The sequence below is a fragment of the Nocardioides sp. P86 genome, from assembly GCF_023712465.1.
Classification (GTDB): Bacteria; Actinomycetota; Actinomycetes; order Propionibacteriales; family Nocardioidaceae; genus Nocardioides; species Nocardioides kribbensis.
Map to the genome: position 1 here is coordinate 1425748 of NZ_JAMAYE010000001.1, position 162479 is coordinate 1588226.

General features: G+C 74.3%; 149 protein-coding genes, 1 tRNA gene, 1 riboswitch and 1 other annotated feature. Of the genes, 58 read left to right on the top strand and 92 right to left on the bottom strand.

Features of this window, described 5'->3' with window-relative positions:
• Window positions 1–49 precede the first annotated feature (49 nt).
• Window positions 50–301, bottom strand: coding sequence for a glutaredoxin family protein (locus tag M3673_RS06750; RefSeq protein ID WP_251532645.1), 252 nt, complete (start codon window positions 299–301; stop codon window positions 50–52).
• Window positions 298–1965, bottom strand: a complete 1668-nt coding sequence (locus tag M3673_RS06755; protein ID WP_251532646.1) for a class I adenylate-forming enzyme family protein — start codon at window positions 1963–1965, stop codon at window positions 298–300. The genes M3673_RS06750 and M3673_RS06755 overlap by 4 nt, the downstream gene beginning before the upstream one ends.
• A gap of 63 nt (window positions 1966–2028) precedes the next feature.
• On the opposite strand from M3673_RS06755, the gene M3673_RS06760 reads away from it, so the two are divergent.
• The 3 genes from M3673_RS06760 (at window position 2029) to M3673_RS06770 (ending at window position 5280) form a co-directional block, all read left to right on the top strand.
• Entirely contained in the window at window positions 2029–2913 is an 885-nt protein-coding gene (locus M3673_RS06760; protein WP_200919146.1) for an HAD family phosphatase, read from the top strand.
• Between the two features lie 161 nt (window positions 2914–3074).
• Complete coding sequence (locus tag M3673_RS06765) at window positions 3075–3851, top strand: sigma-70 family RNA polymerase sigma factor (protein WP_251532647.1); 777 nt, start codon at window positions 3075–3077, stop codon at window positions 3849–3851.
• A gap of 205 nt (window positions 3852–4056) precedes the next feature.
• Complete coding sequence (locus tag M3673_RS06770; protein ID WP_251532648.1) at window positions 4057–5280, top strand: DUF5667 domain-containing protein; 1224 nt, start codon at window positions 4057–4059, stop codon at window positions 5278–5280.
• A gap of 49 nt (window positions 5281–5329) precedes the next feature.
• On the opposite strand, the gene M3673_RS06775 is transcribed toward M3673_RS06770, so the two are convergent.
• The 5 genes from M3673_RS06775 to M3673_RS06795 form a co-directional block, all read right to left on the bottom strand.
• Window positions 5330–6571: a lysophospholipid acyltransferase family protein gene (locus M3673_RS06775; RefSeq protein WP_251532649.1), complete on the bottom strand. Its 1242-nt coding sequence runs from the start codon at window positions 6569–6571 to the stop codon at window positions 5330–5332.
• Window positions 6564–7625, bottom strand: a complete 1062-nt coding sequence (locus M3673_RS06780) for an NAD-dependent epimerase/dehydratase family protein (RefSeq protein WP_228942705.1) — start codon at window positions 7623–7625, stop codon at window positions 6564–6566. Before M3673_RS06780 ends, M3673_RS06775 begins: the two co-directional genes overlap by 8 nt.
• A 24-nt stretch (window positions 7626–7649) precedes the next feature.
• Window positions 7650–7751: a 30S ribosomal protein bS22 gene (locus M3673_RS06785; protein WP_008356322.1), complete on the bottom strand. Its 102-nt coding sequence runs from the start codon at window positions 7749–7751 to the stop codon at window positions 7650–7652.
• 122 nt (window positions 7752–7873) lie between these two features.
• On the bottom strand, window positions 7874–8080 hold the full coding sequence (locus M3673_RS06790) for a helix-turn-helix domain-containing protein (RefSeq protein WP_251532650.1): 207 nt from the start codon (window positions 8078–8080) through the stop codon (window positions 7874–7876).
• A 185-nt stretch (window positions 8081–8265) separates the two neighbouring features.
• Window positions 8266–9453 carry an acetoin utilization protein AcuC gene (locus M3673_RS06795; RefSeq protein ID WP_056864858.1) on the bottom strand — a complete coding sequence of 396 codons (1188 nt, stop codon included), beginning with the start codon at window positions 9451–9453 and terminating at the stop codon, window positions 8266–8268.
• Window positions 9454–9637: 184 nt separating this feature from the next.
• Between M3673_RS06795 and trpS the strand changes: the two genes are divergently transcribed.
• On the top strand, window positions 9638–10654 hold the full coding sequence (gene trpS / locus M3673_RS06800) for a tryptophan--tRNA ligase (RefSeq protein WP_251532651.1): 1017 nt from the start codon (window positions 9638–9640) through the stop codon (window positions 10652–10654).
• A 28-nt stretch (window positions 10655–10682) separates the two neighbouring features.
• On the opposite strand, the gene M3673_RS06805 is transcribed toward trpS, so the two are convergent.
• From M3673_RS06805 to M3673_RS06835, 7 genes are all read right to left on the bottom strand, one after another.
• Window positions 10683–11600 (bottom strand): haloalkane dehalogenase, encoded by a 918-nt coding sequence (locus M3673_RS06805; protein ID WP_193661952.1) that lies wholly within the window; start codon window positions 11598–11600, stop codon window positions 10683–10685.
• A gap of 11 nt (window positions 11601–11611) precedes the next feature.
• A complete protein-coding gene (locus tag M3673_RS06810; RefSeq protein ID WP_251532652.1) occupies window positions 11612–12325 on the bottom strand; it encodes a hypothetical protein in 714 nt (237 codons plus the stop codon).
• A gap of 51 nt (window positions 12326–12376) precedes the next feature.
• On the bottom strand, window positions 12377–12934 hold the full coding sequence (locus tag M3673_RS06815; RefSeq protein WP_251532653.1) for a hypothetical protein: 558 nt from the start codon (window positions 12932–12934) through the stop codon (window positions 12377–12379).
• Between the two features lie 52 nt (window positions 12935–12986).
• A complete protein-coding gene (gene proC / locus M3673_RS06820; protein WP_193661949.1) occupies window positions 12987–13808 on the bottom strand; it encodes a pyrroline-5-carboxylate reductase in 822 nt (273 codons plus the stop codon).
• A gap of 20 nt (window positions 13809–13828) precedes the next feature.
• Window positions 13829–14773 carry a proline dehydrogenase family protein gene (locus M3673_RS06825; protein WP_056905457.1) on the bottom strand — a complete coding sequence of 315 codons (945 nt, stop codon included), beginning with the start codon at window positions 14771–14773 and terminating at the stop codon, window positions 13829–13831.
• 87 nt (window positions 14774–14860) lie between these two features.
• Window positions 14861–15673: a sugar phosphate isomerase/epimerase gene (locus M3673_RS06830; protein WP_251532654.1), complete on the bottom strand. Its 813-nt coding sequence runs from the start codon at window positions 15671–15673 to the stop codon at window positions 14861–14863.
• A 4-nt stretch (window positions 15674–15677) separates the two neighbouring features.
• Entirely contained in the window at window positions 15678–16613 is a 936-nt protein-coding gene (locus M3673_RS06835; RefSeq protein WP_193661947.1) for a Ppx/GppA phosphatase family protein, read from the bottom strand.
• 31 nt (window positions 16614–16644) lie between these two features.
• Here M3673_RS06835 and M3673_RS06840 point away from each other — a divergent pair, with 31 nt between their 5' ends.
• The 3 genes from M3673_RS06840 to M3673_RS06850 all read left to right on the top strand — a co-directional run bounded on the left by M3673_RS06840 (window position 16645) and on the right by M3673_RS06850 (window position 18920).
• Window positions 16645–17427, top strand: coding sequence for a hypothetical protein (locus M3673_RS06840; RefSeq protein ID WP_251532655.1), 783 nt, complete (start codon window positions 16645–16647; stop codon window positions 17425–17427).
• A gap of 133 nt (window positions 17428–17560) precedes the next feature.
• Complete coding sequence (locus M3673_RS06845; protein ID WP_193661946.1) at window positions 17561–18199, top strand: VOC family protein; 639 nt, start codon at window positions 17561–17563, stop codon at window positions 18197–18199.
• Between the two features lie 19 nt (window positions 18200–18218).
• Window positions 18219–18920: a class I SAM-dependent methyltransferase gene (locus tag M3673_RS06850; RefSeq protein WP_193661945.1), complete on the top strand. Its 702-nt coding sequence runs from the start codon at window positions 18219–18221 to the stop codon at window positions 18918–18920.
• Between the two features lie 9 nt (window positions 18921–18929).
• Here M3673_RS06850 and M3673_RS06855 read toward each other — a convergent pair whose 3' ends face one another.
• Window positions 18930–19910 (bottom strand): LacI family DNA-binding transcriptional regulator, encoded by a 981-nt coding sequence (locus M3673_RS06855; RefSeq protein WP_228942702.1) that lies wholly within the window; start codon window positions 19908–19910, stop codon window positions 18930–18932.
• A gap of 271 nt (window positions 19911–20181) precedes the next feature.
• On the opposite strand from M3673_RS06855, the gene radA reads away from it, so the two are divergent.
• Window positions 20182–21609 (top strand): DNA repair protein RadA, encoded by a 1428-nt coding sequence (gene radA, locus M3673_RS06860; protein WP_056864868.1) that lies wholly within the window; start codon window positions 20182–20184, stop codon window positions 21607–21609.
• A gap of 136 nt (window positions 21610–21745) precedes the next feature.
• Complete coding sequence (gene disA / locus M3673_RS06865; protein WP_200919148.1) at window positions 21746–22828, top strand: DNA integrity scanning diadenylate cyclase DisA; 1083 nt, start codon at window positions 21746–21748, stop codon at window positions 22826–22828.
• Here disA and M3673_RS06870 read toward each other — a convergent pair.
• Window positions 22819–23595 (bottom strand): DUF3558 domain-containing protein, encoded by a 777-nt coding sequence (locus M3673_RS06870; RefSeq protein WP_251532656.1) that lies wholly within the window; start codon window positions 23593–23595, stop codon window positions 22819–22821. The two genes, disA and M3673_RS06870, sit on opposite strands and share 10 nt — an antisense overlap.
• Window positions 23596–23675: 80 nt before the next feature.
• Between M3673_RS06870 and M3673_RS06875 the strand changes: the two genes are divergently transcribed.
• A complete protein-coding gene (locus M3673_RS06875) occupies window positions 23676–24542 on the top strand; it encodes an A/G-specific adenine glycosylase (protein WP_251532657.1) in 867 nt (288 codons plus the stop codon).
• 121 nt (window positions 24543–24663) lie between these two features.
• Here M3673_RS06875 and M3673_RS06880 read toward each other — a convergent pair whose 3' ends face one another.
• From M3673_RS06880 to M3673_RS06925, 10 genes are all read right to left on the bottom strand, one after another.
• Window positions 24664–27252 carry an ATP-dependent Clp protease ATP-binding subunit gene (locus M3673_RS06880; protein ID WP_056864871.1) on the bottom strand — a complete coding sequence of 863 codons (2589 nt, stop codon included), beginning with the start codon at window positions 27250–27252 and terminating at the stop codon, window positions 24664–24666.
• A 205-nt stretch (window positions 27253–27457) separates the two neighbouring features.
• The gene (locus M3673_RS06885; RefSeq protein ID WP_193661942.1) at window positions 27458–27814 is read right to left on the bottom strand and encodes an Lsr2 family protein; all 357 of its coding nucleotides are present in this window, start codon (window positions 27812–27814) and stop codon (window positions 27458–27460) included.
• Window positions 27815–28011: 197 nt separating this feature from the next.
• Complete coding sequence (locus M3673_RS06890; protein ID WP_251532658.1) at window positions 28012–28821, bottom strand: type III pantothenate kinase; 810 nt, start codon at window positions 28819–28821, stop codon at window positions 28012–28014.
• Window positions 28822–28824: 3 nt separating this feature from the next.
• On the bottom strand, window positions 28825–29775 hold the full coding sequence (nadC, locus tag M3673_RS06895) for a carboxylating nicotinate-nucleotide diphosphorylase (protein ID WP_251532659.1): 951 nt from the start codon (window positions 29773–29775) through the stop codon (window positions 28825–28827).
• Window positions 29772–31571 (bottom strand): L-aspartate oxidase, encoded by a 1800-nt coding sequence (locus tag M3673_RS06900; protein ID WP_251532660.1) that lies wholly within the window; start codon window positions 31569–31571, stop codon window positions 29772–29774. Before M3673_RS06900 ends, nadC begins: the two co-directional genes overlap by 4 nt.
• Before the next feature lie 9 nt (window positions 31572–31580).
• Entirely contained in the window at window positions 31581–32000 is a 420-nt protein-coding gene (panD, locus tag M3673_RS06905; RefSeq protein WP_056864874.1) for an aspartate 1-decarboxylase, read from the bottom strand.
• Window positions 32000–33016, bottom strand: coding sequence for a pantoate--beta-alanine ligase (gene panC, locus M3673_RS06910; protein WP_251532661.1), 1017 nt, complete (start codon window positions 33014–33016; stop codon window positions 32000–32002). The genes panD and panC overlap by 1 nt, the downstream gene beginning before the upstream one ends.
• On the bottom strand, window positions 33013–34032 hold the full coding sequence (locus M3673_RS06915) for a Rossmann-like and DUF2520 domain-containing protein (protein WP_251532662.1): 1020 nt from the start codon (window positions 34030–34032) through the stop codon (window positions 33013–33015). The genes panC and M3673_RS06915 overlap by 4 nt, the downstream gene beginning before the upstream one ends.
• Before the next feature lie 190 nt (window positions 34033–34222).
• Window positions 34223–35137, bottom strand: coding sequence for a hypothetical protein (locus M3673_RS06920; protein ID WP_056905291.1), 915 nt, complete (start codon window positions 35135–35137; stop codon window positions 34223–34225).
• A 10-nt stretch (window positions 35138–35147) separates the two neighbouring features.
• Window positions 35148–36302: a sulfotransferase family protein gene (locus M3673_RS06925; RefSeq protein ID WP_251532663.1), complete on the bottom strand. Its 1155-nt coding sequence runs from the start codon at window positions 36300–36302 to the stop codon at window positions 35148–35150.
• Between the two features lie 118 nt (window positions 36303–36420).
• On the opposite strand from M3673_RS06925, the gene M3673_RS06930 reads away from it, so the two are divergent.
• Window positions 36421–37545, top strand: a complete 1125-nt coding sequence (locus tag M3673_RS06930; protein ID WP_251532664.1) for a glycosyltransferase — start codon at window positions 36421–36423, stop codon at window positions 37543–37545.
• A 283-nt stretch (window positions 37546–37828) separates the two neighbouring features.
• On the opposite strand, the gene M3673_RS06935 is transcribed toward M3673_RS06930, so the two are convergent.
• The 3 genes from M3673_RS06935 to M3673_RS06945 all read right to left on the bottom strand — a co-directional run bounded on the left by M3673_RS06935 (window position 37829) and on the right by M3673_RS06945 (window position 40404).
• Window positions 37829–38809, bottom strand: coding sequence for an ABC transporter substrate-binding protein (locus M3673_RS06935; RefSeq protein WP_056864879.1), 981 nt, complete (start codon window positions 38807–38809; stop codon window positions 37829–37831).
• A gap of 84 nt (window positions 38810–38893) precedes the next feature.
• Window positions 38894–39682 (bottom strand): ABC transporter permease, encoded by a 789-nt coding sequence (locus M3673_RS06940; protein WP_251532665.1) that lies wholly within the window; start codon window positions 39680–39682, stop codon window positions 38894–38896.
• A complete protein-coding gene (locus M3673_RS06945) occupies window positions 39679–40404 on the bottom strand; it encodes an ABC transporter permease (protein WP_251532666.1) in 726 nt (241 codons plus the stop codon). Before M3673_RS06945 ends, M3673_RS06940 begins: the two co-directional genes overlap by 4 nt.
• A 3-nt stretch (window positions 40405–40407) precedes the next feature.
• Here M3673_RS06945 and M3673_RS06950 point away from each other — a divergent pair, with 3 nt between their 5' ends.
• Window positions 40408–41400, top strand: a complete 993-nt coding sequence (locus M3673_RS06950; RefSeq protein WP_200919156.1) for an ABC transporter ATP-binding protein — start codon at window positions 40408–40410, stop codon at window positions 41398–41400.
• A gap of 49 nt (window positions 41401–41449) precedes the next feature.
• Here M3673_RS06950 and M3673_RS19595 read toward each other — a convergent pair whose 3' ends face one another.
• The 13 genes from M3673_RS19595 to dacB form a co-directional block, all read right to left on the bottom strand.
• Entirely contained in the window at window positions 41450–42559 is a 1110-nt protein-coding gene (locus M3673_RS19595) for a GNAT family N-acetyltransferase (RefSeq protein WP_251532667.1), read from the bottom strand.
• A gap of 100 nt (window positions 42560–42659) precedes the next feature.
• Window positions 42660–43391, bottom strand: coding sequence for a hypothetical protein (locus M3673_RS06960; RefSeq protein WP_251532668.1), 732 nt, complete (start codon window positions 43389–43391; stop codon window positions 42660–42662).
• 10 nt (window positions 43392–43401) lie between these two features.
• Window positions 43402–43929 carry a DUF3180 domain-containing protein gene (locus M3673_RS06965; RefSeq protein ID WP_251532669.1) on the bottom strand — a complete coding sequence of 176 codons (528 nt, stop codon included), beginning with the start codon at window positions 43927–43929 and terminating at the stop codon, window positions 43402–43404.
• Between the two features lie 3 nt (window positions 43930–43932).
• Window positions 43933–44502 carry a 2-amino-4-hydroxy-6-hydroxymethyldihydropteridine diphosphokinase gene (folK, locus tag M3673_RS06970; RefSeq protein ID WP_193661933.1) on the bottom strand — a complete coding sequence of 190 codons (570 nt, stop codon included), beginning with the start codon at window positions 44500–44502 and terminating at the stop codon, window positions 43933–43935.
• Window positions 44499–44882, bottom strand: a complete 384-nt coding sequence (folB, locus tag M3673_RS06975) for a dihydroneopterin aldolase (RefSeq protein ID WP_251532670.1) — start codon at window positions 44880–44882, stop codon at window positions 44499–44501. The genes folK and folB overlap by 4 nt, the downstream gene beginning before the upstream one ends.
• On the bottom strand, window positions 44879–45712 hold the full coding sequence (gene folP / locus M3673_RS06980) for a dihydropteroate synthase (protein WP_251532795.1): 834 nt from the start codon (window positions 45710–45712) through the stop codon (window positions 44879–44881). The genes folB and folP overlap by 4 nt, the downstream gene beginning before the upstream one ends.
• Window positions 45713–45836: 124 nt before the next feature.
• The gene (gene folE, locus M3673_RS06985; protein WP_374108182.1) at window positions 45837–46451 is read right to left on the bottom strand and encodes a GTP cyclohydrolase I FolE; all 615 of its coding nucleotides are present in this window, start codon (window positions 46449–46451) and stop codon (window positions 45837–45839) included.
• Between the two features lie 4 nt (window positions 46452–46455).
• Complete coding sequence (gene ftsH, locus M3673_RS06990; RefSeq protein ID WP_193661932.1) at window positions 46456–48540, bottom strand: ATP-dependent zinc metalloprotease FtsH; 2085 nt, start codon at window positions 48538–48540, stop codon at window positions 46456–46458.
• 148 nt (window positions 48541–48688) lie between these two features.
• Window positions 48689–49240, bottom strand: a complete 552-nt coding sequence (hpt, locus tag M3673_RS06995; RefSeq protein WP_056864886.1) for a hypoxanthine phosphoribosyltransferase — start codon at window positions 49238–49240, stop codon at window positions 48689–48691.
• 43 nt (window positions 49241–49283) lie between these two features.
• Window positions 49284–49994, bottom strand: coding sequence for an Ig-like domain-containing protein (locus M3673_RS07000; RefSeq protein WP_251532671.1), 711 nt, complete (start codon window positions 49992–49994; stop codon window positions 49284–49286).
• Window positions 49995–50199: 205 nt separating this feature from the next.
• Window positions 50200–51186, bottom strand: coding sequence for a tRNA lysidine(34) synthetase TilS (gene tilS, locus M3673_RS07005; RefSeq protein WP_251532672.1), 987 nt, complete (start codon window positions 51184–51186; stop codon window positions 50200–50202).
• A 20-nt stretch (window positions 51187–51206) separates the two neighbouring features.
• Window positions 51207–52262 (bottom strand): zinc-dependent metalloprotease, encoded by a 1056-nt coding sequence (locus tag M3673_RS07010; protein ID WP_251532673.1) that lies wholly within the window; start codon window positions 52260–52262, stop codon window positions 51207–51209.
• A gap of 40 nt (window positions 52263–52302) precedes the next feature.
• Window positions 52303–53739 carry a D-alanyl-D-alanine carboxypeptidase/D-alanyl-D-alanine-endopeptidase gene (gene dacB / locus M3673_RS07015; RefSeq protein WP_251532674.1) on the bottom strand — a complete coding sequence of 479 codons (1437 nt, stop codon included), beginning with the start codon at window positions 53737–53739 and terminating at the stop codon, window positions 52303–52305.
• A 212-nt stretch (window positions 53740–53951) separates the two neighbouring features.
• Here dacB and M3673_RS07020 point away from each other — a divergent pair, with 212 nt between their 5' ends.
• A complete protein-coding gene (locus tag M3673_RS07020) occupies window positions 53952–54440 on the top strand; it encodes an inorganic diphosphatase (protein WP_193662119.1) in 489 nt (162 codons plus the stop codon).
• A gap of 54 nt (window positions 54441–54494) precedes the next feature.
• Here M3673_RS07020 and M3673_RS07025 read toward each other — a convergent pair whose 3' ends face one another.
• From M3673_RS07025 to M3673_RS07050, 6 genes are all read right to left on the bottom strand, one after another.
• Window positions 54495–55265, bottom strand: coding sequence for a class I SAM-dependent methyltransferase (locus tag M3673_RS07025; protein WP_251532675.1), 771 nt, complete (start codon window positions 55263–55265; stop codon window positions 54495–54497).
• Complete coding sequence (locus tag M3673_RS07030) at window positions 55265–57373, bottom strand: acyl-CoA dehydrogenase (protein ID WP_308196109.1); 2109 nt, start codon at window positions 57371–57373, stop codon at window positions 55265–55267. The genes M3673_RS07025 and M3673_RS07030 overlap by 1 nt, the downstream gene beginning before the upstream one ends.
• 106 nt (window positions 57374–57479) lie before the next feature.
• Window positions 57480–58526: a phosphatase PAP2 family protein gene (locus M3673_RS07035; RefSeq protein WP_193661925.1), complete on the bottom strand. Its 1047-nt coding sequence runs from the start codon at window positions 58524–58526 to the stop codon at window positions 57480–57482.
• A gap of 23 nt (window positions 58527–58549) precedes the next feature.
• Window positions 58550–59611, bottom strand: coding sequence for an ABC transporter ATP-binding protein (locus M3673_RS07040; protein WP_251532676.1), 1062 nt, complete (start codon window positions 59609–59611; stop codon window positions 58550–58552).
• Window positions 59612–59684: 73 nt separating this feature from the next.
• Entirely contained in the window at window positions 59685–61319 is a 1635-nt protein-coding gene (locus tag M3673_RS07045; RefSeq protein ID WP_251532677.1) for an iron ABC transporter permease, read from the bottom strand.
• Window positions 61316–62434: a thiamine ABC transporter substrate binding subunit gene (locus tag M3673_RS07050; RefSeq protein ID WP_251532678.1), complete on the bottom strand. Its 1119-nt coding sequence runs from the start codon at window positions 62432–62434 to the stop codon at window positions 61316–61318. Before M3673_RS07050 ends, M3673_RS07045 begins: the two co-directional genes overlap by 4 nt.
• A riboswitch (TPP riboswitch) is annotated at window positions 62424–62554 on the bottom strand. (Overlaps the previous gene by 11 nt.)
• Window positions 62555–62680: 126 nt before the next feature.
• On the opposite strand from M3673_RS07050, the gene M3673_RS07055 reads away from it, so the two are divergent.
• The 3 genes from M3673_RS07055 (at window position 62681) to M3673_RS07065 (ending at window position 65684) form a co-directional block, all read left to right on the top strand.
• Window positions 62681–63601, top strand: a complete 921-nt coding sequence (locus M3673_RS07055; protein WP_251532679.1) for an alpha/beta hydrolase — start codon at window positions 62681–62683, stop codon at window positions 63599–63601.
• Between the two features lie 56 nt (window positions 63602–63657).
• Entirely contained in the window at window positions 63658–64146 is a 489-nt protein-coding gene (locus tag M3673_RS07060; RefSeq protein ID WP_251532680.1) for a GNAT family N-acetyltransferase, read from the top strand.
• 134 nt (window positions 64147–64280) lie between these two features.
• Complete coding sequence (locus tag M3673_RS07065) at window positions 64281–65684, top strand: M1 family metallopeptidase (RefSeq protein WP_251532681.1); 1404 nt, start codon at window positions 64281–64283, stop codon at window positions 65682–65684.
• Here the strand turns inward: M3673_RS07065 and M3673_RS07070 are convergent.
• The 5 genes from M3673_RS07070 to M3673_RS07090 form a co-directional block, all read right to left on the bottom strand.
• The gene (locus tag M3673_RS07070; protein ID WP_251532682.1) at window positions 65678–66346 is read right to left on the bottom strand and encodes a TetR family transcriptional regulator C-terminal domain-containing protein; all 669 of its coding nucleotides are present in this window, start codon (window positions 66344–66346) and stop codon (window positions 65678–65680) included. The two genes, M3673_RS07065 and M3673_RS07070, sit on opposite strands and share 7 nt — an antisense overlap.
• 527 nt (window positions 66347–66873) lie before the next feature.
• On the bottom strand, window positions 66874–67911 hold the full coding sequence (locus tag M3673_RS07075; protein ID WP_251532683.1) for a sucrase ferredoxin: 1038 nt from the start codon (window positions 67909–67911) through the stop codon (window positions 66874–66876).
• Between the two features lie 286 nt (window positions 67912–68197).
• A complete protein-coding gene (hutI, locus tag M3673_RS07080) occupies window positions 68198–69352 on the bottom strand; it encodes an imidazolonepropionase (protein WP_374108189.1) in 1155 nt (384 codons plus the stop codon).
• Between the two features lie 125 nt (window positions 69353–69477).
• Window positions 69478–70923 (bottom strand): formimidoylglutamate deiminase, encoded by a 1446-nt coding sequence (locus M3673_RS07085; RefSeq protein WP_251532684.1) that lies wholly within the window; start codon window positions 70921–70923, stop codon window positions 69478–69480.
• Window positions 70920–72215: an allantoate amidohydrolase gene (locus tag M3673_RS07090; RefSeq protein WP_308196110.1), complete on the bottom strand. Its 1296-nt coding sequence runs from the start codon at window positions 72213–72215 to the stop codon at window positions 70920–70922. Before M3673_RS07090 ends, M3673_RS07085 begins: the two co-directional genes overlap by 4 nt.
• A gap of 10 nt (window positions 72216–72225) precedes the next feature.
• Here M3673_RS07090 and M3673_RS07095 point away from each other — a divergent pair, with 10 nt between their 5' ends.
• The 6 genes from M3673_RS07095 (at window position 72226) to M3673_RS07120 (ending at window position 76848) form a co-directional block, all read left to right on the top strand.
• Window positions 72226–72906 (top strand): nitroreductase family protein, encoded by a 681-nt coding sequence (locus M3673_RS07095; RefSeq protein WP_251532685.1) that lies wholly within the window; start codon window positions 72226–72228, stop codon window positions 72904–72906.
• A gap of 126 nt (window positions 72907–73032) precedes the next feature.
• Window positions 73033–73602: a DUF1992 domain-containing protein gene (locus M3673_RS07100; RefSeq protein ID WP_251532686.1), complete on the top strand. Its 570-nt coding sequence runs from the start codon at window positions 73033–73035 to the stop codon at window positions 73600–73602.
• Between the two features lie 148 nt (window positions 73603–73750).
• Window positions 73751–74845 carry a CoA ester lyase gene (locus tag M3673_RS07105; RefSeq protein ID WP_251532687.1) on the top strand — a complete coding sequence of 365 codons (1095 nt, stop codon included), beginning with the start codon at window positions 73751–73753 and terminating at the stop codon, window positions 74843–74845.
• Window position 74846: 1 nt separating this feature from the next.
• Window positions 74847–75737, top strand: coding sequence for a CoA ester lyase (locus M3673_RS07110; RefSeq protein WP_251532688.1), 891 nt, complete (start codon window positions 74847–74849; stop codon window positions 75735–75737).
• 36 nt (window positions 75738–75773) lie between these two features.
• Window positions 75774–76589, top strand: coding sequence for a GNAT family N-acetyltransferase (locus M3673_RS07115; protein ID WP_193661912.1), 816 nt, complete (start codon window positions 75774–75776; stop codon window positions 76587–76589).
• A 115-nt stretch (window positions 76590–76704) separates the two neighbouring features.
• The gene (locus tag M3673_RS07120; protein WP_251532689.1) at window positions 76705–76848 is read left to right on the top strand and encodes a hypothetical protein; all 144 of its coding nucleotides are present in this window, start codon (window positions 76705–76707) and stop codon (window positions 76846–76848) included.
• Window positions 76849–76947: 99 nt separating this feature from the next.
• Here M3673_RS07120 and M3673_RS07125 read toward each other — a convergent pair whose 3' ends face one another.
• Genes M3673_RS07125 through M3673_RS07135 form a run of 3 tightly spaced genes read right to left on the bottom strand, consistent with a single transcriptional unit; the run spans window position 76948 to window position 78590 of the window.
• Window positions 76948–77793: a patatin-like phospholipase family protein gene (locus M3673_RS07125; RefSeq protein ID WP_251532690.1), complete on the bottom strand. Its 846-nt coding sequence runs from the start codon at window positions 77791–77793 to the stop codon at window positions 76948–76950.
• Between the two features lie 56 nt (window positions 77794–77849).
• Entirely contained in the window at window positions 77850–78284 is a 435-nt protein-coding gene (locus M3673_RS07130; RefSeq protein WP_251532691.1) for an MmcQ/YjbR family DNA-binding protein, read from the bottom strand.
• Window positions 78285–78287: 3 nt separating this feature from the next.
• Window positions 78288–78590: a peptide methionine sulfoxide reductase gene (locus M3673_RS07135; RefSeq protein ID WP_251532692.1), complete on the bottom strand. Its 303-nt coding sequence runs from the start codon at window positions 78588–78590 to the stop codon at window positions 78288–78290.
• 91 nt (window positions 78591–78681) lie between these two features.
• Here M3673_RS07135 and dtd point away from each other — a divergent pair, with 91 nt between their 5' ends.
• The 3 genes from dtd to M3673_RS07150 all read left to right on the top strand — a co-directional run bounded on the left by dtd (window position 78682) and on the right by M3673_RS07150 (window position 82833).
• Window positions 78682–79137 (top strand): D-aminoacyl-tRNA deacylase, encoded by a 456-nt coding sequence (gene dtd, locus M3673_RS07140; protein WP_251532693.1) that lies wholly within the window; start codon window positions 78682–78684, stop codon window positions 79135–79137.
• 1135 nt (window positions 79138–80272) lie between these two features.
• Complete coding sequence (locus tag M3673_RS07145; protein ID WP_251532694.1) at window positions 80273–81793, top strand: hypothetical protein; 1521 nt, start codon at window positions 80273–80275, stop codon at window positions 81791–81793.
• Complete coding sequence (locus M3673_RS07150) at window positions 81790–82833, top strand: phosphatase PAP2 family protein (protein WP_251532695.1); 1044 nt, start codon at window positions 81790–81792, stop codon at window positions 82831–82833. The genes M3673_RS07145 and M3673_RS07150 overlap by 4 nt, the downstream gene beginning before the upstream one ends.
• On the opposite strand, the gene hutU is transcribed toward M3673_RS07150, so the two are convergent.
• Window positions 82799–84532 (bottom strand): urocanate hydratase, encoded by a 1734-nt coding sequence (gene hutU, locus M3673_RS07155; RefSeq protein WP_251532696.1) that lies wholly within the window; start codon window positions 84530–84532, stop codon window positions 82799–82801. The two genes, M3673_RS07150 and hutU, sit on opposite strands and share 35 nt — an antisense overlap.
• A complete protein-coding gene (gene hutH / locus M3673_RS07160; protein ID WP_251532697.1) occupies window positions 84529–86154 on the bottom strand; it encodes a histidine ammonia-lyase in 1626 nt (541 codons plus the stop codon). Before hutH ends, hutU begins: the two co-directional genes overlap by 4 nt.
• A gap of 373 nt (window positions 86155–86527) precedes the next feature.
• Between hutH and M3673_RS07165 the strand changes: the two genes are divergently transcribed.
• The 5 genes from M3673_RS07165 (at window position 86528) to M3673_RS07185 (ending at window position 94880) form a co-directional block, all read left to right on the top strand.
• Window positions 86528–87835, top strand: a complete 1308-nt coding sequence (locus M3673_RS07165) for a choice-of-anchor P family protein (protein ID WP_251532698.1) — start codon at window positions 86528–86530, stop codon at window positions 87833–87835.
• Window positions 87836–88032: 197 nt separating this feature from the next.
• A complete protein-coding gene (locus tag M3673_RS07170; protein WP_251532699.1) occupies window positions 88033–89241 on the top strand; it encodes an MFS transporter in 1209 nt (402 codons plus the stop codon).
• A gap of 101 nt (window positions 89242–89342) precedes the next feature.
• The gene (locus M3673_RS07175; protein WP_251532700.1) at window positions 89343–89954 is read left to right on the top strand and encodes a hypothetical protein; all 612 of its coding nucleotides are present in this window, start codon (window positions 89343–89345) and stop codon (window positions 89952–89954) included.
• A gap of 61 nt (window positions 89955–90015) precedes the next feature.
• Window positions 90016–90834, top strand: a complete 819-nt coding sequence (locus M3673_RS07180) for an IclR family transcriptional regulator (protein WP_251532701.1) — start codon at window positions 90016–90018, stop codon at window positions 90832–90834.
• A gap of 245 nt (window positions 90835–91079) precedes the next feature.
• Entirely contained in the window at window positions 91080–94880 is a 3801-nt protein-coding gene (locus M3673_RS07185; RefSeq protein ID WP_251532702.1) for a (Fe-S)-binding protein, read from the top strand.
• A gap of 1122 nt (window positions 94881–96002) precedes the next feature.
• Here M3673_RS07185 and M3673_RS07190 read toward each other — a convergent pair.
• On the bottom strand, window positions 96003–96242 hold the full coding sequence (locus M3673_RS07190; protein WP_056864913.1) for a hypothetical protein: 240 nt from the start codon (window positions 96240–96242) through the stop codon (window positions 96003–96005).
• A 23-nt stretch (window positions 96243–96265) separates the two neighbouring features.
• Window positions 96266–97987, bottom strand: coding sequence for a sodium:solute symporter family protein (locus M3673_RS07195; RefSeq protein ID WP_251532800.1), 1722 nt, complete (start codon window positions 97985–97987; stop codon window positions 96266–96268).
• A 187-nt stretch (window positions 97988–98174) separates the two neighbouring features.
• On the opposite strand from M3673_RS07195, the gene M3673_RS07200 reads away from it, so the two are divergent.
• The 3 genes from M3673_RS07200 to M3673_RS07210 all read left to right on the top strand — a co-directional run bounded on the left by M3673_RS07200 (window position 98175) and on the right by M3673_RS07210 (window position 100297).
• Window positions 98175–98738 (top strand): pilus assembly protein HicB, encoded by a 564-nt coding sequence (locus tag M3673_RS07200; protein WP_251532703.1) that lies wholly within the window; start codon window positions 98175–98177, stop codon window positions 98736–98738.
• 308 nt (window positions 98739–99046) lie between these two features.
• Entirely contained in the window at window positions 99047–99889 is an 843-nt protein-coding gene (locus M3673_RS07205; RefSeq protein WP_251532704.1) for a DUF4097 family beta strand repeat-containing protein, read from the top strand.
• 255 nt (window positions 99890–100144) lie between these two features.
• On the top strand, window positions 100145–100297 hold the full coding sequence (locus M3673_RS07210) for a hypothetical protein (protein ID WP_193661896.1): 153 nt from the start codon (window positions 100145–100147) through the stop codon (window positions 100295–100297).
• Window positions 100298–100401: 104 nt separating this feature from the next.
• Here the strand turns inward: M3673_RS07210 and M3673_RS07215 are convergent, their stop codons facing one another.
• Window positions 100402–101412: a siderophore-interacting protein gene (locus tag M3673_RS07215; RefSeq protein ID WP_251532705.1), complete on the bottom strand. Its 1011-nt coding sequence runs from the start codon at window positions 101410–101412 to the stop codon at window positions 100402–100404.
• A 117-nt stretch (window positions 101413–101529) separates the two neighbouring features.
• A complete protein-coding gene (gene dcd / locus M3673_RS07220) occupies window positions 101530–102105 on the bottom strand; it encodes a dCTP deaminase (protein WP_056864915.1) in 576 nt (191 codons plus the stop codon).
• Between the two features lie 75 nt (window positions 102106–102180).
• Between dcd and M3673_RS07225 the strand changes: the two genes are divergently transcribed.
• The 6 genes from M3673_RS07225 to M3673_RS07250 all read left to right on the top strand — a co-directional run bounded on the left by M3673_RS07225 (window position 102181) and on the right by M3673_RS07250 (window position 106589).
• A complete protein-coding gene (locus tag M3673_RS07225; protein WP_251532706.1) occupies window positions 102181–102981 on the top strand; it encodes an SGNH/GDSL hydrolase family protein in 801 nt (266 codons plus the stop codon).
• Window positions 102982–103026: 45 nt separating this feature from the next.
• Window positions 103027–103102 (top strand) — tRNA-Gly (locus M3673_RS07230).
• Between the two features lie 424 nt (window positions 103103–103526).
• The gene (locus M3673_RS07235; protein ID WP_156697942.1) at window positions 103527–103757 is read left to right on the top strand and encodes a hypothetical protein; all 231 of its coding nucleotides are present in this window, start codon (window positions 103527–103529) and stop codon (window positions 103755–103757) included.
• A gap of 183 nt (window positions 103758–103940) precedes the next feature.
• Window positions 103941–104480 carry a DUF5994 family protein gene (locus tag M3673_RS07240; protein WP_251532707.1) on the top strand — a complete coding sequence of 180 codons (540 nt, stop codon included), beginning with the start codon at window positions 103941–103943 and terminating at the stop codon, window positions 104478–104480.
• A gap of 68 nt (window positions 104481–104548) precedes the next feature.
• Entirely contained in the window at window positions 104549–105181 is a 633-nt protein-coding gene (locus M3673_RS07245) for a DUF2461 domain-containing protein (RefSeq protein ID WP_251532708.1), read from the top strand.
• Window positions 105182–105389: 208 nt separating this feature from the next.
• The gene (locus M3673_RS07250) at window positions 105390–106589 is read left to right on the top strand and encodes a hypothetical protein (protein ID WP_251532709.1); all 1200 of its coding nucleotides are present in this window, start codon (window positions 105390–105392) and stop codon (window positions 106587–106589) included.
• 53 nt (window positions 106590–106642) lie between these two features.
• On the opposite strand, the gene M3673_RS07255 is transcribed toward M3673_RS07250, so the two are convergent.
• Together M3673_RS07255 and M3673_RS07260 are read right to left on the bottom strand one after the other, a co-directional pair.
• Complete coding sequence (locus M3673_RS07255) at window positions 106643–107101, bottom strand: Rrf2 family transcriptional regulator (RefSeq protein WP_056864920.1); 459 nt, start codon at window positions 107099–107101, stop codon at window positions 106643–106645.
• A gap of 91 nt (window positions 107102–107192) precedes the next feature.
• Entirely contained in the window at window positions 107193–108104 is a 912-nt protein-coding gene (locus M3673_RS07260) for a sulfite exporter TauE/SafE family protein (RefSeq protein WP_251532710.1), read from the bottom strand.
• Between the two features lie 321 nt (window positions 108105–108425).
• Between M3673_RS07260 and M3673_RS07265 the strand changes: the two genes are divergently transcribed.
• The 7 genes from M3673_RS07265 (at window position 108426) to mnhG (ending at window position 117019) form a co-directional block, all read left to right on the top strand.
• Entirely contained in the window at window positions 108426–110300 is a 1875-nt protein-coding gene (locus M3673_RS07265; protein WP_193661889.1) for an acyl-CoA dehydrogenase, read from the top strand.
• 196 nt (window positions 110301–110496) lie between these two features.
• On the top strand, window positions 110497–113463 hold the full coding sequence (locus M3673_RS07270) for a Na+/H+ antiporter subunit A (RefSeq protein WP_251532711.1): 2967 nt from the start codon (window positions 110497–110499) through the stop codon (window positions 113461–113463).
• Window positions 113463–113900 carry a Na(+)/H(+) antiporter subunit C gene (locus M3673_RS07275; protein WP_056905258.1) on the top strand — a complete coding sequence of 146 codons (438 nt, stop codon included), beginning with the start codon at window positions 113463–113465 and terminating at the stop codon, window positions 113898–113900. Before M3673_RS07270 ends, M3673_RS07275 begins: the two co-directional genes overlap by 1 nt.
• Window positions 113897–115615: a Na+/H+ antiporter subunit D gene (locus M3673_RS07280; RefSeq protein WP_193661887.1), complete on the top strand. Its 1719-nt coding sequence runs from the start codon at window positions 113897–113899 to the stop codon at window positions 115613–115615. Before M3673_RS07275 ends, M3673_RS07280 begins: the two co-directional genes overlap by 4 nt.
• Window positions 115612–116292, top strand: a complete 681-nt coding sequence (locus M3673_RS07285; RefSeq protein WP_251532712.1) for a Na+/H+ antiporter subunit E — start codon at window positions 115612–115614, stop codon at window positions 116290–116292. Before M3673_RS07280 ends, M3673_RS07285 begins: the two co-directional genes overlap by 4 nt.
• Entirely contained in the window at window positions 116289–116600 is a 312-nt protein-coding gene (locus M3673_RS07290) for a monovalent cation/H+ antiporter complex subunit F (RefSeq protein ID WP_228941562.1), read from the top strand. Before M3673_RS07285 ends, M3673_RS07290 begins: the two co-directional genes overlap by 4 nt.
• Window positions 116597–117019 carry a monovalent cation/H(+) antiporter subunit G gene (gene mnhG / locus M3673_RS07295; RefSeq protein ID WP_251532713.1) on the top strand — a complete coding sequence of 141 codons (423 nt, stop codon included), beginning with the start codon at window positions 116597–116599 and terminating at the stop codon, window positions 117017–117019. Before M3673_RS07290 ends, mnhG begins: the two co-directional genes overlap by 4 nt.
• 137 nt (window positions 117020–117156) lie before the next feature.
• Here mnhG and M3673_RS07300 read toward each other — a convergent pair whose 3' ends face one another.
• On the bottom strand, window positions 117157–118065 hold the full coding sequence (locus M3673_RS07300; protein ID WP_251532714.1) for a LysR family transcriptional regulator ArgP: 909 nt from the start codon (window positions 118063–118065) through the stop codon (window positions 117157–117159).
• 73 nt (window positions 118066–118138) lie between these two features.
• On the opposite strand from M3673_RS07300, the gene M3673_RS07305 reads away from it, so the two are divergent.
• On the top strand, window positions 118139–118738 hold the full coding sequence (locus M3673_RS07305; protein WP_374108190.1) for a LysE/ArgO family amino acid transporter: 600 nt from the start codon (window positions 118139–118141) through the stop codon (window positions 118736–118738).
• Window positions 118739–118768: 30 nt separating this feature from the next.
• On the opposite strand, the gene M3673_RS07310 is transcribed toward M3673_RS07305, so the two are convergent.
• The 5 genes from M3673_RS07310 to M3673_RS07330 all read right to left on the bottom strand — a co-directional run bounded on the left by M3673_RS07310 (window position 118769) and on the right by M3673_RS07330 (window position 124713).
• Window positions 118769–119617 carry a cupin domain-containing protein gene (locus M3673_RS07310; RefSeq protein ID WP_251532715.1) on the bottom strand — a complete coding sequence of 283 codons (849 nt, stop codon included), beginning with the start codon at window positions 119615–119617 and terminating at the stop codon, window positions 118769–118771.
• Window positions 119614–120978, bottom strand: a complete 1365-nt coding sequence (locus M3673_RS07315) for a GNAT family N-acetyltransferase (RefSeq protein ID WP_251532716.1) — start codon at window positions 120976–120978, stop codon at window positions 119614–119616. The genes M3673_RS07310 and M3673_RS07315 overlap by 4 nt, the downstream gene beginning before the upstream one ends.
• Before the next feature lie 386 nt (window positions 120979–121364).
• A complete protein-coding gene (locus tag M3673_RS07320) occupies window positions 121365–122252 on the bottom strand; it encodes an MOSC N-terminal beta barrel domain-containing protein (protein WP_251532717.1) in 888 nt (295 codons plus the stop codon).
• Between the two features lie 95 nt (window positions 122253–122347).
• A complete protein-coding gene (locus tag M3673_RS07325; protein ID WP_251532718.1) occupies window positions 122348–122938 on the bottom strand; it encodes a GNAT family N-acetyltransferase in 591 nt (196 codons plus the stop codon).
• The gene (locus tag M3673_RS07330; RefSeq protein ID WP_251532719.1) at window positions 122935–124713 is read right to left on the bottom strand and encodes a thioredoxin-like domain-containing protein; all 1779 of its coding nucleotides are present in this window, start codon (window positions 124711–124713) and stop codon (window positions 122935–122937) included. The genes M3673_RS07325 and M3673_RS07330 overlap by 4 nt, the downstream gene beginning before the upstream one ends.
• Window positions 124714–124870: 157 nt before the next feature.
• Here M3673_RS07330 and M3673_RS07335 point away from each other — a divergent pair, with 157 nt between their 5' ends.
• From M3673_RS07335 to M3673_RS07345, 3 genes are all read left to right on the top strand, one after another.
• Window positions 124871–126655 carry a GAF domain-containing SpoIIE family protein phosphatase gene (locus tag M3673_RS07335; RefSeq protein ID WP_251532720.1) on the top strand — a complete coding sequence of 595 codons (1785 nt, stop codon included), beginning with the start codon at window positions 124871–124873 and terminating at the stop codon, window positions 126653–126655.
• Between the two features lie 41 nt (window positions 126656–126696).
• The gene (locus tag M3673_RS07340) at window positions 126697–127536 is read left to right on the top strand and encodes a maleylpyruvate isomerase family mycothiol-dependent enzyme (protein ID WP_251532721.1); all 840 of its coding nucleotides are present in this window, start codon (window positions 126697–126699) and stop codon (window positions 127534–127536) included.
• A 289-nt stretch (window positions 127537–127825) separates the two neighbouring features.
• Window positions 127826–128761, top strand: coding sequence for an oxidoreductase (locus M3673_RS07345; RefSeq protein ID WP_251532722.1), 936 nt, complete (start codon window positions 127826–127828; stop codon window positions 128759–128761).
• Window positions 128762–128808: 47 nt separating this feature from the next.
• On the opposite strand, the gene M3673_RS07350 is transcribed toward M3673_RS07345, so the two are convergent.
• Window positions 128809–130650, bottom strand: a complete 1842-nt coding sequence (locus M3673_RS07350; RefSeq protein ID WP_251532723.1) for a hypothetical protein — start codon at window positions 130648–130650, stop codon at window positions 128809–128811.
• Window positions 130651–130688: 38 nt separating this feature from the next.
• Between M3673_RS07350 and M3673_RS07355 the strand changes: the two genes are divergently transcribed.
• Together M3673_RS07355 and pgm are read left to right on the top strand one after the other, a co-directional pair.
• Window positions 130689–130853 carry a hypothetical protein gene (locus M3673_RS07355; protein ID WP_251532724.1) on the top strand — a complete coding sequence of 55 codons (165 nt, stop codon included), beginning with the start codon at window positions 130689–130691 and terminating at the stop codon, window positions 130851–130853.
• Between the two features lie 76 nt (window positions 130854–130929).
• Window positions 130930–132573: a phosphoglucomutase (alpha-D-glucose-1,6-bisphosphate-dependent) gene (pgm, locus tag M3673_RS07360; protein ID WP_251532725.1), complete on the top strand. Its 1644-nt coding sequence runs from the start codon at window positions 130930–130932 to the stop codon at window positions 132571–132573.
• 137 nt (window positions 132574–132710) lie between these two features.
• On the opposite strand, the gene M3673_RS07365 is transcribed toward pgm, so the two are convergent.
• From M3673_RS07365 to M3673_RS07400, 8 genes are all read right to left on the bottom strand, one after another.
• Window positions 132711–134069: an FAD-binding protein gene (locus M3673_RS07365; RefSeq protein WP_251532726.1), complete on the bottom strand. Its 1359-nt coding sequence runs from the start codon at window positions 134067–134069 to the stop codon at window positions 132711–132713.
• A complete protein-coding gene (locus M3673_RS07370) occupies window positions 134066–134833 on the bottom strand; it encodes a hypothetical protein (RefSeq protein WP_251532727.1) in 768 nt (255 codons plus the stop codon). Before M3673_RS07370 ends, M3673_RS07365 begins: the two co-directional genes overlap by 4 nt.
• The gene (locus M3673_RS07375) at window positions 134833–135225 is read right to left on the bottom strand and encodes a muconolactone Delta-isomerase family protein (protein ID WP_251532728.1); all 393 of its coding nucleotides are present in this window, start codon (window positions 135223–135225) and stop codon (window positions 134833–134835) included. The genes M3673_RS07370 and M3673_RS07375 overlap by 1 nt, the downstream gene beginning before the upstream one ends.
• A 63-nt stretch (window positions 135226–135288) precedes the next feature.
• A complete protein-coding gene (locus tag M3673_RS07380; RefSeq protein ID WP_251532729.1) occupies window positions 135289–136059 on the bottom strand; it encodes an ABC transporter ATP-binding protein in 771 nt (256 codons plus the stop codon).
• On the bottom strand, window positions 136056–136775 hold the full coding sequence (locus M3673_RS07385) for an ABC transporter ATP-binding protein (protein ID WP_082503315.1): 720 nt from the start codon (window positions 136773–136775) through the stop codon (window positions 136056–136058). Before M3673_RS07385 ends, M3673_RS07380 begins: the two co-directional genes overlap by 4 nt.
• Window positions 136772–137854 carry a branched-chain amino acid ABC transporter permease gene (locus tag M3673_RS07390; RefSeq protein ID WP_056864939.1) on the bottom strand — a complete coding sequence of 361 codons (1083 nt, stop codon included), beginning with the start codon at window positions 137852–137854 and terminating at the stop codon, window positions 136772–136774. The genes M3673_RS07385 and M3673_RS07390 overlap by 4 nt, the downstream gene beginning before the upstream one ends.
• Window positions 137851–138870, bottom strand: a complete 1020-nt coding sequence (locus M3673_RS07395; RefSeq protein WP_251532730.1) for a branched-chain amino acid ABC transporter permease — start codon at window positions 138868–138870, stop codon at window positions 137851–137853. Before M3673_RS07395 ends, M3673_RS07390 begins: the two co-directional genes overlap by 4 nt.
• Window positions 138871–138905: 35 nt before the next feature.
• Window positions 138906–140126: an ABC transporter substrate-binding protein gene (locus M3673_RS07400; RefSeq protein ID WP_228941543.1), complete on the bottom strand. Its 1221-nt coding sequence runs from the start codon at window positions 140124–140126 to the stop codon at window positions 138906–138908.
• A gap of 232 nt (window positions 140127–140358) precedes the next feature.
• Here M3673_RS07400 and M3673_RS19600 point away from each other — a divergent pair, with 232 nt between their 5' ends.
• From M3673_RS19600 to M3673_RS07415, 3 genes are all read left to right on the top strand, one after another.
• The gene (locus M3673_RS19600) at window positions 140359–141147 is read left to right on the top strand and encodes an IclR family transcriptional regulator (protein ID WP_056864942.1); all 789 of its coding nucleotides are present in this window, start codon (window positions 140359–140361) and stop codon (window positions 141145–141147) included.
• Between the two features lie 8 nt (window positions 141148–141155).
• Window positions 141156–142166: an aldolase/citrate lyase family protein gene (locus M3673_RS07410; RefSeq protein ID WP_251532731.1), complete on the top strand. Its 1011-nt coding sequence runs from the start codon at window positions 141156–141158 to the stop codon at window positions 142164–142166.
• A 98-nt stretch (window positions 142167–142264) separates the two neighbouring features.
• A protein-coding gene (locus tag M3673_RS07415) for an IS3 family transposase (protein ID WP_251532732.1) occupies window positions 142265–143544 on the top strand; the annotation gives its coding sequence in 2 pieces (ribosomal slippage) (window positions 142265–142538 and window positions 142538–143544; 1281 coding nt in all).
• Window positions 142534–142668: a sequence feature (AL1L pseudoknot), on the top strand. Its footprint overlaps the gene before it by 135 nt.
• Window positions 143545–144150: 606 nt before the next feature.
• On the opposite strand, the gene M3673_RS07420 is transcribed toward M3673_RS07415, so the two are convergent.
• From M3673_RS07420 to M3673_RS07445, 6 genes are all read right to left on the bottom strand, one after another.
• On the bottom strand, window positions 144151–145413 hold the full coding sequence (locus M3673_RS07420) for a hypothetical protein (RefSeq protein ID WP_251532733.1): 1263 nt from the start codon (window positions 145411–145413) through the stop codon (window positions 144151–144153).
• 100 nt (window positions 145414–145513) lie between these two features.
• Window positions 145514–146116 (bottom strand): hypothetical protein, encoded by a 603-nt coding sequence (locus M3673_RS07425; RefSeq protein ID WP_251532734.1) that lies wholly within the window; start codon window positions 146114–146116, stop codon window positions 145514–145516.
• Between the two features lie 505 nt (window positions 146117–146621).
• On the bottom strand, window positions 146622–147551 hold the full coding sequence (locus M3673_RS07430) for a HEPN domain-containing protein (protein WP_251532735.1): 930 nt from the start codon (window positions 147549–147551) through the stop codon (window positions 146622–146624).
• Between the two features lie 119 nt (window positions 147552–147670).
• Window positions 147671–148891 (bottom strand): DUF262 domain-containing protein, encoded by a 1221-nt coding sequence (locus M3673_RS07435; protein ID WP_251532736.1) that lies wholly within the window; start codon window positions 148889–148891, stop codon window positions 147671–147673.
• Between the two features lie 384 nt (window positions 148892–149275).
• On the bottom strand, window positions 149276–149917 hold the full coding sequence (locus M3673_RS07440; protein ID WP_251532737.1) for a DUF998 domain-containing protein: 642 nt from the start codon (window positions 149915–149917) through the stop codon (window positions 149276–149278).
• 58 nt (window positions 149918–149975) lie between these two features.
• Entirely contained in the window at window positions 149976–150356 is a 381-nt protein-coding gene (locus M3673_RS07445) for a dihydrofolate reductase family protein (RefSeq protein WP_251532738.1), read from the bottom strand.
• 105 nt (window positions 150357–150461) lie between these two features.
• Here M3673_RS07445 and M3673_RS07450 point away from each other — a divergent pair, with 105 nt between their 5' ends.
• Entirely contained in the window at window positions 150462–150800 is a 339-nt protein-coding gene (locus tag M3673_RS07450) for a hypothetical protein (protein ID WP_251532739.1), read from the top strand.
• A 236-nt stretch (window positions 150801–151036) separates the two neighbouring features.
• Here M3673_RS07450 and M3673_RS07455 read toward each other — a convergent pair whose 3' ends face one another.
• The 4 genes from M3673_RS07455 to M3673_RS07470 are packed head-to-tail and all read right to left on the bottom strand — an operon-like array spanning window position 151037 to window position 156070.
• Window positions 151037–152506, bottom strand: a complete 1470-nt coding sequence (locus tag M3673_RS07455) for a dihydroorotase family protein (RefSeq protein ID WP_251532740.1) — start codon at window positions 152504–152506, stop codon at window positions 151037–151039.
• Window positions 152507–152517: 11 nt separating this feature from the next.
• On the bottom strand, window positions 152518–153957 hold the full coding sequence (locus M3673_RS07460) for an MmgE/PrpD family protein (protein WP_251532741.1): 1440 nt from the start codon (window positions 153955–153957) through the stop codon (window positions 152518–152520).
• Window positions 153954–154904, bottom strand: a complete 951-nt coding sequence (locus M3673_RS07465) for a cyclase family protein (protein ID WP_251532742.1) — start codon at window positions 154902–154904, stop codon at window positions 153954–153956. The genes M3673_RS07460 and M3673_RS07465 overlap by 4 nt, the downstream gene beginning before the upstream one ends.
• Window positions 154901–156070 carry a CaiB/BaiF CoA-transferase family protein gene (locus M3673_RS07470; protein ID WP_251532801.1) on the bottom strand — a complete coding sequence of 390 codons (1170 nt, stop codon included), beginning with the start codon at window positions 156068–156070 and terminating at the stop codon, window positions 154901–154903. Before M3673_RS07470 ends, M3673_RS07465 begins: the two co-directional genes overlap by 4 nt.
• A gap of 241 nt (window positions 156071–156311) precedes the next feature.
• Between M3673_RS07470 and M3673_RS07475 the strand changes: the two genes are divergently transcribed.
• Entirely contained in the window at window positions 156312–157844 is a 1533-nt protein-coding gene (locus tag M3673_RS07475) for an MmgE/PrpD family protein (protein ID WP_251532743.1), read from the top strand.
• A 99-nt stretch (window positions 157845–157943) separates the two neighbouring features.
• On the opposite strand, the gene M3673_RS07480 is transcribed toward M3673_RS07475, so the two are convergent.
• The 3 genes from M3673_RS07480 to M3673_RS07490 form a co-directional block, all read right to left on the bottom strand.
• The gene (locus M3673_RS07480; RefSeq protein ID WP_251532744.1) at window positions 157944–158288 is read right to left on the bottom strand and encodes a hypothetical protein; all 345 of its coding nucleotides are present in this window, start codon (window positions 158286–158288) and stop codon (window positions 157944–157946) included.
• A 203-nt stretch (window positions 158289–158491) separates the two neighbouring features.
• Complete coding sequence (locus M3673_RS07485; protein WP_193661855.1) at window positions 158492–159733, bottom strand: acyl-CoA desaturase; 1242 nt, start codon at window positions 159731–159733, stop codon at window positions 158492–158494.
• Between the two features lie 75 nt (window positions 159734–159808).
• On the bottom strand, window positions 159809–161014 hold the full coding sequence (locus tag M3673_RS07490) for a ferredoxin reductase (RefSeq protein ID WP_251532745.1): 1206 nt from the start codon (window positions 161012–161014) through the stop codon (window positions 159809–159811).
• Window positions 161015–161150: 136 nt separating this feature from the next.
• Between M3673_RS07490 and M3673_RS07495 the strand changes: the two genes are divergently transcribed.
• Window positions 161151–162332 (top strand): CdaR family transcriptional regulator, encoded by a 1182-nt coding sequence (locus tag M3673_RS07495; RefSeq protein WP_251532746.1) that lies wholly within the window; start codon window positions 161151–161153, stop codon window positions 162330–162332.
• The last annotated feature ends 147 nt before the right edge of the window (window positions 162333–162479 follow it).

The window sequence follows — 162479 nt, forward strand, 5'->3', positions numbered from 1 at the left end:
CCACGCGCACGGGGTCGGTCCTGGGCGGTCCCCGGCGGCCCCGGGCGGGTCAGCCCCGGGTGAGCGCGGCCCGCAGCCGGGTCGGGTCGACGCGCCAGAAGTCGTGGCGCCGACCGTCGACCGTCGTGACCGGCACCTCGTCGCCGTACGCCTCGACGAGGGCGGGGTCGTCGTCGATCCACACCTCCTCGAACTGCTCGCCGAGCTCGGCGCACACCTGCGCCACGACCTCGCGCGCCTGCTCGCACAGGTGGCAGCCCGGCCGCGAGTAGATCCGCACCCGCGGCGCCGCAGGGCTCACGGGGCCGACCCCTCGGCCCGGCGGCGCTCGGCGGCGCGCAGCACGCCCTTCTGCACCTTGCCGGTCACCGTCAGCGGGAGCGCGTCGACGACCTCGATGCGGGTCGGGCGCTTGAAGCGGGCCAGGCGCAGGTCGCAGCGGAAGCGGATCGCGGCCACGACCTCCTCGGGCACCTGCCCGGGCGCGCGCACGTAGGCGACGACCGTCTCGCCCGTGGCGGGGTCGGGGCTGGCCACGACGGCCGCCTCCCGCACGCCGACGACCTCGCGCACGACGTCCTCGACCTCGGCGGGGTAGACGTTGAAGCCCGACACGATGACGACCTCCTTGACCCGGTCGACGAGGAAGAGGTCGCCGCTCGCGTCGAGGAAGCCGACGTCGCCCGTGGCCCACCAGCCCTCGGCGTCGGGCCCGTCGCTGCCGTCGGGCCAGTAGCCGCTGAAGAGGTTGGCGCCGCGCAGGTGGATCTCGCCGGGGTCCTCGCCCTCCGGCGTGCCACCGGCCTCGTCGACCAGGCGCAGCTCGATGCCGGGCAGGGCGGCGCCGACCGAGCCGGCCTGGAGGCGCCGGCTGCACAGCGTGCTGGTGACGATCGGCGCGGCCTCGGTCAGCCCGTAGCCCTGGTGCACGACCACCCGGGTGCGGCCGAACACCTCCTCCACCAGCTCCGGCGCGAGGGGGGCCGCCCCGGAGAGCAGGAGGCGGACGGGTCCGAGCCGCTCCTCGAGGTGCTCGTCGTGGCGCCAGGCCGCGAAGACCGGCGGCGCCACGGGCACGACGCTGCACGCCTGGTCCTCGATCAGGTCGAGCGCGTCGAGCGGATCGAAGCGGTCGACCAGCACCAGCTTGGCGCGGTGGCGCAGCACCCCGCCGAGCACGGCGTTGAGGCCGTAGACGTGGAAGAGCGGGAGGGCGCCGAGCACGACGTCGTCGCCGTGGATCATCGGCGGGTCCACCGCCGCGACCTGCTCGAGGTTGGCCCGCAGGGCGCGGTGGCTGAGCATCGCGGCGCGCGGGCGGCCGGAGGTGCCGCTGGTGTAGAGCAGCACGGCGAGGGCCTCGGGGTCGCGCAGGGGTGGGTGGGGCCTCGAGGGCGCGGAGGCCCGCAGGTGGTCGTAGGACCGCTCGCCCGGTCGCAGCGTGGCTCCCACGACGACCACCCGCGGGCGACGGGCCCGCGCCAGCACCTCGGGGGGCACGGGCGGCGAGGTGTCGCCGGTGGGGTCGGCGGAGTCGGCGGGGTCCTGCACGTCGAGCAGCGCGGTCAGCCGGGCCACGGCCTCGCGGACCCGGGTGACCGAGCCGGCGTCGGCGAGCACCATGCGCGAGCCGCTGTCGGCGAGCGTGCGCACCAGCTCGTCGCGACTGCCCCGGGGGTTCACGGGCACGACCACGGCCTGCACCCGCAGGGCCGCGAGGTAGGCGACCACGAACTCGATGCGGTTGCCGAGGGCCAGCATGATCCGGTGCCCGGCCACGACACCGGCGGCCCCGAGGCCGGTGGCGACGCGCCCGACCTCGTCGTCGAGCTCGGCCCAGGTGACGCCGCGGGCCTCCGGGCCCTCGGCCTCGACGACGGCCAGCTTGTCGGGGCTGCGGCTGGCGGCCAGGCCGAGCAGGCCGCTGAGACCCGCCTCGGAGGCGGCGTCGGACGGCGTCGGCATGCGGGCGATCTTCCCACACGGCGCAGGGTGGGAGACCGACGCCACATCTCCTAGTCTGGTCTCGTGACACCCCCGGCCGAGCGGCGCACGCTCCCCAACCTGCAGCAGCGCTCGACGCTGGCCGGCGAGGCAGCGGCCGCGGCCGCCGAGGTCGAGACCGCCCTGCACATGCCGGCCGACCCGCTGCGTGCGGCCTTCTTCGACGTCGACAACACCGTGATGCAGGGCGCGAGCATCTTCCACCTGGCCCGCGGGCTGCACCGGCGCAAGTTCTTCACCACCCGCGAGATCGTCGGGGCCGCCTGGAAGCAGGCCTACTTCCGGGTGGTGGGCGTGGAGGACCCCGACCACGTCGCCGAGGCCCGCAACTCCGCGCTCGGCTTCATCGCCGGTCACACCGTGACCGAGCTGGAGGAGCTCAGCGAGGAGATCTTCGACGAGGCCATGGCCCACCGCATCTGGCCCGGCACCCGGGCCCTCGCACAGCTCCACCTCGACCAGGGGCAGCGGGTCTGGCTGGTCACGGCCGCACCGGTCGAGATCGCCCGCATCATCGCGCGACGGCTCGGGCTGACCGGCGCGATGGGCACGGTGGCCGAGACCGAGGACGGCGTCTACACCGGCCGCCTGGTGGGCGACATGCTGCACGGCCCGGCCAAGGCCGAGGCGGTGCGCGCCCTCGCGACCCGGGAGGGCCTCGACCTCTCCCTGTGCTCGGCCTACTCCGACTCCTTCAACGACCTGCCGATGCTCTCGATGGTCGGCGACGCCTGCGCCATCAACCCCGACTCCCGGCTGGCCCACCACGCCCGCGAGCAGGGCTGGCGCGTCCGCGACTACCGCACCGGGCGCAAGGCCGCCCGCGCCGGGCTGCTCGTCGGTGCCGCCGCCGGGGCCGTCAGCGGCACCGTCGCCGCCGGCGTCGCGGTGCGCGGCCGCCGCGGCTGACCCCCCGGAGTCGTCGGCGCCGCTTGCCGGCGTCGACACCGCCCGACCCGGAGATGTAACTCCGTGTCACATTTCATTTGCCCGATTCCATTCCCACCGGCTCCGCGGCGTCCTACCATCGAGTGGCTCTGTGGGGGAGCACGTGGGGAGGACGCAGCGACATGCCGTGGGACGCCGATGACGTCGCGCGCGGGCTCGACGCCCTGCGCGTCGCGGTCGCGACTCTGCTGGCCCCCGCCCCCCTCCTGGCCCCCGACGGCCCCGCCTGGTCCGCCCTACGCACCGAGTCGGCCGGCGCCGACGACCGTCACGGGGTCCCCGGCTCCGGGGGACCCGGAGGCTTCGGCGACGGCGACCTGGCCACCTCGTCGGAGGAGTCGGAGGCCGACCGCACGCGCCTCATCGCGCTGGTCGAGCTGGCCCGCGGCGGCGACAGCGAGGCCTTCGGCCTGCTCTACGACCACTACCACGTCGCGGTCTACCGCTTCCTCTACTACCGCACCCGGTCCTCCTCGCTGGCCGAGGACCTCACCTCCGAGACCTTCTTCCGGGCGCTGCGGAGCATGCAGAACTTCCGCTGGCAGGGCAAGGACTTCGGCGCCTGGCTGATGACCATCGCGCGCAACCTGGCCACCGACCACTTCAAGGCCGGTCGCACCCGCCTCGAGCTGACCACCGAGGACATGGGTCAGCACGACGACGCGACCGAGAGTCCGGAGGCCACCGTGCTCGCGGGCCTGACCAACGAGATGCTGGTGAGCGCGCTCGGCGAGCTCCCCGACGAGCAGCGCGACTGCCTGGTGATGCGCTTCCTGCAGGGGATGAGCATCGCCGAGACCGCAGCCGTGCTCGGCCGCAGCGACGGCGCGATCAAGCAGCTCCAGCTGCGCGGCGTGCGCAACCTGGCCAAGCTGATGCCCGAGGGGATCCGCGACTGATGACTGCCTCCGCCGCCTCCCTCCCCCGCTTCGGCGCCGCGCCTGCCCGAGTGCCTGCACCCTGCTGCGATCCCGTGGCAACCGCCTCCTCACGGGGCGTAACCTTCGCGCCCGGCGCGTCGTTCTCCCTGGTGTCGGCCCACCGCGCGTCCGGCGCCCCGACCCATCAGCCGAGCCCCTCGGCGACGACGACAGGACAGCAGGGATGAGCACCGGTCACCGCGACGCCTTCCGCCCGGCACGACGCCGCGCGGAGGAGTTCGCCCGTCTCGTCGAGGACGCCTCGACCGGCCGGGCCGACGCGGCGCGCCACGCCGAGCTGCTCGCCCTCGTCGAGGCCCTGCGCGCCGAGCCCGCCCCCGAGCCGCGGCCCGACTTCGTGCTCGACCTGCGCGAGCGGCTGATGACCGCGGCGGCCTCGGAGCTGGTCGCCACGCGCACGTCCCCCGCGGTCGTCGACCGCCTCACCGTCGCTCCCCGCCACGGTCGCCGCGAGCGGCGCCTCGCCGCCGCCATCGGTGGTCTCGCGGTCGTCGGCGCCACCTCCACGATGGCCGTGGCCGCCCAGAGCGCGCTGCCCGGTGACGTGCTCTACCCGCTCAAGCGCGCGATCGAGAACGCCCACACTGGCGTCAGCGTCGGCGACGACGACAAGGGCGCGACGCTCCTGGCCAACGCGTCGGGCCGTCTGGCCGAGGTCGACCAGCTGAGCCGCTCCGGCGAGGTCGAGGACGCCGCGGTGATCACCCGCACCCTCGACGACTTCGCGGTCCAGGCCGCCGAGGCCGGCGACCTGCTCCTCGGCGACTACGCCGCGACCGGTCGGGAGGGCTCGATCACCGAGCTCAAGGACTTCACCGCGACCAGCCTGGCCGACCTCGACGCCCTCTCGGGCCTGCTGCCCGAGGAGACCCGGGGCTCCCTCGTGCGCGCCGGCGACGTGCTCGCCACCATCGACGCGCAGGTCGACCAGCTGTGCCCGACCTGCGCCGGCGCGGGGATCACCCGGATCCCGTCGTGGCTGCTGCAGGCCGTCGGCCGGCTCAGCGACGACGTGCTCACCGCCGGCACCGGCCCGCGCGCCGACTCCGAGACCACCCGTCCTCGCCAGCGCCAGCAGCCGCTGGGTCCCGGCAGTGTCACGGTGCCGCCGCAGGGCGGCCAGACCAGCCCCACCGACGTGCTCCCCAGCCCCTCCCCCGTGGACGGTGGCGGCGGCGACGACGGCTCCCCCTCGACCGGCGGCGGCAAGGACCCCCTGACCGACCTCCTCGACGGCGACGAGCCCGTCTCGGGTCCCGGCGGTGGTGACGACGTGGGCGAGGACCTCGGCGAGGTCGTCGACGACCTCGAGGACACCGTCGGCGGCGTCGTCGGTGGCGTGGGGGGCGTCGTCGGCGGTCTGACCGACCCGCTCACCGGCGGCTGATCGACCGCGACGACCACCCGGGCCCGCCCGTGCCGGACGGCGACGAGGATCAGCGGAAGACGGACTCGCGCTCCATCAGCAGCGTGTAGAGCGTCTGCTGGATGGTCTCGCGCACCTGGTCGGTGACGTCGAAGACGAGCATGGGGTCGTCGGCGGCACCGGCGTCGAACTCGTCGGTGCGGATCGGCTCGCCGAACTCCAGCAGCCACTTCGAGGGCAGCGGCACGAGGCCGAGCGGCCCGAGCAGCGGGAAGAGCGGCGTGATGGGGAGGTACGGCACGCCCAGCAGGCGGGCCAGCGACGGGATGTTGCCGATCAGGGGGTAGATCTCCTCGGCGCCGACCACCGACAGCGGCACGATCGGCACGCCGGTGCGCAGGGCGGCCGAGACGAACCCGCCGCGGCCGAAGCGCTGCAGCTTGTAACGCTGGGAGTAGGGCTTGCCGATCCCCTTGAACCCCTCGGGCCAGACCCCGACCAGCTCGCCGCCGCGCAGCATCCGCTCGGCGTCCTCGGAGCAGGCCAGGGTGGCGCCGCTCTTGCGGGCCAGGGAGCTGACCACGGGCATCCGGAAGACCAGGTCGGCGCCGAGCGGGCGCAGGAAGCGCCCGGCCCGGTCGTGGATCGACACCATCGTCATCAGCCCGTCGATCGGCAGCGTGCCCGAGTGGTTGGAGACCACCAGGGCACCGCCCTCGGCCGGGATGTTCTCGATGCCGCGCACCTCGATGCGGAACCACTTCTCGGCGATCGGGCGCAGGGCCGCCATGAAGAAGCGCTGCGTGACCTCCTGGTCGAAGCCGTACTCGTCGACGGCGTAGTCGCCGGTGACGCGACGGCGCAGGAAGGCCAGGAAGTGGGCCAGCTGCGCCTCCCACTGCTCGCCGAACAGCTCGCGGCTGGCGTGCTGGAAGGCCGCGAGCAGGTCCGCGGCCGGGATGCCGGCGTGGGGGTGCCGCTCGCGCGCGGTCACCGCGGGCCGCGGCGACTCCCCCTCAGGCAGGGTCGCGGCGGGGGTCTCCGTGCCGGACGGCTCGACGAGGGACTCGGCGTCGGGCTCGGCGGCCGGCTGCACGACGGGCTCGGTGGCGGGGTCCGCGGCGCCGGGGGCCTCGTCCACCGGCCCGGTCGCCGCGTCGGCGCGGCGGGCGGCGTCGGCCTTGCGTCGCACCGGACGCGGCTCGCCGCCGGCTCCGCCGGCGAGACCGCGGGCGGCCGACGACGGCGCCGTGCCCGTGCCTCGTCCGGGCCGTCCGCGCGTGCCGATGGGGATGATCTCGGCGTCACCCACGGTCGCTCCCGAGGGCCGGCACGGCGCGGGGGCCGACCGGGTCGGGGTCGGGCACGGGGAAGACCCGGCCGAGCCCGGCGAGCACGCGCTCGCTGCGCCGGGGGCCGCTGGGCATGAGGGCGGCGAAGTCGGCGAAGGCCTCCGCGGTGCTGAACTCGGGGGTGAAGCCGAGGCCCTCGCGCATGCGCGTGGTGTCGACGCCGCGGCCGTAGGTCAGCATGCCGAGCAGCTCGGGCGAGAGGTCGGCGATCCCGGTCGAGCGCAGCGTCGAGGAGAGCCGCCCCAGGGCCAGGCCGGGCAGCGGCACGGTGGGGCGCTGGAGGCGGCGCACGGCCTGGGAGAGCATGAGGATGCCGTCGCCGGCGACGTTGTAGGTGCCGGCGACGTCCTCGGTCACGGCGTGGCTGAGCGCGGAGAACAGGTCGCGCTCGTGCAGGAACTGCAGCCGGGCGTCGTAGCCGAGCACGGTGGGCACGACGGGGCTGCGGAAGTAGGACGTCATCGGGCTCGAGACGTGGGGACCGATCACGTTGGCGCAGCGCAGCATCGTGACGCCCACGTCGGGCCGGCGCCGCGCGAAGCCGCGGACGTAGCCCTCGATCTCGGCGACGTCCTTGGCGTAGCCCGCGCGGGCGGGACGCCGGGGCTCCATGTCCTCGGTGAACATCGCCGGGTCACGGTTGCTGGCGCCGTAGACCGTCGTCGTCGACTTCACGACGAGGCGGCTCACGCTCTCGGCGCGCTGGCACGCCGCGAGGAGCTGCATCGTCCCGATGACGTTGAGCTCCTTCATCGAGTTCCTGCCCCCGGCGCCGCTGGGGGTGGAGATGACGCTCATGTGGACGACGGTGTCGACGTCCTCCTTGGCGATCACCTTGGCGATCACCGGGTTGCGGATGTCGGCCCGCACGAACGACACGTCACCGAAGTCGCCCCGGGGCGGGGTGACGTCGACGCCGATGACACGGCTGACGGTCGGGTCGAGGGCCAGCGTGCGCGCGAAGCGGCGACCGAGGTCTCGGGAGACCCCGGTCACGAGCACGACGCGGCTCACGACACCTCGACCGACCGGCCGGTCTTACTTGCCGAGCTTGCGACGCTGGACGCGCGTCTTCTTGAGCAGCTTGCGGTGCTTCTTCTTGGCCATGCGCTTGCGCCGCTTCTTGATGACAGAACCCACGGGTGAACCTTTCGAGACTGGTAGGCCCTGCGTGTCGACGCAGGGCCCGGTCAGCCTATCCGCCCGGGGGTGAGCCGCAGAATCAGGGTCGCCCGAGCAGACCGTCCCCGCCGGCAGGGCCGTCAGCCGGCGTCGTAGAAGCTGCGCCGGATGTACTCGTTGGCGTCCTCCTCACGAACGCGGAAGGAACGACCCACGCGCGCCGCGGCGAGGTCGCCGTTGTGCACCAGGCGGTAGACCGTCATCTTCGAGACGCGCATCATGGCCGCCACCTCGGCGACGGTCAGGAAATTGGCGTCGGAGATGTCTCCGGGCGTGTTGGCAATCATCGAGCACCGACTTTCTGTTGCGGCACGCCACCAGCTTCCCCGCCAGTGCTCCCACGGCCACGTAGCCGTGAGAATAGAGCCAGAAGTGACTCGTGGGGAAGAGGAGACGCGAGTTGGACTGATCGGCTCGGCGTGTCGGCTTGCACGGGCCGGATCGGACCGTCCCGGAAGGGGCGGTGGTCCAGTCAGGGCATCGGGTCGAGACCGTGCAGCGGGAAGACCGCCATCCGGGTCTGGTGCACCGCGCGGTCGAGCCAGGTGTCGGGGTCGTAGCCGTCGGCCCAGTCGCGGTACGCCGGGTCCTGCCCGTCGGTCATCCGCAGCGGCGCGTTGACGCCCAGGGTGTGCTCGACGTGCTCGCGCCAGCCGCCGGGCGTGGCCGAGAGCGCGTCGAGCGGGCGACCGCCCACCACCGCGAGCAGGTGGGTCCAGGCCCGCGGCACGACCTGCACCAGCTCGTAGCCCCCGCCGCCCAGCGCCACCCAGCGTCCCTGCGACACCTCGTGGGCGAGGTCGTGCAGGGCGAGGTAGGCGGCGCGCTGGCCGTCGACGGAGAGCATCAGGTGCGCCAGCGGGTCGTCGGCGTGGGAGTCGCAGCCCTGCTGGGTGACGAGCACCTGCGGGGCGAACTCGCGCAGCAGCGGGGGCACGACGGCGTGGAAGGCGCGCAGCCAGCCGGCGTCGCCGGTGCCCGGGGGCAGCGCGACGTTGACCGCGGAGCCCTCCGCCCCCTCGCCGCCGGTGTCGGTGGCGAAGCCCGTGCCGGGGAAGAGCAGCTGCCCGGTCTCGTGCAGCGACACGGTGAGCACCCGGGGGTCGTCCCAGAAGGCGCGCTCGACGCCGTCGCCGTGGTGCACGTCGAGGTCGACGTAGGCCACCCGCTCCACGCCCTGGTCGAGCAGCCAGCGGATGCCGACGGCGACGTCGTTGTAGATGCAGAAGCCGCTGGCCCGGTCGCGCATCGCGTGGTGCAGGCCGCCGGAGATGTTCGCGGAGTGCAGCGAGTCGCCCGACCAGACCTGGCGGAAGGCCTCGACGCTGGCGCCGACCACGTGGGCGGAGGCCTCGTGCATGCCGCGGAAGACGGGGTCGTCCTCGGTGCCGAGCCCGAAGTCGGGCTCCGCGCGCCCCGAGCTGCCGGCGCGCACCACGGCCTCGATGAAGGCGGGGTCGTGCACCGTGACCAGACGCTCCTCGTCGGCCATGGGGGCCGGCACCATGCGCAGCCCGCCCTCGCCGACGACACCGAGCTCCTCGGCCAGCCGCATGGTCAGGTCGACCCGCAGCGGCGACATGGGGTGGCCGGGGCCGAAGTCATAGGCCGTCAGGCTGGGGTCGAAGACGACCGTGGAAGGTCCGGGGCAGACGGGCACGCCCTCGACGCTACCCCGGTGTAACCTGCGCTCGTGCTCACGACGTCCCCGTCCACCTGGTGGCCCGCCTGACCGGCGGCCCACCGACCAGCACGCACCACCACACCACGGCCGCCCTCGGGCGGCCGTTCGTGCACCATCGCACCGGCACTCCTCGTCCGAGGGCTCTCACCAGGAGACCCCCATGACGACGCCCCCCGTCGGCACGAACGCCGACACCACCGCCGACACCGGCACGACCCGCCGACTGTCCCTGCTCAAGCCGACCGGCCGCCTGACGCTGGGCAACCTTCTCGGCGCACTGCGGCCGATGGTGGCCGGCCAACGCGACGCCCAGTGCTTCTACGGCGTCGCCGACCTGCACGCCCTGACCGTCGAGCACGAGCCGGACCGGCTGCGCGCACTGACCCGCGAGCTGGCCACGACACTGCTCGCCGTGGGTCTCGAGGAGGCGACGCTCTTCGTGCAGAGCCGGGTGCCGGCCCACGCGCAGCTGGCCTACCTCCTGGAGTCCACCGCCCACGTGGGCGAGCTCGACCGGATGATCCAGTTCAAGGAGAAGCAGCGCGCCGGAGGCGCGGGCGGCAGCCGCGTCTCGCTCTACACCTATCCCGCCCTCATGGCCGCCGACATCCTGCTCTACCGCCCCGACGAGGTCCCGGTGGGCGACGACCAGCGTCAGCACGTCGAGTTGACCCGCGACCTCGCCCTGCGCTTCAACCGGACCTACGGCGAGGTCTTCACCGTGCCCAGGATCGTGACGCCGCCAACCGGTGCCCGGGTCATGGACCTGGCCGACCCGCGCACCAAGATGGGCAAGTCGGCCGCCTCGGCGGCCGGGGTCGTCGCATTGCTCGACCCGCCCGACGTGGTGCGCCGCACGATCGCTCGGGCCGTCACCGACAGCGACACCGGGCCCGACGCCGTGCGCGCCGACCGCGAGACCAAACCCGGCGTGACGAACCTCCTCGAGGTGCTGGTGGCGTGCGGTGGCTCGACCGAGGGCCTCACCACCTACGGCGCCCTCAAGCGCGCCGTGACCGACGCCGTCGTCGCGGCGCTGGAGCCGGTGCAACGCCGCTACGCCGAGCTGACCGCCGACCCCGGCCACGTCGAGGCTGTCCTCGCGGACGGGGCGGCTCGGTGCCGTGAGGTCACCGAGCCCGTGCTGGCCCGGGCCGAGGCCGCCATGGGCCTGTGAGCGGTGGTGGTGTCACCGGGCCCGCGGCTCAGAGGTCGAGCACGGTGGCGACGGCCGCGGCCAGCGCCGGGCCGTCGTCCTCCTGCAGGAAGTGGCCCGCGCCCGTGACCACCGGGTGCTCCAGGCCGGCCGCTCCCGGCACCGCGCGGCGCAGCACCGGAGCCATTGCCCCGGTGATCGGGTCGAGGTCGCTGAAGGCGGTGAGGAACGGCCGCTCCCAGCGGGCCAGCCGCTCCCAGGCCGCACGGTTGGCCGCGGTCGCGGGGTCGTCGGGCCGGGTCGGCACCAGCAGGGGCATGGCGCGGGGCCCGGCCTTGAAGGCCTCGTCGGGAAAGGGGGCGTCGTAGGCCTCGCGTGCGCCGGGGCGCAAGGGGCGGGCGCAGCCGGAGGCGACCAGGCGGCCGACGTCGAGCACCTCGGCGCGCTCGACCGCGCGACGGAAGTCCCACCACACCTCGGGCATGTCGCGGTCGCCCGTGGGCAGCCCGGTGTTGGCGGCGACCACGGCGGCGAAGCGCTCGGGGTGCTCGGCGACCAGCCGCAGCCCGATCAGGCCGCCCCAGTCCTGACCCACGAGCACCACGTCGTGCAGGTCGAGCACGTCGACGACCAGCTCGCGCACCCACTCGACGTGACGGGCGTAGGAGTGGTCGGCCACGCGCACGGGCTTGTCGGAGCGACCGAAGCCCACCAGGTCGGGCACGACGCAGCGCACGCCGCGGGCGACGAGGTCGGCGACCACGTCGCGGTAGAGGAACGACCACGTCGGCTCGCCGTGCAGCAGCAGGGCGACCGGCGCCTCCACCGAGCGCGGGCCGAGGTCGACGTAGGCCATCCGCAGGGCGGCCTCGGGCGGGTCGTCGGGGTCGCTGACCTCGGCGTAGGAGGCGGGCCAGTCCTCCTCGAGCGCGGCGAAGCGGTCCTCGGGCGTGCGCAGCACCTTCACGGCCCGCTCCCCTACTTCTTCTGCCGCCGGCTGCCGGCGTGCCAGTCCTCCTGGCCGCCCACGTCACCCGGCTCGACGCCGAAGGAGCGCAGCTGCGGCTTCTCGCGCAGGCTGCGCTTGAGCTCGGCGAAGCCCGGGAAGCGGGCCAGGCCGACCACGTGGTCCCACAGCTCGCCGGCCTCCTCCTCGCTCGGCATCCGGCTGATCACCGGGCCGAAGAAGGCGGCGCCCTCGGGCGGTGCGACGTGGAGGATCGGGGTGCCGACGTCCTTGCCGGTGAGGGCGAGGGCCTCGTCGGTCTCGGCCTGGAGCTGGGCGTCGCGGTCGGTGTCGTCGAGGTGCGCGGCCAGCCCGGCGGGCAGACCCGCCTCCTCGAGGGCGGCGACCACGAGGCCGTCGAGGTCGGTCGGGTCGTAGGCGTCGGGCGCGACGTCGAAGACGCGGGTCGACAGCGCGGGGTAGAGCCGGGCCACCGCGTCGGGCCCGTGGTCGTCGCGCGCCTGCGCGCACAGCCGCAGCATGCGCAGGCCGGCGGTGTGGCCGGCCTCGTACTCCGGCGGGAAGTGGGCGTCGTAGTCGACGTGGGCGTTGAGCAGCCGCAGCGAGATGAAGCGCCACTCCACGTCGTAGTCGCGCTGCGACTGCACGAGCCGCACCCAGCGGCTGGTCATCCACGCGAAGGGGCACACCGGGTCGAACCAGAACCGCACGTCGGGATCGCTCATGGCCCCAGCCTGCCAGGGCGCGCCACGGGCGGGGTCGCGACGCCGCGCTGCTCAGCGGCGGGCGTCGCGCTCGGCCAGGGCGGCCAGCGTGAGCAGCTGCTTGCGCATCATCACCAGGTCGCCCCAGGCCAGGGCGGCCGCGCGCAGCCGCTGCGGGCGGGTCGCCCCGCGGGCGGTCATCCGGCAGACCAGCCGGCACGGCCCGCCGCCCGTGTCGTCGTCGGGCACGACGGCGTACGTCACGCCGATCGGGCCGAGCGGGCGGCTGGCCGTGGCGGTGGTGACCCCGGTCCAGGAGCGGCCCTCGTCGACGGCGAGCAGCTCGTAGACCCCCAGCATCCGCTGGCCGACCTCGAGCCGCTCGGCCCCCGGCGTCAGCTCCCGCGGGCTGCGCCGGCCCAGGTTGTCGACGAGGTCGTAGGAGTACGGCGCCACCGCGGTCTGGCACAGCCAGCGCCACGTCAGCGCGGCGGGGGCCGCGACCGGCACGGCGCGGTCCATCGCGACCGCTGCGCCCTCCCGGCGCTCGGGCAGCACCGCGTCGACCGGGAGCGACCGCGCGAGGTCGGCCGGCGTCGTGCCCCACGCCCACGGCAGGCCCGACCTCACCGGCCCGACCTCACCGGCCCGACCTCATTGGCCCGACCTCACTGGCCCGACCTCACTGGCCCTGGGCCAGCTGGCGCGAGCGGTCGCGCGCGGCCTCCATGGCGGCCAGGAAGGCCGCGCGCACGCCGTGCTGCTCCAGCTCGCGCAGCGCCGAGGCCGTGGTGCCGCCGGGGGAGGTGACCTGCTCGCGCAGGACCGTGGGGTGGGTGCCGGTCTCGCGCAGCATCTTGGCCGAGCCCACCAGGGTCTGGATGACCAGGTCGGTGGAGGTGCTGCGCGGCAGCCCGAGGTGCACGCCGGCCTCGATCATCGACTCCACGACGAAGAAGATGTAGGCCGGGCCCGACCCCGAGATGGCGGTGACGGCGTCCTGCTGGCGCTCGGGGATGCGCAGCACGCGACCCACCGACCCCATGAGCGCCTCGGCCTCGGCGAGGTCGGCCTCGCTGCAGTGCGAGCCGGCCGAGATGCCGGCCATGCCCTCGTCGACCAGGGCCGGGGTGTTGGGCATGACCCGCACGACGGCGACGCCCTCGGGCACCCGCTCCTCGATGAAGCCGGTGGTGATGCCCGCGGCCAGCGAGACCAGCAGCTGCCCGGGGCGCAGACCGGACGCGATCTCGGCGAGCACGTCGCCCATGTCCTGGGGCTTGACCACCAGGGCGACGGTGTCGGCGCGGGTGGCGGCCTCGAGGTTGCCGACCACGGAGACGCCGTAGCGCTCCTCGAGCTCGCGGGCCCGCTCGGCGCGCTTCTCCCCCACCAGCAGGCGGTCGACGCGGCGACCGGCGCGCACGAGACCCGAGAGCAGCGTCTCGCCCATCACCCCCGCCCCGATGATCGCGGTCTGGGCGGCGGGTGCGGTCTGCGCCATGCGCGGCGCCTCCTTCGGAGCTACTTCTTGGAGATGAGGGACGTCAGGAAGAATGACAGGTTCTGCGGACGCTCGGCGAGGCGTCGCATCAGGTAGCCGTACCACTCCTGGCCGTAGGGCACGTAGACCCGGACGGTCTCGCCCTCGCCGGCCAGCCGCTTCTGCTCCTCGGGCCGGATGCCGTAGAGCATCTGGAACTCGTAGCTGCCCGGCTGACGCCCGAAGCGGCTGGCCAGCGAGGAGGCGATCTCGACCATGCGGGGGTCGTGGGTGGCGATCATGGGGTAGCCCTGGCCGGCCAGGAGCACCTTGAGGCAGCGCACGTAGGACCGGTCGACCTCGAGACGGTCCTGGTAGGCCACCGACTCGGGCTCGTTGTAGGCGCCCTTGCACAGCCGCACCCGCGAGCCCTCGTAGGCCAGCTGGCGGCAGTCGTCCTCGGTGCGGTGGAGGTAGGCCTGGAGCACGGCCCCGGTCTCGGGGAAGTCCTTGCGCAGGTCGCGCAGGATCGCCAGCGTCGAGTCGGTGGTGGTGTGGTCCTCCATGTCGAGGGTCACCGAGGTGCCGGCGTTGCGGGCGGCCCGGCAGATGGTGCGGGCGTTCTCCAGCGCGAGGCGGTGACCGCCCTCGGGGGCGACGTCGTCGGGCAGGAACTGCCCGATCGCGCTCAGCTTGACCGAGACCTCGGCGTGGCGGGTCAGCCCGCGCGCCGCGAGCGCCTTGAGCACCTCGACGTAGGCCGCGACGGTGGCCTCGGCCTGGGCGCGGTCGGTGGTGTCCTCGCCCAGGTGGTCGAGGGTGACGGTCAGGCCGTCGTCGACCAGCGCCGCCGTGGCCGCGACCACGGCGTCGGTGCTCTCCCCCGGCACGTAGCCGCGGACGATGCCCGCGGAGACCGGCATGGTGCTGACGAGCCTCTTGACCTGGGAGCTCCGCGCGAGGAGCAGGAGCGGCTGGCGGAGCAGGGACATGACGTCAATCTACGACGGGCCCCTGCGGCTCCCGTGGCGAGGGCGGGCTGCAGCGGGGCGGCTGCACCCGCGACGGCGGGCTCAGCCGGCGAGGTGCTCGCGGGCGAAGGCCAGCGACTCGGCCAGGTCGGCCTCGCGGGCCTCCTCGCTGCCGCTGCGGCGGGTGTTGATCTCGACCACCACGTCGCCGGCGAAGCCGCTGGCGCCCAGGTGGCGCAGGAACCGGTCGGCGCCGGTGGTGCCGCGCCCCGGCACGAGGTGCTCGTCCTTGGTCGAGCCGCTGCCGTCGGTGAGGTGCACGTGGCGCAGCCGCGGGCCGAGCCGCTCGGCCATCGCGACGACGTCGGAGCCGGCGATGGAGGCGTGCGACAGGTCGATCGTGGTGTTGGCGTAGGGCTCGGCCGAGGGGTCCCAGCCGGGCTGGTAGACCTCGACGCCGCGCTTGGAGGTGGCCTTCCAGGGATACATGTTCTCCACCGCGAAGCGGATGCCGGTCGACTCCTCCAGCGCGGCGATCCCGTCGACGAAGCCGCGGGCGTAGTCCTTCTGCCAGCGGAACGGCGGGTGCACCACCACGACCTCCGCGCCGAGCTCGTGGGCCATGTCGGCCGAGCGCTGGAGCTTGGCCCACGGCTCGGCGCCCCACACGGCCTGGGTCAGCAGCAGGCAGGGGGCGTGCACGGAGCACACCGGCACGCCGTGGTGCTCGGAGAGCTGGCGCAGCGCGGTGGGGTCCTGGGTGATGCGGTCGAGGGCGACCATGACCTCGACGGCGTCGTAGCCGAGGGCGGCGGCGCGCTCGAAGCCGCGGGCGGCCGACTCGGGGTAGACCGACGAGGTGGACAGGCCGACGCGGGTCGGACCGCCCGCCGGGGCGGGGACGGGGTCGCTCACCGGGTCAGCCCAGCACGCTGATCTGGTCGAGCCGCTCGAGGATGACGCCCTCGCGCAGCGCCCACGGGCAGATCTCGAGGGCCTGGAGGTCGAAGATGTCCATGCATGCCTCGGCCACCAGCGCGCCGGGCAGGATCTGGTGCGACCGGCTCGGGGAGACGCCGGGCAGGGCCGCGAGCTCCTCGGGCGTCATGGTGACCAGCCGCGGGATCCACTCGCGCAGCTCGGCCAGCGGCAGCACCCGCGGCACCAGCGGGCCGTCTCCCGAGGGCGCGGCCCCGCAGATGCGGGCCAGGGAGCGGAAGGTCTTCGAGGTGGCCGCGGCCCGGTCGGGGGCTCCGGCGCGCAGCAGGTTGCCGGCGTCGCGCGCGATGTCGGCGCGGATCTGCTTGCGCAGCTTCTTGATGGCGTCGTCGTCGGGCGGACCGCCGCCGAACCACTGCCGCGCCAGCCGGGCGGCCCCCAGCGGCATCGACCACGCCACGTCGGGCGCCTCGTCGCCGCCGCCGGCGATCTCCAGCGACCCCCCGCCGATGTCGAAGACGGCCAGGCGGCCCGCCGACCAGCCGAACCAGCGGCGTACGGCCAGGAAGGTGAGCCGGGCCTCGTCCTCGCCCGAGAGCACGCCGATCCGCACGCCGGTGCGGGCCTCGACGTGGTCGAGCACGGCCTCGGAGTTGACCGCGTCGCGCACCGCGGAGGTGGCGAAGCCGATCATGTCCTCGCAGCCCTTGTCCTCGGCCACCACGACGGCCTGGGCGGTGAAGGCGGTGAGCGCGTCGATGCCGGCCTGCGAGACCGCGCCGTGCTCGTCGAGCACCTCGGCCAGGCGCAGCGGCTCCTTGTAGGAGTACGCCGGGAGCGGCGCCGCCCCGCCGTGGGCGTCGACGACGAGGAGGTGGCCCGTGTTGGAGCCGATGTCGAGCACGCCCAGACGCATGGCCTCAACGTACTCCCCGTAGGCTCGGCGGGTGCCCGAGGTCGACCTGGTGTTCCCCCGCGCGTGGGTGGAGTTCGAGAACCCCGCCGACGCCTCCGAGGTGATGCGCTGCGACCTGACCTGGCTGACCTCGTCCTACACCTGCATCTTCGGCCAGGGCTGCGCCGGCATCTACGCCGACGCCCCCGACGTCGGCTGCTGCACCCTGGGGGCGCACTTCGCCGACGAGGGCGACGAGGAGCGCGTGGCCGGCCACGTCGCCCGCCTCGACGGCCGGCTGTGGCAGCAGCACCCGGGCGGACCCGACGCCGCCCCCGGCGCCGTCGACGCCTCGGTGTGGGTCGAGACCGACGACGAGGGGGCGCGCAAGACGCTGGTCACCGAGGTCGACGGCCAGCGCGCCTGCATCTTCCAGAACCGGCCCGGCTCCGCCCTCGGCGCCGGCTGCGCGCTGCACGCCCTGGCGCTCGAGGAGGGCCGCGAGCCGCTGGAGACCAAGCCCGACGTGTGCTGGCAGCTGCCGATCCGGCGCACCTTCCGCGAGGTCGAGCGCCAGGACGGCACCGAGGTCACCGAGGTCTCGATCGGCGAGTACGACCGCCGCGGCTGGGGGCCCGGCGGCCACGACCTCGACTGGTACTGCTCGGGCAACACCGAGGCCCACATCGCCCCCGAGCCGGTCTACCTCACCCACGCCCCCGAGCTCACCGCCCTCATGGGCCCCGAGGCCTACGCCGAGCTCGCGCGCCACTGCGAGGCCCACGTGCGCTCGCGCAGCGCCCTCGCGCTGCACCCGGCCGACCCCCGGCCCTGACCTGCGCCCCGCCCCGCCCTGACCCGTCGCCCCGCCCCTCGCCGGGCCGGACCCGCGAGTAAAGAACTCTCGATGTCGAGAGAACCCGACCCCGGTGTCAAGCGCTGCGGGCGTGTTGTCCACAATTCCTGACATGCGCCTGGACCACCTCTCCTACGCCGCCGGACCCGACGGACTCGCGGGCACCGCCCAGCGCATCGGGCGCCTGCTCGGTCGCGAGTTCAGCGACGGCGGTGTGCACCCCCGCTTCGGCACCCGCAACATGACCCTGGCCCTGGCGGGGGGCACCTACCTCGAGATCGTCGAGGTGCTCGACCACCCCGCCTCCGACAAGGCCCCCTTCGGCCAGGCCGTCCGCGCCCGCTCCGCCCTCGGCGGCGGCTGGCTGGGCTGGGCCGTGGCCGTCGACGACATCAGCGTCGCCGAGCAGCGCCTGGGCCGCGAGGCCGCGCAGGGCAGCCGGCACCTCCCCGACGGCACCGAGCTGCGCTGGAAGCAGATCGGCCTCAACGGCCTCATCGCCGACCCGCAGCTGCCGTTCTTCCTGCAGTGGGAGGTGCCCGCCGAGCTGCACCCCAGCCAGGGCGCCGACGAGGGCTACGCGCTGGCCTGCCTGGAGATCGCCGGCGACCCGCAGCGCGTCAGCGAGTGGCTCGGCGAGACCGTCGAGGCGCCGCTCGAGGACGTCAAGGTGGAGTGGGTCGCCCCGCACGGCACCCCCGGCATCATCGCGGTGCAGCTGCAGACCCCGTCGGGTCTCGTCCGGCTCTGACACCGGTCGGCGACGGCTCGTGAGCCGCCCCTCGCCCGGTGCGGTGCCGAGCCCCAACATCTGGCACCACACCGCCACCTACGAGCTCGAGAACACCGCGGTCGACCCCGAGCGGCGCATCGAGGCCGCGATGGCCGCGCTGCACGACTGGTCGGGGCAGCGCTTCCTCGACCTGGGCTGCGGCACCGGCTTCCACCTGCCCCGGTGGGCCGAGCGCGCCGGCAGCGTCGTGGGCGTCGAGCCCCACCCCGACCTGGTGGCGCTGGCGCGCCGGCGTACGTCGCGCCTGGCCGGCGTCGGCGTGCTCCAGGGCACCGCGCAGGACGTGCCACTGCCCGACGCCTCGGTCGACGTCGTCCAGGCGCGGTGGGCCTACTTCTTCGGACCCGGCTGCGAGCCGGGACTGGCCGAGCTCGACCGCGTGGTGGCCCGCGGCGGCACGGCCTTCGTGGTCGACAACGACCCCACCCGCTCCACCTTCGGCGACTGGTTCCGCCGGGGCTACCCCCACCTCGACCCGCCCGCGGTCGTCGAGCGCTTCTGGTCGACCCGCGGCTGGACGCGGGTGCCGCTCGACGTCTGCTGGCGCTTCACCTCCCGCGCCGACCTCGAGGCGGTCACCCGCGTCGAGCTGCCGGGCCCGGTGGCCGACGCCGTGCTCGGCGAGCACGAGGGCCTCGAGGTCGACTACGCCGTCAACCTGTGGTGGAAGCGCTTCTAGCCGCAGCGGTCAGCTGGAGCCGCGCACGGCGAGGGTCGGGGTGAGCAGGACGCCGTCGCCGACGCGGGGCGGGTGGCCGAGCAGGCCCTCCAGGGCGGAGACGATCTCGATCGCCACCTGCTCCAGCGGCTGGCGCACCGAGGTGAGACCGGGGGTGACGACCTGGGCGACCTGGGAGTCGTCGAAGCCGACGACGGCGACGTCGCGGCCGGGGGTCAGCCCGCGCGCGGCCAGGGTCTGGAGCACGCCCATCGCCAGGGTGTCGGAGGCGCACACGAAGCCCGTGGGCGCGGCGTCGTCGAGCAGGGCGGCGCTGGCCTGCGCGCCGCTGGTCACGGTGTCGTCGACCCGGGCGGCGAGGCCGGCCGAGGACAGCCCCTGCGCGTGCAGGGCGCGGCGCCAGCCCTCGCGCCGGTCCTCCCCGATCGGGGAGTCCTTGCGCCACCCGATCCACGCGACGCGCTGGTGGCCGCGCTCGAGCAGGTGGCGGGTGGCCAGCTCGCAGCCCGCGGCCCCGTCGACGTCGACCCAGGGGTGGTGGGCCTCCGGGGCGTCCCACGGCCGGCCGAAGGCCACGAAAGGAGCCCGCCGCGACCCGAGCCAGCCCGCCTGGGGGTTGCCCAGGTAGGTGTCGGTGACGACGAAGGCGTCGACCGCGGTGGAGCGCAGCAGGTCGTCGTAGCCCGACAGCGGGTCGTCGGCCTCCCCTGCGAAGAGCAGCACGTGGTAGCCCGCGTCGCGCGAGGTCTCGACCAGGGAGTGGACGAAGCGGTCCATGGTGGCGTTGGCCGTGCCCTCCTGGGCGGCGCTGATGCGCAGGCCGATCAGGTGGGAGGAGCGGGTGCGCAGGTTGCGGGCGGCCCGGTTGGGCAGGTAGCCCAGCTCGGCGATGGCCTGCTGCACGCGCAGCAGGGTGTCGGCGCGCAGCAGGTCGGGGTTGTTGACCGCGTTGGAGACCGTCTGGCGCGAGACGCCGGCCCGCTCGGCCACGTCGGCCAGCGTGGGCGGCGCACCCGTGGGGACGGCAGGGCGACCGGGCCCGCGCGACGCGTTCCGCACCCCCACCGGCGTCTCCTGACAGCTCGCTCCGGCCGTCGGCGGCCGGTGCTCTTGATCGATCCAAGCAGAAGCATAACTTTGCCGCCGCGGCGCCGTCCCCCGTTCTCCCGGGTGAGGTCGCCGGCCCCGCCGCGCGGGGCGCGCGGGGCGGCGGGGGCCCGGGCCGCGGGCGCTGTCGGTGGGGTCGCCTAGCGTGCGCCCCATGGCCAAGACCTCCACCCGCGCAGCCCGTCCCGGCTACCGCTGCACCGAGTGCGGCTGGGAGACCGGCAAGTGGGTCGGCCGCTGCGGTGAGTGCCAGGCGTGGGGCTCGGTGGCCGAGGCCTCGGCGCCGGTCCACCGCGCCGCCGCGGCGCCCGTCACGACCCCGGCCGTGCCGATCGGCGAGGTGTCGGTGGAGGAGTCCTCCTTCCGCACCAGCGGCGTGCCCGAGCTCGACCGGGTGCTCGGCGGGGGCCTCGTGCCCGGCGCCGCCATCCTGCTGGCCGGCGAGCCCGGCGTCGGCAAGTCCACGCTGCTGCTCGAGGTCGCCGCCCAGACCGCGCGCCTGCGCCACCGCACGCTCTACGTCACCGGCGAGGAGTCGGCCTCGCAGGTGCGGCTGCGCGCCGACCGCACCGGCGGGGTGCAGCCCGAGCTCTACCTCGCCGCCGAGACCGACCTGGGCGCGGTGCTGACCCACATCGAGGAGACCCGCCCGACGCTGCTGGTCGTCGACTCCGTGCAGACGATCGGCGCCTCCGGCGTCGACGGCGTGCCCGGCGGGGTCACCCAGGTCAAGGAGGTCGCCGCCGCGCTCATCCGCGTGGCGAAGACCCGCAACATCACCACCGTGCTGGTCGGCCACGTCACCAAGGACGGCTCCATCGCCGGCCCGCGGGTGCTCGAGCACCTCGTCGACGTCGTGCTGCACTTCGAGGGCGACCGCAACTCCCGCTTCCGCATGGTGCGGGCCATGAAGAACCGCTTCGGCCCGGTCGACGAGGTCGGCTGCTTCGACCTCTCCGCCGACGGCATCACCGCGGTCACCGACCCCACCGGCCTCTTCGTCGAGCAGCACCACGGCCAGGTCGCCGGCACGTGCGTGGCCGTCACCCTGGAGGGGCGGCGCCCGCTGCTGGCCGAGGTGCAGGCCCTGGTGACCCCCTCCGCGCTGGAGCGTCCCCGGCGTACGACGTCGGGGCTCGACTCCTCGCGCGTGGCGATGGTGCTGGCCGTGCTCCAGCAGCACTGCGGCGTCAGGCTCCACGCCCACGACGTCTTCGCCTCCACCGTCGGCGGCGCCCGGCTCCACGAGCCGGCCAGCGACCTGGCCCTCGCGATCGCGCTGGTCTCGGCCAGCCACGGCGTCGCGCCGCCGACCGGGGTGGTGGCGATGGGCGAGATCGGCCTGGCCGGTGAGCTGCGCCGGGTGCGCGACCTGCCGCAGCGGGTGGCCGAGGCCGCCCGGCTGGGCTTCCGGGTGGCCGTCGTGCCCTCCGAGCCGGGCCAGGCCGCGCGGCGCTCGCCGGAGTCGTGGGTCGTCGACGGCATGAAGGTCCTCGACGTGCCCGACGTCGCCTCCGCCCTGCGGCTGCTGCGGCTGGTCGGGCGCGACGAGGTCCGCCCGCCGCGGGTGCCCCAGACCTGAGCCCGGGCCCGAGGCGGCGCCCGCGCGGGTCACAACGGCGTCACGACCCCGCCATCACCGCGCGGGCGGGCGCACGGGCGCCTAGACTCCCTCGTGGCGGCCGCCGGGGCCGCCGACCCGCACCCTGGAGGACCTCGTGGTCGCCGACCGCTCGGACGAGACCCTGCGCCTGCGCGCGACCCTGGCCTCGATCGCTCCCGGCACCTCCCTGCGCGACGGTCTGGAGCGGATCCTGCGCGGGCGCACCGGCGCGCTGATCGTGCTCGGCCACGACAAGACCGTGGAGTCCATCGCCACGGGCGGCTTCACCCTCGACGTGCCCTTCACCGCCACCGGCCTGCGTGAGCTGGCCAAGATGGACGGCGCGATCATCGTCGACAAGGACAACACGCGCATCATCCGCGCGGCCGTCCACCTCATGCCCGACCACACGATCCCCTCGGAGGAGACCGGCACGCGTCACCGCACCGCCGACCGGGTGGCCAAGCAGACCGGCTACCCCGTGATCTCGGTGTCGCAGTCGATGCAGATCATCGCCGCCTACGTCGGCGAGACCCGCCACGTGCTGGAGGACTCCGGCCAGATCCTCTCCCGGGCCAACCAGGCGCTGGCCACCCTGGAGCGCTACAAGCTGCGTCTCGACGAGGTGTCGAGCACCCTGTCGGCGCTCGAGGTCGAGGACCTCGTGACGGTGCGCGACGTGGCCGTCGTGGCCCAGCGCCTGGAGATGGTCATCCGCATCGCCCGCGAGATCGAGGACTACGTGCTCGAGCTGGGCACCGACGGCCGCCTGCTCTCGCTGCAGCTGGAGGAGCTGGTCACCGGGGTCGACGCCGAGCGCGAGCTGGTCGTGCGCGACTACCTGCCCGCCGGGCGTCGCAGCAAGAGCCCCGAGGAGCTGCTCGGGCGTCTCGAGGCGCTGAGCCCCACCGAGCTGGTCGACCCGGCCGCCACCGCCCGGGTGCTCGGGCTGGGCAACGGCGAGCACCTCGACGGTGCCGTGGCGCCGCGGGGCTACCGGCTGCTGGCCAAGGTGCCGCGCCTGCCGGGGTCGGTGGTGGACCGGCTCGTCGACCACTTCGGCACCCTGCAGAAGCTGCTCTCGGCCGGCATCGACGACCTCCAGGCCGTCGAGGGCGTGGGCGAGCTGCGCGCCCGCAGCGTGAGGGAGGGACTCTCGCGCCTGGCGGAGTCGACCATCCTCGAGCGCTACGTCTGAGGGCGACCGCCCTCGCGGGCCTCGTCCTGCGCCTCCTGCTCGGCCTCCTGCACCGGCGAGAGCAGCCGGAACTGCACGTCGGCGGGCTCGCCGCCGATCGCGGCCGCGGCGACGTGGTACCACCCCGGCAGCGCCCAGTCGGCCGCGCGGGTGCACTCGGCGTCGGAGCGGCGCCCCGACCACACGACCTCCACCGTGGTGGCCTCGGCGCTGCGCACCACGACGTCCTGCGGCACGACGGCCCGGCGGCACTCGCGCGTCGTCCAGATCTCGTCGTCGCCCGAGGTGATCTTGAGGGTCAGCTCGCGCGCGGAGGTCGTCCAGGTGCACGCCTCGGAGTCCAGGGAGCGCACGGCCACGTCGATGCCCACCTCGCCGCCGGCCACGGCCGAGGTCACGCTCGGCACCACCTCGAGCTCGCCGTCGTCGCACGGCCCGTCGGGCTGCGCCGGCACCGGCTCGGGGGTGCGGGTGGCGCGCGGTCGGTCGGGGCGCCGGGTGGGCTCTGCGGTGGGGCCTGCGCTGGCGCCCACGGTGGGGCCGTCGGTGGCGGCGTCGGTGGGGGTGGCCGAGGGGCTGGCCTCGGGCGCCGCGGTCGGGGCCGGGTCGGCGGCCGTCTGCACGGCCTGCGGGGTCTCGTCGCCGCCGGTGAGGGCGCCGACGATCCGCACCAGGGCCACGAGGAGGAGCACGAGCAGCAGGAGCACGATGCCGCGGCGCACCCAGTACACGCGCGCCGGCAGCGGTCCGCGGGTCAGCGACGTCATGGCCGTCACCGTAGCCAGCCCGGCCCGCCCGGTCGGGGTGCCACACCGGGGTCGCGCCCGCCCGGGTGAGAATGGCGGCGATGAGCAGCCTGCACGCCCCCCTGCTGGAGTGGTACGACGAGCACGCCCGCGACCTGCCGTGGCGTCGGCCCGAGGCGTCGGCGTGGTCGGTGCTGGTCTCGGAGCTGATGCTCCAGCAGACCCCGGTGGCCCGGGTGCTGCCCGTGCACGCCGCGTGGATGGAGCGCTGGCCGACGCCGGGCGACCTCGCCGCCGAGCCCACGGGCGAGGCCGTGCGCGCCTGGGGCCGCCTGGGCTACCCGCGACGCGCCCTGCGCCTGCACGCCGCGGCCACCGCCATCGTCGCCGACCACGGCGGCGAGGTGCCCCGCGACCACGCCGTCCTGCTCACGCTGCCCGGGGTCGGCGAGTACACCGCCGCCGCCGTCGCGTCCTTCGCCTTCGGCCAGCGCCACGTCGTGCTCGACACCAACGTGCGTCGCGTGCTGGCGCGGGTGCTCGGCGGCGACGAGCTGCCGCCGGCCGGGCTCACCCGCGCCGAGCGGGAGCGGGCCGCCTCGGTGGTGCCCGACGACGAGGCCACGGCGGCGACCTGGGCGGTGGCGGTGATGGAGCTCGGGGCGCTCGTGTGCACCGCACGCCAGCCCGCCTGCGCCGACTGCCCGCTCGCGGCGCAGTGCGCCTGGCTGGCGGCCGGGCGGCCGGCGTACGACGGGCCGCCGCGGCGCGCGCAGGCCTGGGCCGGCACCGACCGGCAGTGCCGCGGGCGGCTGATGGGGGTCGTGCGCGACGCCGAGGGCCCGGTGCACGTCTCGGCGCTGGCGGCGGCCTGGCCCGAGCCGGAGCAGCGCGAGCGGTGCCTGGCCGGCCTCGTGGCCGACCGGCTGCTCGTGCGGGCCGGCGACAGCGCCTACGCGCTGCCCTGACCCGGCCCTGAGCCGGCCCGGCCCGGTCGACGCGCCGCCGTCGCCCGGACGCAGCAGCGCCCCGGACCTGGCGGCCCGGGGCGCTGCGTGCTGTGCGGTGTGGTGCTCGGTCAGCCGGTCGTCACTCGGTCTCGCCGGTGGCCCGCGGGACGTCGCGCGGGCCCTCCTCGTCGGAGGGACCCTCGCCGAGGGCGTCGCCGACCTCGACCCCGGCGGTCTCGAACGGCGGCAGGTCGGGCAGCGCCGCGACCTTCTGGCCCTGGAAGGTGAAGGTCGCGCCGGGGCCCTCGCCCTCGACGTCGACCAGCACGATCTGGCCCGGGCCGACCTCGCCGAAGAGCATCTTCTCGGCCAGGACGTCCTCGATCTCGCGCTGCACCGTGCGGCGCAGCGGCCGCGCACCCAGCACCGGGTCGAAGCCCCGCTCGGCCAGCAGGTTCTTGGCCGACTGGGTGAGCTCGAGCTGCATGTCGCGGTCGCGGAGGCGGACCTCCACGGCGGCGACCATGTTGTCGACCATGTGCACGATCTGCTCGCGCGACAGGGGCGGGAAGACGATGATCTCGTCGACACGGTTGAGGAACTCGGGGCGGAAGTGCTGCTTGAGCTCCTCCGAGACCTTGCTCTTCATGCGCTCGTAGGAGCCCGCCGCGTCGCCGCTCTGGTTGAAGCCCAGGTGCACCGACTTGGCGATGTCCCGCGTGCCGAGGTTGGTCGTCATGATGATGACGGTGTTCTTGAAGTCGACGACCCGACCCTGGGAGTCGGTCAGGCGACCCTCCTCCAGGATCTGCAGCAGGCTGTTGAAGATGTCGGGGTGGGCCTTCTCCACCTCGTCGAACAGCACCACCGAGAACGGCTTGCGCCGCACCTTCTCGGTCAGCTGGCCGCCCTCCTCGTAGCCGACGTAGCCGGGAGGCGAGCCGAAGAGGCGCGAGACGGTGTGCTTCTCGCTGAACTCCGACATGTCGAGCTGGATGAGCGCGTCCTCGTCGCCGAAGAGGAACTCCGCCAGCGTCTTGGACAGCCACGTCTTGCCGACGCCCGAGGGCCCGGCGAAGATGAACGACCCACCGGGACGCTTGGGGTCCTTGAGCCCGGCACGGGTGCGGCGGATGGCCCGGCTGAGCGCCTTGACGGCCTCGTCCTGGCCGATGACCCGCTTGTGGAGCTCGTCCTCCATCTTGAGCAGACGCGAGGACTCCTCCTCCGAGAGCTTCACGATCGGGATGCCGGTGGCGACGGCGAGGACCTCGGCGATCAGCTCCTCGTCGACCTCGGCGACCTCGTCCATGTCGCCGGCGCGCCAGGCCTTCTCGCGCTCGGACTTCTTGAGGATCAGCTGCTTCTCCTCGTCGCGCAGACGCGCGGCGGCCTCGAAGTCCTGACCGTCGATGGCGGCCTCCTTGCGCTGGCGGACCTCGCCGATCTTGTCGTCGAACTCGCGCAGCTCGGCGGGCGCCGTCATGCGACGGATGCGCAGGCGCGAGCCCGCCTCGTCGATGAGGTCGATCGCCTTGTCGGGCAGGAAGCGGTCGGAGATGTAGCGGTCGGCCAGCGTCGCCGCCGAGACCAGGGCCTCGTCGGTGATGGTGACGCGGTGGTGCGCCTCGTAGCGGTCGCGCAGGCCCTTGAGCATCTCGATCGTGTGGGCGATCGAGGGCTCCGCGACCTGGATCGGCTGGAAGCGGCGCTCGAGCGCGGCGTCCTTCTCCAGGTGCTTGCGGTACTCGTCGAGCGTGGTGGCACCGATGGTCTGGAGCTCACCGCGGGCCAGCATCGGCTTGAGGATGCTGGCGGCGTCGATGGCGCCCTCGGCCGCGCCGGCACCGACGAGGGTGTGGATCTCGTCGATGAAGAGCACGATGTCGCCGCGGGTGCGGATCTCCTTGAGCACCTTCTTCAGGCGCTCCTCGAAGTCACCGCGGTAGCGCGAGCCGGCGACCAGCGCACCCAGGTCGAGGGTGTAGATCTGCTTGTCCTTGAGCGTCTCGGGCACGTCGCCCTTGACGATGTCCTGGGCCAGGCCCTCGACGACGGTGGTCTTGCCGACGCCGGGCTCGCCGATCAGGACGGGGTTGTTCTTCGTGCGGCGCGAGAGGATCTGCATGACCCGCTCGATCTCCTGGGAGCGGCCGATGACGGGGTCGAGCTTGCCGTCACGGGCGTCCTGGGTGAGGTTGCGGCCGAACTGGTCGAGGACCAGCGAGGACGACGGGGCCTCGCCGCTGGCGCCGGTGGCGGCCGCGGCGGACTGCGAGGACTCCTTGCCCTGGAAGCCCGACAGCAGCTGGATGACCTGCTGGCGCACGCGGTTGAGGTCGGCGCCGAGCTTCTGCAGCACCTGGGCGGCCACGCCCTCGCCCTCGCGGATCAGCCCGAGCAGGATGTGCTCGGTGCCGATGTAGGAGTGGCCGAGCTGCAGCGCCTCGCGCAGGGACAGCTCGAGCACCTTCTTGGCGCGCGGGGTGAAGGGGATGTGGCCGGACGGGGCCTGCTGGCCCTGGCCGATGATCTCCTCGACCTGGGCGCGGACGGCCTCGAGCGAGATGTCGAGGCTCTCCAGCGCCTTGGCCGCGACGCCTTCTCCCTCGTGGATGAGACCGAGCAGGATGTGCTCGGTCCCGATGTAGTTGTGGGAGAGCATGCGGGCCTCTTCCTGGGCCAGCACGACCACCCGGCGGGCTCGGTCTGTGAACCGCTCGAACATGCGCATCGCTCCTCGTGCAGGTGGGGTGCCGTCCGCTCCTGGGTGGAGGGAGGGTACGGAGTGTCCAACCCCGCTGACAGCCTACGCGTTCCCCCTCAGCGCAGAAGGTGCGTCCGCTGAGAGCGAACACGCCCGGTCCGCCGCCCGTGCGGACGGTGGACCGGGCGTGTCAGCCGGCGTGTCAGCCGGTGTGTCAGCCGGTGTCTCAGTTGGCGGCGTCGAAGGCCTCGCGCACCTCGGCGGAGACGCGGCCGCGGTCGGGCACCTCGTAGCCGTTGGAGCGGGCCCACTCGCGGATCTCCTTGGCGCTGGGGCCCCCGTCGGCCGAGCCGGCCGAGCCGTTGCCCGCGGCGCCGGCGGAGGCCTTGCGGCCGCGGCGGGCCGAGCCCGACACCTTGCGCGCGTGCCCGACGTAGGGCGCCAGGGCCTCGCGAAGCTCCGTGGCGTGCTCGTCGGTGAGGTCGATCTCGTAGGTCGTGCCGTCGAGACCGAAGGTCACCGTCTCGCTGGCCTCGCTGCCGTCGAGGTCGTCCTCGAGGACGATGTGGATCTTCTGCGCCATTGCTCTGCGACCTCCGTGAATTCGACGCCGAAGCGTCGTCGAATTGAATTCCTGCGAGATCGATGATGCCAGAGGGGCGACGTCGACAAACAATTGTCACGGGTAAAGGATTCACGCCGCTTTTTGCCGAAGCGCTTGCGGCGACTAATGAATGCGACGACGTCGGCTAAAAGGTCCCGCAACGACCACGAGGACGATCAGTGATTGCGCGCGTGCACCAGGGCCAGGCCCCGCAGGGTGAGCCACGGGTCGTGGTGGGTGAAGCAGGAGCATTCGGCCACGACGAGGTCGGAGAGATATCCGGTCGCCACGACGGTGACGGTGTCGGTCTCGGCGCCGAGCTCGGAGACCATGCGGCTCACGATTCCCTCGACGCTGGCCGCGACCCCGAAGAGCATGCCCGACTGCAGCGCCTCGACGGTGTTCTTGGCGATCACCGAGCGGGGCCTGAGCAATTCGACGGTGCGCAGCTGGGCGCCGCGTCGCCCGAGCGCCTCGAGGGATATCTCGATGCCGGGCGAGATGGCGCCGCCGACGTACTGACCGCGGGCACTGACCACGTCGAAGGTCGTGGCCGTGCCGCCGAAGTCGACCACGATGGCGGGGCCGCCGTGGAGGGTGGCGGCGGCCAGGGCGTTGACGATGCGGTCGGAGCCCACCTCGCGCGGGTTGTCGGTGAGCACCGGCACGCCGGTGCGGACCCCGGGCTCCACGACGACGTGCGGCACGTCGGGGAAGTGCCGGGCGAGCATGTCGCGCCACTCGTGCAGCACCGTCGGCACGGTGGCGCAGACCGCGACGCCGGAGACGGCGTCGGCGGCAGGGCCGCCGGGAGCGCCGGCCAGCAGACCGCGCAGCAGCACCGCCCACTCGTCGGCGGTGCGGCGGGCGTCGGTGCCGACGCGCCAGTCGGCCAGGACCTGCCCGGGGGCGCCGGGCTCGACCGCCGGGTCGAGCAGCCCCAGGACGGTGTGGCTGTTGCCGATGTCGGCGCACAGCAGGCTCACGGCTCAGACGTCCCGGAGGTCGAGCCCGAGGTCGAAGACCGTGACCGAGTGGGTCAGCGCGCCGGAGGAGATGAAGTCGACGCCGGTCTCGGCGACCGCGCGGGCGCGGGCGAGGGTCAGGCCACCGGAGGCCTCGAGGGTGGCGCGGCCGGCGGTGAGCCGGACGGCCTCGGCCATCGTGGCGTCGTCCATGTTGTCGAGCAGGATCTCGCGGCAGCCGGCCTCCAGCAGCTCGCGCAGCTGGTCGAGGTCGGTGACCTCGACCTCGACGCGCAGGTCGGGGTGCGCCTCGCGCACGGCGCGGTAGGCCGGCACGACGCCGCCGGCGGCCACGACGTGGTTGTCCTTGACCATCGCCATGTCGGTGAGCGACATGCGGTGGTTGACCCCGCCGCCGCAGCGCACGGCGTACTTCTGCAGGGCGCGGTAGGTCGGCAGCGTCTTGCGGGTGTCGAGCACGCGGGCGCGGGTGCCGTCGAGGGCGTCGACCCACGCCGCGGTGGCGGTGGCGACGCCGGAGAGGTGGCTGGCGTAGTTGAGCGCCGTGCGCTCGGCGGTGAGCAGGCCGCGGGTCGGGCCGGCCACGCTCATCACGACGTCGCCGGGGGCGACCCGGGTGCCGTCGGGCACGCGACGGGTGACCTCGACGGCGTCGCCGAGGACGAGACGGAAGACCAGCTCGGCGATGCCGAGGCCGGCGACCACGCCGGCGTGGCGTGCCCCGAAGTCGCCCTCGCCGCGGGCCTCGGCGGGGATGGTGGCCGTCGAGGTGACGTCGCCCGCGGCCACGCCGCCGGGCAGGTCCTCGGCCAGCGCCGCGACGACCGCGTCGTGCACCGCACGCGGGTCGAGACCCGCCTCGGCCAGCTCGGCCAGGAGCGGCCCCGGCAGCTCGTCGTACGGCGTGAGGCCCGGGAGGGTGCCGGGTCGGGTCGCGGTCTCGTGGCTGCTCATCGCGGTCCTCCGGTGGTCACGGGTGCGGGAGTGGGACCCGCCGCGGGGTCGGTGGCGGGGGCCGGCACGTGGCGCAGGGCGAGCACGCCCTCGCGCAGGGTGGCGTCGACGTGGCCGGCCCAGCGGGCGCCGTCGCGCTCGGGGAAGTCCTCGCGCCAGTGGGAGCCGCGGGTCTCCTCGCGCAGCAGCGCCGCCCCGGCCAGCGCCGTGCTGAGGGTGACCAGGTTGGTGGTCTCCCAGGCCGCGACGTCGACGGCGGTCGCCGGCTCGGCGGCCAGGGCGGCCACCTCCTCGGCGGCGGCGGTGAGGCCGGCGGCGCTGCGCAGCACCCCGGCGCGGGCGGTCATCGTCTCCTGCAGGCGGGGTCGCACGGCGGCGTCGACCAGACCGGGGGCGCGGCCGTCGTCGGCGGGGTCGAGCGGCTCGCTCCAGCCGCGCAGCTCACCGGGCAGCACCGAGGCGATGCGGCGGGAGAATACGAGGCCCTCGAGCAGGGAGTTGGAGGCGAGGCGGTTGGCGCCGTGCACCCCGGAGCAGGCGACCTCGCCGGTGGCGTAGAGGCCCGGCACGTCGGTGCGGCCCCACAGGTCGGTGGCGACGCCCCCCGAGGCGTAGTGGCAGGCCGGGGCGACCGGGATCAGGTCGGTGACGGGGTCGACGCCGTGGGAGCGGGCGGTGGCCAGGATGGTCGGGAAGCGGCGCTCCCAGAAGCGGGCGACGGCGGCCGGGTCGTCGGGGTCCTCGCCGAGGTGGCGGGCGTCGAGCCACATGTGGGCGCGGCCGGTCTCGTGCATGCGGCGCGTGATGGCCTTGGCCACGACGTCGCGCGGGGCGAGGTCGGCCAGCTCGTGCACGCCGCGCATGAAGGCCGTGCCGCCGTCCTCGGGCGCGCCGTCGACGAGCACGGCGCCCTCGCCGCGCACGGCCTCGGAGATGAGCGGCTGCTGGCCCAGCGAGTGCGGGCCGAGGTACATGACGGTGGGGTGGAACTGCACGAACTCCAGGTCGCGCAGCCGGGCCCCGGCCCGCAGGGCCAGGGCGGTGCCGTCGCCGGTGGAGACCGCCGGGTTGGTGGTCTGGGAGAAGACCTGGCCCAGGCCGCCGCTGGCCAGCACCACCGCGCGGCAGCGCACGGCACCCACGCCGTCACGCTGGCCCTCGCCCATCACGTGCAGCGTGACGCCCGCGACGCCGCCGCTGCCGACGGGCCCGTCGAGCAGCAGGTCGACGGCCAGGGCGTGCTCGACCACCTCGATCTCCGGGGCCCGCGCGACCGCGGCGATCAGCGCCCGCTGGATCTCCGCACCGGTCGCGTCGCCGCCCGCGTGGGCGATGCGGTCGCGGTGGTGACCGCCCTCGCGGGTCAGCGACAGCTCGCCGTCGGGGGCGTGGTCGAACTGCGCGCCCAGCGCGATCAGCTCGCGCACGGCCTCCGGCCCCTCGGTCACCAGCGCGCGCACGGCCTCGGCGTCGCAGGCGCCCGCCCCGGCGACCAGGGTGTCGATCTCGTGCTCGGCGGGGGTGTCGCCCGGGCCGAGGGCCGCGGCGATGCCGCCCTGGGCCCACTGCGTCGAGCCCGCGGCGAGCACGTCCTTGGTGACGACCAGGACCTTCTCGACCCGGTCCTTGAGCCGCAGCGCGGCGGTCAGGCCCGCGATGCCGGAGCCGATGACCACCACGTCGGCCCGCGTCGTCCACCCCGGGGCGGGGGCGGCGAGGCGGCCGGGCAGACCACCGGGCTGGGCGCCGGGCTGGGCGCCGGGCTGGGCTGCGGGTCGGGCGGGCGCGTCGGGCATCGTCGAAGGCTAGCGCCCGGCCACGGTGTCGCCGCGGACCAGACCGGAGCCCGCGACGGCCTCGGCCGGGTCGAAGCCGGTGGCCAGGATCTTGTTGTCGGCGTCGACGAAGACCACGTGGGGCCGGTGGGTGCGGGCCTCGGCGGTCTCCATCTGGCCGTAGGCGATGAGGATGACCAGGTCGCCGGGGTGCACGAGCCGGGCCGCGGCGCCGTTGATGCCGAGCACGCCCGAGCCGCGCTCGCCGGCGATGGTGTAGGTCTCCAGGCGCGCGCCGTTGGTGATGTCGACGATGTGGACCAGCTCGCCGGGCAGCAGGTCGGCGGCGTCGAGGAGGTCCTCGTCGACGGTGACCGAGCCGACGTAGTGCAGGTCGGCCTGCGTCACGGTCGCGCGGTGGATCTTGCTGGTCATCATGGTGCGCAGCATCAGGAGGCTCCTGCGGTCTGGTGGCCCGGGCCGGTCGGCCCGAGGGCGAGGGGGAGGTTGTCGATGAGGCGGGTGGTGCCGACGCGGGCGGCGACCAGCACGCGGGCGGGGGCGCCCGGCTCCGGCTGCGCGGGCGGGTCGGCCAGGTCGGGGTCGGTGAGCACGAGGTAGTCCAGGTCGAGGCCGGGCTCGGCGTCGACCTCCGCGCGGGCGGCGGCCAGGGCGGCGGGGGCCGCCTGCGCCGGGTCGGTCGAGGCCGCCACGCCCTGCGCGGCCCGCAGGGCGCGGCTCAGGGCGAGGGCGGCGCGCCTGTGGTCGGGCTCGAGGAAGCGGTTGCGGCTGGAGAGGGCCAGGCCGTCGTCGTCGCGCCGGGTCGGGGCGCCGACCACGTCCACGCCGAGGCACAGGTCGGCCACCATCCGGCGTACGAGCGTGAGCTGCTGGTAGTCCTTCTCGCCGAAGACGGCGACGTCGGGACGCACCAGGCCGAGCAGCTTGGCCACCACGGTGAGCACGCCGCGGAAGTGGCCCGGGCGGGTCCGGCCCTCGAGCACCGAGCCCAGCGGGCCGGGCTCGACCGTCACCTGCGGCTCGCGGACCTGCGGCCAGCCGGGGTACATCTCCTCCGCCGACGGGGCGAAGACGACGTCGACGCCCTCGCGGGCGCAGACCTCGAGGTCGGCCTCGAGCGTGCGGGGGTAGCGGTCGAGGTCCTCGCCCGGCGCGAACTGCAGCGGGTTGACGAAGACCGAGGCGACCACCGCCCCCCGGGCCCCGGCGTGCTCGCGCGCGAGCCGGGCCAGGCTGGCGTGGCCCTCGTGCAGGGCGCCCATGGTCGGCACGAACGCCACCGGCTCCCCTGCCGCCCGCACCCCGGCGAGCGCCGCGGCGAGCTCGGCGCGGTCGCGGGCCAGGACGGGCCCGGACCCGGTCGGGGGACCGGGCCGGGCGCTGGTCGCGGTGCTGGTCGCGGTGGTGGTCGCGGTGGTGCCGGTCGTCGTGCCGGGCGCGGTCACCGGGGGTCCCCGGCGCGGTGGCGGCGTGGAGCCGGCTCGGCGTGCGGCGCCCCGGCGAGGGCCGCGTCGAGCGCGCGGGTGATCTTCACGGCCCGCAGCGGCAGCAGGCGAGCGTCGGCCACCGCGCGGTCGAGGGTGGCGCGCGCCATCGCGACGTACGACGGGAGCGTGTGGGCGGCGTTGGCGGCGAGGTCCTCGAGGTGGGCCTGCACCGTGCCGACGTCGCCGCGCACGATCGGGCCGGTGAGCGCGGCGTCGCCCCGGTCGAGGGCGTTGTCGAGCGCCGCGGTGAGCAGCGGGCGCAGCGTGCCGGCGGGGTCGTCGGCGCCGGCCGCGGCCAGCATCTCCATGGCCTCGCTGACCAGCGTGACCAGGTGGTTGGCGCCGTGGGCCAGGCCCGCGTGGTAGAGCGTGCGCATCTCCTCGGGCACGCTCATCAGCCGCCCGCCCAGACCGGCGGCGAGGCGCTCGGCCATCGCGCGCTCGGCCGGCGCGGCGGTCACGCCGAGGACGCAGCCGGAGAGCCGCTCGAGGTCGACGGCGGTGCCGGTGAAGGTCATCGCGGGGTGCAGCGCGAGCACGCGTGCGCCGACGCGCTCGGCGGGGGCGAGCACCGCGAGCCCGTGGCGGCCGGAGGTGTGCACGACGTGCTGGCCCGGGCGCAGGGCGCCGCTGGCGGCGAGCATGGAGACGACGTTGTCGAGCATGTCGTCGGGCACCGTGAGCAGCAGGACGTCGCAGGCGCGGGCGACCGCGGTGGGCTTGGCGCCGGCGACGCCGGGCAGCAGCGTGGCGATGCGCTCGAGCGAGGCGGACGACTCCCCCGCGGCGGCGACGACCTCGTGGCCGGCGGAGCGCAGCCGCGCGGCGAGCACGGCACCGACCCGGCCGGCGCCGACGACGCCGATGCGGAGGGGGGCGGTGGTGGACGCGGCGGGGTGCCGGGGTGCGGGGGCGACCGGGGCGACCGGGGTGGGGTCGGGACCGGGGGCAGGGCTGTGCGCGGGTGTGACCATGACCGTGACCTTTCGTTTCAGTCCCTCCGACCACCTCCGTCGCCACGCTGCCGGTCGTGCTGGCTGCGGGTCGGGAGGCCGGGGTGGGTACCGAACGGTGAGCTCGTCAGATGCACGACGAATCTACGCCGACCGCCCTCGCGGGGTAAGGCGATCGGGTGTGACCTGGCCGACAGACCGGGCGCGGGTCTCAGCCGACCTGGAGCGGACGCGGCGCGCGCGGCAGCCAGGTCTGCGTGACGTGGTCGACGATGTGGACGCCCTCGGGAGCGGTGATCTCGTGCACCCCGTCGGGCACGACGCCCTGGCGCAGCGACTGGAAGACCGCCCACTCGCGACGCTTGCGCTTGTTGCGGAAGCTGGTGGCGAAGGACTCCGGGTCGGTCCAGTGGGCGAACTCGTCGGAGTCGAGGAACTTCAGCTCCACGCACAGCCCGTGGGGCAGCCCGATCGAGCGGCACTGCTCCGGGGTCGAGCGGATCTCCCACTCGAAGGCCTTGGTGAAGACGAAGTCGGGGCCCACGGGGTAGCCCCACTCCTCGGCGTTGCGCAGGCCGAGGTCGAGGTAGCCGTGGGAGTCGCTGTCGAGGTAGAGCCCGTGGCGCGGCACGCGGATGATCGACTGCACGTCGCCGACCTGCCAGGCGAGGTCGCCGAGCGAGACCTCGCCCTCGGTGGTGAGGACCATGTCGCCGTCCCACTTCCAGGAGTAGCGCGTGGCGACCTGGGCGAAGCACCAGTTGTAGAAGTACGACAGCGAGTGCACCGAGAGCTCGTGGGTGGCGAGGTGCTCGGCGCCCGCGCGCGCGACCGCGAAGGGGTACGTCGCCTGGCGCAGCCGGTGACCCAGCCCGGCCCGCTCGGCGGTCGCGGCGGCCACCTCCGGGGATCCGTCGGTCGACCCGTTGTCGACCACCAGCACCTCGTCGCAGGCACGCAGCAGCGGCGGGAGCACGAAGGGCAGGGCGCGGGCCTCGTCCTTGACGCGCAGCACGGCGGTGGAGCCGGCCCGCAGGCCGCCGGGGCGGTGCCAGGGCCAGGTGATGTCGAAGTCGGCGTGGCCCTCGAGGTTGCGCAGGCCGTCGGGGTGGCGGATGGCGTTCACGACGGGGTCCTCAGCGCTCGCGGCCGGCGGCCTTGCGCAGCCCGCGGCGCACCGGGGCCGGCACCATCGCCCGCAGGCCGTGGGGCACCCGGTCGGCGGCGCGCACCGGGGCGCCGGGGGCCGGCGCGTCGCCCGGCTTCGGGCCGCCGGGGCCGCCCTGGCCGCCGGGGCCGGCCTGGCCGCCACCGGGGCCGCGACCGCCCTGGCGCATCCGGTGCTCCGTGGCGACGACCGAGGAGCGGCTGATCGCCTCGGCCTCGGCGTACAGGTCGGTGTAGCCCTGGCGCAGCTGGTCGAGGGCCTCGTGCACGGCCGGCTGGTCGCCGCCGGGCTCGGCGAGCTTGTTGAGCTCCGACCAGGTCTCGGCGGTGAGCTCGTGCAGGCGCGGGGGCAGGGCGAGGTCGTCGAGGGTCTGGGTGACGCGGCGCAGGCCGGGGTCGACGAAGCGGTGGCCGTCGCGGATCTGCTCGCTGGTGGCGTGCAGGACGTGCTGGAGCTGCAGCTGCTCGCCCACGCGCATCGTCTCGCGGGTCCAGTCGTCGAGCAGGTCGGAGTAGCGCACGAAGACGCGACCGCCGTCGGCGACGGACTCGCGGGTGGCGCGCTCGGTGTGGAGCAGCATGTTGAGCCAGGAGCTGGCCAGGTGGGCCGAGCCGAGCCGGTTGGCGTAGTACTTCTGCTTGCTCCCCACCACCTCCGCGGGCGGGCGGAGCATGGTGGCGAAGACCGGGGTTGCGCCGCTGCGGATCGCCGCGACCCGCCACAGCGACAGGAACCAGCTCAGCCGGGGGTCCTTGACCACGAGCTCGCTGGCCACCTCGAAGTGCGACTCCAGCCACTGGGCGGTGCGGATCCGCTCGGGCTCGCGGGTGGAGATGCGGCCGGTCTCGAACCACGCGTCGGGTCGCGAGTCGCTGACCTGCACGACCGCCTCGCGCAGCAGGCGGGTGTGGTGCTCGACGGCCCAGGCCGGCTCACCGAAGCCCTTGGGGTTGGTCTCGTCGGGCACGACCTCCGGCTTGGGCACGTGCAGGCCCAGGATCTGCATCAGGCCGGCCATCGTGCTCGTGCCGCTGCGGCCCGCGCCCGCGACGAAGAGCACCTTGCGCGGGTGGTCGGCGGGGTCCGGGGTGGGCGGCACGGTGGCGTCAGGCAGGGCGGTCACGGGAGGGGAGCCTACTGCCGATCGGGCCCGCCACTACGGTGGGCGCGTGAGGCTGCGCCGACGCGATCCCCGACGCGGGCCTGCGGACGGTGCCGCAGACGGTCCGGCCGAAGGCCCCGTGATCAGCGTGGTCGTGCCCGTGCACGACGTCGCCGCCTACCTGCCCGCCTGCCTCGACAGCGTCCTGGCCCAGAGCCACCGCGCGCTCGAGGTGGTCGTCGTCGACGACGGCTCCACCGACGGGTCGGGCGCCGTCGCCGACGCCTACGCCGAGCAGGACGCCCGCGTGCGCGTCGTGCACCAGGCCAACCAGGGCCTCGGCGCCGCGCGCAACGCCGGCCTGGCCCACGCCACCGGCGCGCTGCTGGCCTTCGCCGACTCCGACGATGTCGTGCCGCCCGACGCCTACGCCACCATGCTCGAGGCCCTGCGGCGCGACGACAGCGACCTGGTCACCGGCTCGGTGGCGCGCTGGGAGGACGGCCGGCTCACCGAGCCGCCCTGGATGCGCCGGCTGCACCGCGAGCGCCGCGCCCTCGGGATCGCGGAGCTGCCCGAGCTGATGGGCGACCTCTTCGCCTGGAACAAGCTCTGGTCACGGGCCTTCTGGGACACCGCGGGCCTCACCTGGCCCGAGGGCGTGCGCTACGAGGACCAGCCCACGCTGACCCGGGCCTACCTGGCCGCGCGGCGCATCAGCGTGCTGCCCGAGGTGGTCTACCACTGGCGCATCCGCACCGACGGCAGCTCCATCACCCAGCAGCGCTCCTCGCTGGCCGACCTCACCGACCGCTGGTCGACCAAGCGCGACTCGCTGCGCAGCGTCGAGCAGTGGGCGGCCGGCGCCCCGGCCGCGACGGGGGGCGAGGTGGTCGACGTCATGCGCGACCGCGTGCTGGCCGGCGACCTGCACCGCTACTTCACCGAGATCCCCGGCTGCGACGACGCGTGGTGGGAGCTGCTGCGCTCCGGCGTGCTCTCGCTGTGGGGGGCGGGAGCCCCCGGCGGCCGAGGGCCCACGTCGCTGACCGCCTCCGGCCTGCCGCCGGTGCACCGGCTGACCGGGTGGCTCGTGGAGCAGGGCCGGCGCGAGGACGCCGCGGCGGTCATGGCGTGGATGGCCGAGCACCCCGGCCCCGCCCCCCGCACCTCCGGCCCCGACGGGGCGCGGCTCGCGCTGCCCGGCCTCGACCCCGCCTCCCTCGACCCCGCCGCCGTCGCCCTGCGGGCGCACGAGGTCTGAGGCGGTCGATCGGCGCGGCGGCGGGTTTCACCAGCCGGCTGGTGAAACCCGCCCCTGTCGGCCCACGCACGGGCCGACCAGTGCGGGTCCGGGCCGACAGGTGCCGCGGGCGGCGGGGCGTACGGCGCGCCCGCGGGTTTCACCGGCTGACCGGTGAAACCCGCACCTGTCGGCCCACGCGCGGGCCGACAGGTGCGGGTCTGGGCCGACAGGTGCCGCGGGTGGCGGGGTCGGACGGCCCGGGTGGTGCTGGTGGGACCGGTGGTGCCTCAGGGGGCGTGCGTCAGAGCAGGCCCTCGGACTGCAGGAAGTCGAGGGCGACGTCCTCGGTCTGCTCGCGGTCGACCGAGATCCGGCCGTTGAGCTCGGTGAGCTTCTCGGTGGTCAGCGCGGCCATGAGCGGGTTGAGCACGTCGGCGACGCCCGGGTTGGCGTCGAGGAACTCGTCGGAGACGGCCGGCACGAGGTTCTGGGCGGGCTGGATCTCCTGGTCGTCCTCGAGCACGACGAGCCCGAGCGACTCCAGCGTGCCGTCGGTGGTGCTGGTCTCGCCGAGCTCCGACTCGCCGTCGAGGACCGACTGGTAGGTCTGGTCGCTGGCGTAGCCCAGGGGCAGCACCTCGGTGACGTCGATGCCGTACTCGTCGACCAGGCCGCCCTCGCAGTCGAGGCGTCCCTCGCAGTCGGGGGCCGCGGCCAGCACGACCGACTCGCCCTCGAGGTCGGAGAGCTCGTCGACGTCGTTCTCCTCGGCGTAGTCCTGGGTCACGAAGAACGCGTTGGTGTCGGTGGCGGGCGACACGTCGAGCAGGGTGATGCCGGCGGCCTCGAGCAGGTCGGCGCCGTCGGCCTTCAGCTCCTCGCCGTCACCGGTCTCGAAGGGCTCGGCGTCGTCGCCGTTCTCCCGGGCGTTGAGGGCGTTGACGATGCCGCCGACGTACTCCGGGACGACGTCGACGTCACCGGGGAACGTGCCGAGGTAGGCGTCGCGGGCGTCGACGAGGTTGACGGTGGGCTCGTAGCCCGCGTCGGCGAGCAGCTGCTCGTACATCGAGGCGACCAGGGCCGCCTCGGGGAAGTTCTGGCTCGCGATGGTGACGGGGCCGCCACCGGCGGCGGGCTCGGAGCCCGTGGACTCCGAGGGGGACGACGACGAGGAGGCGTCGTCGGAGGCCGTGTCGTCGAGCTCGTCGCCGGCACAGGCGCTCGCGGCCAGCAGGGTGCCGGCGGAGAGCACCGCGGCCAGGGAACGTCGCAGCTTCATGGGGTGCACCTTCTGTGTCCCGCGGGCGGCGCCCGCGCGTGTCCGGTCGGCGGGCGGACCCGCGTCAGGGGCCGACGGCGTCGGCTAGGAGGAGACTGTAGGCGCCGCGACCGACGCCGGGGCTCCCCCGGACCGGCGAGGCCGACCCGTGGGACGCGCACCCGGCGACCCGGGAGGGGTGGCGAGGCGCTGCGCGAGGGCGGCGACCAGCTCGAGCAGCAGCGCGACCACGGCCACGACCACCGCGCCGGCGATGCCCTGGCCGTACTGGTTGCGCACGAAGCCGTCGGTGATGACCCGGCCCAGCCCGGGCCCGGCCACGAGCGCGGCGATGGTGGCGGTGGCCCACACCTGCACCAGGGCCAGGCGCAGCCCGGAGACCACCAGCGGCGTGGCCAGGGGCAGCTCGACGCGGCGGAACTTCTGCAGCCCCGTCATGCCCATGCCGTCGGCGGCCTGGCGCACGTCGGCGGGCACCTCGGGCACGGCGACGTAGGCGTTGGTGATGATCGGGGGCAGGGCGAAGAGGGTCAGCGCGACCAGCGTCGCGAGGCCGGCGCGGCCGTAGGGCCCCGCCTCGCGCACCCCGGGGAACCAGCCCTGGGTCCAGCCCCAGGCGTCGGCGGTGACGAGGAGCGCGAGGAGGGCGAAGGTCGGCACGGCCCGACCGATGTTGGAGATGTTGATGGCCAGGAAGCCGCCCCGGCCCAGGTGGCCCAGCCACAGCGCCACGGGGAGCCCGAGGGCGGCGGCCAGCCCGAGGGCGGTGACGGTGAGGAGCAGCTGCTGGAGCAGCAGCTCGAGCATGCCGCCGTCGCCGGTCCAGCTCCCAGCGGTCGTGAGGTAGGCCCACGCGTCCTGGAGCACCCTCATGCCCGCACCCCCCGGGTCCAGGGCGTCAGCACCCGCTGGGTCGCCACGAGCAGCACGTCGAGGACGATCGCGAGCACGACGCACAGCACCGCCGCGGTGAGCAGCTCGGCGCGGAAGTCGGTCAGCACGCCGTCCTTGATGAGGTTGCCCAGGCCGCCGTAGGAGACCAGGGAGCCGACCGTGGTGAGCGCGACCGTGGAGACGGTGGCCACGCGCAGCCCGGCCATGACGACCGGCAGCGCCAGCGGCAGCTCCACGCGCAGCAGCAGGCGGCCCGGGCCGTAGCCCAGGCCGGTGGCCGACTCACGGACCTCGTCGGGCACCGAGCGCAGCCCCTCGAGGAAGGCGCGCACGAGGATGGTCAGCGCGTAGAGCGCCAGCCCGATGACCACCGTCGTGGGCGACAGGCCCGTGAAGGGCACCAGCAGCGGGAGCAGGGCCAGCGACGGCACGGTGTAGATGCCGGTCGAGACCGCGAGGATGGTCGACTCCAGCCGGGGCAGGCGCCGGGCGAGCACGGCCAGCGGGAAGGAGATCAGCAGGCCCGCCAGCACGGCGGCCACGGTGATCCACACGTGCTCCACGGTGGCGTCGACGATCTCGGACTGCCGGTCGGTGACGTACTGCCAGCAGAACCACTCGTTGGTCAGACGGCTGTAGCAGGACGGCCCGGCGTCGGCGGTCGGCACGACCAGCGCCGCGGCCTGCACGAGTAGGGTCACCGCATGGAACCTACCGGCTCCCCCGCGAGCCAGCCGATGATCCGGCTCTCGGGCGTGGGCAAGACCTACCCCGACGGCACCGTGGCGGTCCACGAGCTCGACCTCGAGGTCGGACGCGGCGAGCTGGTCTGCCTGGTCGGCCCGTCGGGCTGCGGCAAGTCGACGACGCTGAAGATGGTCAACCGGCTCATCGAGCCGACCACCGGGCGCATCGAGATCGACGGCGCCGACGTCACGGGCGTCGACCCCGTCGAGCTGCGCCGCGGCATCGGCTACGTCATCCAGCAGGTGGGCCTCTTCCCGCACCAGCGCATCGTCACCAACGTGATGACCGTGCCGCTGCTCTACGGCGAGTCCAAGGCGACCGCCCGCCGCCGCGCCGAGGAGCTCATGGACCTCGTCGGGCTCGACCCGTCGACCTACGGCGACCGCTACCCCCACCAGCTCTCCGGCGGCCAGCGCCAGCGCGTGGGCGTGGCCCGCGCGCTGGCCGCCGACCCGCCGGTGCTGCTCATGGACGAGCCCTTCGGCGCCGTCGACCCTGTCGTGCGGGTCAGGCTCCAGGACGAGTTCCTGCGCCTGCAGCGCGACCTGGGCAAGACCGTCGTGCTGGTCACCCACGACATCGACGAGGCCGTGCGCATGGGCGACCGCGTCGCGGTCTTCGCCACCGGCGGCCGCCTGGCGCAGTACGCCACCCCCGCGGAGCTCCTCGGCCGCCCCGCCGACGACTTCGTGGCCGACTTCGTGGGCTCGACCCGCGGGCTGCGCCGGCTCACCGTCACCCCGATCGACCCCGCCCACCTCGAGCCCCTCGACGGTGTCAGCGCCGGTCAGCTGGGCGCGGCGGTCGACGTCGGCGCCACCCTGGAGGAGGCGCTGGCCGTGCTGCTGCGCGACGACAAGGGCATGGTCGGGGTCAAGGACGGCGCGCGCTTCGTCGGCGTGCTCACGCCCAACGGCGTGCACCGCGCCCTGCGCGCCTCGCTGGGCTGAGGCACGCCCCGTCCCCACGGACAGGGCCCTTCGGGCCCCGGCCGCGCCCTCAGGCCTCGTCGGCGGGGGCCACCGGCACGTCGCGGTGCCAGGACTCGGTGACGTACGTCGTCACCCAGCCCATCGAGGTGTAGAGCCCGTCGGCGCCGGTGGAGGAGTCGGCGTCGACCTCGAGGCCCACGCGGTCGCGGTCGCGGCCGGCGGCGTCGGCGATGATCGTGCGCAGCAGGCCCTTGGCCACCCCGCGGCCGCGCGCCGCCTCCCGCACGCCGATGTAGGAGACGTAGGACCCGTCGGGCCCGTCGGCGCTCTCCGAGACCGTGCCGACCAGCGCACCGACCGCCTGGGGTGCGGCGCCGTCGTCGGCGCCGTCGAGCAGCTCGGCCAGCCACCAGTGGTCCCAGCGGTGGCCGGGGTCCTCGCGCAGCCGGTGCAGGAACTCGTCGAAGGTCTCCTCCCACGAGTTGAAGTGGTCGAGGAAGGCCTCCTCCAGGACGTCGTGGACGTCGCGCAGGTCCTCGTCGTCGGGCATGCCGCCGCCGGCGCGTCGCACCTGGCGGAAGCGCACGCCCTTGCGCTCCCACAGCGCGGGGTCGGGCACCAGCGAGGCCTCCTCGGCGGTGACCGGGCGGCTCATCTGCCACCAGGTGCGGACCTTGGCGAAGCCGCCCTCGGTGAGCCAGCGGGCCTGGCGCTCGTCGCCCTCGAAGGCGCCGGTGTCGATCTGCTGCACCTCGAGGCCGCGCGCCTCGCCGACGGCACGGGCCTGGCCCACGGCCCACTCGACGAGCACGTCGGAGCAGGCGTCGGCCGTGCGGGCGGGCAGGTCGCGCTCGACGACGTGGACGAAGAGCATCCGGCCGCCGGCGCGGTCGTGCACGCTGCCCCAGGCGCGGATCAGTCCGTCGGCGTCGCGCACCACGACGTTCTGCCGCGTGCGCAGTCCGCGCTCGGAGACCTCGACGAGCACGTCGTCGACGCTGGCGCCGGCCCAGCCGCGGCCGTGGCGCTCGTGGGCGCGCAGCAGGGTCGTGAGCCGCTCGACGTCGGCCCGGTCGGCCGGGTCGGGGCTGTCGACGCTCCAGTCGACCGGGAGACCGGGAGGGTCGGGGACCAGCTCGACGGGGTCTTCTTCGAACCGGGACTCCTCGGGGATCACGAGGAGCCATCCTGCCGTACGCCGCGGCCGCGGTGGACCACCCCGTGGAGCGACGCGGCGCCCGCGGGGCCCGCGGGCCGCCCGGGCCGGGAGGCTGGGCTCACGCGCGGCGGCGGCGGGTGGCCTCGGCGCTGCGCCAGGCGGCGGTGACGGTCTCGACCTCGGCGCGCAGCACGTCGATCTCGGCCTCGAGCTCGGCCATCCGCACGATCGCCTCGGCGGCGCGCTCCTCGGCGGCGTCGAGGCTGCGGGCGGTGAGGGCGCCCTCGCGCTCGAGCTCCTGGGCGCGCTTGGTCTCGGCGAGCAGGCGGCGGGTGGTCTCGGCGTCGTGCTTCTGGAGCTTGGCCAGCTCGGCCTCGAGCTCGGAGAGGGCGGTCTCGCGCTCGGCGAGGCGGGCCCCGAGCTCGGAGCGGACGTCGCCGACCTGCGCGGCGACGTGGGCGGCGTGCTCCACCGAGCGCTCCTCGGCCATGCGGCGGTAGGCCTGGGCCTGCTCGGCGCGGTCGCGGTTGGCGTCACGACGCGACTGGAGCAGCTCGGAGTAGGTGATGCGGGTGGCGGCCGCGCCCAGCAGGACCGCGCTCACCCCGGCGACGACGCCGGCGACCCACGAGCCGGACAGGGCCGCGGCGAGCACGACCACGGCCGCGACCACGAGCAGCAGCGTGGCAACCGTCAGGCGGGTGCTGCGCTGGCGTCGCCGCGAGGCCGACACGCTCGTCGAGGCGCTCGTGGGGGTGCTCTTAGGGGTGCTCGTGGGGCTGCTCGAGGGGGTGCGTCCCGCGCTCGGCTCCGTGGCGGGTGTGACGGACGGGGCCGAGGGGGAGGTCATGGCGACCAGACTAGGGCGACGGGTCGTCGCCACGGACGCGACACGCGCGCTCCAGGACCAGCCCTGCGACCAGGATGACCACCCCGGCCAGTGCGGCGACGGCCGAGCGGATCGCCCGGGCCTCGGCGAGCTCGGCGCGCAGCCCCAGCCAGCTGACGGCGTAGCCGGCGTAGAGCCCGCCGACCAGGGCGCCGACGTAGGCGCTCGCGCGCCCGAGCGCGAGGCGGTTGACGGCCCGGTGGGCCTCCATGCGCTCGTGGCGCACCTGGAGCGCGCGCCACGTGGCCCAGGCCGTCCAGGCCACGGCCGCGGCCACGACCAGCAGCGTGGCGGGCTGGGCCCACGACATCTGCGGCGCCGAGCCCGAGACCGCCTCGAGGACCGGACGCAGCAGCCAGCCCACGACGAGGGCGACCACGCCCGTCGCGGTCAGCGCCGCCGGCGAGGTCGGCCTCAGCCGCCGGGGGTCCTCCGGGTCACCGGAGGGACGCTCCGGTCCGGCGCCGGGGTCAGGGGTGCGGTCGGGCCCGGGGGCCACGACTCACTCGACCTCGAGGTGGAGGTCGTCGCGCAGGGCGACGCCGTCCATGCCGACCGCGGTGAGCAGCTCGGCGATGGGGCCGGCCTCGGGCAGCGTGGCGTCGGGCTCGAGGTCGAACCAGGGCTTGAGCACGAAGGCCCGCTCCTTGGCCCGCGGGTGGGGCAGGCGCAGCGACGGCTCGTCGCTGCGACGGTCGCCGACGACGACCAGGTCGACGTCGAGGGTGCGCGGGGAGTTGGGCACGTCGGTGCGCTCACGCTCGAAGGCGTCCTCGATGGCCAGCGCGCGGTCCATGAGGCGGTTGGCGGCCAGCGTGGTGTCGATGAGCACCACGGCGTTGAGGAACTTCTCCGACCCCTCGGGGCAGCCCACGGGCTCGGTCTCGTAGACCGGGGAGACGCCGGTGACCCACACGTCGGGGGTGTCGGCGATGGCGTTGACCGCGCCCTGGAGGGCCGCGAGGCGCTCCCCGAGGTTGGACCCGATGGCCAGCACCGCGCGACGGATCGGGCGCATCTCACCGGTGAGGGTGTCGGCGTCGATGATGTGCGGGTTGGGGGTTTCGGTCACGTCGCGTCCTCGCGTCTTCGGGTGATCGTCAGTGCGACGTCCGCGAACGTCGCCTCGATGGGTGCATCCGGCTTGTGGATCGTCACCCGCGCCCATTCAACACGGTGATCCCTCAAGCAGACGTCGGCCACGCGTCCTGCGAGCGTCTCGATCAGGTCGACCGGGTCACGCTCGACGGCGGCCTTCACGTCGGCCACGAGACTCCCGTAGTCGACGGTGTCGTGCAAGTCGTCGGAGGCGGACGCGGGGGTGGTGTCGAGGCCCAGCACGAGGTCGATGACGAAGGTCTGGCCCTCGCGCCGCTCGAACTCGAAGACCCCGTGGTGGCCCCAGCACTCCACCCCGAGCACGGCCAGCTCGTCACTCGTGCGCGGGCTCATACGGGACTCCTGTCGTCGGGCTGCGCGGAGGGGGCCCGGAGCATCCGGGCCGCGGCCAGCGCGTCGCGCGCCGACCGTACGTCGTGGACCCGCACGCCCCACGCACCGGCCCCCGCGAGGTGGGCGAGCACCACGGCGTGGGCGTGCTCGCGCCCCTCGGGCTCGCGCGGCGCGCCGTCGGGGCCGGCCAGCAGGGCGCCCAGGAAGGACTTGCGGCTCGCGCCCACCAGCACCGGGTGGCCCAGCGCCAGCACCGGGTCGAGGTCGCGCAGCAGCTCCCAGTTGTGCTCGCCGCGCTTGGCGAAGCCCAGCCCGGGGTCGAGCACGATCCGGTCGTCGGCCACGCCGGCGGCGCGGATCGCCTCGACCCGCTCCTCCAGCTCCTCGCAGACCGCCGCCACCACCCCGCCGGGGCCGTCGTAGACGGCGAAGTCGCGCATGTGGTCGGCGTGGGCACGCCAGTGCATCGCGACGTACGTCGCGCCCGCGGCCGCCGTCACGGTCAGGATCTCGGGGTCGGCCAGCCCGCCGGAGACGTCGTTGACGATCACCGCGCCGGCCTCCAGCGCCGCCGCGGCGACCTCGGCGCGCATGGTGTCGACCGAGACCACGGCGCCCTCGGCGGCCAGCGCGGCGATCACCGGCACCACCCGGGCCAGCTCCTCGGCCACCAGCGGCCGGGTCGCGCCGGGGCGGGTCGACTCCCCACCGATGTCGAGGACGTCGGCGCCGTCGGCCAGCAGCCGGCGCCCGTGGGCGACGGCGGCCGCGGGCTCGACGTAGCGCCCGCCGTCGGAGAAGGAGTCGGGGGTGACGTTGACGACGCCCATGACGCGGGGCCGGTCGAGCGGCAGCCGCAGCGACGCGGCCGCCGGGGAGGTCGCCCCCGGCGTGGTCTGCGGGGCCGGAGCGGCCGGCGGGGCCGGAGCGCCGCCCGGGCGGTCGCCGGTCACGTCAGTGGGTGCCGCGGATCAGCGCCATCGCCTCGGCGCGGGTGGGGCCGCTGTGCATGATGCCGCGCACGGCGGAGGTGATGGTGCGCGCGCCGTGCTTCCTGACCCCGCGCATGGTCATGCACAGGTGCTCGGCCTCGATCACGACGATGACGCCGCGGGCCTCCAGGATGTCCATGAGCGCGTCGGCGACCTGGGTGGTGAGCCGCTCCTGCACCTGCGGGCGCTTGGAGTAGACGTCGACCAGACGCGCCAGCTTGGACAGTCCCGTGATCTTGCCGCTCGCGGCCGGGATGTAGCCGACGTGTGCGACCCCGGTGAAGGGCACGAGGTGGTGCTCGCACATCGACCACAGCTCGATGTCGCGCACGAGGACCATCTCGTCGTGGCCGAGGTCGAAGGTGGTCGAGAGCACCTCCTGCGGGGTCATCCGCAGGCCGGCGGTGAGCTCGGCGTAGGCGCGGGCGACGCGGGCCGGGGTCTCGCGCAGGCCCTCGCGGTCGGGGTCCTCGCCGATGGCGCAGAGCAGCTCGCGCACGGCGGCCTCGGCGCGCTCGTGGTCGAAGGCGGGGACGTCCTCGGGGGCGCGCTCGGGGGCGCTGATGCGGTCGGTCACGAGGTCATCCCTGCTGCGTGGGCGAGCCGGGGCTCGGCGGGGTGGGAGGCGCCGGCGGGGTGCCGTCGGGGCCGAGGCCGGGGTCGCCGTGGACGTCGCCGCCGGCCCCGGGCGGGGTCAGCACGACGCCGGCGGGTTGGTCGGCGGGGGCGCCGTTGCTGCGGGCGCGGTCGCGGATGGCCTGAGGGATCTCCACGGCCGGGATGTCGGAGGGGCGACGGTCGGGCGAGCCTGTCCAGGCCGGGCGCACCGGGCGGCGGCGCAGCGGCTCGAAGACGCGGGCCACCTCGGCCTTGTCGAGGGTCTCCTTGTCGAGCAGCTCGAGCACGAGGGCGTCGAGCACGTCGCGGTTCTCCTCGAGGATGTCGAAGGCCTCCTGGTGGGCGACGGCGAGGAAGTTCTTCGTCTCCTCGTCGACGATCGCGGCGACGTCCTCGGAGTAGTTGCGCGAGTGGCCCATGTCGCGGCCCAGGAACGGCTCGCCCTGGGTCTCGCCGAGCTTGATGGCCCCGAGGCGGTCGGTCATGCCGTACTGGGTGACCATGGCCCGCGCGAGGTTGGTGGCCTTCTCGATGTCGTTGCCGGCGCCGGTGGTGGGGTCGTGGAAGATCATCTCCTCCGCGGCGCGCCCGCCGAGCATGTAGGCCAGCTTGTCGAGCATCTCCGAGCGGGTCTGGGAGTACTTGTCCTCGTCGGGCAGCACCATCGTGTAGCCCAGCGCGCGACCGCGCGGGAGGATCGTGATCTTGTGCACCGGGTCGGTGCCGGGCAGGGCCGCGGCGACGAGGGCGTGGCCGCCCTCGTGGTAGGCCGTGATGAGCTTCTCCTTCTCGCTCATCAGGCGGGTGCGGCGCTGCGGGCCGGCGATGACGCGGTCGATGGCCTCGTCGAGGGCGGCGTCGGTGATCAGCTTGTCGTTGGTGCGCGCGGTGAGCAGCGCCGCCTCGTTGAGCACGTTGGCCAGGTCGGCGCCGGTGAAGCCCGGGGTGCGGCGCGCCACGGAGAGCAGGTCGATGTCGGGCGACATGGGCTTGCCGCGCGAGTGCACCTGGAGGATCTGGTGGCGGCCCGAGAGGTCGGGGGCGTCGACCTGGATCTGGCGGTCGAAGCGGCCCGGGCGCAGCAGCGCGGGGTCGAGCACGTCGGGGCGGTTGGTGGCGGCGATGAGGATGACCCCGCCGCGCACGTCGAAGCCGTCCATCTCGACGAGCAGCTGGTTGAGGGTCTGCTCGCGCTCGTCGTGGCCGCCGCCCATGCCGGCGCCGCGGTGACGGCCCACGGCGTCGATCTCGTCGATGAAGACGATGGCCGGGGCGTTCTCCTTGGCCTGCTCGAACAGGTCGCGCACGCGGGAGGCGCCGACACCGACGAACATCTCGACGAAGTCGGAGCCGGAGATGGAGTAGAAGGGCACGCCGGCCTCGCCGGCCACGGCGCGCGCCAGCAGGGTCTTGCCGGTGCCGGGAGGGCCGTAGAGCAGCACGCCCTTGGGGATCTTGGCCCCGACGGCCTGGAACTTCGCCGGCTCCTGGAGGAACTCCTTGATCTCGCCGAGCTCCTCGATGGCCTCCTCGCAGCCGGCCACGTCGTTGAACGTCGACTTCGGCATGTCCTTGGAGATCAGCTTGGCCTTGGACTTGGCGAACTGCATGACGCCGCGGCCGCCGCCGCCCTGCATGCTGTTGAGCAGCCACAGGAAGATGATCACGATGATCACGATGGGCAGCACGGAGAAGAGGAACGAGCTGAGCAGGCTGGGTCGCGAGATCTCGGTCTTGACGTCGTCGATCGTGCCGGCGCGGTACTGCGCCTGCGCGGCGTTGACGAGGTCGCGCTGGGTGCCGTTGATCCAGTAGGTGGTGACCTCGGAGCCCTCGTCGCGCACGCCGTCGTCGAGGACGGCCTTGATCTGCTGGTCACCCCCGACGAAGGTGATCTCCTTGACGTCGCCGTCGGCGATGTACTTGCTCATCGTCGAGGCGTCGATCTCGTCGCCACCGCTGTTGGGCGCGAGGAACTGCAGGGCGAGCAGGACACCCACCACGGCGACGACGATCCACAACCAGGGACCCTTGAAAATGCGCTTCACGGACTTCTCTCGTCTTGTGCACGGCTGAACCCACGACGGTACAGGTGGCAGGCGTGGTCCAGTCTCTCAGGCGCTCGGTTGAGAGGGGCCTGAGAGACGCGGTGCCGGGTCGGCCCGCTCGGCCCGGCCGGGCCCGGTGGGGCGGCGGTCAGGAGTAGACGTGCGGCGCGAGCGTGCCGATGTCGCGCAGGTTGCGGTACTGCTCCTTGTAGTCCAGCCCGTAGCCCACGACGAACTCGTTGGGGATGTCCCAGCCGACGTACTTGACGTCGACGGGCATCTGCAGGGCCTCGGGCTTGCGCAGCAGGGTGCAGATCTCCACGCTCGCTGGGTTGCGGCTGGTGAGGTTGGAGGTCAGCCACGACAGGGTCAGGCCGGTGTCGATGATCTCGTCGACGATGATCACGTGGCGCCCGGAGATGTCGGTGTCGAGGTCCTTGAGGATCCGCACGACGCCGCTCGACTTGGTGCCGGAGCCGTAGGACGACACCGCCATCCAGTCCATCTCGAGGTGGCGGCTGAAGCTGCGGGCCATGTCGGCCATCACCATCACCGCACCGCGCAGGATGCCGACGATCAGCAGGTCCTTGCCGGCGTAGTCGTCCTCGATCCGGGCGGCGAGCTCACCGAGCCGCTCCTGGATCTGGGCCTCGGTGAACAGCACGTTGACGAGGTCGTTCTCCACGTGGGCAGAGTCCATGGCGCAGAGCCTAGGGGCGCTGCGGGTCGGTGGCGACGGCGGGTCAGTGGCGACGGCGGGGCTTGTAGACCTCGACCGGCACCCGCGCGGAGCTGGAGCCCTTGAGCAGGTCGTTGCCGGCGTAGCTGGCGACGAAGGTGTAGTCGCCCCGGCCGAGACGACCCAGGTCGAGCACGACGGTGCCGTTGTCGCGCAGCTGGCCGCGCTCGACGACGCGACGACCGGCGGTGAGCACCACGGAGCCGCTGGGGGTCGCGGGGTCGCCGGCGGCGCTCACGCGCACGCTGACGCGCACCTTGTCGCCGAGCTCGACGCGGCGCGGGGCACGGGCGTCGGTGTCGGAGGCGACCGGCCGCTTGGTCAGCTCGACCTCGCCGATGCCGGCCTTCTCGCGGCGGGCGCGGTCGACGACGACGGTCTCCGTGTCGTAGCCGGGCTTGGAGAAGGTGACCTCGTAGCTGCCGCTGCGCACCCGCAGGGCGAAGTAGCCGTGCTCGATGTCGTTGTCGGGCGAGGCGTAGGACAGGTCGCTGGCCACGACGTCGCCGGTGGTCAGGTCGACGGCGCGCACCTCGACGTCGTCGACGTGGCGACCGCGCTGGTCGACGACCGCGCCCTGCACCATCGCCCCGCCCGTGCCGGCGACCCGGGGGGCGACGCCCAGGCTGGACGCGGTGGCCGTGGTGCCGGGAGCGAGCATGGCCGTGGCGGCGAGGGTGGCGGCGGCGACGAGCGAGGTCGTGAGCATCTTCATCGGGGGGTCTCCGGGGGGAGCGGCGGGCGGGGGCCCGAGGGGGTCGGGTCCGGCGGGGTGGGCCGGGGGCGGCCGGGGGGCTGCCACGCAGACCATCGGCACGCCGGGTCGCCGACCTGAGGCGTTCGGCCCGCCCCGCCCCCCGGGCGTCGAGCGGTCTGGACCGCCCGTCCCGGTCGGGCCGGTCGGGCCGGTCCGGGCCGGCTCAGGCCACCGGGGGCACCGTGATCCGCAGCAGGCCGTCGGCGCGGGTGCCGCGCAGGGGCCCGGGGAGGTCGATCCAGCGCTGGCCGTGCCAGTCGGTGACGAGCGCGTCGAGGGCGCGCACGTGCTCGTGGAGGAGCTCGGCGGCCGGGGCCCCGGCGTCGAGGGCGGCCAGGCGCAGGACGCGGCGGCGCAGGGCGTCGGGCCGGTCGGCGAGCTCGGCCACCGGCAGGGCGCCGTCGGGGCGGACCAGCCGGGCGTGCTCGACCTCGGCGAGGTCGTCGAGCAGGTCGGCGTCGGCGCGCAGCTGCTCGGCCGTGCGGGCCAGGGCCGCGGCCACGCCGGGGCCCAGGTGCTCCTCGAGGGCGGGCAGCACGGCGCGGCGCACCCGGACCCGCGCGTAGCCCGGGTCGTGGTTGTGCGGGTCGTCCCAGACGTCGAGGCCCTCGACCTGGCAGGCGGTGACCGTGTCGTCGCGGGCGACCTCGAGCAGCGGGCGGCGGTAGCGGTCGAAGCGGCGGCGCATCCCGGCCAGGGAGCGGGCGCCGGAGCCGCGGGCCAGCCCCAGCAGCACCGTCTCGGCCTGGTCGTCGCGGGTGTGGCCGAGCAGCACCGCGGCGGCGTCGAAGTGGGCGCCGACCCGGTCGAGCACGGCGTAGCGGGCCCGCCGCGCCGCTCCCTCGGGACCCTCGCCGTCGAGCACGACCTGCACCCGCGCCCCCGCCGTCTCGTCGGCGCCCAGCGCGGCCATCTGCTCCACCACGCGGGCGGCCTGCTCGGCCGAGCCCTCCTGCAGGCCGTGGTCGACCGTGACCCCGACGACGCGCCAGCCCCCCGCCCGCGACTCGTGCACCGTGGCGGCCAGCAGCGCGAGCGAGTCGGGCCCGCCGGAGCAGGCCACCACCACCGTCGCGCCCGCCGGGAGGTCGGCCAGCTCCCGGCGTACGGCGAGGCGGACCGCGGCGACCGCGGGGTGCAGCCTGGGCATCGCGCTCGACCCGGCCGGTCTCAGAGGACCCGGGCGACCCAGGCGGACGGGTCGTGGATCTCGGCCTTGCTCGGGAGGTTCTGCGGGCCGGCCCACACGGCGTTGAACTGCTCCATGCCGACCCGGTCGACGACGGTGCGCACGAAGGCGGCGCCGTCGCGGTACTGCGCCATCTTGGCGTCGAGGCCGAGCAGGCGGCGCAGCAGGCGGTCGAGGGCGCCGACGCCCTTGCGGCGCTCGTCGAAGCGGCCGCGGATGTGCTCGACGCTCGGGATGACGGGGGGGCCGACGCCGTCCATGACCACGTCGGCGTGGCCCTCGAGCAGGCTCATGACGCCGGTGACCCGGTCCATCAGCTCCTTCTGCTCGGGGCTGCTCACCAGGTCCATCAGCGAGCCGCCCTCGCCGTCGCGACCGCGCGAGCGCAGCACCTCGCTGACCCGCTTGAGGCCGTCGTCGAGCATGCGGGAGGAGTCCATGGTGTCGGCGACCTGGCCGACCAGGGAGAAGAGGTGGTCGCGCATCCAGGGGACGGCGGTGAACTGCACGCGGTGGGTCTCCTCGTGCAGGCAGACCCAGAGCCGGAAGTCGGTGGGGTCGACGCCCAGCTCCCGCTCGACGTGCACGATGTTGGGGGCGACCAGCAGCAGCCGGCCCGACGGGGCGAAGAACGGGTCGAACTGGCCCAGCACCTTGCCGCCGAGGAAGCCGAGCAGCCCGCCGACCTCGAGACCGGTGATCCGCGAGCCCAGGGCCAGCGAGAGCCCCGAGGGGGGCTTCTTCTCCACCAGCTTGGCCACGACCGGGGCCAGCACCGCCTTGAAGCCGTCGGCGTTGGCCTGCACCCACCCGGCACGGTCGACCACGAGGACCGGCGCGGTGCCGTCGGGGGCGTCGAGCCCGGTGAAGTCGCGCACCAGCCCGGTGGAGCGGTGGGCGCCGGCGCGCAGCTCCTCCACGACGGCCGTCGCCTCGGCCCGCCCGACCGTGGGGCCGTCGCCGGCCAGGCGCGAGCCCAGCGAGACCGCGAGGTCCCAGTCGATGATCTCCGGGGTCTCCGGCGTGGGGGTGCTCATGGCCCCGAACCTATCCGTGGCGCCCTGACCCGGGCGCGGGTCACGAGCAGGTGCAGGCCGCGAGGGCGGCCGCGGCGCGGTCGAGGGCGGCCCGGGCGTCGAGGGTGTCGACCTCGCGGATCCGGTCGGCCATGAGCGCGAAGACCAGCGGCGTGCCCCGGCGGTCGACCGCGACACCGGCCAGGCTGCTCACCCCGGTGAGGGTGCCGGTCTTGGCGCGCACGTCGCCGACCGCGTCCGGAGCCACGTCGTCGAAGCGCAGCGCGAGCGAGCCGGTGAAGCCGGCCACCGGCAGGCCGCCGAGCACGGCGCGCAGCGGGGAGTCCTCGGCGGAGGTGCCGACCGCGCGCAGCACGCCGACCAGGGTCTCGGGGGCGATGAGGTTCTCCCGCGACAGCCCGCTGCCGTCGAGCTGGCGCACCGGCACCGGCACGCCGAGGTCGCCTAGCACCTCGGCGACGCCGGCCACCCCGGCCGTGCTGCTGCCCTCTCCGCCGCTGGCCAGGCCGACGTGGCGCAGCAGCACCTCCGTGGCCTCGTTGTCGCTGACCTGGAGCAGTTGGTCGACGATCTCGGGCAGCGGCGCGCTGCTCACCTCGGCCACCGGGTCGGCACCGACGGCGGCCTGGGCGCGCCGCGGGCGGCCCTGCACCGCCACGCCGGCCTGCCGCAGCGCGGCCGCGAAGACGTCGGCGGCCTCGCGCGCCGGGTCAGCCACGCGGCCGACGCCGCTGGCGGGACGGCCCTCGTCGACCCACAGCGCCGAGATCGGCGCCACGACCCCGTCGGGCACGTAGTCGTCGGGCCACGACGGGTTGACCGCGGGGCCGGTGAAGAGGCTGGCGTCGTAGGTGAGGCGCAGCGGGCCGGCGCCCGTGCCCCGCAGCGCCGCGGCCGTGCGGCGCGCCAGCGTGGTCACGTCGGCCCGCCGGGGGTACGCCGCGCCCTCGGCCGCCGCCGGGGTCCGGGCCAGGAACGGGTCTCCCCCGCCGACGAGGGTCAGCGTCGACCCGCGGCGCACGACCCTCGTCTCGAAGGTGGTCGCGGGGTCGAGCACGCTGAGCGCGCCCACGGCGGTGAGCAGCTTGGTGGTGGAGGCGGGCACGGCGGCCGGCGTCCGCCCGCGGGCCACCAGGCCCACCGGCGCCGACCCCGCGGCGCCGTCGCCGAGGCCGGCCACCGCGGCGACCACGTGGCGCCCGAGGTCGCGGTCGCCGAGCGCGGCCGCGAGCGTGCGTCGTACGGCGGCACGGTCGAGGGCGCGCGGGTCGGCCTCGGCGGCGACGGGCGCCGGCTCGTCGAGGTCGGGGAGGTCGAGGCCGTCGGGCGGCGGGACGCGGGAGGGGTCGTCGGGTCCGGGCGCGGGGTCGCCGGTGAGCGCGGCGAGGCGGTCGCCGACCTCGCGGGCGGCGTCGTCGAGCACGCCGGTGCGCCACGCCGCGGCCCCGCCGGCGCCGAGCGCGAGCACGAGGACCACCGCCAGCAGACGCCCGCCACGCCGCCGCGGAGCGTGGCCTGCGTCACGTCGACCCACCGAAACCCCTTCCCGCTGCAGCGTTTCGGGTCATTGTGCGCGACAATCGCCGCCGGGCCCACGTCGGGCCCGAGGACCTGGCCCCCGACCCGACCGGTCGAGGGCCCACCGACATCCGGCCCACGACGGGCCGACACAAGCGGAGGCTGACTGTGCTGGAGTTCGACGTGCTCGTGGAGATCCCCAAGGGTCAGCGCAACAAGTACGAGGTCGACCACGAGTCGGGGCGCATCCGCCTGGACCGCACCCTCTTCACCTCCACGCAGTACCCCGCCGACTACGGCTACATCGAGGACACCCTCGGCATGGACGGCGACCCGCTCGACGCGCTGGTCATCCTCCAGGAGCCGACCTTCCCGGGCTGCCTGATCAAGTGCCGCGCGATCGGCATGTTCCGCATGACCGACGAGGCCGGCGGCGACGACAAGGTCCTCTGCGTGCCGGCGACCGACCCGCGCCAGGAGCACCTGCGCGACATCAGCCACGTCTCGAAGTTCGACCGCCTCGAGATCCAGCACTTCTTCGAGGTCTACAAGGACCTCGAGCCCGGCAAGTCCGTCGAGGGCGCGGAGTGGGTCGGCCGCACCGAGGCCGAGGCCGAGGTCCACGCCTCCTTCGAGCGCTTCAAGAAGACCGGCCACTGAGCCGACGCCCTCCCGCAGCCCCCGTCCGGTCACCCGGGCGGGGGCTGCGGTGCGTCAGGGGCGGCGGCGGACGCCGCGCACGTAGGCCACGGCGCCGCTGACCTGGAGGGTGACGTCCTGGACGTCGCCGCGGGCCAGCCAGCTGCGCAGCTCGACGCTGGAGCAGCCCGGCCCGAGCAGCCCGCTGGCGCGGCCGACCTGCCAGGCCGGCGACAGCGCCGGCACGGTGCCGCGCAGCAGCAGGCTGGCGCTGAGCACGCCGCCGGGCCGCAGCACCCGCGCGAGCTCGGCCACCGCCGCGGCGGGGTCGGGGAAGCAGTGCAGCCCCATGAGGCTGACGACGAGGTCGAAGGAGGCGTCGTCGAAGGGCAGGTCGGCCACGTCGGCGGCCACCGTGGTGACCAGGTGGTCGACCTTGCGGTCGTGGGCGGCGCGACGGGTCCGCTCGAGCATCACCTCGGCGATGTCGACGGCCACCACCTCCACCTGCTGGTCGGCGCGCAGCGAGCGCAGCGCCACCCCGCCGCCGCACGGCACGTCGAGCACGCGGGCGCCGTCGGGCAGGTGGCCGACCTCCTCGGCGGCGGTGAAGAGCAGCTGCTGGTCGGTGCCCAGGCCCAGGCGCCACAGCGGCCCGCCGACGCCGGGGTGCTCGACGGTCCAGTCGTAGAACGCACCCCACAGCGGGTCGCCCTCCCAGCCGCCGGTGACCCGTCCGGGCAGGCGCGCGACCTGCCCGCCGGCCGCACGCGCCCCGACGTACGCCGAGCCGAGCGCACCGCCGACGGCGGAGACCAGGCGGGCCGGCCCGCGCGGGCGCGCCATCAGGCCCCGGCCCGCTCCGCGGCGGCGCGCACCGAGGACTCGCGCGGGGTGCCGACGGGGCCGACCAGGCCCGGCGAGCGCAGCATCTCCTCGGGCACGCCGAGGGCGTCGACGAGGTCGACCGCGATCGGGCGGACCTTGCGGCACAGCGAGGAGACCTCGCGGCTGATCGCCTTGGAGCGCTGCACCGAGAGCCGGCCGTGCTCCATGAACCACGCCCGGTCGGCCTCGATGACCGAGAGCGCGTGCAGGTCGCAGAGCAGGTTGAGGGCCACCTTCTGGTCGCCGTCGGGCAGGGCGCGCACCTTGGCCACGAAGGCCTCGAGCACGAGCCGCTCCATGTGGGCGTGGGCCGCGCCGATCACGTGGTCCTGCACGCGCGAGAAGACCTGGCCGGCGTTCATGCCGCCGTCGATGCCGCGCTTGAGGCGCCGCGCGACGCCGCTGACCATGTGCTCCTCGCGGAAGCGCAGCATGCCGAGCTGGTACTCGGGGTCGAGCAGCCCGGCCTCCTGGTCCCACTCGTCGCCGCCGGGCAGCACGTCGCGCAGCCGCTGCACCAGCTTGTGCACGGCCGTCTTCTCCACGACGGTCTCGACGGCGAGGCCCGCGACGAAGCGCACCATGCCGAACTGGTCCATGTCCTCGAACTCGCTGGCGTAGCCGGTGAGCAGGCCCTTGGCCACCAGCTGCATGAGCACGGTGTTGTCGCCCTCGAAGGTGGTGAAGACGTCGGTGTCGGCCTTGAGCGCGGCGAAGCGGTTCTCGGCGAGGTAGCCCGCGCCGCCGCAGGCCTCACGGCACTCCTGGATGGTGCGGGTGGCGTGCCAGGTGACGAGCGCCTTGGTGCCGGCGGCACGCGACTCCAGCTCGCGCTTGGCCGTCTCGGCCTCGACCTCGTCGCCGCCGGCGGCGGTGGCCACGGCGTGCAGGTCGGCGGCGACGACCTCCTGGGCGAAGTGGAGCGCGTAGGTGCGGGCCAGCAGCGGCAGCAGCCGGCGCTGGTGCACGCCGTAGTCGAGCAGCAGCTCCTCCTGCTCGGGGTCGGAGGCCTCGAACTGGCGGCGCCGGTCGCCGTACCTGACCGCGATCGCGATCGCGACCTTGGCGGCGTTGATGCCGGCGCCGCCGACGCAGACGCGGCCCTGGATGAGGGTGCCCAGCATGGTGAAGAAGCGGCGGTTGGGGCTTTCGATCGCGCTCTCGTAGACCCCGGCGGGCGTGACGTCGGCGAAGCGGTTGAGCAGGCTCGTGCGCGGCACCCGCACGTGGTCGAACCACAGCCGGCCGTTGTCGACCCCGTCGAGGCCCATCTTGGGGCCGTCGTCCTCGATGCGCACGCCCGGTGCGGGCTCGCCGTCGACGCGGATCGGCACCACGAAGGCGTGCACGCCCTGCGACTCACCGCCGATCTCGAGCTGGGCGAAGACCACGGCCACCGTGCCGTGGACGGCGGCGTTGCCGATGTAGTCCTTGCCGGCCTCCTCCGAGGTCGTGGTGATCACGAACTCCTGGGTGGCCAGGTCGAAGGTCGCGACGGTGCCGAGGGCCTGCACGTTGGACCCGTGGCCGGTCTCGGTCATCGCGAAGCAGCCCAGCAGCCGCCCGGCGATGAGGTCGGGCAGGTAGCGGTCGTGGTGCTCCTTGGTGCCGAGCTGGAGCACCGCGCCGCCGAAGAGGCCGAACTGCACCCCGGTCTTCACCAGCACCGAGAGGTCGCCCAGCGCGAGGGTCTCGAAGGCGGCCACCGAGGCGCCGACGTCGCCGCCGCCGCCGTACTCCTCGGGGAACCCGAGGCCGCTCTGGCCGGTCGAGGCGATCTCGACCACGACGTCCTTGACCCGCTCGCGGAACTCGTCGGGCGTCATCGTCTCGGCGTCGCGCAGCACCTGCGCGTGGTCGACGAGGCTGTCGCGCACGAGCTGGCGCACCTCGGCGTACTTGCCGTCGAGCAGGCGGGTCATCGCCGCCACGTCGACCTCGGGCTGGCGGTAGCCCGGGCGGTGACGCTCCGGCTCGGGCGTGCCCGCGGCCGGGGCGGGGGCCTCGGTGGCGGCCGACGGGGTGACGGTGGTGCTGACGGTGTCGCTCACGGTGTCGCTTGACATGCCCCGACGCTACTCGCGGGTCACCGGGGCGCCCAGGGAAACGCCGGATCTGCCGCCCTCACGGGTGAGACCCGGGCGCGCCGGCGGGCGCGGCCGGGGCGGGGGCTCAGTCGCGGGAGACCGGCACCTTGGAGGTGGTGGTCGTCGGGTGCGACTGGAGCGGGTAGCGGTCGAACTTCTGCCCGCTGGCCAGGCCGCCGACGTAGAAGGCGACCAGCGCGATCATGATGCCGGCGATGTCGTCGGCGATGTAGTGCCAGCCGAAGTAGAGGGTGGCGACGACGGTGACGCCGAAGTTGACCCAGAAGACGACCTTCAGGATGCGGTTCTGCAGCGTGAACTGCACCATGAGGGCCACCAGCAGCGTGATGGCGGTGTGGAGGCTGGCGAAGCCGGCGACCGACTGCACCTGGCCCTCCAGGCCCGGGATCATGTAGCTCTGCCGGGTGTAGACCAACGACTCCATCAGCGACGTCGTCGGCGTGTCGGCCAGCGGCTGGTAGATCGCGACGTACTCCAGGCCCGGGCCCAGGGTGGGCAGGGCGTAGTAGGAGATCGTGCCGAGGGTCCAGGCCACGCACTGCGAGGTGACGAACCAGTAGCCGTAGGACATGTTGCGCGACCACACCAGCCAGGCCGTGACCGCCAGCGGCACCAGCGGCAGGAACCACAGGTAGATGTAGCTGAGCAGGTGGGCGGCGACGGTGGTGCCGAGCAGGTCGTGCAGCACGATCGCGGGGTCGTTGCCGAAGAAGAGCGCGCGGTCGAGCAGGTGCAGCTCGCGGTCGTACATCCGGTCGGAGACGAGCGGGAGGTAGGACTTGATGTTGCGGTAGCAGACGTAGACGACGTAGAAGCAGATGATGCCGAGCGCGACCAGCGTCAGGCGCTCCTTGTTCCAGTGCGAGCGCAGGCGCTCGCGCACGATCGCCGGCATCAGCGTCGGGCGGCCCTTGGAGTACCACAGCGTGCGTGGCAGCAGGTCGAGCAGCAGCGCGCCGAGCAGCAGCAGCGGCAGGCGCAGCCACGACGGGCCGAGGAAGCTGCCCTCGGGGTCGACGAGGCCCTGGTCGAGCACGGCGGCGGTGATGACGGCCCACAGGCCCATCCCGATCGCGGTGACCACGAGGAGGACGTAGGCGCGGCGATACACGCAGGTCAGTGTAAGGACTGTCCCTACGCTTCGCCCCCTCCGCGCGCCCCGGGGAGCACCGCGAGCCGCGTGGCGTCCACCACGACGCCCACCCGGTCGCCCGGCGCCACACGGTGGTCGAGGCCCGCCACGGCGTCGACCTCGCCCACCCCGTCGACGTCGAGGACCAGCCGCAGCTGCTCCGGCGTGCCCCGCAGCGAGCGCACCGTCGCCGCCAGCGCGCCCTCCTGCGCACCGGCCTGCGCGCCCGGCTGCGCGGGGGCGGCCAGCTGCAGCGCGGAGCGGCGTACGGCGACCGCCGTGGCCGCGCCCGCGGCGACGGGCCGACCGGCCGCCGCCAGCACCCAGTCGGCCGCGGGGCCGTGCAGGACGCGGGCGTAGCCCAGGAAGAGGGCGGTGGCCTCGTCGACGGGGTGGCGCCACACCTCCCCGATGTCGCCGTGCTGCACCAGGCGCCCCGCCCGCATCACCGCGAGCCGGTCGGCCACGGTGAAGGCCTCCTCGTGGTCATGGGTCACCATCAGCGCGGTCGTGCCGGCGCGGCGCAGGATGTCGCGCAGCTCCACGGCCAGCCGCTCGCGCAGCCCGGCGTCGAGGGCCGAGAGCGGCTCGTCGAGCAGCAGCAGCCGGGGCTCGACGGCCAGCGAGCGGGCCAGCGCCACCCGCTGGCGCTCCCCGCCCGACAGCGTGCCGGGCAGCCGGTCGGCGTAGCCGGTGAGCCCGACCAGCTCGAGCAGCTCCTCGACGCGGCGGGCCTCCTCGCGGGCCCCGGAGCGCGAGCGGCGCCGCAGGCGCAGGGCGTAGCCGACGTTGCGCCCGACGGTGAGGTGGCCGAAGAGCTGCCCGTCCTGGAACATCAGCGCGAAGCCCCGCCTGTGGGTCGGCACGCGGGCCAGGTCGTCGCCGTCCCACGCGATCCGGCCCGTCGCGGGCTCGAGGCCGGCCACCGCGCGCAGCAGCGTCGACTTGCCGCACCCCGAGGGTCCCAGCACGGCGAGCACCTGCCCGTCGGGGAGGTCGAGGTCGACCCCGCTCACGGCCGGGCGGCCGTCGTAGGACACCGAGACGTCGCTCAGCGCGAGCATCGCGCTCCTCCTGTCGTCGGGCCGGTCACAGGGCTGGTCACGGGGCCGGTCACAGGGCCGGTCACAGGGCCGGTCACAGGGCCCCCAGCGACGGCACGCGCAGCCGCTCGACGGCCAGCATCACACCGGCCGTGGCCGCGGCCAGCACCACGGAGGCGGCCAGGGCCATGCCGTAGTTCATGGCCCCGGGGCTGCCGATGAGGCGGTAGATGACCACCGGCAGGGTCGGGGACTCCTCGCGCGCGAGGAAGGACGTGGCCCCGAACTCCCCCAGCGACACCGCGAAGGCGAAGCCGGCGGCGGCCAGCAGGGGGCGCCACACCACCGGCAGGTCGACGGTGAGCACGGTGCGCCAGGCCCCGGCGCCCAGCGAGGCGGCCGCCTGGCGCTGCCGGTCGTCGACGCCGCCGAGCACGGGGGCGATCGTGCGCACCACCAGCGGCAGCGCCACCAGCGCCTGGGCCACCGGCACCAGCAGCGGGGAGTCGCGCAGGTCGAGCGGCGGGGAGTCGAGGGTGATGAGGAAGCCGAAGCCGAGCGTCACCGCCGAGACGCCCAGGGGCAGCATGAAGAAGCCGTCGAGGGCCGCACGCACCCGCCGCTCGGCCCGCCCGCGGGAGCCCCGTGTGACCACGACGGCCACCAGCAGGCCCAGGGTCAGCGACATCCAGGTCGCGTCGACCGCGGTGCGCAGCGAGGTGAGCAGCGCGTCGGTCACCGGCACCAGCAGGGCGCCGCCCTCGCCGGGGGTGCGCAGGGCGCGGTAGTTGCCCAGGCTCCAGGCGTCGTCGACGCGCAGCGAGCCGCTCACCAGCACCGCCACGGGCGCGGCGACCACCACGAGCAGCAGCGCGGTGGCGCCCAGCTGGGGGAGGTCGCCGCGGCGGGGGCGGCGCGGGCGGGGCACGACGCGCGCCAGCGTCGGGTCGGGCACCGCCCGCAGCCGCGCGGCCACCAGCAGCAGCGCGGTGACCGCCACGAGCTGGAGGATCGACAGGGCCGCGGCCGCCTGGAGGTCGAGCAGGTTGGTGGTGAGCAGGTAGATCTCAGTCTCCACCGAGGAGTAGCGGAGCCCGCCCAGGGTCAGCACGACGCCGAAGGCGGTGGCGCAGAAGAGGAAGACCACGCTGGCCGACGACACGATCGCCGGGCGCAGCGCCGGCAGCGTCACGGTGCGCAGCACCTGCAGCGGGCTCGCACCCAGCGCCGCGGCCGCCTCGCCCGGGCGCGGGTCGAGCGACTCCCACGCCGCGCCCACGCCGCGGATGACCACGGCGACGTTGAAGAAGACCAGGCCCGCCACGATCGCCACCGGGCTGCCGTCGAGGCCGAGGAAGGCCAGCGGGCCCGCCTCGCCCAGCAGCTGGCGGAAGCCGATGCCGACGACCACGGTGGGCAGCACGAAGGGCACGAGCAGCGCGGCCCGCACCACCCGGCGCAGCGGGAAGTCGAGACGGTGCAGGGCGAAGGCGGCCGGCAGGCCCAGCAGCACCGACAGCGCCGTGGCCACCGTCGCCGACCAGACGGTGAACCACAGCACCCGGTGCACCCGCTCGCGGCCCAGCACCTCGAGCACGGCGCCCGGGTCGACAACGCCGTCGACGACGAAGCCCCGCGCGAGCATGCCGCTCACCGGCAGCACGAAGAAGACCGCCAGCACCGCCACCGGCAGCGCCGCGAGCGCCACCAGGGTCAGCCCACGCCTCACCGGGTGACGACGTCCGTCCACTCCTGCAGCCACGTGGCGCGCTCGGTGGCGATCTCGGCGGGGTCGACCTCGTAGGGGTCGGTGGGGCGCTCGGCGTGCTGCGCCCAGTCGGCCGGCAGCTCGGTGCCCTCGACGACCGGGAAGACGTACATCGACTCCGGCAGCGCGGCCTGCACCTCCGGCCCGGTCATGAAGCGCACCAGCGCCTCGGCCCCGGCCACGTTCTCCGCGCCCGCCAGGACCCCGACGTACTCGACCTGCTGGAAGCAGGTGTCGAGCAGCGCCCGGGTGGTCGAGGTGCCGTCGTCGGCGAGGGTGAAGGCCGGGGAGGAGTCGTAGGAGACCACGACCGGGCGGTCGCCGGAGCCGCCGCCCTGGGTGAAGTCGGTCTGGTAGGCGTCCGACCAGCCGTCGACGAGCTTGGCGCCGTTGTCCATGAGGTCGGCCCAGTAGTCGGGCCAGTCCTCGCCGTACTCCGCGATCGTGGCCAGCAGGAAGGCCAGGCCCGGGGAGCTGGTCGTGGCTCCGGGCACGACGAGCAGGTCGCGGTAGGCGGGGTCGGTGAGGTCGTCGAGCGAGGCCGGCGGCTCGAGGTCGCGCTCGGCGAACCACGTCTCGTCGACGTTGACGCACACGTTGCCGTTGTCGACGGCGGTCAGGGCCTGCTCGTCGTCGCCGGGCACGGCGTAGTCGGAGACCCCGGCGGGGGCGTCGAAGGCGTAGGGGGCGAAGACGCCCTCCTCCAGCGCGCGGGAGGCGAAGGTGTTGTCGACACCGAAGGCCACGTCGCCGGTCGGGGAGTCCTTGGTCAGGACCAGCTTGTTGGTGAGGCTGCCGGCGTCACCGGAGGCGCGGACCACGAGGTCGTAGCCCGACTGCTGCTCGAAGGCCCGCTCGACCTTCTGGGGCAGGACGAACGACTCGTGGGTGACCAGCACGACCTCGCTGCCGTCGCCGGTGGCCCCCTCGGTGCCGCCGGCGCCGGTGGAGGAGCCCGCACCGCCCGTGTCGGCGGCGGTCGGGTCGTCGTCGCCGCTGCCGACCAGCGAGCAGGCCGTGGTGAGGCCGAGGACCACCGCGGTGGTCAGGACGGTGAGTGCGCGCGCACGCCTCATGTGGCCTCCCTTCGCCGGTGCTAGCCGGAGCAGGTTCGGAGGGTCTGCGGTACGACGCGACTCGTCGTCCGCACTCTCAGCACGCCACCGGTGGCCGGTCGTGCTCCCCTGTCTTCTGCGGCCAGTGTAGGTCGCCGGCAGGTCGCCGGCGGGTCGCCGTCCGGTCCGGCACGGTCGGGCGCCGGGCCGTGGCCACCCGGCGCCCGGTCGGTGGGCGCTGCTGGCGGGGTCTGAGAGGCTTCCGGCGTGCCGAGCCTCCGCCACCAGCTCCTCGCGACCCTCATCCCCCGACTGCGCCGGGCCGGCGAGCTGAGCTCGCTGCCCGAGGAGCGCGAGCGCGTGCTCGAGGGGCAGGCACGTCGCGCGCCCGGGCTGGCGACGGGGCTGGTGCCCGGCTTCGCGCGGCGCTTCACCCTCGTCACCGACTCCTCCGCCGGCTTCGACGTGCACGTGCTCGCCCCGCGTGGGGTCGAGCCCGAGCGGACCCTGGTGTGGATGCACGGCGGCGCCTACATCGCCGGCATCGACCCCTTCCACGTGCGCTACGCCGCCGCGCTCGCCCGCCGGCTCGGGGTGCGGGTCGTGCTGCCCGACTACCCGCTGGCCCCGGGCAGCACCTGGGCCGACTCCCACGACCGGCTCGTCGACGTCGTCGCGCGCGCCTGCGCCCACGGCCCGGTGCTGCTGGGCGGCGACTCCGCCGGCGGCGGCATCGCGCTGGCCGTGGCCCAGAGCGTGCGCGACCGCGGTCTCGACCCGGCGGGGTCGCTGGAGCGGCTGCTGCTGCTCTCGCCCTGGGTCGACCTCACCACCTCCACGCCCGCGACCCGGTGGTTCGCGGCGCGCGACCCGTGGCTCTTCGAGTCCAAGCTGCACGCCTACGCCGCGTGGTGGGCCGGCTCCCCCGACGACCTGGCCCGCCCCGAGGTCTCCCCGGCGCTGGGCGACCTCGCCGGCCTGCCGCCGGCGCTCGTGCTCTGCGGCACGCGCGACCTGCTCGTCCCCGGCGTACGGCTGCTGGCGCGGCGGGCCGCCGAGGCCGGGTGGGACCTCACCTACGTCGAGGAGCCCGACCTCATCCACGTCTACCCGATCCTGCCGCTCATCCCCGAGGCACGTCGGGCCCGGCGCACCGTCGAGGCCTTCCTGCGGGGGTCGGCCCGGTGAGCGGCCCGGTGAGCCGTTCGGCGGGCGGTTCGGCGGGCGGCCCGGCGGGCGGCCCGGTGGTGTGGTCGAGCGACTTCGCGGGGCTCGCGCCGGCGGTCGCCTACGCCGTGTGGCGGCTGCGGCAGGAGGTCTTCGTGGTCGAGCAGGCCTGCCCCTACCCCGACCTCGACGGCCGAGACACCGAGCCCGGCACCCGCCACGTCGTGCTCCCCGACCCCGAGCGACCCGACGAGGTGCCGGTGCTGGGCTACGCCCGGGTGCTCGACGACGGCGACACGTGGCGCGTCGGCCGGGTCGTGCTGCATCCCGCGGGGCGCGGGCGAGGACTCAGCGGTGCGCTGATGGAGGCGTGCGTAGCGCTGTGCGACGGGACCGGGACCGGGAGCGAGACCGGGGCCGAGACCGGGAGCGCGGTGCGCCGTGACGTCGTGCTCGACGCCCAGGCGCCGCTGGCGGGCTGGTACGCCGGCTTCGGCTTCGCCGTCGACGGGCCGGAGTTCCTGGAGGACGGCATCCCCCACGTACCGATGCGGCGGCGCGGCTGAGAGGTCCCGGCGTGGCCTGCGGGGGTGGTGGGGGCCGCGGAGGTTTCGAGACGGTCGCTGGCGCTCCCTCCTCAACCACCGGGGGCGGGGCGGGGCGGTCGCCGGCGGGGTCGGGCGGGCGTAGGGTCCGAGACGTGCTGCGACGACTCGGACTCTCCCTGGCCACCCTCGCCCTCGCCTCGACCGGGGTGGTGGCGCTCGCGCCCCCGGCGGCGTACGCGGCGCAGGCCGGCAGCGAGGCCGGTGCGGGCGGCGACACGCTCTTCCCGCGGCAGGGCGACGCGCGCTACCAGGTCCGGTCCTACGACGTGTCGCTCGACTACACGCCCGGGACCAACCAGCTCACCGCCACGACGCGGATCGTCGCCGTCGCGGCGCGCGACCTGGGCCGCTTCGACCTCGACCTCGAGGGTCTCGACGTGTCGCGCGTGCTGGTCGACGGCGAGCAGGCCGCCTTCTCGCGCGACGGCCACGAGCTCACGGTGCGCCCCGACGGCGGGCTCGACCGGGGGCGCTTCACGGTGCGCGTCGACTACGCCGGCGAGCCGCAGGAGCACATCGACCCCGACGGGTCCACCGAGGGCTGGGTCCGCACGGCCGACGGCGCCACCGCCCTGGGCGAGCCGGTCGGCACGATGACCTGGATCCCCTCCAACAACACCCCCGGCGACAAGGCGCGCTACACCTTCCGCCTCACCGTGCCCACCGGCTACGAGGCCACCGCCAACGGCGTGCTCGTCTCCCAGCGCGACGAGGGCCTCACCACCACGTGGACCTGGCGGGCCGACGACCCGATGGCGACCTACCTGGCCATGGTCTCGATCGGGCAGTTCGACGTCTTCGAGTCGCAGACCGAGTCGGTCGACGGCCGCACGATCCCGATCTGGTCCTTCACCGACGTCACCGGCGGCGACGCCGCCGCGGCGCGGCGGCTGCTGCCGAAGGTGATCGCCTTCCAGGAGAGGCTCTTCGGCCCCTACCCCTTCGACGCCGCCGGGCTGGTCGTCGACGACGCCGACGTGGGCTACGCGCTGGAGACCCAGACCCGCCCGTTCTACCCCTCGGTCGGCGCCGCCGACGGTGCCCTCGTCCACGAGACCGCGCACCAGTGGTTCGGCGACTCCGTGACCCTGGTCGACTGGCACGACATCTGGCTGGCCGAGGGCTTCGCGACCTACGCCGAGTGGCTCTGGGACGCCCGCCACGGCGGTGACACCGCCCAGGAGCACTTCGACGACCTGTACGCCACCCCGGCCTCGGGCGCCCTGTGGCGCCCGGCGCCCACCGAGTTCACCGACGCCGCCGACCTCTTCGGCAGCCCGGTCTACAACCGCGGGGCGATGACGCTGCACGCGCTGCGCAAGGAGGTCGGTGGCGACGACTTCTTCCGGATCGTGCGGCTGTGGGCGAAGCGCAACGAGGACGGCAGCGTGCGCACCGCGCAGCTCGTGCGGCTCGCGGAGCGGGTCTCCGGTCGCGAGCTGTCGCCGCTCTTCCGCACCTGGCTGGAGAAGGCGGGCAAGCCGGCCGGCTACTGACCGCTGGGCGCGGGGTCGCTGGGTCCGGGGTCGCGGGGGCGTCGGTCGGTGGGCCCGGGCCCGGGGTGGTCGGCCTGGCCGGGGGCCGCGGGCCGGCGTGGCTCGCGGACCGGCCCGTGCTGGCGCAGGAGCGCGATGGTGGCCCAGCCGAGGGCGTCGACCGCCCGCTGCGGCGAGCACGGGTCCTGCCGGTCGCAGAGCGCGACCCGGAGCCCGTCGACCAGACCGTGGAGCACGTCGAGGGCGACCTCGTCGTCGAGGCCGGTCAGGTGTCGGATCCAGTGGCGCTCCTGGGTCCGGGCCTGCGCGACCGCCGCGGCGAGGGCGTCGTCGGCCCGGGCGAGCTCGCAGAGAGCCAGCCACACCCTGACCGCGCGGCGTCCCTCCTCGCCGTCGGGCAGCAGCGTCGCGAGGGGACCGTCCCCCCGCCCCCTGCCGCCGAAGTCGCTGGTCGCTCGCACACCGGCCCAGGCCCGGACGCACATCAGCTGCATCAGCCGCTCCCGTCCGCCGAGGTGGTGCAGCACGGTGCTCGGGCTGAGGTCGGCCTCGGCCGCGATCCGGCGCAGCGACAGGGCCTCCACCCCGTCACGCGTCACCAGCCGCGACACGGCGGCCGTTAGCTCCTCGACGCGGTAGGTGGTGTCGAGGATCCGGGGCACGACGTCATCCCAGCACGGTCGGACGCAGCGCGCCGCCGGCTCTCCACAGGCCCGGTCGCCACCGGTCGCCTCTCCACGGGCCGGCTCGCTGCCGGCCGCCCCTCGTGGCCGCCGGTCGCTCGTCGGGCGGTCCTCGGTGAGCGTCCGCGGGTTGAACGAACGTTCGATCAACGCGTCAGCGACTCCCCCGCGGAACGGGAGCGACAGGCGGCACCGACCGGCAGCGAACCCAGGAGCGGAGCCCTCCAGTCATGCCGAGACGTTGAACGAACATTCGATCAACCCGGGAGCGACTCCCCCGCGAAGCCGGAGCGACAGAGGACACCGACCAGCAGCGAACACAGGGGCGGACCGCTCCAGTCACCCCAACCCGTTGAACGCACGTTCGATCAACCCGCGAGCGCCTCACCTGGAGCCGAGTCACCACGCACGCTCGGTCGGCGCGGGCCGGGCGTGCCTGCGGCGGTGGGAACGCGGCGATGAGGATGCGCGGACGGAACGAACGATCCACCACCCCTGGAGTCGGCTCAGCAGGTCTCTCCCCCGCGGTCGAGCCGCACGTGGTCGGCGTGCCAGCTCGTCGCCGGCTTGGCCCGGGCGTCGCCGCAGGACCCGAGGCGGGGCGCCACCGTGGACGACAGGTGGACGGTCGCCGCGAACGCACCCCCGGGGTCGACGACCCGCAGCACCTCCCGCTGTCCCTCCGCCTGTGCTTCCGCCCGTGCGTCGGCCTGTGCTCCGGCCTGTGCTCCGGCCTGTGCGCCGGCCTGTGCTTCGGCCTGTGCGCCGGCCTGTGCTTCGGCCTGCCCCTCGACACGCAGCGGCGGGAGCTCCTCGCGCCTGACCGCGAGCGGCACGTCGTGGGCCAGCCCGAGCCGCTCGCGCGCCGCCAGCTCGGCGACCTGCTCGGGCGCGGACCGCCCGGCGCGCCCCCGTACGCGCCCGGGCGGGAGCGCACCGGCCATGACGGCCTCGGCCACCGCCACGGCGTCATCGGCGCCGACCCGGCCGAGGGCCAGTCCGCTGGGGAGGGCCAGCAGGGTCCCGGAGAAACGGTGGCCGCCGAGGTGGGTGGTCTCCCAGGTGCCCTCGGGCCAGCGGGCGGCCAGCGCCGCGGCGACCGGGCGACCGAGCTCGGCACAGCACAGGTCGCGCGAGCCGTTGGTGCACACCAGCCACAGCGGCTCCGCGTCGTCGCGGTGAAGCAGCAGCCCGGAGCCCTCGGGGTCGTGGGGGTCGACCCCGGTGACGGCGTCGGCCGAGGGCAGCGTGGCCGACCAGACCCGCGGCGCCTCCCCGTCGTCGAGGTGGGCCACGACCACCCGGGCCGGTGTGACCTCGCCGGGCAGCGGCGCCCGGGCGCCGGGGCGACGGAGCAGCTGGACGCGCACGTCGCGCAGGCCGGCCAGGTGGGCGCGGGCGGACTCGGGCAGGCGCGACTCGCGGAGCGCCTTGCGCCCCCACGGCCCGGGCTGCTCGAGGAAGAGCCAGCGACGGTCGGTGGGCGCGCTACCGGCGAGCGGCTCGTCGTCGGCGAGGCTGGCGGCGGCGCAGCGGAGGTCCACCGGCCCATCAGACCACGCGGCGTGGCTCGCGCCTCGGCACGGTCATGGGCGAGGATCCGGCACGGGGCGCAGGGGCGAGCGCGGGGCGCAGGGCCGGGCGCGGGCACGGAGCCGGGCGCAGCGCGGGCCGGGCGCAGGGCGGGCCGGGCGCAGGGCGGGCCGGGCGCAGGGCGGGCCGGGCGCAGCGCGGGCCGGGCGCAGCGCGGGCCGGGCGCAGCGCGGGCCGGGCGCAGCGCGGGCCGGGCGCAGCGCGGGCCGGGCGCAGCCCGGGCCCCAGGCCGCCCGCTCACACCACCTGCCGACCCCCGACCCAGACCGCCTGCACGAGGGGCACCCCGGGCCGGTAGGCCAGGTGCACGTGGCTCGGCGCGTCGAGCACGACGAGGTCGGCGCGGGCCCCGACGGTGAGCCGTCCGACGTCGTCGCGGTCGAGCGCGGCCGCCCCGACCGCCGTGGCCGCGTGCACGGCCTCAGCCGCGGTGAGCCCCATCTCGCGCACGGCCAGAGCGATGCAGAAGGCCATGCTGCTGGTGAAGCTGGATCCGGGGTTGCAGTCGCTGGCCAGGGCCACCCGCACACCGGCGTCGAGCAGCCTGCGGGCGTCGGGGTAGGGCTGCCGGGTGGAGAACTCCACGCCCGGCAGCAGGGTCGCGACCGTGCCCGTCTCGCGCAGCGCGTCGACGTCGGCGTCGGTGAGGTAGGTGCAGTGGTCGACGGCGCCCAGCCCGAGCTCGGCGGCCAGCAGCACCCCGGGCCCGGGTCCGAGCTGGTTGGCGTGCAGGCGCCCCCGCAGCCCGACCGCCGCTCCCGCGGCGAGCACCGCGCGGGCCTGGTCGGCGTCGAAGGCGCCGGTCTCGCAGAAGACGTCGATCCACCGGGCGTGGGGCGCGGCGGCCTCCAGCATCGGCCCGGTGACGAGGTCGACGTAGGCCGCCGGGTCGTCGGCGAGCTCGGCGGGCACGACGTGGGCCCCCAGGTACGTCGTCTCCTCGGTGAACTGGCGCGCCACCGCGAGCGAGCGCGCCTCGTCGCGCACGGTCAGGCCGTAGCCGCTCTTGGTCTCCAGCGTCGTCGTGCCCTGCCGACGCATCTCCGCGACCAGGCGCGCCACCGTGGCGGTCAGCTGCTCGTCGGTGGCGGCACGGGTCGCGGCGACCGTGGTGCGGATGCCGCCGGCGGCGTAGGGACGCCCGGCCATCCGTGCCTCGAACTCCGCGGCCCGGTCGCCGGCGTGCACGAGGTGGGAGTGGGAGTCGACGAAGCCCGGCAGCACGGCCCGCCCGCCCAGGTCCACGCGCAGGTCGGCCGCCGGTGCCGACGCCGCCGGCCCCACCCACGCGACCCGTCCGCGCTCGACCAGCAGCGCCGCGTCGTGGCGTAGCCCGAGGGTGTCGTCGTCCCCGGGGTCGTTGGTCACCAGCTCCCCGATGCCGGTGAGCAGGGTGGTCGGCCCGGCGGCCCCGCCCGCACCGGACGGGCCGGTCGGGATGGCTGGGGTGGGTCCGGGCGGGGTAGGTCCGGGCGGGGTGGAACCGGGCGGGGTGAGGGGGGTGTGCGGGCCGCCGGTCACGGCAGGACCTCCTGGATCGCGGCGGCCAGGGCGGCGCCGAGGGGCTGGGCGGGGGCCGGGGCCGCGGGGCCGACGACCCAGCGACCGTCGACCATGACGGCGAGGACGTCGGCGGCGCTCGCGGCGAAGACGGCGGTGTGCTCGTCGTCGCCGGTGCCGGCGGTGCGCGGGGAGGACGTGTCGAGCACGACCAGGTCGGCCCGGGCGCCGACCTCGAGGCGTCCGGCGTCGGGGAAGCCGAGCCCGGCGTGGTCGGTGCCGGCCGCGAGGAGCTCGTCCGCGCTCCAGTGACCACGGCGGCGCGAGGTCAGCCGCTCGTCGAGCTCCAGGGCGCGCATCTCCTCCCACGGGTCGACCACGGCGTGGCTGTCGCTGCCCAGCGAGAGGACCGCTCCCGCGTCGGCGAGTCGGCGCGCGGGGCCGACGCCGTCGCCGAGGTCGCGCTCGGTGGTCGGGCACAGGCAGACGCGGGTGCCGGAGCCGCCGAGCAGGTCGACGTCGGCGTCGGTGAGGTGGGTGGCGTGGACCGCGGTGGTCCGGGGGCCGAGCGCGCCGGCGTCGGCGAGCAGGCGGGTCGGGGTGACGCCGTGGGCGGCGAGGCAGGCGGCGTTCTCGGCCGGCTGCTCGGAGAGGTGCACGTGCAGCGGGTCGCCGGCGGCCGCGGCCACCACGGTCGGCAGGTCGGCCCGGGGCACCGCCCGCACAGAGTGGATCGCCGCGCCCACGACCACGTCGTCGCACCCGGCCAGCCGCTCGACCAGCGCGGCGCGCCGCTCGGCCCAGGCCTGCGCGGAGCCGTCGCTGCACCGCCGCTGCACACCCTCGACCGGGGCGCCGAAGCCGCTGCTGAGGTAGCAGGTGTCGAGCAGGGCCAGCCGCAGCCCCACCGCGCGGGCGGCCTCGACGAGGGCGAGCTCCATCGCGTGGTCGGGGTAGGGCGTGCCGTCGGGTCGGTGGTGGAGGTAGTGGAACTCCCCGAGGGTCGTCACGCCTGAGGCGACGATCTCCCCGAGGACGGCCCGGGCGAGGCGGTGGTAGGAGTCGGGGTCCAGCCGCGCGGCGACGGCGTACATCTGCTCGCGCCAGGTCCAGAACGTGCCCCGGCCGCGCTGGGTGCGCCCCCGCAGGGCGCGGTGGAAGGCGTGGCTGTGGGCGTTGGCCTGCCCGGGCACCACCAGGCCGTCGAGCACCACCGCCGCGCGCCCCTCGCCCACCGCTCCCCCCGGCTCCACGCGCGTGAAGCGACCGTCGGCCACCTCCACCAGGACGTCGTCGCGGGTGGCGCCGCCGACCCACGCCCGCCGCAGCACGTACGCCGTGGTGGCCGCGCCGCTCCCGGCGCCGGCCGGGCGGGTGGCCCCACGGGACTCGCCGCCGGTCGCAGGGCCGGGCGCAGAGCCGGGCGCGGAGCCGGGCGCGGAGCCGATGACGAGTCCGCTCACCGCGCCAGCACCTCGAGCGCGTCGGTCAGCGCCTCGACGCCGGCGAGGCAGTCGGCGACCTCGGCGTGCTCCGCCGGGGAGTGCGAGACACCGGTGGGGTTGCGCACGAAGAGCATGGCCGTCGGCACTCCGGCCGCGGCGAGCACGCCCGCGTCGTGGCCGGCCTGCGTGTCGAGCACCGGCCAGCCGCGCGCGGCCGCGTCGAGGACCCCGACCAGCGCCGGGTCGAAGCCCACCGCTCCCGAGACCGACTCGGGGTGCACCGCCAGCGAGGTGCCGTCGCGCTCGGCGCGGGCGGCGGCCTGGGCGGTGATCGCGGCGACCAGCGCCTCCAGCTCGGGCTCGCTCGCGGCGCGGGCGTCGAGCCAGGCGCTGACCCTCGACGCGATGACGTTGGTCGACCCCGGCGTCACCTCGACCCGCCCGATCGTGGCGCGGGCCCCGGCCAGCCGCGCCTGCTTGCCGGCCGCGAGCGCGGTCATCGCGAACGTCAGCACCGGGTCGGCGCGGTCCTCCATGCGGGTCGTGCCGGCGTGGTCGGCGCGGCCCTCGAGGTCGAGCCGCCAGCGCCCGTGCGGCCAGATGCCGCGGGCCATGCCCACCGGCGCGTCGAGGTCGACCAGCGCCCGGCCCTGCTCGACGTGCAGCTCGACGAAGGTCCCGACGCCCTCGAGCAGACCGGCCCCCGGCCCTCCGCCCGACCCGGCACCCGACCCCGCGACCGACCCTGCGCCCGGCCCCTCCTCGAGCCCCTGCCCCAGCCCGGCCGCCTCCAGCGCGTCGGGCAGCCGCACGCCGTCGGGGTCGACGAGCTCGCGCAGGTCGGCCCACGCCGCCCTGCCGGTGGCCCACCGCGAGCCCAGGCAGGCCCGCCCGAAGCGCGAGCCCTCCTCCTCCGCGAACACCGACACCCCGACCGGCCGACCGGGCCGAGCACCCCGCTCGCGCAGCCGGTCCAGCGCGGCCAGGGCCGACACGACGCCGAGCGGACCGTCGTAGGCCCCGCCGTCGTCGACGGAGTCGAGGTGCGAGCCGGTCAGCACGCCCGGACCGCTCGCCCCCTCCGGGCGCCACCACGCCACGACGCTGCCCAGCCCGTCGACTCGTACGTCGAGCCCGCGGCCCGCGCACTGCTCCAGGAACCACGCGCGCAGCTCGCGCTCGGCGCCGTCCCACGGCCGCCGGTGGTAGCCGCCGGTGCGCGCCGAGCGGCCGACGGGCGCGAGGTCGCGCCACATCGCCTCGAAGTCGGGGCGGCGGCCGGCGGGCCGCTCAGCGGGGGTGTCGGGCACAGTGACCTCCGTGGAGTTCCGAGACGTGGTGCGGCGTCGCCGCATGGTGCGCCGCTACAGCGACCGGCCGGTCGACCCGGCCCTGGTGACCCGCGCGATCGAGCACGCGACCCGTGCACCGAGCGCCGGCTTCAGCCAGGGCTGGGGCTTCCTGGTGCTGGAGGACCCCGCCGACGTGCGCCGCTTCTGGGAGGCCACCAGCGACGACGTGGACGACCCCGGCCCGTGGCTGGCGGGCATGATGACCGCGCCGGTGGTGATCGTGCCGTGCAGCAGCAAGGCGGCCTACCTGGCCCGCTACGCCGAGCCCGACAAGGGCTGGGAGGACCGCGCGGAGGCGCGCTGGGCCAAGCCCTACTGGCACATGGACGCCGCGATGGCCAGCCTGCTCATCCTCCAGACGGCGGTCGACGAGGGCCTGGGGGCCTGCTTCTTCGGGGTGCCCCCGGGGCGCGAGGCCGCGCTGCGCGAGGCGTTCGGACTGCCCGACGAGGTCGACCCGATCGGGGTCGTCACCCTGGGCCACCTGGTCGCCGACACCGGCAGCGCCGGCTCCCCGGCTCGCCGTGGGCGCCGGCCGCTGGAGGAGGTCCTCCACCGGGGCCGCTGGGGCGCCGGCACGGGCGGCGCCGAAGGCGCCGATTGGGACGACGACGGCGACCACCTCGGCGCGGCGGTCGACGACGGGTAGCGGCACCCGGCCAGTCCACCGGCCGCCGCGCGACGGGTCAACGCACCGGGCCGCCGAGGCGTCTCGGATCCGAGACGACTCGTCCCCGGGGGGTCCGTAGGCTGGGGGACGCGGAGGTGAGGTCACATGAGCGACGAGACCCGGGCGGCCCGCAGGGACCAGGCCGCCGACGAGCGCGAGCGGCGCAAGCGCAGCGGACAGAGCGCGGCGGCCGCCCGCATCCAGCACCAGTCCAGCTGGGTCGACCAGCAGATCCGCGTGGCCATGGCCCGCGGCGACTTCGACGACCTGCCTGGCGCCGGCAAGCCGATCCAGGGCCTCGGCACCGACCACGACCCCGACTGGTGGGTCAAGAAGCTCGTCGAGCGCGAGCAGATCACCGGCGTGCTGCCGCCGAGCCTGGCCCTGCGCAAGGAGGACGCCGAGCTCGACGCCCGCCTCGACACCTTCACGATGGAGGCCGAGGCCCGCCGGGCGGTCGAGGACTTCAACGCCCGCGTGCTGCACGCCCGCTACACCCCCACCGACGGCCCGCCCCTCATCACCATGCCGCGCGACGTCGACGCCGCCCTCGCCGGCTGGCGCGCGCGCCGCGAGGAGCGGCGCGAGGCCCAGCGCCGGGCCCTCGCCGCCCAGGCCGCGGCCGCTCCGCCCCCGCGGCGCCGCTGGTGGCACCGGCGCGCAGCCGACCGGTAGCCGCGGCCTCCCACCCGGCCACCGGCGCACCCGCCGGCGCACCCACCGGCCCACCCACCGGCCCACCCACGGCAGCGGCCCATCCCCGTCCGTCCGGCGAGAGATCGGTCATACCCGTCGGTAACCGCGCGCTGCTACGTTCGCGCGCATGCGACCCAGCAAGGACTTCTTCCGGCCCCTCGCGGTGGGTGCGCCCACCCCGCCCACCGACATCCCGGCCCGCCCCAGCCGGGCGATCCACTTCTTCGACCCGAGCAACGCGAAGATGGCGGCCAAGATCCCGCAGATGGTCGGCGGCGTCGACGTCCTGCTGGGCAACCTCGAGGACGCGGTCAAGGCCGACAACAAGGTGGCGGCGCGCGAGGGCCTCGTGCGGATCGGCCAGGAGACCGAGGGCCTCGGCGGGCCCGACAGCCCCACGCAGCTGTGGACGCGCATCAACTCCCTCGACAGCCCGTGGGCCCTCGACGACCTCACCACGCTGGTGCCGGCGATCGGCCACAAGCTCGACGTGGTCATGGTGCCGAAGGTGCAGGGCGCCGAGGACATCCACTACGTCGACCGCCTGCTGGCCCAGCTCGAGGCCAAGGCCGGTCTCGACCGCCCGATCCTGGTGCACGCCATCCTCGAGACCGCGCGCGGCATGGCCAACGTCGAGGAGATCTGCGGCGCGAGCCCGCGCATGCAGGGCCTCAGCCTGGGCCCGGCCGACCTGGCCGCCGACCGCCGCATGAAGACCACCCGCGTCGGCGGCGGGCACCCCGGCTACCTCGTGCGCCAGGACCCTCCCCGCAACGAGCTCGGCGTCGCCGAGATCGAGGCCCCGCGCTCGGTCTTCCAGCAGGACCTGTGGCACTACACCATCGCCCGCATGGTCGACGCCTGCGCGATGCACGGCATCTACCCCTACTACGGCCCCTTCGGCGACATCGCCGACGTGGTGGCCTGCGAGGACCAGTTCCGCAACGCCTTCCTGCTCGGCTGCGTCGGCACGTGGAGCCTGCACCCCAAGCAGATCGCCATCGCCCACCGGGTCTTCAGCCCGTCGGTCGAGGAGGTCGCGCACGCCCGGCGCGTGGTCGCGGCCATGGGCGACGGCACGGGCGCGGTGATGCTCGACGGCAAGATGGAGGACGACGCCTCCCTCAAGCAGTGCCTGGTCATGGTGGAGCTGGCCGAGCAGCTGGCCGCCATCGACCCCGAGCTCGCCGAGCAGTACGCCGCCGCCGGGTCGGAGGACTGAGATGACCGAGCACCCCACCGCCCCCGAGACCCCCGCGCACACTCCGCTGCGCTCGGTGCTCTACATGCCCAGCTCCAACGAGCGGGCCCTGGAGAAGGCCAAGTCGCTGCCGTGCGACGGGCTCATCCTCGACCTCGAGGACGCCGTCGCCCCCGACGCCAAGCCCGCAGCGCGCGAGGCGGCCGCGGCCGCCGTGGCGTCGGGCGAGTACGGCCGGCGCACCGTCACCATCCGCGTCAACGGCCTCGGCACCGAGTGGCACGACGCCGACCTCGTGGCCGCCGCCCAGGCCGGCCCCGCCGGCGTCGTGGTGCCGAAGGTCGGCAGCGCCGCCGAGGTCCGTGCCCTGGTCGCCGCCCTGGAGAAGGCCGGCGCCCCCGACCACACCCGGCTGTGGGCCATGGTCGAGACCCCGCAGGCCATCCTCGACGTGCGCGAGATCGCCGCCGCCTCCGACCGGCTCGCGGTGCTGGTGATGGGCACCAACGACCTGGTCAAGGAGCTCTACGCCGAGCACGTGCCCGGCCGCGCGCCGCTGCTCACCTCGCTGTCGCTGTCGCTGCTGGCCGCCCGGGCCGCCGGCGTCGCGATCCTCGACGGGGTCTACAACGACGTGAAGGACGCCGACGGATTCCTCGCCGAGTGCCGCCAGGGCCGCGAGCTGGGCTTCGACGGCAAGACCCTCATCCACCCCGGCCAGGTCGAGGGCGCCAACACCGCCTTCGCCCCGAGCCCCGAGGCGGTCGAGGACGCCCGCGGCGTGCTCCAGGCCTGGGAGGACGGTCGGGGCTCGGGCGTGGTGACCTACCGCGGCAAGATGGTGGAGAACCTCCACGTCGAGTCCGCGACCCGCACGCTGCGCATCCACGAGGCGATCACCGCGCTGCAGTGACCCCGGCGGTGATCCCGGCGGTGGTCTGATGGCGGCGTGAGCCTCCTCGACGCGTTCCACACCAGCATCCGCCTCGCCGGGCGGGAGGACGAGCCCGCGCCCGGCATCGTCCTCGACAGCGACGGCCCGGTGCGTCGCCGCTACCCGGCGACGCCCGGGTCGTCGTACTGCATGGTCGAGTGCCCGGAGGGGCTCGGCGCGGACCCCGACCACTGGATCGCGCGGCAGGTGGCGTTCTTCTCCGGGCGCGGGGAGCAGGTGGAGTGGAAGACCTACTCCTACGACTCCCCCGCCGACCTCGCCGACCGGCTCGTCGCGGCGGGCTTCGTCGCCGAGGACGAGGAGACGCTGCTGCTCGGCGAGGTCGCCGGGCTGGTCCACGACGTCGCGCTTCCCGACGGCGTCGCCCTGCGGCAGGTGAGCAGCGAGGAGGACCTCGCGCGGGTCGACGACCTCCTGCGCACGATCTGGGGCGAGGGCCGCGACGACGGCTCGCTCGCCGCCGAGGTGCGCGCCGACCCCGACGCGGTCGACGTCGTCGTGGCGGAGGAGTCGCCCACGGGACCGGTGCTGTGCGCCGGGTGGCTGCGCTACACCCGCGGCACCGACTTCGCCAGCATGTGGGGCGGCTCGACGCTGCCGCAGTGGCGGCGCCGTGGGCTCTACCGGGCGACGGTCGCGCACCGCGCCGCGCTGGCCCGCGACCGCGGCCACCGCTACGTGCGCCTCGACACCTCGCCCCACTCCCGTCCGATCCTCGAGCGGCTCGGCCTGCGGGCGGTCGCCACCACGACGCCCTACGTCCTCGACGCGCGCAGCGGCGCCGCCGCACCGCTCGTGACCCGGCCGTGAGCCGGTCGGCGGCCGCCTGACCTGGGACGACGATGCACGGTCACCCCCAGAGGTGAGCGCCGTCACAGTGGTCGAGGAGTAGACCTGGGACTCCACACTCTGGAGGGAGTCTCACATGGTCCTCATCGGACTTGTCCTGCTGCTCATCGGCATCTTCGCGTCCATCCCGCTGCTGACGACGATCGGCATCATCCTGCTGGTCGTCGGTCTGGTCCTGAACCTCGTGCCGATCGGAGGCACCCGACGGCGGGTCTTCTGACCCCCGCTCGGCGACCAGCACGACCGCGGCACGACCGCGCCGCACGACGACCCCCGGCCCTCGGTCGGGGGTCGTCGTCGTGTGGCGCCGCGCAGCCGGTCAGCCCCAGAGGTCGCGCACCCGGTCGACCCACGCGGCGGCCTGGGCGTGCCCGGCGCGGGCCGAGGGCGGGCGCGCCGCGGGGTCGAGCACGTTGCGGCCGATGGCCGCCCGGGCGTCGGCGTCGGGCGTGATCACCAGGTGGGCCACGCCCAGGTCGGTGAGCTGCTCGCGCGCGCTGCGCAGTGGCCCGACGCCCCGGTCGGCGGGGGCGAGCACGACCACGGGGTCGCAGCCCTCGGCGAGGTCGGCGTTGGTGCCCGAGCGCACGCCGCCGTCGACGTAGGTGCGCCCGAGGATCGGGATGGGCGGGTAGACGCACGGCACGGCGCAGCTGGCGTTGACGGCGTCCTCGAGGCCCACGTCGCCGCCGGGCCCGAAGCGCACCAGCTCCCCGGTGGCGACCTCGACGGCGGTCACGACCAGGTCGCGCTCGGGCCAGGTGGTGCTGGTGAGGCGGCGTCGCACCTGCGCGTAGCGCTCCTCGACGCTGGGAGTGCGCCCCGCGGCCGCCAGGCGTACGGCGCGCCGCCCCAGCACCCGGCCGAAGCGCTCGACGTCGCCGCGCGAGGCCAGCAGCCCCAGCGCGAACTGCGCCACCACGCCCACCCCGATCCGCGCCGGCGGGTCGGTGTCGGTGGGGGGCAGCAGCTGACGGCGGTAGAGCTCCTCGAGGCCAACACCGCTGGTGACCTGCGCCCCCACGATGGAGCCCGCCGACGTGCCGACGACCCGGTCGGCGACGGTCAGGTCGACCCCCGCCTCGGCCAGGCCGGCGAGCACGCCGGTCTCCCAGGCGATCCCGGTGATGCCGCCGCCGCCCAGGACCAGTCCGCGTCTCGTCACGGCGCCATCCTGCCCTCCCCCCGCCCGTCGGGGGCGCGCCGCGCGGGGCGAGGGCCTCAGCCCTCGTGCCGCTCGCCCGCGTCGAGCCGGGCCACCCGCCGCGGGCCCGCGGTGCGCCGGTAGGACGCGGCGACCAGCTCGGCCACCTCGGCCCACTGCTCCTCCCACCCCGGCGACCCGGGTGCGGCGAGGTCGAGGCCGACCCAGCCCGAGGGACCCAGGTAGGCCGGCACGAACGAGCGAGGGTCGTCCAGCACGGCCTCACGCTCGCCGGGCTCGAGCAGCACCACCACGCAGCGGGGGTGCTGCACCCACGCGCCGTCGACGCGCCGGGAGCCGCCGTAGTAGGCGAAGACCTTGCCGCGCGGGGCGGCGAAGAAGGCGGGGCGGCCGTGGGAGACCTTCGTCGCGGCGTCGGGCAGGGCCAGCGCGAGCGTGCGCAGCCGCAGCAGGGCGGGGTCGTCGTCGTCGAACATCGGCGGGTGGGCCACGCCTCAGGTTGGCTCCCAGCCGGCGAGGAAGTCCAGCACCACCGCCGCCGGCATCTCGCACGGGCGGAAGCGGTCGACGCCGTCGCCGGGCGAGTAGAGGTTGGCGCTGACCACCGCCGTGCCGCCGCGCTCCTCGGCCCACACCTTCTGCGAGCGGCCGCCGACCTGCTCGCTGCGGGTCAGCGACCAGGTGCGCCCGGCGTAGCGCACGGTGCTGTGGCCCAGCGGCACCCGCGCGAAGAGCCGCGCGGCCTCCGTGGCCTCCTGGTCCACCTCGGGCTCGGGTCGGGGCGCGGGGTCGGGCACGCCGCCATCATGGCGCGCTCCCGGGCGCCCGACATGGCGGCCGGCGCGGCGGCCGGCGCGGCGGCCGACGCGGGCGGCGATGATGGGGCGCGTGAGAGCGGTGGTGCAGCGGGTGACGTCGGCGCGCGTCGAGGTGGCGGGGGTCGACGGGCCCACGGTGGTGGGGGCGATCGAGCGGCCGGGCCTGCTGGTCTACCTCGGCGTCACCCACGACGACGGGCCCGCCGACGTGGCCTGGGTGGCCCGCAAGGTGTGGGAGCTGCGGCTCCTGCGCGGCGAGGTCTCCGCCTCCGAGGCCGGGGCCCCGGTGCTGGTCGTCAGCCAGTTCACGCTCTACGGCGACGCGCGCAAGGGGCGCCGGCCCACCTGGCACGCGGCCGCTCCCGGCCCGGTCAGCGAGCCGCTCTACGACGCGGTCTGCGCCGAGCTCGAGCGCCTCGGCGCCGAGGTCGCCCGCGGCGTCTTCGGCGCCGACATGGCCGTCACCTCCGTCAACGACGGCCCGATCACCCTCGTCCTCGACTCCCCCCGGCCCCACGCTGGGTGAGCGGGAGCGCCACCGGACCCGGTGGTCGAGCAGGGAGCCCCTCGAGACTCTCGCTGCGCTCGCTCCTCAGGAACCACGCCGGACCGACGCTCCTCCGGATCGTCACCTCGTGGCCCGTCGGTGGGCGAGTCGTCATCGGAGGTCTTGGGCACCCAGCCACGGACGGTCGGTCACCACGAGCGCAGCCACCACCGCCCACGCCACGCGGGGATGCCTCGCGTCGCCGGCCTGCCCGCCCGCGAAGTGGCGGCATGCGACCGGTCGTCGGCCGCCGCAGGTGTCGTCTCCCGCCACTACGCACGGTCGGTCGTCGCGAGCGCCGCCACCACCGGCCGGCCCCACGCGGGGCTGCCCCCGGTCCCCGGCCGGCCCGTCCGAGAAGTGGCGGCGTACGACCGGTCGAGGGCCGCCGCAGGTGTCGTCTCCCGCCACTACGCACAGTCGGTCACCGCGAGCGCCGCCACCACCGACCCCGCCACGCGGGGGCCGCCTCACGTCCCCGGCCCACCCGCCTGAGAAGTGGCGGCGAACGATCGGTCGAGGGCCGCCGCAGGTGTCGTCTCCCGCCACTACGCACCGTCGGTCACCGCGAGCGCCGCCACCACCGACCCCGCCACGCGGGGCTGCCCCCGGTCGCCGTCCGGCCCGTCCGAGAAGTGGCGGCGTACGACCGGTCGAGGGCCGCCGCAGGTGTCGTCTCCCGCCACTCCCCGACGCCGACCCCGGGCCGCCCCACGGGCCGGTCACCGTGCTGCTCGGCGGATCGACCCCCGTGCGAGCACCGATCGGCCGAGCTCCTGATCGAGCCAGCACCTCCGACCGGGCCGGGCCGGCAGCCACCAGCGCACACGTCGGTCGAAGGCACGGAACCAGTCCCGACACGGGTCACGCCCGCAGCCACCAGACCACAGACCCGTCACCAACGGGGCTGCAACGCGGACCTCACAGTCTCGGAACCACCCCACCCCGGAGATCCCGGGACCTCACCGCCGCACGCCTCCCTCCTCGACCACCCCCGTCACCCCCGCCACCCCCGCCACCCCCGCCCGCACCGCCACCCCCGCAGAGACGCAGACCACACGCCGATCCGTGCTCGCCCCTGACGGCCCGGCGCCGCGCGGCGCACACTGACGCCATGTCCCCCGGTCCGGTCGCGCCCCACCCCGCACCCGACGTTCGGCGACCCCCCGCCAGCGGGCCCGGCCGCACCTGGCCGCTGGTGGTCGCGATGGCAGCGGCGGCGACCCTGGGCTGGCTGCCCTTCGTCGGCCGCGACGTCGGGCCCGACGAGGGCGGCCTGCTGCTGGTGGCGGCGCAGTGGGCGCCGGGCTCGTCGGTCTACGGCGACTACTTCGTCGACCGCCCGCCGGTGCTCCTCGCCCTGGTGGCCGCGGCCGAGCACCTCGGCGGTCTCGTCGGGCTGCGGCTGCTCGGCGCGCTGGCGGTGGTGGCCTGCGTGCTGCTGGCCGGCCTCGTCGGGCGGCTCGCCGCCCCCGGCACCCGCAGGGGCCCGCTGATGGCGGCCGGTGCGGCGGCCGCGCTGACGGCCACCCCGCTCTTCGGTGGCACGGTGGTCGACGCGGAGATCCTGGGCGTGCCCTTCCTGCTGGCCGGCACGGCCGCGACCCTCGCAGCGCTCACCGCGCCAGACGCACGGCGGGCCGCCCTCCGGGGCGCCCTGGCCGGCGCGGCCGCCGTGGCCGCCGCGCTCACGAAGCAGAACCTCGTGGACGTCGGCGTGCTCCTCGCCGCCCTGGCCGTGACCGGGCTCCTCGCCCGTCGCGGCGCCGCGCGGCTGCGGCCCCTGCTGGCCGGCGCGGTCGCCGGCGGCCTCGCGGCCCTCGTCCTGGCGCTGGTCGGTGCGGCGACCCGCGGCACCGGACCGGTCGAGCTGTGGCGGGCCGTGGTGACCTTCCGCAGCCAGGCGGGCCGGGTCATCGCGACGGCCGACCCGCCGTCGTCGGCCGACCGGTTCGTGGTGATGCTCGTGGCGCTGCTCGCCAGCGGCGCTCCGCTGCTGCTGGCCGCCCTCGCGCCGTCCTTGCGCCGCGCGGTGCTCCTCGGGCCCGACCGGCTCGACCTGCGCTGGGCCGCGGCCGCCGTGCTGGCCTGGGAGTGCGTGGGGGTGGCGCTGGGTGGCAGCTACTGGCTGCACTACCTGACCGGCCTGGTGCCCGGCATCGTGCTCGTCGCCGCACTGGCCGCACGCACCCCGCCCCGGTCTCCCGGCTGGCGCCGGCGCGCGCTGGTCACGGCGTACGCCGGCACGGCCCTGTCAGCCGCGGTCGCGGTCGGGTGGGTGGGGGTGCACCCGATCGAGCGCTCCGAGCTCGCGGTGTCGGCGTGGCTGGTCGACCACGGCCGTCCGGGCGACACCGCGGTCGTGGCCTTCGGGGAGCCCAACGTGCTGTGGGCGGCGGGGATGTCCAGCCCCTACGAGCAGCTGTGGAGCCTGCCGGTGCGCGTCTCCGACCCCGACCTGCGCGAGCTCGCCGCGGTGCTGGAGGGCCCGCGGCGCCCGACCTGGCTGGTGGTCGCCGGTCGCTCCCTGCTCACCTGGGGCGTCGACCCCGACGCGGCCGAGCCCGCGGTGGCCGCCCACTACCGCGAGGTCGCCGTGGTCGCGGGCTACACCGTGCTGGAGGTGCGCCGGTGAGGTCGCCGCTCACCGGTCGCACCGACGGGCTCCCGCGCGACCTCGCGCCCTTCCCGCCGACCCGCCCCGTGGCGCGCGCCCGGGCCCTCGCCGCGGTGGCCGCCCTGTTGGCGGTGTGGGTCGCGCTCGTCGGCATCCCCAACGACACCGTCGGCGTGGCGCTGTGGCTCTGGCTGGTCGCGCTGGCCTGGCACGCCGACGCCCCGCCCGCGCGCCGCTGGGACTTCGCCCGCGACTGGTGGCGCCCGATGCTGCTGCTGGTCGTCTACTGGCTCCTGCGGGGCCTGGCCGACCAGACCGGCGTGCCGGTGCACGTCGAGACCCCGGTGCGCCTCGACGCCTGGCTGGGCGGAGGCACGGTGCCGACGGTGTGGCTGCAGCGCGAGCTGTGCGGGGTGCCCTGCGACCCCGACGGCGCGCCCCGGTGGTGGGACGTCGCGCTCACCACCGTCTACGCCTCGCACTTCCTCGTCGCCCTGGTGCTCGCCGGGGTGCTGTGGCTGCGCGACCGCGTCGTGTGGCTGGCCTGGATGCGGCGGCTGGTGGTGCTCAACCTGTGCGGGCTGGTCGTCTACGTCCTCTACCCCATGGCGCCGCCCTGGATGGCCGCCGACCTCGGCGCGCTGCCCCCGGTGGAGCGGATCAGCGGCCGCGGCTGGTCGGAGCTCGGTCTGCACCGGCAGAGCATGGTGCTGCTCGGCATGTCCAACAAGGTCGCCGCCATGCCCTCGCTGCACGCCGGCACGGCCTTCCTGGTGGCCTTCTTCGCCCTCGGTCGACTGCGCTCGCGGTGGCGGTGGCTGCTGCTGGCCTACCCGCTGGCGATGTGCGTGACGCTCGTCCACGGCGGCGAGCACTACGTCGTCGACACCCTCGCCGGCGCGGCGCTCGCCCTCGCCGTCGCGGTCGGCTGCAGCGTGTGGGAGCGGCGCACGGCGGCCCGCGACTCCTCCCACGACTCCGCCCACGACTCCGACCACGACTCCGCCCATGACCCGGAGGGCCTCAGTCGCGGACGACCGGCTCCATCGGCACCGTGACGCCCCGCTCGGCGGCGACCTCGCCGGCGCGGGAGTAGCCCGCGTCGACGTGGCGGATGACGCCCATGGCCGGGTCGTTGGTCAGCACCCGCTCGAGCTTCTCGGCGGCCAGCGGGGTGCCGTCGGCCACGCACACCTGGCCGGCGTGGATCGAGCGGCCCATGCCGACGCCGCCGCCGTGGTGGAGCGAGACCCACGACGCACCGGAGGCAGTGCTGACCAACGCGTTGAGCAGGGCCCAGTCGGCGATGGCGTCGGAGCCGTCGAGCATCGCCTCGGTCTCGCGGTAGGGCGAGGCCACCGAGCCGCAGTCGAGGTGGTCGCGGCCGATGACCACCGGCGCCGAGAGCTCCCCGGAGGCCACCATCTCGTTGAAGCGCCGGCCCGCGCGGGCCCGCTCGCCCTGGCCCAGCCAGCAGATCCGGGCCGGGAGGCCCTGGAACTCCACCCGCTCCTGGGCCATCGCGATCCAGCGGTGGAGCCGGGCGTTGGCGGCGCTCTCCTCGGCGGGGAAGAGCTCGAGCACGGCGCGGTCGGTCGCGGCGATGTCGGCCGGGTCGCCGGAGAGCGCGGCCCACCGGAAGGGCCCGCGGCCCTCGCAGAACTGCGGCCGGATGTAGGCCGGCACGAAGCCCGGGAAGGCGAAGGCGCGCTCGCAGCCGCCCTTGCGGGCCTCGTCGCGGATCGAGTTGCCGTAGTCGAAGACCTCGGCGCCGGCGTCCTGGAAGCCGACCATGGCCGCGACGTGCGCGGCCATCGACTCCCGGGCACGCAGCGTGAAGCCCTCGGGGTCGCGGGCCGCCTCCTCGCGCCAGGCCGCGGGGTCCACGCCGACGGGGAGGTAGGACAGCGGGTCGTGGGCGGAGGTCTGGTCGGTGACGACGTCGATCGGCGCACCCTGCGCGAGCAGCGCGGGGACGACCTCGGCCGCGTTGCCGAGCACGCCGATCGACAGCGGCCGCCGGGCGTCACGGGCCTCGACGGCGAGAGCGACCGCGTGCTCGAGAGAGTCGGCCTGCACGTCGAGGTAGCGGTGCTCCAGGCGCCGGGTGATGCGCGCCTGGTCGACCTCGACGCACAGCGCCACGCCGTCGTTCATGGTCACCGCCAGCGGCTGCGCCCCGCCCATGCCGCCGAGCCCGGCGGTGAGGGTGATGGTGCCGGCCAGGGTGCCGCCCCCGATCTTGTCGGCCACGGCGGCGAAGGTCTCGAAGGTGCCCTGGAGGATCCCCTGGGTGCCGATGTAGATCCACGACCCGGCCGTCATCTGGCCGTACATCGTCAGCCCCAGGTCCTCCAGGCGACGGAACTCCTCCCAGGTGGCCCAGTCTCCGACGAGGTGGGAGTTGGCGATCAGCACGCGCGGCGCCCACGTGTGCGTGCGCATCACCCCCACCGGCTTGCCGCTCTGCACGAGCATCGTCTCGTCGTCGCCGAGGGTGGTGAGGGTCCGCACCAGGGCGTCGTAGGCCTCCCAGCTGCGGGCGGCGCGGCCGGTGCCGCCGTAGACGACGAGGTCCTCGGGCCGCTCGGCGTTGTCAGGGTCGAGGTTGTTCATCAGCATCCGCAGCGCGGCCTCGGTCTGCCACGACCGCGCGGTCAGCGTCGTGCCGCGCGCGGCCCGGATCGGCAGCCGCGGGTTGCCGCCCCCGGCCTCGCCGCTCGCGGCACCGGCGGGCGTGCGGACGTCCCCGCTCATCGCAGCGCTCCGGTGACCGACTCGGCGGCGGCCACGACGGCGCCCGAGGCCACGAGACCGACCGCGACCTCGATCTCCGGTGCGAGGTGGCGGTCGGGGCCGGGGCCGTCGAGACCGTGCTCGCGCAGCAGCCGCACGACGGCGCCGGTGGCCGGGGAGGGCGCGAGGCCCGCGGTGTCGCCGGTGGTGGAGCGCAGGTCGAGGGCGCGGGCCGCGGTCATCACCTCGATCGCCACCACGCGGGTCAGGCCGTCGACGGCGCGGCGCAGCTTGCGGGCGGCGCCCCAGCCCATCGACACGTGGTCCTCCTGCATCGCCGAGCTCGGGATCGAGTCGACCGAGGCCGGCGCGGCGAGCCGCTTGAGCTCGGAGACGATCGCGGCCTGCGTGTACTGCGCGATCATCAGCCCGCTGTCGACCCCGGGGTCGTGGGCGAGGAAGGGCGGGAGCCCGTGGCTGCGCGCCCGGTCGAGGAAGCGGTCGGTGCGCCGCTCGCTGATCGAGGCGACGTCGGCGGCCACGATGGCCAGGAAGTCGAGCACGTAGGCGACCGGGGCGCCGTGGAAGTTGCCGTTGGACTCCACGGTGTCGCCGAGCACGACCGGGTTGTCGACGGCCGAGGCCAACTCCACCTCGGCCACCCGCGCGGCGTGGTCGACGGTGTCGCGGGCGGCGCCGTGCACCTGCGGCGAGCAGCGCAGCGAGTAGGCGTCCTGCACGCGGTGGCACCCGGGCCCGCGGTGGGAGTCCATCAGCGGGGAGTCGGCGAGCAGCGCGACCAGGTTGGCGGCCGAGGCGCCCTGCCCCGGGTGGGGGCGCAGGGCCTGCAGCGCGGCGGCGAAGACCCGGTCGGTGCCGAGCTGGCCCTCCACCGACATCGCGGCGGCCACGTCGGCGGTGCGCAGCAGGCGGCGCAGGTCGGCGATCGCCATCACCAGCATGCCGAGCATGCCGTCGGTGCCGTTGATGAGGGCCAGGCCCTCCTTCTCGGCCAGCTCGACGGGTCGCAGCCCGGCCGCGGCCAGCGCCTCGGCGGCCGGGCGCAGCACCCCGTCGGCGTCGCGCACGGGCCCCTCGCCCATGAGGGCCAGCGCGCAGTGCGACAGCGGCGCGAGGTCGCCGGAGCAGCCCAGCGACCCGTGCTCGTGCACCACCGGCGTGATCCGGTGGGTCAGCAGCGCCGCGAGCAGCTCCGCGGTCTCGAGCCTGACCCCGGTGCGCCCGGTGGCCAGGGTCGAGAGCCGCAGCAGCATGAGCGCGCGGGTCACCTCCACCTCGACCTCCGGCCCCGAGCCCGCGGCGTGGCTGCGCACCAGGGAGCGCTGCAGCTGCGCCCGCTGCGCGACCGGGATGTGGCGGGTCGCGAGCGCCCCGAAGCCGGTGCTCACGCCGTACGCCGGCACGTCGCCGGCCGCCAGCAGCTCCACCACCTCGCGGGCGGAGCCGATGGCGCTGCGGGCCTCGGGGGCGAGCACGACGGGGGCGCCGTCGCGGGCGACGGCCACGACGTCGGCGGGGGTGACCGGACCGGTGCCGACCACCACGGCCGCGCCGTGGTCGCCGGTGGCCCGGTCGGCGTCGTGGCTCCGGTGGTCGGTGCTGGGGTCGGTGACGGTGTCCATGGGCCCAGTCTCGGCAGCCGGCCGGGTCGCCGACAGGGCCGGCCGACCACCACTGTCTCGGATCCGAGACGAATCGTCCGGGCCCGCCGACCGGTGCCACCGCGGTGGTCTCGACCACCTGTCGGCCCGACGGACGACCTGTCAGCCTGACGAGACGGCGGCCGGCACCGGCGCCGCCGGGGCGGTCGGGCGCCCCGCGCGGAGCGCCAACCGAACTGGATCGGATCCAAGTCTCACGAATTTAGGCGGTCTAGCCCGCGAGACCCCCGCGATGTGCAAAATGGATCGCGGAAGTCACATTTGAGATGTGTCTTACCCGCGTCCGGCTGAGGGAGGTCGGCGCGTCCTCCCCCTCAGCAGCAGGAGTCTCTCTATGCGTTCTCGCCTGGTCCCCGTCGCGACGGCGCTCGCCGTCGCGGCCTCGACCGCCCTCATGATGGCCCCCACCTCGACGGCGGCCCCCGCTGCCGGCGGCGACAGCTCGGCCAAGCTGACCAACACCAACTTCGCCTTCACCGCGACCGGCTACGGCACCCTGGTCGAGGGCGGCATGGTCCCGGCCGACTCCGGCACCACCGGCTTCAGCACCATCGCGTGCACCAACCAGGCCGGCAAGACCCGCGACAACTACATCGCCGAGGTCAACGTGCCCGGCCTCGGCACCATCTCGGGCGTCCGCACCGACGTGCAGACCCGCCAGCGCAAGAACAAGGTGTTCTCCCTGGCCAAGCACTCCGTCGCCGACGTCTCCATCCTCGACACCCCCCTCGGGTCGCTGTCGATCACCGGGGTCTCGGCCACCTCGCGCGTCACCTACACCAAGTCGGGCCCCGACAAGGGCTTCAAGACCGCCACCAACACCTCGGTGCTCGGCATCAAGCTCCAGCCCGCCGGCGGCCTGCCCGCGCAGACCCTGCCCCTGCCCACGCCCGACCAGCCGATCGAGATCCCCGGCCTGGCCACCATCTCGCTGGGCAAGAGCATCGAGAAGAAGAACCGCCAGGGCGCCACGGCCTACGCCAACGCCCTCTTCGTCCACGTCATCCCGACCGACACCACCGTCAAGGTCGCGCGCAGCGCCGCCAAGCTCGAGCGTGGCGCGGTCTCCGGCATCTTCAACGGCAACTCCAGCCCCGTGCGCGCCGACGTCATCGGCGACCTCATCCGGGTCGGCCGCGCCGTCAACTCGATCATGCCCTGCACCGGCACCGACGGCGTCGTCAAGGAGAAGAACGCCGCTGGCGTCAACCTGGCCGACCAGGTCCTCGTCAGCGGCGCCTACAGCCGCCAGTCGGCCGACCAGACTAAGCGCCGCGCTCGCGGCTTCGAGGAGGCCGGTGTCGCGCAGATCTCCCTCGGCGGCGACGCCCTGGTGATCGACGGCCTCCAGGCCAAGGTCAACGTGGTCCGCAAGGGCAGCAAGGTGACCAAGAACGGCTTCACGAAGTTCGTCGGCATCACCGCCGGCGGTCAGGCCCAGGAGCTCGACCAGCTGCCCGAGACCATCGAGATCCCCGGCGTCGGCCTGGTCAAGCTGGAGTTCAACCTCAAGCGCAAGACCGCCTGGGGCATGAAGGTCGTCGCGCTGCGCATCACGCTGCTCGAGGCCGGCGGCGACGACGTCGACTCGGTCGTCAACATCGGCGAGGCCAAGCTCCGCATCCAGCCGCTCGGCAGCTGAGCCGCCGCGGCGGTCGCCACCGGCCCGCCGCTCCACCGCCGCGCCACGCGGCACCCGTCCCCACCCGACCGGCCCGGTCCCCTCACGCAGGGGGCCGGGCCGGTCGGCGTACCCGGCCCTGCTCCGGGGCGGACCGGCCCCGGCCGCGGACTGGGACGCGGCGCGCGTCCGGGCCCGGCGGGGCTTGTACTGGACCGGTGACCACCCCGCCCTCGACCGCGAACCGGCCGGCGACCGAGGTCGGCGCGGCCCGCCGCTGGGCCATGCTGGCGGCCTCGACGACGGCGCAGGCGGCGGCCGGCATCACCATCCACGGGCCCGCGTTCCTCATCCCCGTGCTCGTCGCCGACGGCGGGCTCAGCCTCGCCCAGGCCGGTCTCGTCGCCGCCGCACCGACGCTCGGCGTCACCCTGACGCTGGTGGCGTGGGGGGCGCTGGCCGACGCCCGCGGCGAGCGCGCCACGCTGCTGGTCGGGCTCGTGCTCACCGCCGCGCTCGGCGGCGTCGCCATGGCCGGAGGCGGTGTGGTCGCCCTGGCGCTGGCCCTGGCCGCGGCCGGGGCGGCCGCGGCGAGCACCGCCTCGGCCAGCGGGCGGGTGGTCGTCGGGTGGTTCCCGCCGCACCGTCGCGGCCTGGCCATGGGCATCCGGCAGATGGCCCAGCCGGCCGGGGTCGGGATCGCGGCCGTCACCATCGCCGTGGTCGCCGAGACCCGCGGCGTCACGGCGGCCCTCGGGGTGCCCGTCGCGGCCGCGCTGCTGGCCGCCGCCCTGGTCGCCGCGGTGGTCGTCGACCCGCCGCGGCCCGAGCGCCGCGAGGGCAGCGCCCCCAACCCCTACCGCGAGGACGGCTTCCTGGCCCGCGTGCACGCCGTGTCGGTGCTCCTGGTCGTGCCGCAGTTCCTCGTGTGGACCTTCGCCCTCGTCTGGCTGGTGCAGGACCGCGGCTGGTCGGCGGCCGCGGCGGGCACGCTCGTCGCCGTCTCCCAGCTGCTCGGGGCGCTCGGGCGGGTGGCGGTCGGACAGCTCAGCGACGTCGTCGGGAGCCGGATCCGCCCGCTGCGCTGGGTCACGGTGGCGGCGGGGCTCTCGATGGCCGCCCTCGGCCTCGCCGCCGGGCTCGACGCAGCCGTGGCCGTGCCGCTGGTGGTGCTCGCCACCGTGGTCACGGTCGCCGACAACGGCCTGGCCTTCACCGCCGTCGCCGAGCGGGCCGGGCCGTTCTGGTCGGGGCGGGCGCTGGGTGCGCAGAACACCGCGCAGTACCTCGCCGCCTCCGCCGTCCCGCCCGTCGCCGGCCTGCTCGTGGCGCAGGCGGGGTACGCCGCCGCCTTCGCCCTGGCCGCCCTCTGCCCGCTGGTCGCGGTCGCCCTGGTGCCGGTGCGGGGGGAGCGCGCCCTGCGCTGAGGCGGCGCCCGGCGCGAGAGATCAGCGCGGGGGGACCCGGGCGGGTGAAGCCGCGGGGGTCCGGGGAGGGGCAGGGTCGAGGGTTCAACCTGAGGAGTCCCATGACCACCATCACCGTCGTCGTCGTCCTGGCCGTGCTCGTGCTGGCCGCCGTCGTGGCCACCGTCGTGCTCGTCGGGCGCCGCAACGCCCGGCTCCAGGAGGTCCGCCTCGAGCAGGCCGGCCAGCTGCGCGGCCAGGCCCAGCGTCAGGGCGGCTCCATCGCCGAGGCCCGCCAGCGGGCGGAGGCCGCCGAGGAGGAGGCCCGCGTCGCGCAGATGCAGGCCGACCGCGCCCGCGAGCGCGCCGAGGCCGCCCGCCACGAGGCCACCGTCGCCGAGGCCCACCAGGAGGACGCCCTGCGCGAGGCCGACCAGCTCGACCCCGATCGGGCCGCCACCCCGGCGCCCGTGACCGGCAGCCCCACCGACCTGCCCGGCGAGCCGGCGGGCGCCACCCCCGCAGCCGGCACGGCCATCGGCGCCCCCGCGACCTCCGCGACCTCCGCCGCCGCACCGGCCTTCCCGCCGAAGCCGGAGGCCTCCGACCAGCCCGGCATGGCCCCGGTCGAGCCCGGCACCCAGCCCGCCCCCGGCCGTCGCGCCGCCCCCGTGGGCGAGACCGAGCCCGCCGCCGGCCCCGACGCCGGCCAGGGGCGCCACCGCTCCCCCTGAGCCCTGACCGCGGCGCCTGCCACAGCACCACGCGGCCGCCCGGGTCTGAGAGGCTGCCGGGGTGGACGAGCCGAGGCAGTCGACGACCCCGACCGGCGGGTCGCAGGTGCCGGCGGCGACCCGCGCGCTGCGGGTGCTGCGCTTCCTGGCGACCCAGCCCGACCCCGTGCCGCTCGAGCGGATCGCGCGGGAGGTCGGGCTGCCGCGCAGCACGGCGTACCACCTGCTCGCGGCGATGATCGCCGAGGGCTTCGTGACGCACCTGGCCGAGGAGCACCGCTACGGCCTGGGCGTCGCGGCCTTCGAGGTGGGCAGCGGCTACTCCCGCCAGGAGCCGCTGCAGCGCCTGTCGCGCCGGGCGCTCGCGGCGCTGGTCGACCGCGTCGGCCAGACCGCCCACCTCGCCGTGCTGCACGGGCGTGACGTGCTCTACGTCGTCGAGGAGCGCGCGCCGGGCCGCCCGCCGCTGGTCACCGACGTGGGCGTGCGCCTGCCCGCCCACCTGACCGCGAGCGGGCGGGCCGTGCTGGCGCGTCTGCCGGCCGCGCAGGTGCGGGCGCTCTACCCCTCGCCCGACGCCTTCGTCGACCGCCACGGCAGCGGTCCCCGCACCCTCGGCGAGCTGCGCGCGGTGCTGGTCGAGACCCGCCGGCGCGGCCACGCCACCGAGGACGGCGAGGTGACCCCGGGCATGGCCAGCACCGCCGCCGCCGTGGTCGACCACAACGGGCACCCGGTCGCCGGCCTGGCCGTCACCTACCCCGCCGGCGAGGTGTCGCCCGCCCTGGTCGCCCGCGAGGTCGGCCGCACCGCCGACCTGCTCACCCGACGCCTGGGCGGACACCCCGCAGCACGCCCCGAGCGACCAGCAGACGACTGACCTCGGGCCCGCCCCGGCCCCGAGCGACCCCCTGGCCGGAGCGCGGCACCGGCCCGGTGTCGGCGGTCGACGACAGGGACCGCAGGAGGTGTGTCCACGCCGACACGACCGGATCAAGTTACCTACCGGTAGGATTCTTCTCACCCCCCGGAGGGCCTGACGGTCCTGCTCGCTCGGCCCTAGGCTCGCGGGCACGTCACGGCCGCCCCGGGACGTGCTCCGTCGAGGAAGGGCCACCCGTTCCGATGCAGATCTTCGCCATCGTCGTCTCCCTGGCGCTGACCGCCGTCGCCGTCGTGCTGACCGTGAGGGCCGTGCGCTCGATCGTCGCCACGGTGCGGATCGGGCAGCCGACCACCGGTCGCACCGACCAACCGGTCCAGCGCACGCTGACCATGGTCAAGGAGACGTTCCTGCACACCCGGATGCTCCAGTGGAGCGTCGTCGGCGTGATGCACTGGTTCGTCTACCTGGCCTTCATCGTGCTGGGCGCCGCGGTCTTCACGGCGTACTTCCAGCTCTTCGACCCCGAGTTCCAGCTCCCGGTCATCGGTCACTTCTTCCTCTACGAGTGGCTCGGCGAGATCCTCGGCGTGCTCGGCACGGTCGGCATCGTCTACCTCGCGATCTACCGCCAGAAGCACCACCCGCGCCGCGAGGGCCGCAACTCCCGCTTCTACCGCTCCACGATGTGGCAGGCCTACTTCGTCGAGGCGATGGCGCTGCTCGAGGGCTCCGCGATCCTCTTCATCCGCGGCGCGGAGTACAACCTCGGCCAGGCCCTCGGCGGCGAGGACGTGGAGAAGTACAGCCGCTTCCACTTCCCGGTCAGCTCGTTCTTCGGCGACGTGCTCTACGGCACCGACCCGGAGACGCTGGAGAACATCATCATCGTCATCGCGATGATCAAGATCGTCCTGGCCATGATCTGGCTCATCGTCATCTCGCTGAACCTCACCATGGGCGTCGCCTGGCACCGCTTCACCGCCTGGCCCAACATCTGGTTCAAGCGCGAGGGCTCCGGCCGCACCGCGCTGGGCGGCGTCAAGCCCCTCACCAGCGGCGGCAAGGTCGTCAGCCTCGAGGACCTCGAGGACCTCGACGAGGACTCCAAGCTCGGCGTCGGCGCCATCGAGGACTTCAGCTGGAAGGGCATCCTCGACTTCACCACCTGCACCGAGTGCGGCCGATGCCAGAGCCAGTGCCCGGCCTGGAACACCGAGAAGCCCCTCTCCCCCAAGCTCCTCATCACCGCGATGCGCGACCACGCCTACGCGAAGGCGCCGTACCTCAAGGCCGCCGAGGGCGACCGCGCCGCGCTGCTGGAGAACGACAGCGCCCTGGCCCTCGAGGTCGAGCGGCCGCTGGTCGGCGACACCGGCGACGACTGGTTCTACAACCCCGACTCCGGCGCCGCCGTGATCGACCCCGACGTGCTGTGGAACTGCACCTCCTGCGGCGCCTGCGTGCAGCAGTGCCCCGTCGACATCGAGCACGTCGACCACATCATCGACATGCGCCGCCACCAGATCCTGGTGGAGTCGAACTTCCCCGCCGAGCTCAACGGGCTCTTCAAGGGGCTGGAGAACAAGGGCAACCCGTGGAACATGTCGCCCAACGCCCGCCTCGACTGGGCCAAGGGTCTCGACGTCGAGGTCAAGGTCGTCGGCGAGACCATCGAGTCGCTCGACGAGGTCGACTGGCTGTTCTGGGTCGGCTGCGCCGGCGCCTACGAGGACCGCGCGAAGAAGACCACCCGCGCCGTCGCCGAGCTGCTCGACATGGCCGGTGTCTCCTTCGGTGTGCTCGGCAACGGCGAGACCTGCACCGGTGACCCCGCCCGGCGTGCCGGCAACGAGTTCGTCTTCCAGGGCCTGGCCCAGCAGAACGCGGAGACGCTCAAGGAGTACAAGGTCAAGAAGGTCGTCTCGACCTGCGCCCACTGCTTCAACACCCTCAAGAACGAGTACAAGGAGTTCGGGGTCGAGCTCGAGGTCGTGCACCACACCCAGCTGCTCAACCGGCTGGTGCGCGAGGGGAAGCTGACCCCGGTCAAGGAGGGCGCCGGCGCGCAGAAGCGCTCCATCACCTACCACGACCCCTGCTACATCGGCCGCCACAACGGCGTCTACACGCCCCCGCGCGAGCTGCTTCAGATCCTGCCCGGCGCCGAGGTCGTCGAGATGGAGCGCAACTCCGAGCGCTCCTTCTGCTGCGGCGCCGGCGGCGCGCGCATGTGGATGGAGGAGAACATCGGCGAGCGGATCAACATGAACCGCACGAACGAGGCGGTCGAGACCGGCGCCGACCAGATCGCCGTCGGCTGCCCCTTCTGCCGCGTCATGCTCTCCGACGGCCTCACCATGAAGCAGTCGAAGGGCGAGGCCCGCGAGGAGGTCGAGGTCCTCGACGTCGCGCAGATGCTGCTGGCGTCGGTCAAGGGCGAGCAGGCCACCAAGCTGGCGCCCGGTGCGGGCGCGGCCGCCGCCGCTCCCGCGGCCGCGGCCCAGGGCGGCGGCACCACGACCCTCGAGCGCCCGGTCGAGACCAAGGCCGAGCCCGAGGCCGGCGACGAGACCATCACCGACGACACGGTGGTCGAGACCCAGGACGCCGGACCGCTGGCGAAGGCCAGCGGGGGCTCGTCGCTCTTCGACAGCCCCGAGGCCGCGGCCGCCGACGACAAGCCGGCCGGCGCGACCCAGGGCGCCTCGCTCTTCGACACCCCCGCGACCGCTGCCCCCGACAAGTCCGTGCCGGCCGAGGCCAAGGCCGCCGAGCCGACCTCCGCGGGCGGCTCGCTCTTCGACCTCGGCGGCGACCAGCCGGCGGCGAAGGCGACCCCCGCCGAGGACGCGCCGTCCACCAGCGGCTCCACCTCCGGCGGCTCCACGTCCGGCGGCTCCACGTCGGGTGGCTCGCTCTTCGACCTTGGCGGCGACCAGCCCGCCGCGACGCCGGCTCCGTCGCAGGAGGCGCCCGCGGAGAAGCCGGCCGACCCGCCGGCCGTCTCGTCGGGCGGATCGCTCTTCGACATCCCGGCCGACGAGCCGGCGGCGAAGCCCGCGGCGGCTCCCGAGGCGAAGGCCGACCCGGCCGCCGCCTCGCCCGCCGTGACGGAGCCGGCTCCGTCGGCGGCTCCGACGCCGAGCACCGACCTCGGAGCCGGTGGCTCGCTCTTCGACATCCCGGCCGCTGAGCCCGCCCCGGCGAAGCCGGCCGCGAGCGCCCCGGTCGAGACCTCCGAGCCCGAGACCGCTGAGCCCGAGGCGCCGGCGGCGCAGGAGACGGCCGCTCCGGTCGAGCCGGCCGCAAAGGCCGCTCCGGTCGCCGGCCTCGGCTCGGGCGGGTCGCTCTTCGACATCGCCGCTCCCGCGCCGCGGGCCAGCGCACCGGCCGCTCCCGTCGCGTCCGAGGCGGCCAGCGCGACCCCGGCCGACAGCACGAGCGAGACCCCGGACGGACCGAGCGAGGACACCGCCGCCAGCAGCGCCCCCGCGGAGAAGCCGGCGCCGGTCGCCCCGGCGGCCCCGGCGGCCTCGGTCACCCCGCGGGCCGGGATCCCGGAGGGCGGCTCGCTCTTCGACATCGAGGCTCCCGAGCCCGTCCCGGCCCCGCAGCCGCCGACGGCCCCGAGCGCGGTCGGCACGGCGTCCGAGGACACCTCCGCGGACACCTCCGGGAGCACGGTGGCCGACGAGGCCCCGGCCGCGACGCCGGTCGCGGAGGACACCTCCGCGGGAGCGGCCCTGAGCGCGGCGGCCACCCAGGCCGCCGCCACCGACGACGCCCCGGCCCAGCCGGAGGCCGAGGCGATCGTGGCCGAGACCGACGACGCGACGGACGACGCCGAGGAGCAGGCCGAGCAGGCCCTGGCCGACGCCGAGGACGACGCGGCGCAGGACGAGCCCGCCCAGCCCGAGGGCGCGAAGCCCCAGGACGCGGATCCCGAGGACGAGAAGCGGAAGGCGGCGAGCAACGGCGCGGCCCACACCCCCCGCACCGACGCCGACATCTCCGGGTCGAGCTCGCTCTTCGACCTCTGAGTCACCCGCGGCGAGCGCCGCACCCCCGTGGCCCGCACCGACCCGTCGGTGCGGGCCACGTGCGTTCCGGGCCCGGACACGCCGGCCCAGGGGACGGGGGCACGACGGCGACGCTCGACGGCAACCATCCGTGCTCCGGACGCGTCCCAGCGGCGATGACGACCTCGCGCCCCTCCTTCCCCTCCGCCCACACCGCCGGGGTGGATCGCGCCGCCCGCGCGGGCCGCACCGCCGCCCTCGCCGTACTGATCCCCGCCTCCCTGAGCCCCCTCCTGCTGACCCTGGTGGCCCTTGTGCTCGGAGGCCATCCCTGACCCGCTGACCGCACCGGTCTCGAGCCCGGGCCGCGGCCGGCGGCCGGGGCGGGGCGGGACGTCATGCGAAGGGTGGATGCGCATCCACTCCGCGCATGACGCTCTCCCCCGGCGGCCGGGAGCGCCCACCCGCACCCCGGCCCCCACCACCCCCCAAACCGCGCAATTGCGCGGCTGAGCACCACCCCGACCACACGATTGCGCGATCCACGCACCCCACCGGCCCGACCGACAGTCCCGACCGCGCAAAGCCTCCGGCAGACGAGTCGCGGCGACGCCGACACACCCCGCCCCTCGCGCCCCCGCCACCGCTCAATCCGCGCAATTGCGCGGCTGGGCACCATCCCCCGCACACGATTGCGGGATCCACGCACCCCACCGGCCGGACCGACGGTCCCGACCGCGCAAAGCCTCCGGCAGACGAGTCGCGGCGACACCGACACACCCCGCCCCTCGCGCCCCCGCCACCGCTCAATCCGCGCAATTGCGCGGCTGGGCACCATCCCCCGCACACGATTGCGCGATCCACGCACCCCACCGGCCGGACCGACGGTCCCGACCGCGCAAAGCCCCCAGCGGCCGAGCCGACGACACCGACCACCGCGCGCCGACCCCGCCCCCGGCACCCGGCACTGGCCCCAGACCCCCCGCCACCGCTCGACCCGCGCACTTGTACGACGACGGCCAACACCGACCGTGCGCGCAGGACGCACCGCCCGCCCCCCTCTGGAGGCAGCCAGACGCACCCAGACGCACCGCGGCCCGCGCCGACAGGTGTCGACGCGGGCCGCGGGCGGGGCGGGGCGGTTCAGCCCTGCGGGTCCTCGGGGACGACGACGGGGCGCAGACGCGCCCACGCCAGGAAGACCGCGCCGACGACGAGCATCGCGATGCCCGCCCACAGGTTGGCGTTCCAGCCACCCGTCTTCTCGGTCTCGGGGTCTCCGAAGATGCCCATGAACGTGAGGATGACGCCGTAGATGCCGATGAGGGCACCGATGATGTTGCGGATGTCGAAGGCACCCGCGGTGTGCTGGCTCCGGGCCATGACGATCTCCGATCAGGTGGGGGTCAGAAGACCACGTTGAGGACGACGACGAGGGCGAGCGCGAGGCCGGCGAGCGGCATGGTGCGCTGGTACCACGGGTGCGAGGCCTCGTCGGGGTCGACGAGGTCCTCGCGGGGGGTCTCGGAGTAGACGAGGCCCTTGAGCTCGGCGTAGGGCTTCGGCTTGGTCATCGAGGTGACGACCACGCTGACCACGATGTCGACCACGAAGGCGGCACCGGCGGCCACGAAGGAGGCGCCCTGGCCGCTGAGGGGCAGGACTCCGATGCTCAGCGAGCCCAGGGTGCCCTCCGACAGGAAGGCGACGACGACGGCCGCCAGGGTGCCCGACACGAGGCCGGTCCAGCCGGCCGTGGGCGTCATCCGCTTCCAGAACATGCCGAGGATGAAGGTGGCGAAGAGCGGGGCGTTGAAGAACCCGAAGAGCGTCTGCAGGTAGTCCATGATGTTGGAGAAGCTCGCCGCGAGCTGGGCGGTGGCGATGGCGATCGCCGTGGCCGCGACCGTGGCCCAGCGTCCGACGCGCAGGTAGTAGCCGTCGGAGCGGTCCTTGACGACGTAGCGCTCCCAGAGGTCGAAGCTGAGCACGGTGTTGAAGGCCGAGATGTTGGCCGCCATGCCGGCCATGAAGGCCGCCAGCAGACCGGCGATGGCCACGCCGAGCAGGCCGTTGGGCAGCACGTCGCGCATCAGCAGGATCAGCGAGTCGTTGTACTTCACCGTGCCGTCGGCTCCGCCCGCCACCGTCTCGCCGGCCTTGGTGCGCGCGATGTCGGAGACCAGGACGGCGGCGATCATGCCGGGCAGGATCGTGATGAAGGGGATGAGGATCTTGGGGAAGGCGCCGATGATCGGGGTCTTGCGGGCTGCCGAGATCGAGTTGGTGGCCATCGCGCGCTGGACCTCGACGAAGTTGGTCGTCCAGTAGCCGAAGGACAGCACGAAGCCGAGACCGAAGACGATGCCGATCACCGAGAGCAGCTCGGAGTCGAAGCCGGTCAGCGCGGTGCCGGGCCAGGAGTTGAGCTGCTCGGCGGCCGAGGGGGCGTCGCCCTTGCCCGCGGCCTCGGTGATGCCGGCCTTGAGCCCGTCCCAGCCGCCGACGCGGTTGAGCCCGATGAGGGTCAGCGGCAGCAGCGCCGCGACGATGACGAAGAACTGGAGCACCTCGTTGTAGATGGCCGCGCTCAGCCCGCCGAGGGTGATGTAGGAGAGCACGATGACCGCGGCGACGACCAGGGCGAGGGTGAGGTTCCACCCCAGCAGGGCCTGGATGATGCTGCCGAGCAGGTAGAGGTTGATGCCGGCGATGAGCAGCTGCGCCACGGCGAAGGAGATCGCGTTGACCAGATGGGCGCCGGTGCCGAAGCGGCGCAGCATGAACTCGGGGACCGAGCGCACCTTCGAGCCGTAGTAGAACGGCATCATCACGACGCCGAGGAACAGCATGGCCGGGATGGCGCCGACCCAGAAGTAGTGCACCGCCGGCAGGCCGTACTGCGCACCGTTGGCCGACATGCCCATGATCTCGACCGCGCCGAGGTTGGCGGAGATGAAGGCCAGGCCGGTCACCCAGGCGGGCAGCGAGCGGCCGGAGAGGAAGAAGTCCACCGAGTCGGAGACGTTGCGGCGGGCCACGACGCCGATCCCGAGCACGAAGGCGAAGTAGATGGCGATGAGCAGGTAGTCGACGAAGTGGGCTGAGATCAGCGTGTCGCCGGCCATCGCCGTGGGGGCGGAGATCGACATGCAGCGTCCTTTCGGGGATGAGCAAACCTGCTGAACATACGCCCGGCCGTGCCGACCAGCGCCACCCCCTCGGGTGACGGCGTCAACCATCAGCGCCACGACGACGTCATCTGATGTCGCCAAGCCCTTGCCATGACGTCACCGTGATGTCATGGTGGTGCGCATGGACCTGACCCCGTACGTCGACAGCCTCCGCCGCGACCTCCTCGCCGCGGCCGACGCCTCGGGCGAGGAGGCCCGTGCGCTGGCCCAGCGGCTGGGCCACGCGCTCGACCCGGCCGCGCGGCTCGCGCTCATGGAGGCCATCTCCCACGCGGCGGCCCAGATCACGGCAGAGATGCCGGTCGGCGGCGTCGACGTACGCCTCGACGGGCGGGAGCTGGCCTTCGTCGTCGACGCCACGCCCCCCGCGCCGCTGCTGCCGCCGGCCCCGCCCGCGCCCCCCGCGCCGCCGGCCCCACCCGCCGAGGAGCTCGACGACGCGGCGGTCTCGCGGGTCACGCTGCGACTCCCCGAGCCGGTCAAGGCGCGCGCGGAGGAGCTCGCCGCCGAGGCCGGGCAGTCGCTCAACACCTGGCTCGTCCACGCCGTACGACGAGCCACGCAGCAGCCCTCCGAGCCGCTCGACCTCACCAGCACCGCCCACCCCGACGCCCAGCCGGGCCCCGGGGGCGGCCCGGTCTTCACCCGCCGGCCCGGCAGCCGCCGGCTCACCGGCTGGGTCTGACCCGCACCCCCACGACGCCGCGCGTCGACGGCCCACGACACGCGCGACGCCCCATCCCCGCCACCCCGCACACCCCCCGCTCGCCGCGCCGTGCGTCATGCGACCCGTAGAAGCGCATCCACCCTCCGCACGACGTCCACCGCCCCACACCGCACACCCACCCTGCTCGCCGCGCCGTGCGTCATGCGACCCGTGGATACGCATCCACTCTCCGCATGACGTCCACCGCCCCACACCGCGCACCGCCCCACAGCGCGCACCGACCCACCCCGTGCACCCACCCGCACCCCGACCACCCAGGAGCAGCCATGAGCAGCACCCGCGAGCACCGCCTCGACGTCGACGGACCCGTCGACCTCGTCGTCCGCAACCCCCGGGGCGTCGTCACCGTCACCGCCGTCACCGCGACGCCCGCAGCCGCCGGCGACGCCGAGCCGGTCACCGTCTCGGTCACGGGCCCCGCCCCCGACACCGTCGACGTCCGCTCCGAGGACGGCCGGGTCGAGGTCGCGGCACCCACCGGGCGCAGCGCCGAGGGCCACTACCACCTCACGATCCGCGTGCCGGCCGGCTCCCGCCTGACCGCGCGGCTCGGCTCCAGCGAGCTGAGCGCCGTCGGCCCCCTCGCCACCGCGACCGTGCAGGGCGCTTCGGGCGACGTGACCGTCGAGGACCTCGCCGGGGCCTCCCGCGTCGAGACCGGCTCCGGCGACGTCCGGCTCTCGCGCTGCGCCGACGTCACCGTGCAGTCGGGCTCCGGGGACGTGGAGCTCAGACGCGTCGGCGGCGCGGCCCAGGTCTCCACCGGGTCGGGCGACGTCACCGTCGACGCCTGCACCCACGAGCTCGTCGTCAAGACCGGCTCGGGCGACCTCCACGTCCGCAGCCTCCAGGGGGCGCTCTCCTTCAGCACCGCCAGCGGCGACCTCACCGTCGAGCGGGCCGAGCACGGCTCGGTCTCGGCCCGCAGCGCCTCGGGCGACGTGCACGTCGGCGTGCCCGCCGGCCTCCCCACCTGGACCGACGTCGGCTCCGTCAGCGGCGAGGTCGCCTCCGAGCTCGAGGCGGTCGGCGAGCCGGCCCCGGGCCAGGACCACCTGCTCGTGCGCGCCACCACTGTCTCGGGCGACGTGCGCCTCTCACGGCGCTGAGGCCGGAACCGACGCCGCACACGACACCGCCCGCCGAGCGCTCGACCCTGCCCCTGCGTCAGCCGCGAGCGTGGCACGAGCCGACCCCCACCGGCCGACCTGACCAGCCGACCCTGACCGGCAGACCCTGACCGGCCGACCCAGACCGGCCGACCCTCACCGGCAGACCCTGACCAACCCACCCTGACCAGCCGGCCCGACCCCGCCGTTCCGAGGCGGCCCACCCGGCACCTTCAGGCGACCGAAGGACCCACCATGAGCTACCCGCCCAGCATCCACCGCGACGAGGCCCGCCAGGTCGTGGCCGACCGCGTCGCCCGTGCCGACGAGCGCCACCTGCCCACCGTGCCGCGCCGCCGCCGACTCGCCCGCGGCCTGCGCCGCGTCGCCGACGCCCTCGACGCCTGACCGTCCACCCGAAGCCCACCGGACGCACCCCCGGCCCGGTGCAGGTCCCCGGGCCCACGCACGACCCGACCCCGCGGCCCCACCGGAGCCGACCCCCGGGAGGGTCAGGAGCGCATCGCGACGCCCTCGCGCCAGTAGCCCATGAAGGCCACCTGGCGGCGGTCCATGCCGAGGTCGCGCACCATGACACGGCGCAGCCCGGTGACGACCTTCGACTCCCCGGCGATCCAGGCGTAGACCGCCTGCCGGTCGGCGGCCGCCCGCTCCGAGCGACGCGCGCCCGGCCCGCCGGCCCCGCCCCCGCCGCCCTCGGCGACGACCTCGCCGGAGGAGGAGTACGTCGGGGTCTCCCACAGGTCGGGGTCGACCTCGTCGACCTCCACCTGCCCGATCGGCACCACGGGCGACTCCAGGCAGGCCAGCACCTCGCGCTGCAGCGCCACCCCGCGGGGCGCGCCGTCGCGGGGCAGCCAGGTCAGCTCGACGCCGGCCGGGCGCGGCAGGTCCTGCACGTCGGCGGCGCAGGGCACCTCGACGAAGGCGTGGCCCTCGGCGTCGGCGTCGAGGCCCGCGAGGATGCCCGCGACGGCCGGCACGGCGGTCTCGTCGCCGACGAGGAGCACGCGGGCGCCCGGCGTGGGGGCGAACTCGATGCCGCCGTAGGCCACGCCACGGCGCGGGGCGAGCACGACGGCCCGGTCGCCGACGCGGGCGCGCGAGGCCCAGCGGGCGCCGGGGCCGAGCGGGTGCTCTCCGTCGGGGCCCTCGTCGTGGAGCACGACGTCGACGACCAGGCGGGTGTCCTCGCCCTCGCCGACGATGTCGCGGATGGTGTAGGTGCGCATGTGGCCGCGCTCGGCCTGCGGCAGGGCCTGCCAGGCGGCGTACCAGCCGCTGTCGGCGGCCTCGAAGGACGGCAGCGGCCCGTCGCCGTCGGGCAGGACGAGCTTGAAGCGCTGGTCGAGCAGCGGGCCGTCGACGCCGAGGTCGGCCAGCGCAGGTGCGCCGAGCTCGAGGCGCACGAAGCTGGGCGAGAGCCGCTCGACACGGCGCACGGTCACCGTCTCCAGCAGCATCGGCAGCGCCGCGCGCGCGGTGGAGGTGGCTGTGGCCATGGGGTGCTCCCGGAGCGGTCGAGATGAGGTAAGGCAAACCTTACCTGACGCCGCGACGGGCTGCCCCGACCGTCCTGCCCCGATCGTCCTGCTCGGGCGACCGGGGCCGCGGCCGCCTCAGATCGAGGTGCGGTGGAAGCCCTGGAAGGAGCGCGACGGCGTCGGGCCGCGCTGGCCCTGGTAGCGCGAGCCGTACCTCTCCGAGCCGTAGGGGTGCTCGGAGGGCGAGGAGAGCCGGAAGAAGCAGAACTGCCCGATCTTCATGCCGGGGTAGAGCTTGATCGGCAGCGTCGCCACGTTGGCCAGCTCCAGCGTGACGTGGCCGGAGAAGCCGGGGTCGACGAAGCCGGCGGTGGCGTGGGTCAGCAGCCCGAGGCGCCCCAGCGAGGACTTGCCCTCCACGCGCGCCGCGATGTCGTCGGGCAGCGTCACGACCTCGTACGTCGACCCCAGCACGAACTCGCCCGGGTGCAGGATGAACGCCTCGTCCCCCTCGGGCTCGACGATCCGGGTGAGGTCGGACTGGTCGGCCGCGGGGTCGATGTGGGGGTACTTGTGGTTCTCGAAGACGCGGAAGTACCGGTCGAGGCGCACGTCGATGCTCGACGGCTGGAGCATCTGCGGCTCCCACGGGTCGAGGGCCACACGGCCGCCGTCGATCTCGGCCAGGATGTCGCGGTCGCTGAGCAGCACGCGCCTCAACCTACCGGCCCCGCGCCGACCGGACCCTGACGTCCGGGGCTCGGCCCGCTCCCGCATCATGGATCGGTGACCTACCAGCGCTACGTCGCCCTGGGCGACTCCTTCACCGAGGGCGTCGGCGACCCCGACCCCGACCGCCCCAACGGCCTGCGGGGCTGGGCCGACCGCGTCGCCGAGGTCCTCGGCGCGGCCTCGCCCGACTTCGGCTACGCCAACCTCGCCATCCGCGGCCGCAAGCTCGACGGGATCCTCGCCGAGCAGCTCGAGCCGGCGCTGGCCCTCGAGCCCGACCTGGTCACGATCTACGCCGGCGCCAACGACATCCTGCGCCCCTCGGTCGACCTCGACGCCCTCGCCGAGCGCTACGACGCCGCGCTCGGCCGCCTCGCCGACACCGGCACGCGCCTGCTGGTGTGGACCGCCTTCGACCCGGGCGGCTCGGCGATCTACCGCCCGGTGCGCCCCCGCTTCGCGCTCTACAACGAGCTGGTGCGCGAGGCCGCCGACCGCCACGGCGCCACCATCGTCGACTTCTGGCGTCTCAAGGAGTACCGCGACTGGCGGCTGTGGGACGAGGACCGCATGCACATGGGCCCCGCCGGCCACCAGCGGATGGCCGTCGAGGTGCTCGACGCCCTCGGCGTCGCGCACGACCTCGCGCCGCTGCCCCTGCGCGAGGCCGCGCCGACGACGCGACGCGAGCAGGCCGCCGCGCACGCGACGTGGCTGCGCGAGAGCGCCGTACCGTGGGTGCACCGACGGCTCACCGGACGCTCCTCCGGCGACGGCCTCTCCCCCAAGCACCCGACGCTGACCCGCGACCTGACCGCCCGGTCCGCACCCTCCTCTGCACCCTCCGGGGCGTGATCGTCTAGCATGACGCCGTCGCCGGGGCCGCCCCTCGGTGATGTTGCGGATGTAGCTCAGTTGGTAGAGCGCGACCTTCCCAAGGTCGATGTCGCGAGTTCGAGTCTCGTCATCCGCTCCACACACCGGCAGGCCGGCCCTCACCCGGGCCGCCTGCCGGTTCCTGCTCCAGCGGCGCTGCACCCCGCCGGCACCCTCCGGGTCGGTCGGACCTCCGGGCCGCCCGACGCCGTGGCGCGCGGCTCCGACACCTGCTAGACCGGAGGGGTCGGTGCGATCCGGGGGGAGGCACCGGCGGTCGATCGCCGTCACATCCCCGACCGCGTGGCGGCGGTCGGCCCTCGGCAGCGCCACCGTCCCCCGGTGACCCCGGGGACGGGGGGCTTTACACGGGGTGACGCCGGGGGCACAGTGGGGCTTGTCACAGATACTTGACGGTCTCGCCCCGAGGTCTCCTCGCGGCGCGGTCCCCGCTCGGACGGCGCTGTCCCCCCGGAGCCGTCCGAGCGGGTCACACCTCACCACCGGCCGCCTAGCCTCACGACGTGAGGATCGAAGCCACGGCGGGACCACCCGGCGGACCAGCGCAGGAGTGCTACGTGCGCCAGGGCACCGACTACCTCTCGATGGTCACCGACATCATGGCCGCCATCCCGCCCGGGTGGGACCTCATCGCCATCACGACCGGGCCCGACCGCCCTGCCGGCTCCCCGGCCGCACCACGACCCCTCGACCGGTCGAAGCGCCGCCCCCCGCCCCCGCCCCGGGGCTCCTAGCGTCGCGGCTGCCACCCGACCCGGCTCCCGGTCCTCGCCCGGGCCGCCACTCGCTGACGCCGTCCGCTCCACCGCTCGTCCTGCGACCGGCAGGCGCCCCCGGGCAGGAGTACGGTGGGGAGCATCACCCGCGACGCCGGGCCCGTCGGGTCCGCCGAGACGCAGGTGCGGAAGGTGGACGTCATGACGACGTCACCGCACGCCCCGTCCCCCGCTGCCCCGGTCGCCTCCGCGCCGGGCGGCACCACCGTCGCCAGCCAGCCGCTGCGCCTGAGCATCGCCGAGGATCCCCACGGTTCCGTCGACGGTGCGTGGTGGCCACGCTCGCGCGACCTGGTCACCGAGGTCGCCGACCTCGTCGACCACTTCCCCGTCGAGGTCGGGCGCCTCGACCGGCTGCTGTTCTCCCGCCCCGACTGGGACGACCCGGAGGGCGTCGCCACCCCGCGCCGGGTCCGCGCGGCCCGCGGCACGGTCAAGACCGGCTCCTTCCCCAGCGACGACACCCACCTCGTCGTGGCCAAGCTGGCCTCGGGTCGGCGGGTCCGTCTCGTCGTCGTGCCGCCCGACACCATCGAGTCCGAGGCCCGCGCCGTCATGACCGCCGCGGGCGGCCCCGACAACCACCGGACCGCCCGTGAGCTGCTGGGCCTCGACACCGACCAGCGCGACGACCTCGGCCACCAGGCCTGGGACGACGACGGCGCCGGCGCCACCCCCTGACCCGGCCCGGGCTCCCGCGGGACCCGGGCCCGCCCGGGTCGCGCGCCGGCGCGGCCTAGGCTCGCCGGGTGGAGTTCACCGGTTTCCCCGTCGCAGCGCTCGACTTCTACGACGACCTCGAGGTCGACAACACCAAGTCGTTCTGGGAGAGGCACCGGGGGGTCTACGAGGAATCGGTGAAGGCCCCCTTCACCGCGCTCGCCGAGGTGCTGGCCCCGGAGTTCGGGGCGGTGAAGGTCTTCCGGCCCTACCGCGACGTGCGCTTCGCCAAGGACAAGACGCCCTACAAGACCCACCAGGGCGCCTTCGCCGCCGCGGGCCCGTCGACCGGGTGGTACGTCGAGCTCTCCCCGCGCGGCCTGCGCACCGGCGCCGGCTTCTACGAGGCCTCAGGTGGTCGGCTCCAGGCCTTCCGCGCCGCCGTCGCCCACGACCTCTACGGCGCGGAGCTCGAGTCGCTCCTCGCCACGCTGGTCGGCGAGGGCTTCGAGGTGGGCGGCGACCGGCTCAAGACCTCGCCGCGCGGCTACGACGCCGACCACCCGCGCATCGACCTGCTGCGCCACCGCTCGCTGACCGTCGGGCGGTCCCACGGCTTCGAGCCGGTCATCCACACCCCCGCCGCCCTCGACCTCGTCCGCGACGACTGGCGCACCCTGCGCCCCCTCGTCGACTGGGCCCGGCGCCACTGCCAGGACTGACTCCGCCCGTCCTGGCCCCGCGCCGGCCGTCCTACTGACCGTTGCGACCACTGGCCGACCGTTGTGACGCCCTGCCAGTGGTCGCAACGGTCAGTAGGACGCGGGCGGGGGCGTCGACCGGCGGCGCGCGGCGCGCCGCACCGAGCCGCCCACCGGTCGTGGCCGGGAGTTCACCGGGCGGCCGCCCGCCGCTGCCACCGTGCGGGCCATGGCCAAGCGCAGGATCTACCTCCACATCGGTCTCCCCGGCGCCGGCGGCGCCTTCCTCCCCGCGGCGCTCGCCCACCACGCCTCGGCGCTCGCCGCCGCGGGCGTGCACGTGCCGACCCGCGCCGGCGACGAGGTGCTGCGGGCCGCCGTCGAGCTGCGGCGCGACCACAAGCAGCACGGCTACCGCCGCCGCGAGGTCGAGGGCACCTGGGCGGCCCTGTGCCACCGCGCTCGGAAGGCCTGCGCGAAGGGCGAGAGCGTCGTGCTGGGCGAGGAGCACCTCGCCGGCGCCGACACCGACCAGATCGCCCTGCTCCTCGACGCGCTGAGCGGGTGGGAGGTGCACGTCGTGGCCGTCGTCGCCGACCCCGCCTCCCAGCTGGTGGGCGCCTGGGCCGACACGATCCGCGCCGGGGCCACCCGCTCGCTGCGCCGCTGGACCCGTCGGGTGCTCGACCCCGCCCGCGAGGCGCCCGAGTCCGTCGCCTTCTGGGCCGAGCACGACCTCGAGGGCGTGCTGCACCGGTGGTCCGCCGCGCTGCGCCGCCCCGACCGGATGCACGTGGTCGTCGCACCCCGCGCCGACGACGCCAGCGCCTCCGTCTCCCGCCGCGACCGCGCCGCCTCGGTGTGGGCCGACCTCGGTCGCGTGGTCGGCTTCGACGCCGCTGCGCTCCCGCTCACCGAGGTCGACACCGACCCCGGCGCCCGGCTCGACGCGACCGGCCTGGCCGTGCTGCGCGGGGTCAACCGGGCCGTCGACGGCCGCGTGCCCCCCGGCGCGCAGCGACGCGTGGTGTCGGACCACCTGGCCCGCCGCGAGGAGGAGGCTTCGGGCCCGGAGCTCCCGACGCTCCCCGCCGAGCTCCACGGCGAGCTGCGCGACCTCGCCGAGCGCTGGGCCAAGGCGGTGGCCGACGCCGGCTGGCTGCTGTACGGCGATGCCGCCGACCTCGTGCCGGCACTGCCGACCCGCGCGGTCGACCCCGACGAGGTCGGCCCCGGCGCGCGGCTGGCCTCGGTGACCGACTCGGTCGCCGACCTGCTGGTCGAGGTGGCCCGCCTGCGCGAGGAGAACGACGCCCTCGCCCGCCGTACCGCGAAGCTCGAGCGCAAGCGCACCAAGCTCAAGACCCGGCTGGCCGCCGCCACCGCAGCCGGCCCAGCCGGCTCACCCGGCTCACCCGGCGGGGGCTGACGGACCGGGGCCCGAGCCCGCACGACCAGCGGCCGCGGGCAGGTCGCCGCAGGTCAGTGCGGCTGCCAGGCGTCCTCGTCGGAGGTCCGCTCGGTGACGGTGCTGGGCAGCTCGCGGTCGGCGAGCTGCTGGATGGAGACCTGCTCGAAGACGTCGCGCAGGGCGCGGCGCGCGGCGATCCAGACGTGCTGCAGCTCCCCGGCGGCCTCGTTGTAGGTCACGGCCTCCGGGCGCAGGCCGTAGACCGAGACCAGCGGGCCGTCGACGGCCCGGATGACGTCGGCCACCGACACGTCGCCCGCGGCGCGACCCATGCGCCAGCCGCCGGACTGACCGCGCTGCGACATCACGATGCCGGCGCGTCGCAGGTCGGCGAGGATCGCCTGCAGGAAGCCGTGGGGGATCTCCTGGAGCCGGCCGAGCTCCTCGGCGCTGACCGCGCGACCGTCGGCGCGCGAGGCCATCTCGATGAGGGCCCGCAGGGCGTAGTCGGACTTGGCGGAGACGCGCATGGGGCCAGTCTGTCAGATGAGTCGACCCCTCCAGTCGACCTTGGCGACTCACGCGACTCAGTAGCCCTGACCGGGCACGGGCCGGGCCGCGTCAGTGCGCCCGCTGCGCCCGGCGTACGTCGGGCACGTCGAGCCGCACCCCCTCACGCGCGAACTGCTCGAGCCGCACCGCCCAGGCGACCCACAGCACCCACAGCACCACCACGAGGGCGGCGAGCAGCCCCGTGGTGACGGCGTCGGCGTCGCGCAGGCCGGCCAGGGTGGTGACGTTGGTGAGCACGATGACGCCGCCGGCGACGACGCCCAGCACCCGGGCGGGCAGGTGCCGCACGACGAGGGCGGCCACCGGGGCGGCCACGGCCCCGCCGAGCATGAGCGCGAGCACGACCGCGCCCTCGATGCCGGCCCGACCGAGGCCGAGGAGGAAGCCGAGCGACCCGCCCACGGCGACGACGAACTCGGCGGTGTCGACGGACCCGACGACCTTGCGCGGCTCGAGGCGGCCCGAGGAGAGCAGCGTGCTGGTGCCGACCGGGCCCCAGCCGCCCCCGCCGACGGCGTCGAGGGCACCGGCCACCAGGCCGACGGGCGCGAGGAGCGCGGCCCGCGGGGGCGGGCCGGGGCGCGGGGTGCGGGTGCCCTGGGCGAGGAAGCGCAGCGTGACCCAGCAGCCCAGCACGAGCAGCACGACGGCGACCACCGGCACCGCCACGTCGGCGTCGAGGCCCACCAGGAAGGTCGCGCCCGCGAAGGCGCCCACGAAGCCGGGCACGGCGAGGATGCCGACCGTGCGCCAGTCGGTGTTGCCCAGCGCGTGGTGGGCGGCCCCGGAGACCAGCGTCGTGCCGATCTCGGAGAGGTGGATCGCCGCCGAGGCCGCGGCCGGGCCCATCCCGGCCGCCAGCAGCAGCGTGGCCGAGGTGACGCCGTAGCCCATGCCGACCGAGCCGTCGACCAGCTGCGCGGCCAGTCCGACCAGGGCGAGCACGACCAGCCTGCGCACCACGTCCCCCTCCGGTCGGGCGTCGGTCGGGGCGCACGCGCCGCCGACCGACTAATTCGATCAAGACGGTCGACTTTAGCGCGCAGCGGCGCGCCCCACCACCTGTTCCCGCGGACCCACCCGCGGGCCGTCGCGACCCCGACCGTTCGCTTGCGCGGGCGAGCGGCCGCTCCTACCATGATGTTACCGACCAGTAAACCGACGGGTAACCGACGTCACCACCGGTCCCCGGCGCCACCGCCGGCAGCACCACCGGCAGCACCCCGACCGGCCCGCCCACCGGCGACCGAACCCCAGCGACGAACCAGAAGGTGTGGATCAGTGAGCCACTACAAGAGCAACCTGCGCGACATCGAGTTCAACCTCTTCGAGGTGCTCGGACGCGACGAGATCCTCGGCACCGGCCCCTTCGCGGAGGTCGACGGCGACACCGCCCGCGAGATCCTCGCCGAGGTCGACCGCCTCTCCCGCGAGGAGTTGGCCGCGTCGTACGAGGACAGCGACCGCAACCCGCCGGTCTTCGACCCGGCCACCAACACCGCGCCGATCCCCGCGTCGTTCAAGAAGAGCTACCAGGCCTGGATGGACTCCGAGTACTGGCGCCTGCAGATCTCCGAGGAGCTCGGCGGCACCCCGGCCCCCTCCTCGCTGGTGTGGGCCCTCGGCGAGCTGGTGCTCGGTGCCAACGCCCCCGTGTGGATGTACGGCGCGGGCGCCCCCTTCGCCGGCGTGGTCCACCGCAACGGCAACGAGCGCGACAAGCGCATCGCCGAGATCATGGTCGAGCGCCAGTGGGGCGCCACCATGGTGCTCACCGAGCCCGACGCAGGCTCCGACGTCGGCGCGGGCCGCGCCAAGGCCACTCCCAACGAGGACGGCTCCTGGAACATCGAGGGCGTCAAGCGCTTCATCACCTCGGCCGAGCACGACATGAGCGAGAACATCATGCACCTCGTGCTCGCCCGCCCCGTGGGCGTCGAGGGCGTCGGCGGGCCCGGCACCAAGGGCCTCTCGCTCTTCCTGCTCCCCCAGCACCACTTCGACCACCAGACCGGCGAGCTCACCGGCGAGCGCAACGGCGTCTACGTCACCAACGTCGAGCACAAGATGGGGATCAAGGTCTCCAACACCTGCGAGGTCACCTTCGGCGACCCCTCCGTCGGCGGCGGCGAGCCCGCTAAGGGCTGGCTGCTCGGCGAGGTGCACAACGGCATCGCGCAGATGTTCCAGGTCATCGAGAACGCCCGCATGATGGTGGGCACGAAGGCCATCGCGACCCTGTCGACCGGCTACCTCAACGCCCTCGACTACGCCAAGACCCGCCAGCAGGGCGCCGACCTGACCCAGTCGGGCGACAAGACCGCCCCGCGCGTCACCATCACCCACCACCCCGACGTGCGCCGCTCGCTGATGGTGCAGAAGTCCTTCTCCGAGGCCATGCGCGCCCTGGTGCTCTACACCGCCTCCTACCAGGACCAGGTGATGCTCGCCGAGCACGCCGGCACGACCGACACCGACGAGGTCAAGCTCGCCGCCGCGGTCAACGACCTGCTCCTGCCGATCGTCAAGGGCTACGGCTCGGAGCGCTCGTGGGTGCTGCTGGGCACCGAGTCGCTGCAGACCTTCGGCGGCTCCGGCTTCCTGCAGGAGTACCCCATCGAGCAGTACGTCCGCGACGCCAAGATCGACACCCTCTACGAGGGCACGACCGCGATCCAGGGCCAGGACTTCTTCTTCCGCAAGATCGTCAAGGACCAGGGCCGGGCGCTGGGCCACCTCGCCGGCCAGGTCCAGGCCTTCCTCGACGCCGAGGGCGGCAACGGCCGGCTGAAGAACGAGCGCGCGCTGCTCGCGACCGCGCTCGAGGACACCAACGCCATGGTCGGGCACATGATCAACGACCTGATGTCGGCCCAGGACGAGATCCGCAACATCTACAAGGTCGGCCTCAACACCAGCCGCCTGCTGATGGCCCTGGGCGACGTGGTCTGCGGCTGGCTGCTGCTGCGCCAGGCCGAGGTCGCGCTGGAGAAGCTCGGCGGCGAGCCGAGCGCCAAGGACAAGGCGTTCTACGAGGGCAAGGTCGCCGCCGCGCAGTTCTTCGCGCAGTACAACCTGCCCAAGATCAGCGCCGAGCGCGCCATCGCCGAGGCCACCGGCCTGGACCTGATGGACCTCGACGAGGCGTCGTTCTGACCCACCGGCCGATCGCCGGCTGACCCCGGGCAGGCCCCCTGCCCGGAGTCCTGCCACCCCGCACCACCGCCGACCCGCCCGGTCCTCCGGGCGGGTCGGTGTGCGTCCCGGCCCCCCGTCGGGGGGACCCGTGGTCCCCCGCGGCCCCGTAGGATCGAGGCACGCCTCTCGCTCCTCGGACCCGGAAGGGCCCCGCTTGCTGCTCCTCGTGACCGCCCACCTCCTGGTGGCGGCGCTGTGCCCCGTCCTCGTCCGCACCCTCGGCCTCCGGGCCTTCTGGCTGGTCGCCACCGTGCCCGCGGCGACCACCGTGTGGGCCCTGACGCAGACCTCACGCGTCGCCGACGGTCGGGCGCGCGTCGAGGTCACCGGGTGGGTGCCCTCGCTGGGGCTCGACCTCGCCTTCCGCATGGGCGCCCTGCAGTGGCTGCTGGTGCTGGTGGTGGCCGGGATCGGGGCGGTCGTGCTGGCCTACTGCCGGTGGTACTTCTCCCCCGACTCGCGCGACCTGGGCCGCTTCGCCGGCGTGCTGGTCGCCTTCGTGGGCGCGATGCTCGGGCTGGTCCTGGCCGACGACCTGCTGCTGGTCTACGTCTTCTGGGAGCTGACCACGGTCTTCTCCTTCGTGCTCATCGGCCACGACCCCACCCGGCGCGCCCACCGCCAGTCGGCGCTCCAGGCGCTGCTCGTCACGACCTTCGGCGGTCTGGCCATGCTGGTCGGGATGCTGCTGCTCGGCCATGCCGCCGGCACCTTCCGCATCAGCGAGATCCTGGCCGACCCGCCCACCGGCACCGCGGTGACCGTGGCCGTGCTCCTGGTGCTCGTGGGCGCCGCGACCAAGTCGGCGCTGCTTCCCTTCCACTTCTGGCTGCCGGGGGCGATGGTCGCCCCGACCCCGGTGAGCGCCTACCTCCACGCCGCCTCGATGGTGAAGGCCGGCGTCTACCTCGTGGCCCTGCTCGCCCCCGCCTTCGCGGCCTCCGCCGGCTGGCGTCCGGCCCTGCTCGTGCTGGGGGTGGCCACCATGCTGCTCGGCGGCTGGCGCGCGCTGCGCCAGATCGACGTCAAGCTGCTGCTGGCCTACGGCACGGTGAGCCAGCTGGGCTTCCTGCTCGTCGTGCTGGGCCTCGGCACGCGCAGCGCCACCCTGGCCGGCCTCGGGCTGCTGCTGGCCCACGCGCTCTTCAAGGCCGCGCTCTTCCTCGTGGTCGGCGTCATCGACCGCTCCACCGGCACCCGCGACATGCACGAGCTCTCCGGCCTCGGCCGGCGCCTGCCCGTGCTGGCGGCGGCCGCGACGCTGGCCGCCGCCTCGATGGCCGGGGTGCCGCCGCTGCTGGGCTTCGTGTCGAAGGAGGCCTCCCTGGTGGCCCTGGTCGACCTGGCCCGCGAGGGCGAGGGCACCGGTCTGGGCCCCGTCGCCGGCTGGGCCGTGCTGCTCGGCGTCGTGGCCGGCTCGGTGCTCACCGCGGCCTACTCCGCCCGCTTCGTGTGGGGCGCCTTCGCCACCAAGCCCGGGGTGGAGCCGACCCGGGTCGACCACGTGCCGGCCGGGTTCGCCGCCGGCCCGGTGCTGCTGACCGGCCTCACCGTCGCGCTCGGCCTGCTCGGGCCGACCCTCACCGGGCTGCTCGCCCCCGCGGTCGAGGTCTTCCCCGAGGGAGCCCACGAGCCCGAGCTGACGCTGTGGCACGGCCCCGGCCTGGCGCTGCTGCTCTCGGTGGTCGTGCTCGCCCTGGGCGCCGCGGCCCACGTCGGACGCGCCCCCGTGGCCCGTCTCCAGGGCAGCTGGGGCACCGACCGCAGCCTCGAGCACGGCTACCGGCTGGTGATGCGCGGCGTCGACCGGGCCGCGGTCGAGGTCACCGGCCTGACCCAGCGCGGGTCGGTGTCGACGTACCTCGCGATCATCCTGCTCGTCGTGCTCGTCGTGCCGGGCTCGACGCTGCTGCTGGCCGACGCCTCCGAGATCGACGTCGTCGCCTGGGACACCCCCGCGCAGGCCGTCGTCGGGCTGGTCGCCGTGGGCGCCGCGGTCATGGCCACCCGCGCCCGCCGCCGCCTCCGCGCGGTCGTGCTGGCCGGGGTCACCGGCTACGGCGCGGCCCTGCTCTTCGTGCTCCACGGCGCCCCCGATCTGGCGCTGACCCAGATCCTCGTCGAGACCGTCTCGCTGCTGGTCTTCGTGCTCGTGCTGCGCCGGCTGCCGGAGTACTTCACCGACCGGCCGCTGGCCCGCAGCCGCTGGTGGCGCGTGGCGCTCGCCGTCGCGGTGGGCACGGCGGTCGCGGGCTTCATGCTCGTCGCCGGCTCCGCGCGCACCGCCGCCCCCGTCTCGATCGCCTTCCCCCCCGAGGCGGTGTCGTACGGCGGGGGCAAGAACATCGTCAACGTCGTGCTGGTCGACGTGCGGGCCTGGGACACGCTCGGCGAGCTCTCGGTGCTGGTCGCCGCCGCGACCGGCGTCGCCAGCCTCGTCTTCGTCACCGCCCGCGACGCCGGGATCCGGCGCGTGCACGAGATCCCCTACCCCGCGGGCGTGCGCAAGATCCCGACCCGCCCGGGCCGGCGCGCCTGGCTGCCCGGCTCGCGGACCCTGAGCCCCGACCGCCGCTCGATCGTCTTCGAGGTCATCACCCGGCTGCTCTTCCACGCCATGGTCGTCTTCTCGGTCTACCTGCTCATCGCCGGCCACAACCTGCCCGGCGGCGGCTTCGCGGCGGGCATGGTCACGGGACTGGCGCTGGCCGTGCGCTACCTCGCGGGCGGGCGCTACGAGCTCGACGAGGCCGCCCCGATCGACGCCGGCCGCCTCATCGGCGCCGGTCTCGCCGTGGCCGCCGCCTCCGCGATGGCGCCGCTGGCCTTCGGCGGCTCGGTGCTGCAGAGCGCCGACATCACGATCCACCTCGGCCCGCTGGGCGAGCCGCACCTGGTCACCTCGGTCTTCTTCGACATCGGGGTCTACCTCGTGGTCATCGGCCTGGTGCTCGACCTGCTGCGCGCGCTCGGCTCGCGCATCGACCGCCACATCCTGGCCGACGAGCGCGCCGCCCTGGCCGCGCGCCGTGGCGACACCGCCCCCGACCCCGCGCGCGGCCCCACGACCCAGCCGACCGACCAGCCCACCGACCAGGCCACCCCGGAAGGAGCCCGCTGATGGAGGAGGTCAACCTCACCCTCACCCTGACCGGGGCGGCGCTCGTGGGCTGCGGGGTCTACCTGCTGCTCGAGCGCAGCCTCACCCGCGTGCTGGTCGGGCTGGTCGTGCTCAGCAACGGCATCAGCCTGCTCTACCTCGTGGCCGGCGGGAAGGCCGGCAACGCCCCCATCGTCGGGAAGGCCGAGGGCCGCCTCAGCGACGCGCTGCCCCAGGCCCTCGTGCTCACCGCCATCGTCATCACCCTCGGCACCACCGCCTTCGTGGTGGCCATGGCCTACCGCAGCTGGCAGCTCAACGGCCACGACGACGTGCAGGACGACGTCGAGGACGCCTCGATCCGCCGCCGCGCCGACCTCGACGAGTCCTCCCAGGGCTACGACCTCGACTCCGCCGACACCTCCGAGCGCCCGGCCGAGGAGGGGAGCCGCCCGTGAACGTCGAGGCCCTCGTGCCCCTGCCCGTCGTGCTGCCGCTGCTCGGCGCCGGCGCCACCCTCATGCTCTCGCACCGCCCGCAGCTCCAGCGCGCGATCAGCCTCGGCAGCCTCGTGGCGGTCACCGTGCTGGCCGCGGTGCTGCTGGTGGCCGCCGACCGCAGCGGCCCGCAGGTGATCTGGATCGGCGGCTGGCCGGAGCCGCTGGGCGTCTCGCTGGTCGCCGACCGGCTCTCGGCGCTGATGCTGCTGGTCTCGGCCGTGGTGGTCACGGCGGTCCTGGCGTACTCGCTGGGTCAGGGCATGACCGGCGACGACGAGGAGCACGCCTCGCTGTCGATCTACCACCCCACCTTCCTGGTGCTGGTGGCCGGCGTCTCCAACGCCTTCCTGGCCGGCGACCTCTTCAACCTCTTCGTCAGCTTCGAGATGCTGCTCTTCGCCAGCTACGTGCTGCTGACCCTCGGTGGCACCGAGGCCCGCATCCGCGCCGGCACGATCTACGTCGTCGTCAACCTGATGTCCTCGATGCTCTTCCTCATCTCCATCGCGGTCGTCTACGCCGCCACCGGCAGCCTCAACCTCGCCCAGCTCTCCCAGCGCATCGCCGAGCTGCCCGACCACGTCGCGCTGATGCTCCAGCTGCTGCTGCTGACCACCTTCGCGATCAAGGCGGCGGTCTTCCCGCTGTCGTTCTGGCTGCCCGACAGCTACCCCACCGCGCCGGCGCCGGTCACGGCCGTCTTCGCGGGCCTGCTCACCAAGGTCGGCGTCTACGCCATCCTGCGCGTGCAGACGCTGCTCTTCCCCGACAGCCCGCTCACCGACCTGCTGCTGTGGGCCGCGCTGCTGACCATGGTCGTGGGCATCCTCGGCGCCATCGCCCAGAGCGACATCAAGCGCATGCTGTCCTTCACCCTGGTCAGCCACATCGGCTACATGATCTTCGGCATCGGCCTGGCCACCGACGCCGGCGTCTCCGGGGCGATCTTCTACGTCGCCCACCACATCACCATCCAGACCGCGCTCTTCCTCGTCGTCGGGCTGGTCGAGCGCCGCGCGGGCAGCACCTCGCTGATCCGCCTCGGCGGGCTGGCGCGCCTCGCGCCGCTGCTGGGGCTGCTCTTCTTCGTGCCGGCGATGAACCTCGCCGGCATCCCGCCGCTCTCGGGCTTCCTGGGCAAGGTCGGCCTGCTCCAGGCCGGCGTCGACGTCGGGACGCCCCTGGCCTACGCCCTGGTCGCCGGGGCCGTGGCGACCAGCCTGCTGACCCTCTACGCCGTGGCCAAGACCTGGGCCGTGGCCTTCTGGCGCTCCCCCGAGGAGGCCCACGAGGCCGCCGCCAGCCTGCCCGACCCGGGCTTCGACACCGGCCCCCACACCGGTCAGGTCGGCGGCGGCTCGCTGGCCCGCGTGGCCGCCGACGACGGCGGCCCCCTGCCCGGTGCGGCGCTGTCGGTGAGCGACGTCGCCGAGGCCGAGCGGATCGTCAGCGACGAGACGCCCGACCGCGACCTGCACCAGCGCCTGTGCGACGGCGACCTGCCCGAGCGGCTGCCGCTGTCGATGGTGCTGCCGACCGCCGGGCTGGTGGCCTTCAGCCTGGTGCTCAGCGTGGTGGCCGGGCCGCTCTTCGGCTTCACCGACCGCGCGGCCGCCGACCTGCGCGAGCGCACGGCCTACGTCGAGACCGTGCTCGCCGAGGTGCCCTCGTGAGCCCGCGCATGCGCACCCGCCGCGACGGCAGCAGCACCCCCTCGCGGCGTCACGCCGTGCAGCCGGTCTCGGTGGTCTGGCTGACCGTGGTCTGGACGCTGCTGTGGGGCTTCCCCGACGTGCTGATCGTGCTCTCCGGGGTGCTCGTGGCGGTGCTGGTGTGCCTGGTCTTCCCGATGCCGCGGCTGCGGCTGGGCGGGCGGCTGCGCCCGGTCGCCCTGGCGCGGCTGCTGGGCCACGTCGCGGTCGACGTGGTCGCCGCCAGCGTGCAGGTCGCGCTCATCGTGCTGCGCCCGCGCTGCGTGCCGCGCAGCGCCGTGGTGGCCGTGCCGCTGCGCGCGGAGTCGGACCTGGTGCTCACCACCGTCGCCGTCCTGGTCTCGCTCGTGCCCGGCAGCGTGGTCGTCGAGACCCGCCGCTCCACCCACACCCTCTACCTGCACGTGCTCGACGTCGCCGACGAGGGCGCCGCCCAGCGCTACCGCGACGACGTGCTGGCCCTGGAGGCCCGCGTGCTCGCCGCCTTCGCCCCCGAGGACCCGGGCGCGGACGCCGCCGCGGCCGCTGCGGCGGGTCTCACCGCCGACGGCGGGGCCGGCGGGGGCGGGTCGGCCGCCGGCCGCACGTCCGGACCCCCGTCACGCGACACCGACCGCGACCGGGAGGCCGCCCCGTGAGCCCCAGCGACCTCGTGACCACCGCCTGCGTGGTGATGCTCGGCCTCGCCGCCGTGCTGCTCGTCGTGCGGATCACCCGCGGCCCCACCGTGCTCGACCGCACCGTCGCCCTCGACGTGCTCGTCGCCGTGGTCATCTGCGCCATCGCCGTCGACGCCGTCGAGCGCGACACCTCCACCACCCTGCCCGTGCTGCTCGTGCTGACCCTGGTCGGCTTCGTCGGGTCGGTCGCGGTGGCGCGCTTCGCCAAGGGCAGCGACGACGTCGACGCCGAGAGCGGCGACGAGGCCGAGGGGGGCCGGCTGTGAGCGCCCTGACCGCCCTGACCCCCCTGGCCGCCATGACCTCGGTGCCCGAGGTGGCGGCGCAGGTCAGCGACGTCGTCGGGTCGGTGCTGCTGCTGGCCGGCTGCGCCCTCTCGCTCATCGCCGCGATCGGCATGGTGCGCCTGCCCGACCTGCTGACCCGCATGCACGCCGCGACCAAGCCGCAGGTGCTCGGCCTGGTGCTCGTCATCGCCGGTCTCGCCCTGCGGCTGCGCGAGCCCGAGGCGCTGGGCATGCTCGTGCTGGTCGTGCTCTTCCAGATGGCCACCGCCCCCGTCGCCGCCCACATGGTGGGGCGGGCCGCCTTCCGCGGCGACCAGGTCGACCGCGGGCGGCTGGTCGTCGACGAGCTCTCCGAGGGCGTCCGCGACCTCGGCGACGAGCCCCGCGGCGCGCCGTAGGGCCGTGGCTGCCCGCGGCCGACCTGACCGCCGTGACGCCCTGCTACCTCGTCTGCCGACCCGTCGTGACGGGGCGGCGGACGAGGTGACTCGGCGTCACGGCTGACGGGCTGCGCGGCTGACGGGCGGGGCGGGCGTCAGCGGGGGCGGGGGGTGAGGGGGCGCAGGGCGGCGGACGCCTCGGTCCTCACCACGTCGCTGAGGCGCCCCAGCAGGGGCGAGTCGAGCCGCCAGCGCTGCCAGTGCAGCGCCACGTCGACCCGGTCGCGGCCCGGTCGGTCGCCGGCGGCGAGCAGCACCAGCCGACCGGACGCGAGGTCGGGCCCGAGCTGCGGCTCGGGCACCAGCCCCCAGCCGAGCCCGCGGCGCACCGCCTCGTGGAAGTCGGCGGAGGTCGGCACGCGGTGCACCACCGGGGGCCGGACGTGGCCGCGGGCGGCGAGCAGGTCGTCCTGGAGGGCGTCCTTCTCGTTGAAGACCACCACCGGCATCGCGGCCCAGTCGGCCCGGCCCGCGCGCACCCAGCGCTCCGCGAAGGCGGGTGAGGCGGCCGGGCGGTAGCGCAGCACCCCCAGCGGCCCCACCGTGCACCCCTGCACCGCCACGGGGTCGCTGGTGACCGCGGCCAGGGCCTCGCCGCGGCGCAGCAGCTCGGTCGAGGTGGCCTGGTCCTCGACGTCGAGGCGCAGCGCGACACCGGGCCAGCCGCCGACGGCGCCGAGCACCCCGCCGAACCACGTGGCCAGCGAGTCGGCGTTGACCGCCACCCGCAGCTCCACCACCGCGCCGCTGGCGCTCAGCTCCTCGCGGGCCTCGGCCCACAGCAGGCTGGTCTCGCGCCCCAGCCGCACCAGCCGCTCGCCCGCGGGCGTGGGGGCGCAGGGCGCCGTACGCCGGACGAGGACCTGGCCCGCCGCCGACTCCAGCGCGCGGATGCGCTGGCTGACCGCGCTCGGCGTCACGCTGAGCGCGCGGGCCGCGGCCTCGAAGCTGCCGGTGTCGGCGATCGCCACCAGGGCGGCGAGCTGGGCGGGCTGCAGGTCCATGAAGCCACGCTAAGGCACCCTGAGGATCATTCGCTGGCCTTCACCACCGCACGGCCCTAGCGTCGGGGCCGTGATCCTCGACCTCGGCGCCGGCCTGCTCACCGGGCTCTCCCTCATCGTGGCCATCGGCGCGCAGAACGCCTTCGTGCTGCGCCAAGGGCTGCTGCGCCGCCACGTCGGGGCCGTCGTCGCGGTGTGCGCGGTCTCCGACCTCGTGCTGATCCTCGCCGGGGTCGCCGGCATCGGCACCCTGGTCGAGCGCGCCCCGCTCGCCCTCGAGGTGGTGCGGTGGCTGGGGGTGGCGTTCCTGACGGCCTACGGCCTGCGCTCGCTGCTCGCCGCGCGCAGCTCCTCGGCGCTGCGCACCACCGGCGCCGCGTCGGCCGCGCTCGGCTCGACGGTGGCGACGGCGGCCGCGCTGACCTGGCTCAACCCGCACGTCTACCTCGACACCGTCCTGCTGCTCGGCTCGATCGCGAGCGCGCACGGACCCGAGGGCCGGTGGTGGTTCGCCGCCGGTGCGTGCGCGGCGTCGGTGCTGTGGTTCGCCGGGCTCGGCTACGGCGCGCGGCTGGCCTCGGGCCTCTTCGCCCGGCCGCGGGCGTGGCAGGTGCTCGACGTGGTCATCGGCGTCGTGATGCTGCTGATCGCGGTCTCGCTCGCGCTGCGGTGAGCCCCGGGGCCGGGCCCCGGCGGTCGCGTCTCAGCGGGCGCGCCGCAGGGCGGCCTTGGCCTTCTCCGCGGCGGTGATGGCGCCGGCCTTGGCCTTGTCGACGCCGGTGCGGGCGCCGGGGGCCGCGGGGGTGACACCGGCCTTGCGGAGGTAGGAGTTGGCGCGCAACACCTTGGCCTCGGTGGCCAGGGCCGGGCTGCGCCACGTCACCGAGAGCGAGATCGACAGCGCGGGGCCGTTGACGACCTTGTGCTGGGTGTAGGGCGGCACGTAGATGCCGCGGCCCGGCTCGAGCACGTGGTCGACGGGGTCCTGCACGTCGGCCTTGAGGTTGCGGTGGCCGCCGGCCACGAGGCGCTCCGCCTCGGCCGCGCGCGCCTCGGGGCTCATCCAGGTGCCGGTGACCATCGTCTTGCTGCCCTGCACCTGCAGCAGCACGTTGTGCTCGGGGTCGATGTGGCTGGGCGTCATCGAGCCCGGGGCGGAGAGGAAGACGAAGCCCTCGCGGTTGTAGGCCTGGCCGGGCCCGGAGACGAGGTCCTCGATCTCGTCGAGGCAGGCGTCGAGGAGGGCGCTGTAGCGCGGGTCCTGCTCGACGTTCTTGATCACGCACCACGCGCCGTTGGTCTCCAGGCCGAGGATCATCTCGCGCAGCTCCAGGTCGAGCCGCGGGGCGTTGCCGTCGGCCACCACGTCGGGCAGGGCGCCCACGTTGTGCTCGATGCTGTCGGCCGGCAGCGACACCGCGAGGTCGGCCAGCGACTCCAGGGTGAGCAGCTCGTGGCTGCGCAGCTGGTGGCTGACCTCCTGCGGCTCGCCGGTCTCGCCGGCGGTGCGCAGGGCGGCGGTGGACTGCTCGTCGAGGTGGAGCAGGGTCATGGTCGTGCCTCTTCCGGGGTCGTGGGTGCGGTGGCGGTGCTGGCGGTGCTGGCGGTGCCGGTGACGGTGGTGCGTGGTGCGGCGGACGTCGTCGCGGTGGGGGCGCGGGTGCGGTCGGGAGCGGGGCGGTCGTGCCGGGCGCGCCACCGGTGGCGGACCCCGTCGACGGTCTCCAGCAGGCGGGGTGCCGTGCGGACCGCCCACTCGCCGGCCCCGGGCCGCAGCGCGACGGCGAGGGTGACCAGCTCGCGGCGGTCGGGGTGCAGGCGGTCGGCCATCGGGTGCCCGGGGTCGGCGCAGGTGTCGACCAGCGCGGCGCCGGTGTCGGGGAAGCGGCGCAGCTGCTCGATGTAGAGCAGCAGGCCCGGGGAGTGGGCGGCGTGCTGCTCGTCGTAGGCGGTCTTCCAGGTGAAGACCGTGTCGCCCTCGCGCACGTCGACGAGCACCGCGACGGCGCTGCCGTCGCCGGCGAGCAGGGCCAGCACCGAGAGCGCGCCGCGGGCGTGGAGGGCGCGACAGGCCTCGACGAAGAACGCCCGCTGGTCGGCGTGGTGGGCGATGGCGCCGCCGTCGGCGCCCTTCCACCCGGCGGCCTCGAGACGCAGGAAGGTCTCGACGCCCTCGTCGGCACGGCCGGCCTCGGCCAGGTCGACGACCTGCAGGCCGCCGCCGACGCTCTCGTCGAGGCGGCGCCACACCCGGCGCAGCTCCTTGCGGCGCTTGCCCGGCAGCTGCCGGGCGACGTAGTCGACGGGGTAGTCGACGGGGTGGTCGACGGGGTGGTCGACGGGGTGGTCGACGGGGTGGTCGACGGGGTGGTCGACGGGGTGGTCGGGCGAGGGGGCGCCGGTCGGGTCGCGGCGGGTCACCGCCCGCTGGAGGGAGTCCAGGCGGCAGGTCGAGCGACCGGTCCGGGCCGCGGCCGCCTCGACGTCGCGGGCCACGTCGGCGTCGAGGGAGGTCAGCACCAGCCAGGGGTCCTCGCCGTCGCGGGCCAGGTGCTCGAGCGCCGTACGCCACCCGTCGAGGCCGAGCTCCGGCGCCACGAGCGGGGTGCCGAGGAAGTGCTGGGTGTGCTGCCAGGTCGTGGTCGCCCGCACGGGCAGGCGGCGGTGACGACGGCGGCCGGCCACGGGCAGCAGCAGCGCGAGGCGGCCGGCGTCGTCGCGCACCGTCAAGAGCCGCACGTCGTCGCCGCCCAGGTGGCGCAGCGCCGGTGGCAGCATGTCGGGGCCGTGGAAGGGGTTGGCGTGGCGCGCACGGGCGGCGAGGTCGTGCCAGTCGGCGACCAACCCTCCAGCGGGCGAGGCGTCGACCAGCTGCCCGGCCGGGCGAGCGGCGTGGGAGGCGCTGGGGGACACGAGGGCTCCATCGGGCGAGGCGTCAGGTTCGCACGGGAGCCGAGTCGAGGGGCGCCGCGGCACGCGGAGCCCCTCCCCCCGCGCTCTGGTATACCCCGGGCTCCCAGCAGCAAACGGAGCCGGCCCCCCGGGTGGGGCGACCCCGGTCACGTCGCGACCGGCCCGGGCCGAGTCGCTGCGAGGCGGGCGGGACGGCCGAGCAGGCGGGCAGGGGCTGGAGCCAGGGGCACAGTCGTGCCCCTCCCCCTAGCACGCGGAGAGGTCGTCCGGGCCGGGTCGCCGCGACTCCGCGAGCGCAGGCTTGGCGCGTGGATCGCAGGCGGCTGGTGCGTGCGATCCACGCGTCAGGCCCGAGGGTCCAGGCCCGAGGGTCCAGAATCGCGGGCTCAGGCGGGGCGCACGGGTCCGCCGCCGGGCGCAGCGGCCTCGAGGACGACGACGGGGTCGCCCACGCGCACGACCGGCGGTGGCGCCCCGGCGGGGAGACCGGTCAGGTCGGGGACGAGGTTGACCCCGAACCACGTGGCGCCGTCCCAGCGGCGGATCCGGGCCAGGGAGGCGATCGGCTCGCGGCCGCGCTCGGCGGTGTCGGGGTCGACGGTGGTCATCACGCAGCGCGCACAGCCCTTCACGGCGCGGAGCACGACGTCGCCGACCTGGACGCGGCGCCAGTCGTCCTCGGCCCAGGCGCTGGTGCCGGCGACGACGAGGTTGGGACGGAAGCGGGTCATGCCCAGCGGCTCACCGGCGGGCTGGTGGGTCTCCTGGCTGCGCTCGAGCACGGCGTCGTCGAGGGCGGCCAGCGAGGCCAGGGTGGTGACGAGGAGCGGGTAGCCGTCGGCCAGCGACACCCGGTCGTCCGCGTCCGAGAAACGGGGGTCGGTCGGGCGCTGGGCCGGGTCGTCGAGGTGCACCAGCCGGGCCGGGCGGCCCAGCACGCGGGTGCTCCAGTCGTCGGCGTCGGGCCCGGCGGCGGCCACGTCGAGCACCGACCCCCACAGGTGCGCGGTGACCCGCTCGGCTCCGGCGGGCAGCGCGACGTCGAGCGGCTCGGCACCGGGGGCGTGCAGGCGCACGCCGTACGCCGTCTCCTCGGGGCGCACGAGCAGCAGCCCGTGGACCTCGCGTGCGGTGAGCGCGTCGCCGTCGGGGTCGACGAACATCCAGCGCCGGTCGCCCGCGAGGCCCCAGGGCTCGACGGCCGCGTCGGCGAGGCTCTCGCCGCGGCAGGACTTGACCGGGTAGCGGTGGATCGACCGGAGGGTGGCGCTCACGACGGTGAGGCTAGTCGCCAGGGGCGCCCCGGCACGCGAGCGCGGCGCGACGCCACCACGCCCGCAGGTCGGCCTGGGCGCTCCGCCGGCCCCGCCTACGCGTCGCCCGCGCCCGGGCTGGCGGCGCCCGGAGCGGCAGCGTCCTGGGTCAGGTCGAGGCGGGCGACGGTCTCACCCTCGCTGAGCTCGCCGGTGGGGACGAAGCCGAGGCCCGCGTAGAAGGGGGCGGGGCTGCCGGGGCCCTCGTGGTAGGTGACGTAGGCCGCCGAGCAGCCACGCGAGCGGAGCTCGGCGCAGACCGCCCTCACGGCGGCGGCGCCGTGGCCGCGACCCTGGTGGGCGGCGTCGACGTTGAGCCGCCACAGACCGCTGCGGACGTCGGCGGGGTCGTCGTCCCACTCCACGTCGAGGAAGGCCATGACGAAGCCGACGACCTCCTCGCCCGGCTGCCGGGGAGGCCCGGCGGTGGTCCCGCCCGCGGGCCGCGTCGCGACGATCGCGCGCGGCCAGGCGACCGGACCGTGCGCGTAGGCCTCGGCCAGCGACTTCGCGACCGAGCCGACGAAGTGGTCCTGGTCGGGGCGCACGGCGACCTCGAGCAGGGCGTCGATGTTCTCCCCCGTGACCGGGTCGAGACGCACGCCCCCGGCACCGGCGGCAGCGGCCCGGTCGGCGGCAGCGCTCACGAGGCACCACCGAGCGGCAGCTCGAGCACGGCAGGGGCTCCGGCGGCGATCCGCACGGGCACGCCCCAGTCCTGCTGGTGCATCCGGCAGGCCGCGCCCTCCCCGCCGTCGGCGTCGCACGAGGCGGCGCGCGCCGCCACGTGGAGCACGCCCTCGCCCACGTGGGGGTCGAGCTCGAGCACGCGGGTGAGGTCGGTGCCGCGACCCGAGCCCGAGCGCAGCAGCGCGGGCGGCGTCGCCTCCACCACCAGCTGGGCGGCGGGGCCGAAGCGGTCGTCGACCTTCTGCCCCGGCGGCGGCTCGAAGCTCACCACCAGCTCCACGCCGCCGGCGACCTCGGTGACCGGGCGTTGGGTGACGTGGGCGAACCCCCCGGCCCGGGCGACCTCGCGCCCCAGCGGCACACGGGTCAGGCGGTGGGCGGTCGACTCCACGACGACGAGCACGGCGGCGTCACCGGGCTGCCCGCCGACCTCGACGTACGCCGCACTGGGCTCGGCCAGGTCGGTGGCGAGCGTGGTGAGCCGGCCGGTCGCGGGGTCCCAGCGCCGCACGGCGCCGTTGTAGGTGTCGCACACCGCGACGCTCCCGTCGGGCAGGACCGTGACGCCGAGCGGGTGCTGCAGCAAGGCGGGCCCGTCGGCGCCGCCCGCACCGTCGCGGAAGCCGAACTCGAAGAGACCGGAGCCGACCGCGGTGCCGACCTGCCCGTCGGCGTCGATCCACCGCAGCGAGGAGGTCTCGGAGTCGGCCAGCCACATCCGGTCGCCGGCGGGGGCCAGCCGCGAGGTCTGCGCGAACCACGCCTCGGGCCCCGGCCCGTCGAGCAGGCCCTCGTGGCTGGTGCCGGCGGCGACCTCGACGGCGCCGGTGCGGGGGTCGAAGGTCCACAGCTGGTGCACCCCGGCCATGGCGACCCAGACCCGCCCGCGCCACCAGGCGACGTCCCACGGCGAGGAGAGCCGGCTGGTGCCGTCGAGGTCGGTGGCCTGGTGGCCGTCGCCGGCGAGCACGCGGGTCTCCCCGGTGGCCAGCGTCAGCCCCTGGAGCCGGTGGCCGACGGTGTCGGCGACGACGACGTCGTAGCCCACCTCGGTGGCCAGGTCGGACGGCAGCAGGCACAGCCCGTTGGGCTCGCGGAAGCCGCCGACGCGGCGCACCACCGCGCCGTCGGCGTCGAGCTCGACCACCTCGTCGTGGCCGGCATCGGCCACCAGCACCGACCCGCCCGGCAGCGGCACCGCCGAGGCCGGGAAGCGCAGGTCGGTGGGCTCGACCACGGGCGGCACGTAGGGCGAGCCGGCCGGCTGCAGGGTGCCGCGCTCGCGGTGCTCGGCGACGAGCTCCTCGAGCAGGGCGGCGACGGCGTGGGCGTGGCCCTCCCCGGCGTACTGCGCGACGACGTAGCCCTCCGGGTCGATGAGCACCAGGGTCGGCCAGGCGCGGGCGGTGTAGGCCTGCCAGGTGACCAGGTCGGGGTCGTCGAGCACCGGGTGGTGCACGGAGTAGCGCTCCACCGCGGCGGCCAGGGCGTCGGGGTCGGCCTCGTGGACGAACTTCGGGGAGTGCACGCCGACCACGACGAGCTCCTCGGCCCACTGCTCCTCCACCGGGCGCAGCTCGTCGAGCACGTGGAGGCAGTTGACGCAGCAGAAGGTCCAGAAGTCGAGCAGCACGAAGCGCCCGCGCAGGTCGCGCAGGGCCAGCGGCCCGTCGGTGTTCAGCCAGCCGCGCCCGAGCAGCTCGGGGGCGCGCACACGGGGTCGACGACTCATGGGCTCCAGCCTAGGAGGGTGCGCAGGAGGGCGCCCCGACGGTCGGGGGAGGGCGCCGGGCGCGTGCGGGCCAGCCTGGGGAGAACAGCCGAAGACGCAGGTGAGAGGCTCGGCAGGCGGTACCGTCGACCCTGTCCACACCGAGGAGACCCCGCCGATGAGCAGCGTCGTCACGACCGGGGTCCTCGACCCCGCGCCGTACGACGCGTATGCCCGCATGGTGCAGCGCCTGCTCGACGTGCCGGTGGCCCTGGTGACCCTGGTCGAGCCCGAGCGGCAGTGGTTCCCCGGCGCCGTGGGCCTGCCGGCCGAGGTCGAGGCCGTGCGCGAGACCCCGCTGTCGCACTCGGTGTGCCAGTACGTCGTGGCCGACGCCTCCCCCCTGGTCATCGAGGACACCCGCCTCGACGACCGGCTGCGCACCAACGGCGCGGTCGTCGACCTCGACGTGATCGCCTACGCCGGCTGGCCGCTCACCGACCACGCCGGCCTGGTCATCGGCTCGCTGTGCGCCATCGACCACCGGCCCCGGGCCTGGAGCGAGGACGACCTCGCGGTGCTCGAGGACGTCGCCGCGGCCTGCTCGGCGGCGCTGTCGGAGCGCCGGCTGCGCGAGCTGGCCTCGGAGTCGGCGCGTCGCGCCCACGACCTCTCCAGCCGCAGCCGGGTGCTGCTCGCGCTCAGCGAGGCCCTCTCGGCCACCCTCACCCTCACCGACGTGGCCGCCGCGCTCCAGCGCACCGCCCTGGAGCAGCTCGGCTGTCTGCGCGCCGGCCTGTGGGTCACCGACGCCCACGACCCGATCCGCTCCGCCGACCTGCCGCTGGCCCAGCCCGCGACCCGGGGGATGCTGCGCTACGTCAGCCCCGCGGGCGACACCTGGGGCTCGGCGCGGCTCAACCACGCCCTGGCCCTCGACGGCTCCAACCCCGTGGGGCACAGCGTGGTGGACCAGCGGGCGATCAGCTTCCCCGACACCGAGACGCAGAACCGCCGCTACCCCGACCTCGACTACAGCGAGCAGGTCGGCCAGGCCCGCAGCTTCTGGCCGCTCGTCGAGCGCGGCGAGGTGCTCGGCGCGATGGCGCTGGTCTGGGAGGAGCGGCGCGTCCTCACCGACGACGAGCTCGTCACCCTCGGCGCGCTCGCCGCCTACACCGCGCAGGCCGCCCGCCGCGCCCTGCTCACCGGGTCGCAGGCCGACTCGCTGGTGACTCTGCAGCGGGCCCTGCTGCCACGACTGCCCGAGGGCGGCGCCCTCAGCCTCGCCGCGCGCTACCGCCCCGCCGCCGAGCGCGACCAGGTGGGCGGCGACTGGTACGACGCCGTCACCCTCGCCTCGGGCGCCACGAGCCTGATGATCGGCGACGTCGTGGGCCACGACGTGGCCGCGGCCGCCACCATGGGCACGCTGCGCACGATGCTGCGCGCGCTGACCTGGTCGCACGGCGACGCCACCGCGCAGAACGTCTCGCGCCTCGACGCCGCCATGCGCGACCTGGGCGTGGAGGGCATGGCCACCCTGGTGCACCTGTGGGTGCAGCCCGACACCGGCGACGGCGCCCGGCCCGGGGACGCCGTGCTGCGCTGGACCAACGCCGGCCACGTGCCGCCGCTGCTGCTCGACCCCCACGGCACCGCCCGCCTGCTCGCCCCCGAGCCGGCCGACCTCATGGTGGGGGTCGACGCCACCGTCGAGCGCCGCGAGCACACCGCGCGGGTGGAGGCGGGCTCCACGCTGCTGCTCTACACCGACGGCCTCATCGAGCGCCGCCGCGAGAGCATCGACGCCGGCCTGGCCCGCCTCGCCGCCGTCGCCGCGCGCCACCACGCGCTGGCGCTGCCCGACTTCCTCGACGCCGTGCTGGCCGACGCCGCCGACGACAGCGACCACGCCCACGACGACGACGTGGCGCTGCTCGCCGTACGGTTCACGGGCTGAGGCGTCCCGGCCGGCGACCGGGCGGGCCCTAGGGTGACGGCATGGACGACCGTGAGCTGCTGGCCGGGTGGGTCGCCGTGTGGTGGAGCGCCGTCGAGGACCTCACCACGCTGCTCGACTCCCTCTCCCCCGAGGACTGGGAGCGCCCCACGGCGCTGCCGGGCTGGGACGTGCGCGCCGTGGTCGCCCACGTCGCCCACCTCGAGACCGTGCTCGCCACGGGCGAGGAGGAGACCGCCGAGGTCGGCGAGCCCGCCCACGCGCGCGGCGTGATGGGCCACTACACCGAGATCGGCGTGGTCAACCGGCGTACGACGCAGCCCGCGGCCCTCGTCGACGAGATCCGCCGCGCCACGGCCGCCCGCCACGCGTGGCTGCAGGAGCACCCGCCCACCGACGCCTCGGCGCGACCCGACGTGGCTTTCGGCGGCATGCCCTGGGACTGGCGCACGCTGCTGCGCAACCGCCCGCTCGACGTGTGGCTGCACGAGCAGGACGTGCGCGACGCGGTCGGGCGCCCCGGCGGCGAGGACTCCCCGGCCGCGGTGCACACCGCCGACTACCTCTCCGACGGCCTCGGCTTCGTGCTGGCCAAGCGCGTCGGCGCCGCCCCCGGCACGACGCTGGTCCTCGAGCTGGAGGGCCACGCGCCGAAGGCCTTCGGGATCGGCGAGGACGGCCGCGGCCACCGCCTCGACGCCGCCCCCGCCGACCCGACCCTGCGGCTGCGCACCGACCGCGGCACCTTCGTGCGCCTGGCCGGGGGCCGCCTGCACGGCACCGAGACCCTCGCCGGCCTGCGCGCCGACGGCCGGCTGGTCGTCGAGGGCGACGCCGACCTCGCCGAGACCCTCCTCGCCCGCATCGCCACCACCCCCTGACCCGCCTCGTCACGCCGCGACGACCGACACCTCCTCGGCGATCGAGGAGGAAGCGGCCACGCACCGGCACCCACGACGATCGAGGAGGAAGCGGCCACGCACCGGCACCCACGACGATCGAGGAGGAAGCGGTCACGCACCGGCACCCACGGCGATCGAGGAGGGAGCGCCAGCGACCGTCTCGAGATCCCCGCACCCGCCCTCCCAGCCCCACCACGACCAGCCCCACCACGACCAGCCCCACCACGACCAGCCCGACACCAGCCCGACACCCACACCCGGAGACCCCATGACCGCCACCGACACCTGGCGCCTCGCCGACATCCCCGACCAGGCCGGGCGCACGATCGTCGTGACCGGCACCAGCGCCGGCGGGCTGGGCCACCACACCGCCCTCGAGCTGGCCCGCCGCGGCGCCCGCGTCGTGCTCGCCGGGCGCACCGAGTCGAAGCTGGCCGAGACCGACCGGCTCATCCGCGCCGAGGTGAGCGAGCCCCGCGTGGAGCGGCTCGTGCTCGACGTGGCCGACCTGGCCTCGGTGCGCCGCGCCGCCACCGAGGCCTCCCGCCTCGGGCCGATCCACGCGCTGGTCAACAACGCCGGGGTCATGGCCACCCCGCAGACCCGCACCGCCGACGGCTTCGAGCTGCAGCTGGCCACCAACCACCTCGGCCCCTTCCTGCTCACCGGCCTGCTGCTGCCCCAGCTGGTGGCCAGCGGCGAGGCCCGCGTCGTCGCCGTCTCCTCCCTCGGTCACCGGATGGCGCGCCGCGCCCCGCTCGGCGACCCCCGCGACACCTCCGGGCGCTACAGCCGCTGGCTGGTCTACGGCCAGACCAAGCTGGCCAACCTGCTCTTCACCTACGAGCTCGACCGGCGCGCCCGCGAGGCCGGCCTGCCGGTCAAGGCGCTGGCGGCCCACCCCGGCTTCGCGGGCACCCACCTGGTGGCCAACGGCGCGGTCGGCCGGGCCAGCGGCGGCCTCGCCTCCATCCTCGGCGGCGCCACGCGGGCGGTCTCGCAGTCGGCCGCCGCGGGCGCCTGGCCCACGCTGATGGCGACCACGGCGGACCTGCCGGGCTCGACGTACTGCGGGCCGAGCGGGCTCGGCGAGCTCGGCGGCGCCCCCCAGGTCGTCACCAGCAACGCTCTCTCCCACGACGCCGACGCCCAGCGCCGGCTGTGGGAGGTCAGCGAGCGGGCCACCGGCATCACCTACCCCTGACCGCCCACCCGGCCAGCCCGATCCCGGTCCGCACGGCGGCCGACGGCTCAGTCGGCGTCGCGGACGCGGACGAGGCCGCCACGGGTGCCGACGTAGGCCGCGCCGTCGGGGCCGAGGGCGACCGGGGAGCCGGTGGGGTCGGCAGGGTCGACGAGGGGGCCGAGGCCCAGGCGCACGCCGAAGGCGGTGTGGCCGGTGGCGGCCTCGACGGCGGTGAGGTACCACGCGTCGGCGCCCCACCAGCTGCGCCGCTTGGTCGGCAGGTAGACCAGCCCGGTCACCGGCGAGACCACGGCGCCGGCCGACGGGGCGACCAGGTCGGTGCTCCAGCGCTCCACGCACTCGCCGTCGACGACGTCGACGCGGGCCACGCCGCCGCTGGGCGCGCGGCCGAGCAGGGTCGGCGACCAACCCGAGGAGCCGGCGGTGTTGGCGACCACGACCCCGCGGCCCACCGAGACCAGCGGGCCGCGGGTGGCGCTGTGGTCGTCCTTGAAGAGCGCCGCCGAGCAGACCTCGGAGCCGTCGCGAGCGTCGAGCACGCGCAGGTGCATCCGCGGCTCGGCGTTGTCGGTGAGGGCGACCAGCCCGCCGGCCAGCGGCACCGGCGGCGTGCCGGTGCCCTGGTCGGGCTGCCCGTCCTTGACCTCTCCACCGCGGTCGTAGGCCGCGCGCCACACCACGCCCGGGCGACCGCCGCGCAGCGCGAGGCGGTACGTCGCGGCCGTGCTGCTCACCAGCACCTCGCTCCCCGCGGTGCCGGTCGAGCCGCCGGCCGACCCGCCCGCCGGCCCGCCCGCCGACCCGCCGCCCGGACCGCTGGGCGAGGCCGCCGCTGACCCGCCGGTCGTGCCTCCTGCGGCGCCCGCGGCGCCCGCGGCGTCGCCAGCCGAGTCGCCCGCAGAGCCGCCCGCGGGCGCGACCACGAGCGGCTGACCGACGGTCTCGCCGAGGTCGGTGGTGCGCACGGTGCCGTCGGGGTCGACGACGCCGACGCGGCCGTCGCGGGTGACGAACCACAGCCGCCCGCCGCCGGCGCCGCTCGTGCCCGTCGGGCCGGCGGGCGCGGCGGCGGAGACCAGGCAGTCGCCGGCGGGCACGGCGGCGGAGACGTCGACGTCGCGCACCACCGTGAGCTCGCCCCTGTCGTCGCCGATCGCCACGACCAGCACCCGCCGGTCGAGGGTCGGCACCACGGCGCCCGTGCCGTCGGCGGTGGCCGGGAGGTCCCCAGCGGCGTCGTCACCGGCAGCCTCGCCGCCGTCGCCCTCGGCCGCACCCCCGGAGCCCGCGCCGGAGCCCCCGTCACCGAGCACGGAGGCCACGGAGGAGGTGGTGGCGAAGGCCGAGGCGCAGGCGCCCGCAGGCTCCTCCGCTGCTCCGTCGGACCCGCCCGCAGAGTCGGACTCGCCGGACCCCCCGGCGGCCAGGTCGAGGGTGTCGCGGGCGCGCAGCGAGTCGGCGCCGACCAGTCGCAGGGTCGAGCCGCAGCGCGCGAGCAGCGCGTCGCCGGCGGCGGTGACGCCCCAGCAGCGCCCGCCCCAGCCGAACCAGCGCGAGGTCACCCCGGGCGACTCCCCGCGCGGGCCCGGCCCGCCCGCGACGTCGAGCAGCGGCTGGGCGGCGACGGGTCGCCCGACGTAGGCCGGGGTCACCAGCGCGCCCGGCCCGGGCGGCACGGGCAGCCAGCCGGCGGGGGCGACCACCGCGATGCCGACGGCCGCGGCCACCGCGCCGACCCACGCCGCGGCGACCCGCGGGGTCGGTCGCAGCCAGGCGCGCACCGCCGGGTGGAGCAGGCTCGCCAGCGCGAGCACCAGCACCCACGGGCCCAGGGCGAGCCACAGGACGGCCACCCCGACGAGGGCGGCCGTGCGCTGGTGCCTCACGCCCCCGGACCCCCGCGACGCACCACGCCCGTGACCACGTGAGCGACCCGGTGAGCGACCCGGCCGGCGTCGGCGCCGCCCGCCACCCGGCCCGTCGTACCTCTCGTCAGCCCGCCGGTCACCCCGTCAGCGACACCGCCAGCTACACCGCCGACCACCCCGTCGACCCCGTCGGCCGCGCCGCCCCCGTGGGACGCGTGTGACTGGAGTGACGACATGGAGCGATCGTAGGCCGAGGGGTGGTGCCCCCGCTGGGCTTTCGAGGCCATGATGAGCCCCATGAGCAGCCCCCGCGCCGGACAGCCCGCCGAGCCCGCCGACCTCGTCGACGTCGCCCACCTCGTCACCGCCTACTACACCGGCGAGCCCGACCCCGACGACGTCGACCAGCAGGTCGCCTTCGGCACCTCCGGGCACCGCGGGTCCTCGCTCAAGACCTCGTTCAACGAGGCGCACATCCTGGCCACGACCCAGGCGATCTGCGACTACCGCCGCGAGCAGGGCTACGACGGCCCGCTCTTCATCGGCCGCGACACCCACGGCCTCTCCGAGCCGGCCTGGGCCACCGCGCTGGAGGTCCTGGTGGCCAACGACGTCACCGTGCTCGTCGACGACCGCGACGCCTACACCCCCACCCCCGCGGTCTCCCACGCGATCCTGCGCGCCAACCGGGGCCGCACGAGCGGGCCGGGCCTGGCCGACGGCATCGTCGTGACCCCCTCGCACAACCCGCCGGCCGACGGCGGCTTCAAGTACAACCCGCCCCACGGCGGGCCGGCCGACTCCGACGCCACGAAGGTCATCGCCGCGCGCGCCAACCAGCTCATCGCCGCGGGGCTCCACGACGTGCGCCGCGTGCCCTTCGCGCGGGCGCGGGCCGCGGTGTCGACGTACGACTTCCTGGGCGGCTACGTCGACGACCTGCCCCAGGTGGTCGACCTCGAGGCGATCCGCTCCGCGGGCGTGCGCATCGGCGCCGACCCGCTCGGCGGCGCGGCGGTGCACTACTGGGGCGAGATCGCCGAGCGCCACGGCCTCGACCTCACCGTGGTCAACCCGCTGGTCGACGCCACCTGGCGCTTCATGACCCTCGACTGGGACGGCAAGATCCGCATGGACTGCTCCTCGCCCTCGGCGATGGCCTCGCTGGTCGCGCAGAAGGACGCCTACGACATCGCCACCGGCAACGACGCCGACGCCGACCGCCACGGCATCGTCACCCCCGACGCCGGGCTGATGAACCCCAACCACTTCCTCGCCGTCGCCATCGGCCACCTCTTCGGCGGCGCGCGCCCCGACTGGCCGGCCTCGGCGCGCATCGGCAAGACGCTGGTGTCGTCGTCGATGATCGACCGGGTCGCGGCCTCGATCGGCACGCCGCTGGTGGAGGTGCCGGTGGGCTTCAAGTGGTTCGTGCCCGGGCTGCTCGACGGCTCCTTCGGCTTCGGCGGCGAGGAGTCGGCCGGGGCGTCGTTCCTGCGACGCGACGGCTCGGCCTGGACCACCGACAAGGACGGCCTCATCCTCTGCCTGCTGGCCTCGGAGATCCTCGCCACCAGCGGCAGGACCCCCTCGCAGCACTACGCCGACCTCGTCGCGCAGCACGGCGACCCCGCCTACGCCCGCATCGACGCCCCCGCCACCCGCGAGCAGAAGGCCGCGCTCGCCGCGCTCTCCCCCGACGACGTCACCGCCACCACGCTGGCCGGGGAGGAGATCACCGCCAAGCTCACCGAGGCCCCCGGCAACGGCGCCGCCATCGGCGGGCTCAAGGTGACCACCGAGTCGGCGTGGTTCGCCGCGCGCCCGTCGGGCACGGAGGACGTCTACAAGATCTACGCCGAGTCCTTCCAGGGCCCCGACCACCTCGCCCAGGTGCAGGCCGAGGCCCGCGACGTCGTCTCCGCCGCCCTCGGCGCCTGACCCCCGCCACGGCAGCGGCGTCCGCGGCCGCGTCCGCGTCTTACTGACCGTTGCGACCACTACCTGACCGTCACAACGCCCTGCCAGTAGTCGCAACGATCAGTAAGACGCGCCGGTCGCGTGCGCCGCCCCCGGGCTCAGCGCCCCGCGGCCACGTGCTCGGCGGCGAGGAACGACAGCCCGAGGGCGGGGAGCAGGCCGTTGCCGGCGAGGTAGCCCGCGGCGCCGTGCCCGGAGATGCCGGCGGCGGCGCCCCCGGCGGCGTAGAGACCGGTCACGGGGCCGTCGGCGCGCTGCACGCGGGCGTGCTCGTCGACGACCAGCCCGCCCTGGGTGTGGAAGAGCGCGGGGGTGACGGGCACGGCGCGGTACGCCGCAGCCAGCGGCGCCTCCCACCGCGTGCGCCCGTGCGGGTCGTCGGCCTCGCCGCTCGCCGCGGCGCGGGCCGCCTCGAGCGTCGCGCCCAGCACGCCGGCGTCGACGTCGATCGCGGCGGCCAGGCCGGCCACGTCGGCGGCGGTGCGGGTGACCCCCGACTCGACGGTGTCGCGGTAGTCGGTGAAGGACTGGCACGCCTCGTGGATCCGCTCGTCGAGCACCAGCCAGCCGCGCCCGCCCTCGGCGGCCTGGAGCGCCGCGGCGTACTCGGAGTAGCCGGTGGTCTCGTCGCCGAAGCGGCGCCCGGTGGTGTCGACGACGACGGCGCCGTGCATGACGGTGGCCCAGCCGGCCAGGGTGGCGGCGGGGGTGAGGGCGGCGTGGCCCTGGTAGGAGTCGAGGTAGGCGGTCTGCGCGCCGAGCCGCTCGCCCAGGCGCAGGGCGTCGCCGGTGGAGCCCTCGCTGCCGTGGTAGGTCGCGCCGGCGATCTCGGGCAGGTGGCGGGCCACGAGCTCGCGGTCGGCGCCGAAGCCGTTGGTGGCCAGCAGCACGGCGCGGGTCGGCACGCGCTCCTCGCCGTTGGGGGTCTCGACCACGGCCTCGCACACCGCGCCGTCGTCGTCGAGCACGACGTCGACGAGCCGGGCCGGCACGAGCAGGTCGACGAGGTCGCTGGCGCGCGCGGCGCGCACGAGGTCGGCCAGCATCGCCTGCCCGGCGCGGCCGGGCACGGTGTGGCAGCGCAGCGCGGAGTGGCCGGGGTAGCCGAAGTCGGTGACCAGCGAGAGCGGCAGCCCGGCCTCGTCGGCCAGCCACTCCACCAGCCGGGCGCTGACCCCGGCCAGGGCCACGGCGAGCCGCTCGTCGGCCTGGCCGTGGGTCTTGGCGCGGATGTCGTCGACGAAGCGCTCGGCGGAGTCCTCGACCCCGGCCTCGCGCTGCCAGCGGGTGCCGGCGCCGGGCACCATCGCGGTCGACATGGCGGTGTTGTTGCCGCGCGCGAAGTGCTCGTTGCGCTCCACCACCAGCACCGAGAGGCCCAGCGAGGCGGCGCGCAGCGCGGCCACCAGCCCGCCGCCGGCGCCGGCGACGACGAGGTCGGGACCCTCCGCGATCATCGGGTCGCCCCCGTCGTGGCCGGGGCAGCGGTCGTGGCGGGCGAGGCGTCGTCGAGCCGGCCGGTCACCCGCGCCCGCAGCCCGAGGAGGGCCAGGGCGGTGGCGGTGGGGTCGAGCACGTACGGCGCCCGCGCCTGCTCGGCCACGTCGACCGCCGAGCACGCGTTGAGCACGAAGTCGCAGTCGAGGCCCCCGACGGTGCGCTCCACCGCCGCGGCCCAGGTGGCGTCGTCGGCGATGTCGTCGACCGACAGGTCGAGCACGGCGGTCGGGGCGACGGTCGCGGCGGCGTACTGGCCCAGGCGGCGGTCGAGCTCGGCCGCGATCGGGGCGTTGCGGGCCACGGCGCCGAGGCGGGCGCCCTGGCCGGTGACGAAGGCCGCGGTGAGCCGGCCCAGGCCGAGCACCGGCCGCGCGAGACCGGCCAGGCCCTCGCCCGCGGCCCCCTCGCCCTCGGCGAGGTCGGCGAGCGGGTCGAGCACGCAGTCGGGGAGGTAGGCGTCCCAGCCGGTGGGGTCGACGGCGGCGTAGCGGGCGTGGAGCGCCCGCTCGCTGGCCCGCACGTCGTCGGCGGTGTCGAGGGCGCGCGGCAGGCGCGGGGTCTGGCCGTCGGGCTCGCCCGTCGCGCCTCCCCCGGAGCTGCCGGGGTCGAGGTGCTCGAGCACGACAGTGACGCCGGCGGGCGCGAGGGCGTCGTAGCGCGCCTGGCGCCGGGCCAGCTCGGCGTCGTCGACGACGATGGGGGTGATGGCGAGCAGTCGCATCAGGCGGGGTCTCCCTGGGTCGGGTCGGTCGGGCCGGCGGGCGGCGCGGGCGTGCCGGGGGCGGCGTACGCCGTCGCCGCGCCGGGCGGCTGCGCCTCGGGGCCGAGGCCCAGGGCGCGGGGGTCGTTGGGGTGCGCGGCGAGCGGGTGGACGGTGATGTCCATCCACGGGTGCAGCGGCAGCGAGGTCAGGCAGGCGTGCAGCTCGGTGGCGTCGGCGACGTCGTAGAGGCTCCAGTTGGCCCAGCGGCCCGGGATGCGCCAGAGCCGCCGCAGCTGGCCGGCGGCGGCGAGGCGCTGGCCCTGGGCCAGCTCGCGGGCGAAGACCTCCTCGCGCTGCTCGACCGGCGTCTCGGGCGGCCAGACGATCTCGATGTGCACCAGGAACTCCACGCGCTCCCCTCCTCTTCTCTCTGCTCGCGCCCCTCGACCGACGGTCGGGCTGTGCGGTCGGGGTCAGACCCCGAGGTAGGCCTCGCGCACGCGCGGGTCGTCGGCCAGCTCGGCGCCGGTGCCCTCGAGCACGATGGCGCCGCTCTCGATGACGTAGGCGCGGTCGGAGATGGCGAGGGCCTGGGAGGCGTTCTGCTCCACGATGAGCACGGTGACCCCGGAGTCGCGGATGCGGCCGATGGCCTCGAGCACCTGGGCGACCAGGTTGGGCGCGAGGCCCACCGAGGGCTCGTCGAGGGTCAGGCAGGCGGGCCGCGCCATCATGGCCCGCCCGATGGCCAGCATCTGCTGCTGCCCGCCCGACATGGTCTCGGCCTTCTGGGCCCGCCGCGCGGCGAGGATCGGGAAGAGGTCGAAGACCTCCTCCAGGGAGGCCTTCACCGTGGAGCGGGGCTGGGAGTAGGCGCCCATCTCGAGGTTCTCGATGACCTGGAGGTCGCCGAAGAGGGCGCGGTCCTGGGCCACGTGGACGAGCCCGGCGCGCACGACCTGGTGGGGTTTCATCTTGTGCACCGCGGCGCCGTCGAAGAGGATCTCGCCGCCGGTGACCGAGACCAGCCCGGCGACGGCGCGCAGCGTGGTGGTCTTGCCCGCGCCGTTGGCGCCGATGAGGGAGACGATCTCGCCGCGGGCGACGTGCAGGTCGAGGCCGTGGAGGATCTCCAGGCGGCGGTAGCCGGCGTGCAGGTCGCGCAGCTGCAGCAGGGAGTCGCCCGGCGGGCGGTGCGGCGCGGGCGCCGTACCCGGGGTGGGAGTGGGGGTGGGGGTGCTCATGCGTAGTCCTCTCCGAGGTAGGCCTCGACGACCCGGGGGTCGGTGATGACCTCGTGGGGGTCGCCGAGGGCGAGCTCGGCGCCCTCGGCCATGACCAGCAGGCGCTCGGAGAGCGCCATCACCGCGGCCATGATGTGCTCCACGAACATCACCGTCATGCCGTCGGCGTGGATCTCGCGCAGCAGCTCGATCATGGGGGCGCGCTCGGCGGGCACGAGCCCGGCGAGCACCTCGTCGAGCAGCAGCAGCCGCGGCTCGAGGGCCAGGGCGCGGGCGAGCTCGAGGCGCTTGAGGCCGGCGGTGGGCAGGCTGCCCGACGGGGAGTGGACGTAGCGGTCCAGCTGCACCCGGTCGATGACCTCCAGCGCGGCGCGGCGCGCGGCCTTGCGGGAGCGGTGGCGGCCGTGGGCGGCGATGGCGACGTTGTCGAGCACGCTCATCGACTCGAAGGGCCGCATCAGCTGGAACGTGCGCACCAGCCCGACGGAGGCTACCTTGGCCGGCCCCCAGCCGGTGATGTCCTGGCCGTCGAAGACGACGCGGCCGCGGGTGGGCTCGAGCTGGCCGGCGAGCAGCGAGAAGAGCGTGGTCTTGCCCGCGCCGTTGGGCCCGACGATGCCGAGGAACTCCCCGTCGGTGACGTCGACGTCGACGTCGCGCACGGCGGTGAGGCCGGCGAAGGTCTTGGTCAGCGACTCCACGTGCAGCAGCGTCATGAGCGGAACCGATCGCGCAGGGTGCCGTAGATGCCCTTGGGCATGAACAGCACGATGAGGACGAGCAGGGCGGCGTAGATGGCGACGTCGAGGCCGGTCACGCCCTGGAGGAAGGCGAGGAACTCCGGCGGGTCGCGCAGGATCTGGGCGATCCACTCCGAGAGCGGGCCGACGACCAGGGCGCCGACGAGCGGGCCGAAGACGGTGCCGATGCCGCCGATGACGGCGGGCACGATCGCGTTGACCGAGACCCCGGAGCCGAAGGCCTGCTCGGGGCCGACGAAGAAGTAGTACTGGGTGTAGAAGGCGCCGGCCAGCGAGGTGAAGGCGCAGCTGAGCGCGACCGTGACGAGGCGGTAGCGCATGACGCGGATGCCGAGGGAGGCGGCGGCGACCTCGTCGTCGCGCACGGCCTGCACGTACTGCCCCGCGCGGGAGTTGACGAAGGCGACCGTGCCGAAGAGGCCGAGGGCGAGCACGGCGAGCGGGATCCAGAAGTAGATCGGGCTGCCCTGCTCGAACTGCATCATCGACCAGGAGTCCTCCAGCAGCAGGGGCACGTTGAAGCCCTCGGTGCGGCGCAGGAAGTCGAGGTTCTGCACCGCGAGCAGGAAGACCTGGGCGAAGGCGAAGGTGGCCAGCGCGAAGTAGGCCCCGGCCAGGCGGTAGCGCAGGCACAGGAAGGCGATGAGGGTGCCGGCGGCCGCCGAGATCGCCGCGCCCACCAGCATCGAGATCCACGGCGAGACGCCGTGCTCGACCAGGAGGTAGGCGTCGGTGTAGGCGCCGATGCCGAAGAAGGCGGCGTGGCCGAAGCTGAACATGCCGCCGTAGCCGCTCATCAGGTTCCACCCCACCGCCAGGATCGCGAAGATCAGGGTGCGGATGGCCACGGCCTCGGTCTGCTCGTCGAGGAGCAGGGGCAGTACGGCGAGCAGCGCGACGATGAGCGCCAGCGCGGCGTAGGTGCGCGAGGTGGAGCGGTCCTTCAGGCGCGGGTCGTCGAGACCGACGCTGGGGCGGCGCGTGGCGCCGGGGGCGGGGGTGCCGGGCGTGCCGGCGGTGCTGGTGGCGCTCATCGGGTCGCTCCGAAGATGCCCTGGGGGCGGAAGAAGAGGACGAGGACGAAGACGCCGAAGACCAGGATCAGCGAGCCGGTGCCGGGCAGGTAGAGCGCCCCGACGGTCTGCACGAGGCCGATGATCAGCCCGCCGACCACGGCGCCGGCGACGTTGCCGAGGCCGCCGAGCACGACGATGACGAAGGCGAGGATGGTGAACTGCTCGCCCACCGACGGGGTCAGGCTGAGGAAGGGCGCCATGAGGCCGCCGGCCACGGCCACGCAGGCCGAGCCGATGCCGAAGGTCAGGGCGTAGACCCGGCTGACGTCGACGCCGACCAGGGAGGCGCCCTGGGTGTTGGCGGAGACCGCGCGGATGGAGAGGCCGAAGGAGGTGCCGCGCAGCAGCAGGGTCAGCGCCCCGGCCACGAGCAGCGCTCCGCCGAAGGCGATGAGCCGCTCGTAGGACATGATCGCGTCGAGGATCTCGACGCGGCCGCTGACCGAGCCCGGCACGCGCAGCGGGCGGCCGCCGAAGATCATCAGCAGCACGTTGACGATGAGCAGCGAGAGCCCGAGCGTGATGAGCAGCGGGCCCTCCTCGTTGCCGGCCATGGTGAGCTTGTTGAGCAGGGTGGCCTGCACGAGCACGCCGAAGAGGAACATCACCGGCACGGCCAGCAGCGTCGCGACGTAGACCGGGATGCCGCCGGAGGTCGACATCTCGTAGACCAGGAACATGGCCATGGTGAGCATGGCGCCCTGGGCGAAGTTGACGATGCCGAGCACGCCGAAGATCAGCGTGAGCCCGACCGAGACGAGGGCGTAGACCCCGCCGAGCAGGAGGCCGGTGGCCACCGACTGGGTGACCAGGCCGGTCTCGCGCTGGCCCACGGTGTAGACGAGGGCCAGCGCGACCACGACGGCGGCCAGGACGAAGAGGGGCGCCGCCGGCAGCTTCAGGCTGCGGCGCTCCCGGTCGGGCTCCACGGCGGTGGGGCCTCCGGGATCGGTGGCGGTGGGGCTCGTTGTCATCCGGGTGTCATCCGTTCCTGACGGCGGGGGCCGCCTCAGCGGTTGGTCGGGTAGACGGGCTCGCTGGTCGTGAAGTCCTCGGGGAAGACCTGCTCGACCTCGCCGTCCTGGATCTGCATGACGATGACGGTGGCGTTCTCGTTCTGCCCGGTCTCGTCGAAGGTGATGGGGCCGTCGAAGGCCAGCAGCGGGTCGTCGACCTCGATGCCGGCGAGCGCCTCGCGCACGGCCTCGGGGTCGTCGGAGCCGGCCTCCTCGAGGGCCTGGGCGATGACGACGACGGCCTGGTAGGACAGCATCGAGGCCGTCTCCATGGGCTTGCCGTACTCCTCCTCGAAGCGGGTGCGGATGTCCTGCACGCGCTCGTCGGTGGCGGCGTAGTGGTAGTTGGCGCTGAGCACCTGGTTGCCCGCCTGGCCGGCGTCGCCGGGGAAGGCGCCGTCGTCGAAGCCGCCGTTGGCCACGCCGTAGACGGCGTCGATGTCGGGGCCGAGGGCCTCGACGGCCTGGGCGATGAGGAGGCTGTCGGGGTAGTAGCCGGTGGCGACGATGACGTCGGGGTCGGCCGCGGCGGCCTCGCGCACCTGGGTGGTGGCGTCGGTGAAGTTGGTGCCGGGGTAGGTGACCTCCTCCAGCACCTCCACGCCGTTGGCCTCGGCCTCCTCGGCGAAGGCGTCGAAGACGCTCTGGCCGAAGGCGCCCTCGATGTGGATGTAGGAGACCGACTCGATCGGCTCGTCGTTGGCCTCGGCCAGCGCGATGAGCGCCTTGGCGCCGTCGGTGCCCATGCTCGTGGCGTTGGGCTGGATGCGGAAGGTGTTCTGGTAGCCCTGCTCGAGGATCGAGTCGTCGACGGCGACGTCGATGACCAGCGGCACACCGGAGCGCTCGGCCACGGCGGAGACGTTGGCGGTGACGTCGCTCTGGTAGGTGCCGACCAGGGCGACCGCGCCCTCGCTGATCAGGCGCTGGGCCTCGCTCTGGCCGCTGTCGGCCACGCCCTTGCTGTCGCCCTCGCCGAGGGTGAGCTGGGCGCCGTCGAGGGCCTCGATGCCGCCGGCGGCGTTGATGTCGTCGACGGCCATCTGGGCGCCGTTGTTCATCAGCGAGCCGACCCCGGCCAGGGCGCCGGTGAGCGGGTGGACCGCACCGATCATGATCTCGCCGTCGGCGCTGCCGGAGGAGCCGGAGCCGCCGCAGGCGGAGAGGGCGAGGGCGCTCGCGGCGAGCGCCGCGGCGAGGGAGACCTTCTTCATGGTGCTGGACCAACCTTTCGTGCCTGGGGCACAGTGTGCGTTCCTCTTGGGGGAACAGTGGCCTGAGTCGGTGCGCTCCGCTGAGCGGAACGTCTGACGGGCACCCGAGCGGCCCTCGATCGACGTTCCAGTGAGTATGCACGCCTCTCACGGGGATTTCTAGGGGCTATCCCCCGCGAAACGCAAGCGTTACAGTTCCGGTCAGCGAAACGCTACGACGAAAGAAGGCGCCGTGAGCACAGACCCGATCCGCGGAGAGGCCGCCCGGGAGACCCCGGGCGGAACGGAGTCGGCCGACCGGGTCGCCGACGTGCTGCTGCTCTTCGCGCGCTCCGAGGACCCCCTCGGCGTCTCCCGCATCGCCCGCGACCTGGCGCTGAGCAAGGCGGTGGTGCACCGCATCCTGCAGTCGCTGTCGTCGCGCTCGCTGGTGCAGCCCGTGCCCGGCGGCTCCAGCTACGTGCTCGGCCCGGCCGCGGCGGGGCTGGCCGCGCGGGCCTGGAGCCAGCTCGACGTGCGCTCGGTGGCCTCGCCGGTGCTGCGCAAGCTGCGCGACGCGACCCGGGAGACCACGACGCTCTCGGTGCTGGTGGGCGACCAGCGCATCTACCTCGACCAGTTCGAGAGCCCGCAGGAGATCAAGATGGTGGTCGAGATCGGCCCGCGCTTCCCCCTGCACTCGGGCGCCTCGAGCCGCGCGATCCTGGCCCACCTGCCGCAGCCGCTCATCGACGAGGCCGTGCGCCAGCTGGTCGCGCTCAAGCCCGACACCGACGTCGAGGCCTACCTCGCCGACCTCGCCACCTCCCGCGAGCGCGGCTACGCCGTCTCCCTCAACGAGCGCAACACCGGCGCCGCCTCGATCGCCGCACCCTTCTTCGACGTCGCGGGCAACGTGCTCGGCTCGGTCAGCTCCTCGGGCCCGGTCTTCCGCTACGCCGACCTCGCCGACGGCGCCGACGAGCGCCAGACCCGCCTGGTGGTCGAGGCCGCCAACGACATCACCGACCGCCTCCGTTAAGGACCCCCGTGCTCCCCCGCTCCTTCCTCTACGTGCCCGGCAACCGCCCCGACCTCTTCGACAAGGCCGCCGGCGGCCAGGCCGACGCCGTCGTCCTCGACCTCGAGGACGCCGTGCCCCTGCCCGCCAAGGCCGAGGCCCGCGAGGCCGTACGCCGCTGGCTCGACGCCCGCGACTCCACCCTCGGCGCCCAGGCCTGGGTCCGCGTCGACCCCGCCGCCCTCACCGCCGACCTCGACGCCGTCCTCCACCCCCACCTCGACGGCCTCTTCCTCGCCACCGCCACCCCCACCGCCCTCGACGCCCTCACCACCCACCCGGCGTGGCAGGACGAGTCGCGGTGGTTGAGGAGCGAGCGCCAGCGAGCGTCTCGAAACCACGACCCGAGCGGTCAGCCGGTGGTCGAGGAGCGAGCGCCAGCGAGCGATCGCCCGGTGGTTGAGGAGCGAGCGCCAGCGAGCGTCTCGAAACCACCCACCCCAGCGGTGATTGAGGAGCGAGCGCCAGCGAGCGTCTCGAAACCACCAAGCGTGGTCGCCCTCATCGAGTCCGCCCAAGGCCTCCAGACCCTCCAGCAGATGTCCACCCACCCCGCCCTGACCGCCTTCGGCATCGGCGAGGTCGACCTCCTCGGCGACCTCCGCGTCACCCGCACCCACCGCACCGAGGCGGTCATCCTCGCCCTACGCACCCAGGTCGTCGTCGCCAGCGCCGCCGCCGGCTTGGAGGCCCCGGTCGCCCCGACGTCGACCGACTTCCGCGACCTCGACGCCTTCGGCGAGAGCACCCGCCTCGCCCTCGACCTCGGCTTCCGCTCCCGTACGGCGATCCACCCCGCCCAGGTGCCCGTCATCCACGACGCCCTCGCCCCCACCGCCGACGAGGTCGCCGCCGCCCAGGACGTCGTCGGCCGCTACGAAGCCTCGGGAAGCAGCGTCGCCCTGGACAGCGCGGGGCGGCTCATCGACGGCGCTGTAGTACGGGGCGCCCGAGAGACTCTGGCGCGAGCGGGTACATAAGCGGCGAAGTCACGCACGCTCGTCGGCATGTGCCGAGATTGTCTTTGAAGCGCCCCAGGTTTGATGCCGCATCCTTTTGAGTTGGAAGGATGCGAACCATGCCGAAGAAGATCGATCCGAAGGTCAAGGAGCGGTGCGTGCGGCAGGTGCTGGAGCACTTGCCGGAGTTCCCGTCGTTGACCGCGGCCGCTGAGGTCGTTGCTCGCCGTGAGGGCCTGGGCAAGGAGACGGTGCGCCGCTGGGTCGTCCAGGCCCAGATCGACGGCGGACAGCGTCAAGGTGCAACCAGCGAGGAGCTGGCCGAGATCAAGGACCTGAAGGCCAGGGTCCGCCGGCTGGAGGAGGACAACGAGATCCTTCGCAGGGCCTCGATTTTCTTCGCGGGGGAGCTCGACCCCCGCAACCGCTGATCGTCGCGTTCATCGACGAGCTGCGGGCCGATGGTCACGCGGTCGAGTCGATCTGCCGGGTCCTGCGCGAGCAGGGCTGCCAGATCGCCGCGCGGACCTACCGCGACTGGCCGGGCGCTCACCGCCGGGTCGCAGCCAGGACGATCAGTGACGCGATGGTCACCAACCAGGTCCGCGACCTCGTCTGGCGGATCGACCACGAGGGCGTGCGTCGGATGACACCCGAGGGCCTGTACGGGCGCAGGAAGATGACGGCGCTCGTGCGACGCACGACCCCCGGTGCTTCGCCCGGATCGGTCGACCGTGCGATGAGATCCCTTGGCCTGCAAGGGATTCGCCGCGCCAAGGGGATCCGGACCACGATTCCGGCCGAGGACGGCAAACGGGCCGGGGACCTGCTCGACCGGGACTTCACTGCTGACGCACCGAACCGGACCTGGGTCATGGACTTCATCTGCGTCCGCACCTGGGTCGGGTTCGTCTACGTCGCGTTCATCCTCGACGTGTTCGCCCAGAAGATCGTCGCCTGGAACGTGGCACCTACCAAGGCCGTCGAGCTGGTCGACGTGCCGCTGAGGATGGCGCTGTGGCAGCGCGGCCGTGAGGGGCACCCCGTCGTGAGGGGCGAGTTGATTGGCCACGCGGATGCCGGGTCTCAATACACCTCGATCACGTTCACCGACCACCTCGCCGACGAGGGCATCCGGCCCTCGATCGGGTCAGTTGCCGATGCGTATGACAATGCGCTGATGGAGTGCGTGATCGGCCTCTACAAGACCGAGTGCATCCGCACCACGGTCTTCCACGCCGGCCCCTACCGGACCATCGGCGACGTCGAGTACGCCACCGCCGGCTGGGTCGACTGGTACAACAACAGGCGCCTGCACGGCACCCTTGGGATGATGACCCCCGTGGAGTTCGAGCAGGCCCACTACGCGGCCCTCAACCGAGAGCCGCAACCCGTATAGGAGCGGCAGAGAACCTGGGGCGCTTCACACTGACTGACACCCCCGAGCGAGTAGTCGCGGAGTTGCGGCGCCGCTTCCCCAGTCGCACGTTGGGCGCTGACTGGCGACTGGTGGTGCGTGAGAGTGATTTCGCCGTCATTGAGGCCAATTCGGGCGCGCACCTCCGCCTCGCCGAGGTCGCGGCGTGCCGCCGGCGGAATGTCACCACAGCGCGCGGTCAGCACATGGACCGTTGAGCTCAGCGGCGAGTGCGATCTTTAGAGTCTTTGTCGCGATCACGTCAGCGCGATCACTGAGTGCGTCAACGCAACGCAATCTTGTGTTCGGCATGTCCGGCGTCCGCCAAGAGGCGGAAGGACGCTGCTACGCCCGGTCGGTATACGGGGAGAAGGGAGTGCGCGCGGTGGCTGCGTGAGGGTCCTGCCCCGAATCCGCGGTCGACGAACAGGCGTGTCCCGGACTCATACGCTCATACCTCGACCCTGGCAGCGCAACATAGATCGACGTGACGTGGGTAGGCACCTCGTAGCCGCACTCGTGCCTATGTCCGTCTCGGCATGCGCATACGGCAGTTCCACTGGCCGCATTCCGCCAAGGTCAAACCTGCTATTGAGGGTATTGCACCCAATTGCTCGGTCCCATCTGTGCTTGTGAATCATGCCTCTCGCTGTCAGGCAGCCAGTACGGGAAGCGCCCGGACACGATCCGCTCTTTGGTGGCGATAAACTCCCTATTGAGTGCCAAGCTATGGCCAGACAGGTTTTCCCCAGCCATGGTCATCAAGGTTCGGGGGTAGGACCTCCATCGAGCCAAGAGGCGCTCCACGAGGAAGTTCTCCAGGGACTGAAAAGCTGCGAATCCATCTAGGGTTTCCTGAGGGTTGGGGACTTTGGCCCCATGGACCACCGAATTTCGCAGTGCATAGAGCTCACGAAAGTATCGACCGGCTGGCGTGCCTTGCTGCAGACTCCAGTTTCCGCCTAGTAGGTGTGGAAGTTCGGACTTGAGGAGTTTCGCTAAGGGAAGCTCGGACGCTGGGTCGGGCAGAACGTGATCGTCCGCGCCGGCGGACTCTTCCATCGAGTCGAGGCACAACATCCGGTAGGTGTCAAACAGAAGTGACTCAGCAGCGGTATTGAGACTCACTACAGCATTGATCATGTCGGCTTGTCGAAAACGCGCATACTCTGCACGCGCCTTCCACGTTCTGGCTGTCAAGAACGGATGATTCCACTGCTCGTCCCAGTGCCTACCGGACAACATCTTCATGCCCCACTCCGGCACTGAGTCATCCTCAACGTGCCAGTGCTCCGAATTGACGATCAACGGTCCTGTCGCGTGCCACTCACGGCTAGCGTCGCGCCTGCCCATTGCGACCAAGTGACCGATGTCTCGAGCCAGTACTTGGGTGGCCCGATAGTCGAACGTGGAGTTCGTATATGCGCGCAACATCGCGTTCAGTCCTGTCAAACATCTCGACAGCGCCTGAATTTCATCGGCGTGGGGAGCCGCTGTTGTTGCGACCCGCGGCTCTCCCTTCAACTGGTCCATCGGAGTCTCGAGAGAAACCCAAGTCGTCTGTTGGGAGACGTTGAAGGGGGCGTCTCGCTCGCCCGACTGGTGCTCGCCATGACGGTAGAAGGAGTTTAGCGCCTGGTCCAAGCCATATGGCAGTAGATTCGCGAAAGGAATTTCGCCGGGAATGAAGGTAGCGGACACGAAGGGAAACTCAAATGCCGCCTTCTCGCGGTCGACAAACGACCACTTCCGGTCAGTGACGATCCAGTTGAGGCCGGGCGGCAGCCGAAGTCGGAATGGCAACGGAAAAGCGAAAGTATAGATGACACCTTCGTCGTGTTCCGATATCATTGCCCCTCGACTTCTTTAGAGTGTATGGAGGAAGAACGCCCCGCTCTTGCAGCTACGCGTAGCGGTCCATGCTCGCGTGCAGAACGACGGGAAGCCCAGGTCAGACCGCTCTGGGGCGTCGCAGATCGCGTTTGCAGTCCTCTATGAGCCGCAGGCGAAGGATCCAATACTGCTCCTTCCATGCAACCCACTCGGAACTAGCCACAGCGGTGCCTCGGGGTACTCCTCCCGACCGCAGGTGCTGCCAAAGCGCTTCGGCGCTCGACGCGGTCCCATCCGTTGCGTTGAGTCTCAATTCTTCGACTGCCGTTTGTCCTTCGATCCCTGAAAGGGCACGCAATTCCGCTGCATACTGCTCGTCGTCAAGCGACCGCTCACGCCTATGCTGCCTCAGCCTCCGTATGTCGTCGTACAGGACATGTGTGGTGACCAAGAGCGCGCTAAAGGCCTTCTGGCGCCTGTCGAGCACGGCACTGTCCCAGCGTCCTGTCATCTCTATGTTGAGTTTGTCCAACTCGCGTTGGTGTCTTTGTTTCTCAACCTTCGCGTCGAACCACGACTTGACCGCTACGGCGAGCAGAGTTGCCGCGGCAGCAATGCAGGCGCCGAGCAACGTGTAGATTGCGTTGTTTGAGTTGTCAGTTGACCGCCCCACATCCGCAACCGCGACCAGGTGATGAGTGGCGGGGCCGTCGATCATCATAGTTCTCTCGTCTCGCTGGGGAATTCGGGCAGCCCGCTGCATCCAAGCACGTGGGAGCGCTCAGCAGAAGTGATGCAAGCCAGCTCGCGATCGAAGTGCGTAGCAGGTCCGGAGGAGTGACCAGTGCCTGCCTCATACGACTGACCGACATCGCGCGGGGACCTGGTCCGCAGGCACGGGATGGACGGCGGAAGTTACGTTCATATGTGGGCCCACATCGCCCGCCGTCCGCCTGAAGGCGTATGCCGTGGCTCGTGGCCCAGACGGCAGGGCGCACAGCATTGACCTCTGTTCGGGCGCACGGTGGTCGACGCCGCGTCATCATGGGCACAGCTGGCGCAAAGACTCATGCTGCCGACTCGATAAGCGGCGGAAATCTCTACCTGCCTCGGCGGCCGATCGCCACACGCATGACTTATGAGGCCGCGTCACGCTTCGGGCGGGAACTTGCCACTCCACGCACGAGGGTGCTGAGTTCCTCAGCTCTCGGTGACGAATGGAAGGGTCAAGCCAGTACCCGCCGGGCGGATTCAGGCAGTGGGATGATCTCGCTCGCCTTCGTTACGGGACGTGACAATCTGATCCCGACGCTCGCGCCGACCAGCCCGGTTGGAACCGTGACCCCCTCGCATACAACCTCTTCGACGACGACGGCGATTGTCGACCTGCCGCCCGCTGCCGCAAAGAGATCGCCAGGCTGGATCTCGCACGGGAGGCAATAGAAGCAGGCGATCTGCTTTTGGTATAGGGCATATGGCCTACCCAGTGAACGCCGCGCTGGCGGAGGTCCGAACGACGTAACGTAACGTAAAGTCGCACTCGCGACCGCATCGTACAACGCCGCACAGAATGCCTCGACTACTGCGACATACGCCTCAAGAAGTTCAAGAGACAACAAATCGCTCGCACTTCCGTGCGCCAACGCGTTGCGCCTCTCCGCGAGATCATCGATCACAAACGTCGAAGCCCCCTCAGTGGGAAAATGCGCCTTCATCGCATTTGTAAGGGTCGGCGACGTCTTTACCCCATCGACATCAATGCCCGCGCGAGCGAATATAAACCTTATCTGTTCCCATCGGAAGTTCGCCGTGTGCCGCGAGAAAACGCGGGTCTGCATCGGTATCGGGAGTCGTCCCTGCAGTGTCCGGTGCAGCCCCTCGGCCAGTTCGAGTTGAGTGAGCTGTCCGTTATAACGGTCGTTTGCGATGGCAGTCAGAACTTCTGCGCTAACGCTGGAGTAGCTGGCGAGCACGCTCTTCGGGAGAAGGTTGTAGTTGAAACAGCACTCGAGGTACGTCTCGACGGCATCCTCTACTAGGCGTTCGACGTAATTTTCCAGCGCTCCATATAGTCCGACGATGAGTCCGCCATTAACGAACCGACGAACATCAGCGGTTGCTGGCACCTTCTGTTGGAAGTCTTCGATCGCGCGCACACCGGGATACTTGCGAGTATGAGGGTTCAGCCAGGGGCGCAAGGCGTCGACCGCCGACGCGAGGCCCAAGTTTCGGCGCAGAGCTTGTGTTGTAGCTTCAAGCTCTGTCAGGTTTGATCTCATGCCCTCGTGTCGTAGGCACCAGAACGGAGCACCTTGGAGACGAGATCTTCCACCAGTTCATCCCGCTCCCGCAAGTTCGACATGTTCGTCGTCCGCGCGTCGAACGACGCGAAGTGTTGCTCGTAGAAGACCGGCATCGCGTCTCGGAAGTTGGGCGCCAGATTGCGCAGGGCTTGAGCGTCGTCCAGGTGTTGACTGAAGACAAACATAATCGCGTCGTAAGCAGTTGTCGTTGGGCGTGCGAGCCAGCCCCACTTCTCGTTACGGAAGCGCCAAAGCCAAAAAGCTCGCTCGCCCAAGACATCGTAAACAAGGCCAACGGTCTCTTTGAAGAGCGATTCGAGGGCAAGGAGTACACCTTGCGGCAGCAAGTTGCCCTGACGGAGGTACGCGTCAAGGAACGTACGAAGCGCGCCGCCACCGATTCGCTGACGTTGTCGGTGCGCGAAGAAGCGCAGCACCAACTCAACGTCGCCCATGGTCTGATAGTCGCTGTTGGCACGAAGCGCCGGTGAAATTCTCCCTGAGACGATCTCCGCGTCGTCTGGAGCGGGAATGCCCCACATCGCACATAGGTTAGGATTACGCGACAGTGCAATACACAGTTGATTCAGGGGCCCGTTGTGAATCGCATTCCGCGATTCTTGTTCCTTTAGGCGTTCACCACCGCTGTTGATGCGCTCAAAGACGAGCTGCTTCAGCCGCTGAGCCTCCTCTGGCGTGCTAGCCGTCTCGCGTAGAAGGATAATCGACGAAAGATAGCGACGGTCGATACCGCGCCTAACCTGCTCTGGAAGGTTGGAGTAGCTCCGGCCATTAAGTTCCGGCCACTCGGCCAAGCCTGACAGCGTCAACTCGTCCCGATAGAACGTGGAGATCGCAGTCAAGCGTTGAAGTCCGTCCATGACTTCGTAGTGGGAGTACTCGTCCTCGTACAGAAAGATGGGCGGAACGGGCACGTTCATAATGAACGATTCGATGAGCGACGACTGCCGTTCTGGCGACCAGCGGTGCCTGCGTTGAAATTCAGGATTTAGCTCGTAGTCGGAACTCGAGACCATTCCAGCGATTGTGTTGAGCGGGTAGCGCGCCTGCTCGGTAACAATGCGGACCTCGCCGGAGACGTACTTTCTATTGATCGACTCATCGGACGCCCTCGATGGCGACAAGTCGCGGATCTTGAAGTCGAGCTTCTCGCCTGGGAACAGGTCTACCACCAAACACTCCTTTGCCACGGCTCGGGACCGAAGCGCCGGAGGCGCATGACCCGTCTGGCGACAGGTTAACGGTGTGGCCCGCCTGCCAGCCCGTTCTTACGGTTCCGATCGCGGTCGGCGGCGCCTCGGGAATCAACGGTTGAGACGAGCGTCCACATCGATGCCGCGATCGCCAACAAGGGCTCACGCCCGAGTACGCCCGATACGCGTCCCAGATGGAGCGTCATGAGGTGGCGATCGGACACGCCCATAGTGGGCGGAATGACGCGGCCACGGCGAGCCTGCTGGCTGGCTCGGGGGCGGGTGATGACAGCGAGCCGCTGACCGCCTTTGCCCACGCCACCAGCGCTTGGTGCTACTGCATTGCGGCTGGTGGGAACACCGTCAGCGCTGAGTCAAAGGAACGGCGCTTCTCCGCATGCCAGTCCAGGCGACGATTGCAAGCGCGACGAGGACGGGCCACAGCGCCAGACGTTCGAGCAGGCCGGAGATTGTGCCCTCGCCGGACAGGACGAACGCTGCCGCGGCGGCGGCCGTCACCGCGCCCGTCGCGAGCAGGCCCCTCGCCAGTCGCGGGTCGCGGCGCCGCAGACGTGCACCGAGGACCAGCAGGGCGACCGGCTGCGCCACGAAAAGTGGCGTCGCGGCCAGGGCGTGCAGGGTGGCGTCCCGATCAAGAGGCGCGAGGCCCGTGGCCACCGAGCTCAGCCCGGAGACCGCCAGCAGCGCGGTGACCCACCAGCCGAGTGATCGGGTGAGGAGTAACGCGCCGACGGCCAGCAGTAGCCCGAAGCCGATGAAGGAGAGGTTCATCAGCTCGTGGCGCGGTGAGCAGTACGCGGCGGTGCAGCCCACCTCGCCGAGGCGGCTGACCGAGTCAGCGACGAAGCTGTAGCCGCCGGTGGTCGCTGCGGCGACGATGAACTCGGTGGCGATGTAGGCGGGCCGCACGAGCAGCGCGACCGCACCCCAGCCAGCGGCGGCGTGGGCGGCCCGGCCGGGGCGGCGTACGGGTGGGCTTGGCACGCGCACACGGTAGGCGCGGGGTGGGTCCGGTGGCGTTGCGGACCGGTCGGGTGGACGGTCAGTCGCGCCAGAAGAGGTGGTGGACCACGCCGCTGGGGCTGGGGACGACGTCGCGGTGGTAGCGGTCGAGGAGGTCGTCGGGCGAGGTCCATAGTCGGGAGCCGCCGCCGATCTCGATCGGGGCGACCGCGACGTGGAGGGTGTCGACCAGGCCGGCGTCGAGGAACTGGCGCACGGTGTCGGCGCCGCCGCCGAGGCGGACGTCCTTGCCGTCCGCGGCGTCGAGGGCCTGGGCTAGCACCGACGCGAGGTCGCCGCTGACGAAGTGGAACGTCGTGTCGCCCAGGGTGAAGGAGGGGCGCGGGTGGTGGGTCATGACGAAGACCGGGGTGTGGAAAGGGTCGACGGCGTGGAGCCACTTCGGGTCCTGCGGCTGCACGACGATGCTCTGGTTGCCGAACAGTCCGGCCTCGTCGAAGGCGTCGCCCTCCCTCGCGACCCGCTCCGCCCAATCTGCGCACCTCGAACCCCTAGGGTCGAGCCTGTGAACCAGAAGCTCGCGGGCCTCACCACTGTCCTCTCCCTCTGCGCCGCCCTGGGCATGAACGGTGCTCCCGCTTCGGCCGCCGAGGCCGACACCCGCCCGTGCGTGACCAAGGGCGAGTACAAGGCGATCAAGAAGGGCAACACGTTGGCGCGTGTGCACGACGTCTTCGACACCAAGGGCAAGGTGCTCTTCCAGAACCCCGGCACCGTCACCAACGGGGCTCGCGAGTACCCCACGTGCAAGGGGTCGGGGCTCGGGTCGAAGGTCCAGGTGCAGTACAACAACTACGCCGCCCAGGGCGGGCCGTTTCGCGTGGTCCACATCGACGACTACTGAGTCCTCGTCCCCCGGCAGGGCCTGACGCTCGCCCGGTTGATCGGCGCGCTGCGTAGGCGAGTGGTTTCGAGACGCTCGCTGGCGCTCGCTCCTCAACCACCGGGGCGGTTCGTGGTTTCGAGACGCTCGCTGGCGCTCGCTCCTCAACCACCGGGTCGGGGTGGGTACTGGGTGGGGTGGGGCGGCGTACCGAGGTCGTGGTGTGGGGGGCCGGACCTCGGCACGCCGCGGCTGGGTCAGGCGGGGTTGCCGGAGCGGCGGACGAACTGGCCGCGGGGGGAGCCGACGACGTCGCCGTCCTGGAGCACGGCGGAGCCTCGCAGGTAGGTGTCGGTGACGCGGGCGGTGAGCTCGAAGCCCTCGAAGGGGGTGTACTCCTGGGTGGAGAGGGAGTCGGCGGCGTGCACCTCGTAGGTGACGTCGTCGTCGACGAGGCAGAAGTCGGCGTCCTTGCCGACGGCCAGGTCGCCCTTCTGCTTCAGGCCGAAGCGCTCGGCGGGGTTGCGGGCGGTGAGCTCGGCGACGGCGCCGTAGGACAGGCCGCGGCGGCGGCCCTCGGTGAGCAGGGCGGGCAGGAGGTACTCCGTGCCGCCGAAGCCCGACTTGGCCAGGAAGACGTCGTCCTTCGGGTCGCCGAACTTCGTCTCCTCCTTGCAGCAGGCGTGGTCGGAGGTGACCCAGGAGAAGTGGCCGGCGAGCAGGTGCTCCCACAGCGAGTCGACGTCCTCGGGCGAGCGCAGCGGCGGGTTGACCTTGCCGCCGAGGTTGGCGGTGGTGAAGTCGGCGACGAGGTGGCCGACGGTGACCTCGCGGCGGAAGTCGATGTGGGGGAAGGTCGACTGCATCATCATCGCCGCCTCGATCGCCTTGCGCGAGGTGAGGTGGAGCAGGTTGATGTTGGGCAGCTCGGTCTCGTGGGCGAGGTAGGAGGCGATGGTGATCGCCAGGCCCTCGGAGTGCGGCGGGCGCGAGGCGCTGTAGGCCTCCAGGCCGGTGAGCGTGCCGTCCTTCTCCACCAGCTTGGTGTAGGCCCGCATGATCTCGGCGGTCTCGCAGTGCAGCGAGAGCGAGATGGCGTCGCGGTCCTGGGCGAAGCGCTCGTCGTTGCGGGCCTGCTGGATGCCGCGCATCACGAACTCGAAGTGGGCCAGGTCGTAGGACTGGTCCTCGGGCAGCATGAGGAACGAGCCCTGGTCGGCCGAGCGGCCGTGCAGGCCGTGGCTGCCGTAGAACATGAAAATCTTGAACGACGGCACCCCGAAGTCCTCGATCATCATCGGGATCTCCTCGATGTGCTCCTCGAGGATCGGCGCCACGTGGAAGGCGTAGTCGACGTAGGCCCGGCCGTCGGTGGCGGCCAGGACGTCGGGGAAGACCTCGCGGTAGGGGCCCGAGCGGTTCATGTAGTAGGCGCCCGTGCGGATGTAGGTGATGCCGGAGGTCACGCCGCCCTGCGCGGAGGCGCGGCTCTCGCTCTCGGCGTCCTCGCCCAGCTCGTTGTAGATGCCCCAGTGCTGGTGGACGTCGACGACGCCGGGGAAGAGCAGCTTGCCGCCCGCGTCGAGCACCTCGGCGCCGGTCGTGTCGAGGCCGGCCTCGACGGCGGCGAAGACGCCGTCCTTCACCGCGACGTCGAGCCGCTCGGGCTCGGCGTGGCCGGGGCGCACCACGCGCGCGTTCGTGATCACCAGGTCGTAGTCGCTCATGAGGTCACCCTTCACTTCGTGCTGTCGGTCGTGGTCATGGGGTCCACCGAGGTCAGCGGCGCGAGCACCGCGCCGATGTCGGTGCAGGTCTCCAGCGCGGCGCACGCCTCGGCGAGTGCGTCGACCTGGTCGTCGGCCAGCGTGCGGCCGGCGTTGGCGCGGAACTTCGCGGCCAGCTCCTCGAAGGACAGCGGTCGCTGCGGCCCCCCGCGGGTGGTCAGGACCTCCTCCACCAGCTCGCGACCGTCGACCAGGTGGGCGGTCAGCACGGCGGGGAACTGCGTGGGGAAGATGTCGGTGCAGCGCTGGTCGGGCACCACGTCGACCTTGGCCATCAGGGCGCGCCGCTGCGGGTCGCGGGCCAGCTCGTCGGTGTAGTCCTCCACGCCGGCGCCGAGCCCGGCGCCGCCGAGCAGGCCGACGGCCACGGCGTACGGTCCGGAGAACTGCGCCATGTAGCCCGTCTCCGGGGTGCGCTTGACCTCGATCGGCTCCCCGATCGTGCGCAGGTTGGGCGCCGGCACCCCGAGCACCAGCCGCTCCACGTCGTCAGGGCGTACGCCGCGGGCGCGCAGCCGCCCGGCGGCGTCGACCGCGGCGTGGGTGAAGTGGTTGGCGGGGTAGGGCTTGAAGAAGATGTCGGGCACCGCCCACGTCTCCCCCAGGCCGTCGACGACCGCGGCGGCGTCGAAGCGCCCGTGCAGCCAGGCCTGGTAGAAGCCGAAGCGGCCCTCCAGCACCGTCGGCGGGCCGGTGAGGCCGAAGGAGACCAGCTCGGCGGCCGAGACCGCGGCGTGGGCGGCCCAGCCGCAGTGCAGCCGCTTGACCGTGCCGCCGGTGCGGTTGGCCTCGATGATGCCCGAGGCCATGGAGGCCGCGACCCCGAGGCTGTCGACCACCGCGTCGGCCTTGCCTCCGGCGAGGACGGTCGCGGCGACCGCGCCGCCCATCGCGCCGCAGATGGAGGTGGCGTGCTGGCCGTGCTCGAAGAAGGTGGAGTTCTTCGCCGCCCGGTCGTAGCCGGCCATGCCCAGGCGCACGCAGGTCTCCAGGCCCAGCGCGATCGCGCGCACCAGCTCCTGCCCGCCGGCGCCCGCGCGCTCGGCGGCGGCCAGCGCGACCGGCACGACCGTGGCGCTGGGGTGCAGCACCGAGGGCAGGTGGGTGTCGTCGTAGTCGAGGGAGTGGGCGAGCACGCCGTTGACGAACGCCGCCAGCCCGGCCGGCAGCCCCTCGGGCACCCCCACGGCCGAGGCCGCGGCGTGGCCGCCCTGGCTGCGCGCCCACGCGCGGGCCGCGCGGCTGGTCTCCAGCGGGGCCGCGGCCACCGCGATGCCGACGGTGTCGAGCACGCGCTTGCGCACGCTGTCGACCACGGCCTCGGGCAGGGCGTCGAAGGTCGTGGCCTCGGCGAAGGCGCCGAGCTGCTGGGCCAGGGTCGCGTCGCTCACGAGGCGGCTCCGCTCTGGCTCTGGCTCTGGTCCTGGGTCTGGGTGTCGCTGGAGCGCAGGGCGAGGGGGCGCACCGGGGAGCCGGTGGCGCCGAAGATGTTCATCGGCACGAGGACGAACGTGAACTCCGCCCACCCGGCCGAGGCCAGGCCCTCGAGGTCGAGCGCCTCGACGATGTAGATGCCCGCCTCGACCAGCAGCACCCGGTGGGCCGGCAGCAGCGCGTGGCCGCCGCCCGGCGCGAGCCGCTCGAAGGCGATGGTGTCGGCGCCCGCGGCGTGCACCCCGCGCTCGGCCAGCCACACGGCGCCGGCCTCCCCGACCCCCGGCACGCCCGAGGCGCCCCCGACGTACGCCGCGCCCTCGGCGAAGCGCGCGCCCCAGCCGCTGCGGATCAGCACGACATCGCCCGCGCCGACGGTGACGCCGGCGCGCTCGGCGGTGGCCTCGAGGTCGGCGACGGTGATCTCGTAGCCGCCCTCGCAGTGGGTGAGGCCGAGGTGGCCCGCGACGTCGAGCAGCACGCCGCGGCGCAGCATCGGCGCGATGGTGTGCACGCCGTGCTCCTCGTACTTGCCGCCGACGCAGGCCGCGGCCGCGTCGGCGCCGCCGTGGAGCTTGCCGTCGAAGGAGACGTGGGCCAGCGCGTCGATGTGGGTGCCGACGTGGGTGCCGGTGGTGATCATGTCGTTGGCGGCGCTGCTGCCGTCGGAGCGCACCATGTCGCCGTGGCGGCGCGGCAGGGTGTGCCAGAACTGCGGGTGGTTGGGCGACTGCGGCATGCCCACGCGCAGCTGGCGGCCCAGGTCGATCGTCTCGACCCCGGCCTGCACGGTGCGGAGCAGGTCGTCGGCGCCGGCGACCGGCGCGGGGGCCGGGGTGGCCTCGGTGCTGGCAGCGGTGGGGTCGGCGGGGGTGTGCGGGGTGGTCGTCGGGGTGTCGCTCACCGGACGGCCTCCTCTTCCTTGAGTCGGGTGATGGCCTCGGCGTCGTAGCCGAGCTCGCCGAGCACGGCGTCGGTGTCGTGGCCCAGGGCGCGGCCGGTGAAGCGGATGCGCCCGGGGGTGGCGCTCATGCGCCACATGACGTTGTGCTGGAGCAGGGGGCCGAGGTCGGGGTCGTCGACCTCGAGCAGCATCCCGGTCTCGCGCACGTGGGGGTCCTCGGTGAGGTCGCGGGAGTCGTAGACCGGCGCGATCGCGGCGCCGGCCTCGGTGAAGGCGGCCAGCACGGTCTCGCGGTCGCGCGCGGCGATCCAGGAGCCGACGTGCTCGTCGAGCAGGTCGACGTGCTCCGCGCGCCCGCCGCCGGTGGCGAACCACGGCTCGGCGATGACCTCGGGGTGGCCCACCAGCTCCATGACCCGCTCGGCGATGCGCTGGGCGCTGGTGGAGATCGCGACCCAGCGGTCGTCGGAGGTGCGGTAGGTGTTGCGGGGGGCGTTGTTGGTGGAGCGGTTGCCGTGGCGTTGGGCGATCTCGCCGGTCTGCTGGTAGACCGTCGGGCCCGGGCCGACCGCGGCCATGATCGGCTCGAGGATGCTGAGGTCGACGACCTGGCCCTCGCCGGTGCGGTCGCGGTGGCGCAGCGCCATGAGCACCGCCGAGGAGGCGGCGATGCCGCAGATGGAGTCGGCCAGGCCGAAGGCGGGCAGCGTGGGCGGGCCGTCGGCCTCGCCGGTGGCGGCCGCGAAGCCGCTCATCGCCTCGGCCAGGGTGCCGAAGCCGGCGCGGCTGCTGTAGGGCCCGCCCTGCCCGAAGCCGGTCAGCCGCGCGAGGACCAGGCCGGGGTTGTCGGCGTGCAGCACCTCGGGGCCCAGGCCCCAGCGCTCGAGGGTGCCGGGGCGGAAGTTCTCGACCAGCACGTCGGCGCTCGCGACCAGCCGGCGCAGCACCTCGGCGCCGCCGGGGGCCTTGAGGTCGACCGCGACGGTGCGCTTGTTGCGGCTGATCTCCTTCCACCACAGCGGCACGCCGTCCTTGCTGCGTCCGTGGCCGCGCATGTTGTCGCCGCCGCGGGGGTGCTCGACCTTGATCACCTCGGCGCCGTAGTCGCCGAGGATCTGGCAGCACAGCGGCCCGGCCAGGATCGTCGACACGTCGAGCACGCGCAGGCCGGCGAGCGGTCCGTCGGTGGCGTCGACGGCAGTGTCGACCGCGGTGTCGACCGCGGTGTCGACGGCGGTGTCGACGGCGGGTGCGCCGTCGGGGCGGGGGTGGGAGTCAGACACGCAGCATCCGTTTCGCTGGAAGAAACGTTCGGGATCGAGACGTCACTCTAACCGGAACGGTCCGATCCGTGAAGGGGCTGCCTTCTGCCGCCCTGCCAGCCGAAGCGCGCGCTACGGTGGGCGCATGATCGATCCGGAGCCGTTCCTACTGGCGGAACGCACCCGCGACGCCATCGGCGATCTCGTCGCCGCGGTCACCGTCGCGTACGACGACCTGCCCGCCCCGGTCGCGGCGCGACTGCCCGTGGTGCTCACCGACCTGGTGGGCGTGGCGGCCGCGGGGCTGCGCACCCCGGAGCTGCGCGCCCTGCTCGCGGCGTGGCCGCTGGCGCCGGGCCCAAACCCGCTGCCGGGCAGCGACGCGCGCACCACCCCGGAGACCGCGGCGCTGCTCACCGCGGCCGCCGCCTGCTCCCAGGAGCTCGACGAGGGCAACAAGCACGCCGCCGGCCACCCGGCCGTCCACGTCGTGCCCGCCGCGCTCGCCGCCGCGCAGCAGGCCGGTCGACCCGTGGGCGGGCGCGACTTCCTCGCCGCGGTCGCCGGGGGCTACGAGGTGGCCGCCCGCTTCGGCCACGCCGTGCGCCGTGACCCCGCCTGGCACACCCACGGCCACTGGGGCGCCACCGGCGCGGCCTACGCCGCCGCCCGCATCCTCGGCGCCACGACCGCGCAGGTCGCCGCCGCCGTCGACGCCGCCACCGGGCTGATGGGCGTCACCCCGTGGTCGGCCGTGCTCGCCGGCGACGTCACCCGCAACCTGTGGGCCGGGCAGGCCGCCCTCGCCGGCCTGTCGGCCGCCCACCTCGCCCGGGCCGGGCTGGCCGCCAACCGCGGCGGCGCCGCGGCCGCCTTCGCCCTGCTCGGCGGACTCGAGCCCGACCTGCTGCTCGACGGGCTCGACCGCGGGGCGGACGGCCGGGCAGACGGTCGGTCAGACGGCCGGATGGGCGACGGGTCGGGGGACGTGGCCGGCCCACGGTGGCTGGCCGCCGAGGGCTACCTCAAGCAGCACGCCGCCTGCTCCTACACCCACGCCGCGATCGACCTCGTGCTCGCGCTGCGTGCCGCCGCGGGCGAGGGCTCGGCGTCCGGGACCGCGGCCGGCGGGGCTCCACCGGCCGGCTCGGCCGCGGGCGCGGGCTCCGCGGGCGGCGCGGGCGCGCCGCGCGGCTGGGACGCGGGCGACGTGCTCGGCGTACGCGTCGTGATCCACTCGCTGGCCGCTCCCCTGCTCCAGCGCCACCCGGCCAACCGGCTGGCCGCGATGTTCTCGCTGCCCTTCGCCGTGGCCACCGCGGCGGTCAGCGGGGCCGTGACGCCCGCGACGATGGAGCCCGGCACCCCCGCCTTCGCCGCGGCCGAGGCCTTCAGCGACCGCGTGCACGTCGAGGTCTCCGCCGACCTCGACCGGTGGCTGCCCGCCCGCCGGGTCTGCGAGGTCGAGGTCGCGCTGCGCGACGGCCGCACCCTCGCCCTGGCCCAGCCCGACCCCATCGGCGACGCGCGCCACTTCCCGCTCGACGACGCCGCCCTGGTGACCAAGCTCGACGGTCTGCTCGGCCCCGGCGTCGGTGCTCCCCTGCGCGCCGCCGTCGACCGGCTCGTCGACGCCGACGACGTCGTCACCGCCTGGGCGGCCCTCCCGCTGGGGTGAGCGCGCCGCAGCGTCCTACTGACCGTTGCGACCTCTGGACGGGCGTCACGACGGTCAGGTAGTGGTCGCAACGATCGGTAAGAGGCGGGGCCGCGCGCCTCAGGTGGTCGGCGCCGCGGCGTCGATGGCCACGACCTCGGAGAAGTAGCGCCGGTGGACGTGGAGCACCTCACCGATCAGGTCGAGGCGGTGCCACAGCAGCCCGTTCGGGGGCCCGACGGCGGTCTCGCGCGGCAGCTCGGCCATGAGCGTGGCGCACGAGGTCTGCGACAGCGTGCCGGAGTCGAAGATCAGCAACCGTCGGTCGGTCGCCACGATCGTGCGGTAGCGGTCGGCGGCCTCGAGTCGGACCATGGTCTGCCCGGCGAAGGCTCCCTGCACGTGCTCGCCGGGCTCGAGGTGCTCCTGGGCGTTCTCGGTGATCTGGCGGCTCGCACGCGACACGGGTGCTCCCTGGGGTCGAAGGAGACCCCCACCGTGCCCAGGAAAGCTAAAGACCCATCTCACCCGACGGGGTGAGATGGGTCCTCGGCTGGTGCGGTGGTTTCGAGACGCTCGCTGGCGCTCGCTCCTCAACCACCGGGGCGAGGCGCTCGCCTCGACCACCGGGGCGGGGCGCTCGCCCCCGACCACCGGAGCGCGGTCGCTCAGGCGGCTTGCGTCATCTGCTTGCGGCGGGCCTGCTGGGTGAGGCGGGCCTGGGCGGCGCGGCGGACCTTGGGGCCCTTGGTGGTCATGGCCCACAGGGTCTTGAGCTGCTCAGGGGCGTTCTTGACCGTGGTGGTCTCGAGGAAGCCGTTGGGCAGCGAGAGGCGCACGACCTTGTGCCAGGCCGAGTAGACCTGGGCCGGCAGCGAGGCCTCGTGGTAGTTCAGCTCGTACTTGTCGAAGAGCGCCTTCACCTTCGGCGCGACCTCGGCGTAGCGGTTCGAGGGGAGGTCGGGGAAGAGGTGGTGCTCGATCTGGTGCGACAGGTTGCCGGTCATCAGGTGCATCGCCTTGGAGCCGGAGATGTTGGCCGAGCCGAGCATCTGGCGCAGGTACCACTCGCCGCGGGTCTCGTTCTCGGGGATCGACTTCTTCTCGAAGGTCTCGACGCCCTCGGGGAAGTGGCCGCACATGATCACCGAGTGCGACCAGACGTTGCGCACGAGGTTGGCGGTGAAGTTGGCGGCCAGGGTCGGCAGGAAGGAGCCGGTCGGCAAGGCCAGCGCCGGGTTGACCACGTAGTCCTTGGTGGCCTGCTTGCGGATCTTGCGCAGGGTGTTGGCGGCGTTCTTCTTGAAGGTCTCGCTGCGCTTGTCCTTCGGGATCGACAGGTTCTTGCCGAGCTCGAGGTCGTAGGCGGCGATGCCGTACTCGAAGAAGCAGGCGTTGATGAAGTTCCACAGCGGCTGCGCGAGGTACATCGGGATCCAGCGCTGGTCCTCGTCGACGCGCATGATGCCGTAGCCGAGGTCGTTGTCCTTGCCCACGATGTTGGTGTAGGTGTGGTGGATCTCGTTGTGCGAGTGCTTCCAGCCCTCGGCGGTCGAGGCGTTGTCCCACTCCCAGGTGGTGGAGTGGATCTTCGGGTCGCGCATCCAGTCCCACTGGCCGTGCATGACGTTGTGGCCGATCTCCATGTTCTCGAGGATCTTGGCGATCGAGAGACCCACGGTGCCGGCGACCCAGGCCGGCGGGAAGACCGAGGCCAGCAGCACCGCGCGCGAGCCCAGCTCGAGCTTGCGCTGCACGTCGACGACCTTGCGGATGTAGGCCGCGTCGCTGGCGCCGCGGTCGTCGAGCACGCTCTGACGGATCGCGTCGAGCTCCACGCCGATGGCCTCGATGTCCTCGGGGGTGAGGTGGGCGGTCGGGTTGACGGGCTGCTTGGTGATGACGGTCATGGTGCGCTCCTTCGGTGGGACGAGCGGGTGGATCAGGTGCAGGTCAGGGGGTCTCGCGGTGAGTCGGCGAGCGACTCAGTGGGTGATCTCGCACGGCCCGGCGGCCGCGCTGATGCAGGTCTGGATGTTGACGCCGTCGCCGGGCTGGGCCACGGTCAGCTCGCCGTTGCGCAGGTCGCGCACGGCGCCCTCACGCAGCGGCAGGACGCAGCCGAAGCAGACGCCCATGCGGCAGCCGCTGGGCATCAGCACGCCCGCCGACTCGGCGGCGTCGAGGATGGTGGTGGCGCCGTCGGCCTCGACGACCGTGCCGCCGCCGGTGGGGCCGGTGAAGCTCAGCGTGCCGCCCTCGCCGGTGGCCACGACCGCGGTGCGGAAGCGCTCGATGTGCAGCGGCAGACCGGCCTCGCCGTGGTGGGCCTCGAGGGCGTCGAGCAGGCCGACCGGGCCGCAGGCGTACGTCGTGCGCTCGGCCAGGTCGGGCACCAGCGCGGCCAGCCCCGTGGCGGGGTCGGCGACGTCGAGCATGCCGTCGCGGTCGGTGTGCAGCTCCACGAGGCGCAGCCGGCCCTCCGCGGCGTACTGGCGCAGCTCGTCGCCGAAGATGACCTCCGAGCGCGAGAGCGCCGAGTGCAGCAGCACGATGTCGGCGCGCACCGGGGTGGCGCGGGAGAACATGTTGCGCAGCATGCCGATGACCGGGGTGATGCCGGAGCCCGCGGTGACCATGAGCAGCTTGGTCGGCAGCGGGTCGGGCAGCACGAAGTCGCCGTCGGCCTGGCCGAGGTGGATCATCTGGCCGGGCGTGAGGTGGTGCACGAGGTGGTTGGAGACCACGCCGTCGGGGATCGCCTTGACGGTGATCGAGATGCAGCCGTCGGCGCGGGGGCCGTGGGTCAGCGAGTAGGTGCGCCACAGGCGCACGCCGTCGACGTCGACGCCCACGCGGAGGTACTGCCCCGGCACGTGACCGGCCCAGTCGCGGCCGGGCTTGAGCACGATGGTGGCCGACTGCGCGGTCTCGGGCTGCACCGCGACGACCTTGGCGCGCAGGTCGGCGCCCTTGCGCAGCGGGTGGAAGACGTCGAGGACGTCGTCGAGCTCCAGCGGCGTGACCGCGGCCTCGGCGACGCGGCGCAGGCGCTGGCGCAGCGAGGAGCGCCCGGTGGTCGGGCGCGGGCCGGTCGGCGCGGTGGTGGCGGCGCTCGCCGTCGTCGCGGCGGCGGCCGGGGCGGTGGCCTCGGTCGTCGTCTCGGCGGTGGTGGACACAGTGGCGCTCATGGGTTCCACTGTCCTACGCCAGGCCGTTAAAGTCCTGTGCCGGTGATGTGAAGTCACCGGGCTGTTTTGTTCGCAGGTGACAACTTGTGACGGTGGCCGCGTCCATGTCGGGGTTGCGGTCGGACGGGAGGGTCGGATGGTGCGCCGCATCACCCGTCGTACGGCGGGCCACGGGCTCCAGCTGCCGGCGCGTGCCGTGAGCGAGATGCGCTCGGAGCTGGCGGTCGTGGCCGACCGCGTCGTCGACGCCATCATCGCCGACGTGCCCGGCTACGAGGGCGCGCTCAGCGGCCCCATGGGCGAGAACATCCGCACCGCGGTGCAGCTGGCCCTCGGCGGCTTCCTGTCGCTGGCCAGCGGCCGGCGCGGCGTCGACCCCCGCACCCCCGCCGCGCCGTCGGTCGAGGGCGCCTACCAGCTGGGCCGCGGCGAGGCCCGCAGCGGCCGCTCGACCGACGCGCTGCTCGCGGCCTACCGGATCGGGGCCCGCGTCTCGTGGCGCGAGATGTCGGCCACCGCCGTGCGCAGCGGCATGCCGGCCGAGACGGTGGCCTCCTTCGCCGAGCTGGTCTTCGCCTACATCGACGAGCTCTCCGCGGCCAGCGTGGCCGGCCACGCCGACGAGGTCACCACCGCCGGGCGCGCCCGCCAGCGGCTGCTGGAGCGGCTGGCCCAGCACCTGCTCGACGTTGACACCCCCGTCGAGACCGTGCTCGACGCCGCCCAGCGCGCCGAGTGGGAGCCGCCCACGACGTTGACCGCCGTGCTCGTGCCCGACTCCCAGCTGCGGCCCGTGCTCTCGGCGGTGGCCGCCAGCACCCTGGTCGTGCCCGAGCCTCCCGCGCGACCCGGCGCCGACCGCGAGTCGCTCGTGCTGGTGCCCGACGCCCACGACCACCGCCGCGCGGCGCTGCTGCGCGTGCTCGGCGACCGAGGCGCGCTGGCGGGCCCGGCGCGGCCGTGGCTGGAGGTGCGCGCCTCCTACGACCGCGCCGTGCGCGCCCGCGACCTGGGCGTGGAGCTCGACACCGAGGCCCACCTCACCGCCCTCGTGCTCAGCGCCGACGCCGCGGCCCGCGCGGACCTGCGCGCCCAGGTGCTCGCGCCGCTGGGCGACCTGCGCCCGGCCACCGCCGAGAAGCTGGTCGAGACGCTGCGCTCCTGGCTGCTGCACCAGGGCCGGCGCGAGGACGTCGCCGAGGCGCTCTTCGTGCACCCGCAGACCGTGCGCTACCGCATGGGCCAGCTGCGCGAGGTCTACGGCGAGCGTCTGGAGGACCCCGACTTCGTGCTCGCCCTCACCGTCGCGCTGGGCTGAGGCACGGACGGGGCGCAGGCGGGAATCGGGCGGGGCGCGTCCTACTGACCGTTGCGACCTCTACCTGACCGTCATGACTGTCAGGTAGAGGTCGCAACGGTCGGTAACACGAGGAGCAGGGGCCGTCTCCGCGGCCGGCCCGACCGC

Coding starts and splice junctions, on each gene's coding strand:
- M3673_RS07335 (WP_251532720.1), top strand. CDS start 124,871: ATGAGCAGCGTCGTCACGACCGGGGTCCTCGACCCCGCGCCGTACGAC.
- M3673_RS07165 (WP_251532698.1), top strand. CDS start 86,528: ATGCGTTCTCGCCTGGTCCCCGTCGCGACGGCGCTCGCCGTCGCGGCC.
- M3673_RS07420 (WP_251532733.1), bottom strand. CDS start 145,413: ATGATATCGGAACACGACGAAGGTGTCATCTATACTTTCGCTTTTCCG.
- M3673_RS07025 (WP_251532675.1), bottom strand. CDS start 55,265: ATGGCGCGCCCGCGCGGGCCGGCCCGCCTGGTCTCCGCCGTCGGCGGT.
- M3673_RS06755 (WP_251532646.1), bottom strand. CDS start 1,965: ATGCCGACGCCGTCCGACGCCGCCTCCGAGGCGGGTCTCAGCGGCCTG.
- M3673_RS07300 (WP_251532714.1), bottom strand. CDS start 118,065: ATGGACCTGCAGCCCGCCCAGCTCGCCGCCCTGGTGGCGATCGCCGAC.
- M3673_RS06915 (WP_251532662.1), bottom strand. CDS start 34,032: ATGGTCACACCCGCGCACAGCCCTGCCCCCGGTCCCGACCCCACCCCG.
- M3673_RS07190 (WP_056864913.1), bottom strand. CDS start 96,242: ATGGCCCGGAGCCAGCACACCGCGGGTGCCTTCGACATCCGCAACATC.
- hutU (WP_251532696.1), bottom strand. CDS start 84,532: ATGAGCGGGGACGTCCGCACGCCCGCCGGTGCCGCGAGCGGCGAGGCC.
- M3673_RS07110 (WP_251532688.1), top strand. CDS start 74,847: ATGACCGAGCACCCCACCGCCCCCGAGACCCCCGCGCACACTCCGCTG.
- M3673_RS07105 (WP_251532687.1), top strand. CDS start 73,751: ATGCGACCCAGCAAGGACTTCTTCCGGCCCCTCGCGGTGGGTGCGCCC.
- M3673_RS06765 (WP_251532647.1), top strand. CDS start 3,075: ATGCCGTGGGACGCCGATGACGTCGCGCGCGGGCTCGACGCCCTGCGC.
- proC (WP_193661949.1), bottom strand. CDS start 13,808: ATGGCGCAGACCGCACCCGCCGCCCAGACCGCGATCATCGGGGCGGGG.
- M3673_RS07345 (WP_251532722.1), top strand. CDS start 127,826: ATGACCGCCACCGACACCTGGCGCCTCGCCGACATCCCCGACCAGGCC.
- M3673_RS07475 (WP_251532743.1), top strand. CDS start 156,312: ATGATCGATCCGGAGCCGTTCCTACTGGCGGAACGCACCCGCGACGCC.
- trpS (WP_251532651.1), top strand. CDS start 9,638: ATGACGACGCCCCCCGTCGGCACGAACGCCGACACCACCGCCGACACC.
- M3673_RS06940 (WP_251532665.1), bottom strand. CDS start 39,682: ATGAGGGTGCTCCAGGACGCGTGGGCCTACCTCACGACCGCTGGGAGC.
- M3673_RS06900 (WP_251532660.1), bottom strand. CDS start 31,571: ATGCCCGACGCGCCCGCCCGACCCGCAGCCCAGCCCGGCGCCCAGCCC.
- M3673_RS07200 (WP_251532703.1), top strand. CDS start 98,175: ATGGACCTGACCCCGTACGTCGACAGCCTCCGCCGCGACCTCCTCGCC.
- M3673_RS07215 (WP_251532705.1), bottom strand. CDS start 101,412: ATGGCCACAGCCACCTCCACCGCGCGCGCGGCGCTGCCGATGCTGCTG.
- M3673_RS07490 (WP_251532745.1), bottom strand. CDS start 161,014: ATGAGCGCCACTGTGTCCACCACCGCCGAGACGACGACCGAGGCCACC.
- hpt (WP_056864886.1), bottom strand. CDS start 49,240: ATGGACTCTGCCCACGTGGAGAACGACCTCGTCAACGTGCTGTTCACC.
- M3673_RS07330 (WP_251532719.1), bottom strand. CDS start 124,713: ATGAGTCGTCGACCCCGTGTGCGCGCCCCCGAGCTGCTCGGGCGCGGC.
- M3673_RS07240 (WP_251532707.1), top strand. CDS start 103,941: ATGACGACGTCACCGCACGCCCCGTCCCCCGCTGCCCCGGTCGCCTCC.
- M3673_RS07040 (WP_251532676.1), bottom strand. CDS start 59,611: ATGCTCGCGCTGAGCGACGTCTCGGTGTCCTACGACGGCCGCCCGGCC.
- M3673_RS07145 (WP_251532694.1), top strand. CDS start 80,273: ATGTCCCCCGGTCCGGTCGCGCCCCACCCCGCACCCGACGTTCGGCGA.
- M3673_RS06880 (WP_056864871.1), bottom strand. CDS start 27,252: ATGTTCGAGCGGTTCACAGACCGAGCCCGCCGGGTGGTCGTGCTGGCC.
- M3673_RS06870 (WP_251532656.1), bottom strand. CDS start 23,595: ATGACGTCGCTGACCCGCGGACCGCTGCCGGCGCGCGTGTACTGGGTG.
- M3673_RS07030 (WP_308196109.1), bottom strand. CDS start 57,373: ATGTCAAGCGACACCGTGAGCGACACCGTCAGCACCACCGTCACCCCG.
- M3673_RS07370 (WP_251532727.1), bottom strand. CDS start 134,833: ATGCGACTGCTCGCCATCACCCCCATCGTCGTCGACGACGCCGAGCTG.
- M3673_RS06770 (WP_251532648.1), top strand. CDS start 4,057: ATGAGCACCGGTCACCGCGACGCCTTCCGCCCGGCACGACGCCGCGCG.
- M3673_RS06935 (WP_056864879.1), bottom strand. CDS start 38,809: ATGAAGCTGCGACGTTCCCTGGCCGCGGTGCTCTCCGCCGGCACCCTG.
- radA (WP_056864868.1), top strand. CDS start 20,182: ATGGCCAAGACCTCCACCCGCGCAGCCCGTCCCGGCTACCGCTGCACC.
- M3673_RS07340 (WP_251532721.1), top strand. CDS start 126,697: ATGGACGACCGTGAGCTGCTGGCCGGGTGGGTCGCCGTGTGGTGGAGC.
- M3673_RS07455 (WP_251532740.1), bottom strand. CDS start 152,506: ATGAGCGACTACGACCTGGTGATCACGAACGCGCGCGTGGTGCGCCCC.
- M3673_RS06950 (WP_200919156.1), top strand. CDS start 40,408: ATGGAACCTACCGGCTCCCCCGCGAGCCAGCCGATGATCCGGCTCTCG.
- M3673_RS07400 (WP_228941543.1), bottom strand. CDS start 140,126: ATGAAGAAGGTCTCCCTCGCCGCGGCGCTCGCCGCGAGCGCCCTCGCC.
- pgm (WP_251532725.1), top strand. CDS start 130,930: ATGAGCAGCCCCCGCGCCGGACAGCCCGCCGAGCCCGCCGACCTCGTC.
- M3673_RS07275 (WP_056905258.1), top strand. CDS start 113,463: ATGGAGGAGGTCAACCTCACCCTCACCCTGACCGGGGCGGCGCTCGTG.
- M3673_RS06885 (WP_193661942.1), bottom strand. CDS start 27,814: ATGGCGCAGAAGATCCACATCGTCCTCGAGGACGACCTCGACGGCAGC.
- M3673_RS07100 (WP_251532686.1), top strand. CDS start 73,033: ATGAGCGACGAGACCCGGGCGGCCCGCAGGGACCAGGCCGCCGACGAG.
- M3673_RS07385 (WP_082503315.1), bottom strand. CDS start 136,775: ATGACGCTGCTGCACGTGGAGTCGCTGACCAAGACCTTCGCCGGCCTC.
- M3673_RS07120 (WP_251532689.1), top strand. CDS start 76,705: ATGGTCCTCATCGGACTTGTCCTGCTGCTCATCGGCATCTTCGCGTCC.
- M3673_RS07380 (WP_251532729.1), bottom strand. CDS start 136,059: ATGAGCACCCCCACCCCCACTCCCACCCCGGGTACGGCGCCCGCGCCG.
- folP (WP_251532795.1), bottom strand. CDS start 45,712: ATGGGCGTCGTCAACGTCACCCCCGACTCCTTCTCCGACGGCGGGCGC.
- M3673_RS07255 (WP_056864920.1), bottom strand. CDS start 107,101: ATGCGCGTCTCCGCCAAGTCCGACTACGCCCTGCGGGCCCTCATCGAG.
- M3673_RS07250 (WP_251532709.1), top strand. CDS start 105,390: ATGGCCAAGCGCAGGATCTACCTCCACATCGGTCTCCCCGGCGCCGGC.
- M3673_RS07210 (WP_193661896.1), top strand. CDS start 100,145: ATGAGCTACCCGCCCAGCATCCACCGCGACGAGGCCCGCCAGGTCGTG.
- M3673_RS07205 (WP_251532704.1), top strand. CDS start 99,047: ATGAGCAGCACCCGCGAGCACCGCCTCGACGTCGACGGACCCGTCGAC.
- M3673_RS07365 (WP_251532726.1), bottom strand. CDS start 134,069: ATGATCGCGGAGGGTCCCGACCTCGTCGTCGCCGGCGCCGGCGGCGGG.
- panD (WP_056864874.1), bottom strand. CDS start 32,000: ATGCTGCGCACCATGATGACCAGCAAGATCCACCGCGCGACCGTGACG.
- hutH (WP_251532697.1), bottom strand. CDS start 86,154: ATGGACACCGTCACCGACCCCAGCACCGACCACCGGAGCCACGACGCC.
- M3673_RS07000 (WP_251532671.1), bottom strand. CDS start 49,994: ATGAAGATGCTCACGACCTCGCTCGTCGCCGCCGCCACCCTCGCCGCC.
- M3673_RS07495 (WP_251532746.1), top strand. CDS start 161,151: ATGGTGCGCCGCATCACCCGTCGTACGGCGGGCCACGGGCTCCAGCTG.
- M3673_RS07425 (WP_251532734.1), bottom strand. CDS start 146,116: ATGATGATCGACGGCCCCGCCACTCATCACCTGGTCGCGGTTGCGGAT.
- M3673_RS06845 (WP_193661946.1), top strand. CDS start 17,561: ATGCGCCTGGACCACCTCTCCTACGCCGCCGGACCCGACGGACTCGCG.
- M3673_RS06835 (WP_193661947.1), bottom strand. CDS start 16,613: ATGCGTCTGGGCGTGCTCGACATCGGCTCCAACACGGGCCACCTCCTC.
- M3673_RS07050 (WP_251532678.1), bottom strand. CDS start 62,434: ATGAGGCGTGCGCGCGCACTCACCGTCCTGACCACCGCGGTGGTCCTC.
- M3673_RS07485 (WP_193661855.1), bottom strand. CDS start 159,733: ATGACCGTCATCACCAAGCAGCCCGTCAACCCGACCGCCCACCTCACC.
- M3673_RS07185 (WP_251532702.1), top strand. CDS start 91,080: ATGCAGATCTTCGCCATCGTCGTCTCCCTGGCGCTGACCGCCGTCGCC.
- folB (WP_251532670.1), bottom strand. CDS start 44,882: ATGAGCCCGCGCACGAGTGACGAGCTGGCCGTGCTCGGGGTGGAGTGC.
- M3673_RS06810 (WP_251532652.1), bottom strand. CDS start 12,325: ATGAGCGATCCCGACGTGCGGTTCTGGTTCGACCCGGTGTGCCCCTTC.
- M3673_RS07390 (WP_056864939.1), bottom strand. CDS start 137,854: ATGAGCGCCACCAGCACCGCCGGCACGCCCGGCACCCCCGCCCCCGGC.
- nadC (WP_251532659.1), bottom strand. CDS start 29,775: ATGAGCAGCCACGAGACCGCGACCCGACCCGGCACCCTCCCGGGCCTC.
- M3673_RS07310 (WP_251532715.1), bottom strand. CDS start 119,617: ATGACCCTGCTCCACCTCGACGAGCAGTCCACCGCCGCCCTGCGCACC.
- M3673_RS06790 (WP_251532650.1), bottom strand. CDS start 8,080: ATGATTGCCAACACGCCCGGAGACATCTCCGACGCCAATTTCCTGACC.
- M3673_RS07010 (WP_251532673.1), bottom strand. CDS start 52,262: ATGAGCACCCCCACGCCGGAGACCCCGGAGATCATCGACTGGGACCTC.
- tilS (WP_251532672.1), bottom strand. CDS start 51,186: ATGCCCAGGCTGCACCCCGCGGTCGCCGCGGTCCGCCTCGCCGTACGC.
- M3673_RS06960 (WP_251532668.1), bottom strand. CDS start 43,391: ATGACCTCCCCCTCGGCCCCGTCCGTCACACCCGCCACGGAGCCGAGC.
- M3673_RS07175 (WP_251532700.1), top strand. CDS start 89,343: ATGACCACCATCACCGTCGTCGTCGTCCTGGCCGTGCTCGTGCTGGCC.
- M3673_RS07195 (WP_251532800.1), bottom strand. CDS start 97,987: ATGGCCGGCGACACGCTGATCTCAGCCCACTTCGTCGACTACCTGCTC.
- M3673_RS06875 (WP_251532657.1), top strand. CDS start 23,676: ATGAGCAGCCTGCACGCCCCCCTGCTGGAGTGGTACGACGAGCACGCC.
- M3673_RS07395 (WP_251532730.1), bottom strand. CDS start 138,870: ATGACAACGAGCCCCACCGCCACCGATCCCGGAGGCCCCACCGCCGTG.